The organism is Leucobacter tenebrionis, from assembly GCF_019884725.1.
Lineage (GTDB): Bacteria > Actinomycetota > Actinomycetes > Actinomycetales > Microbacteriaceae > Leucobacter > Leucobacter tenebrionis.
In genome coordinates this window covers 2,225,628-2,456,313 of sequence record NZ_CP082322.1, presented here as the reverse complement: position 1 = coordinate 2,456,313, position 230,686 = coordinate 2,225,628, and the positions used below count along the sequence as shown (strand labels likewise).

Annotated in this window: 185 protein-coding genes, 4 tRNA genes and 1 riboswitch (1 of these 190 running past the window's edge); of the genes, 82 read left to right on the top strand and 107 right to left on the bottom strand. The window is 69.8% G+C overall.

What is annotated here, in order from left to right; all coding sequences use genetic code 11:
- Position 1: 1 nt before the first annotated feature.
- Positions 2 to 955 carry a Gfo/Idh/MocA family protein gene (locus KVY00_RS11240; protein WP_223043040.1) on the bottom strand — a complete coding sequence of 318 codons (954 nt, stop codon included), beginning with the start codon at positions 953 to 955 and terminating at the stop codon, positions 2 to 4.
- A gap of 153 nt (positions 956 to 1,108) precedes the next feature.
- Between KVY00_RS11240 and KVY00_RS11235 the strand changes: the two genes are divergently transcribed.
- The 5 genes from KVY00_RS11235 to KVY00_RS11215 all read left to right on the top strand — a co-directional run bounded on the left by KVY00_RS11235 (position 1,109) and on the right by KVY00_RS11215 (position 8,427).
- Positions 1,109 to 2,368, top strand: a complete 1,260-nt coding sequence (locus KVY00_RS11235) for a glycosyltransferase family protein (protein WP_223043039.1) — start codon at positions 1,109 to 1,111, stop codon at positions 2,366 to 2,368.
- Positions 2,352 to 3,566, top strand: coding sequence for a glycosyltransferase family protein (locus tag KVY00_RS11230; RefSeq protein WP_223043038.1), 1,215 nt, complete (start codon positions 2,352 to 2,354; stop codon positions 3,564 to 3,566). Before KVY00_RS11235 ends, KVY00_RS11230 begins: the two co-directional genes overlap by 17 nt.
- Before the next feature lies 1 nt (position 3,567).
- On the top strand, positions 3,568 to 6,045 hold the full coding sequence (locus tag KVY00_RS11225; protein ID WP_223043037.1) for a glycosyltransferase: 2,478 nt from the start codon (positions 3,568 to 3,570) through the stop codon (positions 6,043 to 6,045).
- A gap of 191 nt (positions 6,046 to 6,236) precedes the next feature.
- Entirely contained in the window at positions 6,237 to 7,298 is a 1,062-nt protein-coding gene (locus tag KVY00_RS11220) for a glycosyltransferase family A protein (protein WP_223043036.1), read from the top strand.
- Positions 7,299 to 7,344: 46 nt separating this feature from the next.
- Complete coding sequence (locus KVY00_RS11215; protein WP_223043035.1) at positions 7,345 to 8,427, top strand: glycosyltransferase; 1,083 nt, start codon at positions 7,345 to 7,347, stop codon at positions 8,425 to 8,427.
- 16 nt (positions 8,428 to 8,443) lie between these two features.
- Here the strand turns inward: KVY00_RS11215 and KVY00_RS11210 are convergent, their stop codons facing one another.
- Together KVY00_RS11210 and KVY00_RS11205 are read right to left on the bottom strand one after the other, a co-directional pair.
- A complete protein-coding gene (locus tag KVY00_RS11210) occupies positions 8,444 to 10,240 on the bottom strand; it encodes an ABC transporter ATP-binding protein (protein ID WP_223043034.1) in 1,797 nt (598 codons plus the stop codon).
- Positions 10,241 to 10,250: 10 nt separating this feature from the next.
- Positions 10,251 to 11,363 carry a DegT/DnrJ/EryC1/StrS family aminotransferase gene (locus tag KVY00_RS11205; RefSeq protein WP_223043033.1) on the bottom strand — a complete coding sequence of 371 codons (1,113 nt, stop codon included), beginning with the start codon at positions 11,361 to 11,363 and terminating at the stop codon, positions 10,251 to 10,253.
- 60 nt (positions 11,364 to 11,423) lie between these two features.
- Between KVY00_RS11205 and KVY00_RS11200 the strand changes: the two genes are divergently transcribed.
- Genes KVY00_RS11200 through KVY00_RS11175 form a run of 6 tightly spaced genes read left to right on the top strand, consistent with a single transcriptional unit; the run spans position 11,424 to position 17,299 of the window.
- Entirely contained in the window at positions 11,424 to 12,119 is a 696-nt protein-coding gene (locus KVY00_RS11200; protein ID WP_223043032.1) for a glycosyltransferase family 2 protein, read from the top strand.
- Between the two features lie 7 nt (positions 12,120 to 12,126).
- Positions 12,127 to 12,501 carry a DUF2304 domain-containing protein gene (locus KVY00_RS11195; RefSeq protein WP_223043031.1) on the top strand — a complete coding sequence of 125 codons (375 nt, stop codon included), beginning with the start codon at positions 12,127 to 12,129 and terminating at the stop codon, positions 12,499 to 12,501.
- Complete coding sequence (locus KVY00_RS11190) at positions 12,501 to 14,477, top strand: DUF6541 family protein (protein ID WP_317133975.1); 1,977 nt, start codon at positions 12,501 to 12,503, stop codon at positions 14,475 to 14,477. The genes KVY00_RS11195 and KVY00_RS11190 overlap by 1 nt, the downstream gene beginning before the upstream one ends.
- A gap of 31 nt (positions 14,478 to 14,508) precedes the next feature.
- Positions 14,509 to 15,240 (top strand): DapH/DapD/GlmU-related protein, encoded by a 732-nt coding sequence (locus tag KVY00_RS11185; RefSeq protein WP_223043029.1) that lies wholly within the window; start codon positions 14,509 to 14,511, stop codon positions 15,238 to 15,240.
- A gap of 36 nt (positions 15,241 to 15,276) precedes the next feature.
- On the top strand, positions 15,277 to 16,143 hold the full coding sequence (locus KVY00_RS11180; RefSeq protein ID WP_223043028.1) for an ABC transporter permease: 867 nt from the start codon (positions 15,277 to 15,279) through the stop codon (positions 16,141 to 16,143).
- Entirely contained in the window at positions 16,127 to 17,299 is a 1,173-nt protein-coding gene (locus tag KVY00_RS11175; protein ID WP_223043027.1) for an ABC transporter ATP-binding protein, read from the top strand. The genes KVY00_RS11180 and KVY00_RS11175 overlap by 17 nt, the downstream gene beginning before the upstream one ends.
- A 68-nt stretch (positions 17,300 to 17,367) precedes the next feature.
- Here the strand turns inward: KVY00_RS11175 and KVY00_RS11170 are convergent, their stop codons facing one another.
- The 3 genes from KVY00_RS11170 to KVY00_RS11160 form a co-directional block, all read right to left on the bottom strand.
- The gene (locus KVY00_RS11170; RefSeq protein ID WP_223043026.1) at positions 17,368 to 18,525 is read right to left on the bottom strand and encodes a glycosyltransferase; all 1,158 of its coding nucleotides are present in this window, start codon (positions 18,523 to 18,525) and stop codon (positions 17,368 to 17,370) included.
- Positions 18,522 to 21,401, bottom strand: a complete 2,880-nt coding sequence (locus tag KVY00_RS11165; RefSeq protein ID WP_223043025.1) for a bifunctional glycosyltransferase/CDP-glycerol:glycerophosphate glycerophosphotransferase — start codon at positions 21,399 to 21,401, stop codon at positions 18,522 to 18,524. Before KVY00_RS11165 ends, KVY00_RS11170 begins: the two co-directional genes overlap by 4 nt.
- Positions 21,402 to 21,493: 92 nt before the next feature.
- Positions 21,494 to 24,061: a hypothetical protein gene (locus KVY00_RS11160; protein ID WP_223043024.1), complete on the bottom strand. Its 2,568-nt coding sequence runs from the start codon at positions 24,059 to 24,061 to the stop codon at positions 21,494 to 21,496.
- A 113-nt stretch (positions 24,062 to 24,174) separates the two neighbouring features.
- Here KVY00_RS11160 and KVY00_RS11155 point away from each other — a divergent pair, with 113 nt between their 5' ends.
- On the top strand, positions 24,175 to 26,349 hold the full coding sequence (locus KVY00_RS11155) for an acyltransferase family protein (protein WP_223043023.1): 2,175 nt from the start codon (positions 24,175 to 24,177) through the stop codon (positions 26,347 to 26,349).
- A gap of 13 nt (positions 26,350 to 26,362) precedes the next feature.
- Here the strand turns inward: KVY00_RS11155 and KVY00_RS11150 are convergent, their stop codons facing one another.
- The 5 genes from KVY00_RS11150 to galE form a co-directional block, all read right to left on the bottom strand.
- Positions 26,363 to 27,223: a glycosyltransferase gene (locus KVY00_RS11150; protein WP_223043022.1), complete on the bottom strand. Its 861-nt coding sequence runs from the start codon at positions 27,221 to 27,223 to the stop codon at positions 26,363 to 26,365.
- An 8-nt stretch (positions 27,224 to 27,231) separates the two neighbouring features.
- Positions 27,232 to 28,206 carry a glycosyltransferase gene (locus KVY00_RS11145; RefSeq protein WP_223043021.1) on the bottom strand — a complete coding sequence of 325 codons (975 nt, stop codon included), beginning with the start codon at positions 28,204 to 28,206 and terminating at the stop codon, positions 27,232 to 27,234.
- Positions 28,207 to 28,333: 127 nt separating this feature from the next.
- A complete protein-coding gene (locus KVY00_RS11140) occupies positions 28,334 to 29,980 on the bottom strand; it encodes an LTA synthase family protein (RefSeq protein WP_223043020.1) in 1,647 nt (548 codons plus the stop codon).
- Positions 29,981 to 30,054: 74 nt separating this feature from the next.
- Positions 30,055 to 31,464, bottom strand: a complete 1,410-nt coding sequence (locus KVY00_RS11135; protein WP_223043019.1) for an LCP family protein — start codon at positions 31,462 to 31,464, stop codon at positions 30,055 to 30,057.
- On the bottom strand, positions 31,461 to 32,474 hold the full coding sequence (gene galE / locus KVY00_RS11130) for a UDP-glucose 4-epimerase GalE (protein ID WP_223043018.1): 1,014 nt from the start codon (positions 32,472 to 32,474) through the stop codon (positions 31,461 to 31,463). Before galE ends, KVY00_RS11135 begins: the two co-directional genes overlap by 4 nt.
- A gap of 187 nt (positions 32,475 to 32,661) precedes the next feature.
- Here galE and KVY00_RS11125 point away from each other — a divergent pair, with 187 nt between their 5' ends.
- Positions 32,662 to 33,783, top strand: coding sequence for a glycosyltransferase family protein (locus KVY00_RS11125; protein WP_223043017.1), 1,122 nt, complete (start codon positions 32,662 to 32,664; stop codon positions 33,781 to 33,783).
- A 3-nt stretch (positions 33,784 to 33,786) separates the two neighbouring features.
- Here KVY00_RS11125 and KVY00_RS11120 read toward each other — a convergent pair whose 3' ends face one another.
- The 5 genes from KVY00_RS11120 to KVY00_RS11100 all read right to left on the bottom strand — a co-directional run bounded on the left by KVY00_RS11120 (position 33,787) and on the right by KVY00_RS11100 (position 38,891).
- A complete protein-coding gene (locus tag KVY00_RS11120; protein ID WP_255572613.1) occupies positions 33,787 to 35,010 on the bottom strand; it encodes an MFS transporter in 1,224 nt (407 codons plus the stop codon).
- A gap of 12 nt (positions 35,011 to 35,022) precedes the next feature.
- Positions 35,023 to 35,535: a 5-(carboxyamino)imidazole ribonucleotide mutase gene (gene purE, locus KVY00_RS11115; protein WP_223043016.1), complete on the bottom strand. Its 513-nt coding sequence runs from the start codon at positions 35,533 to 35,535 to the stop codon at positions 35,023 to 35,025.
- A gap of 181 nt (positions 35,536 to 35,716) precedes the next feature.
- On the bottom strand, positions 35,717 to 37,276 hold the full coding sequence (locus tag KVY00_RS11110) for a tripartite tricarboxylate transporter permease (protein ID WP_223043015.1): 1,560 nt from the start codon (positions 37,274 to 37,276) through the stop codon (positions 35,717 to 35,719).
- A gap of 2 nt (positions 37,277 to 37,278) precedes the next feature.
- The gene (locus KVY00_RS11105) at positions 37,279 to 37,914 is read right to left on the bottom strand and encodes a tripartite tricarboxylate transporter TctB family protein (protein WP_223043014.1); all 636 of its coding nucleotides are present in this window, start codon (positions 37,912 to 37,914) and stop codon (positions 37,279 to 37,281) included.
- Positions 37,911 to 38,891 (bottom strand): Bug family tripartite tricarboxylate transporter substrate binding protein, encoded by a 981-nt coding sequence (locus tag KVY00_RS11100; RefSeq protein WP_223043013.1) that lies wholly within the window; start codon positions 38,889 to 38,891, stop codon positions 37,911 to 37,913. The genes KVY00_RS11105 and KVY00_RS11100 overlap by 4 nt, the downstream gene beginning before the upstream one ends.
- A 162-nt stretch (positions 38,892 to 39,053) precedes the next feature.
- On the opposite strand from KVY00_RS11100, the gene KVY00_RS11095 reads away from it, so the two are divergent.
- The 4 genes from KVY00_RS11095 (at position 39,054) to KVY00_RS11080 (ending at position 43,852) form a co-directional block, all read left to right on the top strand.
- A complete protein-coding gene (locus KVY00_RS11095; RefSeq protein WP_223043012.1) occupies positions 39,054 to 40,715 on the top strand; it encodes an ATP-binding protein in 1,662 nt (553 codons plus the stop codon).
- Entirely contained in the window at positions 40,712 to 41,401 is a 690-nt protein-coding gene (locus tag KVY00_RS11090; RefSeq protein ID WP_223043011.1) for a response regulator, read from the top strand. The genes KVY00_RS11095 and KVY00_RS11090 overlap by 4 nt, the downstream gene beginning before the upstream one ends.
- A 138-nt stretch (positions 41,402 to 41,539) precedes the next feature.
- Complete coding sequence (tcuA, locus tag KVY00_RS11085) at positions 41,540 to 43,009, top strand: FAD-dependent tricarballylate dehydrogenase TcuA (RefSeq protein ID WP_223043010.1); 1,470 nt, start codon at positions 41,540 to 41,542, stop codon at positions 43,007 to 43,009.
- A 192-nt stretch (positions 43,010 to 43,201) separates the two neighbouring features.
- Positions 43,202 to 43,852, top strand: coding sequence for a GntR family transcriptional regulator (locus KVY00_RS11080; protein ID WP_223043009.1), 651 nt, complete (start codon positions 43,202 to 43,204; stop codon positions 43,850 to 43,852).
- Between the two features lie 34 nt (positions 43,853 to 43,886).
- Here the strand turns inward: KVY00_RS11080 and KVY00_RS11075 are convergent, their stop codons facing one another.
- Positions 43,887 to 45,035: a 5-(carboxyamino)imidazole ribonucleotide synthase gene (locus KVY00_RS11075; protein WP_223043008.1), complete on the bottom strand. Its 1,149-nt coding sequence runs from the start codon at positions 45,033 to 45,035 to the stop codon at positions 43,887 to 43,889.
- A gap of 590 nt (positions 45,036 to 45,625) precedes the next feature.
- Here KVY00_RS11075 and KVY00_RS11070 point away from each other — a divergent pair.
- Positions 45,626 to 47,362 (top strand): DHA2 family efflux MFS transporter permease subunit, encoded by a 1,737-nt coding sequence (locus KVY00_RS11070; RefSeq protein WP_223043007.1) that lies wholly within the window; start codon positions 45,626 to 45,628, stop codon positions 47,360 to 47,362.
- 11 nt (positions 47,363 to 47,373) lie between these two features.
- The gene (locus KVY00_RS11065; RefSeq protein WP_223043006.1) at positions 47,374 to 47,949 is read left to right on the top strand and encodes a MarR family winged helix-turn-helix transcriptional regulator; all 576 of its coding nucleotides are present in this window, start codon (positions 47,374 to 47,376) and stop codon (positions 47,947 to 47,949) included.
- Between the two features lie 9 nt (positions 47,950 to 47,958).
- Here KVY00_RS11065 and KVY00_RS11060 read toward each other — a convergent pair whose 3' ends face one another.
- The 5 genes from KVY00_RS11060 to KVY00_RS11040 form a co-directional block, all read right to left on the bottom strand.
- Entirely contained in the window at positions 47,959 to 49,542 is a 1,584-nt protein-coding gene (locus tag KVY00_RS11060) for a metallophosphoesterase family protein (RefSeq protein ID WP_223043005.1), read from the bottom strand.
- A 71-nt stretch (positions 49,543 to 49,613) separates the two neighbouring features.
- Positions 49,614 to 50,477: a phosphonate ABC transporter, permease protein PhnE gene (gene phnE / locus KVY00_RS11055; RefSeq protein ID WP_255572612.1), complete on the bottom strand. Its 864-nt coding sequence runs from the start codon at positions 50,475 to 50,477 to the stop codon at positions 49,614 to 49,616.
- Positions 50,478 to 50,487: 10 nt separating this feature from the next.
- Positions 50,488 to 51,297, bottom strand: coding sequence for a phosphonate ABC transporter ATP-binding protein (locus tag KVY00_RS11050; protein ID WP_255572611.1), 810 nt, complete (start codon positions 51,295 to 51,297; stop codon positions 50,488 to 50,490).
- A complete protein-coding gene (locus tag KVY00_RS11045; RefSeq protein ID WP_223043004.1) occupies positions 51,297 to 52,208 on the bottom strand; it encodes a phosphate/phosphite/phosphonate ABC transporter substrate-binding protein in 912 nt (303 codons plus the stop codon). The genes KVY00_RS11050 and KVY00_RS11045 overlap by 1 nt, the downstream gene beginning before the upstream one ends.
- 113 nt (positions 52,209 to 52,321) lie before the next feature.
- Positions 52,322 to 53,443, bottom strand: coding sequence for a TIGR03364 family FAD-dependent oxidoreductase (locus tag KVY00_RS11040; RefSeq protein WP_223043003.1), 1,122 nt, complete (start codon positions 53,441 to 53,443; stop codon positions 52,322 to 52,324).
- 164 nt (positions 53,444 to 53,607) lie between these two features.
- Between KVY00_RS11040 and KVY00_RS11035 the strand changes: the two genes are divergently transcribed.
- Together KVY00_RS11035 and KVY00_RS11030 are read left to right on the top strand one after the other, a co-directional pair.
- Positions 53,608 to 54,387, top strand: coding sequence for a GntR family transcriptional regulator (locus tag KVY00_RS11035; protein WP_223043002.1), 780 nt, complete (start codon positions 53,608 to 53,610; stop codon positions 54,385 to 54,387).
- 67 nt (positions 54,388 to 54,454) lie between these two features.
- Positions 54,455 to 55,189, top strand: coding sequence for a phosphonatase-like hydrolase (locus KVY00_RS11030; protein ID WP_223043001.1), 735 nt, complete (start codon positions 54,455 to 54,457; stop codon positions 55,187 to 55,189).
- A gap of 117 nt (positions 55,190 to 55,306) precedes the next feature.
- Here KVY00_RS11030 and fmdA read toward each other — a convergent pair whose 3' ends face one another.
- From fmdA to KVY00_RS11010, 4 genes are all read right to left on the bottom strand, one after another.
- Positions 55,307 to 56,560 (bottom strand): formamidase, encoded by a 1,254-nt coding sequence (fmdA, locus tag KVY00_RS11025; protein WP_223043000.1) that lies wholly within the window; start codon positions 56,558 to 56,560, stop codon positions 55,307 to 55,309.
- A gap of 109 nt (positions 56,561 to 56,669) precedes the next feature.
- Positions 56,670 to 56,954 carry an FmdB family zinc ribbon protein gene (locus tag KVY00_RS11020; RefSeq protein ID WP_223042999.1) on the bottom strand — a complete coding sequence of 95 codons (285 nt, stop codon included), beginning with the start codon at positions 56,952 to 56,954 and terminating at the stop codon, positions 56,670 to 56,672.
- Between the two features lie 146 nt (positions 56,955 to 57,100).
- Positions 57,101 to 57,796 (bottom strand): endonuclease/exonuclease/phosphatase family protein, encoded by a 696-nt coding sequence (locus KVY00_RS11015; RefSeq protein WP_223042998.1) that lies wholly within the window; start codon positions 57,794 to 57,796, stop codon positions 57,101 to 57,103.
- Positions 57,797 to 57,906: 110 nt separating this feature from the next.
- Positions 57,907 to 58,821, bottom strand: a complete 915-nt coding sequence (locus KVY00_RS11010) for a LysR family transcriptional regulator (RefSeq protein WP_223042997.1) — start codon at positions 58,819 to 58,821, stop codon at positions 57,907 to 57,909.
- 254 nt (positions 58,822 to 59,075) lie between these two features.
- Here KVY00_RS11010 and KVY00_RS11005 point away from each other — a divergent pair, with 254 nt between their 5' ends.
- Together KVY00_RS11005 and putP are read left to right on the top strand one after the other, a co-directional pair.
- Positions 59,076 to 62,759: a proline dehydrogenase family protein gene (locus KVY00_RS11005; protein ID WP_394358245.1), complete on the top strand. Its 3,684-nt coding sequence runs from the start codon at positions 59,076 to 59,078 to the stop codon at positions 62,757 to 62,759.
- Positions 62,760 to 62,804: 45 nt separating this feature from the next.
- On the top strand, positions 62,805 to 64,292 hold the full coding sequence (putP, locus tag KVY00_RS11000) for a sodium/proline symporter PutP (RefSeq protein WP_223042995.1): 1,488 nt from the start codon (positions 62,805 to 62,807) through the stop codon (positions 64,290 to 64,292).
- Between the two features lie 97 nt (positions 64,293 to 64,389).
- Here putP and KVY00_RS10995 read toward each other — a convergent pair whose 3' ends face one another.
- From KVY00_RS10995 to rplK, 10 genes are all read right to left on the bottom strand, one after another.
- On the bottom strand, positions 64,390 to 65,961 hold the full coding sequence (locus tag KVY00_RS10995) for a DUF5684 domain-containing protein (RefSeq protein ID WP_223042994.1): 1,572 nt from the start codon (positions 65,959 to 65,961) through the stop codon (positions 64,390 to 64,392).
- A gap of 138 nt (positions 65,962 to 66,099) precedes the next feature.
- The gene (locus KVY00_RS10990; RefSeq protein ID WP_223042993.1) at positions 66,100 to 66,576 is read right to left on the bottom strand and encodes a hypothetical protein; all 477 of its coding nucleotides are present in this window, start codon (positions 66,574 to 66,576) and stop codon (positions 66,100 to 66,102) included.
- A complete protein-coding gene (locus KVY00_RS10985) occupies positions 66,573 to 67,436 on the bottom strand; it encodes a PP2C family protein-serine/threonine phosphatase (RefSeq protein ID WP_223042992.1) in 864 nt (287 codons plus the stop codon). Before KVY00_RS10985 ends, KVY00_RS10990 begins: the two co-directional genes overlap by 4 nt.
- Positions 67,433 to 69,991 (bottom strand): DUF3488 domain-containing protein, encoded by a 2,559-nt coding sequence (locus KVY00_RS10980; protein WP_223042991.1) that lies wholly within the window; start codon positions 69,989 to 69,991, stop codon positions 67,433 to 67,435. The genes KVY00_RS10985 and KVY00_RS10980 overlap by 4 nt, the downstream gene beginning before the upstream one ends.
- Entirely contained in the window at positions 69,988 to 71,370 is a 1,383-nt protein-coding gene (locus tag KVY00_RS10975; protein ID WP_223042990.1) for a DUF58 domain-containing protein, read from the bottom strand. The genes KVY00_RS10980 and KVY00_RS10975 overlap by 4 nt, the downstream gene beginning before the upstream one ends.
- On the bottom strand, positions 71,367 to 72,392 hold the full coding sequence (locus tag KVY00_RS10970) for an AAA family ATPase (RefSeq protein ID WP_255572609.1): 1,026 nt from the start codon (positions 72,390 to 72,392) through the stop codon (positions 71,367 to 71,369). Before KVY00_RS10970 ends, KVY00_RS10975 begins: the two co-directional genes overlap by 4 nt.
- Positions 72,393 to 72,408: 16 nt before the next feature.
- On the bottom strand, positions 72,409 to 78,591 hold the full coding sequence (locus tag KVY00_RS10965) for an Ig-like domain-containing protein (protein WP_255572608.1): 6,183 nt from the start codon (positions 78,589 to 78,591) through the stop codon (positions 72,409 to 72,411).
- Positions 78,591 to 79,826 carry a serine/threonine-protein kinase gene (locus KVY00_RS10960; RefSeq protein ID WP_223042989.1) on the bottom strand — a complete coding sequence of 412 codons (1,236 nt, stop codon included), beginning with the start codon at positions 79,824 to 79,826 and terminating at the stop codon, positions 78,591 to 78,593. The genes KVY00_RS10965 and KVY00_RS10960 overlap by 1 nt, the downstream gene beginning before the upstream one ends.
- Before the next feature lie 127 nt (positions 79,827 to 79,953).
- The gene (gene rplA, locus KVY00_RS10955) at positions 79,954 to 80,643 is read right to left on the bottom strand and encodes a 50S ribosomal protein L1 (RefSeq protein WP_223042988.1); all 690 of its coding nucleotides are present in this window, start codon (positions 80,641 to 80,643) and stop codon (positions 79,954 to 79,956) included.
- A 12-nt stretch (positions 80,644 to 80,655) separates the two neighbouring features.
- Complete coding sequence (gene rplK, locus KVY00_RS10950) at positions 80,656 to 81,087, bottom strand: 50S ribosomal protein L11 (RefSeq protein WP_223042987.1); 432 nt, start codon at positions 81,085 to 81,087, stop codon at positions 80,656 to 80,658.
- Positions 81,088 to 81,526: 439 nt separating this feature from the next.
- Between rplK and KVY00_RS10945 the strand changes: the two genes are divergently transcribed.
- Entirely contained in the window at positions 81,527 to 82,351 is an 825-nt protein-coding gene (locus KVY00_RS10945) for an endonuclease domain-containing protein (protein WP_255572607.1), read from the top strand.
- A 197-nt stretch (positions 82,352 to 82,548) separates the two neighbouring features.
- Here KVY00_RS10945 and nusG read toward each other — a convergent pair whose 3' ends face one another.
- The 3 genes from nusG to KVY00_RS10930 form a co-directional block, all read right to left on the bottom strand.
- On the bottom strand, positions 82,549 to 83,349 hold the full coding sequence (nusG, locus tag KVY00_RS10940; protein ID WP_223042986.1) for a transcription termination/antitermination protein NusG: 801 nt from the start codon (positions 83,347 to 83,349) through the stop codon (positions 82,549 to 82,551).
- Positions 83,350 to 83,396: 47 nt separating this feature from the next.
- A complete protein-coding gene (gene secE, locus KVY00_RS10935) occupies positions 83,397 to 83,669 on the bottom strand; it encodes a preprotein translocase subunit SecE (protein ID WP_255572606.1) in 273 nt (90 codons plus the stop codon).
- A 51-nt stretch (positions 83,670 to 83,720) separates the two neighbouring features.
- Positions 83,721 to 83,796, bottom strand: a tRNA-Trp gene (locus KVY00_RS10930).
- 224 nt (positions 83,797 to 84,020) lie between these two features.
- On the opposite strand from KVY00_RS10930, the gene KVY00_RS10925 reads away from it, so the two are divergent.
- Entirely contained in the window at positions 84,021 to 85,223 is a 1,203-nt protein-coding gene (locus KVY00_RS10925; RefSeq protein ID WP_223042984.1) for a pyridoxal phosphate-dependent aminotransferase, read from the top strand.
- 133 nt (positions 85,224 to 85,356) lie between these two features.
- On the opposite strand, the gene KVY00_RS10920 is transcribed toward KVY00_RS10925, so the two are convergent.
- The 4 genes from KVY00_RS10920 to KVY00_RS10905 all read right to left on the bottom strand — a co-directional run bounded on the left by KVY00_RS10920 (position 85,357) and on the right by KVY00_RS10905 (position 90,356).
- Positions 85,357 to 85,839, bottom strand: a complete 483-nt coding sequence (locus KVY00_RS10920) for a hypothetical protein (RefSeq protein WP_223042983.1) — start codon at positions 85,837 to 85,839, stop codon at positions 85,357 to 85,359.
- Positions 85,840 to 86,092: 253 nt separating this feature from the next.
- Positions 86,093 to 86,662 (bottom strand): TetR/AcrR family transcriptional regulator, encoded by a 570-nt coding sequence (locus tag KVY00_RS10915; protein ID WP_223042982.1) that lies wholly within the window; start codon positions 86,660 to 86,662, stop codon positions 86,093 to 86,095.
- A gap of 256 nt (positions 86,663 to 86,918) precedes the next feature.
- Positions 86,919 to 89,489, bottom strand: a complete 2,571-nt coding sequence (locus KVY00_RS10910; RefSeq protein ID WP_223042981.1) for a YhgE/Pip family protein — start codon at positions 89,487 to 89,489, stop codon at positions 86,919 to 86,921.
- A gap of 54 nt (positions 89,490 to 89,543) precedes the next feature.
- Positions 89,544 to 90,356: an ATP-binding cassette domain-containing protein gene (locus KVY00_RS10905; protein ID WP_223042980.1), complete on the bottom strand. Its 813-nt coding sequence runs from the start codon at positions 90,354 to 90,356 to the stop codon at positions 89,544 to 89,546.
- A 237-nt stretch (positions 90,357 to 90,593) separates the two neighbouring features.
- Between KVY00_RS10905 and KVY00_RS10900 the strand changes: the two genes are divergently transcribed.
- From KVY00_RS10900 to KVY00_RS10890, 3 genes are read left to right on the top strand one after another with little or no spacing between them, the layout of a single operon-like run.
- A complete protein-coding gene (locus tag KVY00_RS10900) occupies positions 90,594 to 91,775 on the top strand; it encodes an LLM class flavin-dependent oxidoreductase (RefSeq protein WP_223042979.1) in 1,182 nt (393 codons plus the stop codon).
- Between the two features lie 47 nt (positions 91,776 to 91,822).
- A complete protein-coding gene (locus KVY00_RS10895) occupies positions 91,823 to 92,260 on the top strand; it encodes a MarR family winged helix-turn-helix transcriptional regulator (RefSeq protein WP_223042978.1) in 438 nt (145 codons plus the stop codon).
- A 46-nt stretch (positions 92,261 to 92,306) separates the two neighbouring features.
- Positions 92,307 to 92,993 (top strand): CE1759 family FMN reductase, encoded by a 687-nt coding sequence (locus tag KVY00_RS10890; RefSeq protein ID WP_223042977.1) that lies wholly within the window; start codon positions 92,307 to 92,309, stop codon positions 92,991 to 92,993.
- 120 nt (positions 92,994 to 93,113) lie between these two features.
- On the opposite strand, the gene KVY00_RS10885 is transcribed toward KVY00_RS10890, so the two are convergent.
- The 3 genes from KVY00_RS10885 to KVY00_RS10875 form a co-directional block, all read right to left on the bottom strand.
- The gene (locus tag KVY00_RS10885; protein ID WP_223042976.1) at positions 93,114 to 94,067 is read right to left on the bottom strand and encodes a Dyp-type peroxidase; all 954 of its coding nucleotides are present in this window, start codon (positions 94,065 to 94,067) and stop codon (positions 93,114 to 93,116) included.
- A 142-nt stretch (positions 94,068 to 94,209) separates the two neighbouring features.
- Positions 94,210 to 95,535: an MFS transporter gene (locus KVY00_RS10880; protein WP_394358244.1), complete on the bottom strand. Its 1,326-nt coding sequence runs from the start codon at positions 95,533 to 95,535 to the stop codon at positions 94,210 to 94,212.
- A 108-nt stretch (positions 95,536 to 95,643) separates the two neighbouring features.
- The gene (locus tag KVY00_RS10875) at positions 95,644 to 96,105 is read right to left on the bottom strand and encodes a MarR family winged helix-turn-helix transcriptional regulator (RefSeq protein WP_255572605.1); all 462 of its coding nucleotides are present in this window, start codon (positions 96,103 to 96,105) and stop codon (positions 95,644 to 95,646) included.
- A gap of 367 nt (positions 96,106 to 96,472) precedes the next feature.
- Between KVY00_RS10875 and KVY00_RS10870 the strand changes: the two genes are divergently transcribed.
- The 4 genes from KVY00_RS10870 to KVY00_RS10855 all read left to right on the top strand — a co-directional run bounded on the left by KVY00_RS10870 (position 96,473) and on the right by KVY00_RS10855 (position 99,346).
- On the top strand, positions 96,473 to 96,925 hold the full coding sequence (locus tag KVY00_RS10870; RefSeq protein ID WP_255572604.1) for a VOC family protein: 453 nt from the start codon (positions 96,473 to 96,475) through the stop codon (positions 96,923 to 96,925).
- 31 nt (positions 96,926 to 96,956) lie between these two features.
- The gene (locus KVY00_RS10865) at positions 96,957 to 97,601 is read left to right on the top strand and encodes a dihydrofolate reductase family protein (protein WP_223042974.1); all 645 of its coding nucleotides are present in this window, start codon (positions 96,957 to 96,959) and stop codon (positions 97,599 to 97,601) included.
- A gap of 115 nt (positions 97,602 to 97,716) precedes the next feature.
- Entirely contained in the window at positions 97,717 to 98,283 is a 567-nt protein-coding gene (locus KVY00_RS10860; protein WP_255572603.1) for an RNA polymerase sigma factor, read from the top strand.
- On the top strand, positions 98,276 to 99,346 hold the full coding sequence (locus tag KVY00_RS10855; RefSeq protein WP_223042973.1) for a hypothetical protein: 1,071 nt from the start codon (positions 98,276 to 98,278) through the stop codon (positions 99,344 to 99,346). The genes KVY00_RS10860 and KVY00_RS10855 overlap by 8 nt, the downstream gene beginning before the upstream one ends.
- A gap of 131 nt (positions 99,347 to 99,477) precedes the next feature.
- Here the strand turns inward: KVY00_RS10855 and KVY00_RS10850 are convergent, their stop codons facing one another.
- The 3 genes from KVY00_RS10850 to KVY00_RS10840 all read right to left on the bottom strand — a co-directional run bounded on the left by KVY00_RS10850 (position 99,478) and on the right by KVY00_RS10840 (position 103,900).
- Positions 99,478 to 100,854 carry an NAD-dependent succinate-semialdehyde dehydrogenase gene (locus KVY00_RS10850; protein WP_223042972.1) on the bottom strand — a complete coding sequence of 459 codons (1,377 nt, stop codon included), beginning with the start codon at positions 100,852 to 100,854 and terminating at the stop codon, positions 99,478 to 99,480.
- Between the two features lie 146 nt (positions 100,855 to 101,000).
- Complete coding sequence (locus tag KVY00_RS10845; protein WP_223042971.1) at positions 101,001 to 102,392, bottom strand: aspartate aminotransferase family protein; 1,392 nt, start codon at positions 102,390 to 102,392, stop codon at positions 101,001 to 101,003.
- A gap of 23 nt (positions 102,393 to 102,415) precedes the next feature.
- Positions 102,416 to 103,900 (bottom strand): CoA-acylating methylmalonate-semialdehyde dehydrogenase, encoded by a 1,485-nt coding sequence (locus KVY00_RS10840; RefSeq protein ID WP_223042970.1) that lies wholly within the window; start codon positions 103,898 to 103,900, stop codon positions 102,416 to 102,418.
- A gap of 275 nt (positions 103,901 to 104,175) precedes the next feature.
- Between KVY00_RS10840 and KVY00_RS10835 the strand changes: the two genes are divergently transcribed.
- Positions 104,176 to 105,864 (top strand): PucR family transcriptional regulator, encoded by a 1,689-nt coding sequence (locus tag KVY00_RS10835; protein ID WP_223042969.1) that lies wholly within the window; start codon positions 104,176 to 104,178, stop codon positions 105,862 to 105,864.
- Between the two features lie 76 nt (positions 105,865 to 105,940).
- Here KVY00_RS10835 and KVY00_RS10830 read toward each other — a convergent pair whose 3' ends face one another.
- Positions 105,941 to 106,576, bottom strand: a complete 636-nt coding sequence (locus tag KVY00_RS10830) for a Maf family protein (protein WP_223042968.1) — start codon at positions 106,574 to 106,576, stop codon at positions 105,941 to 105,943.
- A 145-nt stretch (positions 106,577 to 106,721) separates the two neighbouring features.
- Here KVY00_RS10830 and KVY00_RS10825 point away from each other — a divergent pair, with 145 nt between their 5' ends.
- The 5 genes from KVY00_RS10825 (at position 106,722) to KVY00_RS10805 (ending at position 111,996) form a co-directional block, all read left to right on the top strand.
- A complete protein-coding gene (locus KVY00_RS10825) occupies positions 106,722 to 107,261 on the top strand; it encodes a TetR/AcrR family transcriptional regulator (protein WP_223042967.1) in 540 nt (179 codons plus the stop codon).
- Between the two features lie 269 nt (positions 107,262 to 107,530).
- A complete protein-coding gene (locus KVY00_RS10820; protein WP_223042966.1) occupies positions 107,531 to 108,679 on the top strand; it encodes a tyramine oxidase subunit B in 1,149 nt (382 codons plus the stop codon).
- Between the two features lie 127 nt (positions 108,680 to 108,806).
- On the top strand, positions 108,807 to 109,973 hold the full coding sequence (gene solA, locus KVY00_RS10815) for an N-methyl-L-tryptophan oxidase (protein WP_223042965.1): 1,167 nt from the start codon (positions 108,807 to 108,809) through the stop codon (positions 109,971 to 109,973).
- A gap of 182 nt (positions 109,974 to 110,155) precedes the next feature.
- Positions 110,156 to 111,151 carry an ABC transporter ATP-binding protein gene (locus tag KVY00_RS10810; protein WP_223042964.1) on the top strand — a complete coding sequence of 332 codons (996 nt, stop codon included), beginning with the start codon at positions 110,156 to 110,158 and terminating at the stop codon, positions 111,149 to 111,151.
- Positions 111,148 to 111,996, top strand: a complete 849-nt coding sequence (locus KVY00_RS10805) for an ABC transporter permease (RefSeq protein WP_223042963.1) — start codon at positions 111,148 to 111,150, stop codon at positions 111,994 to 111,996. The genes KVY00_RS10810 and KVY00_RS10805 overlap by 4 nt, the downstream gene beginning before the upstream one ends.
- 285 nt (positions 111,997 to 112,281) lie before the next feature.
- On the opposite strand, the gene KVY00_RS10800 is transcribed toward KVY00_RS10805, so the two are convergent.
- The gene (locus tag KVY00_RS10800; protein ID WP_223042962.1) at positions 112,282 to 112,788 is read right to left on the bottom strand and encodes a GNAT family N-acetyltransferase; all 507 of its coding nucleotides are present in this window, start codon (positions 112,786 to 112,788) and stop codon (positions 112,282 to 112,284) included.
- Positions 112,789 to 112,922: 134 nt separating this feature from the next.
- Positions 112,923 to 113,615 (bottom strand): TrmH family RNA methyltransferase, encoded by a 693-nt coding sequence (locus KVY00_RS10795; RefSeq protein ID WP_223042961.1) that lies wholly within the window; start codon positions 113,613 to 113,615, stop codon positions 112,923 to 112,925.
- 197 nt (positions 113,616 to 113,812) lie between these two features.
- On the opposite strand from KVY00_RS10795, the gene KVY00_RS10790 reads away from it, so the two are divergent.
- Positions 113,813 to 114,334, top strand: a complete 522-nt coding sequence (locus tag KVY00_RS10790) for a MarR family winged helix-turn-helix transcriptional regulator (protein ID WP_223042960.1) — start codon at positions 113,813 to 113,815, stop codon at positions 114,332 to 114,334.
- A gap of 37 nt (positions 114,335 to 114,371) precedes the next feature.
- On the opposite strand, the gene KVY00_RS10785 is transcribed toward KVY00_RS10790, so the two are convergent.
- The 10 genes from KVY00_RS10785 to KVY00_RS10740 all read right to left on the bottom strand — a co-directional run bounded on the left by KVY00_RS10785 (position 114,372) and on the right by KVY00_RS10740 (position 126,639).
- Positions 114,372 to 114,806 (bottom strand): pyrimidine dimer DNA glycosylase/endonuclease V, encoded by a 435-nt coding sequence (locus tag KVY00_RS10785; RefSeq protein ID WP_223042959.1) that lies wholly within the window; start codon positions 114,804 to 114,806, stop codon positions 114,372 to 114,374.
- Positions 114,803 to 116,902 (bottom strand): MMPL family transporter, encoded by a 2,100-nt coding sequence (locus KVY00_RS10780; RefSeq protein WP_223045285.1) that lies wholly within the window; start codon positions 116,900 to 116,902, stop codon positions 114,803 to 114,805. The genes KVY00_RS10785 and KVY00_RS10780 overlap by 4 nt, the downstream gene beginning before the upstream one ends.
- Positions 116,903 to 117,196: 294 nt before the next feature.
- Positions 117,197 to 118,156, bottom strand: coding sequence for an aldo/keto reductase (locus KVY00_RS10775; RefSeq protein WP_223042958.1), 960 nt, complete (start codon positions 118,154 to 118,156; stop codon positions 117,197 to 117,199).
- Positions 118,157 to 118,559: 403 nt separating this feature from the next.
- Entirely contained in the window at positions 118,560 to 119,576 is a 1,017-nt protein-coding gene (locus KVY00_RS10770; RefSeq protein WP_223042957.1) for a sugar phosphate isomerase/epimerase family protein, read from the bottom strand.
- Positions 119,573 to 120,439 (bottom strand): sugar phosphate isomerase/epimerase family protein, encoded by an 867-nt coding sequence (locus KVY00_RS10765; protein WP_223042956.1) that lies wholly within the window; start codon positions 120,437 to 120,439, stop codon positions 119,573 to 119,575. The genes KVY00_RS10770 and KVY00_RS10765 overlap by 4 nt, the downstream gene beginning before the upstream one ends.
- Before the next feature lie 78 nt (positions 120,440 to 120,517).
- Positions 120,518 to 121,729, bottom strand: a complete 1,212-nt coding sequence (locus KVY00_RS10760) for a substrate-binding domain-containing protein (RefSeq protein WP_223042955.1) — start codon at positions 121,727 to 121,729, stop codon at positions 120,518 to 120,520.
- Positions 121,726 to 122,856 carry an ABC transporter permease gene (locus tag KVY00_RS10755; RefSeq protein ID WP_223042954.1) on the bottom strand — a complete coding sequence of 377 codons (1,131 nt, stop codon included), beginning with the start codon at positions 122,854 to 122,856 and terminating at the stop codon, positions 121,726 to 121,728. Before KVY00_RS10755 ends, KVY00_RS10760 begins: the two co-directional genes overlap by 4 nt.
- Entirely contained in the window at positions 122,853 to 123,938 is a 1,086-nt protein-coding gene (locus KVY00_RS10750) for an ABC transporter permease (RefSeq protein ID WP_255572861.1), read from the bottom strand. The genes KVY00_RS10755 and KVY00_RS10750 overlap by 4 nt, the downstream gene beginning before the upstream one ends.
- Entirely contained in the window at positions 123,938 to 125,533 is a 1,596-nt protein-coding gene (locus tag KVY00_RS10745; RefSeq protein WP_223042953.1) for a sugar ABC transporter ATP-binding protein, read from the bottom strand. The genes KVY00_RS10750 and KVY00_RS10745 overlap by 1 nt, the downstream gene beginning before the upstream one ends.
- Positions 125,530 to 126,639, bottom strand: a complete 1,110-nt coding sequence (locus KVY00_RS10740; protein WP_255572602.1) for a Gfo/Idh/MocA family protein — start codon at positions 126,637 to 126,639, stop codon at positions 125,530 to 125,532. The genes KVY00_RS10745 and KVY00_RS10740 overlap by 4 nt, the downstream gene beginning before the upstream one ends.
- 94 nt (positions 126,640 to 126,733) lie before the next feature.
- Between KVY00_RS10740 and KVY00_RS10735 the strand changes: the two genes are divergently transcribed.
- Positions 126,734 to 127,921 (top strand): ROK family transcriptional regulator, encoded by a 1,188-nt coding sequence (locus tag KVY00_RS10735; protein WP_223042952.1) that lies wholly within the window; start codon positions 126,734 to 126,736, stop codon positions 127,919 to 127,921.
- Positions 127,922 to 128,028: 107 nt separating this feature from the next.
- Here the strand turns inward: KVY00_RS10735 and KVY00_RS10730 are convergent, their stop codons facing one another.
- Genes KVY00_RS10730 through KVY00_RS10700 form a run of 7 tightly spaced genes read right to left on the bottom strand, consistent with a single transcriptional unit; the run spans position 128,029 to position 135,341 of the window.
- A complete protein-coding gene (locus tag KVY00_RS10730; RefSeq protein WP_223042951.1) occupies positions 128,029 to 128,961 on the bottom strand; it encodes an aldo/keto reductase in 933 nt (310 codons plus the stop codon).
- 54 nt (positions 128,962 to 129,015) lie between these two features.
- Entirely contained in the window at positions 129,016 to 129,864 is an 849-nt protein-coding gene (locus tag KVY00_RS10725; protein ID WP_223042950.1) for an ABC transporter ATP-binding protein, read from the bottom strand.
- Positions 129,861 to 130,655 carry an ABC transporter ATP-binding protein gene (locus KVY00_RS10720; RefSeq protein ID WP_223042949.1) on the bottom strand — a complete coding sequence of 265 codons (795 nt, stop codon included), beginning with the start codon at positions 130,653 to 130,655 and terminating at the stop codon, positions 129,861 to 129,863. The genes KVY00_RS10725 and KVY00_RS10720 overlap by 4 nt, the downstream gene beginning before the upstream one ends.
- Before the next feature lie 3 nt (positions 130,656 to 130,658).
- On the bottom strand, positions 130,659 to 131,507 hold the full coding sequence (locus KVY00_RS10715; RefSeq protein ID WP_223042948.1) for an ABC transporter permease: 849 nt from the start codon (positions 131,505 to 131,507) through the stop codon (positions 130,659 to 130,661).
- The gene (locus KVY00_RS10710) at positions 131,504 to 132,454 is read right to left on the bottom strand and encodes an ABC transporter permease (RefSeq protein ID WP_223042947.1); all 951 of its coding nucleotides are present in this window, start codon (positions 132,452 to 132,454) and stop codon (positions 131,504 to 131,506) included. The genes KVY00_RS10715 and KVY00_RS10710 overlap by 4 nt, the downstream gene beginning before the upstream one ends.
- Before the next feature lie 6 nt (positions 132,455 to 132,460).
- On the bottom strand, positions 132,461 to 134,110 hold the full coding sequence (locus tag KVY00_RS10705) for an ABC transporter substrate-binding protein (protein WP_223042946.1): 1,650 nt from the start codon (positions 134,108 to 134,110) through the stop codon (positions 132,461 to 132,463).
- A gap of 52 nt (positions 134,111 to 134,162) precedes the next feature.
- A complete protein-coding gene (locus KVY00_RS10700; protein ID WP_223042945.1) occupies positions 134,163 to 135,341 on the bottom strand; it encodes a C45 family autoproteolytic acyltransferase/hydolase in 1,179 nt (392 codons plus the stop codon).
- A 140-nt stretch (positions 135,342 to 135,481) separates the two neighbouring features.
- On the opposite strand from KVY00_RS10700, the gene KVY00_RS10695 reads away from it, so the two are divergent.
- Positions 135,482 to 136,369, top strand: coding sequence for a MurR/RpiR family transcriptional regulator (locus tag KVY00_RS10695; RefSeq protein WP_223042944.1), 888 nt, complete (start codon positions 135,482 to 135,484; stop codon positions 136,367 to 136,369).
- 193 nt (positions 136,370 to 136,562) lie between these two features.
- Here the strand turns inward: KVY00_RS10695 and KVY00_RS10690 are convergent, their stop codons facing one another.
- The 4 genes from KVY00_RS10690 to KVY00_RS10675 all read right to left on the bottom strand — a co-directional run bounded on the left by KVY00_RS10690 (position 136,563) and on the right by KVY00_RS10675 (position 142,351).
- Complete coding sequence (locus KVY00_RS10690) at positions 136,563 to 137,696, bottom strand: C45 family autoproteolytic acyltransferase/hydolase (protein ID WP_223042943.1); 1,134 nt, start codon at positions 137,694 to 137,696, stop codon at positions 136,563 to 136,565.
- Complete coding sequence (locus KVY00_RS10685) at positions 137,693 to 138,517, bottom strand: polysaccharide deacetylase family protein (RefSeq protein ID WP_223042942.1); 825 nt, start codon at positions 138,515 to 138,517, stop codon at positions 137,693 to 137,695. The genes KVY00_RS10690 and KVY00_RS10685 overlap by 4 nt, the downstream gene beginning before the upstream one ends.
- A gap of 94 nt (positions 138,518 to 138,611) precedes the next feature.
- Positions 138,612 to 140,288 carry a hydantoinase B/oxoprolinase family protein gene (locus tag KVY00_RS10680; RefSeq protein ID WP_223042941.1) on the bottom strand — a complete coding sequence of 559 codons (1,677 nt, stop codon included), beginning with the start codon at positions 140,286 to 140,288 and terminating at the stop codon, positions 138,612 to 138,614.
- On the bottom strand, positions 140,285 to 142,351 hold the full coding sequence (locus tag KVY00_RS10675; protein ID WP_223042940.1) for a hydantoinase/oxoprolinase family protein: 2,067 nt from the start codon (positions 142,349 to 142,351) through the stop codon (positions 140,285 to 140,287). The genes KVY00_RS10680 and KVY00_RS10675 overlap by 4 nt, the downstream gene beginning before the upstream one ends.
- A gap of 251 nt (positions 142,352 to 142,602) precedes the next feature.
- Here KVY00_RS10675 and KVY00_RS10670 point away from each other — a divergent pair, with 251 nt between their 5' ends.
- The 7 genes from KVY00_RS10670 to KVY00_RS10640 all read left to right on the top strand — a co-directional run bounded on the left by KVY00_RS10670 (position 142,603) and on the right by KVY00_RS10640 (position 150,122).
- Positions 142,603 to 143,358: an SDR family NAD(P)-dependent oxidoreductase gene (locus KVY00_RS10670; RefSeq protein WP_223042939.1), complete on the top strand. Its 756-nt coding sequence runs from the start codon at positions 142,603 to 142,605 to the stop codon at positions 143,356 to 143,358.
- Between the two features lie 62 nt (positions 143,359 to 143,420).
- Entirely contained in the window at positions 143,421 to 145,193 is a 1,773-nt protein-coding gene (locus KVY00_RS10665) for an ABC transporter substrate-binding protein (protein WP_223042938.1), read from the top strand.
- Between the two features lie 158 nt (positions 145,194 to 145,351).
- A complete protein-coding gene (locus KVY00_RS10660) occupies positions 145,352 to 146,677 on the top strand; it encodes an ABC transporter substrate-binding protein (RefSeq protein ID WP_223042937.1) in 1,326 nt (441 codons plus the stop codon).
- On the top strand, positions 146,677 to 147,492 hold the full coding sequence (locus KVY00_RS10655; RefSeq protein WP_223042936.1) for an ABC transporter ATP-binding protein: 816 nt from the start codon (positions 146,677 to 146,679) through the stop codon (positions 147,490 to 147,492). The genes KVY00_RS10660 and KVY00_RS10655 overlap by 1 nt, the downstream gene beginning before the upstream one ends.
- Complete coding sequence (locus tag KVY00_RS10650; protein ID WP_223042935.1) at positions 147,485 to 148,195, top strand: ABC transporter ATP-binding protein; 711 nt, start codon at positions 147,485 to 147,487, stop codon at positions 148,193 to 148,195. Before KVY00_RS10655 ends, KVY00_RS10650 begins: the two co-directional genes overlap by 8 nt.
- Positions 148,192 to 149,079, top strand: a complete 888-nt coding sequence (locus tag KVY00_RS10645; RefSeq protein ID WP_223042934.1) for a branched-chain amino acid ABC transporter permease — start codon at positions 148,192 to 148,194, stop codon at positions 149,077 to 149,079. Before KVY00_RS10650 ends, KVY00_RS10645 begins: the two co-directional genes overlap by 4 nt.
- On the top strand, positions 149,076 to 150,122 hold the full coding sequence (locus KVY00_RS10640; RefSeq protein ID WP_223042933.1) for a branched-chain amino acid ABC transporter permease: 1,047 nt from the start codon (positions 149,076 to 149,078) through the stop codon (positions 150,120 to 150,122). Before KVY00_RS10645 ends, KVY00_RS10640 begins: the two co-directional genes overlap by 4 nt.
- A gap of 16 nt (positions 150,123 to 150,138) precedes the next feature.
- On the opposite strand, the gene KVY00_RS10635 is transcribed toward KVY00_RS10640, so the two are convergent.
- The 3 genes from KVY00_RS10635 to KVY00_RS10625 all read right to left on the bottom strand — a co-directional run bounded on the left by KVY00_RS10635 (position 150,139) and on the right by KVY00_RS10625 (position 158,758).
- Entirely contained in the window at positions 150,139 to 150,870 is a 732-nt protein-coding gene (locus tag KVY00_RS10635) for an SDR family NAD(P)-dependent oxidoreductase (protein WP_223042932.1), read from the bottom strand.
- A 548-nt stretch (positions 150,871 to 151,418) separates the two neighbouring features.
- Complete coding sequence (locus tag KVY00_RS10630) at positions 151,419 to 153,653, bottom strand: ATP-dependent Clp protease ATP-binding subunit (protein WP_223042931.1); 2,235 nt, start codon at positions 153,651 to 153,653, stop codon at positions 151,419 to 151,421.
- Between the two features lie 329 nt (positions 153,654 to 153,982).
- Positions 153,983 to 158,758 (bottom strand): NAD-glutamate dehydrogenase, encoded by a 4,776-nt coding sequence (locus KVY00_RS10625; protein WP_223045283.1) that lies wholly within the window; start codon positions 158,756 to 158,758, stop codon positions 153,983 to 153,985.
- Positions 158,759 to 159,052: 294 nt separating this feature from the next.
- Here KVY00_RS10625 and ddaH point away from each other — a divergent pair, with 294 nt between their 5' ends.
- Positions 159,053 to 159,823 carry a dimethylargininase gene (gene ddaH, locus KVY00_RS10620; RefSeq protein WP_223042930.1) on the top strand — a complete coding sequence of 257 codons (771 nt, stop codon included), beginning with the start codon at positions 159,053 to 159,055 and terminating at the stop codon, positions 159,821 to 159,823.
- A gap of 11 nt (positions 159,824 to 159,834) precedes the next feature.
- Here the strand turns inward: ddaH and KVY00_RS10615 are convergent, their stop codons facing one another.
- The 4 genes from KVY00_RS10615 to KVY00_RS10600 form a co-directional block, all read right to left on the bottom strand.
- A complete protein-coding gene (locus tag KVY00_RS10615; protein ID WP_255572599.1) occupies positions 159,835 to 160,758 on the bottom strand; it encodes a shikimate dehydrogenase in 924 nt (307 codons plus the stop codon).
- Complete coding sequence (locus tag KVY00_RS10610) at positions 160,755 to 161,609, bottom strand: sugar phosphate isomerase/epimerase family protein (protein ID WP_223042929.1); 855 nt, start codon at positions 161,607 to 161,609, stop codon at positions 160,755 to 160,757. Before KVY00_RS10610 ends, KVY00_RS10615 begins: the two co-directional genes overlap by 4 nt.
- Positions 161,610 to 161,628: 19 nt before the next feature.
- Positions 161,629 to 162,969 carry an MFS transporter gene (locus tag KVY00_RS10605; RefSeq protein ID WP_223042928.1) on the bottom strand — a complete coding sequence of 447 codons (1,341 nt, stop codon included), beginning with the start codon at positions 162,967 to 162,969 and terminating at the stop codon, positions 161,629 to 161,631.
- A gap of 270 nt (positions 162,970 to 163,239) precedes the next feature.
- On the bottom strand, positions 163,240 to 164,139 hold the full coding sequence (locus KVY00_RS10600; RefSeq protein WP_223042927.1) for a LysR family transcriptional regulator: 900 nt from the start codon (positions 164,137 to 164,139) through the stop codon (positions 163,240 to 163,242).
- 215 nt (positions 164,140 to 164,354) lie between these two features.
- Here KVY00_RS10600 and KVY00_RS10595 point away from each other — a divergent pair, with 215 nt between their 5' ends.
- Positions 164,355 to 166,082, top strand: a complete 1,728-nt coding sequence (locus tag KVY00_RS10595; protein ID WP_223042926.1) for an FAD-dependent oxidoreductase — start codon at positions 164,355 to 164,357, stop codon at positions 166,080 to 166,082.
- Positions 166,083 to 166,126: 44 nt separating this feature from the next.
- On the opposite strand, the gene KVY00_RS10590 is transcribed toward KVY00_RS10595, so the two are convergent.
- Positions 166,127 to 167,437, bottom strand: a complete 1,311-nt coding sequence (locus KVY00_RS10590; RefSeq protein ID WP_223042925.1) for an MFS transporter — start codon at positions 167,435 to 167,437, stop codon at positions 166,127 to 166,129.
- An 18-nt stretch (positions 167,438 to 167,455) separates the two neighbouring features.
- Positions 167,456 to 168,325, bottom strand: coding sequence for a shikimate dehydrogenase (locus tag KVY00_RS10585; protein ID WP_223042924.1), 870 nt, complete (start codon positions 168,323 to 168,325; stop codon positions 167,456 to 167,458).
- A gap of 161 nt (positions 168,326 to 168,486) precedes the next feature.
- Between KVY00_RS10585 and KVY00_RS15700 the strand changes: the two genes are divergently transcribed.
- The 3 genes from KVY00_RS15700 to KVY00_RS10570 all read left to right on the top strand — a co-directional run bounded on the left by KVY00_RS15700 (position 168,487) and on the right by KVY00_RS10570 (position 172,250).
- Positions 168,487 to 170,283 (top strand): sugar phosphate isomerase/epimerase and 4-hydroxyphenylpyruvate domain-containing protein, encoded by a 1,797-nt coding sequence (locus KVY00_RS15700; RefSeq protein WP_223042923.1) that lies wholly within the window; start codon positions 168,487 to 168,489, stop codon positions 170,281 to 170,283.
- 7 nt (positions 170,284 to 170,290) lie between these two features.
- Entirely contained in the window at positions 170,291 to 170,932 is a 642-nt protein-coding gene (locus tag KVY00_RS10575) for a TetR/AcrR family transcriptional regulator (RefSeq protein ID WP_223042922.1), read from the top strand.
- 133 nt (positions 170,933 to 171,065) lie between these two features.
- A complete protein-coding gene (locus KVY00_RS10570; protein ID WP_223042921.1) occupies positions 171,066 to 172,250 on the top strand; it encodes a 4-hydroxybenzoate 3-monooxygenase in 1,185 nt (394 codons plus the stop codon).
- Positions 172,251 to 172,265: 15 nt separating this feature from the next.
- On the opposite strand, the gene KVY00_RS10565 is transcribed toward KVY00_RS10570, so the two are convergent.
- The 5 genes from KVY00_RS10565 to KVY00_RS10545 form a co-directional block, all read right to left on the bottom strand.
- Positions 172,266 to 173,036, bottom strand: a complete 771-nt coding sequence (locus tag KVY00_RS10565) for an IclR family transcriptional regulator domain-containing protein (RefSeq protein ID WP_223042920.1) — start codon at positions 173,034 to 173,036, stop codon at positions 172,266 to 172,268.
- Between the two features lie 181 nt (positions 173,037 to 173,217).
- Entirely contained in the window at positions 173,218 to 174,393 is a 1,176-nt protein-coding gene (locus tag KVY00_RS10560; RefSeq protein ID WP_223042919.1) for a thiolase family protein, read from the bottom strand.
- Entirely contained in the window at positions 174,390 to 175,055 is a 666-nt protein-coding gene (locus KVY00_RS10555) for a 3-oxoacid CoA-transferase subunit B (RefSeq protein WP_223042918.1), read from the bottom strand. The genes KVY00_RS10560 and KVY00_RS10555 overlap by 4 nt, the downstream gene beginning before the upstream one ends.
- Positions 175,052 to 175,858: a 3-oxoacid CoA-transferase subunit A gene (locus KVY00_RS10550; protein WP_223042917.1), complete on the bottom strand. Its 807-nt coding sequence runs from the start codon at positions 175,856 to 175,858 to the stop codon at positions 175,052 to 175,054. Before KVY00_RS10550 ends, KVY00_RS10555 begins: the two co-directional genes overlap by 4 nt.
- Before the next feature lie 277 nt (positions 175,859 to 176,135).
- Positions 176,136 to 176,963 (bottom strand): DUF1684 domain-containing protein, encoded by an 828-nt coding sequence (locus KVY00_RS10545; protein WP_223042916.1) that lies wholly within the window; start codon positions 176,961 to 176,963, stop codon positions 176,136 to 176,138.
- 170 nt (positions 176,964 to 177,133) lie between these two features.
- Between KVY00_RS10545 and KVY00_RS10540 the strand changes: the two genes are divergently transcribed.
- The 4 genes from KVY00_RS10540 to KVY00_RS10525 all read left to right on the top strand — a co-directional run bounded on the left by KVY00_RS10540 (position 177,134) and on the right by KVY00_RS10525 (position 182,588).
- A complete protein-coding gene (locus KVY00_RS10540; protein ID WP_223042915.1) occupies positions 177,134 to 178,507 on the top strand; it encodes a purine-cytosine permease family protein in 1,374 nt (457 codons plus the stop codon).
- Between the two features lie 115 nt (positions 178,508 to 178,622).
- Positions 178,623 to 180,173, top strand: a complete 1,551-nt coding sequence (locus KVY00_RS10535) for a hydantoinase/oxoprolinase N-terminal domain-containing protein (RefSeq protein ID WP_223042914.1) — start codon at positions 178,623 to 178,625, stop codon at positions 180,171 to 180,173.
- Positions 180,170 to 181,279, top strand: coding sequence for a DUF917 domain-containing protein (locus tag KVY00_RS10530; RefSeq protein ID WP_223042913.1), 1,110 nt, complete (start codon positions 180,170 to 180,172; stop codon positions 181,277 to 181,279). Before KVY00_RS10535 ends, KVY00_RS10530 begins: the two co-directional genes overlap by 4 nt.
- 58 nt (positions 181,280 to 181,337) lie before the next feature.
- Complete coding sequence (locus KVY00_RS10525; RefSeq protein WP_223045281.1) at positions 181,338 to 182,588, top strand: MFS transporter; 1,251 nt, start codon at positions 181,338 to 181,340, stop codon at positions 182,586 to 182,588.
- A gap of 4 nt (positions 182,589 to 182,592) precedes the next feature.
- On the opposite strand, the gene KVY00_RS10520 is transcribed toward KVY00_RS10525, so the two are convergent.
- Both KVY00_RS10520 and KVY00_RS10515 read right to left on the bottom strand, forming a co-directional pair.
- Complete coding sequence (locus KVY00_RS10520; protein ID WP_255572598.1) at positions 182,593 to 183,765, bottom strand: FUSC family protein; 1,173 nt, start codon at positions 183,763 to 183,765, stop codon at positions 182,593 to 182,595.
- A gap of 87 nt (positions 183,766 to 183,852) precedes the next feature.
- Positions 183,853 to 185,313, bottom strand: a complete 1,461-nt coding sequence (locus KVY00_RS10515; protein ID WP_223042912.1) for a benzaldehyde dehydrogenase — start codon at positions 185,311 to 185,313, stop codon at positions 183,853 to 183,855.
- A 178-nt stretch (positions 185,314 to 185,491) separates the two neighbouring features.
- Between KVY00_RS10515 and mdlC the strand changes: the two genes are divergently transcribed.
- The 3 genes from mdlC (at position 185,492) to KVY00_RS10500 (ending at position 188,831) form a co-directional block, all read left to right on the top strand.
- Positions 185,492 to 187,087, top strand: a complete 1,596-nt coding sequence (gene mdlC / locus KVY00_RS10510; protein ID WP_223042911.1) for a benzoylformate decarboxylase — start codon at positions 185,492 to 185,494, stop codon at positions 187,085 to 187,087.
- Between the two features lie 134 nt (positions 187,088 to 187,221).
- On the top strand, positions 187,222 to 187,899 hold the full coding sequence (locus KVY00_RS10505) for a helix-turn-helix domain-containing protein (RefSeq protein WP_223042910.1): 678 nt from the start codon (positions 187,222 to 187,224) through the stop codon (positions 187,897 to 187,899).
- Positions 187,896 to 188,831 carry a hypothetical protein gene (locus tag KVY00_RS10500; RefSeq protein WP_223042909.1) on the top strand — a complete coding sequence of 312 codons (936 nt, stop codon included), beginning with the start codon at positions 187,896 to 187,898 and terminating at the stop codon, positions 188,829 to 188,831. Before KVY00_RS10505 ends, KVY00_RS10500 begins: the two co-directional genes overlap by 4 nt.
- Positions 188,832 to 188,943: 112 nt before the next feature.
- Here KVY00_RS10500 and pcaC read toward each other — a convergent pair whose 3' ends face one another.
- The 7 genes from pcaC to KVY00_RS10465 form a co-directional block, all read right to left on the bottom strand.
- Positions 188,944 to 189,351 carry a 4-carboxymuconolactone decarboxylase gene (gene pcaC, locus KVY00_RS10495; protein ID WP_223042908.1) on the bottom strand — a complete coding sequence of 136 codons (408 nt, stop codon included), beginning with the start codon at positions 189,349 to 189,351 and terminating at the stop codon, positions 188,944 to 188,946.
- Entirely contained in the window at positions 189,348 to 190,124 is a 777-nt protein-coding gene (locus tag KVY00_RS10490) for an alpha/beta fold hydrolase (RefSeq protein WP_223042907.1), read from the bottom strand. Before KVY00_RS10490 ends, pcaC begins: the two co-directional genes overlap by 4 nt.
- Positions 190,121 to 191,533 (bottom strand): lyase family protein, encoded by a 1,413-nt coding sequence (locus KVY00_RS10485; protein WP_255572597.1) that lies wholly within the window; start codon positions 191,531 to 191,533, stop codon positions 190,121 to 190,123. The genes KVY00_RS10490 and KVY00_RS10485 overlap by 4 nt, the downstream gene beginning before the upstream one ends.
- Positions 191,523 to 192,128 carry a protocatechuate 3,4-dioxygenase subunit alpha gene (gene pcaG, locus KVY00_RS10480; protein ID WP_223042906.1) on the bottom strand — a complete coding sequence of 202 codons (606 nt, stop codon included), beginning with the start codon at positions 192,126 to 192,128 and terminating at the stop codon, positions 191,523 to 191,525. Before pcaG ends, KVY00_RS10485 begins: the two co-directional genes overlap by 11 nt.
- The gene (gene pcaH / locus KVY00_RS10475; protein ID WP_223042905.1) at positions 192,128 to 192,967 is read right to left on the bottom strand and encodes a protocatechuate 3,4-dioxygenase subunit beta; all 840 of its coding nucleotides are present in this window, start codon (positions 192,965 to 192,967) and stop codon (positions 192,128 to 192,130) included. The genes pcaG and pcaH overlap by 1 nt, the downstream gene beginning before the upstream one ends.
- 100 nt (positions 192,968 to 193,067) lie before the next feature.
- Positions 193,068 to 193,814: an IclR family transcriptional regulator gene (locus KVY00_RS10470; protein ID WP_223042904.1), complete on the bottom strand. Its 747-nt coding sequence runs from the start codon at positions 193,812 to 193,814 to the stop codon at positions 193,068 to 193,070.
- Positions 193,815 to 193,849: 35 nt separating this feature from the next.
- Positions 193,850 to 195,034 carry an acetyl-CoA C-acyltransferase gene (locus KVY00_RS10465; protein ID WP_223042903.1) on the bottom strand — a complete coding sequence of 395 codons (1,185 nt, stop codon included), beginning with the start codon at positions 195,032 to 195,034 and terminating at the stop codon, positions 193,850 to 193,852.
- A gap of 191 nt (positions 195,035 to 195,225) precedes the next feature.
- Here KVY00_RS10465 and KVY00_RS10460 point away from each other — a divergent pair, with 191 nt between their 5' ends.
- From KVY00_RS10460 to KVY00_RS15670, 4 genes are all read left to right on the top strand, one after another.
- The gene (locus KVY00_RS10460) at positions 195,226 to 196,551 is read left to right on the top strand and encodes a D-alanyl-D-alanine carboxypeptidase family protein (protein WP_223042902.1); all 1,326 of its coding nucleotides are present in this window, start codon (positions 195,226 to 195,228) and stop codon (positions 196,549 to 196,551) included.
- 106 nt (positions 196,552 to 196,657) lie between these two features.
- Positions 196,658 to 197,161, top strand: coding sequence for a hypothetical protein (locus KVY00_RS10455; protein ID WP_223042901.1), 504 nt, complete (start codon positions 196,658 to 196,660; stop codon positions 197,159 to 197,161).
- 173 nt (positions 197,162 to 197,334) lie between these two features.
- Positions 197,335 to 199,824: a zinc-dependent metalloprotease family protein gene (locus KVY00_RS10450; RefSeq protein ID WP_223042900.1), complete on the top strand. Its 2,490-nt coding sequence runs from the start codon at positions 197,335 to 197,337 to the stop codon at positions 199,822 to 199,824.
- A 40-nt stretch (positions 199,825 to 199,864) separates the two neighbouring features.
- A complete protein-coding gene (locus KVY00_RS15670) occupies positions 199,865 to 200,170 on the top strand; it encodes a PLP-dependent transferase (RefSeq protein ID WP_394358243.1) in 306 nt (101 codons plus the stop codon).
- A gap of 528 nt (positions 200,171 to 200,698) precedes the next feature.
- Here KVY00_RS15670 and KVY00_RS10440 read toward each other — a convergent pair.
- The 4 genes from KVY00_RS10440 to KVY00_RS10425 form a co-directional block, all read right to left on the bottom strand.
- A tRNA-Met gene (locus KVY00_RS10440) sits at positions 200,699 to 200,772 on the bottom strand.
- 34 nt (positions 200,773 to 200,806) lie between these two features.
- A tRNA-Thr gene (locus tag KVY00_RS10435) sits at positions 200,807 to 200,878 on the bottom strand.
- 120 nt (positions 200,879 to 200,998) lie between these two features.
- Positions 200,999 to 202,375, bottom strand: coding sequence for an LCP family protein (locus KVY00_RS10430; protein ID WP_223042899.1), 1,377 nt, complete (start codon positions 202,373 to 202,375; stop codon positions 200,999 to 201,001).
- Positions 202,376 to 202,540: 165 nt separating this feature from the next.
- Positions 202,541 to 203,182 carry a DUF6518 family protein gene (locus KVY00_RS10425; RefSeq protein ID WP_223042898.1) on the bottom strand — a complete coding sequence of 214 codons (642 nt, stop codon included), beginning with the start codon at positions 203,180 to 203,182 and terminating at the stop codon, positions 202,541 to 202,543.
- 174 nt (positions 203,183 to 203,356) lie between these two features.
- Here KVY00_RS10425 and KVY00_RS10420 point away from each other — a divergent pair, with 174 nt between their 5' ends.
- From KVY00_RS10420 to trpS, 3 genes are all read left to right on the top strand, one after another.
- Positions 203,357 to 204,235: an exodeoxyribonuclease III gene (locus KVY00_RS10420; protein WP_223042897.1), complete on the top strand. Its 879-nt coding sequence runs from the start codon at positions 203,357 to 203,359 to the stop codon at positions 204,233 to 204,235.
- A gap of 58 nt (positions 204,236 to 204,293) precedes the next feature.
- Positions 204,294 to 205,163, top strand: a complete 870-nt coding sequence (locus KVY00_RS10415) for an exodeoxyribonuclease III (protein ID WP_223042896.1) — start codon at positions 204,294 to 204,296, stop codon at positions 205,161 to 205,163.
- Positions 205,164 to 205,420: 257 nt separating this feature from the next.
- The gene (gene trpS / locus KVY00_RS10410; RefSeq protein ID WP_223042895.1) at positions 205,421 to 206,437 is read left to right on the top strand and encodes a tryptophan--tRNA ligase; all 1,017 of its coding nucleotides are present in this window, start codon (positions 205,421 to 205,423) and stop codon (positions 206,435 to 206,437) included.
- A 299-nt stretch (positions 206,438 to 206,736) separates the two neighbouring features.
- On the opposite strand, the gene KVY00_RS10405 is transcribed toward trpS, so the two are convergent.
- From KVY00_RS10405 to KVY00_RS10395, 3 genes are all read right to left on the bottom strand, one after another.
- A complete protein-coding gene (locus KVY00_RS10405) occupies positions 206,737 to 207,774 on the bottom strand; it encodes a zinc-binding dehydrogenase (RefSeq protein ID WP_223042894.1) in 1,038 nt (345 codons plus the stop codon).
- A gap of 233 nt (positions 207,775 to 208,007) precedes the next feature.
- A complete protein-coding gene (locus tag KVY00_RS10400; protein ID WP_223042893.1) occupies positions 208,008 to 209,669 on the bottom strand; it encodes a BCCT family transporter in 1,662 nt (553 codons plus the stop codon).
- A 48-nt stretch (positions 209,670 to 209,717) separates the two neighbouring features.
- Complete coding sequence (locus tag KVY00_RS10395; protein ID WP_223042892.1) at positions 209,718 to 210,671, bottom strand: flavin reductase; 954 nt, start codon at positions 210,669 to 210,671, stop codon at positions 209,718 to 209,720.
- Between the two features lie 129 nt (positions 210,672 to 210,800).
- Here KVY00_RS10395 and KVY00_RS10390 point away from each other — a divergent pair, with 129 nt between their 5' ends.
- The 14 genes from KVY00_RS10390 (at position 210,801) to ribH (ending at position 224,245) form a co-directional block, all read left to right on the top strand.
- Positions 210,801 to 211,493, top strand: coding sequence for a GntR family transcriptional regulator (locus KVY00_RS10390; RefSeq protein ID WP_223042891.1), 693 nt, complete (start codon positions 210,801 to 210,803; stop codon positions 211,491 to 211,493).
- Between the two features lie 39 nt (positions 211,494 to 211,532).
- A complete protein-coding gene (locus KVY00_RS10385; protein WP_223042890.1) occupies positions 211,533 to 212,201 on the top strand; it encodes an amino acid synthesis family protein in 669 nt (222 codons plus the stop codon).
- Positions 212,198 to 212,761 carry an amino acid synthesis family protein gene (locus KVY00_RS10380; RefSeq protein WP_255572596.1) on the top strand — a complete coding sequence of 188 codons (564 nt, stop codon included), beginning with the start codon at positions 212,198 to 212,200 and terminating at the stop codon, positions 212,759 to 212,761. The genes KVY00_RS10385 and KVY00_RS10380 overlap by 4 nt, the downstream gene beginning before the upstream one ends.
- A gap of 14 nt (positions 212,762 to 212,775) precedes the next feature.
- Complete coding sequence (locus tag KVY00_RS10375; protein ID WP_223042889.1) at positions 212,776 to 213,564, top strand: alpha/beta fold hydrolase; 789 nt, start codon at positions 212,776 to 212,778, stop codon at positions 213,562 to 213,564.
- Positions 213,527 to 215,041: an aldehyde dehydrogenase gene (locus KVY00_RS10370; protein WP_223042888.1), complete on the top strand. Its 1,515-nt coding sequence runs from the start codon at positions 213,527 to 213,529 to the stop codon at positions 215,039 to 215,041. The genes KVY00_RS10375 and KVY00_RS10370 overlap by 38 nt, the downstream gene beginning before the upstream one ends.
- Positions 215,042 to 215,047: 6 nt before the next feature.
- A complete protein-coding gene (locus KVY00_RS10365) occupies positions 215,048 to 215,251 on the top strand; it encodes a tautomerase family protein (protein WP_223042887.1) in 204 nt (67 codons plus the stop codon).
- 29 nt (positions 215,252 to 215,280) lie between these two features.
- Positions 215,281 to 216,324, top strand: a complete 1,044-nt coding sequence (locus KVY00_RS10360) for an LLM class flavin-dependent oxidoreductase (protein ID WP_223042886.1) — start codon at positions 215,281 to 215,283, stop codon at positions 216,322 to 216,324.
- A gap of 796 nt (positions 216,325 to 217,120) precedes the next feature.
- Positions 217,121 to 218,446: an MFS transporter gene (locus KVY00_RS10355; protein WP_223042885.1), complete on the top strand. Its 1,326-nt coding sequence runs from the start codon at positions 217,121 to 217,123 to the stop codon at positions 218,444 to 218,446.
- Between the two features lie 43 nt (positions 218,447 to 218,489).
- The gene (locus KVY00_RS10350) at positions 218,490 to 219,806 is read left to right on the top strand and encodes an NtaA/DmoA family FMN-dependent monooxygenase (RefSeq protein ID WP_223042884.1); all 1,317 of its coding nucleotides are present in this window, start codon (positions 218,490 to 218,492) and stop codon (positions 219,804 to 219,806) included.
- Between the two features lie 30 nt (positions 219,807 to 219,836).
- Positions 219,837 to 220,355 (top strand): flavin reductase family protein, encoded by a 519-nt coding sequence (locus KVY00_RS10345; protein ID WP_223042883.1) that lies wholly within the window; start codon positions 219,837 to 219,839, stop codon positions 220,353 to 220,355.
- Positions 220,356 to 220,409: 54 nt separating this feature from the next.
- Positions 220,410 to 220,556: riboswitch (FMN riboswitch) on the top strand.
- Between the two features lie 49 nt (positions 220,557 to 220,605).
- Positions 220,606 to 221,805, top strand: a complete 1,200-nt coding sequence (locus tag KVY00_RS10340) for a bifunctional diaminohydroxyphosphoribosylaminopyrimidine deaminase/5-amino-6-(5-phosphoribosylamino)uracil reductase RibD (RefSeq protein ID WP_255572595.1) — start codon at positions 220,606 to 220,608, stop codon at positions 221,803 to 221,805.
- On the top strand, positions 221,787 to 222,446 hold the full coding sequence (locus KVY00_RS10335) for a riboflavin synthase (protein WP_223042882.1): 660 nt from the start codon (positions 221,787 to 221,789) through the stop codon (positions 222,444 to 222,446). Before KVY00_RS10340 ends, KVY00_RS10335 begins: the two co-directional genes overlap by 19 nt.
- A complete protein-coding gene (gene ribB / locus KVY00_RS10330) occupies positions 222,443 to 223,708 on the top strand; it encodes a 3,4-dihydroxy-2-butanone-4-phosphate synthase (RefSeq protein ID WP_223042881.1) in 1,266 nt (421 codons plus the stop codon). The genes KVY00_RS10335 and ribB overlap by 4 nt, the downstream gene beginning before the upstream one ends.
- A gap of 39 nt (positions 223,709 to 223,747) precedes the next feature.
- The gene (gene ribH, locus KVY00_RS10325) at positions 223,748 to 224,245 is read left to right on the top strand and encodes a 6,7-dimethyl-8-ribityllumazine synthase (RefSeq protein ID WP_223042880.1); all 498 of its coding nucleotides are present in this window, start codon (positions 223,748 to 223,750) and stop codon (positions 224,243 to 224,245) included.
- A gap of 12 nt (positions 224,246 to 224,257) precedes the next feature.
- On the opposite strand, the gene KVY00_RS10320 is transcribed toward ribH, so the two are convergent.
- Entirely contained in the window at positions 224,258 to 225,433 is a 1,176-nt protein-coding gene (locus KVY00_RS10320) for a PrpF domain-containing protein (RefSeq protein WP_223042879.1), read from the bottom strand.
- Positions 225,434 to 225,621: 188 nt separating this feature from the next.
- On the opposite strand from KVY00_RS10320, the gene KVY00_RS10315 reads away from it, so the two are divergent.
- Positions 225,622 to 227,622 carry an ABC transporter ATP-binding protein gene (locus KVY00_RS10315; protein ID WP_223042878.1) on the top strand — a complete coding sequence of 667 codons (2,001 nt, stop codon included), beginning with the start codon at positions 225,622 to 225,624 and terminating at the stop codon, positions 227,620 to 227,622.
- Positions 227,623 to 227,662: 40 nt separating this feature from the next.
- Here the strand turns inward: KVY00_RS10315 and KVY00_RS10310 are convergent, their stop codons facing one another.
- The 3 genes from KVY00_RS10310 to KVY00_RS10300 all read right to left on the bottom strand — a co-directional run.
- Positions 227,663 to 228,838: an acyltransferase family protein gene (locus KVY00_RS10310; protein ID WP_255572594.1), complete on the bottom strand. Its 1,176-nt coding sequence runs from the start codon at positions 228,836 to 228,838 to the stop codon at positions 227,663 to 227,665.
- A 256-nt stretch (positions 228,839 to 229,094) separates the two neighbouring features.
- Positions 229,095 to 229,166: transfer RNA gene (locus KVY00_RS10305), tRNA-Thr, on the bottom strand.
- Positions 229,167 to 229,320: 154 nt separating this feature from the next.
- Positions 229,321 to 230,686 carry the 3' portion of an alpha/beta hydrolase gene (locus KVY00_RS10300; protein ID WP_223042876.1) on the bottom strand. The gene runs 194 nt beyond the window's last position, so 1,366 of the gene's 1,560 nt are visible here — the last part of the coding sequence; its start codon lies off the right edge, out of view — the gene reads right to left on this strand; the stop codon is at positions 229,321 to 229,323.

The following is a 230,686-nucleotide window of genomic DNA, read 5'->3' as shown; positions in this document are numbered from 1 at the left end:
GTCAGCCCTGCTGCAGCGCCGAAGCGATGATGCGGTGCGCGGGAAGGATGCTGCGGCGCTCGTCATCGGCATCGACCGCGCCCTCCACGAGGTCGACGAAGTACTCGAACTGCGCGGCGAGCGGTTCGAGCCCCGAGACCTCGGGCACCTCGATCTCGGTCATCTGCTTGAAACCGGCGCGATCGTTGGTGCTCTCGATGTTGGTGTGGCGGTACTTGGTGACGCTGCGCAGCAGCAGGTCGACCTCGACCATGGAGTCGAGCGACTGGATGGTGAGCTTGCGCACCTTGCGCTGCCCGACGCGGCTGGCGGAGGCGGAGGCGATGCCGTTGCCGGGGAAGCGCAGGGTCATGTCGATCACGTCTTCAGCGCCCTCGACCGACTCGGGGTGGAAGTAGCCGAGTTCGGCATTGACCTTGTCGGGGGTCTGCGATCCGAACATGCGCGAGATGAGGTCGGCGTCGTGCACGAGCACGTCCCACGCCACGCCGGTCTTGATGCGCGACCAGTAGGGCGAGTGCCGCTCGGCCCGCACGTAGACGGGCTCCTCGATGAGGGACTGCGCTGCGATGACCCCCGCGTTGTAGCGCTCGAGGAAACCGCACTGCACCGGCACTCCGCGCTGCTCGGCGGTCGCGAGGATCTCTTCGGTCTGCTCGAGCGAGGGGCAGACCGGCTTCTCGATGAGCACCGGGATACCGGCGTCGAGGATCTCCTTGGCGATGCCGTAGTGGTACTCGGTCGAGGCTGCGACCACCGCGGCGTCGGCCCGCTTCAGCGCCTCGCCGGCCTCGGGGAACCACTCGCCGCCGTACTGCTCTGCCGCGGCCCGTCCGTTCTGCTCGAAGGGATCGACGATCCCGACCAGATTGGCCCGAGCCGAAGACGAGATGATGCGGGCGTGATTGCGCCCCATCGATCCGGCGCCGAAGAGCACCACGTTCGGCTGAGCCATGAGCCATCTCCTAACGACGAGAGCGGCGCCATCCCGGCCGGGGCGGCGCGAACCACACCAGTTTACGAGATTCCCCCGGGTGCGCCCCGCCCCATCATGGCGGGATAGGATTGCCCGCATGCTGACCACCGGCCGAGCGGGGCTACTCGAAACGTGAACCGCAACACCCTGCCCCGCTGGGCGAATTCGATCATCGATCGCATCGCCGACTCGCCTGAGAGTGCCGTCGGTCGCCTCGCTGCGAAACGCCTCGGTCGGCCCGCTCCCATCGGGAGCGTACCGACGACCTCCTTCGACGACCGCCCCACGAGAGTGCTCATCGCTCCGGTGAACTACTCGGGGCAGGGGCGGGCGTGGGCGGCGGCGCTCGAAGCGGCTGACGCCTCGATCTCGGCCAGGAACATGGCGTTCGATGTGCCGGGCGGGTTCTCCTTCGATGCCGATCTCGTGGTCCCCGTGGGCACCTACCACAACGATCCCGACTGGCAGCGGCGGCAGCTGGAGGCGGCGGCGAGCGCGACGCACGTGCTGGTAGAGGCGGAGGAACCTCCCTTCGGGCGTTTGTTCGGCCGATCGGTGGCGGCGCAGGTCGCGGCCCTGCTCGAGCGCGGCGTGAGCACGGCCTACCTCGGGCACGGCGTCGACGTCCGGCTGCCCTCACGCCACATGGAGGCGAACGAGTGGTCCTACTTCCGCGATCCCTCCGTCTACTGGCCTCGAGCCGAAACACTGGCATCCCGCAACATCGATCTCCTGCGCTCGAGCGGGCTGCCCCTCTTCGTGTCGACCCCGGATCTGTTGATCGATCTGCCCGAGGCCGTGTGGTGCCCGGTGGCGGTCCACCCGGAGCGCTGGAGCGCCCCGAGGAGGGAAGACGCTCCGGGTCGGCGGTTGAGAGTGGTGCACGCGCCCTCGATCGCCGCCGTGAAGGGCACCGCTCTGATCGTTCCGATACTCGAACGGCTCCATGCGGAGGGCGTGATCGAGTTCAGCCTGATCCAGGGTGTGCCCTCCGCGGAGATGCCTGCCCGGCTCGCGGCGGCCGACGTGGTGCTCGACCAGTTCCGGCTGGGCGCCTACGGCGTGGTCGCGTGCGAGGCGATGGCCGCGGGCTGCGTGGTGATGGGACACGTATCCGAGCAGGCCAGGGCGGCGGTGCGCGAGGCGAGCGGACTGGATCTGCCGATCGTCGAGGCGACACCGGATACCCTGGAAGCCGAATTACGAGCGTTGGCCGAGGTTCGGGACCTGGAGCCGCATCGCCTCGCGGGGCGGCGATTCGTACGCGAGTTGCACGACGGTCGGAGCGCGGCTCGCGCTCTGCTCGATCACTGGATCGCGCCGCAGAGCGGGCGGGCACCCGCGGATCCCCGCCCCGGACGAGAGGAGACGGATCATGCACCCGGTAGCTGAACGGCTCTGGCGCGCCATGCCCAAGATCGCGCAGGATACGATCGCGACCTCCGTCGACCGTGCTCGCGGCGTGAAGGCACCGCCCACCCCGCTTCCGGACCCGGCGAAGCCGTACCGCGTGCTCATCGGCCCGGTCAACTACGCCGGCCAGGGGCACCTGTGGGCGCGTGCGCTCGAGTCGACGGGCCTCGTCTCGGCGAAGAACTACGTGCACTCGGGCAACAACCCGCTCGGCTATCCTGCCGACTTCACCATGAGCTGGCGCACCGCCGAGCACTCGCGTGCGTGGCAGAAGGACATGGTCGAGACGCTCTCGAACCACTACACGCACGTGTTCTTCGAGGCGTGCATGCCGGTCCTCGGCGGCCTCTTCAAGGGAGACATCCTGAAGCAGGTCGAATTGCTCGAGAGCCGCGGTCTGACGGTCGGCATGATCGGGCACGGCAACGAGATCCGGCTCCCGTCGGCGCACGTGGCGCGTGAGCCGTGGTCGCAGTTCCGCGACGGCGTCTGGGAGTCCGTCGACATCATCGAGCCCGTCGCGGCCGGCAATCTCGAACTGCTCGAACGACTGCAGCGGCCCACTTTCGTGTCGACGGCGGGCCTGCTCGAGGACGTGCCGTCCGCGAAGCTCATCGGCGTGATCGTCGACCCCGATCGCTGGGCCAACGACGAGCCGCTGCTCGTGCGGGATCGCATCAGGGTCGTGCACGCCCCCACCAATCCCAAGCTCAAGGGCACCACGCACGTCGCTCCGGTGGCGCGCAAGCTGCACGACGAGGGCGTGATCGAGTACGTCGAGCTGGAGGGCATCCCCCACAGCGAGATGCCGCGCGTGTTCGCGGAGGCCGACGTGGTGCTCGACCAGTTCCGCGTCGGAGACTACGGGGTCGCCGCGTGCGAGACCATGGCCGCTGGCCGGGTGGTGCTCGCGCACGTGAGCGAGCAGGTGCGCGAGGAGGTCGAGCGACAGGCCGGGATGCCGCTGCCGATCCCCGAGACCACCCTCGACAGCGTCGAGGAGGTGCTGCGCGATATCGCCTCGATCGATGGCCGCGAGCGCTATCGGCGGATCGCCGCGCAGGGGCCCGAGTTCGTTCGCCGCCTGCACGACGGCCGCTTCTCGCGCGGCGTGCTCATGGATTTCATCGCGGGGACGGCGACCGCGGAATCCGACGGATCCGGAAACCGGGGGTAGCGTGCGCTTCCTCATCGTCTCCCGAATCTACCGCCCCGAGCCCTCGGCCGCCTCGTTCTTCCTCGGCGGCGTGGCCGACGCGCTCACGAGCGCGGGGCACGAGGTCGAGGTGCTCACCGCGAAGCCTCTGCCCGGTCAGGGCGAGGGTTCGCGCGGCGAGCGGATCAGCACCTTCCCGGTGCTGCGCGACGCGAGCGGCTATGTGCGCGGTTACGTGCAGTACATGAGCTTCGACGTCCCGCTCGCGTTCCGACTGCTGTTCGCGAAGCGCCCCGCGGCGGTGTTCGTGGAGCCGCCGCCCACCACCGGCGCGGTCGTGCGGGTGATCTGCGCGATCCGCCGCATCCCCTACGTCTACGACGCCGCCGACATCTGGTCGGACGCGGCGGGCCACGCGACGAGTTCGGGGCTCGTGGTCAGGGTGCTGCGGTGGCTCGAGACGTTCGCGATGCGCGGTGCGGCCTCGATGGTCACGATCTCGCAGGGAGTCGTGGATCGCGTACGCGCACTCGGGGTGCGGGCGCCGATCGCGGTGACCGGTTTCGGCGCCGACACGGAGGTGTTCGGATACGAGGATCGCGAGATCGAACGCACCTTCATCTACGCAGGCACCTACACCCCCCTCCACGGCGCCGAGGTGCTGGTCGACGCGTTCGCCGAGTTCTCTCGCACGCACCCCGGGTATCGGCTGCGCTTCATCGGCAACAGCACCGAGCAGGAGCCCATGCGGCAGCGCGCCGAGAACCTCGGCGTCGGCGCAGCGGTCGAGTTCGCGGAGGCGGTGCCGGCCGAGGAGCTGCGCCCGCAGCTCGCGTCGGCGCTCGCCAGCCTCGCGACGCTGCGGCCGGGCGGCGGCTACGAGTACGCGTTCACGTCGAAGGCGTACTCCTCGCTCGCGACGGGATGCCCGGTCATCTTCGCCGGCCCGGGTCCCACCGCGCCGTTCATCGAGCGGGCCGCGGCCGAGGCGCCGGTGGGGGCCGCCGTCGACTACTCGCCGGCAGCGATCGCCGAGGCGATGCGGAACATCGCGGATCACCCACGCACTCCGGCGCAGCGCCGGCAGGTGGCCGAGTGGACCGCCGCGCACCACTCCATGCGCTCGGTTACCGAGCGCGTAGCCGACACGGTCGTGCGCGTCGGCGGCGGGGCGGCCGCAGCCCACGGCGGCTCCGCTCCTGACGGCTCGGGCGAGAACCCGGCCTCCGACGGCTCTGCTGCCTCCGGCGAGCAGAAGCCGAGACCGGACCTGAGCGGCTTCTTCGGTGCCATCGCGAGCTGGGCGGTGAAGCATCGCTCCAAGATGCCGCGCTGGGCGCAGCGCACCATGGAGTCGGCGGCGCGCAACCCCGACGGCCTCGTCGGTCGACTCGCCGGCCGACTGCTGGGGGGTGGGTCGGCGCCCGTCACGACCGTGCCCGAGGCCGAGGTGCGCGTCTACATCGCCCCCACGAACTACGCGGGTCAGGGATATCTCTGGGGCCGCGCGCTCGAGACCGCTGACTCGCGGATCGCGGCGCGCAACATGGCGGTCGAGCTGCCCGGCGGCTTCGCGTTCCCGGCCGACACCCTGGTGCCGATCGCCGCGGTCAACGCGTCGTCGGAGTGGGCGGAGGCCGAGTGGGAGGCCGCGCGGCGCTTCACGCACGTGCTCGTCGAGGCCGAGCGCTCGATGTTCGGCAAGCGGTTCGGGCGCGATCTCGAGGCCGAGATCGCGGCGCTCGAGGCTGAGGGGATCTCCGTCGCGTTCCTCTGCCACGGAACCGACGTGCGCGATCCCGATCGCCACATGGAACTCACCCCGTGGTCGCCCTATCTCGACGATCCGAGAGTCGACGACCTCCGCGAGGACGCTCGCGAGAACCTCGCACTGCTCGGGCGCCTGCGTCGCCCGACCTTCATCTCAACCCCCGATCTCGCCGTCGAGGTACCCTCGGCCTCGTGGTGCCCGGTGGTGGTCGACCCGGAGCGATTCGCGAGCGACGGGCCGGTCCTGTCCGGCGGCCCCGCGCGCGTCATCCATGCGTCGAGCAACGCGGTGCAGAAGGGCAGCGACCGTATCGAACCCGCCCTCGCGGAGCTCGTCGCCGAGGGTCTGGTCGAGTACGAGCTCATCACGGCCGTGCCGACGAGTGAGATGCCCCGCGTCTTCTCAGCCGCTGATATCGTGCTCGACCAGTTCAGGCTGGGCTCCTACGGGGTCGCCGCGTGCGAGGCGATGGCCGCCGGCAGGATCGTCGTGGGGCACGTGCTGCCCTTCGTGCGCGAGCGGGTGCTGCGCGACTTCGGGATCGAGCTGCCCATCGTCGAGGCGACCCCGGACACGCTCCGAGAGGTGATCGAGGGGCTGGTCCGGGATCCGGAACGCTCCAGGAGGATCGCCGCGGCCGGGCCCGCGTTCGTACGCAGGGTGCACTCGGGCGAGGCCAGCGCGAGGGCGCTCATCGACGGCTGGATCGAACGCCCTTCTGGGCGCTGACACTCACCTCAGCTGCAGACCGGCGACCGGCCATCTTTCGGCCGAGGGCCCGATGCAGGCACCCATTCCAACGAATATACGACGCTCCGCTCCGGCACGAAGCTGGAAACCAGAAACTGTGGAGAACTGCCGTGAACAGGCTCCTGTGAGCGACGTATCCGTGCCATATCCAGACCAGTAGGATGAGCGTCGTGAGCGAGCACACCGTCGACGTCATCATTCCCGTGCACTCGCCGGCACGGCCCGTGACGCGCGCCGTCGCTTCGGTGATCGACGCGACGGCCGCAGCGGTGCGCGTGATCGTGGTCGCCCATAACACCGACCCCGAGAGCATCCGCGCCGCCCTCGGAGAGTTCGCGGATCACCCCGGAGTCGACCTGCTCGAACTGCACGACGGGATCCGCTCCCCCGCCGGTCCCCGCAACCACGGCATCGATCACGCCTCGGCCCCCTACCTCTCGTTCCTCGACTCGGATGACACGCTGCGGCCCGGAGCGCTCGACTCCTGGCTCGCGTTCGCGTCGTCCGGGGCCGAGGCGGTGCTCGCGCGGATCGAGCGCGCGGGATCGGATGCACCGGATCCGCTGCCCCCGACCCGACCGGGGCGCACGCGGAACCTCGACCCCGTCCTCGACCGGCTCCCCTACCGCAACGAGCCCGTCGGGCTCCTCTCCCGCACCCGTTTCGACGACCTCCGGTACACACCCGGCCTGGCCTCGGGTGAGGATCTCGAGCTCTCCGCGCGGATCTGGTTCAGCGGCGCCTCGATCGCCTACGATCGCCACGGGCCCGCCTACGTCTTCGGCGATGACGCGGAAGACCGGGTCACCGCGGTGCGGCGCAGCCTCGATGAGGACTTCGCCTTCCTCGAGGTCGTGGCCGAGGGAGGGTGGTTCCGCCGCCTGAGCCGCCGTCAGCGGCGAGTGTTCGGGGTGAAGGTGTTCAGGCTCCACTTCTTCGACGCGGTGCTCGCCCGGTTGCACGGCGAGGGCGGGCTCGCGGCGCACCGCCAGGAGTTCGCCGCGCTGGTGCGGCGCATCGAGGGCATGGCACCCGGATCCCTCGCCCTCCTCTCCCGCCGCGACCGAGCCGCGATCGACGCGGCCCTCAGTCCCGACTCCGACTCCGCGCTCGTGATGTCGCTGCTCGAAGCGCGCTGGCTCGGCGGCGTCGACGCGATCCTGACCCGCAATCCACTGCTCTCGCTGCACCGCCAGGGCCCGCGCCGCACCATGCGCGACATGACGGTGTGAGGGTCGCACCCGCCGGTCCGCGGTGCGGGGGCACTAGCATCGAAGCATGACCGAGCCGCTCGTCGACCTCACCATCGCCGTCCACTCGCGCACTCGACCCGTCGCCCGCGCCGCCGCCTCGGTGCTCGACCACACCCGGGCGCCCGTGCGCGTGAACGTGGTCGCGCACAACATCGACCCCGAGATCATTCGCGAGAACCTCGGAGCGTATGCCGACGACCCTCGGCTGCGCCTGCTGCACCTCGCCGACGGCATCCACTCGCCGGCCGGTCCGATGAACCACGGCTTCGCCTCGTCGACGGCGCCGTTCATCTCGGTGATGGGCTCCGACGACGAGCTCGCACCGGGCGCCGTCGACTCCTGGCTCGCGCTGCAGCGCGAGACCGGCGCCGACGCCGTGCTCGCCCGCATTCGGCTCGCGACGGGATCGACCGACCCCTACCCTCCCGTGCGCGGCGGACGACGCACGCGCCGCCTCCACCCCCGCAAGGACCGCCTCGCCTACCGCAGTGCACCCCTCGGCCTCATCAGCAGGGAGCGCTTCGGAGGGCTGCGGCTCACCGAGGGCCTCGCATCCGGTGAGGATCTCACGTACTCACTCACCGTCTGGTTCACCAGCGACGCGCTGGCCTACGATCTCGACGGCCCGGCCTACGTCATCAACGACGACGCCGGCGACCGCGTCACCTTCTCGGCCCGCCCCGTCGCGCAGGATTTCGCGTTCATGGACGAGCTGGAGAGCCTGCCCTGGTTCGCGGAGGCTCCCCTCGCGGATCGCGCCTCGATCATCGCGAAGCTCGTGCGCATCCATGTCTTCGACGCGATCCTCGCCCGAGTGCGCACCGCGGAAGACCTCGCCGAGCACCGCGACGAACTGCTCGGCCTGCTCCATCACTTCCAACGGCTGGCCCCCCGCGTGGGACGGCTGCTCTCGCGGGCCGACCACGCGGTCTTCGACGCGCTGCGCGATCCCGAAGCCACCCCCGAGCGCATCATCGCAGCCCTCGAGGCGCGTCACGCCTACCTCTCCCCGGCCTCGCTGCTCACCCGCAACCTCTTCTACGCGCTGCACCCGCAGGCGCCGTTCCGCACGCTGTTCGCCGGTTACCGCGTGATGAAGCGGGCCTGAAGCCGTCGCGTTCGCCCTACTGCACCTCGCCCGCGAGACCGGCCAGCGCGACCTGCTCGCCGAACGCGGGGTGCTGGCGCGCGACCTCGGCGAAGGTGCCCTGCGCCACGATGACGCCCTCGTCGAGATAGCAGACGCGGTCGTAGTCCTTGATCGTGGAGAGGCGGTGCGCCACCGAGATGAGCGTCACCTCGCCCTGCAGCTGCTTGATCGACTTCGTCACCTCGTCCTCGGTCTTCGTGTCGAGCGAGCTCGTGGCCTCGTCGAGCACCAGCACGAGCGGGTCGGTGTAGAGCGCGCGGGCGATCCCGAGCCGCTGCTGCTGCCCGCCCGAGAGCGAGACGCCGCGCTCGCCGATGCGCTCGTCGATGCCGTTCGCACGGTCGGCGATGAGCGACCCGAGCTGCGCGCGCTTCAGCGCGTACTCCACGCGGTCGCGATCGATCTCGGCGTCGGTCCAGGTGAGCGCCACGTTCTGCGCGATGCTGCCGTCGAACAGCGCCACTCGCTGCGGCACGTAGCCGACGCGGCCGCGCCACTGCCGCAGCACCGACCGCAGGGGCTCGCCGTCGAGCTCGATGGCGCCCGATGAGGGCTGGCTGAGACCGAGCAGCAGGTCAATGAGGGTCGACTTGCCGGCGCCCGAGGGGCCGACGATGCCGATCGAGCTGCCGAGCGGGATCTCGAGGGACATGCCGCGGATCACGTCGGCGTCGGCGCCCGGGTACCGGAAGCGCACGTCGTCGAGACGCAGCCGCTTCGGGCGTTCCGCGAGCTCGGCGGTGTCGGCCGGCGTCTGCGAGGTCTCCATGTCGCGCTCGGCGGCGATGAGGTCGCCCACGACGTCGTTCGCGCCCGGGATGCTGGCGGTGGCCTGCACGATGCCGCCCTGCAGCCCCGTGATCGCCGGGATGAGGCGCACGCCCGCCACTGCGAACGCGGCCACGGCGGTGAGCGCCGCGGTCATGCCGCCCTGGAAGTACGCGAACCCGCCGATGAGCACGATGCCGCCGATGAGGGCGGCCTCGAACGCGAAACCGGGCAGGATGCCGAGGAACGAGCCGTTGGCGCGCGCCCGGGTGCTGTGGCGGCGGTTGTCGGTCACGAGATCCGCCACCTCGCTCAACCGATTGCGCAGGCTGAGCTCCTTGAGCGCCTCGATCATCTCGGTCATGAGGTTCGCCACGCGGTAGCTGTAGTCGAGGTTCACCTGGCCCGCCTCGAGCGCCTTCCTCGTGACGACGAAGTGCACGAGCAGGGTGACGAGCGACAGGTAGACGAGGGCGATCGCCGAGGTCGCGGGGTTCGAGACCACGAGCGCGCCGAGGGCGAACAGGAAGGTGAAGAGGAAGCTCGGCAGGCGCATGATCGGCAGGATGAAGCCGGCCATGGTGTTCGCGATGCCGGCGTCGGCGATGCGCGTGATCTCGGCGACGGAGCGCTTCGAGCGTTCTTCCCAGCTCGAGCCGATGTACGCGCGGAACAGGCGGTCGCCGATCGCGAGCTCGTACTGCGCGAAGCGCCGCGTCGCGAACCACTGCAGCACGATGTTCAGCACCGACTTCGTCACCATGAGCGCGAGCGAGATGAGCACGAGCACGGGAGCGACCTCGGGCGAGAGGGCGCCGATCACCGGCAGCTTGATCGGTGCTCCCGTGATGGCGGGCTGGATCACGATCATGAGCATCGTGATCCCGATCGCGTCCAGGATCGTGATGACGCTCGTCACCGCCATGTACATGGCGAAGTAGCGCTGCGCGCCCTTCGGGAGGAGCGGGAGGAGCTGCCGGAGGGTGATCCAGATCTGTTTCATGCGGTGAGGATCAGGCGCCGGCGTTCACCACGGCGGTGACGGCCGCGACGATGCGCTCGAGGTCGCCCTCGGTGAGCGAGGGGTGCACGGGCAGCGAGAGCACCTCGCGCGCCGCGCGCTCGGTCTCGGGGAGGTCGAGGCCGGGGGCGAACTTCGTCAGCGAGGGCAGCCGGTGGTTCGGGATCGGATAGTAAACGCCCGATCCGACCCCGTGCTCCTCCTTGAGTGCGACGTGGATGCGGTCGCGCTCACCGGCGTCGAGACGCACGGTGTACTGGTGGTAGACGTGCACGGCCCCCTCGGCGACCTTCGGGGTCTGCACGCCGGCGAGACCGGCGAGACCCTCGTTCAGGGCGGCCGCGTTGCGCTGCCGTTGCGCGGTCCAGCCGTCGACCTTCGTGAGCTGCACGCGCCCGATCGCGGCGTGGATATCGGTCATGCGGGCGTTGAAGCCGATGACCTCGTTCTCGTACTGCTTCTCCATGCCCTGGTTGCGCAGCAGACGCACGTTGCGGGCGAGCTCGCCGTTCGCGCACGACACCATGCCGCCCTCGCCGGACGTCATGTTCTTCGTCGGGTACAGGCTGAACATCGCGAAGTCGCCGATCGTGCCGACCGGGCGACCGCTCCAGGAGGCGCCGTGCGCCTGTGCCGCGTCCTCGTAGATCGCGAGGCCGTGCTCGCGGGCGATCGCCTCGATCCGGTCGACCAGGAACGGGTGACCGTAGAGGTGCACGGGCATGATGCCCTTCGTGCGCGGGGTGATGGCCGCGCGCACCGCTTCGGGGTCGAGGGTGAAGTAGTCGGGCTCGATGTCGACGAACACGGGCGTCGCGCCCGTGAGCGCCACCGAGTTGCCGGTCGCCGCGAACGTGAAGGAGGGCACGATGACCTCGTCGCCGGAGCCGACCCCCGCTGCGAGCAGGCCGAGGTGCTGACCGCTGGTGCCCGAGTTCACCGCGACCACGTCGCGGCCCTCGACGAAGTGATCGGAGAACTCCCGCTCGAACGCGGCCACCTGGGGGCCCTGCGCGATCATGCCCGAGCGCAGCACCCGATCGACTGCCTCTCGCTCCTCGTCGCCGACGATCGGCTTGGCTGCGGGGATGAAGTCCGTCGACATAGAAACACACCTTTCGCGCGCCCCAGAAAGCGCGCTAGTCCTATCTGTCAGAATACATGTATGTCCCTCGAACCTGCGGGTGAGCGCCCCCCTGCCGCCGACACCTGGGTGGTCATTCCGCTGTACAACGAGGCGACCGTGATCGCGGAGGTGGTGCGGGGGCTGCTGCCCCTGTTTCCGCAGGTCGTGTGCATCGACGACGGGTCCCGCGACGGCTCCGGAGCCATCGCCGCCGCCGCGGGCGCGCACCTCGTCACCCACCCGATCAATCTCGGCCAGGGCGCTGCCCTGCAGACGGGTTTCGAGTACGCGCTCGAGCGCGGGGCGCGCTATGTGGTCACGTTCGACGCCGACGGCCAGCACCGCGTCGAAGACGCCGCGGCGATGCTCGAGCGGGCCCGAGCGGAGGATCTGGCGATCGTGTTCGGATCCCGATTCCTCGACGACCGCACCGACCCCGGCGTGCTCAAGAGGATCGTGCTGAAGACCGCCGTCTGGGTGACCAATCTCACGACGCATACGCGCCTCACCGACGCCCACAACGGGCTGCGCGTGATCCGCGACGATGCGCTGCGCATGATCAAGCTGAGGCAGGATCGAATGGCGCACGGCACCGAGATCGTCGTGCAGCTCGGCAAGACCGGCCTGCCCTACGCCGAGCAACCCGTCGAGGTCATCTACAGCGACTACTCGAAGGCCAAGGGCCAGTCGCTGCTCAACTCCGTGAACATCCTCGTGGACCTCATCATCCGTTAGGCGCCCCATGACTCTCTTCCAGCTCCTGCTCATCGTGGCGGTCTTCGTGGCGGCGGCGTTCGCCCTGCGATTCATCCCGGGCGAGCGCTCCCTCGCCCTCAAACGCCTCTTCGCCATCGTCTTCGTCGTCGCGGCTGTCGCCGCGATCCTCTTCCCCGGCATGCTCACGCACGTCGCGCACTTCTTCGGCATCGGTCGCGGCACCGATCTGCTGCTCTACCTCTTCATCGTGGCGCTGATCGCATTCGCGGTCGCGGTCGTACGCGCGAAGGCTCGCACCGACGCCAGGGTCACCGACCTCGCGCGGTCGGTCGCACTCATGGAGGCGCGCATCCGCGAGCAGAACGACCGTCGAGACGGCGACGAGGGCGCCGCCCCGTGATGACCTGGCTCTCGCTCGCCGCCGCGTCCCTGATCGCCGTCGCGATCATCGCCGTGCTCGGAGCCCCGGCGGCGCTCGCGCTCCGCCTGCGCGGGTTCACCGCGGCAGTCGTGGCGATTCCCGCTGGATTCGCCGCCCTCGCGCTCGCCAGCATCGCAGCCCCGTTCGCCGGACTCGGCTGGTCGCTGCTGCCGGCCCTCGGCTGCGCGCTCGCGCTCGCGCTCGTACTGCTCGTGCTGCGCCGGTGGATCGGGCCCGTCCGGGCGGAGCGCGCGCGATCCTTCACGAGGTCCTTCTGGCTGCCGGTCGGAGCGGCCGCCGTCGGCGGAGGCGCGATCGCGCTCTCAGTGCTCGCGGGGCTCGGATCCCCCGGAGCGGTGTCTCAGACATTCGACGCGATCTTCCACCTCAACGAGGTGCGCGACATCCTCGATTCGGGGTCGGCGACGCCGCTGGCCGTGGATCTCATCTCTCCGGGAGCACCGGTCTTCTATCCGACTCTCTGGCACGCCTACGTCGCGCTCGTGGCGCAGCTGAGCGGCGCCACGATCCCCCTCGCGACCAACGGCGCGCTTCTCGCCGTCGCCGCCGTGGTCTGGCCGATCGGCGCCGTCGCCCTCGGACGCGCGATCGCCGGCCCGAGCACGCGGGTGACCGCGATCTCGGGGGCGCTCTCGGCGGCGTTCGCGAACTTCCCGCTGTTCCTCACGGGCTACGGGGTGCTCTACCCCAACCTGCTCTCGCTCGCGCTGCTGCCGTTCCTGTTCGTGGCGGTGCTGCAGCTGCTGAACCTGGGCCCCGCCCGTCGGGCGATGCCGCTGCAGAGCGCGACCCGCTGGTTGCTCCTGCTCGGTGCGCTCGGGGCCGCCGTGCTCGCGCACCCCAGCGCGCTCCACACTCTGCTGGTGTGGGCCGCATTCCCGGTGCTGTTCGCGGCGGTGCGCGCCTGGCGCGGGGGTGCTGTCGCCGGGCCCGGCGGCCAGCGCGCGTCGAGCCGGTTCCCCCGCTGGGCGCGCAGCCTCGGCGCCGCGATCGGGGTGATCGCCTTCGTGGCGCTCGCCGCCGTGGCGTGGATCGCGGGGCGTACGAGCGATAACAAGTGGGAGGGCTTCTACGGACCGAAGCGAGCCGCCCTCGAGATCCTCGGGGGCACGCCCTACCTGGAGGGCCACGCCTGGGCGGTCTCCGCGCTCGTGCTGCTCGGCGCCGCGCTCGCCTGGCGCTTCCGGCCGCTGCGCTGGGCCGTCGGCAGCGCAGCGGCTCTCGCCGCGTTCTACCTCATCGCAGACGGCTTCCCCTCCTCCGACTGGCGCACGCTCTTCCTGAACCCCTGGTACAACGATCCCCGCAGGCTCGCCTCGCTCGTGCCCTTCGGAGCGTTCCCGCTGGCCGTGCTCGGCGCATCGGCCGGGTGGGCCATGCTCAGGCCGGGCCTGCGGCGCCTCGCCGCATCGTTCTCAGCCCGCCCCCGCCGAGCAGCGCGGGGCCTGACAGCCGCAGCCCTCGTCTTCCTCGTCGCACTGGGTCAGGCGGGCAGCGACTCGGCTCTGCGAGAGGTGCAGGTGCGCTACGACGCAGAGAAGGGCACGTCGCTCAGCACCGACGAGCTGCGGCTTCTCGAGCGCCTCCCCTCGGAGGTGCCCGAGGGCGCGCTGATCGCGAACAACCCGCTCAACGGCAGCGCCCTGGCCTACGCGCTGGCCGATCGCCCGGTGTTCTTCCCCCACGCCAACGGCACCTACGATCCGCGCTACTACGAGTTCGTCGGCGCCCTCGTGCCCGACCCCGCAGCCGCCTGCGCGCTCTCGGCCGAGATCGGCGTCGAGTACGTGCTCGACTTCGGCACCGACTACATCTTCGAGAACGATCCGACGCGCGAGGGCCCCTTCGAGCAGATGAAGGGCCTCGAACACTCGCCGATCCTCACCGAGATCGACCGCGAGGGAGAGGCGGCGCTCTACCGGGTCTCCTGCTGAGGAGCGCGGCGCGCGCACTAAGCTCGATGCCATGAGCGATATCAGCCCCCACGCGGTCATCGGCGAGGGCGTCACCCTCGGCAGCAACGTGAAGATCGGGCCGGGGGCCGTCATCCTCGGCCCCTGCACGATCGAGGACGACGTCTGGATCGGGCCGGGGGCCCAGATCGGCGCTCCGCCCGAGATGTCGAGCCTGCCCCAGAACGCCGCCTGGAGCGGCGACCTGCAGCACGCGGGGGTGCGCATCCGATCGGGCGCGGTGATCCGCGAGGGGGCCGTGATCCATCAGGGCACCTACCGGGAGACCACCGTGGGCTCCCGCAGCTGGGTGCTGAATCGCGCTTACCTGGCTCACGACGTGCTCCTGGGCGACGATGCGACCGTCTCGGCCGGCGTCTCGATCGGCGGCCACTGCGTGATCGGGGATCGGGTGAACATCGGCATGAACGCCGTCGTGCACCAGCGCCGCATCATCGCCCCCGGCGCCATGGTCGGCATGGGCACCCCCGTCACCCGCGATGTGCCCCCGTTCGCGAAGGTCTACGGCACGCCGCCCCGCCTCGCGGGCGTGAACGCGGTGGGTCTCGAGCGAGCCGGGCACGATCCCCGCCTGGCCGAGGTGCTGCTCGCGCGCTACCGCTCGGGGGATCTCCTCACCGACGCCGATCCGGGATCGTCGGAGCTCGGAACGCTGAGCGGCATCGCGACCTGGTGGGCCTCCCAAGCCGAACTGCGCCCGGTGGCCACCGCCTTGGCCTCTTGAGCAGACGCCCTGGATGAAGAGGTAAACTTCACGTTCGTGACCCAATACTCAGCGCTCAACGATCCCGAGTTCGACACTCCGGGTAAGAGCAAGGGGCTCATCGATGTATTCCGCCATCGGTATCTGCTGTCGCTGCTCCTCAACAAGGGGATTGCGACGCGATACTACGGCTCGGTGCTCGGCTGGGTCTGGTCGTACATCCGCCCCGGCGCCCAGTTCCTCATGTACTACCTCGTCATCGGGGTCATCATGCAGGCCCACCGCGACATCGCGTTCTTCCCCATCTATCTGTTCGCGGGGATCGTCGCCGTCAACCTGTTCGGGGAGGTGCTGCGCAACACCACGAGCGCCATCGTCGACAACCGCGCCCTCGTGCAGAAGATCTATCTGCCGCGCGAGCTGTTCCCCGTCTCCGCCGTCGGCGTCGCCCTCGTCCACTTCCTCCCGCAGGCGGTGCTGCTGCTCGTGGTGGTGCTGCTGTGCGGTTGGACGGTCAGCTGGCTGCAGGTCCTCGCCTTCATCACCGGCGTCGCGATCATCGTGCTGTTCGCGCTCGGCCTGGGCCTGTTCTTCGGAGCGATCAACGTCGCGTACCGGGATGCGAGGAACTTCGTCGACCTCATCCTCATGTTCTCCACCTGGGCATCCCCGGTGCTGTACTCGTGGACCATGGTGTACGAGCGGGCGCCCTCGTGGCTCTACCACCTGTTCATGGCGAACCCGATGACCACCGCGGTAGAGCTCTTCCACGACGTCTTCTGGCATCCGCTGGCCCCCGACGTGCCGAGGCCCGGCGACCTCCTCATCAACACGTTCATCGGCATCGGCCTGACGATCTTCACGCTCGTGCTCGGCCAGTTCGTATTCCGCAAGCTGGAGGGGTCCTTTGCCCAACGCCTCTGACCACGAAGACAACCGCAAGCCGGCGATCGTCTTCGAAGACGTCTGCAAGTCCTTCAACATCAACCACACGCACTCCTTCAAGGAGTCGTTCGTGGCCTGGTTGAAGCGCAAGCAGCTCAAGACGAGCTTCAACGCGGTCGATCATCTCAGCCTCCAGGTCGCCGAGGGCGAGTCGATCGCGATCATGGGCCGGAACGGCTCGGGCAAGTCGACGACCCTCAAGCTGCTCTCCGGTGTGCTCCGCCCCGATCAGGGCTGGGTGCGCACTCGCGGTCGAATCGCGGGTCTCCTCGAGGTCGGCGCCGGCTTCCATCCCGACCTCTCCGGGCGGCAGAACGTCTACCTGAACGCGGCGATCCTCGGCATGTCGAAGGAGGAGACCGACGAGCGCTTCGAGAGCATCCTCGAGTTCTCCGAGATCGGGGAGTTCATCGACACCGAGGTGAAGCGATACTCGTCGGGCATGTACGCCCGCCTCGGGTTCTCCGTCGCCGTGCACACCGAAGTCGACGTGCTGCTCGTCGACGAGGTGCTCTCGGTCGGCGACGCGCAGTTCAGGCAGAAGTGCGACCAGAAGATGATGGAGATGCGCGAGCAGGGCAAGACGATGTTCATCGTCAGCCACAGCGTCTCCCAGGTGCGCCGCCTCTGCGAGCGGGGCGTCGTGCTCGACCACGGGCGCATCGTGTTCGACGGGCCGATCGAGGAGGCCGTGCTGCACCTCAACGGCGCGGCCGCCGACTCCTCGTCGGCCGACGACGACCGCTTCCCGATCACCGGCGACTTCGCCGAGGTCTACCTCGAGAAGCCCGGCAGGTTCGGCAAGCCCCTGGGCCCGCGGATCGAGACCGACGCCAACGGCGGCGGCTCGTACCAGGAGTTCCAGTGGGGCATCATCACCTCGTACCTCGACGGCGACGAGCGCCGCACCGTCGGCCTCACGAGAGACATCTTCCTCACGTCGTACCTCAAGCACGGCGGTCCGACGGGCCCGTGGGGATACCTCGCCGGCCACCCGTACGGGGGGTGGCTCGAGGACGACAAGCCGCGGATGCTGGACTTCCAGAACGGCACGGCCACCTTCACCCTCGAGGACGGCCTCACCTTCGCTCCTCGAGAGCAGCCGGACGCGCAGCCGGCACCGTCCCTGGGCTGAAGAACGACCCGAGCCCCGGCGTCACCGATCCGGCGCCGGGGCTCGAACGAGTCGCTTCGTGCGGCGGCTCAGCGGTAGACGTTCTCGAACACGCGCTCCCACTGGTCGACCACGCGCTGCACTCCGAAGCGCTCGCTCACATATTCGCGAGCGGCGGCACCGTACTGCCGGCGCAGCTGCGGATCGCGGATCAGCGAGAGAATGCCGTGCGCCAGGGCGCTCACGTCGTTCGCGGGCACCACCACGCCGGTCTCCCCGTCGCGGACGACCTCTTCCACACCGGGGCTGCACGCGTAGGCCACGCTCGGTACGCCGAGCAGCGCGGCCTCGCCGAGCGCCAGCCCGAAACCCTCGTGCCTCGAACTGTTCAGCGAAATGCTGGCGTTCGAGAGCACCTCGGCGGGCCGGTCGGTTGGTCCCATGAGGCGCACGCTGCCATCGAGCCCCGCGTCGACGATCTCCTGCCGCAGTTCGTCCTCGAGCGGACCGCTGCCGTACAGATGGAGCTGCCACTCCGGGGCCTCGCGGTGCACGAGCGCCCAGGCCTTCACCATGTGGTCCACCTGTTTGATGGAGTCGTATCGGCTGAGCGACACCGCGATGGGCGCTTCGAGGGCCGCCATGCTCGCTTCTCCCGGCAGCGTCACCGGGTTGTCGACCGATATCGAGTTGTTGAGGCCGTAGCGCGTGAAGAGCTCGGCGTCCTCCGGAGTCAGGCAGGAGAAGAGATCGTCGTTGCGGTAGGCGTCGAGCGCCCGCCTCCGGTCACCGTCGGCCGTCGCCAGGGAGAACGAGCTGTGGTACTGCCCGATAGTTCTCGGGCGATCCCGGAACTCCAGGTCGCCGAAGGCCGGGGCGAAGCTCTCCCTGGCGAAGATCTGGGTGAAGATCATCAGATCGTCGTGTCCGTAACCGCGAAGGATCTTCCTCGCGCTGCTCCTGACACCGTGCTGGAAACGGCTCTCAGCCCGGTTGAACCGGTTCCTTCCGAAGAAGGAGCCGTAATCGTCAGGGTGCGGCCGAGCCCCGGGCGAGAGCGTCCAGGTGCGGATGGCATCCGAGTAGTAGCCGGCGCGCTCGTCATCGGGGGCCGGCACGACACCGCCGATCTCGACCGAGTATCCGCGCTCGAGCAGTTCCGCCGAGATCGTCGCGCACCAGCGGGAGACGCCCCCGAGGTCGTCGAGCCGGTTCTGGACGAAGATGATGCGCGACGGCTTCCTCATGAGTTCCCTCCGCTCAGCAAGAACTGCACCGCGCGTTCCGAGGCGCGCCCGTCCTCTTCCCCGCAGAACTTCCGCCGGAAATCGAGGAGCTCCGCGGAAGCGGTGTCGGCGCTCAGTCCGGCCCGCACTGCATTGAACATCTCGTCCTCCGTCAGGGTGAAGGCACCGGGGGCATTCGCGGAGAGATCGAAGTACGCCCCGCGGCTCTGAGTCGTGAACTCCTCGTAATCGGGTGCGAAGATCACGATCGGTCTGCCCAGCAGCGCGAAGTCGAACATCACCGAGGAGTAGTCCGTGACGAGCACGTCGGAGATGGCGTACAGCTCCGCAACGTCACCGTAGTCGGAGACGTCGATGCAGCGGCCCTTGAAACGCTCGGGGATCGAGAACCGATTGAGGTAGTGGGAGCGGATGAGCAGGGTGACGTCGTCGCCGAACCGTTCGTCCCACTTCTCGATGTCGAAGTGCAGCTCCTCATCGCGCTTGCCCCGCGTTCCATCGCGGAACGTGGGGGCGTAGAGCACGACCTTGCGATCCGCCCCGATGTCGAGCTTCGCTCGCAGCTCGCGCTTGCGCTCCGCGAGCTGCAGCAGCACGTCGTTGCGCGGGTACCCGCCGCGGATGAGCGGACCGTGGTAGTCGAAGGCGGGGAGGAAGACCTCTTCGAAGTAGTCGCTCGGCGAGACGAGCCCGTCCCAGGCGGCCACCGCCTCGCTCACCCGCTTCTGCTCCTGCTTGGACATGGTGAGCACCAGGTCGAAGCCGATCTTCTTATAGGGAATACCGTGCCAGGTCTGCAGATACCGCTGCTCGTCGCGCTTCACGAAGTAATTGGGCAGCGACTGGTTGTCGACGATGTACTTCGCCCGGGCGAGCATCCAGAGGTATCGGAGCGACCCGCGCTGAACGCGCGGTGCGGAACCGAGTTCGGCATCGAGCCGCGGGTTGCCGTTGACCGCCCAGACCGCGTTGATCTCGGGATTGCTGCGCCTCAGCTGCTCGAACACCGCTCGGGGATTGTCGAAGACCGAAGACCCCATGTTGGCTTCGAACAGCGCCAGGTCGTCCTTGATCGGGAAGCGTCGCATGAGCGGGTAGACGGTATCCCGGTTGAGGGAGGAGTACGGGTTGCGCAGATCGTCCAGTCGAGCGGCCATCCATTTCCGGCCGGGCAGGTACTTGACGGCTCCCTTCGCCGTGCGTCGCACGAAATCGCCCCACGGCGAGATATCCACCTTGAGGAGCGCCATGTCGCGGAACCCGGCCTGGAACGACCAGCGGTCCCGCAGCATCCGCCCCATGAGCGTGCGGTCGACGATGGCCTGCAACTCGCCCTCGAGGCTGGGCGCCATGCGCAGCGGGGCGGAGTTCGTCGATCCGCCCGCGAGCCTCGTATCGACGTAGAACTCGCGGTCGGCCCGCTCCCTCAATGAATTGCGCCGCGGCAGCGGCAGTTCGACGCTCCAGGTGACCTGGTCGCCCGCTGCGACGAGCGGCACGTAATCGGAGAAGGTGGTCCCCTCGCCGAACTTCCGCAGACCGATCCTCAAGGCGCTTCCCGGTAGTTTCAATTTGCCGAGCGGATCGGACGCGATCCCGCGCAGGATGAGCTTGTCGTTCTCGACATTGACCTCGGTGAGCACATACGCGTACGAGATCTGGGTGTGCGCCTGCTCGACGTAGTGGGTCTGGCTGAAATCGCTCAGCGCGGCCGCCATCGGCGAGCCGACGGGGCGCTCGCCCGAGGGACCCGGCCTCCAGAACGCACCGCCCTCGGCCGCGACCACCTCGCCGCCGACGGACCCGTGCCGCCCGACGAGCATGCAGCGTTTGACGGCCTCGATATCCCCCGTGAAGAGGGCCGCGTAGAGCGCCCGCTCACCGAGGTTCAGCTTCTCGACCGTCTCGAGATTGATCTTCTCGACGTACGGCAGCACCGCATGGACGATCGCGGCCGCGCGCTCGTCGTCGTACTTCGGAATGTCGTTCAGGTAGAGGCGCAGATGGTGCTTCAGGATCTTGAGCTCCATCTCCTCGCGCAGTTCGTCGGACACGGCCTCGTATTCCGACTGCGCGATATCGATCGCGAACATGCGGTCTCGGAGATTCTTCTCGTCATCTCTCTGGTTGGTGATCGACTCCCGGGTCTCGGAGGGATACACGTTCCAGAAGTAGATGTACTCGGGGATGACGCTGATCCCCCGAGCGCTGCAGAGGGCCTTCGCGGAGAAGGCGATGTCCTCGTAGTGCATATCCTCGGGGAACCGCAGGCCCGTACGGTCGAAGAACTCGCGCCTGTACAGCTTGTTGGTCGCGGTCGTGTCGTGGATGAGCTCCGGGAAATCGGCGATGCTCTGCAGCAGACGGCGCTCCGTGTACAGCCAGCCGTACCACGGCTCGCGGATCCCCGATCCGTCGAGATACCTCCGCTGCATGAGCCCCGTGACGAGTTCGCTCCCGTCGCGCTCGGCTGCGAGCATCATGTTCTTGCAGGCGTGTCGCTCGAGCTGATCGTCCGAGTCGAGGAACATGAGGTAGCGGCCGCGGGCCTCGCGGATGCCCCGATTACGCGGTCCTCCGCATCCTCCTGAGTTCACTTCGAGGCGGTGGTACGAGATCCGGCTGTCCTCGGCGCACAGAGCGGCCGCGACGGCGGGAGTATCGTCGGTGGAGTGATCGTCGCAGATGAGGATCTCGACGTTCTCGAGCGTCTGGATGCGCACCGATTCGACCGCCGACGGCAGGTGCTCGGCATCGTTGTAGCAGATGATGACCACGGACACATCGGGAACCCGGTCCTCGCCCAGCTCGGGGAGCACGACGGAGCTGTACGGGTTCGCCAACGTCTGCACCTCAGACTCGGCTGCTTCGCTCATACGATGCAAATTCTCCTTCGCATACCCCTGCTGAGCACCGAGAGTTGTTGGTGCTATCAGAACAGGGTACCCGCTCCAGATTCGAAAAAGCCCTAGCCGCGGGGCTCATCCGCAGCCGAGGTTCCGCTCTCGGACCGGGAGTCGGCCGAGGCCTCCTGCTCGGGAGGCGCCGGGGGCTCCTCCTCCCCGCCCTGGGCCGGATCCGCGGCAGCGTTCCCCTGCTCGGGATCGCCGGAGGCATCCGACTGCCCCTGCTCGCCGTCACCCGCGGGCTGCTCGGGATCGGAGGTCCCCTCCTGCTCCGGCTCGGTCGTCCGGCTGTCGGGTTCCTCGGTCCCCGTCGTATCATCGGCGACCGGCGCGTCCGGAAGCCCGCGCCAGGCCACCCTCACGCCCTTCGCGCTCCAGGTGATCGTGCCCTTCTCGAACCGCTGCTGCCAGGTACCGTTCGAGAGCTTGCGCTCCGCGGAGAGGGGGAAGCCGAGAACCCTCGTTCCCCCCTGACGGTTGAACTCGGCGCGGATGCCACCGGCTACCGGCACGACGCGGGTATCGCGGGCGTACACGGTCGCCTTCGTGAACTCCTGGGCCCTGCCCGCGCCCTCGGTCCACGCATTGCCGCGCGGGAAGCCAGCACCCGCGATGGATCCTGAGACGTAGGCGTTGCGAATGGCCCCGGTCACCGCACCGCCCCCTCCCTGGGGAGACCACAGCACGAGCGCGCGCTCGTATTCCTGGCGCCATTCCCCCGTGGGCATACGACGCTCGGGTTTCATCGGGAATCCGACCGCGCGCACACCGCCCGCAGCCCCCAGAGCGTTCCGGATACCGCCCGAAGTGAGCACGAACGGTGTAGCGGGCGACTTGTAGAGCGTGCCCTTCGTGAACTCCTGCTTGATCCCCGCGCCGACCGCCGATTGAGCCCCCGAGGGGAAGCCTAGGACCGACGACCCCTTGGCGTTGTAGTGCTTGAGGATCTGTCCGGTGAGCAGGGCGGATCCCCCCTGGGGAGACCAGGCGACCACCCCGTTGCGGAAGCTCTGACGCCACAGACCGTCGGCCTGCTTCCTCTGCGCTCCCAGCGGGTATCCCTGCTTCGCCGCGCCGCCGAACGCCGCGAGGCCGTTGCGGATGCCGCCGGAGACCACAGTGCCCCCGGCGCCGCTGCGCCAGTAGATGTCGCCCTTGTCGAACGGCTGCCACCACGCGCCGGCGATGTAGCGCTCAGGCGCACGGGCGAACCCGAGAGTCGAGGGCCCCCGCTGCGCCCGGTAGTAGGTGTGGATACCGCCGGTCACCTGCACGCCTCCGGCTCCGCTCGCCCAGGTCATGCTGCCGCGTTCGAAACGCTGGATCCAGCCTCGAGACATCGCGGTCATATTCCCCGTCGGGTATCCGAGCCGGCTGACGCCCTGCTGGGCGCGGTAGGCGCTCTCGATCCCGCCGCTCAGGATCTTGCCGCCGTAGCGGGAGTGCCAGAAGACGGAGCCCCGCTGGAACGACTGGTTCCAGCCCGATCCCTCGCTCTTCTGCAGGGAGCGGGGGAACCCGAGCGATCCGCCGGGTCCGCCCGTGCCGAGATAGGTGGTGCGGATCCCGCCGCTGACGAAGGACGCCCCCGTCGCCGAGTGCCAGTACATCGTCGCGCGCTCGAACTCCTGCCGAATGCCCCCCGCGACCTCCTGCGCGTTGGCCCTGGGCGCTCCGATGACAGCGCTGTTCGCGGAGTACAGTTTCTGCAGGCGAGCATCCACGGCCAGCGCGGGCGACCCGAACCACTGCTTGTAGAAGTTGTAGAAGTTTCGGTTGCCGTAGCTCGAGCAGCTGTCACCCGTGCCCCAACCCGCGTCGAGCGCCGCCTGGTTCGGGCGGTACGGGGTGTAGATGTAGAGCGCGGCGGTGGCCCAGTTCTCGATGTAGACCCGCGACGTGCCGCAGCCGGCGTTCGGATGCCACTGGATCGTGTTGGTCTGGAACGGCTTGTAGCCGTAGCTGTTCGGGAATGCCCGGTAGACCTTGAACTGCCACGCCGCGCGATACACCTGCTGGAAGAAGCCGGTCTGACTCGGGTCGCAGTTCGCCGAGTTGTTCGGTCCCGAATCCGGGCACGCGTACCCCATCGCGACGTCGAACTGCCGCACGGTCGGCCACGTGTCGGTGACGAGGCTCTGCTCCTTCTCGAGCATCACGAGCAGCACCTTCGGGTTGATGCCGCACGCCCTGCCGACCTTGGCGATGACCGTCGCGCCCGATTCCCTGGTGCCTCCCGCGACCGCCTTGCAGTACGAATTCGCAGCACGGGCCTGGTAGCTGAACGAGCTGTTCTTGAGACAGAACCCGGCGACCTTGGTGCTGCCCCACGGGCGGTATGCCTCGCGGCCCGGGTCGCCGATGGTGCAGCGGGGCACCCGCTTGTTCAAGAACGTCTGGATCTGCGCGGCCGTCATGCCGTTGCCGTCGTAGAAGTTGGCGTCCGAGATGATGTGCCCCGGGTTGAAGCCGGTCGACGGGTTGCTCGCCTGAGCCGCCGTCGGCGCCACGAGCGGTGAGAACACCATCGCGAGAGCCGCGATCAGCGCGGTCACGAGCAGCGCCGGCCGTATGGAGAGGAGCCGCCGACGCGTCCCGTCGTCGTTCGTCTCGTTCAGTCCAGTCGACACAGCAGTTCCCCTCGTCGAAGTCTCCAGCAATTCTAGAGGTCCGCCGCAAGAGGACACCTCGGGGTCATTTCCGAGACACCGAACTGCCTCCGTCGCGGTGGTACCATCGGCTGATGCCCGAGACAGCAGCTGCGCCTATTTCGCGCATGCCGTCGTCTTCGCCGAAGCCCTCGTCCTCGCGCCCGCAGCTTCGCTACCGTCACGATATCGACGGGCTGCGCGCGGTCGCCGTGCTGCTGGTCGTGATCTACCACGTGTGGCTGGGCAGGGTGTCGGGCGGAGTCGACGCGTTCCTGATGATCTCCGCGTTCTTCCTCACCGGTTCCTTCGTGCGGCGTCTCGAGGTGGGCGCACCCCTCGCGATCGCCGGGCAGTGGATCCGCACGTTCAAGCGCCTGCTGCCCGCCGCGGTCGTGGTGATCACCGCCACCGTCATCGCCGGCACCTTCGTGCTCCCCGCCTCATCTCACCCCGCGCTGTGGCACCACGCCTGGGCGTCCCTCTTCTACTCCGAGAACTGGGCGCTCGCGTTCGAATCGGTCGACTACTACGCCGACACCGCGCTCGCGGGGCCGCTGCAGCATTTCTGGTCGCTATCGGTGCAGGGTCAGGTCTTCCTGCTCTGGCCGCTGCTCTTCGCAGTCATCGCGTTCGTACGCTGGACTTTCCGGCTGCGGAGCGTACGCGCGGTCGCTCTCGTCTTCTTCGCGCTGCTCTTCGCCGCGTCCCTCGCCTACTCGGTCATCACCACCCGAGACCACCAGCAGTTCGCCTACTTCGACACGGGCGCGAGGCTCTGGGAGTTCGCCGCGGGGTCCCTGCTCGCGGTCGTGCTGCCCTGGATCAGCCTGCCGCGCGGGCTCAGCGCGATCATCGGCTGGGTCGGCCTCGCGGCCTTGCTCGCCTGCGGCATGGTGCTCGACGTGCAGGGCGGCTTCCCCGGCTACCTCGCGCTGTGGCCGGTGCTCTCGGTCGCGGCGATCATCCTCGCGGGCACCCCGGAGGATCGCGGTCTCGGCCCCGCGGTGATCCTCGAGACCCGCCCCGTGCTCATGCTCGGCCGGGACGCCTATGCGCTGTACCTGGTCCACTGGCCGATCCTCGTGCTCACGCTCGTGAGCCGTCGAGGCGAGCCGCTCGGCTTCGTCGAGGGCCTGATCCTGATCCTCGTCTCCATCGTTCTCGCGCGCCTGCTCACGTGGGCGGTCGACTCCCCGCTCCGCCGGAGCCACTGGGCCAACAGCAGCAACCCCAGGGGCCTCCTGGTCATCGTGGTGTCGATCGCGCTCGTCGCGGGTCCGCTCACGGCCATCCAGTACTCGTCGGCGAAGCAGGCCGACGAGATCATCGCGGAGTCGGAATCAGGGTCTGCTGCGGACGACGAGCGAGAGCAGCCGAACCCCGGCGCCGCCGTGCTGCTTCCGGGGTGGGAAGGCGAAGTCGATCCCGATGCTCCCCGCCGCCCGCTGCCGCAAGAACTGGGCCGCCAGTGGGGAGGCCTGCCAGACGACTGCTCGAGCGGCGAGCTGCTGCCGCTGCCGCAGAGCGTCGAACTGTGCCGGCAGACGGAACCCGTCGATCGCCCCGCCCGCACCATCGTCGTCATCGGAAACTCTCACGCCCAGCAGTGGCTCGACCCCCTCGCGATCGCGGCCGAGCAGAGCGATTGGCACGCCGTCTCGTTCCTTTACGCGGCATGCGCCTTCGGCCTGCGCGACACGCAAGAGAGCGACGACGTCTTCCACAGCGCCGAGTGCCGGCAGTGGAACGAGGACGTGCTCGACCTCATCGAGGAGATCGACCCCGACGCCGTGCTCACGATCGGCGCCGCCACGGAACCCACCGACGCCGATCACCCGCAGGATGCGGGCGAGCGCGAGCACGTGCTCGACGGCGCCGACGAGTCCATCGAGCGGCTGCGGAAGATGGGCGTCCCGGTCGTGCTCATCCGCGACAATCCCCGGTTCACGTTCGACAGCTACCTGTGCGTCGAGCAGGCCGAAGATGCCGAGGAGTGCGGGGTGCAGCGCTCGCAGGCCCTGGCCGAGCGCAACCCGGCCGAGGAGCTGGCGGGCCCCGACGTGTTCACGCTCGACATGACCGACCTCATCTGCCCGGATGACACCTGCCCGGCGGTGATCGGCAACGTCAACGTGTACATGGACGACAACCACCTGAGCAGCCTCTACGCCGCGACCATGGCCCCTGAGCTGCAGGAGCGCCTGCAGCAGATCCTCGCGCAGATCCCGCCTTCGCGGGCCCAGTCGCCGGGGCTCACGACGCGCTGATCGGCCGACGCCGCTACTCCGCGGCGCGATCCCCCGGCAGCCCGCGCCCCACGAGTCCGCGGAACAGCACGCGCTTCAGCCGCGCGGGCATCAGACGATACGCGCCCTTCATCACGACGTTGCGCAGGTACTGGCCGCGCGTCACGAAGCCCATGCGCAGCATCTCTCGCTGCAGTCGCCACTCCGTGCGCGCCTCGGCCCACCCGCCGCGGCGCGCGAACGCCCCCGAGCCGACGCGGTAGGCGAGCAGCGGATCCGCGATGTTCTCCACGCGTGCGCCGCTGTCGATGAGCCGGATCCCCAACCAGTAGTCCTCCATCTTGCCGAAGGGGCGGTAGCGGCCGACGCGGTCGAGCGCCTCGACGCGGTACATCATCGTCGGGTGGTTGAACGGGTTGTGGGTGCGCGCGTGGTCGCGGATGCGCTGCGAGCCGACGGGCGGCACCCGGGTCGCGACGGGCTGCTCGGGATCGCTCTCGAACTCGACCATGCCCGTGCCCACGAGGTCGAAGCCCCGCTGCAGCAGCGCCCACTGGCGCTCGAAGCGGCCGGGCAGGGAGACGTCGTCGGCGTCCATCCGGGCCACGACGGGGTGCGAGCACGCGTCGAGACCGGCGTTGAGGGCCTCGGTGAGGCCCCGGTTCTCGGGGAGGCGCACGATGCGGGTCGGGATCGGGCTGTGCGCCTCGATCCGCGAGAGCTCGTCGGCCAGCGGCTCGGGCACCGGCCCGTCCTGCACGATCACGGCCTCGGCCGGACGCAGGCTCTGGCGATCCACCGATGACTCGAAGGCGAGCCGCAGGAACCCGGGATCGTCCCCCGCGTACACCGGGAGCAGCAGCGAGAAGTCGGCCTGCGGAGCGTTCTGCGCCATACGCTCGCCTAGCGGCCCGGCTTCGAGAGGCGCTCGACCTCGATCATCACGTCGACCGGCACCCCGGTGTCGCGCAGCACCTCGCGGGTCGAGCGCGGCGCGCGCAACCAGCCGTCGCGCCAGCCCCGTTTCAGGCAGTCGCGCAGCTGTGCGCGGTCGGACGAGGCGCGGAAGGTGCGCAGCCAGCGGCGGGCGGTCGCCCCGATGTAGAGCAGCTTCTCCCAGCCGTGGAGCGCCTTCGACAGGCGGAACACCCACAGCTTGTTGCGCACCTCGTAGTAGAACCGAGGGCCGGGATCGGCATCGCTCGACCCCCGCTTCGCGGTCTTGTGCGTGACGACCGAACCGGGCACGTACAGGCCCCGGGCGCCGCGCAGCAGGCGGGCCGAATACTCGAAGTCGTCGTTCCACAGGAAGTAGTCCGCGATAGGCAGCCCCTGCTCGCGCACCCGCGGCGCCCGGAGGAACGCCGAGACGAACGAGATCGACCGGATCTCCATGCAGCCGATCTCGGCGGCCCGGGCGCGCTCATCGGCGGAGGCCCGGATCTTCGCCTTCGGCGTGTTCATCGGGTGATCCTCGCCGTCGGTCCAGACGACGCGGGATCCCATCACCGCCAGGTCGTCCTGCCCGGTCGCGCAGTACCGCTCGTGAGCCGCGAGCGCGCCCGCGAGCGCGTCGGGGCCGGGCACGGTGTCATCATCCATCACCCATACCCAGTCGACATCGTCCTCGGCGACCGCGGCCGCGATGCCGGTCGCGAACCCGCCGGCCCCGCCGGTGTTCTCGATGAGCGGGATCAGCCGCGCCCGCGCGCCCCACGGCTCGAGCAGCTCGGCCGCGACCTCGCGGGATCCGTCGTCCGACGCGTTGTCGACCACTACGAGCCGGTCGACGGGACGGCTCTGCGCCGCGAGAGCCTGAAGCGATTCCCGCAGCAGCTCGCGTCGGTTGTAGGCGACCAGCACGGCCGTCACGTGCATGCGCACTCTCCTTCAGGATTCGAACCCGCCCAGTCTAACCGCTCGCCCGAGCAGGCCCCTGAGCGCGCGAGGTTGTTCCGAGGTCGTCATCCTGCGCGTGTGCTCGTCATCCTGCGGGCGCCGGCCGTCACTCGCCCCACAGCTCGCGGTAGAACTCCGCTGCGCGCGACTTCACGAGGGCGCGATACTCCTGCGCATCGAGATCGAGGATCGTGCCGGGCGGCACGTCCTCCGGCCCCGCGAGCGCCGACACCCCCACACCGGCCCGGTGATCCTCGAGCTCGATGCCCGCCAGCTCGATCAGCGTCGGGTACATGCTGAACTGGTCGATGTCGTCGCGCACGATCTCGACGCCCTCGGGGGTCCGGATCCGGTTGAAGATGGTGCGATCCTCGCGATCCTTCAACTCCTCCCAGAAGCTGCCGCCCTCGGCGATCATCTTCAGGTGGTCGCCCATCAGCACGACCGTGGTGTCCTCGAGCACCCCCGTCTCGTCGAGGTAATCGACGAACCCGGCGACCTGCTGCATCGAGCACGATGTGATCGAGGTCATCGCCACCTCGGTGTCCCAGTCGCAGTACTCGTAGACGCGCGGCCCCTCGTGCGTGTCGAGCGTCAGCATGGTCAGGTTGAAGGGCTGCTCCTGCTCGTGCAGCCGCGTCACCTCCTCACGCGCGCGCTCGAACAGCCGGCGGTCCGAGAGCCCCCAGTCGTCGCGCACCTCGGTCTCGCCGAGTTCGCGCCACTCCCGCAGGTCGTGCACCTCGTCGTAGCCGTGCGTCTCGAGAAAGCTGCCCTTGCCCGCGAAGCTCGCGTCGGCGCCGCCCATGAAGACGTTGCGGTACCCCTCGCGCGCGAGCACGTCGCCCAGGCAGGTGGCGCCCGGCAGGTAGCTCTCAGGGGTGGCCCCGTCGGCGCCGATGCTGTTGAGCGTCGTCGCGTCCGCGAGCGAGCCGGCGGTGCGCAGCGGGATCCCGCACTGCGTGCTCACGATGCCGGACATGGTCCAGCCCCCGCCGTCGTACTGCCGGAAGCTCGGGATCGAATCCCAGCCCGCGGTGGCCTGCTGCACCGGCTCGAGCATGTTCTTCTCGAAGGTGCGGTCGTCGGAGAAGGAGTCCTCGACGGACTCGAGGTAGATGACCACGAGGTTGCGTCGCTCCGACGCTCCGCTCGGGTCCGAGCGCATGCCCGGGCCGCCCTGGGTGTTCGCGGCCATCCCGTACCGCGGAACGACGTAGTAGTCGGCGAGGGTCGCCTCCCCCGAGGCCTCGCGCGCGTACGACTGCAGGTACGCTCCCGCCCCGATGGTGGAGCCGAAGGCCACGGCGCCGCCGACGGGCACGACCACGGCCAGCACAGCGGCGATCCCGCGCAGCAGCACCCGTCTGCAGCGGGGGCGCAGCACTCCGCCGCGCCGCAGCTCGCGCCGCGACTTCTCGCACAGCAGTGCGAGCACGAGCACGATGCCGGCCGGGATGAGCAGGATCGATACGACGGCGCCGCGCACGAGCCCGTCACCGCCCGCGCCCTCGCCGCCGGGGATGTTCATGAGCAGCTGGTCGACCGAGAGCGGCCCGAACGTGCGCAGCACCCACAGCGCCGCGCCGATCAGGATCGCCCCGGTCAGCACGAGCAGCCAGAAGCCGACGATGGCAACGCCCCAGAGGAGACGCGAACGGCGACTCGGGGCTGCCGGAGTCGCGGCGCTCAGCGGTTCTCCCTGCGCGGGCGGCGCCGTCGACGGAACGGCATCGCGGTCTTCACTCGTCACAGTGGCACGAGTTTACCGATCGTTCATCCGAGGCGGCTGGCCGCCCCGTGAGAAGGCGGAAGGACCGCCCTCGCCTACTCCGCGGACTCCTCCGGCGGCGACGCCTCGGCGATCCCCTGCGCCACGAGCTGCTGCACAGCGGCGTAATCGGGGGCCTCGGGATCGATCGCGGGCGGTACCAGCTCGACGTTCACCGGGCTGTGCTCGCGAGCCTTGGAGGCGAGGTCAACGAAGCGCCCGAGCATCGAGTCGGGGATGTCGGTCTGCACCAGCTGCGTGCCGGCCGAAGCGACCTCCTGGAAGCGCAGCAGCACATTGCTGGGATTCATCTGGTCGAGGATCGCCGCCTGCAGCTGGCGCTGACGCTCCATGCGCGCGTAGTCGCCGCCCGCCGAGCCGTAGCGGGAGCGCGCGAACCAGAGGGCGGTGTAGCCGTCGACGGTGTGCACGCCCGGCTCGATCCACCACTCCACGTCGACCAGCTCGCCCGTGTACTCGTCGATGCGGCCGCCCACGGGCAGCGGCTCGGGCACCTCGATCGTCACACCGCCGAGCGCGTCGATGAGGCTCTCGAAGGCGTCCATGTTCACCAGGACGTAGAACTGCACCTGCAGACCGGTCGCACCGGTCACCGCGTCCTTCGTCGCCTCGATGCCCGGCGAGGAGCCGCGCGACACCGCGTCGGGGTAGAGCTCGGGGTAGAACAGCTCTCCCTCGGCGTAGACGCCGTTGAGGATGCAGCGCTCGACCGCGCAGCCGCCCCAGTCGCCGAACTCGTTCGGCGCGACGCCGAATCCGTACGGGTGCATCTGCTGCATGGGAGACCCCTCGGCGAACGGCACCTCCGCGAGTTCGCGCGGCAGGCCGATGATCGCCGACTGGCCCGTCTTCGCGTCGACGCTCACCAGGGAGATGCTGTCCGGGCGCAGCCCCTCGCGATCGGCGCCCGCGTCGGTGCCGAGCAGCAGGATGTTGTAGCGGCCGTCGACCGGTTCCACCGCGGGGGCGCCCTGGAAGAGCCCGCTCAGCAGGCTGCGACCCGCCCCCACCGCCGAGCCGGCCCAGCCGGCTCCCGCGACCGGCACGAGGGTGAGGATCACCGAGAGGATCGCCACCGGGGCGCGCCAGTTGCGCGGCACCCGCACGAGCCGGGTCAGGCGCAGCGTGTCGATCCCGAGCACCAGCCAGAGCACCGCGTAGGCGAACAGCAGGATCTGCACCACGAGCAGCACGATGTCGTTCGTGAAGAACGACAGCGTCGCGACCCTCGCCACCAGCAGGCCGAGGAGCGCCACAACGCCGCCCGCGAGCAGCACGAAGGTCGCGATCAGCCCGAGCCGCCCCAGCCTGCGGCTGCCCGCGAGTACCTGCGCGCTGCCCGGCAGCAGGAACCCGAGCACGACGAGCCACCGGGCTCGCTTGCTCATCAGCGGCCCGGCTGAGAGATCGGGATTGCGCAGGGGCCGCTCGAGGTCGAGGCTCATGCGCCGTAGCCGCCCGGGTTGGCCGACTGCCAGGCCCACGAGTCCCGGCAGGCCTCGGCGAGGTCACGGGTCGTGCTCCAGCCGAGGCGCTCGTTCGCGCGGCGGGGATCGGCCACGACCTCGGCGACGTCGCCCGGCCGCGGCGGTGCGACGGCGTACGGCACCGGCCGCCCGGAGGCCTCCTCGAAGGCCCGCACCACCTCGAGCACGCTCGATCCGACGCCGGAGCCGAGGTTGTAGGTCTCGATGCCCGCCTCGATGCGCTCGAGCGCTGCGACGTGCCCCTCGGCGAGATCCATCACGTGAATGTAGTCGCGCACACCGGTGCCGTCGGGGGTCGGGTAGCTGTCGCCGAACACGCTGAGCTTCTCGCGCTTGCCGACCGCCACCTGCGCGATGAACGGCATGAGGTTGTTCGGGATCCCCGAGGGATCCTCGCCGATGCGCCCCGAGGGGTGCGCGCCGACCGGGTTGAAGTAGCGCAGCAGCACCGCCGCGAGCTCGGGCCATGCCGTGTGCGTGTCGCGGATGATCTGCTCGTTCATGAACTTCGACCAGCCGTAGGGATTGGTGAGGCCCACCCCCGCCCGATGCGACTCGTCGATGGGAGCCGTCTCGGGGTCGCCGTACACCGTGGCGGACGAGCTGAACACCAGCTTCTCGACGCCGCGCTCGCGCATGAGGTCGAGCAGCACGAGCGTCGAGTCGATGTTGACGCGGTAGTAGCGGGTGGGTTGCACCACCGATTCGCCGACCGACTTGAGCCCGGCGAAGTGGATGACGGCCTCGAAGTCGACGCCCGCGAGCGCGGCTGCGGCTGCTTCGCGGTCGGCGAGATCAGCCTCGATGATCGGGATCTCGCGCTCCGTCAGCTGCTCGACCCTGCGCACGGCTTCCGGGCTGCTGTTCGAGAAATCGTCGAGCACGACGACCTCGTGCCCGCGCTCGAGCAGCACCAGGGCGGTGTGGGAACCGATGTATCCGGCGCCGCCGGTCAGCAATACACGCATGCCCCTAGGTTACTGGGGCGAACCTGCGGGAGGCCGTCAGAAGGCCCCGAAGGTCACATTTTGGTTACGGCGACGCCTGACGCCCAACTCGCCCATGAGTCTCCCGGGTTTTCCCCGGGAGCCCTCAAGTAGCATGAGTCCAGACGCGTGCGGATCAGCCGCAGGGGACGCACTGAGGGGAGACGGTATGGCTACGCTGACCCTTATCGCAGAGCCCTTCCCCGACTGGGAGGCCCCCGCGCAGTCGGCTGCGGCGCGCGAGCTCGCAGACGCGGTCGCCGCCACCGCCCCGCGCAGCTGCAGCGCCCGCTTCCTCGTCGCCCGCGGCGGCGACCAGCCAGAGTTCCGCTCACCGCTGATCCGCGTCGACCAGCTGCCGATCCGGGCGAGCATGCTGCCCTACGTCTGGCAGAGCGGCACGACGGCCCGCCCGCTCGACGGCGAGTTCGTGCACGCCCTCACCCCGATGCTCCCGCTGCGCTCCCGCGGCGATGACGACGGCTCGCAGACCTCGGTCACAATTCCGCACATCCTCGCATGGGAGGCGCCGTCGCTGCTCGGCAGCACCCAGGCACGGCTCTTCAGGGCGTTCACGCGCCGCGCCGTCAAACTCGCCGACGTGCTGCTCACTCCGACGCACGCCACCGCGCGCGTGCTGCAGCGCCAGTACGGCGAGCACCTGCCCGTGCAGGTGCTCCCCCTCTCGCCGCCCGCTGAATACCTGGCAGGCGACGACGCGGCCGACCGGCGTGCCGCGCTCGAGCTCCCCGAGCGCTACGCGCTGACCACCGCGATGCCCGGCGAGTTCGGCCGCCTCGAGTGGCTGTTCGACGCGCTGCGCGCCGATCCCTCGCTCCCGACGCTGGTCGTGCTCGACGGGCTCGATCCCAGGCCCCCGGCGAACGGGAAGGAGAAGGAGCAGCGGGTCTCCGAAGTCGCCGTGCCTGCTGAGCTGCAGAACCGGGTGCTGGTGGTCAAGCCCCGCGAGCTCGCGGACGTCGGCGCCGTGCTCGGCGGGGCCTCTGTGCTGCTGCAGCCGCAGACCTACTCCGATACCGGATACACCGTGCTCGGTGCGCTCAGCGCCGGCGTGCCCGTGCTGCACGCCGACCAGGAGGCGACGGCCGAACTGGTGCTCGACGCCGGTGTTGCAGCCGAGGAGCCGGGCCCCTTCGCCGCCGAGTACAGTCGGCTCTTCCGCGACTCGGACGCACTCGCTCAGCTCTCGGTGCTCGCCCGCGACCGCGGCCGCAGCTTCAGCTGGCGCAGCGCGGCCTGGCAGCTGTGGGAGACGCACGCCAACCTCTGAGCCTCAGCGCCGGGGGTCGTCGACGGCGGCGATCCCGCCCCTCGACCGCGCGTACCACCACGCGATGAACGCCGCGAGCGCGGTCGCCGCCGCGACGAACCCCACGGTCGCCCACCATCCTCCGGCGCCGAACGCGAGGCCGCCGAGCCACCCGAGCACGCTCGAACCGGCGTAGTAGCCGAGGTTGTAGAGCGGCGGCGCGAGGCTGCGCCCGGCCCCGGCGCGCCGATTGATGAGCCCGCTCGCGATCGTGTGCGCGGCGAAGAATGCCCCGGTGAAGAGCACGAGGCCGACGACCACCACCGGCAGCACGCTCGAAAGAGTCAGCGCGAGCCCGGCGAGCATGATGCCCGCGCAGCCGACGAGCGTGCCGGTCGGAGGGATCCGCCGCGTAACGCCCCACACCCAGCGCGAAGACGCGGCGCCCGCGAGATACGCCAGGAAGATCCACGCCGTCTGCGCGAGCGAGAGCCCGAACGGCTCGTGCTGCAGCCGGAAGGCGAGGTAGTTGTACGTCGCGACGAAGCCGCCCATCAGCAGAAAGGCCTGCGCCACGAGCACCATCACACCCGGCGTGCGCAGATTGGCGAGGGTCGCGGCGAGGATCGGCAGCCCGCCGCGAGCGGGGACGGCGGTGGGCGGGATCCGCACGAGGAACACGACCGTGGCTGCGGCGGCGAGCACCGCGACCGTGCTCATGCCCCACCGCCAGTCGCCGTGATCCGCCACCACCGCCGCGAGAATACGGCCGACCAGCCCGCCGATCGTGGTGCCCGCGATATAGGTGCCCACCGCCGAGCCGAGCGCTCGCGGATGCACCGTCTCCCCGATGGCGGTCACCGCGATCGCCGCGAGACCGGCCAGCAGCAGCCCCTCCGTGAAGCGCGCCGCGATGAACCACGCAAAGCTCGGGATGAACGGGGTCGCCAGCCCCACGACCATGGCCGAGGCCATCGCGATCCGCATCGCCCGCACCCGCCCGATGCGGTCGGAGAGCCTCGCCCAGGGCAGCACGCCGATCGCCACCCCGATCGTCGCGGCTCCCACGGCCCACGACGACTGCCCGGCCGAGATGCCGAAGTCGCGGGCCAGATCCGGCAGTATGCCCTGCGGGGAATACATCTGCGCGAAGGTCGCGAGACCCGCGCAGAAGAGAGCGATCAGGGCGCGGCGATAGCGCGGGCTGCCGGCCTCGGCACGGAGATCTTCGCCGTCGGCTCCCGCCACGATGCGACCCGCCTATTCGGCCGCGATACGAGCCTGCAAGGCCGCGTTCTTGGTCTCCACCATGTCGGTGAGCTGCTGAGCATAGGCATCCAGCTGCCGCGCGAGATCGGGGTCGCTCGCGCCCAGGATGCGCGCTGCGAGCAGACCGGCGTTCTTCGCCCCGCCGATGCTGACCGTCGCCACGGGAATGCCGCCGGGCATCTGCACGATCGACAGCAGCGAGTCGAGCCCGTCGAGTTTCGCGAGCGGCACCGGCACGCCCACGACGGGCAGAGTGGTCATCGAGGCCACCATGCCGGGAAGGTGCGCCGCGCCGCCGGCCCCGGCGATGATCACGCGCAGGCCCCGGCCCGCGGCCTCGCGCGCGTAACTCACCATCTTCTCGGGGGTGCGGTGCGCGCTCACCACCTCGACCTCGTGCGCGATGCCGAAGTCCTTCAGCACCTGCACCGCATCGGCCATCACCGAGAAGTCGCTGTCACTGCCCATGATCACGCCGACGAGGGGCGCTGCGGTCTCGCTCATGGGGTCAATCGTAGCGGGCGATCCCTCCGCTCCTCCGCTTCTCCAGCCCTCCAGCCATCCAGCCTTCCAGCCCTCCACTTCTCCTCCTCTCCAAGTAGGAGATCCGCACCCAAACGGACGATAATCGAGCATTCGCCCGCGTGGGCGCGGATCTCCTAACCGAACACGTCGACGCGGCGCGCTAGCGTGCGTCCTCGGTCTCGGTCGCGACCACCCGGATCGCTTCCGTCTTCGCGGCGAGCGCCGCGCGCCGGCGGGCGCGCAGGTGTTGCACGGCCGAGACGATCAGCGCGATCGCCAGCAGGCTGTAGAGGCCGATGGTGAACGGCGAGCCCCAGAGCACCGACACGTCGCCTTCGGAGACGGCGAGCGCTCGGCGCAGCTCAGTCTCCGCGAGCGGTCCCAGCACGACCGCGATCATGACCGGGGCGAGCGGCACGCGGTAGCGCCGCATCACGAAGCCGAGCACTCCGACCGCGAACAGCACCCAGAGGTCGGTCACCGAAGAGCCGACGGCGTAGACGCCGAGCATGGCGAGAACGGTGATGCCGGCGTACAGGTAGTGCTCCGGCACATCGAGCAGCTTGCCCCACCAGCCGGCGAGGAAGAGGTTGAGCGCCAGCAGCACCACGAGTCCGATGAACAGGGAGGCGAGCAGCGTCCACACCAGATCGGCGTTGTTTGTGAACAGCAGCGGGCCGGGCTGCAGGCCGTACTGCTGGAAGGCCGCCAGCATGATCGCCGCGGTCGTAGACACGGGCAGGCCGAGCGCGAGCAGCGTTCCCATCGCGGTGCCAGTCGTCGCGTTGCCCGCAGCCTCGGGTGCCGCCAGACCGCGCAGCGAGCCGGTGGTGCCGAAGGTCGTGTCGCCGCGGCGCTTCGCGAGCGACTTCTCGGTGCCATATGCGAGGAACGTGGGCACCTCCGCTCCGCCCGCGGGGATGATACCGAACGGGAGCCCGAAGGCGGTTCCGCGCAGCCACGCCGGCAGCGTCGACTTGAAGTCGCTCCACGGCAGGAACACGCGCCTCTGCTGCTGAAGCTTCTGATGCGCTCCGCTGCGGGCCTTCGACGCCACGCTCAGCACCTCGCCGAGGGCGAGGAGTCCGACGGTGATCGTGACGATCGAGAAGCCGTCCAGCAGGTCGGGCACGCCGAACGTGAACCGCTCGGTGCCCGAGGGACCGTCGATGCCCACGAGCGTCAGTGCGAGGCCGATGCCGAGAGCGATGAGCCCCTTGACGACCGATTCCGATACCACGCTCGAGACCGCGAGGAACGCGAACACCGCGAGCGCGAAGTACTCGGCCGGGCCGAAGATCGTCGCCAGCTTCGTGAGATAGGGGATGAGGAAGACCGTGAGGATCGTGGCCAGCAGGCCGCCCACGAACGCGCCGATCGCCGCGGTCGCGAGCGCCTGCCCCGCCCTCCCGCTCTTGGCGAGGCGGTGCCCTTCGAACGTCGACGCGATCGCCGACGACTGCCCCGGGGTGTTGAGCAGGATCGCCGCGGTCGAGTCGCCAAACATGCCGCCGAAGTAAATGCCCGCGAACATGATGAACGCCGCGACCGGGTCGAGACTGAAGGTGACCGGCAGCAGCAGCGCCACGGCCATCGACGAGCCGAGGCCGGGCAGCACCCCCACGGCCGTCCCCATAACGGCGCCGATCAGAACCCAGAGCATGTTCATCGGCGTGATCGCCGACGCGAATCCCTGCATCAGCAGGTCGAGCTGTTCCATAACTAAATCCCTCCGATGAAGCCGGCCGGCAGCGCGAGGCCGAGCAGACCGCTGAAGACGAGCTGCACCAGTGCCCCGATGAAGAGGCCGATGGCGAGGTTGAACCAGATCCGCTTCGAGCCGAACGCGAGGGTCACCCCCGCGAACAGCAGCGTGCAGCTGATGATCCACCCGAGCACCGGCAGGAGGACGATGAATCCGGCCATAGAGGCGGCGGCGATGAGCAGCGCCCTCCAGTCGAGATCGCCGGGACTGTCGTCGCCCGCGGCGGACCCCGCGGCGTCGGCCTCCGACTCGCGCTGGTGGTCGCGCTCCAGGTCAATGAGCTGGGTGCTGGTGTGAGAGACGTCGATGAGCATCTCCCGCGAGATGTCGGGGCGGATGTCGTCGTGCTCCTCGACCCGCTTCGCGGGAATCGCCGCGCGCAGCAGCAGGAACCCGCTCACGGCGGCAAGAAGGATCGCCACGATGAGGGGGAAGAACTGGGGGCCGGGGACCGACTGCCCGCGCACCTCCATGGTGGCAACGCCCGCGAACAGCACAGCGGCGATCCCGAGCCCGATGGCGGCGACCAGCAGGTCGCCCCATCTGATTGTGCGAGGCCGCGACTTCGCGCGGTCCCTGGTCGTGGTGGTCACAGTCCAAGCTCCTTCACGATCGAGTCGGCGTCTTCCTGCTCGGAGCGCACGAACTCCTCGAACTCCGGGCCGGTGAGCCAGGAGTCGGTCCACGAGTTGCGCTCCAGGGCCTCGGTCCAGGCCTCGGTGTCGTGCATCTCGGTGAGGATGTCGAGCAGCTCCTGCCGCTCCGCATCCGAGATCCCGGGCGGTGCGACGTAGCCGCGCCAGTTGGTCATCGTCACGTCGTATCCGGCCTCCACGAAGGTCGTCGCGTCGATGCCCTCGACGGGCTCGGGCGCGGAGATCGCGAGCAGGCGCAGCTCGCCCGACTCGATCTGGCCGGCGACTTCGTTGTAGCCCGACATCCCCGCGGTAGTGGTGCCCGAGAGCATCGCGCCCAGCGCCTCGCCCCCGCCGGAGTAGGCGATGTAGTTCGCCATCACGGGGTCGATGCCGATCTCGCGGGCGAGCAAGCCGGTGACGAGGTGGTCGATCGAGCCGAGCGATCCCCCGGCGAACGAGGTACCGGTGGGATCCGCCTTCCACACCTCGATGAACTCCTCGAGGGTCTCGATATCGCTCGAGGCCGGCACCACGAGGGCCGTGTAGTCGTCGGCGACGCGAGCGATGAGCGTGACATCATCGAACGATTCCTTCGGTTTCGACACCGAGATCCCGCCGACCATCACGCCTCCCGTTGCCATGAGGATGTCGTTGCGGCCCTCCATCTGCACGAACTGCGCGAGACCGATCGTGCCGGCGGCGCCGGGCACGTTGACCACCTGCACGTTCGCGACCACGCCCTCGCTGCGCAGCGCCTGCTGCGTGGTGCGCGAGAAGCCGTCCCAGCCGCCGCCCGGAGCCGCCGGTGCGAGAATGGTGAGGCTGGAGCGGACGGTGGACTGCGATGCGGTGCTGATGGCGTTGCCGAAACCGAACACCGCGGTGACCGCGAGGACCGCGACGAGAACGGTTCTTCGTATGACTTTGCCCAAGATAACTCCGTCGTTGTATGGATACAACTGCATACAAAGAGTTACAGTTGCACGCAGGCTGCGTTGCCGGCGCCCTCACACTCTACGAAGCGCCCACCCCGATCATCCGATTACGGCCACAAAAATCACTTTTGGTCGTTTCGGTCGCAGAAAGGACACGACATGACCTCATCGCGCACAGCGCGGCCGTTCTCGGGTGCGCTCGTCGGAGTACAGCTCGCGGTGGTCGCGATCACCGTAGCGCTCGTCGCCGGCGTGGGGGTGATGCGCGCGGTGGGAGAGGCGGAATCGGCCGCCGAGCAGCGCATCCAGGATGTCGCCGACACGATCCGTCGACTCCCCGTGGTGATCTCGGCCATGCAGGGGGAGGATCCCTCGGGCGAGATCCAGCCGATCGTCGATGCCGCGCTCACCGCCTCGGGCTTCCAATACATCACGGTCGCCGATCTCAACGGCATCCGCGTGGCGCACGTCGATCCCGAACGGGTTGGCGAGCCGGTATCGAGCGATCACGGCCCGATCCGCGACGGCGCCGAGTTCCGCGGCGTCGAAACCGGCCCGCAGGGGGTCACCTACCGCGTCAAACTCCCGATCACCGCCGAGAACGGCGAGGTTGTCGGTACGATCTCGGTCGGGGAACTCGTCAGCGAGATCCGCCACCAGGCGCTCGCTCAGAGCCTGCCGATCGCGCTGGCGTCGCTCGGCTCGATCCTGCTCGGGGCGCTGCTGGCCTGGCTCATCGCCCGCTGGCTGCGCCGCGAGCTCTACGGCGTGGAGCCCGAGCAGTTGGTGTCGCTGCTGCAAGCGCACCAGGCGGTGATGGCGAGCGGGCACGAGGGCGTCGTGACGGTCGATACCGCCGGGCGAATCCAGCTCGTGAACGCCGAGGCCGCGCGGTTGCTCGGCCTCGACCCCGAAGCCGCCGAGGCGCTGATCGGCGAGGAGGCGCGGGTACTGCCCGCCAGTATCCGGGATATCCTCGCGGACGGGGCCGAATCGCACCACGCCCATCTGCGCCGACTCGGCGACTTCAACGTGTATGCCCAGGCCGCCGAGGTGCGTCACTGCGATCGGCCGGTCGGGCGCATGGTCTCCCTGCGCGACCGCACTGAGCTGGACCGCGCGGCCGCGCGCCTGCAGGCCGAACGCGCCGAGGCCGAACTGCTGCGCATCGAGGCGCACGAGTTCGAGAACCGGATGCACCTCGTCGCCGGGCTGATCGAGCTCGGCGAGTACGACGAGGCGCGCTCATACCTCGAGAGCGCGCAGGATCTCCGCCCGGTGCCGTCTATCGAGGTGCCGGTGCTGGCCGCGTTCATCTCGGCCCGCATCGGCGTCGCCGCGCGAGAGCACGTGACGCTCGAACTCGAGGGCTCGAGCAGCGTCGCCTCCGACTGGCCGGTGTTCGACGAGGATCTGCTCGTCGTCGCCAACCTCGTCAACAACGCCGTCGAGGCGACTGGCTTCGGGGGAACGGTGCGACTGCTGCTGAGCGGCGACGAGGAGGCGGGCGTACTGCAGATCCGCGTGGACGACGACGGACCAGGGTTCGGCGACAATCCCGGAGGCCTCCTGCGCCGGGGCGTCACCACGAAGGAGGACGGCGCGCGACACGGCATCGGACTCGACTCCGTGAACCGGGCTGTGTCGGGTCGGGGCGGTCGGCTCGAGTTCGGCGCGTCGGATCTCGGCGGCGGCAGCGTCATCGCGGCGCTGCCGCTGCCCGGTTCCTCAAGCGGGTCCGATTCGCCAGTCTCCCTTGCCGGGACCGACGCGCGCGAGCGGAACGGGACGACCGAGGATCACAGAGGAGAAACGGCGTGAACGACATCCGCACACTGATCGTCGACGACGACTTCGCCGTGGCGCGGATGCACACCGCGTTCCTTGAGCGCACCCCCGGCTTCGCGGCTGTGGGGAGCGAACTCACCGCCGGCGACGCCCTCGGCAGCATTCGAGCGGGCGGCATCGACCTCGTGCTGCTCGACCTGTACCTCCCCGACGCCTCAGGCATCGAGTTGCTACGGCGGATTCGCTCCGACCCCCAATGCCTCGTCGATGTCATGATGGTCAGCGCGGCGAACGAACCGACGCTCATCGAGCAGGCGGTCTCCCTGGGAGTCGCCGACTTCCTGCTCAAGCCGTTCACCCGCGACGAGTTCAGCACGCGATTGATCGCCTACGCCGCCAGAGTGCGCGAGCGACGGCGACTGGGCGGACTCAGTCGCGTCACCCAGGCGCAGGTTGACGTGCTGCTCGGTCGCGACGCGGGCGGCTCCGGGCGGGATGGGGCGAAGCGAATGAACCCCGCGACCCGCCAGCGCGTGCTCGACGCTCTGACGGACAGCGCCGAGCCCGCGACGGCTCTGGACGTATCAGAGGCGACCGGGCTGTCGCGCGTCAGCGCACGGCGGTATCTCGAGCAGCTCGTGAACGAGGGCGTCGTCAGGATGCAGCCCCGCTACGGCGAAACCGGGCGCCCGCAGCACGAGTACCGCCTCGAGGAGTGAGGGCCGCGCCGGACCGGGCGATCTCGAACCGCCCCACCCGGGGCCGACAGATCCTGAGGCTCTGACGAGGCCCGTGTTGCGCCCGCATCCGATCTATTGTATACATTGGTATACAATCATTTCTCGATGGAGGTTCGCATGACTGAAGTCCTCACCACCGACGTTGTCGTGGTCGGCGGCGGCAACGCCGGATTCACCGCGGTGCACGCCGCAGCCGAGCGCGGCCGCAGCGTCGTGCTGCTCGAAGCGGGAGCCGCCGACATGGCCGGAGGCAACAGCTTCTACACCGCGGGGGCCACGCGCATCACCCACGACGGACTGGAGGATCTGCGCGCCTGGCTCGAGCCCGACGAGCGCTGGGACTCGACGATCGTTCCCCCGTACAGCGCGGACGAGTACCGCGCGGACCTCGAGAAGGTCACCGAGGGGCGCAACGATCCCGAACTCACCGAGGTGCTCGTCTCGGAGGCCGCAGACGCCCTCAAGTGGCTGCACTCCAAGGGACTGAAATACCGCCTCATGTACGAACGCCAGGCCTACTCGCGCGCCGACGGCTCGTACCTGTTCTGGGGCGGGCTCCACGTGGGCAACGTCGGCGGGGGCGAGGGCCTCATCGCCGATCACACCCGGGTCGCCCTCGATGCGGGCGTCGATATCCGCTACGCTCACCGGGCCACCGAACTGATCGTCGAGGACGGCCGGGTCGTCGGCGTGCGCGCCGAGCACGGTTCGGAGCGGGTGGAGGTGCGCGCGGAGTCGGTCGTGCTCACCGCGGGCGGCTTCGAGTCGAGCGCTTCCATGCGCGAGGAGCACCTCGGCGCCGGGTGGGAGAACGCGAAGGTGCGCGGCACCCCCTACAACCAGGGCGACATGATCCGCGCAGGGCTCGAGATCGGCGCCGCCCGCGGAGGCGACTGGAACAGCTGCCACTCCGTGCAGTGGGATGCGTTCACGGCGCAGAACGAGTCGAACCGAGAGCTCACCAACCGCCTCACCCGCCAGAGCTACCCGCTCGGCATCATCGTCAACCGCGAGGGCGAGCGGTTCCTCGACGAGGGAGCCGATTTCCGCAATTACACCTACGCCAAGTACGGCCGCGAGATCCTGCGTCAGCCAGGTTCGGTCGCTTACCAGATCTTCGACGCCGAGCTGCGCCCCCAGCTGCGAACGGAGGAATACGACATGCCCGGCATCTCGGTCGAGGTGGCGGACACGATCGAGGAGCTCGCGGTCAAGATCGGGATCGATCCGGCCGCGCTCAGCACGACCGTGCGGAATTTCAACGACTCCATCGACCGCGGCAAGCCCTTCGATCCCACCGTGAAGGACGGGCGCCGGGCCGCCGTCGAGCCGCCCAAGTCGAACTGGGCGGCGGCCATCGAGACCAGCCCCTTCTACGCATTCGGGGTGACCTGCGGCATCACGTTCACCTTCGGCGGCCTGAAATCCGACACCTCGGGTCGAGTGCTCGACGAGCAGGGGAACGCGATCCCGGGCCTGCTGGTCGCGGGCGAGATGCTCGGCGGGCTGTTCAGCAACAACTACCCCGGAGGTTCGGGCCTCGCAGCGGGCTGCGTGTTCGGCCGTCGCGCCGGTTCGATCGCCTGAGGGTGACCGGGGGTCTGAGGGGCGGTGCGCGGAGCCGGTTCCCGGCTCCGCGCTTTACGGCATCCGCGAGTGCACGCCGCTATTCCCGCCGCCGTGCGCGAGAATTGAACGTGCCCTCTCGGCCGCAACCCGCCGTCGCGCCCGGCATTCGCCCTCGAAGTCTCGCGCGGCCTTCCGTAGAAACGAGTCGATATGCCTCCGCACGATCCCGACAGCCTCGTCCGCGCACTGCGGACCGAGATCGTGACCGGAGCGCTCGAGCCCGGTGCCCCGATGCGCGAGGTCGCGCTGGCCGAGCGGTTCGGCGTCTCGAGGACCCCGATCCGCGAGGCGCTGACGAAGCTCGAGGGCTACGGACTCGTCGAGCGGGACGGGCGCACACTGCGGGTGACCGCCCCGGATCCCGAACGCATCCTGAACACCTACAACGTCCGCATCGCGCTCGAGGGCGAGGCCGCCGCCGAGGCCGCGGAGCATCGTCAACTGAGCGACCTGGTCGAGCTCGAGAGTCTCATCGCGCGGGATCGCACCCTCGATCGCCCGAGCGATGCGCAGCGCATCGAGACGAACCTCGAGTTCCACGCCGCGCTGTGGCGGGCGGCTCACAACCCGGTGCTCGTCGAGCTGCTCGAGCGGCTGCAATTCCACTTGACGAACGCTCCCCACTCGACGCTCTCGGTCGGCGACCGCTGGGCCGAATCCCTCGACGAGCACGAGGCCATCGTCGCGGCGATCGACGCGCGTGATCCGGAGCGCGCACGGCAGCTTGCAAGCGCCCATATGAGCACCGCTCGCGAGCTGCGCATCCGCCTGCTGAGGGAGCACGCGCGCTCTCGCCGCTGACGCGCCACAGCAGCGGTGGCGGCCGCGAACTGGCCTACTCGAAGGCGGCAGCAGCGGCGCGCGCCTCGGCGAGCACCGCCTCGAGATCGTCGCCCGTCACGGTGACGTGGCCGACCTTGCGGCCCGGGCGGGGCTGCTTGTCGTAGCTGTGGATCTTGGCGCGAGGATGAGCCGCCAGCGCCTCGGCGTAGCGCACCGGCATAGGCCCCTCCGCCGGCCCCCCGAGCACGTTGACCATCACCGCCGCGGGCGCGGCCATCGAGGTGTCGCCCAGCGGCAGATCGGCGACGGCGCGCAAGTGCTGCTCGAACTGACTCGTCACGGATCCCTCGATCGAGAAGTGGCCCGAATTGTGCGGTCGCATCGCCAGCTCGTTGACGAGCACGCGGCCGTCGCGCGTCTCGAACATCTCGACCGCGAGCACCCCCGTCACCTGCACGCCCTCGGCGACGATCGCGCCGATGCGCGCGGCCTCGTCGAGTGTCGCAGCGTTCTGCACCGGCGCCGGGGCGATCACCTCGGCGCAGACGCCGTCGCGCTGGATCGTCTCGACCACCGGCCACGTGCGCGTCTCCCCGCTGGGGCGGCGCGCCACCAGCTGCGACAGCTCGCGCGTGAAATCGACGAGCTCTTCGACGAGCAGGCGGCCCCCGTGACCATCCTCAGCCAGAGCGGTGAACCAGTCGCGCACCTCGACCGCGTCGGAGACCACACGCACGCCCTTGCCGTCGTAGCCGCCGCGGGCGGTCTTCACGACCGCGCGGCCCCCGTTGTCGTCGATGAAGCTCTGCAGCTCGGCCTCGTCCTCAACGGCGGCCCACGCCGGAATCGGCACGCCCAACTCCCCCAGCTTCTCGCGCATCAGGATCTTGTCCTGCGCGAACTGCAGCGCGTCGGGCCTGGGATGCACGGCCTTGCCGCGGCGCTCGAGCTCGCGCAGGATCTCGCCCGGCACGTGCTCGTGATCGAAGGTGACCACGTCGACGGTGTCGGCGAAGGCGTAGACCGTCTCGGGATCGCGGTAATCGCCCACGGCATCGGCGGCGCGGGCCGCGCTCGATCCCTCGGCCTCGGCGAGCACGCTGATGCGCAGCCCCAGGTGGATCGCCGGGGGCACCATCATGCGCGCGAGCTGCCCGCCTCCGATGACGCCGATCCTGATGCTGCCGCTCTCGAGAGTCATGCCCTCCATTCTGCCCTACTGCCGCCCGTGCCTCTCGCCCCGCCCTGCTCGCCGCGCCACCCACTGTCGCCCTGCGCTGCATCCTCTTTACCCGGGCCCGGATCCCTCTTCCATCCCGCCCCGCATCTCTGCCATCCCGCCTCCGGCACCGATCAACGCTCAAGCACCCCGATTGCGGGATCTTCGATGCTCGAACGTCGATCGGTGCAGTTAGAGGAAGGAAGGGAAGGAGGGAAGAAGGGAAGGAGGAAGGAGGAAGGAGGAAGGAGGAAGGAGGAAGGAGGAAGGAGGAAGGAGGAAGGAGGAAGGAGGAAGGAGGAAGGAAGGAAGGATCCCGCCGAGGGATCCGACCCCGCGAGGTACGGATTTCGCACGGCCGCTCGCGCTCGACGCCGCGAAATCCGTACCTCGGCTGGGTCGCGCCCGAAACGAAACCCGCAAATGGTTGACGAAAATCAACCATTGACATATAGTTGATCTTCGTCAACAAAGAGGGGGCGTGGGATTCCGATCCCGCGCCCCCTCGGCGGCTCGCTCACGGAGTCCCCGCCGACCGATCTCACGCAACGCACATTCCCATAAGGACCCAGATGTCACAGCCCTCCCAGCAAGCCCCCCAGACGGGGCTGCTCACCGGCCGAGCGAAGAACCTCGCGCTCGCCGGGCTCTTCCTCGCCAACTTCGTCTCCATGCTCGCCATGAACGTCGTCGGCACCTCGATGCCGATCATCATCGCCGACATCGGCGGCACGCAGGCCGCCTTCACCTGGGTGGTCACCGCGACGATGCTCGCGAGCGCGATCTCGACCCCGATCTGGGGCAAGCTCGCCGACCTGACCAGCAAGAAGGTGCTGCTGCAGGTCGCCCTCATCGTCTTCATCCTCGCCTCGGCGTTCGCCGGCTTCGCGCAGGATCCGACGTGGCTCATCGCCTGCCGCGTCTTCCAGGGCATCGGCGTCGGCGGCCTGGGCGCGCTCGCCCAGATCGTGCTCGCCGAGATCATCAGCCCGCTCGAGCGCGGCAAGTACATGGGCATCCTCGGCGCCATCATGGCCGTCGCGACCGTGGGCGGCCCGCTGCTCGGCGGCCTCCTCACCGACACCGTCGGCTGGCGCTGGAACTTCTACGTCGCGGCCCCCATCGCCATCGTCGCGATCATCATGCTGCAGCGCACGCTGCACCTGCCCACCCGCAAGCAGAAGGTCAAGATCGACTACTGGGGCACTGCGCTCATCTCGCTCGGCTTCTCGAGCCTGCTCATCTGGGTGACCCTCGCCGGTTCCAACTTCGACTGGTGGTCGTGGCAGACGGCGGCGATGGTCGGCGGCGGGCTCGTCGCCCTCGTGATCGCCGTGTTCGTCGAGCTCAAGGTCGAGGAGCCGCTCATCCCGATGACGCTCTTCACGAACCGCACCTTCACCCTCGCGTCGATCGCGTCGATCGCGGTGGGCCTCGCGATGATGGGCACCGCGGTCTTCCTCGGCCAGTACATGCAGCTCGCGCGCGGTCGCTCGGTCATCGAGTCGAGCCTGCTGACGCTGCCGATGATGGCGGGCGTGCTGCTCTCCTCGACGATCGTGGGCCAGATCATCACCCGCACCGGCAAGTGGAAGCGCTACATGGTCGCGGGCGCCGTCGCGCTGCTCGCGGGCCTGGTCATGATGGGTCAGCTGCGGTACGACACGACCTACTGGTACGTAGGGGTGTCGATGGCGGTGCTCGGCGCGGGCGTCGGCATGACGATGCAGAACCTCGTGCTCGTGGTGCAGAACACGGTCAATCCGGCCGAGATGGGCACCTCCACCTCGGCGGTCACGTTCTTCCGCACGATCGGCGGCACCGCGGGTATCTCGGTGATGGGTGCGATCCTCGCCCACGAGGTCGCCGACTACTTCAAGGAGGGCTTCACCAAGCTCGGCGCCCTCATGCAGCAGAACCCGGATCCCGCGGTGATCGCCGATCTGCAGAAGTTCCAGGAGAGCAACGCGATCCCGAAGATCGCCGACCTGTCGGCGCCCGTGCGCGAGGTCGTCGAGTCGTCGTACGGCCACGCGATCGGCAACATCTTCCTGGCCGCGGCCCCGGTGGCGATCGTCGCGCTCATCGCGATCATCTTCCTGCCCAACATCCCGCTGAGCAACAAGAGCAACGCGGAGCGCATCTCCGAGCTGAGCCAGCGCGAGAAGGCCGCCCCGTCCGACGCGGGCAGCACGGCCGGGGCCGAGCTCTTCGGCGACGCGGTGCGGGTCGCCACCGGATCGATCCCCGTCATCACCTCCGAGGGCGGCGGGCGAGACGGCGACGACGGCCCCTCGACGGCCCGCTAGGCTCAACGATCATGGAGGTTCAGAACGGCCGCCCCGCGCACGGGCACAAGCACGCGCACGAGCACGCGCATGCGCCCGGTGCGGGGGCGGCCGCCTCACCGAGGGACGAGCGGGTCTCGCAGATCATCTCGGAGTTCTCGGAGGTATTCGCCTTCGCCCGCAGCCACTGGGCGAGTTACGCCCAGGAGGTCGACAGCGAGCTCAAGGGCGTCGGCATGATCGTGCTGCAGCTGGTGTTCAGGAAGGGGCCGGTCACGGCGACCGCCCTCAGCCAGATGCTCGACATGGACAAGGCCGTGGTGAGCCGGCAGATCGCGAAGCTGCGCGAACTCGGGCTCGTCGAGGCGGAAGCGTCGCCCGAGGATCGCCGCGTGATCCTGCTCACCGCGACGGCCCATGCCGGTGAACTGCTCGAGCGCATCCGTCGCCAGTGGGCCCACGCCTACCACGAGCGGTTCGCCGACTGGAGCGCCGAGGATCTCGAGCAGCTGCGCGCCGGCCTGCACCGCTTCAACGCCTCTGCTCACGACATCAGGATCGACGGCCCCGCCGGCCGCTGCACGCGCGGTCACGGCTCGGAGGACTGAGCGGCCTCGTCACTGCCCCGCGGGGAGCGGGACGTCGACGTGCTTGATCTCCTTGCCCTGCGCGTCGGCGCCGAAGAAGTACGAGCTCACGCGCAGCCGGTCCTCGAACAGTTCGACCCGCAGGCCGACCGGGTCCGCGCCGCCGACGGCCTTCTCGTTCCAGTCCCCGCTCGGTCCGTACTGGGTGGTGACGGCGGCGGTGTTCACGATGGTCGGCCCGTGGTTCGAGGTGGGATCGAAGCGCTGCTCGACGCTCCAGTCGTTCAGCAGCGGCGACCAGTGCGTGTGGCTCGTGAGCACGGTCACGTTCGGGTAGTCGGCGAGCAGCGCTTCGAGCCGCTCCGTGTCGGCCCCGAAGTCGCCCTGGTAGAACTTGGCGTAGGTTCCCGACACCGAGTCGTTGAACACGTGGTGCGATGCGAGCACGACCGGCTTGCCCTCGGACTTCCAGTGCGCGAGCCGGTCGCTCAGCCACGTGAACTGCTCGTCGCTGAGTTCGACGAACGGGCCGTTGCCGGTCTGCGCGGGATAGTCGTGGAACTCGCTTCCGATCCACAGCAGCGGCAGTTCGCCGTCGACGAGCGTCTCGCCCCAGAGGCCCGCGTGCGCCGGGTTCGCGCCGTCGACGCCGAGAGCGCGCATGCCGGTGCGATCGAGGAACCGCCCGATGTAGTTCTCGGACCCGTTCGCGCCGTAGAACTCGTGGTTGCCGATCGTCGAGACCACCGTTCCGTACTGGTCGCCCTTCGCCGGATCCAGCGCCGCGAAGTAGTCGGCGTACTGCTTATCCGTGCCGTTTCCGGTGAGGTCGCCGTTCGCCAGCAGCGTCGTCGCGCTCGGGCTCATCGCACGCAGCCCGGGAATCACCTGCCCGGCGAGCTTGGCGTTCGCTCCCTGCACGTCGCTGAACACGTCGACCACCGCGCGGGGTGCCGCATCCGCGGCGAGCTCGGAGAGCGGTCGCACCACCTCGACGTCGTCGATGCGCCACGATCCGCCGCCGGCTGCTGATTCGAACGCGAACTCGAACTGCACCGTCTTCGTGCCGTTCGGCACGGTGAACGGCACCCGCGGCTGGGCCGATTCCTCGTCCGCGTCGGAGAAGCGGTGGATCTCGACGCGCTTCTTCCCGTCGAAGATCGCGGTCACGGTGCCGCTCTGCGTCTCGGCTCCGCGCTTCAGGTAGTGGCTGTCGAAGCGCAGCTCGAGGGCGCCGGCCTTGAACACCTTGATCGGCGCCGAGGTGAGGGCGCCCGAGAAGGCGGCGTTCTTCGACTCGGCGACCGCCATCGTGCCCGACGCCCGCGTGAAGGTGTGGCGACGGTCCGTGCCGTAGGCGCTGTTGGAGGCCTCGCGGTCCATGAACTCCCACGCGGAGGCTCCCGACTGCTGCCAGTCCGAGACGGATCCCTCGAAGCCGTTCCACCAGAACTGAGGTTCGGTGGTCGAGCCGTCGACGGTCGGCGTGTGAGGCGGAGCGGCGAGGGCGGGGGCCGCGAGCGTCGGGGCGACGACGAGGCCGCCCGCGAGAGCGAGCAGGGCGCCGCCTGCGATGGTGCGGGGCATGGCGCGGCGGAATGAGCTGTGCAGCATGAGGAATGCTTCTCCTTGTGTTCGGAAGTATTGCGGAGACGGGAGAGTCGTGGAGCGGGCCGGATCCGGCGCTACTGCAACCGTTTGCGGATCCAGGCCGAGGCCAGGTCGACCGCGACGATCACGATGAGGATGATGATCAGGTAGGTCAGCATCTCGTCGAACTGGAAGGTCTTGATGGCCTTGTTGATGAGCAGGCCGATGCCGCCCGCACCCACGAGGCCGAGCACGAGCGACGAGCGCACGTTGACGTCGAAGCGATAGAGCAGCAGGCCCGTGAGCTGGGGCAGCACGGTCGGGATCGTCGCGTTCGCGACCACCTGCCAGCGCGAGGCCCCCGCGGTGCGCAGCGCCTGCTCGGGGCCGGGATCGATGTCCTCCATCGCCTCCGACCAGAGCTTGCCCATCACGCCCGTGTTGTGCGCGATCAGCGCGAGCACGCCCGCGAACGGGCCGAGGCCGACCGCCGTCACGAAGATCAGGGCGAACACGATGTCGGGCACGGCGCGGAAGAACGAGAGGATCCCGCGCGCGACCTGGTAGACGAAGCCGTTGGGTGTCGTGGTGCGGGCGCCGAGCACGGCGAGCAGCAGGGCGAAGGGCACCGAGATCGTGGTGCCGAGCAGGCCGACCCAGAGGGTCGTCAGCGCGCCGTCGATGCCGGCCCGCAGCACGTCTGCGCTGAGGTCGGGCGGGATCGCCTCGGCCAGGAAGTTCATCATGCCCTGTGCGCCGGTGACGAGCTTGCCCGGGTAGAACTCGGTGGCCGAGAACGCCATGAGGTGCAGCACCACGAGCACGATGAGCACGACCGCCCACGAACCGGCCCGGTAAGGGACCTTCGGATCGCGCGGAAGCGGCATGCGCTGGATCGCCCCGCGGGGCGGGCGCTGCGAGGCGCGGGTGGAGGGGGCCGCGGGGAGAGTGTCGGTCACGGGTGGATCCTCACAGGTAGAGCGACGCCAGCTCGGCGTCATCGATCTCGTCGGTGGGCTCGTCGAAGACGAGGGCGCCGTCGCGCAGGCCGATGACGCGATGCGCGTACTTGCGGGCCAGCTGCGGCTGGTGCAGCACGGCGGCGACGCCGAGATTCTCCTCGACGGCGAGCTCGTGCAGCAGGCTCATGACATCGTCGGCGGCTTTGGGGTCGAGGGCGGACACGGGCTCGTCGGCCAGGATCATGCGGGGGCGCTGGCAGAGGGCGCGCGCGATGGCGACGCGCTGCTGCTGACCGCCGGAGAGGCTGCCCGCGCGGTCGTAGGCGCGATCCGCGAGTCCGACCCGGTCGAGGCAGGCCAGCGCCTCCTCCTTCAGTTCGCGCGGGAAGAGCGGTGGCAGCGACTGCCAGCCGGAGACCCGGGCGAAGCCGCCGGCGCACACGTTCTGCAGCACCGTTCGGCGCTGCACCAGGTAGATCTTCTGGAACACGGTGGCGGCGGTGCGGCGGGCCTCGGCGCGGCGGGCCGAACTCGCCTCCGCCAGGCGGACTCCGGCGATCATGATATCGCCGGAATCCGCCTCGATGAGGCCGTTCACCGCGCGCAGCGTCGTCGACTTGCCCGAGCCGTTGGCGCCGAGGAACGCGACGACCTCCCCGGCGTGCACGCGCATGCTCATGTCCTTCAGCACGACGCGATCGCCGAAGCTCTTGGAGATGGCGCGCACGTCGAGCAGCACCTCGGCGGTGCTGCCGGTCCGAGCGGGATCGCCCGAGCCGGCCGGGGCGGCGCTTCCGAGCACGGTGACGGCGCTCATCAGACGTCCGCCTCGGTGAGGCCCATGGTCTCGGCCAGGTCGAAGAGGGGCTGGTAGGTCTTGTCGTCCACCTCGATCAGCGGACCCGCGGGGTCGACACCGAGGAAGCCGCTGACCTCTTCGACGGCCGCGGTGTCGAGGCTCAGCAGCGCCTCCTTCACGGCGTCCTGGAACTCCTGCGGCAGATTCTCGCGCACGGTGATCGGATCGTTCGGGATCGGCTCCGACTCCCAGATCTGCCGGAACTGCGTCTCGTCGAACGTGCCCTCCGCCTTCGCCGTCGCGAGGGTCTGCGAGTTGATCTGCGCAGCGTCCACGGTGCCGTTGACGAGCGAGAGCAGCGCCTCGGGGTGGCCGCCCGCGTAGTCCCACTGCACGTCCTCCTCGATGCCCGCCTCGACGAGCGCCGACATCGGCAGCGCGTCGCCGGAGGTCGAGCCGGGGCTGCCGAGCGCGAGGGTCTTGCCCTTCAGATCCTCGATCGTCTGCACGGGCGAATCCTTCGCCACCCAGATGCCGCCGGTGTAGGTGGTGGGCTTCCCCTCGGCGTCGCCGAAGGAGGCCATCGCGGTGGCGCCCGCGCGCTCGTTCGCGAACACGAAGCCGAGCGGTCCGAACTGCGCGATCTCGAGCTGGTCGTTCTCCATGGCGAGCACCTCGGCCGCGTAGTCCTCGGTGATCGACACCTCGACCGGGCAGTCGAGCTTCTCGGAGAGGGCGTCGGCGAGCACCTGGTACGCGGGCTCGAGACGCTCCGGATCCTCGTAGGGCAGGATCCCGAAGCGGATCTTGCCGTCGGGGCAGGTGGCCGAGGCCTCGCCCGATGCGGCTTCAGACGGGGCCGAGCACGCGGTCAGGCCGAGGCCGAGCAGCGCGACGGCCGAGGCGGCGAGGATGGTGGTCTTCTTCACGGTTCTCCTTGGGTGGGTTCATCATCCTGCGCGAGCGAAACGCAGGGTCGGGTCGTCATCCTGCGCGGAGTCGCAGGGTCTCAGGGGTACGGAACAGGCTGGTCGGAACAGGTCTAGAGAGCGGCGACGGTGCGGGCGCCGAGCGCGAGCCCCACGGTCATACCGACGCCGGTGGTCACGGTGACGACCGAGACACCGGGCGCCGGGTAGGCGCGCAGGATGTCCTGCCTGGTGCTCGTCGCGTAGACGCCCTGCCAGCGCTCGAGCACCTCCAGACGCGGGGCGCCGAGCACCGCCGCCACCTCGTCGAGCAGCAGTCTCGACCAGCGCTCGTCGAGGAACGGCGGGGCGGTCCGATGCGCGGCGTGCGAGTCGCCGACGAGCAGGGTGCCGTCGGCCTGCTGGGTGAACATCACGTTGGCGTCGATCTCGAGCAGCTCGGGGCGGGAGGCGCGCAGCTCGTCGCGCAGCGCCTCGACCGCCGCGCCGGCGAAGGCGCCGTACCGCAGCATGGAGGTGCCGGTGAGCACCGCGGGGCCGATCCCCATCTCCCGCGGCGGTCGCACGCGCAGCATCTGGAGTGCGCACTCGCGCACCTCGCGCTCGTCGGCGAGCGCCGGGAAGAGCCGGCCGACGAGGTGGCCGGCCGCGACCACCACGTGGTCGGCCGCGATCCGGCCGCGGTTCGTCTCCACCGCGCCCTCCCGCACCTCGCGGACGCTGGTCGAGAACCGCACCTCGCCGCGCTCGTGGTCGTCCACCCACGCCGCGATGCGAGCGACGGCGGTGCGGGGATCGGCGGTGAGGTCGGCGGGGAACAGGGCTGCGGAGCGCAGGTGATCCGGATCCGGGATCCGCAGCAGCTCCCCCGCCTCCGCGCCGGTGACGAGCCTCGCGTCCTCGGACGCGCGATCCGCCGCGAGCTCCTGCAGCACCGCCTCCTCGGCCGCCGAACGCGCGACGACGAGCGTGCCGGATCGACGGGCCTCGACCCCCGCGCGCTCGACGAGCGAGAGCCAGATCGAGTTCGCCTCGAGCGCGAGGTCGTGCAGCTCACCGGATTGCGCGGAGGTGCTGACATGGCCGAAGTTGCGCACGCTGGCGAGCACTGCCGCGGCGTCCTGCTCGACGACCGTCACGCGGTAGCCGGCGTCGAGCGCAGCGACCGCGTGACCGAGGCCGACGATGCCGGCGCCGACGATCACGACGTGCGAAGCATGTTTCGAGAGGGTCATGTCTTCGATGGTGAGGCCTGAAAGTAATCATGACAACTTTTCAGAGCGAAGTTCTCCGAGCGTTCACGCTCGGTCACGACCGGCCGAAACATCGTCATGATTCGTTCACTCGACGGCTACCGAGAGGCATTCCGACTAGTACAGACAACTTATAGGCTTGCCGCATGACCGACAGCTCACCGCTCCACGCTCAGCTGTACGCCGAGATGGTGCACCGCATCCGCACCGGCGTCTGGCAGCCGGGCGACCGCGTGCCCAGCGAGAAATCCCTCGTCGCCGAATTCGGCACCTCCCGGGGCCCCGTGCGCCAGGCGCTCGCGGCGCTGCGGGCCGAGGGCATGATCAGCGGCCGACGCGGGGCCCCGCCCCGAGTGCAGCGCACGGCTCCGGCGCAGTCGTTCGACACCTTCATGTCGTTCACCGAGTGGGCGCGCGAGCTCGGCCTCACCCCCGGGCAGCGCGTCATCGAGGCGAGCCGCCGGCCCGCGACCGAAGACATCGCCCGCGAGTTGCAGATCGAGCCCGAGACCCCCGTCGTCGAGATCATCAGGCTGAGGCTGCTCGACGAGAAACCGGCCATGCTCGAGCGATCCCTCTTCCCCTACGAGATCGGCAGGCACCTCATCACCGCCGACCTCGACGGCGGCAGCATCTACCAGACGCTGAGCCGAGCCGGGGTGATCCCCGTGCGCGCCCGTCACGTGATCGACGCCGTCGGCGCCCACCCGCTCGAGGTCGAGCAGCTGCGGGTGGGGCCGGGCGAACCGCTGCTGCGCGTGCGCCGCCTCGCCTACAACGAGTTCGGCACCGTCATCGAGACCGCCGACGACCGCTACCTACCGTCGATGGCCACCTTCGTGGTGGAGAACAGCGCCGAGCACCGCACACCGTTCGCGCGCCAGGCCGGCGGCTCGAGCGTCGACCTCTTCGAGCGCTCGGCCTGATCCGCGTCTCTCTCCCTGCCTCTCACCTTTCCGGCCCCCACTTCATCTCGCACCCAAGGAGCACCGCATGATCACCCTCGCCGTCTTCGACATGGCCGGCACCACCATCGACGACGGCGGCGCCGTCTACGACGCACTGCGAATCGCGGTCGAGGAGACGGGCGTCCCCGTCTCCCCCGCGGACCTGCAGACCTGGATGGGCGCGGAGAAGCGCGCCGCCATCACCGCCCTCATCGAACTCGGCGGCGGCGATCCCGCGCAGCCCGCGGACAGGGTGGATGTCGCGTTCGACCGGTTCCGCGCGCTCCTCGACGAGCTCTACACCGCGCACCCTCCGACGCCGATCGACGGCGTCCCCGAGGCGATCGCCGCCCTGCGCGCCTCGGGGGTGCGCGTCGCGCTCACCACGGGGTTCTCGCAGGACGTGGCGCACGGCATCCTCGACCGCCTCGGATGGGTCGTGGGCGGCGACTCCGCTGACGGCGGGGCGGCCGAGAACGGACCGGAGAGCGCAGCATCGCTGCACGTCGACGCGGTGGTCTGCGGCGATGAGGTGGCAGCCGGTCGCCCGGCCCCGTACATGATCCACCGGGCGATGGAGCGCACCGGCACCCTCGCCGTCTCCGAGGTGCTCGTCGCGGGCGACACCGCCGTCGACGTGCAGGCGGGGGCGAACGCGGGCGCTGCGGCGACGATCGGGGTGCTGACGGGCAAGCTGGATCGCGAGGCCTTCGACGGTCAGCCCTTCACGGAGCTGCTCGACTCGGTCGCGGATATCCCGGCCTACCTCGCGCGCCGGTAGGCCGGGATATGCGGGAGGCGGGCCCGGCCAGCCGGTTTCCGGGGGCGGCCTAGACGCCCCGCCCTCGCCGGTTTCCGGGGGCGGGCCCGGGCCAGACGCCCCGGCCCGCCCGCCGCACTAGCGGTTCGCCGCGACCGGGGCTCCGATCCCCGGATCGATCTGCGTGGGACCCCCGGCCGAGGGCCGCACCTCGAAATCGAAGATCTCGACCGGCAGGTACACCGTCGAGCACGAGTTCGGAATGTCGACGACGCCCGAGAGCCGCCCCTCGATCGGCGCTGCCCCGAGCAGCAGGTAGGCCTGCTCCGGGCTGTAGCCGAACTTGGTGAGGTAGTCGATGGCGTGCAGGCAGGCCCGCTGATACGAGAGGTGCGAGTCGAGGTACCGCTGTTCGCCGTCGAGAGTCACCGACGTGCCCGAGAACGCGAGCCAGTGGCTGTAGTTCGGCTCGACGTTACCGGGCATGAAGATCGCGTTCTCGTGCACCCCGTAGGTCTCCATGCCGCCGGGAATGATGTCGACGCGCAGATCGATGAAGCCGCCCATCTCGATGGCTCCGCAGAAGGTGATCTCGCCGTCGCCCTGCGAGAAGTGCAGGTCGCCCACCGAGAGATTCGCGCCGTCGACGAACACCGGGTAGAACACCCTCGAGCCCTTGGTGAAGTTCTTGATGTCCTGGTTGCCGCCGTTCTCGCGCGGGGGCGCGGTGCGGGCGGCCTCGGAGCCCACCCGCGCCCATTCCCCGCGATCGAGGCCGCCGAGGATCGCGTGCTCGGCCTCGGGCGGCAGCGCCAGCGGCGGCACGCGCTCCGGGTCGGTCGCGATGAGCGCCGCCTCTCGGGCGTTCCACTTGCCGAGCAGCTCGGCCGAGGGGGCGGTGCCCATGAGGCCCGGGTGGATGATGCCAGTGAACGAGACGCCGGGGATGTGCCGCGAGGTCGCGGTCTGCCCGGCGAAGTCCCAGACGGCCTTGTACGCATCGGGGAACTGCTCGGTGAGGAAGCCGCCGCCGTTGTTGCGCGAGAAGATGCCGGTGTAACCCCAGCCCTGACCCGCGAGCGGTCCCTCCTCCTGGGGGATCGGGCCGACGTCGAGGATGTCGACGATGAGCAGATCGCCCGGCTTCGCGCCCTCGACGCGGAACGGGCCGCTCAGGGTGTGCACCGTCAGGAGCGGCGCCTCGAGGATGTCCTGGGCCGAGTCGTCGTTCTTGATCGCCCCGTCGAACCACTCGCGGCAGTCGACGCGGAAGCTGTCGCCCGGCTTGACCGTGGCGACCGGCGGTATCTCGGGGTGCCACCGGTTGTGACCGAGTTTCTCCTGATCGACGAAGCGCTTGCTCGAATCGAGCTTGAAGATGTGCTCTGGCATTGTTCTGTCTCCGTTTCTGTGGTGACGGCTGCGCTGCCGCCGGGTGTTCGGATGTGAAGACTCGGGTCGGGCGGAACTCAGGGGCGAGGGATCGGATGACCGGGGGCCGTCAGGGGCGCGGCAGCTTCGCGTGCAGGGGGTTGCTCGTCGTGCGCTGCCGGGGAGCACCCGAGGAGGGCAGGCTGCTCACCACCTCGGGCTCGGAGGCGCTCCTCGCCGACCGGTCCATGAGCTGGAACGCCGAGCTGCCGGTCCGGGAGAGGTGCGGGGCCGTCACGGAGCGCCGTGCCCGGGCGCCGCACACGCGGCAGTCGGTCTCCTGCGGAACCTCGGCCATCGGATAGAGCGCGTCGAAGCGGCACCCCTCCGAGCATCGATACGAGTAACTGGGCAACAGGTCCCCCTCGGAATCCAGGTGCTGAGCAGGAGTAATCGATCTCTCCGCCGAACGATTCACCGGTCGCGGAGGCCCGCTTGCCGCCACCATAACGGCGCCCGAGGGGGAAGTCAATGGATCCGCCCCGACGCCGCGCCCGGCCCTTACGCGGGTACGGGCACCAGCGAGTCCTCGCGCAGCGCCGCCGACACGATGATGGGGAGGTGGTCGGAGAGGCCCCGGTTGAGCGTGCGCACGCTCGAGATGTCGATGCCCGACGAGGTCGCGAAGTCGAAGTGCCCGCGGAACATCTTGTAGCGCGTGTAGGTGCGCTTGTCGCTCAGGCTCAGCTCGTAGCCGTGGTCGCGCATCTCGGTGTCGAGGCGCCCCTTGAACACGGGATAGTTGTAGTCGCCCACCATGAGCGCCGGCAGGCCGGGGCCGAGCGCTCGCAGCTCGCCGAGCGCGGCGTGGATCTGGTGCCGGCGCAGCGAGTTCAGCGCGGTGAGCGGCGCGGCGTGGAACGAGGCGACCACAAAATCGCGACTCGTCTCGGTGTCGTGCAGCCGTGCCCCGAGCAGGCGCTCGTGGGCGGGCGCGAGCAGACGATCGTGCAGCGACTTCTTGAGTTGGAAGGTGTGCGCCGAGCGGGCGACGAACCGCTCCTGGCGCACATACATCGCGAGGCCGAGCCTGTTGCGCTCGGTCGCGTGGACGAGCGACATGTGACCGAGATGCGCGGGGAGCGCGACCGCCTCAGCCTCCTGCAGGCAGAGCACGTCCACCTCGTGGTCCTCCGCCAGGGCACCGATCTCGGTGACGGCCCGGTTCTTGCGCAGGTTGTAGCTGACGATCTTCATGCAGCTTCCTTCCTCGGTGGGCGTCGGGATCCGACAGCACTACCTTACGCCCGCGGATCCGAATAGCCTGGCAGTCCCAGGAGCTTCACAACGTCGCCTCGGAGCCGTCCTCACTCGAACGGCAGGGCCGCCGCCTCGACGGCGAGCGCCTCCCGCACGGCGGCGAGCGCGGGGTGCCTGCCCTGCGACGCGCGCACCGCGGTGAACACCGTGCGGTGCGGGCGGTCGGGCAGCTCGATGAACCGCATGCGCGGAGCCGCACCGACATGCACCAGACCGGGGAGCAGCGCGACGGCGTTGCCCGATTCGATGAATCCGATGTGCGCCTGCAGGTCGGCGGTCTCGTAGCGCACGTCGGGCTCGAATCCCGCGGATCGGCAGGCCTGCTCGGCCCAGTGCCGGGTCGCGGCCCCCTGCGGTTCCATGACCCAGGGGAGCTCGGCGAGATCCTCGATGCGCTCCGCGGTGTCGAAGCGGGGATCCCCCGCGCCTTTCGGCGGCACGGCGAGGCGGATCGGGTCACTGGTGAGGGGCTCCCTGTCGAGCCCCCGGAAGTGCTCGGCCGCGTGGCCGGGGTACTGCTCGGCGACGACGAGGTCGAAGCTGCGGATCCAGGTCTCCTGCAGCGCGGCCCCCGGCTCGTACTGCACGACCTCGACCCGCAGGCCCGGGTAGCGCTCGCGCAGTCGGCGCAGCGCGCCGGGGAGGATCGAGAGCATCGCGGTCTGGAAGGCGGCGACCCGGATCGATCCGATCACCTCCTCGCGCACCCGGTGCAGCGCGGCTTCCGCGCGCTCGAGGCCCGCGAGCAGCTCCTCGGTCTCGGTGACGAGCACCTCGCCGGCCGGCGTGAGTTCGAGCGTGCGGCCGGTGCGCCGCAGCAGTCGCACGCCCGCCTCCCGTTCGAGGATCGCGAGCTGCTGGGAGACCGCAGAGGGGCTGTAGTTGAGGGCCTCGGCGACCGCGGCGACCGTGCCCCGCGCGTGCAGCTCCCACAGCAGCCGGAGGCGCTTCATCTCGAGCACGGGGGCTCCTTCCTGTAGTTCGGGGATCCTGGATCCTGCGTCCTGAACCGGAATCCTGCGTCCTGAACCGGAATCCTGCGTCCTGAACCGGGATCCTGCGTCCTGAACCGGAATCCTGCGTTTCACCGCCGGCCTTCAGGGAGGAGATCCGCGCCTGAGCGGGTGTATTCCGCGAGAACTCCCGCTCAGGCGCGGATCTCCTCCCTGGGGCCGACGAGTCCCCACCCACTCATCCAACTCATCAGTTCACCTTCATGATATTCGGTAAAAAGTATCGCTTTACTTCACGCTCGGCGGGATCCACACTGGCGGAACAACCCATCGCGCGAAGAACCGCGCCCCGAGAAAGGTCAGCAGTGAGCACCCGCCCAGCAGACAACGCCGCAGGCACCGCCGCCCGCCCCCAGGATCTCGCCGACGACGCCGTCGCGCTCGTGCAGCGCTGGCTCCGCGAGGCCTCGGAGTTCCCCGTCGACGCGTCGGCCGCCCGCCTCGCCGGAGTGCTGCGCGACCCGAACGGCCTCGACTTCACGGTGGGCTTCGTCGACGGCGTCGTGCGCCCCGAGGACCTCGGCGCCGCGGCCAAGAAGCTGAACGAGCTCACACCGCTCACCCCGAAGTTCCTGCCGCCTCCCATGCGCGGCGCCATCGGCCTCGGCGGGGCCTTCGCGAAGCCGCTGCCCGGTGTCGTCGTGCCGATCGCGCGCAGGGTGCTGCGGCAGATGGTGAGCCACCTCATCATCGACGCGAGCGACGCGAAGCTCGGCCCCGCGATCGCGAAGATCAAGCGCGACGGGGTGCGGCTCAACATCAACCTGCTCGGCGAGGCGATCCTGGGCGAGCACGAGGCCGAGCGCCGCCTCGCCGGCACCCACCGGCTGCTCGCGAGGGACGACGTCGACTACGTCTCGATCAAGGTGTCGTCGACGGTCGCGCCCCACAACCACTGGGCCTTCGACGAGGCCGTCGCGCACATCGAACAGCAGCTGGTGCCGCTGTTCGAGCGGGCGAACGCCGCGAGCCCGAAGAAGTTCATCAACCTCGACATGGAGGAGTACAAGGACCTCGACCTCACCATCGCGGTCTTCAAGCGCATCCTCGAGCGACCCCAGTTCGCAGAGCTCGAGGCCGGCATCGTGCTGCAGGCGTACCTGCCCGATGCGCTGAGCGCGATGATGGATCTGCAGCACTGGGCCGCCGCCCGAGTCGCATCCGGCGGCGCCCCGATCAAGGTGCGCATCGTGAAGGGCGCGAACCTGCCGATGGAGCACGTCGACGCCGCTATCCACGGCTGGCCCGCGGCGACCTGGGGCAGCAAGCAGCAGAGCGACACGAGCTACAAGGCGGTGCTCGACTACGCGCTCACCCCCGAGCGTGTGCAGAACGTGCGGATCGGCGTGGCCGGCCACAACCTCTTCGACGTCGCACTCGCGTGGTTGCTCGCGAAGGCGCGGGGCGCGCAGGCCGGCGTCGAGTTCGAGATGCTGCTCGGCATGGCGACCGGGCAGGCCGAGGCGGTGAAGCGCGAGGTCGGCTCGCTGCTGCTCTACACGCCGGTCGTGCACCCGCAGGAGTTCGACGTCGCGATCGCCTACCTCATCCGCCGTCTCGAGGAGGGAGCGAGCCACGAGAACTTCATGTCGGCGGTGTTCGAGCTGAACGACGACCCGTCACTGTTCGAGCGGGAGAAGCAGCGCTTTCTCGCGTCGCTCGACGACCTCGAACGGATCACGGGCGACGGCTCCGTGCAGAGCTACGCGGTGCCCACCCCGAATCGAGTGCAGGATCGCCGCCGCTACGACGAGGCGGGCGCGGAGGCGCGGATCGAAGCGCGCGTCGAGGCCGGCCGACGCGGCGAGTTCGAGAACACGCCCGACACCGATCCCGATCTGCCGGGCAACCGGGCCTGGGGACGCGGCATCGCCGATCGCATGGTCGGCTCCCGGCTGGGCCTCGCGCTGGTCGAGGAGTCGCGGATCGGCGACGAGGCGACGCTCGACGCGGTGATCTCCCGCGGCGTCTCGGCCGCCGACGCCTGGCAGGCGCTGGGGGCCGACGAGCGGGCCCGCATCCTCTACCGCGCCGGCGAGCGCCTCGAAGCTCGCCGGGCGGAACTGCTCGAGGTCATGGGCTCGGAGTGCGGCAAGACCCTCGACCAGGGCGACCCCGAGGTCAGCGAGGCCATCGACTTCGCGAACTACTACGCGATGCTCGGCCAGCAGCTCGAGCAGGTCGACGGCGCGAGCTACCGGCCGCAGAAGCTCATCGCCGTGATCCCGCCGTGGAACTTCCCCGTCGCGATCCCCGCGGGCGGCGTGCTGTCGGCGCTCGCCGCCGGATCCTCCGTCATCATCAAGCCGGCCTCGAACTCGGCCCGCTCGGGCGCGGTGATGGTCGAGGCGCTGTGGGAGGCCGGGGTGCCCCGCGAGGTGCTGCAGTTCGTGCAGTTCGCGGATCGCGGGCTCGGCTCGAAGCTCGTCGCCGATCCGCGGATCGACCGGCTGATCCTCACCGGTGCCTACGAGACCGCCGTCAGCTTCCGCGAGTTGCGCCGCGACCTGCCCATCCTCGCCGAGACGAGCGGCAAGAACGCGATCATCGTCACCCCCACCGCCGACCTCGACCTCGCCGCGCGGGACGTGGCGCAGTCGGCCTTCGGCCACGCCGGCCAGAAGTGCTCGGCCGCATCGCTCGTGATCCTCGTCGGCTCCGTCGCGACGTCGAAGCGGTTCCGCGGCCAGCTGCTCGACGCGGTGCGCTCGCTCAAGGTCGGCACCCCCGACCGCCTCGAGACGCAGATGGGCACGATCATCACGGCGCCCGAAGGCAAGCTGCTGCGCGGGCTCACCACCCTCGGCCCGGGCGAGCGCTGGCTCGTGAAGCCCGAACCGCTCGAGAGCGACAGCTCGCTGGCCCTCGACAAGCAGGGCGGCAACAAGCTGTGGAGCCCGGGCGTGCGCGACGGCGTGCAGCGCGGATCCGAGTACCACCTCACCGAGTACTTCGGCCCGATCCTCGGCATCATGACGGCGAAGACCCTCGACGAGGCGATCGACATGGTGAACGAGATCGACTACGGCCTCACGAGCGGCCTGCACTCGCTCGACCGCGACGAGCTCGCGCTGTGGCTCGACCGCATCGAGGCGGGCAACCTCTACGTCAACCGCGGCATCACGGGCGCGATCGTGCGCCGGCAGTCGTTCGGCGGCTGGAAGAAGTCGGCCATCGGCGCCGGCACGAAGGCCGGCGGGCCGAACTATCTGCACGGCCTGGGCGATTGGATCGACGCCCCCGTCGCGGGCGAGCTGAGGGCCCCGCGCGCCGCGGTCGCACCGCTGCTGACGGCGGCGCAGCAGGCGGGCGTCGCGGGCGAGGATCTGGAGTGGCTGCGCGCCGCGCTCGGCTCCGACGCGGCCGCGTGGGACGAGGAGTTCGGGATCGCGCGCGACGCCTCCCGGCTGGGTGTCGAGCGCAACCTGCTGCGCTACCGGCCCGTGCCGGTGGCGATCCGCGTCGCGGCCGACGCGCCGCTGCACCGCACGGTGCGCGCGATCGCTGCGGGAGTCGCGGCCGGATCCGCCCTCCTCGTGAGCACCCCGGTCGCGCTGCCGCAGCCCGTGATCGCGGCGCTCGTCGCCTCTCGCGTCGAAGTCCGCTTCGAGGACCAGGAGGCGTGGCGGGATCGCGTGCGCGACCTCGCCGCCCAGGACGGGCCGCACGCCGGCGCACGGATCCGGATCGTCGCCGGCGACTCCCGCGAGAGCGAGACCGCCGAGGTGTATCGTGCCGCGGCGGGTAAACCCGACATCGCCGTCTACGGCGGTAGGGTCGTCTCAGCCGGTCGCGTCGAGATGCTGCCCTACCTGCACGAGCAGGCCGTGTCCATCACGGCGCACCGCTTCGGCACGCCGAACAGGCTGTCGGAGGGCATCGTCTGATCCCCCTCGGCACCTCCCCCAACCACACTCGAGAAAGGGACGACGATGTCCGACCAGATCTATCTCTACATCGCTCTCGGCATATACTTCGCCGCGATGATCGCGATCGGAGTCTTCGCTGCGCGCAAGACCACCGATCATGAGGACTACATGCTCGGCGGCCGCAACCTCCCGGCATGGGTCGCGGCGCTGAGCGCGGGCGCCTCCGACATGTCGGGTTGGCTCATCATGGGTCTGCCCGGCGCGATCTATGCGGCGGGCCTCATCGAGGGATGGATCGCCATCGGGCTCACCATCGGCGCCTACCTGAACTGGCGGCTAGTCGCGCCGAGGCTGCGCGCCTACACCCAGGTCTCGAACAACTCGATCACGATCCCGAGCTTCTTCGAGAACCGGTTGCGCGACAAGACCCGCATTCTCCGCGTGGCCTCGAGCGTCATCATCCTGGTGTTCTTCACCCTCTACATCTCGTCGGGCATGGTGGCCGGCGGCAAGTTCTTCGAGAGCTCGTTCGGTTCGAGCTATCTGCTCGGCATGGGGCTCGTCTCCGTCGTCACGCTCGCGTACACCCTGTTCGGCGGATTCCTCGGCGCCTCGTTCACCGACGTGGTGCAGGGCCTGATGCTGGTCATCGCCGTGGTCATCGTGCCCGTCTTCGCCGTCGTCGCCGTGGGAGGCGTCGGCGAGGCCACCGCACTCATCTCGTCGCTGCACCCCGACCACTTCAACCTCTTCGGAGGTGACGGGCTCACGAGCGTCACCATCCTCAGCATCGTCTCGGGTCTCGCGTGGGGCCTCGGCTACTTCGGCCAGCCCCACATCATCGTGCGCTTCATGGCGCTGCGCTCGCCCTCCGACGCCAAGTCGGGTCGCCGCATCGGCATCACCTGGCAGATCGTCTCGCTCGCCGGAGCCGTGCTCGCCGGCCTCATCGGCGTCGCCTACGTCGCGAAGAACGACATCGACCTGAGCGACCCCGAGACCGTGCTGCTCATGATGTCCCAGACGCTGCTGCACCCCCTGGTCGCCGGCCTCGTGCTCGCGGCCGTGCTCGCGGCGATCATGAGCACGTTCTCGAGCCAGCTCATCGTCTGCTCCTCCGCGCTCGTCGAGGATCTCTACAAGGTGGTGCGGAAGACGCCTCCCTCGCAGAAGTCGCTCGTCCTGCTCGGGCGCCTCTGCGTGCTCGCGGTCGCCATCGTCGCCGCGATCCTCGCCCTCGTGCCGAACGACACCGTGCTGGGCCTCGTCAGCTTCGCCTGGGCGGGCTTCGGAGCCGCGTTCGGCCCGATCGTGCTGCTGAGCCTCTACTGGCGCAAGCTCACCAACTGGGGCGCCCTCGCCGGCATGGTGTCCGGCGCGGCGACCGTCTTCATCTGGAAGGCTCTCGGCACGGGCCTCTACGAGCTGCTCCCGAGCTTCATCGTCGGCATGCTGGTGGCCGTCGTCGTCAGCCTCGCCACGTACAAGCGGAACGAGGAGATCGAGCAGGAGTTCACCCACACCGGCGCGATGGTCGTCGTCGGCCGGTAGCGCCGGCGGTCAGCGGGCACCGCGTACGGTCGGCGGGCTCCGCCAACCGTACGCGGTGCGGCGGAGGAACGGGGCGGCGCAAGAGGTGCCTCGCGGATCAGCCGAGGCGGCGCAGCGTGACCTCGAGCGTGCCGATCACCAGACGCTCGGTCACGGGAGCCTCGCGGTTCACCTCGAGCGGGATCTGATCGCCGTGTTCGTCGACGAGGGCGACGCCGTTGGTCGAATCGAGATCCTCGATGGTCCAGGTCTCGTCGACGCGGCGCAGTCGGGCGTGCGACTTCGAGAGCGTGCGCGTGGGGTCGACGATCTGCAGCACCGCGCTGCCGTTCCTGGGCTGGGGTTTACGCCCCACCACGATGTCGTCGCCGCGGAGTTCGAGCACCTCGCCGTCGGGGAGTTCGAGACCCCAGCGCGACCGGCGGGGCACCACGACCGTGCGGTCGAGGTCTTCTTCGTTCGCGGCGTCGGTCGCCGACTCGGTGAATACCGTTCCGGCCGAGGCTGCGGGCGCGTCCACCGTCTCGCCGAGCGCATCCTCTGCGGGCTCCTCCTCGGCCCGGTGCGCGGCGGCCGCCCGAGGCGCGGGATCGGTGCTCTGCTCGGGGTTCGAGTCGAAGATGGAGGGGCGCACGGTCGAGAAGGACTCCTGCGAGTCGAACTCCTGCCCGGCGGCCGGCGGTTCGGGAGCGACAACCGGCGGCAGCACCACGGGCGGTGCCTGCTGCGGAGCGGCGGGCGCGGGCGGAGCGGACGACGCGGGCGGCGTATCGGCCGCCGGCGGAGCCGCGGGCACCGGCCGCGGGTTCGACTCCTCGATGCTCGGCCAGGCGAACGGCCTCGCCGGCTCCTCGGCGCCGAGCAGCGGCGGCTGGCGCCGCTGGAAGTCCTCCTGGGCGAGACGCTCGTAGTGGCCGGCGGTGGTGCGGCTGAACCCCCACTCGTCGCCGGGCTGCGGGGGCTGCGGCTCACCGACGCTCGGCGCGCCCGCCTGCGGGACATCGGGCGCCGGCGCGAACCGCTGCGGCTCACCGGGCTGCTGCCAAGGCTGCACCGGCTCCGGGAACGCCTGAGAACCGGCCTCCGGTATCGCCTGCGGCCCGGCCTGCTCCGCCCCAGGCTGGTATCCCGGCTGCGGCGCGACAGGCTGCGGGGGCGCGTACATCGGGGCGGGCGCCGCGTACTCGCCCGGTGCGGCGTACCCGCCCTGGGCGGGGTACGCGGCGGGGTCGTATCCCGCGCCTGGGCGCTCGGCGTCGATCGCGCTGGTCAGCACCATCGCCCACACGGGCGGCAGCAAGGCCCCCAGCACGGTGTACCCGCCGCCCTTGCCGTGCTCGGCGTTGAGCCGGTGGATCGCGATCACCGACACGATGTAGGCCACCAGCGAGAGGCCCGGGATGAGACCGAACAGCACGAGCCAGCCGGGCAGACCGCCGCGCTGCACGAGCTGCCACTGGTTCCACACCGGGATCCAACCGTGCGTCGAGGGCAGTCCGATGCGCGGGAACAGCACCGAGAGCGACCACAGGTACCAGATGTAGAAGGCGATGGCGAAGAACAGCCCGACGAGCATCGCGAGCATCACCGCGGGCCCGAAGAACGGAGCAGGCGTGTACGTCATGCCGATGATCGGGAGGACGTCGAGGCTCAGATGGGTCGAGGGCATGTGCTCCTGCTTTCCAGACGCAAGTATTGCGGCATCAACACTGCATAACGATATCCGCGGCTGTGCTGCGACGCAAAGGTTCGCCGCGTACGCTATCCGCGCTCATCTGCCTCTCTCGCACCGTCCGATTCGTGCGCTTCATCCGAAAGCGAGCGCCGCCACGAGCCAGAGACCGACGACCGACAGGGCCGTGGTCGCGGCGTAGGCGATGATCGTGATGGTGCGGGATCGCCTCGCCCGCTTGGCCAGGGACGGCAGCGGCGGTCTCTCGACCACGGGTTGCGCGGTTGCGCTCGGGGCCGGGCCGATCCGCCGATGCACCGCGTCGGGCCCGGGCGCATCGCCCCGCTGCGTCGCGCTGCGCGGGCCGTAGACGGGGGCGGGCACGGCACGCCACGGTTCGGGATCGGCCGCGGGCTCCGACGCTCCGCGCACCGAGCGCTTCCGCGCGGAGGGGCGCCGCTCGGCGATCACGGTCTCGTCGCTGAGCGGGGCGCCACCGGGCGCATCGACCGACGGCGCGCCGTCGCCGTGCCGGGCTGCGGAGGCTCGTCTCGACACCACGACGGTCTCGTCGTGCGGATCCTCGGGTTCACCCCGCCCTTCGGGATTCACGATGCCGGCCTCGTCACATCGAGGGTGGTCTCGTCCACCTCGTCATCGTCCGCGGGGTCGTCGTCGGTCTCAGGGCCGGATCCGCCCCCGCCCGAGCCGACGCCGAACCCCGACCCGTCCGAGAGCGTGTCGACCACGATCACGGTCACGTTGTCGCGACCGCCGGCCTCGCAGGCGCGCCGCACCAGCTCGTCGGCCACCGACTCGGGGCGCCCTCCCACGGTGAGCACCGCGCGCAGCTCCTCGTCGTCGACCTCCGAGGTCAACCCGTCCGAGCAGATCAGCAGCCGCAGCCCCGTGCGCAGCGGCAGCAGCCAGCCGTCGTGGCGGGAGTCGTCGGATCCGAGCGCCCGCGTGATCACGTTGCGGGGCGCGAGCTCGGCGTCCTCGTATCCGGCCGCGGCGAGCTCGGCGTAGAGCGAGTGGTCCGACGTGATCTGCGAGAGGCTCGCGCCGCGATGCTGGTAGACGCGCGAGTCGCCCACGTTGATCACGTACCAGTGCGGTGCGCCCCGATGCTCCACGAGCACGACGCCGGTGAGGGTGCAGCCGGCGCCCCGCTCGTCTCCGCGCGAGATCACGTCGACGGCGGCCCTGGCTCTGTCGAGCGCCGCATCGACGTCGGCGACCTCGAGCGGCCGGCTGCTGCCGAGCGCGGCGAGCTCCGCGAACGCGGCGATCGCCGCCGCACTCGCGAGGTCGCCCGCGGCGTGCCCGCCCATGCCGTCGGCCACCACGAACACGGGCTGCTGCGCGAGCGCCAGATCCTCGTTGATGCTTCGCCGCAGGCCGACGTCCGTGCGCGCGGCCGCTGCGATCACCGGAATCCCCGCGGTTCCCCGGGTCACCGTCTCGTTCATCCGCTCAAGCCTCCCCCGGGCGGCGTCCTGCGCCGCCCCGCTCCGATTCCGTACGAGCGCAGCGAATACGCCGCGCGAAGTCTGGTCATCATTCCCGTGCCGGCCGCGCGCTCGGCCCGATCCGCCTCGGCGGCTCGCCACAGCTGGTCGGCCGTGCCCGCGTCGATGCCGTGCGGCGAGAAGACCGCGCGGTCCACCTGGGCGGCGGCCCAGCGCGCGGGCGCCGTGTCCAGCGCCTCCGCGATCTCGCTGCGCGTCGCACCGGCCGGCACAGCCGCACCGAAGTCGACCGCCCGATCCAGCATCTCTTCCCAGGCACCGATGGCCCGCAGCTCGGGCACCGGCTCGGCGCGCCTGCGGCGAGCGCGGAGCCGCTTCGCGAGGGGGAGGAAGAGCAGGGGTGCGGCGAGCAGGGCGAGAGCGGCGAGCGACAGGCCGACCGCGCGCAGCACGGGCCACAGACCGGATGCAGCGGGTGCCGGCGTCTCGGAGTCGCCGCTCTCGCCCTGCTCGCCGAGACCCACCGGGGGATCGACCTCGCGGGCGTCGCGCTCCTCGGGTTCGGTCGGGAACTCGGGCAGCCGCTCGCCCTGCTCCAGGCGCTCGGGGCGCTGCTCGACCTGCGGTGTGACATCGATGGGCACCCACTCCCCGTGATCCCCGCGGGCCTCGATCCAGGCCGCGAGATGCTCCCCCGTGCACTCGCGGGTGCAGGACGGAACGCCGTCCACCCCGGCCTCGCCCCGATCCCCGTCGCCCTCGCTCAGCCGCACCCCGACGACCGCGCGGGCTTCGTAGCCGAGCGCCCTGGCGATGAGCACCGCGGCCGCCGCGAACTGCTCGTCATCGCCGACGCCGGCGACGAGCTGCTCGGGTCGTGCCCCGTCGCCCGCGGCGATCTGCTGAGCGTTGAGCTGCTCGAAGAGCGCCTCGATGCGCGCCAGGGAGTGCCCTCCGGGGCTCGATTCGAACTGCGTGCCGTAGCGCTCGCCGAGCCGTTCGAGCCAGAGGCGCTCGCCGTCGGCGTCGCTCATGGAGTGGCTGAGGTAGCCGCGCTGCCGCAGCCGGTCGATGAGTTCGATGAGCCCGGCCGCGCTGTCGGGCTGCTGCTGACGCTCGATCCACGCGCCGAGCTCGGGGGCGGCCTCGGTGTCGAAGAGCGGGGCGCCGGGATCTCCGAGGCTGTCGATACCGGGATCGGCGGCGGTCTGCATCTGGGCCGAGTAGACGTCGCCCTCTGCGAGCCCCGCGGTGCGCCCGGCCGCGGAGCCGGAGGCGGATCCCGCAGCAGAGCCTACTGCAGGGTCGGCGGCGCCCGCCGCACCGGCGGCACTGCCCGCGCCGCCCGGCACCGCCACCGCGGCGCCCGTCTCGCGGTTCACGTAGAACGCGTCGGCGAGCTCGGCGGAGCGGTCGCCCGAGAACACGGGCGGGCTGCCGAGCGGCGCGGTCGGCGCCCAGATGTCGGAGTACCCCGATCCGATCCGCACGGTGACGCGCTCGGGGTCGGAGATCGCACCGCCGCTCGGGAAGCGGGTGAACCGTGCGGCCGCATCGTCGCCGACGTGGAAGTCGACCCCGTCATAGGTGTCGAGCACGGCGAGCCGCAGGCGCTCCGGCAGCGCTCCGCTCGACTCGACCGTGAAGAGCGGCGCGTCGAGCGCGTCGTCGCGCTTGAAACCGCGGTAGGCGGCCAGGGGGCTGGGGCGCTCGCGTACGACGATCTCGGGGTCGACGCGGTCGCGGGGCACCGCGCGCGCGCCGGTGTCGAGCACCGGGGCGAACGCGCCGCCGGCGACGAGTGCCACGACCACGATGCCGGCGCCCACGAGCGCCCGCGCGCCCCTGCCCCCGCCGCGGGAGGACCCGTCCGCGGCGCGGCCGAGCCTGAGCGCGGCACGCCGATCCTCCCCCGAGACGAGCCCGACCCACACCGCCGCCAGCGCGGCGGCACCCAGCCACAGGCCGATCTCGCGGGGAGCCGCGATCTCGAGCACGCCGAGATGCAGAGGCGCGCTCACCTGCGAGGCCCCGAACACCGTGCCGAAGGCGACGGGCGCGAGCAGCGGGGCGGCCGCGAAGCTCGCAATGCGCGAGGCCCGCCGCGCGAGGATTCCCACGAGCAGCGCCGAGAGCAGGAACACGACGTAGGCCGGCACGAGCACCGTGCGGTAGACGCCGACGGGCAGCGTCAGGGTGAGCAGCTGCTTCCACCCGAGGGCGACCGCGGCGAGGCCGTCGAGCAGACCGCGCAGCGGACCGAGCGCGCCCCGGGGAGGCATCGCCTCGGGCACCGCGACCGGCACGACCGTGAGCGCGAAGACGACGAGCGCGAGCGCGGCGACCGCCACGGGGCTCAGGCGGAACCGCTCGCGCACCCACGCGATGCCGGTACCGAGAACCAGTGCCGCGACCGCGACGACCCAGAGCCACGACGTGCGGTAGATCGGCCACGCCGCCCACACGCCGAGAACGAGAGCCCCCGCCGCGGCCGCCGTCCCGAGGAGCGAGCGCACCGCACCGCCCGGGAGCGAGCGGGCCGCCGCGGGCTTCACAGCGAGCTCCTGAGCATCAGCTGCGGCAGGTCGGCGAGCGCTCCTACGGTGAGCACGGTGAGGGGATCGATGCGCTGCGCGCGCGGCTCGGCGTGCAGCTCGCAGCGCACCGCCAGCACGTGCACATCGGGGGCGAACACGATCGCGGCTCTGCGGATCCGCGTCAGATCGGCCGCGGATCCCACGACCAGCGCGACGATCGACAGCGGGCGGCGCGACTGCGCGAGCCCCCGAGCAAGCACCTCGAACGGCGCGCCCTCGGCGACCGCCTCGAGCTCGGCCCAGGCGTCGAGCAGCTGCTGCGGGTCGCGGGACGGCAGCTCCTCGAGCCCGTCGACGCTGGGGCGCATCCGACCGGGCGCCCAGGCGGAGGCGACGAAGCGCTCGCGCCCCTCGCGCACGGCCTGCACCGAGATGGACGCGGCGACGCTCACCGCGAGTTCGAACTCGTCGTCGCTCCGGTACTCCCCGCGGATCGCATCGAAGAGCACCGCGACGCGCGCGGTCTGCGATTCCTCGTACTGCCGCACCATCAGCGTGCCCGTCTTGGCGGTCGACTTCCAGTGCACGTGCCGCATGGCGTCGCCGGGGGCGTACTCGCGCACGGCGTAGAACGAGAGGTCGGAGTCGGTGAGGCGGCGGGTCGACGCGCCCTCCAGATCGCGCACGAGGCCCGCGGAGTTCTGGGGCAGCGGCGCGAGAGCCGGGTGCACGTGCACGAGGTGCCGCTCGGGCCAGGTCACCTCCCGGCGCAGCAGACCCACCGGATCCCTGCGCGCGACGGTGAGCGGCCCGACCGCGATCACGCCGCGGCGCACCGCGGGCACCTGCACCGGCAACTCGATCTCCGCGCCCGGGCCGATGAAGGGCACCGCGAGCTCGCGCAGCGCGGGCCCCACGGGCAGTTCCGCGACCGCGGGCAGCGCCGGCCGCGATCCCCCGTTCTCCACGATCACCCGCACCTGCACCCTGCCGCCGACGGTCACGCTGCGACGGTCGAGCACGATGCGCACGCGATAGGCCCGGCTGCCGATGAGGAAAGGGAGCGCGACGAGCAGCAGCACGCCGCCCGCGACGGCCGCGAACCAGGCCTCCACCCACGAGAGCGCGCTGCCGAGCACCGCGCCGGTCACCGTTATCGCGAGCACGAACCAGCCGAGCGGAGTGACGGCCTGCGCGGCGCCCCGCCATGCGAGGGAGACGCCGCGCCGCGTTCGCCGCCACCACCTGCGCGCGACGAGGCGCCGTCGCCGGGCGGGATCCAGCGCGCGCGTCGAGGTGCGCGTCTCGCCGAGGCGAGTCGACGTGCGGGTGCCGCGCGTGCTCCGCGTACCGCGCGTCGCGGTGCGGAACAGGCGGCTGCGGGTGTGCTCGCTCACGCCGTGCCGTTCTCCCGCGGCACCGGGGTGTCGATGAGGATCTGCCCGATCACGGCCTCTGCCGTGACGCCGTCGAACTCGGCCTCGGGCTCGAGCACGAGACGGTGCGCGAGCACCGGGATGGCGAGCTCGCGCACGTCGTCGGGGGTGACGAAGGAACGGCCGGCCACGAGCGCCCACGCCGAGGCCATGCGTACGAGCGAAAGCGCGCCTCGCACGCTGGCGCCGAGGCGCACCTCGCTCGCGCGGCGGCTCGCCTCGACGAGCTGGGAGACGTAGGAGGCGATGAGCGGACTCACCGATACGGCGCGCGCGAACCGCTGCAGCTGGGAGAGCGTGCCCGTGCCCATCACGGCGGGCACCTCGGGGGTGCGCGCGATCTGCTGCAGGATGCGCATCATGGCCGCGTCGTCGGGGTAGCCGATCGAGGTCTTGATCATGAAGCGGTCGAGCTGGGCCTCGGGCAGCCGATAGGTGCCCGCCTGCTCGACGGGGTTCTGGGTCGCGATCACGAGGAAGGGCTCGTGCACGCGATGGGTCTGCCCGTCGACCGTGACCTGGTGCTCCTCCATCACCTCGAGCAGCGCCGACTGCGTCTTCGGGCTCGCCCGGTTGATCTCGTCGGCAAGCACCACGTTCGCGAAGATCGGCCCCGCGTGGAACTCGAATACGCCCTGCTTCTGGTCGTAGACGGTGATGCCGGTGACGTCTCCCGGCAGCAGGTCGGGAGTGAACTGGATGCGCGACGAGGTGCCGTGCATGGTCTTGGCGAGCGCGCGGGCCAGGGCGGTCTTGCCGGTTCCGGGCACGTCCTCGAGCAGTACGTGGCCGCCCGCCATCGCCGTGGCGATCACCAGCTCGATCACGCGGCGCTTGCCCTGGATCGCCAGCTCCATCGCGTCGGCGATGGTGCGCACGGCCTCGCTCGCCCAGCGCGCGCGGTCATCAGTGAGCGGATCGCTCGCGTCTGCGGCGCCTCGCTCGCGGATCTGGTCGCGGATCGGCTGCTGCTCGGGTGTCATCTGCGGTTCCTTCTGGTCACGGCGTTGGCTGGTACAGGGTAGGGGGATCGGGATCGCCCGGCGGTTCGCCGCCGGTGTCGGCCCCACCGCCCTCGGCTCCGGCGTCGGACCCGGAGTCGGATCCGGCGTCGGACCCGCCCGGGTCCGGTGGCGGATCGCAGACCTTGCCGGTGAAGATCGCCGGCTCGTAGTCGGTCGACCAGCTCACCAGCACGTCGTTCGTGCCCGACAGCGAGTAGGAGGGTGTCGCCCCGGGCTTGCCGTCGATCGAGAAGCGCGAACCCCACCGGCTCGGGTCGGATGCCGGATCGATGCATCCGCCGCCCTTCCAGGAGACTGTGAAGGGGGTCTTGCCCCGCGGCGGGCCGACGGTCGCCGCGTCGACGGAGCAGCGGTTTCCGCCGTCGACGCACTGCCTCGCCCGCGCATCGGGACGGTTCGGCGTGACCTCCGAGACGGGCACGTCCCAGACGATGGTGCCGCCCTCGACCGTGACCATGGCGGATTCGTCCGGGGCGACGGCCGCGTACGTCACCGAGGTCTCGGAGCTCGCCGGGCTCGGCACGGAGCTGATGGTGTACCGGGCTTCGTTCGGGGCGGGTACCGCACCACCGGTGAAGATGGAGTTCGTGCCGATAGCGGCGGTGCGACCGAAGCTGTTGCTCGCGCAGACCGCGCCCGTGAAGTACTTGAACGGGGGCAGCCGGTCGCCGCTCTTCGTCGATCCGGTGCAGTCGGGGGCGGTGCGCCCCTCCTGCAGACCGAAGTCGAACTCGAGTTCGTCTCCGCCGCCCCGCTCGAACCCCGCGGTATCGAACAGCCACCCCGTCTCGTTCGCCCCCGTCGCGGTCAGCAGCGCGCTCCGGGGCGCCGCCGGCGCGCCGATTGGCGTGACCTTCGCGGAGTTCGCGGCGCCGCGCCCGCCGTCCTGCCCCGTGTAGCCGGGCGGGATCATCCCCGGCCGGTCGGCGGCGACGACCCTGAGGATGTGCGGCTGCCCCGCGGAGAGCTCGTAGACGCCGTCGCCGGCGATCGGCGTCTCGACGCCGTCGATCGTGAGCACACGCACCGCGGCGCGGCTCTCGCCGATCGTCGCTCGCACGCGGCCGCGGTCCGAGCGGGTGTTCTCGGGCCACTTCACGGCCTCGGCGGTGATGGAGGGCGGAGCCGGGGGCACGTACGCCCAGGTCTGCGCCCCGCCCGCGCTCCGCTCCGACGCGCCCACCTCGTTCACGGCCCGCGCGAAGTAGGTGCGCCGCTCCCCGGGCTCGAGACCCGAGACCGTGCAGGTGGCCTGGCTGCCCGCGAGCGAGCAGCTGCCGACCGGCTCGCCCCCGCCGGTCAGCAGTTCCACGCCGGTCACGGCGGGATGCGATGCCTCGCCGCTCAGCCGCACGGAGAGCGCGACGCTGCTGCCGTCGGCGCTCAGGGGCGCGACTCCGACCGGCGCGCGCGGAACGCCCCGCGCGTCGAGTTCGATGCGTCCCTGACCGGTGCGCCCCTGCGCATCGCTCACGGTGTACACAGCGGTGCACTCGCCGCCGGGGCCGCCGTCGCCTCGCGGCCAGCTCGCGCTCACACCGTCGCCGGAGATCCGCAGCGAGGCTACCGCGCAGCCGCTCCCATCGATCGATTCGAGCTTCAGACCGCCGCCCTTCTTGCCCGCGAAGGGGTCGTGCTCGCCGGGTGCGCCGATCAGCTGCGCACCGCAGGCCGATCCGACGGTGCAGTTCAGCGCCACCGAGGCCCCGCGCGGCGAATCCTTCGCGGCAGTGCCCACGCGCAGCGCGAGAGGGGCGCTGCTCCCCTCGCCGCTCGCCACGCTCACGACGAGCGCATCCTCGCGGCCGGGCACGGCGTCGGCGCGGGCCTCCACTTCGAGCTTCGAGCCTCTCTGCTGCACCTCGAAGCGGTCTCCGCCCCCGCTCACCGAGAACCGCAGGCTCCCGAGGTCGCCCTCGCGGCCTCCCTGCCAGCGCACCATGTCGGTGAGGTCGATCGTCTGCGACGCTCCGGGCGCGACGGTTCTCGTGAGGGGCTCGAGCTCGGCGACCGGCTCATCCGGCACGATCTGCACCGGCACCGCCAACTGCGTCCACGCGCGCTGCTCGACCAGCTTCACCGAGATCAGGCAGCTATCGCCCCAGGGGCCGTCTTCGCCCGCCGTGTAGCGCAGGCTCGATGCACTCGTCGCCTCGCAGGATGCCTGATCCCTCCGCACGGGGAACGCGCCGACGCGGAACTCCGCGCGGTCGCCGCTCGCGAGATCCACCAGGTCGGCGAGCTGCGCCTCGATCGACTCGCCCTCGTCGACGCTCAGCGGACCGACGCCCGGTTTGAGGGTGAGCCGCAGTTCGTCGAGCGGCGGGATCACCAGGAAGCCGAAGCTCCGCACCTCCGCGCCGCTCGCGTCCTCGCCGGCGAGCTCGAACGGTACGAGATCGCCCTCGGCCCGGTACTCGCCCGAGATGCGCGAGCCGTCCACCGAGAAGCGATCCGCTGCACTCCCCCAGACCGAGAGCCGCAGCGTGCTCGGATCGCCCGCGGCCCACCGCACGCGGTCGGTCACGACATCGACGCCGCCGCGCTCCAGCTCGGTGCGGTCGCGCGCCGACAGGACCGTGTCCTGCACGACCGGCGCCTGCTGGCCGACCCTCGACGAGACCTGCACCACGATCAGCCCGTCCGCCGTGCTCGACGACTCGGTCGAGCGGGCCGTGTACCGGTACGAGACCGTGCCGATCTCGTCGGCGGCCCGCACCGTCACCCGGCCCTCCTCCAGCTGCGACAGGTCGAGCCGCTGCTGCAGGTCGCGATACTGCGCTGAGCCCTCGCCGCCGGGCACGTTCGGCACCACCTCGACGAGCTCGAGCCTGCCGCCGGCCGGGTCGGCATCGTTGTCGAGCGGCCGCACCACCGCGGGGCTCGCCGCCCCCTTCGTCATGCGCACGTAGTCGCTGAAGGCGACGGGGGCTCGGGATCCGCCGGTCTCCTCCACCAGGATCACGCGCAGCCGGCCCTCGGCCTCGCCGCCGAACTCGTCGCGCACCGTGTAACCGAGCATCTCGACGCCCGGCTGCGCACCCGCCGACGCCTCGACCTGCACGGCCGCCGACCTCGACACCACCGAGGCCGTCACCTGCGCCCCCTCCGTCGCCTCGACTCCCACGAGCCGCACGCGATCCCCGTCGGGATCGACGCCCGAGAGCGGCACCCGCACCGTACTGCGCTCCCCGGGCGCGAGACGTACCGTGAGCGGCGCGGGCTGCGGATCCCGATTGCCCTCGCGCGGCAGCACCGTCACGCGCACCTCGCCGACGTCGCTCGCCTCGGGCGTGCTCGCACCGTAGCCCGTGTAGGTGAGCGTGTAGGTACCCGGGTCACTCGGCGCCAGATACCGCAGCACATTGCCCGAGGCGAAGGCGAGTTCTCCCTTCGCCCCCGAACCGCCGATCTGCGGGTGCAGCACGAGCCGCTGCCCGGGCGGCGCGACATCGTTGTCGAGCACGGGGATGTCTGCGACCGCACCCGCCCGCACCGTGATGCTGTCGGCGACCGCGATCGCGCCGCCCTCGCTCGTCTCGGGCACCTGGAAGACGGTCAGCCGCGCCGTCGACACCCGGTCGCCCTCCTCGACCGTGATATCGGCGGAGCCGATCCTGCCTGCGGCACCGTCGAGTGTGCTGCCCGAGACCCGCACCTGCGCGTGATCCAGCACATCCGCGCTCAGCTCGCCGTCGACCACCGTCGCCGCGTTCACGACCAGCGCCCGGGCGTTCGCCCCGGGCACCGCATCGAGCACGTCGATCGTCGTATCCGCGAGCGGTCGCACGAACGCTCTGAGCGGCGGCAACCCGAGTTCGGGGCGCGATTCGAGTGCGGTGACCCGCAGCGTCCCCGTGATCTCGGCGTCCGTGCCCGTGTCCCGCGCCGTGATCGCCACGAGGATCGCACCCGGCTGCCTCGCGCTCACCTCGATCGTTCCCGCGGCGACGTTCACGCCGACATCCGCGCTGCCGCTCTGCACCCGCGCGTCCGTGAGCGCGAAGGATCCCGAACCGCCCGTGATGCGGCTCAGCGGGCGCACCACGGCGGACTCGCCCACCACGGCCGTGCTCGCGATCGGGCTCATCTCGGCACTGGCGCCCGAGCGGATCTGCACGACCAGGTCCCGCTCCGTCGCGTCGCCGCGGGCATCCGCCACTCGCACCCGCACCGCGACATCGCCGTCGGCGGCATTCGGATCCGAGTGGCGCAGCGCGAGGCGGCCGTCGCCCGAGACGAGCACGCGCACCGGGTCCTCAGCGTTCACGGCGCGGGCGCTCTCGAGCATCATCGGATCGCCCTCGGGATCGACCCAGCCCTCGAGCCCCGGCAGCACGAGCGTGCCGCCCGGCGCGAGCTCCGGGCTCGGCCACTCCCGCTGACAGCCCTCGACCGGGCACCACTGCGGGGCGGAGTTCGTGCCGGGCTCGGCGACCGTCAGCGCGACGGTCGCCGGTTCGGAGACGTGCACGCCGTCCGTGATTCGGTACGAGAACGTCGCCGATCCTCCCGCATCCGCAGCGGGATGGATCACGATCGACTGGGCGTCGGGCAGCAGAGACACCGCGCCGAACCCGGGTGTCAGATCGTCGCCGAGACCGTCGGGCACGATCGTCAGCACGTCCTTGCGATTCGGGTCGTAGTCGTTGAGCAGCACGGGCAGCTGCGCCGGCTCGCCCGCGCGCACGCCGAACGAGTCGGCGACCGCGACGGGCGGCTCCTGCTCGGTCGCGTCGGCGACCACGACGGTGCCGCTGCGCTCCTTGGGCGGTTCGACGAGCGACCACTGCTCGACCGGGATGAGGCGCCCCTCCGGCAGCGTCCACATCATGCCCGTGCTCTGCTCCGAGAGCAGCCCGCTCGTGCCGTTCGAGCGGAACACCGGATCGGGCTGACCCGGCAGCTCGACCGCGCCGTCGAGCTCGAGAGGCTTCAACCCCTCGGCCGCCGACCACAGGCTCGCGCCGCTCGGGCCGAGCCAGGCGGCATAGCGACCCGCTCCCACCTGCGTCGGCTGCGTCGGCACCCCGGCCGCCTCCGCGATGCGCTCGGCGCCCTGCGCCGACACGCTCCACAGGCCCGAGCCGTCGGCCACGAGCGCTTCCGAGTCCCCGAGGCCCGCACCCTCGGCGCGCCCGGGGCTCGCGCCCGCCGTGCTCGCGCCCGCCGTGCTCGATGCCTGCAGTAGGGCGTCGCCGCCGACCCCGAACTCGACCGGTCGGCCCGATCCCTCGCGCCACAGGCGGCCCGACTCGGCGTCGAGCAGCACCCATTCACCCGCCACGATCGCGAGCTGAGCGCCCTCCCCCGCGTCGGGCGGCGCCTCCTCCGTCTCCGTGAAGCGGCCGAGGTTCACGTCGTACCAGCGCAGTTCGCCCGCCTCGGCCGAGAACATCACGAGACGCCCGTCCGCGTCGAGCGCGGCCGCGTCGGCCGCGAACCGCGCTCCCGCGGCGTCGTCAGACGCGGCATCGGTCTGACCGTCCCGCCCGTCGCCCGCGTCGCCTGCGTCGTCCGCGGCCGGATCGGCTGAAGGATCGAGCAGCATCGGATCCGCGATCACCTCCCCGCCCTCACCCGCGAAGCGCGAGAGGAAGACCTCCCCGCCGTCGGTTCTGAAGAGCACCGCGTCGCCGGCGACGACAGTGTCGCGGGTGCCGTCAGGAGCGCGCATCGCGGACGGCGCCTCGCCGGATGCGGGCCCTGAACCCGCGTCCGATCCCGGATCCGCGTCCGATCCCGCGCCCTCCGACCCGGAGAGGACGGTCTCGGCGCTCTCATGACCGCCGTCGGCTCCGGCATCCTCGACGAGATCGCGCGGCATCGCGGGATCGATCGGCCAGACCCTGCCGTCGCCGTGGCTCAGCACCGCGCCCCGCGCCCCCGCCTGGATCACGCCGCTCGGCTCATCGACGCGCCGCACCGTGTCGATCTCGGCGGTCAGCGTATTCACCCGGGCGTACTGGCCCGAACTCCGCATCGCCCACACCGAGGGCTCCTCCCGCGGCGTCTCGCGCGCGTCGTACCCCGCGGCGACCACGGCGATCGTCGCCAGCACCGCCAGCGCGGCGGCACCCGAGACCCAGGTCAGCAGGCGCGAGCGGCGGCTCTGCGCCCCCGGCGGCCTCCGCTGCGCACGTTCCCTCCGAGCCATCACCTACCGCCAAGCACACTGAACAGCGCGGCCGCCAGCAGCAGCACACCCGCGGCCGACGCCGCCCCGATGAGCGCCGGCCGCAGCACTCCTCCCCCGCCCGAGCCGCGCCCGTCGGAGACCGCGCGCTCGCGCTCCATCTCGGCGCGCCTGCTCGCCCGGCCGTCGGCCTGCACGCGCGACACCACGGGGCCGCGCACCACCGGCGCATGGGCTGCCGGGCTGTGGGCTGTGGGGCTCTGGGCTACTCCATGCGCTGTCGGGCTGTGCGGCGCCGAGCCAGGCGCCACCGAGCCATGCTCAAGCGGGCTGTGCTCCGCCGGAGACGAGGCGACCGGCGGCACCCACTCCGAGCGCACCACATCGAGCGGCGTCACGTCGTAGCCGTACAGGCGCTGCAACTGCTGCAGCGCCTCGCCGAACTGCTGCATCGTCGCGAACCGCTGCTCCGGGCGCTTCGAGAGCGCGGCCGCCATCACGCCGTCGAACGCCTCGTAGCCCTGCGCACCGGGCACGGGCCGGTATCTCGCCCGCATGATCCGATCGCTCATCGACTTGCGCGAGTCCTTCACGCCGTCATCCCGCGCGAACGGCGAGCGGCCCGCCGCGAACGTGTAGAGCGTCGCCGCGAGCGACCACACCTCGCTCGCCACCGTGCCGGCGGTCGACCGATCGATCACCTCGGGGGCGGCCCACGGGATCGACATCGCCTCGCTCGTGCCCGCGCCACGCATCTGCCCGCGCAGGGACACGATCCCGAAATCCGCGAGCACCGGTCGCCCGGTCGTGGCCAGCAGCACGTTCGACGGCTTGATGTCACGGTGCAGAATGCCGGCCCGGTGCGCGGTCTCGAGCGCACCGGCCAGGCGCACCCCGGCGTCGATGACCTGGTCGAGCGGGATCGGGCGACCGCCGTCGCGGTGGCGGAACGATTCGGGGCAGAACTCCATGGCGATGTAGGGCCGCCCGTCGCTGGAGATGCTCGCCGCGAAGATCGAGACGATCGACGGGTGGCTCGACAGACGCGCCATCGCGTCGGCTTCCGCGTCGAACGCCAGCCGGTCCTCGACGGATGCCGCAAGCGCCGCGCTCCCCGTCAGCACCTTCACCGCGACCACGCGCCGCGGCATGTCCTGCTCGTACTGGTAGACCTGGGCGAACCCGCCGGATCCCAGCGGGCGAACATAGTTGAAACCCGAGATGAGCGGGGGTTTCGCCGCTGCCGCCTCAGGCATCGCCGATCGCGACGGAGGAGGCGGCCCGCGGGAACATATCCCCAATGCTAAAGCACGAACGGCCCTCCCGCCGACAGGTGTCGGGGGAGGGCCGTTCGTGCTGTTCTACCGGCCTCGGCCGGATCGCTTACAGGCCGGAGACGTCGAGCGGGATGCCCGGGCCGAAGGTCGTCGAAACGGCGCCCTTCTGCACGTACTTGCCCTTGGCCGACGACGGCTTGAGACGCGAGATCTCGTCGAGCACCGAGTTGATGTTGTCGGTGAGCTGCTCGGCCGAGAACGAGGCCTTGCCGACGATGAAGTGCACGTTGGCGTGCTTGTCGACGCGGAACTCGATCTTGCCGCCCTTGATGTCCTCGACGGCCTTCGCCGTGTTGGGGGTGACGGTGCCGGTCTTGGGGTTCGGCATGAGGCCGCGGGGGCCGAGCACCTTACCCAGACGGCCGACCTTGCCCATGAGCTCGGGGGTCGCGACAGCCGAATCGAAGTCGGTGTAGCCTGCGGCCACCTTCTCGATCAGCTCGTCGCCGCCGACCTCGTCGGCACCTGCGGCGATGGCGGCCTCGGCGGCAGCGCCGACCGCGAACACGATGACGCGCGCGGTCTTACCGGTGCCGTGGGGGAGGTTGACGGTGCCGCGCACCATCTGGTCGGCCTTGCGGGGATCCACACCGAGCTTGACGGCGACCTCGACGGTCGAGTCGGTCTTGGTGGAACCGGTCTCCTTCGCCAGGGCGACGGCCTCAGCGGGAGTGTAGAACTTGCCTGCCTGGATCTTCTCGGCAGCGGCGCGGTACGCCTTCGACTTCTGTGCCATGTGTCCTACCCCTTAGCCTTCGACCGTGATGCCCATGGAACGGGCGGTGCCGGCGATGATCTTCGATGCTGCGTCGAGGTCGTTCGCGTTGAGATCGGCCTGCTTCTGCTCGGCGATCTGGCGAACCTGCTCGGCGGTGACCTTCGCGACCTTGACGGTGTGCGGAGTGCCGGAGCCCTTCTGCACGCCTGCGGCCTTCTTCAGCAGCTCAGCCGCCGGAGGGGTCTTGAGCACGAAGGTGAACGAGCGATCCTCGTAGACCGTGATCTCGACGGGCACGATGTTGCCGCGCTGGGATTCCGTGGCCGCGTTGTAGGCCTTGCAGAACTCCATGATGTTGACGCCGTGCTGACCCAGCGCGGGGCCCACGGGGGGCGCCGGGTTGGCTGCGCCGGCTGCGATCTGAAGCTTGATCAGACCGGTAACCTTCTTGGCCTTTGCCATGATTGTTTCCTTTCTTCGAGCCCGCGCGGTTGCGCGCGCTCTCCCGCCGTCCCGGCCGGTCCGGGATGCGGTGCGTGTCTGCGAGGATCGCGCACAGGGCGCGCGAAGACGCAAACCAGGCAAGTCTACCCGATCCGCGCCCATTCCGCACCCGTCCCTGTGTCGCCCCGCCCTGCCGCCGCCTCGCCGCCACACCGCGCCACCGCCGCCACCGCCCAGTCCCGCCGCCCCCGCCCCATCCCAGCAGCACCGATCGACGTTCAACCACCTAGAACTCCGAAGAGGGGGTGCCCAGAGGTCGATCGGTGCCGCTGGAAGGGTGTCGAGCCCCCGCAGAACACTTCGCCCACAGCTCGTAGAAAGTGCCATATCGCGGCAAGTTATCCACATTCAGGCTTTTCGGGCGCAGCCGCGCAAGGGACCGCTGCACACTCAATGCATGTCCATCGAACAGTCTCTGCAGACCGAAGGCGGGATTGCGCGCACCTCCCGCCTTCTGCGCCTCGGCCACTCGCAGCACCAGATCAGGAGAAGCATCGCAAACGGAACGGCATCCCGGCCGCGCAGGGGATGGCTCGCGCTCGCGTCGGCGGATCCCGAACTCGTTCTCGCCGCCCGACACGGGGTCGTGCTCAGTTGCATCACCCAGGCGGCCCGGCTGGGGCTCTGGGTGCTGAAACGCGAGGAATGGCACGTGGCCGCACCACGCGGCCGCCATGTCGATCTGCCGGGAAGATCCCGAGTACATTGGCACACCCCTCTGGTCCCGCGGAGCCCCGAGTTATTGACCGACCACCTCGAGAACGTCCTGGACTGCGTGGCTCGATGCCGGCCGCACGACGAATCGCTCGCAGTATGGGACTCCGCACTGCAGCGGCAGTTGACCGACTACCCGAAGCTGGCCACGCTTCCGCTGAGCCCCCGAGCCCGCAAGATCCTGCTCGAGTGCACGCCGTTCGCCGACTCCGGCCTGGAGTCGCTTTTTCGCAGCCGTCTGAGGTGGTTGCGAGTCCCGGTGCGCGCGCAGTCCTGGCTGCACGGGCACCGCGTCGACTTCCTCATCGGTGACCGCCTCGTGATTCAGATCGACGGCCGGGATCACGTGGGCCGACAGCGAACGAGTGACAACGAGCACGATGCAGAGTTGAGACTGCGCGGGTACCACGTGATTCGCGTCGGTTACGAGCAGATCGTATACCGCTGGCACGAGGTCGAAACGATGATCCTCGAAGCCATCGCGCGCGGCCTACACCTGGCGCGATAGCCGCCTTCGTCTAGATACACCGATCAACGCTCGAACACCTCAACCACAGCGAAATGAGGTGTTCGAACATCGATCGGTGCGTGAGCGGAAAGGAGAAAGGCCGGAGGGCGAACAAGCAGGCGTAAAGCAAGACGGCACCCGAACGCGCGAACGCCCCGCGCTTCGGGAGAGAAGGCGGGGCGTTCGAAGAGAGAGGATCAGACCATCTTGGTGACCTGGTCGAAGCTGAGCTCGACCGGGGTCTCGCGCTCGAAGAGCGAGACGAGCACCGTGAGCTTGCCCGCGGCGGGGTTGATCTCGCTGATCGTGCCCGGCAGGCCCTCGAAGGAGCCCGACTTGATGGTGATGGTCTCGCCGATCTCGAAGTCGATCTCGACGTTGCCCTGAGCGGCGGCGTTGGCGGCGGCCTTGCCCTTGGCAGCGGCGGCCGGCTCGAACTCGACGGTGCTCTTGAGCATCTCGAACGCCTCGTTGAGACGCAGCGGCACCGGGTTGTGGGCGTTGCCCACGAAGCCTGTCACACCGGGGGTGTGGCGCACGACGGACCAGGTGGTCTCGTTGAGGTTCATACGAACGAGCACGTAGCCGGGGATGCGCACGCGCGTCACCATCTTGCGCTGGCCGTTCTTGACCTCCATGACTTCTTCCATGGGGACCTGGATCTCGTAGATGTCATCCACGGCGCCCATGGTCTCGCGGCGGTTCCAGAGGTTCGACTTCACCTTGCGCTCGTATCCGGCGTAGGTGTGGATCACGAACCACTTGCCCGGGCGACGGCGCAGATCCTTCTTGAAGGCCTTGTAGGGATCCTCGGCGGCCTCGGTCTCCTCCTCGACCTCCTCGTCGACGATCGCGCTGGCGGCCGCGGCCGCCTCCTCGGCGCTGTCGATGTCGAGCGCATCCTCCACCGCGGCGTCGGCGACCGGGTCGGTCGACTGCACCAGCGCATCGAGCGCCGCGTCGAGCTCGGCCTCGGGGTTGTTGTTCTCGCTCGTCATCTGTTCTTGCTTTCCTTGCTCGGGATTCGGGATCGGACGCTCGCCCGTCAGGCGAGCGGCGTGCCGAAGATGAAGACGGTCACCCAGCCGAACGCCTGGTCGAGCACCCACACGAGGGCCATCATGATCAGCACGAACGCGATCACCACGAGGGTGAAGTTGACGAGCTCCTTGCGGGTCGGCGTGACGACCTTCTTCAGCTCGCCGATCACCTGCTGGATGAACAGGAAGATCCGACTGAACCAGTTGCGCTTCGCAGCGCGGTCGGCCTTGGCGCGCTCGACCAGACCGCCGCCGCTCTCCTCGACTTCACTGCTCACTCGCATGTCCTTTCAACTCTCCCGGCCGGTGCGCGAGCACCGATCGGGATCTGGCAGGGCGGACAGGACTCGAACCTGCAACCTGCGGTTTTGGAGACCGCTGCGCTACCAATTGCGCCACCGCCCTATGGAGATCACGACCTTCACCTTCCGCCCTGAGGGCATGAAAAATTATGGCGAAAGTCAATCACCGTGGATCACTCTACGCGATCCGACCCGGCTTGTCGAACCGGCTCCCCGCGCACCGGCTCCGCGATCCCGCGCCCCGCCCCTGGGATCACCCTCCGAAACGCCCCTGGGATCACCCCCAGAAACACACCGGTGGGGTGCCGCAGCCGGTAGTCTGGACGGGTGACCAACATCTCCCGTCTCTCGAAGAAGATCGCCGCCATCGCCGAGTCCGCGACCCTCAAGGTCGACGCGAAGGCCAAGGCCCTGCAGGCCGAGGGTCGGCCCGTGATCAGCTACGCCGCAGGCGAGCCTGATTTCGCCACGCCGTCGCACATCGTCGACGCCGCGCGCGCCGCCCTCGACGACCCGAAGAACTTCCGCTACACGGCTGCTACGGGCCTGCCCGAGCTGCGCGAGGCGATCGCCGCGAAGACCGCGCGCGACTCGGGCTGGGACGTGCCCGCCGGCCAGGTCATCGTCACGAACGGCGGCAAGCAGGCGGTCTACCAATCGTTCCAGGTGCTGCTCGATCCGGGCGACGAGGTACTCGTGCCCGCGCCGTACTGGACCACCTACCCCGAGGCGATCCAGCTCGCCGACGGTGTGCCCGTCGAGGTGTTCGCCGGCGCCGATCAGGGCTACAAGGTGACCGTCGAGCAGCTCGAGGCCGCCCGCACCGAGCGCACCAAGGTGCTGCTGTTCGTGTCGCCCTCCAACCCGACGGGCGCCGTCTACTCCCCCGAGGAGACGCGGGCGATCGGCGAGTGGGCCGAGGCGAACGGCCTCTGGGTCGTCGCCGACGAGATCTACCAGAACCTCGTCTACGACGGGGTGCGCGCCGTCTCGATCGTCGAGGCCGTGCCCGCTCTGCGGGATCGCGCGATCCTCGTGAACGGCGTCGCCAAGACCTACGCGATGACCGGCTGGCGCCTCGGCTGGATGGTCGGCCCCGCCGACATCATGAAGGGCGCAGCGAACCTGCAGTCGCACCTCTGCTCGAACGTAAACAACATCGCGCAGCGCGCGGCCATCGCCGCCCTGAACGGCCCCCAGGAGCCGATCGAGCAGATGCGTCTCGCGTTCGACCGCCGCCGCAAGCTCATCGTCGAGGAGCTGAACCGCGTTCCCGGCTTCAACTGCCCCACCCCCGAGGGCGCGTTCTACGCCTACGTCGACGTGACCGGTGCGCTTGGGCGCGAGATCCGCGGAGTCACGCCGACCACGTCGCTCGAGCTCGCCGACCTGATCCTCTCCGAGGCCGAGGTCGCCGCGGTGCCCGGCGAGGCCTTCGGCCCGAGCGGCTACCTGCGCTTCAGCTACGCGCTCGGCGATGAAGCGCTCGTCGAGGGCGTGCGTCGCATCCAGGCGCTGCTGAGCGAGTAGCGGGCCCCCTCCGGCCCCGGTCCCCCTGCGCGAGTTTGCGAGCCGCAGGAGGACCGGGGCCGAGCGCGGCGGCGCGAACGCGAGGAGGCGGGCAGGATCGCGCGATCCTGCCCGCCTCCTCGTCTTGCGCGCCTCAGCGCAGCAGCAGCTCGATCCCGAAGTAGGAGAGGCACCCGAAGAGGGCTCCCCAGAGAACGATCGACACGATCTGCCACCCGATCACGGCGTTCTTCGACGCCCCGAAGCCGACCATCGCCGCCGAGGTGATCTGGCTCGGCAGCAGCGTCTGCCCGAGCAGCGAGACTCCGGGCACCCCGAAGCGGTCGAACATGCGCTTCAGCCGCTGGCGCTTCGGGCTCGCCTCGAGGTCGGCGGTGCCCCGCGTCTCCCGCACCTTCCGTCGGGTCGCGTGCACGCTCAGCACGAAGATGAGCATGGAGACGGCGTTGCCTGCGACGGCGGCCACGACGGCGACGACCGGGTGGAGGCCGATCGCGACGCCGATGACCGATCCGAAGTACGACTCCACGAACGGGATCATGGAGACGAGCGCGACCGCCAACCACTGAGCCCACTCCGGGAAGCCGGCCGCGAATTCCTGCAGTTGTTCGATCATCTCGTGCTCCCTGGTTCCGGTGTCGTGCGTGCGGGCCGGGCATGGCTTCCGCCCGTCGTTCCAGGCTATTGAGACGGGCAGCGGGGCGGATCCGCCGCGGGAATGAGATCGGGATCGCCGCTCCGCCGCGCGGGGGAATCCGTCGGGATGAGGCTGGCGCTCAGCCCGCGCTCACCCCTCGGCGCGTCCGGGGCGCACGAGGCCCGTCTCGTAGGCGAGCACGATCAGCGCGGCCCGATCCCGAGCACCGAAGTCAGTACGCGCGCAGCACCTGATCGAGCACCTGGTCCACGCTCTGATCCCGGCGGAAGAGCAGCCAGTCGAGGCACGCCCCCGCGAGCGCCCCGAAGAAGGCCGCCCCCGCGATCTCGGTGATGTCGTCGGGCAAGCGCGATCCTCCCCTCGCGGCCTCCGCCTCGCGCAGCACGTCGCGGAAGCGCACCACCACCGAGGAGCGGGCGAGCTCCATGGCCCCTGCCCACGCCCGGTCGGTGCGGAACACCTCGGACGCCATGAGCTTGGCGAGATCGAGGTTGCCGCGCAGGGTCTCGAGGGTCGCGGCCGCGACCGCGCGGGGCAGCAGCTCGGGATCGCCTTCGGCTCGGGCGCGCGCCTCGTCGATGGCGGCGGCGAGACGCTCGAAGCCGTCGCGCATCACCTGCTCGAAGATCGCGTCCTTGGACGGGAAGTTGTAGTAGAGACTGCCCTTGGCGACCCCGGCCGCCTCGGCGATCTGGTCCATCGAGGCGCCGCTGATCCCGTGCTGCGCCGCGATGCGCACCGCCGCCTCGGTGATGAGCTGCTTCGTGTTCACCCGTGCCATGGGTCTATCCTCTCGCGTTCGCGCTGTTCCCGGCTCAACTCGTGCGCGCAGCCGCCTCAGGTGAACCCGCCGCCCTAACTGCACCGATCTGCCCAAAAGCACACCGATTCGGCGGTTTCGAGGTGTTCCTGGGCAGATCGGTGCTGCACGGGGTGCGGAGGCCGGTGCGGCTGGTTGGGATGGCGCGGCGGGCTGGATCGGGCGGATTGCCGGCCGACCCAGCCGGTCGGGCCGGCCGACCCGGCCAGCCGGCCGCCTAGATCGCCAGCTCGGGGTGCAGCCGCTTGATCGTCCACACCTTCTGGCGGCGCGCGGCGATCGCGCTGATCGCGAGCGACCCGACGAGCACGCCCGCCATCACGAGCAGCGACCCCCAGAACCGGGCGTCGATCCCGCCGCCGATCAGCTGACGCAGCCCCTCGACCACGTACGAGGCCGGCATGAAGGGGTGCAGCGCCTGGAAGAAGGCGGGCGTCGTCTCGACCGGGTAGGTGCCGCCCGACGACGACAGCATCAGCATGAGCAGCACGAGGCTCACCACGCGCCCCGTCGCCGTACCGAGCAGCGCGATGAACATCTGCTGCAGCGCCAGGAACGCGAGGGTGACGAGCAGCATGAACGCCGTCATGCCCATCCAGTGCGCGGGCCGCATGCCGATCCCGAACACCAGCACGGCCATCATGATCGCCACCTGCCCGACGCCGATCAGCGCGGCGGGCCAGAAGCCGGTGAGCACCGATCGCAGCCCCGAGACGTTCGAGGCGAGGGGGCGACGCGGCAGCGGGCGCAGGATCAGCCAGGTGATGAGCGCCCCCACGAACGAGGCCAGTGCGATGAAGAACGGGGCGAAGCCCTCGCCGAAGCCCTGCACCTCGTTCTCGGTGTGCTCGGCGAGCTGCACGGGGGCCGCCATGGTCTCGGCGATGCGATCCCCCTGCCCCTCGGAGAATTCGGGTGCCTCATCGGCGCCCTCGGCGAGCTGCTGGGCGAAGGTTCCGGATCCCTCGCTCACCTGCTCGGCGCCCTTCGCGAGCTCGCCCGATTTCTCGCTCGCCTGCTGGGCGCCGGCGTCGAGCTTCGATGCGCCGTCGGCGAGCTTCCCCGCGCCCGACGCGAGCTGGTCCGCCCCGGAGGCGAGCGCCCCGGTGCCCTGGGTGAGCACCGCGGCGCCGTCCGCGGCCGTACCGACGCCGGAGGCGAGCGCGTTCGTCCCTTCGGCGACCGTGCCCGTGCCGGCCGCGAGCTTCGACGCGCCGTCCGCCAGCTGGGCGCTGCCGGCCTGCGCCTCACCGCTCTTGGCGGCGAGGGTGCCGGATCCGGAGGCGACCTGCGTCGCACCCGCGCTCAGCTCACCCGCTGCGCCCTGCAGCTTGCCGAGACCGTCGACGAGCGCGCCCGCGCCCTGATCGAGCTCGGCGACTCCGACCGAGAGCTCACCGCTCTTCGCGGCGACGTTCTGCAGTTGCGAGTCGAGCGACGCCGCGCCCGCGGAGAGGTCGTTCGCACCCTGCGATACCTGCGAGGCGCCGTCTCGAGCGGCCGCAGCGCCGTCCTGCAGCGCCGCCGCACCGCCCGCGAGCGCCTGCAGCGAGGAGCCCTGCTGCTGCAGTGCCGCGTCGAGCTGGGCGAGGGTCATTTCGGGGTTCGCCGCCGCGAGCTGCGCGACCTGCGCGAGCGCCGGGCTCAGCGCGGCAGAACCGTCGGCGAGCTGGGCCACGCCGTCGTTCAGGCTCGTCGCCCCGGCGGCGAGCGTCGACGCGCCGGAGCTGAGCGGAGCGCTGCCCTCGGCCTGCAGCTGGGCGAGGCCCGCCGCGAGCTGCGAGGCGCCCTGGGATGCGGCGGACGTGCCCGCGGGCAGTGCGCTCGCCCGCTCGACGAGCTCGTCGACGCCGCCCGCCAGCTTCTTGCTGCCCTGCGCGACGGAGGCGGCACCGCCGGCGACCTGCTCGGTGCCGTCCTTCAGCGCTCCGAGTCCGTCGCGGAGCTCGCCCGACTTGCCGGCGAGCTCGCTCGCGCCGCCGCTCACCTGGTCAGCGCCGGCCGCGAGCTGGGCGCTCTTTCCGCGCGCCTCGTCGAGCCCCGCGGCCAGGCGCCCGCTGCCGTCGTGCGCCGCGCCGGCACCCGCCGCGAGCTGCTGCGTGCCGTCGATGAGCGCGGGAGCCTGCGCGACCATCTGCGCGGTCCCGTCGGCGAGCTCGCCGAGGCCGGCGCTGAGCTTCGTGCTGCCGTCGGCGACCTTCGAGGCGCCTCCGTCGAGGGTCTCCGCCGCCTCGGCCGCCTTGCGGGTGCCGTCGCTCAGCTTCTCGACGCCCACCATGACCTGCTCGGCAGCGGTCTGCGTGGCCGTCTGCGCGACCGCGTCGCGCAGCTGCACCATGGCCTGCTTGCCGAGCGTCGAGGCCAGGAACGAGTTGTTGTCGTTGTAGACGACCTCGATCTCGCCGGCCTTGGGGTCGTCCTGCAGACCGGCGAGCGTGCTCGAGAAGTCGCTCGGGATCGTCACCGAGAAGTAGACGTCGCCGTCGCCCACGGCCTTCGCCGCTTCATCGGCGCCGAGGGGCTGCCAGTCGAGATCCTTGCCCTCCTCGAGCTGCTCGATCACGTCGTCGCCCGCGGCGAGCGTGCCGCCGTCCGGCTTCTCGGCCGGCTCGTCGAGGTTGACGATCGCCACGGGCAGTTTGTTCAGGTTGTCGGTGGGCGCCCAGAACGCCCACAGGTAGAGCGCTCCGTAGATGAGCGGGATGACGAGGAGCACCACGAGCGCGACCTTGGGCAGGGTGCCCTCGCGGAAGCGCTTCAGCTCGGTGCTGCGGGTGAACAGTGACATGGCGTTTCTTTCTGCGGTGATGGCCGATGCGCGGAACGGGCTGCGGCCGCGTCGTTAGAGTTCGATGACGGTGGGGGCGGCGTCCGAGGCGCTGCCGCGGGCCGCCGCCGGGGCAGCCGAGGTGAACAGCGCCGCGTCGCCGGGGTCGGTGGTCGCGACGACGATGCGGATCCCTCGCCGTGCGAGGCTGCTCAGCCGCTCGGCGACGAGTGCGCGCTCGGCGGGATCGCGCAGGGCGTCGAAGTCGTCGACCACAAGCAGCTCGGGCCCCTCGATGAGGGCGAGGGCGACGCGCACGAGCATCTCCTCGGCCGGGCCCAGTTCGCGCACGAGGATCGCGGGGTCCGGCTGCTCGAACTCGCCGAACGCCTCTGCGAGCAGCTCGCCCGAGAGCTCGGGGGTGATGCGCGGCGTGCGCCGGTACCAGGGCAGCGCCCAACCCAGGCGCTCCCGCAGCGTGGCGCCGAGCGTCACCGACGGCTCGAGCGCGTCGATGCCGTCGAAGCCGACGAGGCCGGTGATGCGCCGGATCTCCGAGAGTTTCGTCTCGCCGAGCGTCTCGAGGGATCCTCCGCTCAGCTTCATGCGCCCCGCGATCGAGAGCAGCAGCGAGGTGCGGCCGCTGCCCCGCGCCCCGAGCACCACCGTGACGGGGCTCGTGCTCGTGGCCGTCAGCGGGCCGAAGACCGCACCCCGCGCAGCACTCACGTGGGCGGCCCGCAGCTCGACCGCGGGAACGGGTGAGCCGCGCCTCGGCGAGACCGCGCCCGCCTCGACGGAGGCCTCGCCGCCGGTCTCGGCGATCCCGACCTCCGCGATATCGAGCTCCACGTTCCCGAGCTCCTCAGCGGCTTCGATGGTGCTCACGGATCCTCCTCTAATTCCTTGTACTGACTAGTCAGTCTAAATCCGCATGAGGGCTACGTCAACCCGCCCGCGCCCATCCCGCGAACCTCGCCTGCGCCGACCCCGCGGACCTCGCCCACCCCGATCCCGCGCCGCCCGCACCCCGGAGCAGCACAGGGCGGGAATAACCCGCGCCCCACCGCGTTAGATTTACATGCAAGCGCATATAATTGACGCAACAACAGAACGGAGCACCCCATGGAGTTCGGGATCTTCTCGGTCAGCGACGTGACCCGCGACCCGGTCAGCGGCGAGACCCCCAGCGAGGCCGAGCGCATTCAGGGCCTCGCCACCATCGCGAAGCACGCCGAGGAGGTGGGCCTCGACGTCTTCGCGATCGGCGAGCACCACAACCCGCCGTTCTTCTCGTCGAGCCCCACCACCTTCCTCGCCTACCTCGCCGGGCAGACCGAGCGGCTGAAGCTCAGCACGAGCACCACGCTCATCACGACGAACGACCCGGTGCGCATCGCCGAGGAGTACGCGATGCTGCAGCACCTCTCCCAGGGCCGCATGGACCTCATGCTCGGCCGCGGCAACACCGCCCCCGTCTACCCCTGGTTCGGCAAGGACATCCGCAGCTCGCTCCCCCTCGCGCTCGAGAACTACAACCTGCTGCACCGGCTGTGGCGCGAGGACGTGGTCGATTACGAGGGCAACTTCCGCACCTCACTGCAGGGCTTCACGAGCACCCCGCGCCCGCTCGACGACGTGCCCCCGTTCGTGTGGCACGGCTCGATCCGCACCCCCGAGATCGCCGAGCAGGCCGCCTACTACGGCGACGGCTTCTTCGCGAACCACATCTTCTGGCCCTCGGAGCACTCGCTGCGCCTCATCAACTTCTACCGCGAACGCTACGAGCACTACGGCCATGGCACCGCGAAGCAGGCGATCGTCGGCCTCGGCGGGCAGACGTTCATCGCGAAGAACTCGCAGGACGCGATCGACGGCTTCCGCCCCTACTTCAATGAGGCCCCCGTCTACGGTCACGGTCCCCGCATGGAGGACTTCATGAGCCAGACCCCGCTGAGCGTCGGCAGCCCGCAGGAGATCATCGACAAGACCCTCACCTTCCGCGAGACCTTCGGCGACTACCAGCGCCAGATGTTCCTCGTCGACCACGCGGGCCTGCCGCTCAAGACCGTGCTCGAACAGCTCGATCTGCTGGGCGAGGAGGTCGTGCCGGTGCTGCGCCGAGAGCTCGCAGCGCTCCGCGATCCCGAGGTCCCCGAGACCGCCCCCACCCACGCGAGCCTCGTGCGCGCCAAGTACGGCGACGAGGCCCCGCGGCAGCCGCGCCCGCGCGCCAACCGCGGTGATAACGTGACGGGCGGATCGCCGTACCTCGACAGCGCCGGCGCGAGCTTCGGGCTGCGCTGATCCGCCCAGCCCCCGCGCCCCACCCCGCTCACCATCTGGAGGACCCCATGAGCACCGACCGCGTCGACCTCAGGCTCGCCAACGAGGCCTGGGAGTCACTCATGACAGCGCACGCGAGGCTCACCGCGATCTTCGCGGGCGAGGGCATGTGGAGCGAGGCCTCCATGCGCGAGTACGACGTGCTCTACACACTCGCGAAGGGCGACGGGCCCATGCGGCTCTGCCAGATCCAGGACGGCGTGCTGCTCAGCCAGCCGGCGCTCTCGCGCATGATCGACCGGCTCGTCGAGCGCGGCCTGCTGCACCGCGAGAGCGACCCCGACGACAGGCGCGCCGTGCGCATCTCGCTCACCGAGGAGGGCTCGCGCGTGCAGCGGGAGACCGGGCGCGCGCACGCGAAGAGCGTCGGCCGCGAGCTCGGCGCCGCCCTCACCCCGGAGGAGATGCGGGATCTGCGAGCGCTCTGCCGCAAGCTCGTCTCCTAGCCCCACTGCTACTACTCACATCCAGCCACCCTCACCGGAGGAACCCATGCTCCAGACCCCCAACACCGCACAACCGCGCACCCGCACCCTCGCGGTCGTGAGCGCCGGCACGAGCGACCCTTCCACCACCTCGATGCTCGCAAGCAGGATCGCCGACAAGGCGGCCGCGCTGGCGAAGCAGAACGAGGTCTCCCTGCAGATCCGATTCATCGACCTGCGGTCGCTCGCGCAGGACATCACCACCGCGCTGGTCTCCCAGCACGTATCCGCGGCGCTGCAGGAGGCGAGCGACACCCTGCGCGACGCCGACGCGCTCGTCGTCTCGACGCCGGTCTACAAGGCCGGGCCGAGCGGCCTGTTCACCTCGTTCTTCCAGGTGCTCGACAACGACCTGCTCATCGGCACCCCCGTCGTGCTCGCCGCGACCGCGGGCAGCTCGCGGCACGCGCTCGTGATCGACGACCAGCTGCGCGGCCTGTTCGCGTACCTGCGCACCGTGACGGTGCCCACCTCCCTGTTCGCCGCACCCGAGGACTGGAACAGCGGCGATCTCGGCAAGCGGGTCGAGCGCGCTGCGACCGAGCTGCTTGCGCTGATCTCGGGCGGTTTCCGCGATGCGGTGCGCGGCGAGGCCTGGGCCGGATACCAGCACTCCTTCGGCAGCGCCGGCGGCACCGAGGTCGGCATCGACCTCGAGAGCGACCTCATGCGGCTGGCGACCGGCGGGCGCTGAGCCGGGGATGCGCTCCGAGTAGCGCGAGAGGTCGATAAAGGCTCTCGCCTCCGGATTCCCGCGCCCTTTTCGACCTCTCACGAGGCCGGGCACCGGAGGCCGAGCGTGAACCGCGTGCGCTCAGTCGGCGAGACTCGCGAGCATCTCGGGGGTCGGCACGAAGTATGCGCTGCCGGTGACGGGCGTGGAGAAGTCGAGCAGGCGGTCGTGCATCCCCGGCGGATCCCCGATGAACATGCGCTCGAGCATCCGCTCGATCACCCAGAGGTGGCGCGAGTAGCCGATGAAGTAGGTGCCGTGCTCGCCGCTGCCCGGCCGCGCGAAGGGCATGTTGTCGCGCACGATGTCGTGCTCGCCCTGAGCATCCTCGATCGTCGCGAGCGTCTTGTGCGCCTTCTGCGCGTCCGCCGGAGCGTCGTCGAGCTCGAGGTTGTCGGCCTTCGTGCGCCCCATGACGGCCTCCTGTTGCTCCGTCGTCAGCCCCTGCCACGCCTCGAGGTCATGCAGATACTTCTGCACGACGACGTAGCTGCCACCGGCGAAGCCGGGATCCTCGTCTCCCACGAGCGCCGACTCGGGGAGGTCGGGGCCGATCGGATTCGCCGTGCCGTCGACGAAGCCGAGCAGGTCGCGCGCGTCGAAGTATCGGAACCCCGAGACCTCATCAACCGTCTCGACGGCTGATCCGAGCCCCTGCAGCAGCAGCCTTTCGAGCTCGTAGACCAGGTCCTCGCGCTCGGCCCGGATATGGAAGAGCAGATCGCCCGGCGTCGACACCGCCGTGTGCTTCGCCCCCTGCACCGCGCGGAACGGGTGCAGTTCGGCGGGCTTCTGCGGCCCGAGCAGGCGATCCCACACCCGATCGCCGATGCCCACCGTGCAGGAGAGTCGCATGCGCGGCCCTCGGAATCCCACGGTCTTGACCAGATCCTCGAGACCTCCGAGCGTCTCCCGCACCGTCGCGAAGCTCTGCTCGCCGTCCCCGTGGTCGTCCACGATCCTCACCACCAGGAACACGGCGTGGGGAGTCAGAGGGCCCTCGATGTTCTGAGTGTTGTAGTCGGACTGCTCCATGCGCCAACGCTAGCAGCGCACAGCCCCGGCGTAGCGGGCCGATCTTGGACCGACCCGGACTCAGTGAGGAGATCCTGCTTCAGGCGGGTGTTCCGCGGCGGAACACCCGCCTGAAGCAGGATCTCCTCACTGGGCGCCGGACCTATGCGGCGTCGCCCGTGGCGATCGCCTCGGCCTCGCCCACCGCGGTCTCGTGCGGCGTCGCGCCGACGCGGTGCAGCAGGTGGCCGACGCTCGCGAGCACGATGATCGAGACGACGAGCGAGGCGGCTCCCACCCAGTACGGGGCCGGGGCGCCGAGCGCCGCGGCGATGGGGCCGGCGATGGCGGGGGCGATCGCTCCGCCGATGAACCGCACCGCCGAGTAGGTCGACGATGCCACGTTGCGCGGCAGGTCGGTCGCCTCCATGACGGCCTCGGTGAGGGCGGTGTTCATCACACCGAGCAGCAGACCGCTCACGACGACGACCGCGATGAGGCCGGGCAGGGAGTTCACGAAGACGCCGAGCAGCACCAGGCAGATCGTGAGCCCGCCGAGCATGGTGAAGAGCACGGGCCGCAATCCGAAGCGACGGGTCAGCACGGGCGCCACGAGCACCGAGGTGATCGCGAGCGCGAGGCCCCAGCCGAAGAATACGAGGCCGAGTTCGTGGGCGCCGAACTCATGCATACCTGCGGCCTTCGCCGCGGCCTCCATGGGGTACGGGCTGTAGGCGAGCAGCACGAAGAAGCCGAAGTTGTAGAAGAACGCGACGGCGCTGAGCGCGAGCAGCGCGGGGTTGCCGAGCGCCTTGAATCCCGCCACGAGCGAGGGGCGCTGAGCGCGGGCGGCCTTGCGCTCCTCAGCGGTCTGCTTGGGGGCGCGCAGCAGGACGAGGATCGCGAGCAGCGCGACGGCCATGAGCACCGCGGTGCCGAAGAACGGGCCGCGCCACGAGATGGAACCGAGCGCGCCGCCGACGAGCGGTCCGATCGCCATGCCCACGCCGAGCGCGGCCTCGTAGAGCACGATCGCCTGGCGCGAGCCTCCTGAGGCTGCGCCCACGATCGCGGCCAGCGCGGTCGAGATGAAGAGCGCGTTGCCGAGCCCCCAGCCGGCGCGGAAGCCGATGATCTCGCCGACGGTGCCGGATGCACCGGCGAGGGCGGCGAAGAGCACGATCAGCACGAGGCCCGCCACGAGCGTCCAGCGGACGCCGATGAGCCCGGAGACCCAGCTCGTGAAGAACATCGCGATGCCCGTGATGAAGAGGTAGCTCGTGAAGAGCAGCATGGTCTGGCTGGCGGTCGCGCCGAGCTCATGGCTGATGGCCGGCAGGATCGGATCGACGAGGCCGATCCCCATGAACGAGATGGCGCAGGCGAATGCGATCGCCCACACGGCGGTGGGCTGACGCAGGATCGAAGCCTTGCGGGGCGGCTCGGCTGCGGCGCGGGCGGTGCTCGCCTGCGATGCGCCGTGCGGCACGCGGATCGACCCGGTGTCGGAGCGGGATTCTGTGACGGTGGACGTGATGACTCCTCGGTCGTTGGTGTTCGGTGTGGGTGCCGCGCGCGCCGGGCGGGCGGCCGTGGATCAGGCTCGCGGATCCTCGATCCGCTCGCTCAGCTGCTGCAGCAGCTCGACCGCGCGCGCGAGCGTCGCCCGGTCGAAGTCGGAGAGTTCGCCGAGATGCGGCCGCACGCGATCGGCGGCGATGCCGCGGTACTCGTCGAGAGCCGCACGGCCCGCCTCGGTGATGCCCACGCGGGTGGCGCGGCCGTCATCGGGATCGGGGTGCCGGTCGACCCAGCCCTCGTGCTCGAGGCGCTGCACGAGTCCGGTCATGGAGGGCTGCGCGACCCGCTGCTGCTGGGCGAGTTCGCTCACGCGCGCCGAACCCGACTGCTCGAGTTCGGCGAGCACGCGCCAGGCGACGAGCGAGTAGCCCACGCCCGCGGTGCGGCCCGCGATGCGGGAGAACCGACCGCTGATACGGGTCAGCTCAAGCGCAAGAGCATCAAGATTCGATGCATTCTGAGCGTTATCTTCAACCACAAAAACAATCATACACCCATTTGCATAGCAGAGCTATGCAAATGACGATGATGTGACGACGAGACGGGGCAGGACGCCCCCTTTCATCCCGCGAGCATCGGCGCGAGCGGGGTGAGCAGCACGACGATCGCGGCGTTCGCCCACAGCGCCGGCGTAGACTCCTCGCCCCGTTGTAGACCTCTCGCGCGGTGCGAGAGGTCTACAACGGGGCCGGAGGCCTACAATGGCGCCCCGCTCCAGGCGATCCCAGGGTCCCGTGGCGGGGCTCCGAGGCCGGCGCCGAACGAATCTCGCCGCTTGCCCTCGACAAGCTCGCGAGTTTTTTGCAAGCTTGAGTCATCCGACGAGCGAGCCAAGGGAGCCTCACGTGATCTTCGTCAACCTCACCACCACCGACCTCGAACGCAGCAAGGCCTTCTACACGGCGCTGGGCTGCGACATCAATCCGCTGTTCACCGACGAGAACGCCGCCTGCGTCGTCTGGGACGAGAACACGTTCTTCATGGTGCTGACCCACGAGCACTTCGCGCAGTTCACCGACAAGCCGATCGCCGATCCGCGCGAGAGCGCGCAGGCGATCGTCGCATTCACCCGCGACTCCCGCGAGCACGTCGACTCGACAGTCGAGGCCGGCCTCGCCGCCGGCGGCACCGAGAACCGCGAGCCGCAGGACTACGGCTTCATGTACCAGCGCAGCATGCAGGACCCCGACGGCAACATCATCGAGTTCACCTACATGGAGCCGCAGGCCGCCGAGCAGGGCCCCGAGGCGTACACCGAGGAGCACGGCGCGGGCCCGGATTCGGTGCCCGGAATCTGAGACCGCCCATAGACGACCGGTTCGAGCCATCATGACCGAGAACGCAGCAGCGGGTCGCATCGTGATCGACCTGTTCACCACGCTCGACGGGGTCGCCCAGGCCCCGGGCGCGCCCGACGAGGATCCCGCCGGGGGTTTCCGCTTCGGCGGCTGGCAGGCGCCGCACCCCGACGACATGGTCGGCCGATCCGTCATGGACGGCATGCACCGCATGGACGCGCTGCTGCTGGGCCGCCGCACCTACGACATCTTCGCGGAATACTGGCCGCAGCACGGCGACAGCGAGGTCGGCCGCGTGCTGAACGCGCTGCCCAAGTACGTCGCCACGCGCAACCGCGACTTCCCGCTCGGCTGGCCGGGCAGCACGCGCGTGGGAGACGACCTTCCTGGCGAGCTGGCGCGCCTGCGCGAGCGGCACGACGAGGTGCACGTCATCGGCAGCATCGACCTCGTGCAGACGCTCGTCGCCGAGCGCCTCTTCGACGAGCTGAAGCTCTGGGTCTACCCGATCGTGCTCGGCGAGGGCAGCAGGGTCTTCCCAGACGGGGCGGCACCCACGAACCTGCGCCTCATCGAGCCGCCGGTCTCGGGGAGCGCCGGGGCGGTGCTGCTGCGCTACGCGCCCGAGGCCGGCAGCCCCGAGACCGGCACCATGGACGACTCGCCCGAGGCGTGAGCCCGGCGTATCACCGCTCCTACCCGACTCCGGATTCGACCGGGCGCGGTTGCTCGACGGAGCGCTGCCGGCGTGAATCGTGAACTTTTCCGCTCCGCCCGGGGAATACCCCTATGTGAGCACAGATTCCATCCTGATCGCACGATCACTCGCGGAGCCCGCCGTCTTCGGGGAACTCTTCCATCGTCACGCCGCGGCCCTGCACCGCTATGTCGCGCGCCGAACCGGAAGCAGCGTCGCCGACGACGTCACGAGCGAAACCTTCCTCATCGCGTTCGAGCGGCGCGGCCGCTTCGATCTCGAACGGGAGGACGCGAGACCGTGGCTGCTCGGGATCGCCACGAATCTGATCCACCGCCACCGCATCGCCGAGGCTCGCACGCTCAGATCCGCTGAGCGGGCCGCGGCGGAGGCGCCGATCCAGAGCATCGCCGACGAACTCGCCGAGATCGCCGAGACGCGCCTGGAGGTGCGCCGCGTCGCCCGCGAACTGCGGCGGCTCTCGATGGCGGACCGCGACTGCCTGCTGCTCTTCGCCTGGGAGGGCTTGAGCTACGAGCAGATCGCGGAGGCGATGGAGATCCCCGTCGGCACGGTGCGCTCACGACTCAATCGGGCGCGCCGCGTGCTGCGCGACGCCCCGCCAACCGTCACCGAGTTGAAGGAGACCGTCCATGAGTGACTACACCGCGCTGCAGTCCCTGCGCGCAGAAGTGACCGAGCCGACGCCCGCGCAGCTGGCGCCGGCGTTCGCCCGCCTCGACCGGGCGATGCGCGAGGTGGCCCCGCAGGAGCAGGAGGTGCGGATCGCGGATCCCGTGCCCGCCGCGTCCCACGTCGGCAACCGCAAGCGGGTGGGCCACCGGGTCGGCTGGAGCCTCGGCGCCGTCGGCGGGGCCCTCGCGCTCACACTGGTCGGCGGCAACGTCGCGCTGGCGGTCGAGTCCGCCCGCGCGAGCGAGCTGCTGCGGGAGATCGCGGGCACGACGGTCGCATTCGAGGACGCGGTGCCGGCTCCGGGCCAGTACCTGCTGGCGAGCACTCGGGCCGACTGGGGGGTGATCGCAGGCGACGAGGCGGATCCCGCAACCGCGGAATACCAGCCGAACGAGCAGAGGATCGACGTGTACATGCCCGCAGATCCGAGCGACGAATGGGTGCTCGTACGCGACTGGGGGGCAGGAGAAGCGGTCACTGCGGAACCCGGATCCGGCGAACACGTCGAGCACCTCACCGCACCCCATGGTGCCTTCTACCACGGACTCGGTGATCTGCCGCCGGGCACGGATCCCGCTGCCGACCCCGGTCTCGAAGAGGGCTGGATCGGCGTCGACCTCGGCGATATCCCCACTGAGAGCGGCGAAGCCGCCTACGCCTGGATCGACGGCCAATACGCCGACGCGTCGGCGTCGCGCGCCGAGGATAACTTCGATCGGATCGCCGGCCTACTGCGCACGGGTCTGATCCCGGCCGCCCAGCGAGCTGCGCTGCTCGAAGCGCTCGCCCTCGTACCCGGAGTCACGAGCACGGCCGGGGTTCCGAACCTCGACGGCATGGAGGGTGTGGCGTTCGGACGCACCGAGGCTCTGCGGAACGACGAGCGGATGGAGATCATTGTGGACCCCGAGACGGGCCTCGTGATCGGGGAACGGATGCTGACGGGGGTCGCCGTGTTCGGCTTCGGCGCGAACGAGGTGACGAGCAGCACGGCGATCGAGACGCGAGTGGTCGACGACGCGCCGTGACCCTGCGCCGCCGCACGACGAAGAGGGGGGTACCGACCCCGCTCGATGCGCCGTCGATATGACGCGTGTGGCCCCTCCTCTTCCCGAGGAGGGGCCACACGCGTCATATCGACGCTCAGGAACGCGGCGCGCTATGCCGCGACGAAGTACAGGCGCTTGTTCGCGAACTCGCCGATGCCGAGCGGGCCCATCTCTCGGCCGAAGCCCGAGCGCTTCACGCCGCCGAACGGGATCTCGGCCGCCTCGGCCGCGATGGTGTTGACGTGCGACATGCCGACCTCGAGCCGCGAGGCGACGCGTGCCGCGCGGGCCTCATCGGTCGAGAACACCGAGCCGCCGAGGCCGAGCGCGCAGTCGTTCGCGAGCTCGAGTGCCTCCTCGTCGCTCGACACGCGGTACACCGTCGCGACCGGGCCGAAGATCTCCTCGCGGTACGACTCGGAGTCGCGGGGCACACCGGTCAGCACGGCCGGCGAGTAGTAGGCCGCCGGACCCTCGGAGAGCACACCGCCGGCTTCAAGGGTCGCGCCCTCCTCGACGGCGCGCTGCACCTGCGCGTGCACCGTCTCGGCGGCTGCGCGGGTCGAGAGCGGGGCGAACTCGCCCTCGGCGAGGTTCAGCTGGTCGCCCGGGGTGAGGCCCGAAGCGAGCTTCTTGAGCTCGGCCACGAACTCGTCGTAGATGTCGTCCATCACGATGAGGCGCTTGTTCGAGTTGCAGACCTGGCCGCCGTTGTAGACGCGGAAGTTCCAGGCCTCGGCCGCGGTCGCCGCGACGTCGTCGCTGTCGAGCACCACCATCGGGTCGATGCCACCGAGCTCGAGCACGCACTTCTTCAGGTGCTGGCCGGCCTGCGCCCCGATGATCGCGCCAGCCCGCTCCGAGCCGGTGAGCGAGACGCCCTGCACGCGCGGATCGGCGATCATCGTCGCGATCTGGTCGTGCGAGGCGAACACGTTCTGGTAGCCCCCGACGGGCACGCCGGCCTGCTCGAAGATCTCCTGCATGGTCAGCGACGAGCGCGCGCAGATATCGGCGTGCTTGAGCAGGATCGTGTTGCCGAGCAGCAGGTTCGGCGCGGCGAAGCGAGCCACCTGGTAGTAGGGGAAGTTCCAGGGCATCACGCCGAGCAGCACGCCGATGGGGCGGTGCTCGACGTAGGCCTTGCCCGGGATCGTGCTCGGGATCTCGTAGTCGGTGATGAGGCTCGGGCCGTGCACCCCGTAGTACTCGATGATGTCGCGCGCGAACTCGACCTCGTCGATCGACTCCGCGAGCGACTTGCCCATCTCGGTCGCGATGATCCGAGCGAGTTCATCCTTGCGCTCCTCGAAGATCTCGGCCGCGCGCTTCACGACGACGGCGCGCTCCTGCACGCTCTTCTCGCGCCACTCGCGGTAGACCGCATCGGCGGCGGCGAGCTGCTGCTCGATCTCGGCGTCGGTCGCGCTGTCGAACGTCTCGATGATCTCGCCCGTCGCGGGGTTCTGCACTCGGTACTTGGCCATGATGCTCCTTGGTTTGCGTCTCTCGACTTACGTCATTCTGCGCGAAATCGCAGGATCCCATCAACAGGGATCCTGCGACTTCGCGCGGCGGTTGCGGCGCCACCCGCTCCCCGAGCTCGTCGAAGGGAGCGGGTGACGCCGGGTGGCTACGCGCCGGTGTAGTAGCCGTCGGCGACGTTCAGCGCCTCGTCGATGATGTCGAGGCCCCTGACGAGGTCCTCCTCGCTGATGATCAGCGGCGGCGCGACCTGCAGGCGGTTGCCGGCGGCGAAGGGCCACAGACCGGCCTGCTTGCAGGCGCCGATGACCGCGTTGAACGGGGCTGCAGCCTCGCCGGCCGCGTTGAACGGCACGAGCGGTTCGCGGGTCTCGCGATCCAGCACCAGTTCGATCGCCCAGAACAGGCCCGTGCCGCGCACCTCGCCGACCGACGGGTGCTTCTCGGCCATCTCGCGCAGACGCGGCCCGACCACGCGCGACCCCAGGTCGCGCACGCGCTCGAGGATCTGCTCCTCCTCGAAGATGTCGAAGGTGGCGACGCCGGCCGCGGCGCCGAGGGGGTGGCCGCTGTAGGTGAGGCCGCCCGGGAACGGGCGATCGGCGAAGGTGTTGTGGATCGGCTCGGAGATCACGACACCGCCCAGCGGCACGTAGCCCGAGTTGACGCCCTTCGCGAAGGTCACGAGGTCGGGGGTGACCCCGAACGCCTGGAACGCGAACCACTCGCCGGTGCGGCCGAAGCCCGCCATGACCTCGTCGCAGATCATCACGATGCCGTAGCGGTCGCACAGCTCGCGCACGCCCTCGAGGTACCCCGGCGTGGGCACGAGGATGCCGTTGGTGCCGGTGACGCTCTCGAGGATGATCGCCGCGATCGTGTTCGGGCCCTCCAGCTGGATCGTGTGCTCGAGGTGCTGCAGCGCGCGCTCGGTCTCCTGCTCCGGGGTTTCGGCGTGGAACTCCGAGCGGTAGGGGTAGGGGCCGAAGAAGTGCACCACGCCGGCATCGGGGGTGCCGTTGGCCCAGCGGCGGGGCTCGCCCGTGAGCGTGATCGCGGTCGCGGTCGAGCCGTGGTACGAGCGGTAGCGGGCGAGCACCTTCTGGCGGCCGGTGTGGTGACGGGCCATGCGCACCGCGTACTCGTTCGCGTCGGCGCCGCCGTTGGTGAAGAACACCGAGCGGGCGCCCTCGAAGGAGTGCTCGACGATGCGCTTCGCGAGCTCGCCGCGCACGTCGTTCGCCATGGCGGGCTGGATCGTGGCCAGACGGCCGGCCTGATCCTGGATCGCCTTGACGAGACCGGGGTGCTGGTGGCCGAGATTCAGGTTGACGAGCTGCGACGAGAAGTCGAGGTACTCGGTGCCGTCGTAGTCCCAGAAGCGCACGCCCTCGCCCTTGGCGACCGGCAGCGGGTTGATCTGCGCCTGCGCCGACCACGAGTGGAAGACGTAGTCGCGGTCGTTGCGGCGCACCTCGCGCTGGGCGTCGGTGTCGCCGAAGGCCTGCTCGGCGCCGTTCAGGTCGATGTAATCAGTCATGTCTCTTATTCTCTCCCGACGCGTCAGCTGTTGCTCGGGAAGCCGAGGTCGACCTTCGACTGCTCGGGCTTCGGCCAGCGGGTGGTGACGACCTTGGAGCGGGTGTAGAAGTGGATCGACTCGGGGCCGTAGATGTGGGCGTCGCCGAAGAGCGAGTCCTTCCAGCCGCCGAACGAGAACGAGCCGACGGGCACGGGGATCGGCACGTTGATGCCGACCATGCCGGCCTCGACCTCGAACTCGAACTGGCGCGCCACGCCGCCGTCGCGGGTGAAGATCGCGGTGCCGTTGCCGAACTGGTGGTCGTTGATGAGCTGCACGCCCTCCTCGTAGGTGTCGACGCGCACGACCGCGAGCACGGGGCCGAAGATCTCCTCGAGGTAGACCTTGCTGTCGGTCTTGACGTGGTCGAGCAGCGAGACGCCCGTGAAGAAGCCGTCGCCGTCGAACTTCGCCTCGCGGCCGTCGACGACCACGGTCGCGCCCTCGGCCTCGGCGCCGGCCACGTAGGACTCCACGCGGGCCTTGGCCTCGGCGGTGATGAGCGGGCCCATCTCGGATGCGGGATCGGTGCCGTCGCCGATCTTGAGCTTCTCCATGCGCTCGGCGATCTTCGCGACGAGCTCGTCACCCACGCCTCCGACCGCGACGACGACGGACACGGCCATGCAGCGCTCGCCCGCCGAGCCGTAGGCAGCCGAGACCGCTGCGTCGGCGGCGCCGTCGAGGTCGGCGTCGGGCATCACGATCATGTGGTTCTTCGCGCCGCCGAGCGCCTGCACGCGCTTGCCGTTCGCGGCGGCCCGCTCGTAGATGTACTTCGCGATCGGGGTCGAGCCCACGAAAGAGATCGCCTTCACGTCGCGGCTGTCGAGTAGCGTGTCGACGGCCACCTTATCGCCGTGCACGACGTTGAGCACGCCGTCGGGCAGGCCCGCCTCGCGGAACAGCTCGGCGATGAACACCGACGCGGAGGGGTCGCGCTCCGAGGGCTTCAGCACCACCGTGTTGCCGCACGCGATCGCCGAGGCGATCATCCACAGCGGCACCATGACCGGGAAGTTGAAGGGGGTGATCGCCGCGACCACACCCACCGGCTGCTTGATCGAGTGCACGTCGACGCCGGTCGAGACCTGCTCGTCGCGCTCGCCCTTCAGCAGGTGCAGCAGGCCCGACGCGAACTCCACGTTCTCGAGGCCGCGGGCGATCTCGCCGGCGGCGTCCGAGAGCACCTTGCCGTGCTCGCTCGTGACGATCGCGGCCAGCTCGGGGGTGCGCTGCTTGAGCAGCTGACGCAGGTTGAAGAACACATCGGCACGCTTGGTGAGGCTGGTCTTGCGCCACATCGGCAGCGCGGCCTTGGCCGCGGCGATAGCCTCCTCGACCGTCTGGGCCGACGCGATCGCGACCTCGTGCTGCTGCTCGCCGGTCGCCGGGTTGTACACCGGCTGGGTGCGCTCAGCCGCATCGACCTTCTCGCCACCGATGATATGAGGGATGAGTGCCATCCGCGTTCCTCTCGATCAATATGTTCGGGATCGCCGAACTCCGATATGGCCCAGTATTTCAGGGCTGATCCGCCTTGAACACCGTCACTCCATCCGCTTTTACGCCGGTTCCCGTACACTTTGTTCGACAACCCCTCCCGCGCCCGAGAAGCACAGATCTGCCGAACAGCGGTGCATTTCTGGGAGATCCGTCCGGCGTTCGGCATCCGCGGCGTTCGGCAGATCCGCGGCGCTGGATCCGCCCACCCCATCAGCACCACCGGAAACGAGGAACAATGCAGAACAGCATCAGCGTCGCGGACGCGCTCGGACTCCCCGAGGTGCTCGCCGGCGATCCGCGGGTGCTCGCGGGGTCGGAGGGACTCGACCGCGAGATCCGCTGGGCGCACGTGGTCGCGGGATCCGCCGCGGTCAGCCTGCTCGACGGCGGCGAGCTGGTGCTCACCACCGGAGCCGGCTGGCCGCGCAGCGGGGCCGAGCTCGAACGTCTCTCCGCGACGCTGCTCGACACCGAGCCCGCGGCCGTGGTGCTCGAGCTCGGGCGCTTCTTCGCGGATCCGCCGACGCCGCTGCTCGAGGCGTGCGAGCGCCGGGGCGTCCCCCTCATCGCGCTGCACCGGGAAGTGCGATTCGTGCAGATCACGCAGCGCGTGCATCAGCGCATCCTCGCCGCGCAGACCGAGGCGCTCGCGGCGCGGGCCGAGGTGCACGCGATGCTCACCGAGCTGGGTCTCAACCGCAGCCCCGTGGACTACGTGATCGAGCGCCTCGCCGACACGCTCGGCACGGCCGTGGTGCTCGAGGACTCCGCGAGACGGGTCGTCGCCTGGGCCGGTCGAGCCGATGGGGCGGGCGGATCAGGGTCCGGTCCGGCGCAGGCGCCGGCGCAAGCCTCAGCACAGGAGCACCCGCTCGCCCCGTGGGCCGGCGCCGACGGCCAGGAGTTCGAACTTCCGCGCGGTTGGGAGCGCGTGCCGGTCGAAGCGCAGGGCCGACGGTGGGGTCGACTGACCGCCCTGCCGGGTCCGGACCACCCCGCCGGGCGACGCACCGTGCTCGAGCTCGGCGCGTTCGCGCTCGCGCTCGGGCGTCTCGCGGATCCCGAGGGCGGGCAGTGGCTGCAGCTCTCGTCGAAGCGCCTCTTCGACGTACTGCTCGGCGGACGCTACCGCCGCGACGAGGAGCTCGCGGTGCAACTCGCCGCCGCCGGCCTACCGGTCTCGGGCCGGCGGCTGCTCGGCGCGACCCTGCGCGGCGCGGGCAACTTCGGCGGCGACGCGTCACTGCAGCACGCCCTGCTCGCCACGGCGCTCAGGCGGGCGGTGGCCCCGGAGGGGAGGGTGATCCTCGCTCCCGACACCGGCCCGGAGGCCGGCGCCGATCCCGCATTCATCGCGCTGCTCTCGTTCCCTCCGGGCGATCCGCGCGCCGACGCACTCGAGGGCCGCGTGCCGGCCCTCGCCTCGCGCCTCGCCCGCGAACTCGACGCGCTGCTGCCCAGCACCGTGCCGCCCGCCTGGCGCGCCCACCTGAGCCTCGGCGCCGCCGACGGGCGGGTGCGCGGGCTGATCTCGTCGCTCGAGCAGGTGCGCGCGGCGGGGGCGCTGGATCCGGCGGCGAGCGCCGGCCGCGTCACTGTGCAGCAGGCCGAGCGCCAGCCGCTCGCGTACCTGGTGCGGGGGCTCGCCGCGCTGCCGGAGGTGCAGGAGTTCGCCGAGGAGACGCTCGCCCCGCTCATCGAGCACGACGCCGCCGGCGGCCCGGGTCACAGCGGCGACCTGCTGGCGGTGCTGCGCGCCTATCTCGATCACCCCACCAACCGCTCGCTCGCGGCGCAGCGCGCGCGACTGTCGCGGTCGGTGTTCTACCAGCGGATCGCGCTCATCGAGGAGCTCTTGGGGGTGGATCTCGCCGACGGAACCGTCATCGCGACGCTCACGGTCGCGCTGCTCGCCCGGAGGTAAAACGCGGAGTCCCGAATTGTCAGAACCGTACGACGGGTTTCAGCATTCTGAGACTCTGCGTTTCAGGCGGGGCGGTTCAGCGGTTCCAGAGCGCCGGGTAGGAGTGCCCCAGCTCGATCACGAGGCGGCGCAGCGCCGGCAGGGAGAGTCCGATCACGCAGCTCGGGGCTCCCTCGATCCGCTCGATGAACGCCCCCGCGAGCCCGTCGATGGCGAAGCCCCCGGCCAGCTCGAGCGGCTCCCCCGTCGCGACGTAGGCCGCGAGCTCTTCGTCGGTGAGATCGGCCGACAGCTCCACCTCGGCGGTGTCGACGGATCCTGCAGCTCCCCGCACCTCGCCTCCCGTGCAGTCGATGAGCCAGTGCCCCGAGTGCAGCACCCCGGTGCGACCGCGGTGGTGCTTCGCGCGTGCGAGCGCCACCTCGGGCTCATGCGGCTTGCCCAGGATCTCGCCGTCGAGCAGGAACATCGAGTCGCCGCCCAGCACCAGACCGTCGATCTCGTGCCCGTGTCGGCGCACCACGTCCTCGGCCTTGAGCCGCCCCAGGTACTCGGTGAACTCGGGCGCACTGAGCGACCGGCCCAGCTCGGCCTCGCGCGCGGCGACCGCCGCGTCCTCGTCGACCTCGGGCGAGAAGCAGATCGGCTCGATGCCCGCGCCCCTCAGGACCGAGAGCCGGGCGGGGGACGTCGAGGCGAGGTACAGGCGCATGCGTCAAGCCTACGCACCTCGGCCGGGCCCTGCGCCCTGACCTCTTTCTCGGACGGGCAGTCGCGACACGTCGCCTGCGATCGGAGGAGGTGGCGTGTCGCGCCTCCGGCGTCGGGCAGAGCAGCGGTTCGCTACGCTCGGTGATGTGAAAGACGTTTCTGGGCGCTCCGCGCTGCTGCGCGCCACCGTCGTGGTCGTCGCCGAGGGCGGGCTGCGGGCACTGACCTATCGGGCCGTCGCGGCAGAGGCCGGAGTCTCGCACGGGCTCGTGCGCCACCACTTCGGCACGCGCGACCAGCTCATCGCCGAGGCGATGGAGTACGCGATCGACGAGAGTCTGCGCGGATCCAACATGCTGAGCAGCGGCCTCACCGCGCAGGAGTTCGCAGACGGGATCGAGTCGCTGGCGGATCGCGAGGCCGGCGTGCAGTCGTTCCAGTACGAGCTGCTGCTCGAATCGCGGCGGAGGCCCGAGCTGCAACCGCTTGCCGAGCGCCACTATCAGGCGTACCGGGACGCGATCGCACGGCAGCTGCACCGGCTCGGCGTCGACGACCCCGAGCTGACCGAGCTGATCTGGTTCGCGCTCGACGGCATCGTGTTCAAGCAGCTGGTCTGCCCGGAGGATCCCGCGCCCGCGGTGCGGCGGATCCGCGAGCTCATCGAGGCCGCCGCAGCGCGCTGATCCGCGTCACGGCCCGCAGTGCACTGATCCGCGCTCCGATAGAGCCCGCGCGGCGGCGCCCCTTCCCCGACCGCCGCACCCGCCTCCCCTGCCGCACCGATCGATGTTCGAGCACCTCGTTTTCGCGCAGGCGGGTGCTCGAGGGTCGATCGGTGCTCGAACGAGCAGGGAGGAGGGCAGCGGGCCTCCCCCAGGCACCTGAAAACGGCACTTGACTATCCATTTGGATAGTTCTAGGCTGACCTCACCGACCGAAGGGACACACCGCCGTGCCTGATACCCAGAACGCACCCGACACCACCATCGAGTTCCTCTACCTGAGCGAGCCCGACATGATCGCCGCAGGCGTCACCGACATGGCCGCCTGCGTCGACACGATGAGCGAGATGCTCGTCGACTTCAAGCGCGGCGACTACCGCATGGCCGGGGTCGAGAACGACCTGCACGGCGCGCAGATCTACTTCCCGCAGGAGTCGCCCTTCGAAGGCATGCCGCTCGACGGACCCGATCGCCGCTTCATGGCGATGCCGGCCTACCTCGGCGGCAGCTTCCAGACCGCCGGCTGCAAGTGGTACGGATCCAACGTCGAGAACCGCAAGATCGGCCTCCCCCGCTCGATCCTCATGTTCACCCTCAACGACAAGGACACGGGCGCGCCCCTCGCGCACATGTCCGCGAACCTGCTCAGCGCCTACCGCACCGGCGCCATCCCCGGCGTCGGCGCCCGCCACCTCGCCCGCGAGGACGCGAGGGTCGTCGGCATCGCCGGCCCCGGCCCCATGAACCGCACCTCGCTCGAGGCCCTCGTCGCCGTGCGCCCCGGCATCGACACGCTCAAGGTGTTCGGTCGCAGCCAGGGCAGCATCGACGGCTACATCGACTGGGTGCGCGAGAACTTCCCCGGCATCACCGCGATCGAGCAGGTCGACACGCTGCAGGGCGCCGTCGAGGGCAGCGACATCGTGAGCATCGCGATCCCGAGCCCCTCCGGCGTCGAGAACTACCCCTACGTCGCCGACGAGTGGGTGAAGCCCGGCGCCCTCGTGCTCTGCTCCGCGCACCTCGCCCTCGAGGAGAGCCTCGTGCAGCGCGCCCGCCACGTCGCCGATGCCCGCAGCATCTACGAGGCCTGGGGCGCCGAGCTGCCCGGCAACGCGCACGACACCGTCGGCATCTGGGGCATGGCGCTCGTCGACCGCGTGCGCGACGGCCGCATGACCCCCGAGCAGTTCGAGGATCTCGGCGAGATCATCGAGGGAGACACCCCCGGCCGCAAGAACGACGACGAGGTCTTCATCTACTCGGTCGGCGGCATGCCCGTCGAGGACGTGGCCTGGGCCACGAAGGTCTACCGCAACGCGGTCGAGCGCGGCATCGGCACGAAGCTGAAGCTCTGGGACAAGCCGGCCCTCGCCTGAGCACCCCCGCGCGGAGCGCGCCGCCGCGCTCGCGCACACGACAAGATCCTGCGGCTGCGCGCAGGGCGACAGAGGAAGACAGCGATCCTGCGACTGCTCGCGGGATGACAGAACGGAAGAGGATCGAATGGAACTGCAGAAGACCGACGTGGTCGTCATCGGTGCGGGCTCCGTGGGGTCGATGGCACTGTGGCAGCTGAGCAAGCGCGAGGGCATCGACGTCGTGGGGATCGAGCAGTACGGCCGCGTGCACTCGCACGGATCGTACGCCGGGGAATCGCGGGTGTTCCGCACCGCGGTGCACGAGGGCGGCACCTACGTGAGGATGATCCAGCGCTCGCGCGATCTATGGCGCGAACTCGAGGCCGAGTCGGGGCGCGACATCTACGCCGAGGTCGGCTGCCTGTCGATCGGCCCCGAGGGCTTCCCCGACCTCGAGATCGCCATGAACAACGTGCGCGAGTTCGGCATCCCCCACCGAGTGCTCTCGAACGCCGAACTGCGCGCCGAGTACCCGCAGCACCTCGTGAACGACGACGACATCGCGCTGCTCGACGAGCACGGCGGCGGCCTGCGCCCCGAGGTCGCCGTGATGAGCGCGCTCGACCTCGCCGAGCGCAACGGCGCGCGGCTCTTCTTCAACACGCCCGTCATCGACATCGAGGAGCGCCCCGACGGCGTCGTCGTGCGCACCACGCAGGGCGCCTGGCTCGCGGGCACCGTGGTGATCGCCTCGGGATCCTGGTCCACCCGCCTGCGCCCCCAGCTCAAGGAGCTGCTGCGCCTGCAGGTGCTCGGGCTCACGTGGTTCATGCCGCGGGATCCGGACGCCTTCGCCCCCTCGAAGTTCCCCGCGTTCCTGCGCGACGCCGGATCCGTGCACTTCTTCGGCGCGCCGAGCTTCGACGGCTACGCGTTCAAGGCCTGCACCAACCCGGAGTGGCCGGTGTTCCGCGACGTCTCCGAGGTGCCGACCCACCACACCCGCGAGGAGCTCATCAAGATCGGGCAGCGCGCCGCCGAACTCTTCGACGGCGTGAACCCCGAGCCCGTGCGCGAGAGCGTGCACCACTGCGCGTACACGCCCGACCGCCTGCCCGTGGTCGACCGCACCGATCGCGTCGTCACCATCGCGGGTCTCTCGGGTCACGGCTTCAAGTTCTCGCCCCAGCTCGGCGAGTGGGCCGCGCAGCTGGTGCTCGGCGAGGAGAACACGGTGGATCCGCGCTTCGCGCTCGCCGAGCACATGCGGCGGCTCGCCGAGCTCGGCCCGTACACGGGCGGCGGGCACTAGGCCCGGAGGCGCTCGAAACGCGGAGTCCCGATTTGCTGCCTCGCGAAGTGCTGAGGGGGCAAATCGGGACTCCGCGTTTCGCATTCGCGAATGCTTGCCGGGCACGGGCAGAACAAGGGGAGTCCTGGCGGCAATAGTTCTAGCTCGTATAGAGTTATTGCACAGGCGAGCGAGGAGGCCCCATGACGCAGACGCAGCGCGCGGTCGAGGTCGCGCACCTCTCGAAGCGCTTCGGCGGCGTGCAGGCCGTGAGCGACCTCAGCTTCACCGCGCAACCGGGTCGCGTCACGGGTTTCCTCGGCCCGAACGGCTCGGGCAAGACGACCACGCTCGGCATGGTGCTCGGCCTGTTGCGTCCCGACTCGGGCACTGCCACCATCGGCGGCACGCCCTACACCGCCCTCGAGCGCCCGGCGCTCACCGTCGGTTCAGCCCTCTCCGCGAACTTCCACCCCGCGCACACCGGCCGGGCGCACCTCGACATCGTGCGCCGCGCCATCGGAGTACCCCGCGAACGCATCGACGAGAAACTCGGGCTCGTGGGCCTCGCGGGCGCCGCCGACCGCAAGACCGGAGGCTACTCGCTCGGCATGCGCCAGCGGCTCGCACTCGCGGCGGCGCTGCTCGGCGAGCCCCAGGTGATCCTGCTCGACGAGCCGATCAACGGCCTCGACCCCGAGGGCATCCGCTGGATCCGCCTCTTCCTGCGCCACCTCGCGAGCGAGGGCAAGACCGTGCTGCTGTCGTCGCACCTGCTGAGCGAGGTGCAGCAGACGGTCGATGACGTGGTGGTGATCCGCCGCGGCGAGCTCGCCTTCGCGGGCACGCTGGCCGAATTACAGCGGGGCGACGGCGAGCGCACGGTGCTCGTCTCGGCCGCCGATCAGCCGGGGCTCGCGCAGGCCCTGCAGGCCGCGGGCGGGCAGGTGCACGGGGTGCGCGGCGAGACGATGCGGGTGAGCGGGATCGAGCCCGCCGCCGTCGGCGAGATCGCGCTGCGGGCCGGGATCCCGCTCTCCCACCTGAGCGTCGAGGAGAGCGAGCTCGAGCAGATCTTCCTCGACCTGATCGAGGGCGGGGCTGCAGGGCCGAGCCCGGAGGGGCCCTCCGATCCCGCACCGACTTCCGCACCCGCCCCAGCCCCCGCACCCGCCCCCGCGGAAGGAGGCCCGCGATGAGCGGCAACCGCATCACCCGCTCCCTCTCGTCGGAGTGGCGCAAGGTGCTCTCCACAAAGCTGTGGTGGATCCTCGCGATCGTGATCGCCGCGTACTCAGCGATGATCGCGTCGATGTTCGGATTCATGTTCAGTGCGATGGGCGAGGCGCTCGCGGGCGCCGGCGAGGGAGCTCCGGCGCTGCCGGCCCAGAGCGCGGCCGACATGGTCTACTCGTCGGTGTCGGGCTTCGGCTACGTCGTGCCGCTGCTGCTGGGCGCGCTCACGGCCACGGGCGAACTGCGGCACCGCACCCTCGGACTCACCTTCACGCTCGAGCCCCGTCGCGGACTGGTGCTGCTGAGCAAGACCGTCGTGCTGCTCGGCTTCGGCATCGCACTGGGCGCGGCAGGATTGATCGGCGCGGTCGGGGCCGGTGCGAGCGTGCTCGCGGCGACCGGCGCCGATCCGATGCTCGGCACGGGCGAGACCTGGGCCGTGATCGGGCGGGTGCTCGCGGTGCTCGGCATCTGGGCGGTCATCGGGTTCGGGATCGGCGTGCTCGTGCGCAATCAGGCCGTCGCGATCGTGATCGCCCTCGTGTTCACCCAGTTCGTCGAGCCGCTGCTGCGCACCGGCGCGCAGTTCTGGGAGTGGAGCGCGCAGGTGGCGAAGTTCTTGCCGGGTGCCGCGACGGACGCTTTCGTCGGGGCGAGCCTGATGAACAACCTGTCGGCGCTCGACCCGTCGGCTCCGCAGGGCTCGGGCGCGCTCGGCATCTGGGCGGGGTTCGCGGTGATCGTCGCCTACGCCGCGGTGGCGCTCGCGGCCGGCTGGTTGCTGCGCTGGCGTCGCGACGTGGTGTGAGGGCGGGATCGGGGATCCGGATCCGTCAGCCGAAGTAGACCTCCCGCACCCGTGCAGATCCGAGACACCGTGCGCGAGGACTACACCGGGGCAGGTCTACACCCGGGCGGAGCGGTGAAGGATCCGCCAGCCGCCTGCACGAAGCCGTGGGCGGAGCACCACGCGATCCCGCCCTCACGCCCTGCATCTTCCTGAAGGTGGGGCAGGTGCCGCTCATCCCCCACTTCGCCCGCGGCGAGACCCCGCAGCGCCCCCGATTCCGATCGGGCGGCTGCGCGACCGAGCTCAGGATCGGGCAGTGCCTCGTGAAGGCTCGCCCCACGCAGTGGCGTAGAAGTGCTCTCGCTCGTCGGAGCGGACGAACCGCATGCCCGCGGCCTCCATCACCCGGCAGGAGGCGGTGTTGTCTCGATTCGCACTGCCGAGGATCCTCGTCGCGCCCAGAGCCCGCGCGTAGTCGAGCAGCGCGCGCAGCGCCTCGCTCGCGTAGCCCTGCCCCCGCGCCGCCTCGATCAACCCGTATCCGACGGTGGTCGCCCCGGAATCATCGAGGGGACGGTTGAACCCGGCGCCGCCAATCGGCAATCCCGTGCTGCGGAGCCGCAGTTCATAGGCGCCGAACGGCTGCGGATCGCCGCTCGTATCGCAGTGGCCGATGAAGTCGACGGCTGCCTCGACATCGGCCGGGCTCGGGTACTCCGGTCCGTCCGAGCCTCGCCCGACGATGGCCTCGGCCTCTGCACGGGTGAGCGGGTGCAGGATCAGCCGTTCGGTCACGAGCGCGTCGGTCATCCCGCCATCGTAGACGGCTCGGTCGCCCGCGCTTCCCAGTGAGGAGATCGCGATTCAGGCGGGTGATTTCGCTGAATACACCCGCCTGAATCGCGATCTCCTCATCCGGGGGCGCATCGGCTTCCGGCGCTGCCTTAGCCCGCGCCCGGCCGCAGCGGCGAGTGCTGCCCCACCCAGGAGTACATGGCGACCGCGGCCGCCGCGCTCGCGTTGATCGAGCGGGTGGATCCGTACTGCGTGATCTCCACGACGGCCTCGGCCGCCGCGATCGCCTCGGCGGTGAGCCCCGGCCCCTCCTGCCCGAACAGCATTACGCAGCGCTCGGGCCACTCGAAGGTCTCCATGGGCACGCAGCCGGGGACGTTATCGATGGCGATGATCGGGATGCCCTGCTCGCGCGCCCACTCGGCGAGCGCCGCCACGTCGGGCCGGTGCACCACGTGCTGGTAGCGGTCGGTGACCATCGCGCCGCGCTTGTTCCAGCGACGGCGACCCACGATGTGCACGGTGTCTGCGGCGAACGCGTTGGCGCTGCGCACGATCGAGCCGATGTTCATGTCGTGCTGCCAGTTCTCGATCGCGACGTGGAACGGATGCCGGTGCTCGTCGAGGTCGGCGACGATCGCCTCCATGCGCCAATACCGGTAGCGATCGATCACGTTGCGGGTGTCCCCGTGCTCGAGCAGTTCCGGGTCGTAGCGGTCCTCGTCGGGCCACGCGTCGCGGCCCCCGGGCCAGGGGCCGACGCCGGCGGTGGTGCGTTCGGGGTGAGGATCCGCCGCTGTCTCGGAGGGGCTGGGCTGCGCAGGATCCGGATGCTGAGTCACCGCTCCATTCTCCCAGGCGGATCCGGCGCGCGCCGACCGCGCGACGCAGGTTCGCCCCCGCCGAGATACGGATTTCGCATGCTCGATCGCGGGACGGCCTGCGAAATCCGCCTCTCGAAGGGCATCGTGCAGAGGCCAGGAGCCCTCGCGAACCCCAGCCGTTCGGGCGGCGGAGGGCCGTGCGCGAGAATGGAGCCATGACTCGTCGCCCCGCTGCCGGCCCGCACGCGGGGGATCCGGATCGGGATCCCCGCGACTCCGCGAGCGATCGCCGCCGCACCGAGCTCGTGCTGCGGGCGCTGCGGGCCGTGCGCGGCTTCGGCGACGCGCACGACCGCATGTCGGGAAGCCTCAAGCACGGCATGGGCATGAACGCGAGCGATGTCGCGGCGCTGCGGCTGCTCATCATCCGCGAGGAGCAGGGGCGCTCGGTGAGCCCCAACGAAATCGCGCGGCACTTGCGCATCTCGACCGCGTCGACCACGAAGCTGCTGGATCGCCTGGCGGCATCGGGGCACGTGCGGCGCGCTCCCCACCCGAGCGACCGGCGCGCACGCGTCGTCGAGCTCACGGATGCGTCGCGCGCGGAGTTCTTCCGCAGCTACGGCCCGCACCTCGCGGCGCTCCGGGACGCGCTCGCCCCCTTCGACGACGACGAGCTGGACGCCGCGACGCGCGTGATGAACGCCGTGAGCGCCGCACTCGACCTGGAGAGCTGAGCCGGCGGGCCGATCCCGCGCCTTCGCACACCGGCGATCAGGGCCGCTCCCACGACGCGACCGACCCCGGCTCGACGCAGAACACCGGGTGCGGCACGGGTTCCGACACCTCCCAAGCGGCGGCTCGATCGGGGTCGCGCTCGCGCAGCTTGCGGCCGAGGTGCTGCCACTCGAAGGCGAGCTGACCCTCGGTGACCGGGATTCGGTCGTCGTCCGCGAGGGATCCCGGTCTCAGGATGCGCGCCGCGTCGAAGCGATAACCGCGCCGCCCGGCCTCCTCGGCGACGCCGCTCAGGTAGGCGCCCACCGCGTCGAGCGGACGCGGGTGCGCGCGGAAGCGCTCGAGCTGCGGGTGGTTGCGGTAACCGCGCGTGCGCTCTGCGAGCACGGCCTGTGCGAGCAGCGTCTCGCGCCAGCAGGCGAGCAGCCCCATGCGGTCGAGATGCTGCGGGTGCAGCGACCAGATCCTCATCGTGCACCCTTCCCCAGCTTCGACGGCCACCAGATCGCCCGCCCGATGTCGGTCGCGAGCGCGGGCACGAGCAGGGAGCGCACGATGAAGGTGTCGAGCAGCACGCCGAACGCGACGATGAACGCGATCTGCACGAGGAACAGGATCGGGATCACCGAGAGCGCCGCGAACGTCGCAGCGAGCACGAGGCCCGCCGAGGTGATGACGCCGCCCGTGATGGTGAGGCCGCGCAGGATCCCGTCGCGCGTGCCGTGCCGTGCCGACTCCTCGCGCACCCGGGTCATGAGGAAGATGTTGTAGTCAATGCCGAGGGCGACGAGGAACACGAAGCCGTAGAGGGGCACCGCGGGGTCGGCGCCGGGGAAGTCGAACACGCCGTTGAACACCAGGGCCGCGACACCCAAGGCCGTGCCGAAGGAGAGCACGGTGGTGAGGATCAGCAGGATCGGTGCCACGACGGAGCGCAGGAGCAGCATCAGGATCACGAGGATGACGACGAGCACGAGCGGGATGATGAGGTTGCGGTCGTGGATCGACGCCTGGTTCGTGTCGACCGCGGTGGCGGTGACGCCGCCGACGAGGGCCGCGCGGTCCGCGGCATCGGTAGAGGCTCCGGGGCCGCCACCGTGCAGCTCTTCGCGCAGGCTCGTGACGGTCTTCGCCGCAGCGTCGGAGTCGGCAGCGTCGGCGAGCGTGGCCTGCAGCAGCACGCGCCCGTCGTTGACGGTGGGCTCGGGAGCGGGAGTGCCCGGCGGGCCGTAGGCCTCGATCCCGCGCTCGGTGACGGGCGCGGAGCCGCTCGGCGAGTCGTCGCTCGTCACGGTCACCCCCTCGATACCCAAGTGCGCGAGCAGCACGTCGGCTGTGCTCTGCAGCTCGTCCTCGGGGGTGAGCACGTAGACCGGGCTGCCCGATCCGCCCGGGAAGTGCTCGCCGAGCACCGCCTGCCCGTCGCGCGCCTCGGACTGGCCGAGCACGAGATCCGACTGCGGAACACCCTGTGCCTGCAGCTGGGTGACGCCGGCCGCGCCGAGCGCGAGCACGATCGCGGTGACGATCCAGATCGGGCGCGGGCGCCTGCGGATCAGCTCGGCCAGGCGGCGCCAGGCGCCGCGGCTCGGCAGGCCGTGCTCCTCGCGCACGACGTCGGGCTCGTATTTCGGTCGCCGCGGCCAGTAGGCGGCCCGACCGAAGACGAAGAGCAGCGCCGGCAGCAGGGTGAGCGCCGAGAGCATCGCGAACACGATCCCGATCGACGCGACCGGGCCGAGCGTGCTGTTCGATTTGAGGTCGCTGAGCAGCAAGCACAGCAGGCCCGCGATCACGGTGCCGCCCGAGGCGGCGATGGGCTCGAGGGATCCGCGTACGGCGGCCAGTACGGCCGCGCCGCGGTCGCGCGTGACCCGCAGCTCCTCGCGGAAGCGGGCCACCAGCAGCAGCGAGTAGTCGGTCGCGGCGCCGATCACGAGGATGAACAGGATGCCCTGCGTCTGCCCGCTGAGGAGCAGCACGCCGGCGTCCGCGAGGTGCCACACCACAAGCAGGGCCGTGCAGAGCGCGAACAGACTCGTGCTGAGCACCACGACGGGCAGCAGCAGCGAGCGGTAGACGATGACCAGGATCACGAGCACGGCCAGCAGGGCGACGAGCAGCAGGATCCCATCGATGCCGGCGAAGCCCGAGACGAGATCGGCCGTGAAGCCCGCCGGGCCGGTGACGTGCACGACGATCCCGTCCGGCGCCGACGCGCGCAGTTCGTCGCCGAGCTGCGCCACCGCGTCAGAGATGTCGGCATCGGCGTCGATGGGCACGAATGCCTGCGCGGCGAGACCGTCGTCAGATGGGATGAGAGGAGACGCACCGCTCTCGATGCCATCGATGCGCTCGGCGTCGGCCAGCGCATCGCCGAGCCGATCCAGAGCGGCAGCGTCGATCGTGTCCTCCGAGGAGAAGACCGCGACCGCCGGGATCACGTCGTCGCCCAGGAACTCGGGCAGCGCGCGCTGCACCTCGGTGGCCTCGGCCGACTCCGGCAGGTACGCCGTCTGGTCGTTCGACGACACCTCGTCGACCTTGCCGAACAGCGGGCCGCCCATGCCCGCCGCGGCGAACCACACGACGATCAGCAGCGCGGGCAGCAGCACCCGCAGCCAGCGCGCGCCGACCCCACGCTTCTTCGCAGTCCCCGTCTCCACCACCGCACCTCCCCAAAAATTTGCTAGATAAGCTAGTTAAACTCTAGCGGAGGATCCCGTACGGCGCGACGAGCGTAGACCGAGTCTGCTCAGGGTCGCGCACGATCCGCGCACCTCTGCCCGAGATACGGATTTCGCATGCCCACCCGGGGGTGGCAGCTGCAAGATCCGTATCTCGACGGGGCGAGCCGCGGTCTACGCCGACGCCGCGCTCAGGCGCTCCACCTCGTCTGCCGTGAGGTCGAGCGTGAGGGAGGCGAGCAGCGCGGGAAGCTGCGCGGTGTTGCGAGCGCTCGCAATGGGCGCAGCGACGGTCGGCTGAGCACGCAGCCACGCCAGCGACACCGCCGCGGCTGGCACGTCGTGCACGGCGGCGATCTCGTCGAGGGCGGCGAGCACCGCGCGTCCGCGGTCATCGAGGTACCCGATGGCGCCCTCGGCCCGCGGGCTCGCGCCCGGCGCCGCGGCGTCGCCGGCATCCCGATACTTCCCCGCCAGGAACCCGCTCGCCAGTGAGTAGTACGGGAAGACCGCGAGACGCTCACGCTCGGCGACCTCCCGCAGCCCGTTGCTCTCGAACCCGCGCTCGACGAGGCTGTACTGAGGCTGCAGTGCGACAGGCAGGTGGTACCCGCCGTCACGGGCGATGCCGATCCACTCGGCCACCCGCTCGGCCGTGTAGTTCGAGATGCCGATCGCACGCGCCTTGCCCGCATCGACGAGCTCGGAGAAGGCGGCGACCGTCTCCTCGAGCGGCGTCTCGGGATCATCGAAGTGCGCGTAGTAGAGGTCGATCCGGTCGGTCTGCAGCCGCCGCAGTGAGGCATCCGCCGCCGCCCGGATGTTGTCGGGCGCGAGCCCCGAGAAATCGGGGTGCGTCGAAACCTTCGTGGCGAGCACGACGTCGTCGCGGTTGCCGCGGGCCGCGAACCACTCGCCGAGAATCGTCTCCGATTCACCGCCCCCGTTGCCCGGCACCCAGTGCGAGTATCCGTCGGCCGTATCGACGAAATCGCCGCCGCCCGCGAGGAAGGCGTCGAGCACCTCGAAAGACGTATCGCGATCGGCCGTCCAGCCGAAGACGTTGCCGCCGAGCGCGAGCGCGGCGATCTCGATGCCTGACGTGCCGATGGTGGTGCGAGCGGGTGCGGTCATGCGGATCCTCCTTCGAACGGTACAGACTCGACGCTAGCAGCGACCGCCGACATTCCGCCCGGCGCGCGTCATCCCGCGCCGCCGACGCCTGCCGCGCCCCTCACGCGCGGCCGCACCTCGCCCCGACGCGCGGCCGAACCCTCGCCCCGACGCGCGGCCGAACCCTCGCCCGCGAATCGGGGTCGCTTTCGGCCGTGTCGCGGATCCGGGGTCATTTTCGTGCGTGTCGTGCGAAGCGACACGCACGAAAATGACCCCGATCGCCCTGCGGCAGCGCGACCGAGCGGCAGCGCGGCAGCGCGGCAGCGCGGCAGCGCGGCAGCGCGGCAGCGCGGCAGCGCGGCAGCGCGGCAGCGCGGCAGAGCACAGTATGCCGCGAACAGCGGCAGCGGCGGCCGGGCGGTTACTGGTTCGAGAAGGCGGAGTCGAACGCGGCTTCGGGTCGCCGCCAGAGCAGGGACCGGATCCTGCCCACCGCCTCGGCCGCGCCGTGCAGGCGGTCCATCCCGGCGTCCTCCCACTCGATCGAGATGGGGCCGGTGTAGCCGATCGATCCGAGCGCGCGGAACGCATCCTCCCAGTGGGTGTCGCCGTGACCCGTGGAGACGAAGTCCCAGCCGCGGCGCGGGTCGCCCCAGGGCAGGTGGGATCCGAGGATCCCCGAGCGCCCCGTGGGCGGCCGCAGGCGGGTGTCCTTGCAGTCGACGTGGCAGATGCGATCCGCGAAGTCGACGATGAAGCCGATCGGGTCGACGCCCTGCCACACGAGGTGGCTCGGGTCCCAGTTGAGGCCGAAGGCGTGCCGGTGGTCGACGGCCTCGAGGGCGCGCACGGTCGTCCAGTAGTCGTAGGCGATCTCGGATGGATGCACCTCGTGGGCGTAGCGCACGCCCTCCGAGTCGAAGACGTCGAGGATCGGGTTCCACCGTCGCGCGAAATCCTCGTAGCCGTCGTCGATGACCGACTGCGGCACCGGCGGGAACATCGCGACGTAGGGCCAGATCTTCGAGCCGGTGAACCCCGTGACGACGTCGGCGCCGAGTTTGCGGGCGACTCGGGCTGCGCGCTGCATGTCCTCGGCCGCGCGCCGCCGCACCCCCTCGGGATCGCCGTCACCCCAGACGTAGGGGCGCACGATGGCCCGATGGCGGAAGTCGATGGGGTCGTCGCAGACCGCCTGCCCCGCCAGGTGGTTGGAGATCGCCCACACGCGCAGGCCGTTGCGGTCGAGGATATCGAGGCGCGATCGCAGGTAGGCGTCGTCCTCGTCGGCGCGCGCGAGATCGAGATGATCGCCTGAGGCCGCGATCTCGAGCCCGTCGTACCCCCACTCGGCGGCGAGCCGGGCCACCTCCTCGAAGGGCAGGTCGGCCCACTGGCCGGTGAACAGGGTGACGGGGTGCGATGCCTCGTGGGTCATGGTCGGCTGCTCCTTCGCTGCTGCAGATCGGTGAGGAAGTCGAACGTGGTGCGGGCCAGCTCGTCCTGACTGTCGGCCAGGGGCCGCCAGATCGACGCGGCGGTGGCGATCGTGTCGTTGTCGCCGGTGAAGCTCTCGAGCGTGAGCGGGCCCGCGTACCCCGCGTCGTCGAGGGCGTCGAGGAACGCCGACCAGTCGGTGTGGTCGGGTCCGACCGGCCCGCGGTCGTTGCCGCACACCTGCACCACCGCGGTGCGGGATCCCGCGGCCCGGATCGCCTCGGCCGGCGACCGCTCCTCGATGTTGAGGTGGTAGGAGTCGAGGGCGATCCCGACGCCCGCCCCGAACAGGGGATCGAGCGCGTCGAGCGCCTGCTCGACCGTGTTGATGAGGCTCGTCTCGTAGCGGTTCAGCGGCTCGACGGCGAGGATCACGCCACGTTCGGCCGCGTAGCCGGCGACCGGGCGGAGCGCCTCGCGGAGGGTGCGGATCGCGGCCGCACGCTCACCCGCGTCCATGCGCCAAACGCGGCCCGTGCGGGCGGTGAAGGGACCGGCGACGGTGGGCGATCCGACCGCGACGGCGACGTCGACGCAGTGCCGCAGGTAGCGCTGCGTCGCCTCGCGCAGCGCGTCGTCGAGCAGATCCCGCCCCTCCCCCATCGCGCCGACCACCCGCGCGCCCATGCCGAGCGCGGCGAGCCGCTCGGCGGCGAGCGCGGGCGACCAGTCACCCGGCGACTCGACGGGCAGCTCGAGCAGCTCGTAGCCGATCCCGCTCGCCCGCTCGGCGATCGCGAGCAGCCCCGCGTCGTCGAGCGGCGAGGCCCACACCCATGTGTTCACTCCGAGCTGCCGCTGCATGTCGCTCTCCTTCGAGTCCGGGCGCGACGGGTGCCCGCTTCCTTCGACAGGCTCGGGAAACGGGCACCCGTCCACGGCCTACGGGATAACCCGATCCTGCCAGACCTGCGGGTAGCCCGGCAGATCCTCGCCGCCGAACTTCGCGTAGTGGCCGTCGGGCATGCCCTCGTTGCGCTCGAGGTAGTCGTCGAGCTCCTCAGCGGTGATCGGGCTCTGCGGCAGCACCCACTCCTGCGGCACCTCCTCGCCCGCGAAGATCTTCTCCATCGCGAGCAGCGGCGTGCGCCACTGGAAGTTGGAGTAGACGGGGGCGAGCCCGGTGAGGCCAGTCTCCTTCCACTTGCGCAGGAAGCTGAGCTCGTCCTCGCCGGTCATCACCGGGTAGTCCTTGCCCGCGTCCTCGAAGGCCTCGATGGCCGCGACGGCGCCGTCTCCGGCGTCCATCCAGATGCCCTGCACGTCGCCCTTCGCGAGCTCGTCCGAGATGATCTTCTTGATCTCGGCGGGATCCGCGCCCGTGAAGTAGTCGACGGCCTCGATGCCGGCCTCGTCGAACAGCTTCTCGGCCGCCGCCCAGCGCTGCTCGAGCACGTCGACGCCGGGCAGGATGCGCAGCGCGACGACCTTGTCGCCCTCGTCGAGGTTGTCGATGAGGAACTCGGCGGTGTCGATGCCCCAGGCGAAGCCGCCGATCGGGTGGATGAAGGTCACCGCGCAGTCGGTCTGCACGCCGCGGTCGAAGACCACGACGGGCTTGCCCGTCTCGCAGGCCCGCTCGACGGCCGGGGTCATCGCCGCCGTGGAGTTCGGGGAGATGATGAAGCCGTCGCAGTCGCCCTCGGCGATGAAGTAGTCGATGTCGGCGATCTGGGTGTCGTCACTGTCCTTCGCGTCACGGGTCTCCATCTCGGACACCACACCCGAGGCCTGCAGCTCCTTGAGCTGCTCGTTCATCGTGATCCAGCCGGTCTGGCGCCAGGGGTTCGAGATCGACGCGTTCGCGAAGCACAGCTTCTTCGCGCCCTCGGAGGCGTACTCCGTCGTGTCGCGCATCTCGGCGTTGATGGTCTGCAGGTAGGGCTGCTCGGCGGGGCCCTCGGGAACGACGGAGCGCTCCGCGTCCTGCTTGTCGAAGAGCTCCTGGTCGAACCACTCGGTCGACGCCTCTTCGCTCGTCTCGCCGGTCGTCTCCTCCGGGGCCTCCACCGATGGGTCGGTGGTGCATCCCGCCAGCAGGATCAGCGACGCCGCGCCGACGAGGCTCGCCGTGATGCTCAGCGATCGTTTCATGATCGATTCTCCTTCGTGTGTTCGCCTCGCGCGGCGACGGTGCCGGCGGGATCGGGTGACGGGGTGCTCCCCGTCGGTTCGGGCCCGGTGTCCCGGGTTGGATCTGCGGCGGCGCTCCGGCGGCGGCCTCTGAGGGCCGCTCCCGAGTAGGCGACGGCGGCGATGATGATGGCGCCCTGGATGGCGTCGCGCATGGTCGACGGCACCGAGGTGAAGTTCAGCAGCGTGAAGAGCGTCTCGAGTGCGAAGGCGCCGGCGAGCGCACCCCAGACCGAGCCGCGACCCCCGCCCAGCACGACACCGCCGAGCACTACCGCGGTGATGGCGATGAACTCGTATCCCCGGCCGACGGACGGATGAACGCCCGCGTAACCGACGAGCAGCACACCCGCCACTGTGGCCGACAGCGAGGACAGCACGAACGCTGCGGTCTTCGTGCGCCACACCGACGCACCCGCGAAGACCCCGGCTGCGGGGTTGTCGCCGACGGCGACGAGCGTGCGTCCGAAGGGACGGCGCGACAGCCACGCCGCGAACGCCAGCACGGCGGCGAGGATCACCACGGCCCAGGGCAGCAGGCCGATCACGGGGAGCCCCTCGATCCCGCCGCGTCCGATCTGGCGGAACGAGTCGGCCGGGTTGCCGGTCGCGGCCCCGCCCGTCCACCACATGACGCCGCCGTAGAGGGCGAGCATCATTCCGAGGGTGACGATGAACGACGGCACCCGGAGCAGTGTGGCCACCAGGCCGTTGACGATGCCGACCGCCGTGCCGAGCACGACGAGCAGCAGCAGGATCGGCAGCGCCTTGTCGTCGTCCTGCCCGATGAGGGTGCCCGCGAGCACGACCTGGGCGGTGACGAGCGACCCCTGCGAGAGGTCGAACTCCCCGCTCACGATCACGAAGTACTGCCCGATGGCGACGATCGCGATGGGCGCGACGCGCTGGATGTAGCGCACGAACTGCCCGGGCTCCGCGAACGACGGGTTGAGCACGGCGACCGCGACGAGCAGCAGGACCAGCAGCAGGTAGACGGCGCCGCGGGGGCTCACGAGCGTGCGCGCGAAGCGGGCGAGGCTCGAGGTGGCACCGGCCCCCGAGGCCGTTGCGGACTGCGCGGCGTTCATCGCGCACCTCCCTCGGTCGTGGCGTCCAGGCGTTCGACGGCCGCCGGAGGCGCGGTTTCGGATAGAGCGCTGTCCGGCGGGGCGGCCTCCGCGCCCGTGCGGGTGAAGCGCTCCCGGCGGGCCACCAGCCGGCGCCGCGAGTACACGGCCACGGCGATCACGATGACGGCGCCGCGCACCACGTCCTTGAGGAAGGGGGTGACCTGCAGCACGCTCATGAGGTTGTCGATCACGGCGAAGATCGCGACGCCGCCGATCGTGCCCCAGATCGAGCCGCGTCCGCCGGCGAGCAGGGTGCCGCCCAGCACTACCGCGGCGATGGAGAGCAGGTCGTAGCCGCCCTGCACACCCACGGTCGGGCTGCCGACCCCGAGCCGGCTTGCGAGCAGCAGGCCCGCGATTCCCGCGAACACCGAGCAGGTCACGTGCGCCCAGATGAGCGGCCTGCGTGTGCGCACGCCCGAGAGGCGCGCGACCTCGGAGTTGCCGCCGACCGCGAAGAGATGGTGCCCGAAGCTGCTGCGGGCGAGCAGGAAGGCGACGAGCCCGGCGAGCGCGAGCATCACGATCGTCGAGACCGGCACCGGCCCGACACCGGTCGCGCCGAAGAGCTGGAACTCCCACGGCGCCGATCCCGCGGTCCCCTTGTAGTTGGTGTCGAGGTATCCCTTGAGGATGAGGCCGATCCCGAGCGTCGTCACGAAGCCGTGCACCCGCAGGAAGGTGACGATGAGACCGTTCGCGAGACCGATCAGGGCCGCGACGCCGAGCGCCAGCAGCACCCCCGGCACGATCATGCCGGGCCGACCGGCCATCGTCTGCGCGGCGATGAGGCTCGTGAGGCTCACCACGTAGGGCACGGAGAGGTCGAGGGATCCGCCGAGGATCACGAGCGTCTGCCCGATGGCGACGAAGCCGAGCACGCTCATGCCAGTGAGGATGTCGCGGATGCTGCCCGGGCTGAACAGGTTGCGGCCGGCGGTCGCGACCAGCACGGCGCTCACCGCGAGCACCGCGAGCAGCGCGATGTAGACGATCACGGTCGTGTCGAGCGCCCCCAGGCGCGACTTCAGCGCGGCGATCACCGTGCTCCCCCTTCCCCGGCGCTGCCCCCGGTCGCGGTGGCCCCGTGGCTCGCGGCGCCACCGCCACCGGCCGCCTCGCCCGCAGCGTCCGCAGCCTCCTCGGCGGCCCCGGTCGCGAGCGCCAGCACGGTCTCCTCCGAGGATCCGGAGGGCAGCTCGCCGGCGATCCGCCCGTCCCGCATGACGAGGATCCGATCGGCCATGCCGATCACCTCCGGCAGCTCGCTCGACACGAACAGGATCGCCACGCCCCGTTTCGCGAGATCGCGGATGAGCCGGTAGACCGCGATCTTGGCGCCCACGTCGATGCCGCGCGTGGGCTCGTCGAGCAGCACCACACGCGGCGCGGTGGCGAGCCACTTCGCGAGCACCACCTTCTGCTGGTTGCCGCCCGAGAGGGCCTGCACCTCCTGGGAGAGCCCCTGGCTCACCAGCTCGAGAGCGGTGAAGATGCCGGGGATCTCAGCGCGCTTCGCCCGAGTGCGCCCCGGGAAGACGCTGCGGATCGCGAGAAGCGCGTTATCGAGGATCGACTGGTGCAGGGCGAGGCCCGTGCGCTTGCGGTCCTCGGTGACGAGCGCGATCCCCCGGCGCACGGCCTGGCGGGGATCGCGGATCACCGTCGTCCTCCCGTCGAGCCGCAGCTCGCCGCGCGAGAACGGCGCGGCCCCGAAGACCGCCTCGACGAGCTCGGTGCGGCCGGATCCCTGCAGCCCGGACACCCCGACCACCTCGCCGGCGCGCAGCTCGAGGTCGATGCCGTCGAGCTGCGAGTTGCCGCCGCCCCGTACGGTGACGAGCGGCTCTCCGAGTTCGGTGCCGGGCTCGGGGTCGGGAAAGTAGGCGCTGATCGGGCGGCCGACCATGCGCCGCACGAGCGTGGGCTGATCCAGCTCTGCGGCGGGGCCGCTGGAGACGAGCGCGCCGTCCTTCATCACCGTGATGGTGTCGCACAGGTCGAAGATCTCCTTCAGCCGGTGCGAGACGTACAGGATCGCGACCCCGCGGTCCCGCAGGCGGCGGATCACGCGGTAGAGGATCGACACCTCGTGATCGGCGAGCGCGGCCGTCGGCTCGTCCATCGAGATCACCCGCGCGTCGACCGAGAGCGCCTTCACGATCTCCACGATCTGCTGCTCGGCGACGGTGAGCCCACCCACGGTCGCGTCGGGCGAGATGCCCGCGATGCCGAGGTCGGCGAGCAGATCCCGCGTCGCCCGGCGCATCGCAGCGGTGTCGACGATGCCGAATCGCCGGGGCTCGCGCCCGAGGAACACGTTCTGCGCGACCGTGCGGTCGGCGAGCAGGTTGAACTCCTGGAACACCGTGGCGACGCCCGCCGCCGCGGCCTCGACCGGGTGGCCGAAGTCGACGGAGGCGCCGTCGAGCCGCACGTCGCCGCCGTCGCGCCGGTGCACGCCCGCGATGATCTTCATGAGCGTCGACTTGCCCGCACCGTTCTCGCCGACCAGACCGTGCACGGTGCCCGGCACGAGGTCGAGGGAGACGCCGTGCAGCACCTCGACGCCGAAGAACTGCTTGCGCACGTCGACGGCGGAGAGCACGGGGCCGGTGGATCCTGACTCGCTCACGCCTCGCTCACCTCCACCCAGCGCCCGTCGCGCGCGGAGGCGAGCACGGCGTCCGTGATCGCCGCGGCGCGCGCGCCGTCAGCGAAGGTGGGCACGTCCTCGCGCCGCTCCCCCGCGGCCAGCGCGTAGGCGTCGGCCACGAAGGCGTTGAACGCGTCCTGGTAGCCCTGGGGGTGCCCCGACGGCAGCTTCGAGAGACGGGCCGCGGCGGGCGAGAGCGTCTCGGGATCGCGGCGCAGCAGCAGGGAGTGCCCTCGCCGGCCCACCCACAGGCGCTCGGGATCCTCCTGCTCGAAACGCACGCTCTCGCGCGTGCCCGCGATCTCGAGCACCAGGCCGTTCTTGCGGCCGGGGGCGACCTGGGAGACGAGCATCGATCCGATGCCGCCGCCCGCGAGCTCGACGATGAGCGCCGCTGAGTCCTCGGTGTCGACGGTCTGCCCGCCGCGCTCGGCGTGCACGGTGCGGGTCGTCGCGGCGAGGCGCACGATCCGGTCGCCGCTCACGAACTCGACGAGGTCGACGAGGTGGGATCCGATGTCGGCGAACGCCCGCGAGGGACCGCCCGCGTCGGTCGCGACCCGCCAGTTGTCGTCGCCGGCGTCGAGCAGCCAGTCCTGCAAGTACTGCCCCGAGACGGTCAGCACGGCGCCCGCCTCGCCGGCCTCGCCGCCCGCGATGCGGGCGCGGGCCTCGCGCACCATCGGGTGATACCGGTAGACGAACGGCACCGCCCCGACCAGCCCGGCGGCGTTCGCCTCGGCGGCGAGCTCGCGGGCCTCGGCGGCGTTCGTCGCGAGCGGCTTCTCGCAGATGACGTGGGATCCGGATCGCAGCGCCGCGCGGGCGTAGCCGACGTGGCTGTGATTGGGGGTGCAGACGTGCACCACCGGCAGCCCCTCGGCGAACAGCTCGTCGGCGGACAGGCCCCGCGCGTACCCGAGCTCGTCGGCGGCTCGCGCCGCGCGCTCGGGGGTCGACGAGGCGATGGCCTCGAGTCGGGCTCCCGCGGTTCCCGCCGCGATGGTGTGCGTGCGCGCCATGAAGCCGGCCCCGAGCATCCCGATGCTCGGAGGGTGCGGTGCGCGGCCCGTCTGCGTTGACATGCTCTTATTGTGATGCGTGATCACTCACTTTTGTCAAGTGCTTTTCATAAGTAATCAAACCGTTACCGGCTTTACGCTGTGATTAACTGAAAGGGTGAGCCTTCCGTCCCCCCTGCACAGCCCCGTCATCTCGACGGCCGGTGGGCTGCTGCAGCTGCTGCGGGACGGCACGCCGCGCACCCGCGCGAAGCTCGCCCAGATCACCGGCCTCTCGCGGCCCACCATCACCCAGCGCATCGACCAGCTGCTCGACCTCGGGCTCATCGCGCCGGTGGAGGACGCGGCCTCCACCGGCGGCCGCCCCTCGTCGCAGATCGCGTTCAACCCGCGGGCCCGGGTGGTGCTCGCCGCCGACCTCGGCGCGCTCCACGCGCGCGTCGCCGTGACGGACCTCGACGGCGCGCTGCTCGCCGAGGTGTCGTCCCCGAGGGACATCGCCGAGGGCCCCGAGACGGCGATCGATTGGATCCTGCGCTCCGCGCGCGAGCTGCTGCCCGGCCTCGGCTACGCCCCTGGCCAGATCGCCGGCGTCGGGATCGGGGTGCCCGGTCCTGTCGAGTTCTCGACCGGGCGGCCTATCAACCCGCCCATCATGCCGGGATGGGACCGCTTCGACATCCCCTCCGCGATCCGCGCCGAGATCGACGCACCCGTGCTCGTCGACAACGACGTCAACATCATGGCGCTGGGTGAGCTCAGCACCTCGTGGCCGGGCATCACCGACCTCATCTTCGTGAAGGTCGCGAGCGGCATCGGGGCCGGCGTGATCTCCGGCGGATCCCTGCGCCGCGGCGCGAACGGGGCCGCCGGCGATATCGGCCACGTCGCGCTCGCGCGCGCCGCCGACGCCCCCTGCCCGTGCGGCAACCGCGGCTGCCTCGAGGCCGTCGCCTCGGGCCGCGCCCTCGCCCACGCGTTGAGCACCCCGAGAGCGCGGCTGCAGCGCCCGAGCGACGTCGTCGCGCTCGCGAAGAGCGGCGACGTGGCCGCGATACAAGCGATCCGCCAGGCCGGGCGCGACATCGGAGAGGTGCTGACCGCCTGCGTCAGCCTCATGAACCCGTCGACCATCGTGATCGGCGGCACGATGGCGCAGGCCGCCGAGCATCTCGTGGCGGGCGTGCGCGAGGTCGTCTACGCGCGCTCGATCCCGCTCTCCACCGAGCACCTCACGATCGCGCCCTCCCGCGCCGCCGGCAACGCCGCGATCTACGGCGCCGCGCAGCTCGCGATCGACGCGGCCCTGTCGCCGGAGCGGATCGCGGCCGCGCTCGGCGGCTGAGCGCGACGCTGGTGCGGTCGCGCTGCGCGGCGCCCGCCGCGAATCGGGGTCGATTTCTGCCGTGTCGCGCGGCGCGACACGGCAGAAATCGACCCCGATCGCCCCGTCTACGGCACGAGGTAGCCCGCCGCGCGGACGAGCTCGTACCACTCCGCGCGGGTCAGCCGCACCTCGGATCCCTGAGCCGCGGCGGTGACCCGCTCGACCGAAGTCGTGCCGAGAACGACCTGCATACGCGCGGGGTGGCGCGTGATCCACGCGACCGCGATCGCCTCCGGAGGCACGTCGTACTGCACGGCGAGGCGGTCGATCACGGCGTTCAGATCAGGGAAGCGCTCGGAACCGAGGAAGGGTCCGTCGAAGAAGCCCGCCTGGAACGGCGACCAGGCCTGCACCGTGATGTCGTGCAGGCGGCAGTAGTCGAGTATGCCGTCGTCGCGCGTCACGGACTGCTCGAGCCCCTGCATGTTCGCCGCGAGGCCCTGCGCGATCATCGGCGCGTGGGTGATCGAGAGCTGCAGCTGGTTCGCGACGAGCGGCTGGCGCACGTACCGCCGCAGCAGATCGATCTGGCGGGGCGTGTGGTTCGAGACGCCGAACGCGCGCACCTTGCCGGACGCTTCGAGCTCGTCGAACGCTCGCGCGACCTCCTCCGGCTCGACGAGGGCGTCGGGACGGTGCAGCAGCAGGATGTCGAGGTAGTCGGTGCCGAGGGCGGCGAGCGAACCGTCCACCGACTCGATGATGTGCTCGTACGAGAAGTCGAAGTAGGGACCCTGCTTCACGATCCCGGTCTTCGACTGAATGATCCAACGCTCGCGCTCCGAGGGCGCCAGCCGGAGCGCCTCGGCGAAGCGGCGCTCGCAGCCGTGCACGCCGTCGCCGTAGATGTCGGCGTGATCGAGGAAGTTGATGCCCGCGTCGCGCGCGGCGCTCACGAGCGCGCGCACCTCGTCATCGGTCTTGTGCTGGATCCGCATGAGTCCGAGTATGACCTCGGACACTGTCAGCTCGGTTCCCTGCATCGTGAATGTTCTCATGGCGCCACGCTACCGCGCGCTCGGCCCCATCTGACAGGTTCGGGGCCAGTAGTGTCACCCCTCCGGAACGACCGACATCCGCTGCGTGAAGCTCAGGCGCGCCTGCACCACCCGCTCGGGATCCCACCCGGGGCCCGGCGTCGAGGCGACCAGCAGCCGCGTGTAGGGATGAGCGGGCGCCTCGAGCACCTGCGACGTCTCGCCTTGCTCGACGACGGCCCCGCGGAACAGCACGAGCGTGCGCCGGCACAGCTCTTGGATCACGGCGAGATCGTGGCTGACGAAGAGGTATCCGACGCCGGACTCGCGCTGGATCTCGGTGAGCAGGTCGAGCACCTGCGCCTGCACCGACACGTCGAGTGCCGACACCGCCTCGTCGAGTACGACGAGTTTGGGTTCGACGGCGAGCGCCCGCGCGATCGCTACGCGCTGCCGCTGCCCGCCCGAGAGCTCGTGAGGTTTCGCATCGGCATGGCGCTCCGTGAGCCGCACCCGGTCGAGCAGCCGCAGGGCGCCCGCGCGCGCCTCGGCCCGGTTCGCCGCGAGACCGTGCAGCAGCTGGGCGCACTGCAGCGTCTCCCCCACGGTGAGGCGGCGGTCGAGCGTGCTATTGGGATCCTGGAACACCATCTGCGCGGCCCGCGCCCTCGCCAGTCGAGCGCTGCGACCCCGAGGGGGCCGCAGGCAGTCGACGCCGTCGATCCGAGCCTCACCCGCATCGGCGCGCTCGAGGCCGACGAGGATGCGGGCGATCGTCGATTTGCCCGATCCCGACTCCCCCACGAGCCCCAGCGATTCGCCCGGCTCGATGGAGAAGTCGACACGGTTCACCGCAGTGACATCCTCGGCGCCTCTGCCCATGCGGAATACCCGATGCAGTCCGGTGACTTCGACGAGACTCATGATCGCGTCCTCCGTTCGAGTGCCGGCGCCGACTCGATGAGCGAGCGCGTGTAGGGATGCTCCGCACCGGCGAAGAGATCCGGACGCTCCAGGGTCTCCACGATCTCGCCCTGGCGCAGCACATGGATGCGGTCGCAGATCGCTCCTGCGAGGTGCAGGTCGTGGGTGATGAAGAGCATGCCGAGCCCTCGCTCGCGGATCTGACGCTGGAAGATGGCGATGATCTCGGCCTGCGTGGTGACGTCGAGCGCGCTCGTCGCCTCATCGGCGAGGATCAGCTTCGGGTCGGTGCTGAGCGCGGCCGCGATGACCACGCGCTGCAGCATGCCGCCCGACATCTCATGGGGATACTGCCGCATGCGGCGCTCGGGCTGGGTGAGCCCCACCTCGGTGAGCAGCGCGAGGATCCTCTCATCGGCGGCGCTGCGCCGGATGCCGTGCACCCGCACGAGCCGCTCGGCGAGCGAGTCGCCGATGCGGCGCACCGGATTCAGCGCGGCGCGCGGATCCTGCTGCACGAGCGCCACGGAGTTCGCGCGCACCCGGCGGCAGACGGCGGGATCGGCTCCCACCATCTCCGTGCCGTCGACGCGGATGCTGCCGCGGATCTCGGCCTCGTCGCCGTAGAGGCGCAGAGCGGCACGCACGGAGGTCGATTTGCCCGATCCCGACTCGCCCACGAGCCCGATGAGCTCGCCGGGGGCGACGGCGAGATCGATCCCCCGCAGGATATGGGCCGGTTCGTCGCCTCCGACGAAGCTCAGATGCAGATCATCGATGTCCAGGAGCATGGCTCATCCCTTCGCAAGCAGCCGGTCGGCGACGCGCACCCCGACGATGTTCACGGCAATCACCACGAGCGCGATCGCGGCTCCGGGCACCAGTGTCGGCAGGAAGTGCCCCTGCACGATGCCCGCCTGACCCTCCTGCACCATGAGGCCCCACTCCGAGCTCGGCGGTTGCGCGCCGAACCCGAGGAAGCTCAGCGTCGCCAAACTCATGAGCGCCTCCCCGAAGAGCACCACGAGGTATCCGACGAGCGGCGGCAGCAGGTTCGGCACCACACCCCTGAGACAGATCGCGGCACCGCTCATGCCCTGCACCCGGTACGCGTCGATGTAGGGCCGCGACATCTCGCTCAGGGCGAGGCTGCGCGTGTACTTGGCGATGACGGGGGCGTAGGCGAGAGCGAGGGCGACGACGGCCGTGACCGGGCCCTTTCCGAACACCGCGATCACCAGCACCACGAAGAGCAGACCGGGGAACGCGAACATCACGTCGGTGATGCGCGCCAGCAGCGTGTCGACCCAGCCGCCGCGCCATGCCGCGACCACGCCGATGGCGACGCCCAGCACGGTCGCCAGCAGAAGCAGCAGCACGGGGCCGATCAGCGTCTCCCCCGCCCCGATGAGCAGGCGCGACAGGAGGTCGCGGCCCAGCTGGTCGGTGCCCAGCGGGTGCGCACCGCTCGGCCCGCCCCAGACCGCGGCGAAGTCGACCTCGTCGGCCGCGTGCGGCGCGATGAGCCGCCCGAACACGGCGGCGATCACCACGAGCGCCAGGAATCCCAACGAGATCCAGTACCCGAGTGCCGGGCCGCTGCGGCGCTTGGTGCGCAGGCGCGGCGGGATCAGCGCGGTCATGCCGACACCGCCCTTCGATTGATACGGGGATCGAGCACCGGCAGCAATAGATCCACCGCCGTCGTGACGATCATGTATGCGACGACCATGAAGAGCAGCACGGCCTGCACCACCGGGAAGTCGTGCGTGTTGATGGCGTCGACGAGCAGCGAGCCGACACCCGAGATGCCGAACACCGTCTCGACGGCCACCGTGCCGGCGATCATGCTCGCGATCACGAGGGCGACCATCGTGATGATGGGTCCCCATGAACCGCGCAGCACGTGATCCCGCACGATGAAGCGCTCGGCGAGACCGGTCGCCCGAGCCGCCTCCACGTGCTCGGATGAGAACTGCTCGATCATCGACTGCCGGGTCACCCGGCTGACGATGGCGAGCGCAGTGATCGCGAGGGTCAGCGCCGGGAGCGTGAGCGCATGGAGGCGCTCCAGCCCGCCGCTGCCGGCCCCGGCGACGGGGAACCACCGCAGTTGCACGGCGAACAACGCCACCAGGGCGATGCCCAGCACGAAGGAGGGAACGCTCGCGGCGAGCGTGGTGCCGCCCACGATCGCCGTGTCGGTCGGGTGGCCGCGACGCACCGCTGCGAGCACGCCCAGGCCGATCCCGAACACGGCCAGCAGCACCGCCGCGTAGCCCACGAGCGACAGGGTGACCGGGATCCGCGCCGCGAGGATCGCGCTCACCGGCTGGTGGTACTGGAACGACTGCCCGAAGTCGCCCGTGAGGGCGCCCGAGGCCCAGTGCCAGTACTGGGCGAGCATGGGCTCGTCCAGGTGGTACTGGGCTCGGACGCTCGCGACCCGCTCCGGGGTGATGTTCTCCGGGTTCCCGATGAGGAAGGTGACCGGGTCGCCCGGCGCGGCGAACATCGCCGCGAAGATGATGAAGGATGCGACGACGAGCGTGAGCAGCATGCCGCCGAGCCTGCGGATCGCGTTGGACATGGAGGATCAGCCCTTCGCGCTGCCCAGATCGGCCGCCCACGGGTAGTAGATGTAGGCGGCGGAGGAGGGCACCCCGGTGACCTCGTTCGACATCACGAGCGTCGAGGGTGTTGCGACCACGGGGATCCAGACGGCGTTCTCGACCCAGCGGCGCTGCAGTTCGATCGTGATCTCGGCGCGCTCGGCGTCGTCCGTAGCGGCGTACCCCTGCTCGACGAGGGCGTCGTACTCGGGGTCTGCCAGGATGCCGAAGTTGACGCTCGCATCGGACTTGCCGTTCTTGTAGAAGCCGAGCGGGTCGTTCTTCGAGATGTAGTACTCGTCGGGCCACAGGTCGGCCTTGCCGCGCAGTTCGGCGTCGGAGTAGAAGTCGCCGTACTGCGCCTGCGGCACCACGAGGATCTCGGCTTCGAGACCGATCGATTTGGCGGCGGCTACGAGGGCGTTCGCGATCACATTGTGCGTGGAGGAACCGTTGGAGGCGACGACGAGGTTCTCGCCCGGCTTCCCCGCCTCCTCGACGAGCGCCTTCGCCTCGGCGAGATCGTCCTCGGACGGCTTGGCCGGCGCGCCCTCGAGCTCGTCGAAGGCCTGCTCGAAGGCATCGACCTCGTACCCCCAGGCGCCGGATCCGACCGGGGCCTTCCACGGCTCGGCGAGGCCGCTGAACGCGGCTCCGGCGATGCCCTCGCGATCGAGCGCGAGCGACAGCGCCTTGCGCAGACGCACGTCGGTGAGCGCCCCGCGGTCGGTCGCCTCGAGCACCCAGGCGTTCGTCGAGGGGCCCTGGAACACCGAGACGTCGGCGCTGCCGCTGAAGGCCACCGCCGCACCCGCGTTCTCGAGGTACGCGCCCTGGGCCTCGCCCGCGGTCAGGCTGTTCGCGATCGCCGACTCCTCGGCCCAGCGGAACACCACTCGCTCGGCGAGCGCGTCGACATCGGGGTTCCAATAGTCCTCGAACTTGGCGATCGTGAGCTGCGATCCGGGCTCCCACGACTCGATCTGGTACGGACCGCTGCAGGCCGAGGCGGATCCCGGCCCGCCGAAGCCGTCGCCCTCGGCCTCGATCACCCGCGGGTTCCAGACGATGCCTCCATCGCCCGCCATCGCCTGCAGGAAGATCGCGTCGGGCTGGGTGGTGGTGACGGTGATCTGATCGTCGCCCGTCTGCTCGATGGAGACGACGTTCTGGTACTCATCGGACTCCGCGGCGCCCTCGGCCGCGTGACGCTGCATGCTCCAGAGCACATCGGCCGTGGTGACCGGGCTGCCGTCGTGGAAGACGGCGTCCTGCCTGATGGTGAAGACCACGTGGGTATCGTCGATCCACTCGGCGTCCGAGGCGATGCCCTGGCCCAGCGTGAGGTCGGGTTGCACCTGCATCAGGCGATCGCAGGTGTTGGCCAGCACGGTGTCATCGGCGGTGGTCGCATCGATGTCGGCGTCCATCGTCGTGGGCTCCGAACCGAGCATCCAGGTCACCGATTCGACGGGACCGGCCGCTGCGGGGGTCTGCGCGGCGAAGGGTGCATCGAGCTCGACGGCGTCTCCGCCCGATCCGCCCTCTCCCGCGTTCGAACAGCCGGTGAGCGCGAGCGCGGCGACGGCCGCCGCGCCCAGTGCGATGCGAGCACCGCGGGATTGCTTCTTCATTGAAAACGCCTCCTTGTCAGCGTGGGTGTTCAAACGTCGTTGTTCGTTCATCTCATTCGGGCGACCCGGGCCCGTCGTACAGATTCCAGGGCAGCACCTCGTACTCGGTCTCGCAGGGGAAGCCGGGTGCGATGCGGTACTCGCCGCTCGTGAGGTCGACGCAGCTCGACAGCAGCGTCGACCACCGCTTCAGGCGCGGCGAGCCGGGATTGGGATGGGTGCAGACGCCCTCGGGGTGCCCGAGGTGGTCTGACATCGCGGCCCGCACCAGTCGGAAGCTCTGGGCCTCGTCGCGCGCCTCGGCCACGCGGGCGAGCCCCGCGCGTACTCGCGGCAGTCGCAGGAGCGAGTCGGCCGACACCGGCCGGTAGCGGCCGGCGAGCTGGGGCGGAACGGAGGCCTGGAAGTGATTCGTGTGAGCGATCATCCCCTGTTCGTCGGGATAGATCCAGTCGACGCCCTGCGGGGTCGTCTCGAGGTCGATGCCGAACCCGCTGCGATGCGCGAGCAGCGCGTTGCTCGCGATGTGCGGTCGGGTCTTGACGAGGGTCTTCAGGGCCGAGGCCAGGTCGCCGTGGTCGAGCACGAGTCTGCGGATCAGCGTTTGAGGCAGACCGATCTCGTTGCCGAAGCTGCCACCCAGGCCGTTGGCGTTGAGGGCGATGCCCGCGGAGTTCGCCCCGTGCCGGCCGACCTGCCCGGCCTCGAGCTGCATGATGACCGTGGGCAGCGGATCCTGCACCACGCGCAGCACCAGGGTCGTGTCGGCGGTGAGCGTGCGCCAATCCCAGTTCTGCCCCACGAGCGTGTGCCCGGTGCCGCTCGCCGCGCCGGTGAGGAAGAACGAGGTGCAGCCGTCGACCGCGTCGCGCTCCTCCTCCTGCTCCTCGGCGGGCGGCGGGACGGTGGCGGGGCTCGCCGCCTGGTGGTTGTAGACGAACTCGCCGCGCACATTGAGGGTGAGGATCTCGGCGAACGAAGCGCCCGATCCCTCGGCGATACCGCGCATCTCCTTGACGAGGTGGGGCGCGAGCTGCTCCGAGATCGGCAACCACTGCGCGACCGAGTCGGTGATCTCGCGCCAACTCAGACCGGTCTGAGCGGTGAGCGCCTCGGAGTAGTAGTCGATGGCGAGCGCGATGAGGTCGCCGGCTCCTTCGCCGTACTGGCGACCGCGCTCGCGCGGTGGTCCGCTGACCTCGAGCACGCGGATGCTTCCTGCATCCCCCATGGAGACCTCCCTGTCCTGGTTGCCTGCGCCGCCTTGTCACGACGGTGCCGTGATCCGGCTTGCGATTCTCCGGCCGGCGGAGAATGATGAGTGGAACATCCGTTACGGATCCCCGCCCCTTAGTACGAGATGATACATCAATGGAACCGTTTGTAACAAGCGATACAGAAAATGGCGCCCTCGCCGCCCTGCGTGCCCGCATCTCCGAGCACTGGGAGAATCTGTCGAAGTCGGAGCGGGCGGTCTGCCGGGTGTTGACAGACATGTCGGCGGAGCGTCTGCTCTACGCCAGCGCGGCGGAGCTCGGAGCGCAGAGCCGCACCTCGAACGCATCCGTGGTGCGCACGCTGCAGACCCTCGGCTACTCGGGTCTCTCGGAGCTCAAGCAGGAAGTCGCCGCCCCGTTCAGCTCGAGCGTCGCTCCCGATGTCAGGCTGCGGCAGCGCCTCGAGCACGTGGGGCAGGATCTGCAGCAGATCCAGCGGGAGATCTGGGCCGAGGCTTCGGAGCTCATCGAGCTCGGCAGACGCGCCAACGATGACGCGCGCTACTCGACCGCCGTCAACCTGATCGTTCACGCCGACACGGTCTACTGCTACGGCCTCGGCGCTTCGGGCATCGCCGCCGAGCATCTCGCGCTGCGGCTGCGCAGGATCGGCGTGCCGACGCGCCGCCTCACCACCGACGGCTTCAAACTCGCCGACGAGGTGATGAGCCTCGGGGCGCGCGACCTCCTCGTCATCTTCGCGCCGGGTCGCGTGACGAGCGACATCGAAGCGCTGCTCGATCACGCGCAGCTCGTCGGCGCGAGCGTGCTGCTCGTCACCGACGAACTGCTCGACCAGCTCGCCCCGCGCGTCACCTCGGCGCTCGTCGCCCCGCACACCCCGACCGGCCTCACCGCCGAGGGACTCTCAGGGATCCTCGTCGGCGATGTGCTCGTGCAGGCTGTCTCAGCCGTCGGGCCCGACAAGGCCCTGCGCTCGTCTCAGCGCCTCAACGACCTGCGGGCGCGCCTCGGATACTGAGGCGCGCCCGGAGCGGGGTCACTTTTGGCCGTGTCGGCGAATCGGGGTCACTTTCGTGCGTGTCGCCGCGGATGACACGCACGAAAGTGACCCCGATTCAAGCGGCAGCGGCGGGAACGGCGGCAGCGGCGGCAGCAGCGAGAGCGACGGGACTGACGGGAACGGCGAGAGCCCGGGCGCAGCCGCCGAGCCTTCAGCCCAGCAGCTCCGCGTAGTCGATAGCGTTCCACTCGTTCTCGCAGGACGGGCCCGCCGTGTAGCGCAGTACGCGGCTCTTCGGCGACAGCAGCACTGCGGCGAGGCTCTTCCAGCGCTCGTTCGGCCCGGATCCCATATCGGGGTGGCAGCACACGGAATTCGGGTATCCGACGTGATCCCGCAGCGCCGCCTGCAGTTCGGCCTCGGAGAAGACTCCGCCCACCACACCGAGGTGTCGGCGCAGGCGGCCGAGGCGCACGTAGCTGTCGGGCATCGAGATCGGCGCGAGGTCGTGACCGTCCGCAACGGGCTCGACGAAGTGGTTTGCGTGCGACAACGTCCCTTCGGCCGCACCGATCGGGGTCAGGTTGCGCGGCCCGCCCGGCGACGACTCGATGTCGAGCACCGCCCCCGAGGTATCCGAAAGCACGAAGTTGCCGGAGGTAGCGCGCGGCATGCCGCCGAGGATCTCGAGCGCGTGCGGCACGTGCTGCGCGTCGGCGAGGGCGCGGATCTGGAGGTGGTAGGGGATGCCGTCGGTCACGGCGTCGCGCGACGTCACGAGCGTGTTCATACCCAGAGCGACGCCGTTCTGAGTGAGCACCATCTTGCCGAGCAGGCCGGCCTCGACGAGGGTGACGTAGTTCGGGCCGTCGGTGCGCTCGACCTCGAGCAGGATCACACCGTCCTGGAGCGACTCGAGCCAATCCCAATTCTGCCCCACCACGGCTTCGCCCGTCGGCGCCCGGTCGGCCTCGATCGCGAACGAGGTGCACTCCCCGACGAACCGGGCGAGCTCCGCCCCCTTCGCACGTGTCGCGCTGCTCAGGATCTCGGAGCGCGAGTTGATGACGAGGATCTCGTCGAACGTCAGACCGCTGCCCTCGGCGATGCCGCGGAGCTCCTCGAGCAGGTGCGGGGCGTACTGCTCGATTGCGGGCAGGTAGCGGCGGGCGATACGGGTCGCTCCGACCCAGTCGATCCCCTTCGCGGCGAACGCGCGCTCGTATCCGTCGCGGATGAGGGCGATGCGGGCCGCGGCCTGCTCGCCGTACTGGTGCGAGCGCTCAGCGGCGTCTCCACTGACGCGGATGCGCGGGTACGCTCCTATCGCGGGCTGCTCGTTCATCGCTCGCCTCCCAGGTCAAGACGCAGGGGTCCGCTCTCGCGCGCGTGCGCAGCGATCTCGCGGGTCGTCGCGATCCACGCGCCCGAATCCTTCAGGTGCCCGATCACGGTGTCAAGATTCGCGAGCCGCGAGGGGCGACCCGAGATCATCGGGTGAGTCGTCACCATCGCATGACCGCCGTGGCGTGCGATGCCGTCGATCTCGGGCAGCCACACGTCGAGCACCTCGCGCGGCGAGCGGATCGTTTTCTCCCAGGTATCGTTTGCGAACCAGAAGTGCGGTGCGTCATCGAGGATCCACGACACCGGCACCTCCACGATGTCGTGCGCGGGGTGGCGGTAGGGCACGATATCGTCGAGCAGGTTCGAGCTGTACTCGAAGCCTGCCTCGACGAGCAGGTCGAGGGTATGAGCGCTGAACTCCCACGAGGGCGAGCGGTAGCCGACGACGTCGGCGCCGAGGTCCTGCAGTACCTCAAGACCGCGCTGCAGCTCGTCGCGCTCCTCTTGCTCGCTCAGACCCGTCGGCGAGGAGTGGGAGTGGCCGTGATGGGCGACCTCGTGCCCTGCGTCGATGATCGAGCGCACCGCATCGGGGTGGCGCAGGGCATCCTTGCCGCAGACGTAGAAGCTGCCGCTCACGTCGTGCTTGTCGAGCAGGCGCAGGATCAGCGGAAGGCCAACCTTCGGTCCGTAGGCGCCCTGCGAGAGCACGCCGGGAGCGGACGCGTTGGCCGCGTTCTCGCCGATCCACACCTCCTCCGCATCGAAATCGAAGCTCACGGTCGCCGCGTACCGGTGACCGTTCGGCCACTGTGCCATGTCTTGTTCCTTCCTCTGGTCTCTTCGCGGGGAGTTCATGGTTCTTGTTCTGCGAAGTCGTGCGGCTTCGCCGCTGACGGGTGATCGACAGGGTCTAGTGGATCCTGCCTTCGCGCGTGTCCCACTCGCGCAGTTCCTCAGGCCGCTCCCCGGGATCGCCGTAGCCACCCCCGCCGCCGCTCTCGACCCGCACGACCGTGCCGGGCTGCAGTACGCGGGAAGTCTTCCTGGGACGGTCGATGACCTCGCCATCGGGCCCGATCACTGTGATCGTCGTGGGAAGCGCGTCGCCGCCTCCGGCAGCGCCCGAGGGTGCAAATCGCGAATCGGTCTGCTCGGCGTAGAAAGTGGCGTGCTGCGGGTGCTCGAGGATCTCGTACTCTCGCACGAGGCCGAGGCCGCCGTTGTACTTGCCGCGGCCCTGCGAACCCGGACGGAACTCGGTGCGTCGGATGCGCACGTTGTAGTTGGTCTCGACCACCTCGGTGGGCATGACGCCGACGTTCGCCATGTAGGTGTCGACGCCGTCGAGGCCGTCGCCGTCGCGGGTCGCGCCGGTGCCGCCGCCGACCACGTCGGCCATCACGGAGGGGATGCCGGTGCGCGGATGAGTCGAGCCGATGTTGAAGCTGAAGAAGCTCACCTGACTCGACGCCACCGCGAGGTCGGGCCAGATGCGGTGCATCGCGCGGATCAGGGTATCGGCGAGGCGCTGGCAGGAGTTATGGCGGATCGACACGGCGGCGGGCGGCAGCGGATTCACCACCGTGCCCTCGGGCGCGGTGATGTCGAGCACGCGCAGCAGGCCGTCGTTCGCGCTCACGCCGGGCGCTATGACGCTGCGCACGGCGTAGACGAGAGCGGCGCGCGCACTCGCCCATGGGATGTTCATCGCCCCCGCGGTCTGCGGGTCGCAGCCCGATAGATCGATCGAGAGGCGGGCGCCGTGCTTCTCGATATGCGCGTGGATCCGGGTCGGATCACCGCCGCGGCCATCGTCGTCGAGGGCCCCCTCGGCCTCGCCCGAACCGTCAGGCATCCCCTCGAGCAACCGGCCGATCGTGGTCTCGACGCTCGAGAGCATGCGCCGCATCACCTCGATGAGCTGCGGCGTGCCGTACAGCGCGGCCAGTTCGTGCACGCGTTCGGCGCCGAGATGGCACGACGCCCGCTGCGCGCGCAGATCCGAGAGGGTCGACAGCGGGTCGCGGAAGTTCTCGGTGAGGAGCGCCACCAGATCGTCGTTCTCGACGCCCGCAACCGAGAGCCGGATCGGGGGTATCACGACGCCCTCGCCGTAGAGTTCACCGAGTTCGGGGCCTTCGCTGCCGGGGTTTACTCCGCCGACGTCGATATGGTGCGCAGCGGTGCCCGCCCATGCCATGAGCTCGCCCGCGACGAAGATCGGCGTGACGATATTCACATCGGGCAGATGCATCGCGCCCTGATAGGGGTGGTTGCAGATGTAGGCGTCGCCGTCCGAGATCCGCCCCTCCCACCGATGCAGGATCGACTTCACGACGAGCGACATCGCGCCGAGCTGCGCCGGGATGTAGTCGGCCTGCGCGACGAGGTCGCCCTCTGCGGTGAAGAGCGCGCACGAGAAGTCGTCCATGTCGCGGATGATAGGGCTGTAGCTCGAACGTTTGAGCACGCTGCCCATCTCTTCCGCGGCCGACTGCAGGGCCGCCGACGCGACCTCGAAGGTAACGGTGTCCACCGGCGCGACGGCGGGGCCGACCGGTTTGCTGGAGTTGGCTGAACTGCTCATCGTGATGCCTCATCTCGGATGGGTTCGGTGACAATGAGATCGAGCGTGCTGGCGACCCGCACCCGCTGTCCGGGCAGGATCACCGACGTCGCGTCCATCTGCTGGATGATGGCGGGACCGGTGAACTCGGTTCCGGCGGGAAGCCGCGCACGGTCGAGCAGCGGCGTGTTCGTGCGGCCGAAGCCCGGCAGCAGCACTTCGCGTTCGGCGAGAACCGCCTCACTCGCGAGCTCGCGAGGCGCAACAGGTTCGACGTGCTCGACGCCGCGCTCGATCGTACCGGTCGAGGTCAGCCGCACGGTGACGATCTCGACGGGCTCGGCCGCATTACTGTGGCCGTAGCGCTCGTGGTGCGCCGCGTGGAAGAACTCTGGGATCCGCGCGAGTTCATCTGCGGACCAGCCGGGCAGAGGGATGTTGAGCTCGAAGCCCTGACCGCGGTAGCGGCAGTCGACCGTCGCCGTGAACTCGACCATGTCGGCGGCAATGCCGTCCTGCGCGAGCTGTTCGGCCGCCTCCGCCGCCGCTTCCGAGAACCACCGCGCAATCTCGGGGATGCGCTCGGGGTCGGCTTCGAAGAGCAGTGTCTGCGAGTGGTCGAGCTTGAGGCCCGCCACCAGCAGGCCATCCGCGGCGAAAAGGCCAGGTCGCACCGGGATGATTGCGTTCTTCAGCGCCAGGTGCTTGAGGATCAGGCCGACGTGCAGCGGGCCTGCCCCGCCGAACGGCACGAGCGAGAACTCCCGTGCGTCGAGGCCTCGCTCGACGCTGACCTTGCGCACGGCGCGCACCATGTGCGCGAGCCCGATGGCGAGGATCGCCTCCGCGCCTTCCTCCGCGGTCATTCCGAGCGGTTCGGCGATGCGGTTCACCGCGGCCACCGCGAGATCCCGGTCGATCACCAGGCCACCCGCGAGTTCACCTGAGCCCAGCGTGCCGAGAACGACGTGCGCGTCGCTGATGGTCGGCTCGACACCACCCCGGCCGTAGCAGGCGGGACCCGGCACGGCCTTCGCCGAAGCGGGCCCGACCTTGAGGCTGCCTGCCTGATCGATCCAGGCGATGCTACCTCCGCCCGCGCCGATGGTGTGAATGTCGACGGTCGGGGCGAGGAGCGTGTGATCCTGCACCTCCTGCACGGTCGTGAACGGGATCGTCGCGTCGCGCAACAGGCAGACATCGGTCGAGGTGCCCCCCATGTCGAGGCTGATGAGGTTCGGCTCCTCGAGCGACTCGGCGAGCGCTCGCAGCCCGGCGACCCCGCCCGCGGGGCCGGACAGCACTAGCCGGTGGGCGTCGGCTCCGGCGCGCTCGGCCGGCACGCAACCGCCGTTCGACTGCATCACGAGCAGCTGGGACCCGATTCCGCTGGCGGCGAGCGCCGCACCCGCACGACTCAGGTAGGCCTCGACGATGGGACGCAGCGCGGCGTTGATCGCAGTCGTCGCGGCGCGCGGATACTCGCGGAACTCGCGCGCGACCTCCGAGGAGAGCGTGACGGGGATACCCGGGAAGGCCTCGCGCAGTCGCTCACCGACCTCGCGCTCATGGGCGTCGTTGAGGTAACTGAAGAGGAACGACACCGCGATCGCTTCGGGCTCCGCGGCCCGCAATCGCTCGATGACCTCGTCGAGCCGGGCATGGTCAACCGGGGTCAGTACACGACCACCGGAGTCGAGGCGCTCTTCGACCTCGAGGCGAAGGTCGCGAGGTACGAGTTCGGCCGGGCGGCGCGGCGTAAGGCTGTACACATCGGGGCGGTTCTGCTGGCGGTAGCCGAGCACGTCGCGGAACCCCGCGGTGGTGACGAGTGCGGCACGGGCCAGGGAGCCGGTGAGCGTCGCGTTGGTGGCGACGGTGGTGCCGTGGCAGACGAGGTGCGCGTCGGACAGCTTGACGCCCTGGTCTTCGAGGGCGGCCACGGCATTGCGCAGTCCCAAAGAGGGATCCTGCGGGGTCGAGGCCACCTTCGCCTCGCGAATATCGCCGTTGCTGCTGCGTGCGATCGCATCGGTGAAGGTGCCCCCGGCATCGATGCTGATCGTCCATCGCGGCATGGTCATCGTCGACTCCTCCTTCGTCCACGGCGACGGCAGGCGCCGTCACCGGAGTGCCCTTCGATTGTGCTGCGGAGGGGTTCGCGGGTGCATGGGTCATTCGACGTACTGCCTCCATGCTCGGGCCATACGTCAATCAACCGATGAACGGCGAGCTGACAGACGTCAGAGTGGATTCCCCAGCCGAACGAAATTCGAGAGTCATCATGTCTGCAGCCGTTTCCGATTCCATTCCGTCGACCGCTCTTCGAGCGCGCGTGGCGATCATCACCGGCGCCGCCTCGGGAATCGGCCTTGCTACCGCAAAGCGACTGCTGCGAGACGGATACCTCGCGGGGCTCTGCGATTTCTCGGCGGAGCTCCCGGCGTTATTCGCTGACGAGATCGCGGCCGGTTCCGCGGTCGCCGTCGTCGGCGACGTCTCCGACGACGCGGTGCGACGGCGATTGGTGTCCCGAGTCGCGGGCGAGCTCGGCCGCATCGACGTACTCGTGAACAATGCTGCGAGCGGCGGTGAGGCCGGGACTGTCGCAGAACTCGGTCTCGACGGACTGCGCCGCACCCTCGAAGTCAACGTGGTCGCGGTCGTCGCTCTCACCCAGCTCGCGATCCCGCACCTGCGCGAGTCGGATGCCGGTCGTATCGTGAACATGGGGTCGCTGTTCGGCGACGAGCCCGTCGTCGGGGGTGCCCCTTACTGCGCGAGCAAGGGCGCGATCCATACCCTCACGCGCGTACTCGCGGTCGAACTCGGGAGTTCCGGGATCACCGCGAACACCGTGGCACCCGGCTTCATCCTCACTCCGATGCATGCCGAGGAGGTGGAGTTCCAAGCGCAGGAGAACGGCGTCTCCGTCGAGCAGCGCTACGCCGAACTGCGCTCGCAGGTGCCGTTGCAGCGGCACGGCACGGCCGAGGACATCGCAGACGTCGTCGCCTGGCTCGCGGGCTACGACAGCGGCTATGTCACTGGCCAGCGCATCGCCGTCAACGGCGGAGTCCAGTTCGGCTAACATCGCCACGGCCTGCCATGGCGACCTCGCCGTGCACCCGTGGTCGAACACGGATTGATATCATGTTGCGATCCAATCATAGGCAGGATCGGCGGCAGGGGTCGGAGCACATGCTGCAGGGAGTCATCGAGCGTACGTTCGCCGCCGACACATCCACGCATCTACTCCCCCAGCAGGTTCCGGCGGAGCTCTGGGGCTATGCAAAAGCCTTCCCGCAGATCCGACGCCCGGCCATGCGGTTCGTGTGGCGGGATGGGACGCAGTGGCTCGATGTGCAGCTCGCCCTCACGCACTCGCGGGGCGGGGATCGCGCGAAGTCCGGGCGGGTGTTCGCGCGCATCCGCCCCAGCGAGATGCCGCGCGGCCTCACGGTGCGCGAGCTCGACGTGCTCACCCTGGTGGCGCTCGGCTTCACCAACGGCCGCATCGCAGAACGCCTCGGCACCTCCGCTCGCACCGTCTCGACCCAGCTCGAGCGTCTGCTTGAAAAACTCGGCCAGAGCTCGCGCGGCGGTCTCGCGGCCATCGCCGTCGATCTCGGTCTCCTCCGTCTGCCATTGCCGGGGGGACTCCCCGAGACGGGTGGCCTCGGCATCGCCGAACTCGAACTCGCATATCAGCGTCGTCTAGGGCGCGAGCACCAGCCCATCCGCGACGATGTCCCGACACGCGTGCCGATCCGGCTCGGGATCGTCACGCCCGGCACCTCGTCGTCGGACGGTGCGCAGGTGCTCGGGGGCGCGCTCCTGGCCGTCGACGAGCTCAATCAGCACGGTGGGGTCGGCGGCCGCGGCATCGAGGCGGTGCCGGTCGAGGTCGATCTGTTCGACTGGGACAGCGTCAGTTCAGGGCTCGACACGCTCTTCGAGAGCGGGGTCGATGCGATCGTGACCAGCTACGTCAGCGCCGAGCATCCGCAGGCCATCGACCGCGTCGCCGAGTACGGCAAGCCATTCCTGCACACCGCGACCTTCGAAGCCGACGTACAGAAGGCCGAGAGAGAGCCTTGGAAGTACGGCACCGTCTTCCAGACCTGCGCTTCGGAGAATCACTACGCGCCGGGAATGCTGCGGTTCCTCGAGGAACTCTCCGACGCAGGGTCCTGGACCCCCGCAAATCGCGACATCATGTCCCTCGAGCTCCCCTCAGCCAGCATGTATCTCGCCACTCCGGCGTTCCGCGAGCTCGCGGCATCGCGCGGCTGGAACGTCGTGGACCCTATTCCCACGCCGCCGGGCGAGACCGACTGGGAGGCGATCGTCGCCAGGATCTCCGAGGCCCGCCCCGCGGCGATCCTGTTCGCCAGCTACCTCGATCAGGAGTTCGCCGCGTTCCAGCGTGCCTTCCTGCGCAATCCCGCGCCGTCGCTCGTGTACGGCATCTACGCGCCGTCGAACCCGGCGTTCATCACCGAGCTGGGCCAGGCTGCCGATGGAGTGCTCTGGTCGACCGTCACCGGCACGTACGACGACGAGTTCGGCACGCGGTTCCGCGAGCAGTACCGAGCCAAATATAGCCAGGATCCGGGCTGGTCGATCGGAGGCGCGCTCTACGATCAGGTCCGCATGCTGGCGGCCGCCTGGTCGTCGAACAATCCCGAGGACGTCGCGGAGGTCGTCGCCCACCTGCGACGCTGGCCGTATCGCGGCGTGAACGGGGTCTACTACTTCGGAGCGACGGGTCAATCCCCGCAGCTCTACCCCGATACGACGAACGACGCGGCACTCAGCCAAGCCCACCAGATCTATCAGATCCAGCGCAGCGAGCACGTCCTGCTCAGCCCGCAACCGTTCGGCCGTGTATCGGATTTCGAACTCCCCGCCTGGCTCACCTAGCCGCCCGTGCCAGCTACCGCCCGCTGAACCCACCGCCGACGCACGCGGATCCGTCAAATGACGCATGCCCGCCTCGCACCTTGTCACCTACGGTATGAGACTGACGTGGCACGGACGCATAACTGCGACGCGTGACTGGCATCACGAAGGAGTGGAATATGAGCGACATTCAACCCCCCAGCGGGGCGAAGAGGAAGCGGATCACGCGTCGCGACCTCGTGCGCACGGCGGGCCTCACCGGTATCGTCGGCCTCGCGGCGGGCACCGCCGGCGGATACTTCGGAGCCCCACGGGACCGTTCCTCGAGCGCCGGTGGCACGGGAGGGACTATCAAGTTCGGCCTCGTCGCGCCTGTCACCGGCCCCTACGCGGGCGACGGTCAAGAGATGGAACGCGGCGCGCGCCTCGCCATCGACGACATCAACGCCGAGGGCGGCGTACTCGGACAGCAGGTCGAGCTCGTCGTCGGCGACGTCGGAGACCAGGCGCCCGAGAATTTCATCCAGGTAGCTCAACGCCTCGTCTCGCGCGAGAAGGTCGCGGCGGCTTCGGGCGGCTACACCACGACGACCTCGGTCGAGTTCCCGATCTACGCCGACGGCGGCGTGCCGCTATTCCACACCAACACACTGCAGGACAATACCGACTACGTCGTCGACAAGGGCTACGACAACATCTTCCAGTGCTGCCCTACCGAACCCTGGTACGCCAGCGGGTTCCAGCAGCTGATGGAGGGATGGATCGAATCGGGCGCCTGGACGCCGTCGTCGAAGTCGGCCGCGGTCATCGCAAGCAACGACTCGTACTCCATCTCCATCGCGACGGTCATGATGAACGGCCTCAAGGAGCTCGGCTGGGAGATCACCATGTACGAGGAGATCTCGGTGCCCTACGCGGACTGGGGCCCGCAGCTCTCCAAGATCCGCAACAACCCCCCAGGCCTCATCTTCGTGACCGACTACCTCGCAGGCGACCTGGCGAGCTTCGCGAAGCAGTTCGCCTCAGCTCCGACACCATCGCTGCTCTACCAGCAGTACGGCCCCAGCGTGCCCGAATACTTGGAACTCGCGGGCGACGCGGCGAACGGCGTGATCTGGTCGACCACCATCGGCACGCTCCCCGACGATATCGGCGAGCGGTTCCGCAAGCGCTACCTCGACACCTACGGCACCGCGGCCGGCCTCAGCCAGTCGGGCGCGCAGTACGACATCGTGCGCCTTTGGGCTCAGGCCGCGTCGCGCGCCGGTGACGCGTACGACTCCGAGAAGGTCTCGGCCGCCGCGAAACGCCTCACCTTCCGCGGCGTCGTCGGCACCTACAACCTGGGCGAGGACGACCTCACAGCTATCCCCTACCCGGACCAGGTGAACGACTCGAGCCTCGGCATGCCCCACCTGACCTATCAGATCCAGGATCAGAAGCAGGTGCTCATATCGCCCGCCCCGTACATCAACGGCGAGTTCGAACTGCCGGGCTGGCTGTGATGAGCAACGACACCGGAGCGCTCCTCGAGGTCCGAGGAGCCACGAAGCGATACGGCGGCCTCATCGCCGTCAACGATGTCTCGTTCAGCGTGCTCCAGGGCGAGATCTTCGGCATCGCCGGTCCGAACGGCGCCGGCAAAACCACCCTGTTCGACGTCGTCACCGGCATGGTGCGCGCCACGAGCGGCGAGATCAGGTTCGACGGAACATCGATCGTGAAGTCGTCGGTGCATTCCATCTGCCACCTCGGCATCACCCGCACCTTCCAGAAACCGTCGGTGTTCGACAGCGAGACCGTGATGGGGAACGTCGTGGTGGGGGCGCACTTCGGCTCGGGCAAGCCATGGTGGAAGAGCCTCGGACGCGACCCGCAGGTGTGGGATCGGGCCGCGGAGGCCCTCGAGTTCGTCGGGCTCGCCGATCGGGCCGCGGAGACGTCAGGCGATCTACCCATCTACGACAAGAAGCGCCTCATGATCGCGTCGGCCCTCGCGAGTTCGCCGCAGATGCTCTTCCTCGATGAGCCCTTCGGCGGTCTCAACGACGAGGAGATCGACGCGATGCTCGTGCTGCTCAGCCGGGTCAACAGCGAGCGAGATGTCACGATCGTACTCATCGAGCACGTGATGCGCGCACTCATGACCCTCGCCGACCGGGTGCTCATCATGGACCAGGGCCGCACCCTGCGTCAGGGCGACCCTCACGAGGTGATGACCGACCCTGAGGTCGTGCGCGTCTACCTCGGTTCGTCGGCGGAGGAAGCGGCATCCACGGCGGCGATCAAAGTCGCAGGAAGGGAGGAACGCGATGCTTGAGCTGACCGATGTGGTGGCCGGATACGGCTCCACCACGATCGTGCAGGGTATCTCCCTCGGCGTGAGGCGGGGCGAGTGCTCGGTGCTCGTGGGCCCGAACGGCCACGGCAAGACCACGCTGCTGCGCGCGATCAGCGGACTCATCAAGGTGCGATCGGGGTCGATCGCATTCGATGGGTCCGACATCACTCGCGAGAGAGCCGAGAAGCTGGTCGAGCGCGGTCTGATCCACATGCCGCAGGGCGACCTGGTCTTCCCCGACATGACCGTCGAGGAGAATCTGGTGCTCGGAGCCTTCACGAAGAGCGCCGCGAAGAACGCGAAGCAGCGAATGGAAGAGGTCTACGACATCTTTCCGCGCCTGCTCGAACGTCGCACCCAGCGTGCGCGCACCCTGTCGGGCGGAGAACGCCGCATGCTCGCGATCGGGCGCGGGCTCATGGGCGACGGCAAGCTCATCATGATCGATGAGCCGAGTCTCGGTCTCGCACCAGTGATAGTCGATGAGGTCTACTCGCAGGTACGCCGCATCATCGACACAGGCATGACCGTGCTGCTCGTGGAGGAGAACGTGACCCGCGCGCAGTCGCTCGCAGACTCGATCCATCTCGTCGAGAACGGCGAAATCGTGCGCTCGGCCGACGAAGCCGGGCTGCTCGACGAACAGGCGCTCCGCGAGACATATCTGGGGATGACCGAATGAACCTCGTATTGCAGACCCTCGTCTCGACCGTCGTGCAGGGCTCGATGCTCGCACTCATCACGATCGGCATGAACCTCGTCTACGGTACGCTGCGCGTGCTGAACATGGCGCAGGGCGTAATGGTGATGCTTGGCGGCGTGGCTGCGTGGACGTTCACCTCGAACCTCGGTTGGTCTCCGTGGGCGTCGATGGTCATCGCCGTGGTCATCGCTGCCCTGCTAGGCATGTTGAGCTACGCGGTCGGCGTCAGCCGACTCATCGGGCGGGCAGGCGTCGACTTCGAGATGACAGCGTTCATCTCGACGTTCGCCATCGCTTCGATCTTGCAGAACGTGGTGCAGCTCATCTATGGGCCACGCCAGAAGGACTTCCCAGCGCTCGTACCGGGTCGCCTGCAAATCACCGAGGGAGTCTCGATCACCTGGCATCAGGTCCTCACCGCCGTCATCGCGATCGTCGCGCTCTCGGCACTCGGGCTCTTCCTCACCAAGTCGCGCTACGGGCTCGCGATCACCGCGGTCGCGCAGAACCTCGACGCGGCCAGGCTCATGGGCATCCCCGCTCGGAGGGCCTACGTGCTCACCATGGGGCTCGCGGCCGGGCTCGCCGGCCTCGCGGGCGTGCTGCTCGCGCCGGTGTACTTCGTTTCCCCGAACATGGGCGACCTACCGATGCTGCAGGCGCTGATCGTCGCGATCTTCGCCGGCCTCGGCAGCACCCGCGGCACCATTATTGCGGCATACATCATCGGCTTCGTGCAGGCAGCGGTCTCGATCTTCTGGACCTCGACATACGCGATGCCCGTCCTCTACGCACTGATCGTGCTCGTGCTCATCGCACGGCCGTTCGGCATCGCAGGCAAGCCCCAGGAGGCACGTCTATGAGTTCGAAACAGACGACCGCGACATCGCCCGCTTCACCGCGCTGGGATGCGAAGCGCATGGGCTGGCCACGGCCCCGACCGTTGCTCGCCCTCGTCGTGCTGCTCGTGGCCGTCGTATTCCCATTCATCGCACCGGATCGCAGCTGGCTCAGCGCCGCGGCACTCGCCGTGATCACCATCACCCTCGCGCAGAGCTGGAACCTCGTGCTCGGTTACGGCGGCGTGTGGAACTTCGGCCAGCTCGCCTTCTACGCCCTGGGCGCGTACTCCGCAGGCCTCATCGCGACCTACCTTCCGGTGTCGCCGTGGATCGCGATCCCGGTCGGCGGTCTCGTGTCGGCCCTGATCGCCCTGCTGCTGTCGATCCCGGTACTCCGCCTGCGCGGCATCTACGTTTCCCTGCTCACCTTCGGCTTTGCCGAGGTCGTGCGCCTGCTCATCATCGCCGACCAGAGCGGTGTGACGGGAGGCAGCTACGGCATGTCGGGCTTCGGCGGCTTCGGCTTCGAGGGTGACGGGGCGCTCCGCGCGAACTACTGGATCGGGCTCGGCGCCGCGGTGATCACCACGCTGATCCTGTTCGCGCTGATCCGTTCACCGCTCGGCAACGGGATGGTCGCGATGCGCGACAACCCGGCTCTGGCATCGGCGCGCGGCATCGGGCAGCGCACCTACCAGATGCTCGTGTTCGCGATCTCAGGCTTCCTCGCCGGCGTTGCGGGAGCAATCTACGCTAACGTATTCGAGATCGCCTCCCCGACGCTCATGGGCCTCGGTCCGATGACACTGATCGTCACCATGATGGTGGTCGGCGGCCTCGGTACGATCACCGGCCCGATCATCGGCACCCTGCTGATCTCCTTTGTGCAGATGCAGCTGCAGGATGTGCCCGAGGTGCGCTTCATCGCGCTCGGGTTCGTGCTGCTGGTCGTGATCTTGCTGATGCCGCGCGGCCTGGTGCCGTTCCTCAGCTCGCTGTGGGCGAGGTTCCAGTTCTGGGTGAACGAGGATCAGGACTGGACCGATGAGGACTACGACGACTGAATACCGCGTGGCCCGCTCAGGTCGCCGTGTAACCGCCGTCGACGTGCAGCGTCTCGCCGGTGATGTAGCCCGCCGCGCCGCTCGTGAGGAACAGGCAGGCTGCCGCGACGTCGTCCACCGTTCCGAGACGGCGCGAGGGAAGCTTCGCGGTGAGGGTCTCGACCGCGCCCGGTGTGTTCCCGAGGGTCAGCATCGGGGTCAGGATCATGCCGGGAGCGACGGCGTTCACCCGGATCCCCTTCGGGCCGAGTTCGGCCGCGAGCTGGCGGGTGAGGCTCACGATGGCGCCTTTGCTCGCAGCGTAGGCCGCACCCGGCTCGGTCTCGTCGCCGCGCGCGTACGCCACTGAGCTGAGCAGCACGATCGCTCCCTCTGCGATGGCTCTGGCTGCGGCCTGCGCGACGACGAAGGAGCCGCGCGCGTTTATCCGCATCGACATATCCCATTCATCGGCGGTCATCTCATCGAGAGGGCCCCAGCGATAGATGCCTGCGCAGTGCACGACGGCGTCGGGTGCTCCGCCGAGCAGGCCGTCGGCCTCCGCGAAGATCTCGGCGATGCGCGCAGGGTCCGAGACATCGGCCTCGCGCTGCGCGAGCCGCTCGTGCTGCCAGTCGGGAGCCGTGCGCAGGTCGATCCCGAGCACGGCGCCCTCCGAGGCGAGCACTCCCTCGGCAACCGCGCGTCCGATGCCCGAGGAGGCACCGGTGACGATGACGCGACGAGGAAGCGTGCGATTGAGGTTCATAGGGATCCTTCCGTCGGATATATCCCATCAGACCACAGCCGGACACGCCCCGCGTCCGTGATTTGGCGGATAGCCGTTCACAGTCTCGTCGTCGCCCGCCCCCTGCCAGAACCGTGCGCACGTCTTCCACCTGCTCCAGCCAGTCCGTGCGGACGATATCAACCCGATCGTCGGGCTCCTGGTGCTCGAACGGCTATCCCCTGAGAGAAATCGCCGCTCTCGTGCAGGCCCACCATCTCGAGGACCAGCCGGGCCCGGATCTGATAGGCCGGTGTCTGAGCCCACGAGGCGCAGTGAGCCCCACGAGATACAGCCGCTCCAAGCCGTCGGGCAGAATGCCGGCGGTGCCGTGAAGCGCACGTTACAAGGGCGCTTCCCATCACTCTTCAACCGGCGATGGCACTGCTTCACTTCACCGAGCATCAGCACCCGTTTCCGCGCCAATGAGGAGATCGCGGTCTATGCGGTGGGTCGCCCTCGAAAACCACCGCATAGACCGCGATCTCCTCCTTGGAAGAGGGGCAGCCGGCCACCCGGCCGCCCAATCCTCAGTCGTCGAGCAGTTCGGCCTCGATCACGTCGTCGGGGCCTTCACCCTCGGATCCGCCATTCGACGGCACCGACCCTGCGCTCTCCAGCGCGAGCGATTCGCCGTCGGGCGCCACGTCCACTCGCACGGCGTCGCCGTCGCGCACGGATCCGGAGAGGATCGCCCGCGCGAGCCGGTCGTCGATCTCGTGCTGCATGAGCCGCCGCAGCGGACGCGCGCCGTAGATCGGATCGTAGCCGCGCGATGCCAGCCAGGAGCGCGCCTCGGGCGTGACGCCGAGGGTGAGCCGGCGATCCGCCAGCCGGTCCTGCAGACGATCGACCGCCAGATCCACGATCTGCGCCAGGTCGCCCTCCGAGAGCGGCCGGAAGATGACCATCTCGTCGAGTCGGTTGATGAATTCGGGCTTGAACGCGCGGCGCACAGTCTCGCGCACCCCGAACTCCTTCTCGCTCCACGGCAGATCGGGGTCGATCAGATACTGCGAGCCGAGATTCGAGGTGAGGATCAGGATCACGTTGCGGAAGTCGACCGTTCGGCCCTGACCGTCGGTGAGCCGACCGTCGTCGAGCACCTGCAGCAGCACGTCGAACACCTCGGGGTGCGCCTTCTCGACCTCATCGAGCAGCACGACCGAGTAGGGGCGCCGACGCACGGCCTCGGTCAGCTGACCGCCCTGCTCGTAACCGATGTACCCGGGAGGGGCGCCGACGAGCCGCGATACGGAGTGCTTCTCGCCGTACTCGCTCATGTCGATGCGCACCATGGCGTGCTCGTCGTCGAAGAGGAACTCGGCGAGCGCCTTCGCGAGCTCCGTCTTGCCGACGCCGGTGGGGCCGAGGAACAGGAACGAACCGGTCGGCCGGTTGGGATCCGCGATCCCGGCCCGCGTGCGACGCACCGCGTCAGCGACCGCGCGCACCGCGTCACCCTGGCCGATGAGCCGCTTGCCGAGCTCGCTCTCGAGCGCGAGCAGCTTCTCGGTCTCGCCCTGCAGCAGGCGGCCGACCGGGATGCCGGTCCAGGCAGCGACCACACCGGCGATGTCCTCGTCGGTCACCTGGTCGTTCACCATGCGCGGCTCACCGTCGACCTCTCCCGCCATCTCGGCCTGTTCAGCCTCGGCGAGTTGCTTCTGGATCACTGGGATCTCGCCGTAGAGCAGCTTCGACGCCTTCTCGAGGTTGCCCTCGCGCTGGGCGACCTGCGCCTGCATGTTGAGCTGGTCGAGCTTCTCCCTGAGGGAGCCGACCCGGTTCAGCGTAGCGCGCTCGCGCTCCCAGCGGGCCTCGAGGCCGTCGAGCTCGCGCTGCTTCTCGGCGAGGTCCTCGCGCAGCTTCGCCAGGCGCTCCTTCGAAGCCTCGTCCTTCTCCTTCTTGAGCGCGAGCTCCTCGAGCTTCAGCCGGTCGACCGCGCGGCGCAGTTCGTCGATCTCGATCGGAGCCGAGTCGATCTCCATGCGGAGACGGCTCGCGGCCTCGTCGATCAGGTCGATCGCCTTATCGGGCAGCTGCCGCGCAGTGATGTACCGGTTCGACAGGCTCGCGGCGGCGACCAGAGCCGAATCGGCGATGGTCACCTTGTGGTGCGCCTCATAGCGCTCCTTGAGGCCGCGCAGGATCGCGACCGTGTCTTCGACGCTCGGCTCGCCCACGTACACCTGCTGGAAGCGCCGCTCGAGCGCGGCATCCTTCTCGATGTACTCGCGGTACTCGTCGAGCGTGGTCGCGCCAATGAGCCGCAGCTCGCCGCGGGCGAGCATGGGCTTCAGCATCTGCGACGCCGCCACCGACGACTCGCCGCCGCCGGCCCCCATGAGCGTGTGCAGCTCGTCGATGAAGGTGATGATCTTGCCGTCGGAATCCTTGATCTCGGCGAGCACCGCCTTCATGCGCTCCTCGAATTCGCCGCGGTACTTCGCACCGGCGATGAGCGCCGAGATATCGAGGGAGATCAGCTCCTTGTCCTTCAGTGATTCGGCGACGTCACCGGCGACGATGCGCTGGGCGAGGCCCTCGACGACGGCCGTCTTGCCGACGCCGGGCTCGCCGATCAGCACCGGGTTGTTCTTCGTGCGCCGGGTGAGCACCTGGCTCACGCGGCGGATCTCGCTGTCGCGACCGATGACGGGGTCGAGCTTACCCGAGCGGGCGACTTCCGTGAGGTTGACGCCGAACTGCTCGAGGGCGCTCTGCCCCTCTTCGCCCTGGGCGGGCTGCCAGTTTGCCTGCATGGGGTTCCTCTCTGTTCAGCAGGTGAGTTGAGATCCGAACTCCCGCGACGAACCGCAGGCCGAATCACAAACTTGAGTGAATATGACTCAAGTTTACTGCGGCGGCGCGATTTGCGCCAGCGAATTCCGACTCTTCGTTTGCCATCGGCCGACGAGCTCCTCTAATGGCGACCCTTATCCCGGTGATTCGCGGAACACCGGCTGCAGGGGCCGAACTCTGCCGGTCTCCCGCGAATCACCGGACTTCTGGCAGGCCGGCGGAGTCGATTCGGGCTGAGCCCGATCAGAAGACAGAGCGGACTCGCGCGGCGAACCGGCGCTGAACCGGGTCACCGCACGAGCGAGCGCAGACGTCGCAGCGCGACCGACAGGGTCGCAAGGCCTGCATCGGCGTCGGATCGCACCGCATCGAGCGCTTCCTCGAGCACCCGCCTGCTCGACACCGCGCCCTGTTCGAGCCAGGTGTCGATCCGAAGGGCCGCGTCCCCCGGCTCCGTCTGCTCGAGCACGGAGGCGGTGAGTGCGATCATCACCGCGTAGAGATCATCGCGCATCGCCGCGCGCGCCATCGAACCCCAGCGGTCGTTCTGCGGCAGGGCCGTCACCCCGCTCAGCAACTCGTCGAAGTACATCCGAGATGAAAGGTCGAAGTACACCGCGGTCACCTCGTCGAGCCCCCAGCCTCGCAGACGCGACTGCTCCACGATGTCGAGCAGCGGCAGAGAAGCGAGCAGGCCAGCGCCGCGCCGAGCGAGATCGCTCGGCACCCCCGCCCGCTCGAGTTCGTCGACGCGGGCCTCGAACCGCAGCAGCTCGTCTCCGCGCAGCAGCTCGCCGAGCGCCTCGGAGAGCCGCGCGACGGGCTCGCCGAACAGTTCGATCTCGGCGCCGATGTCGATACTCTCGACGCGATGCTGCACGAACCAGCGCGTCGCCCGATCGAGCAGTCTGCGGAACGTGAGGTAGAGATCGGTCTGCACCGCGGTGCTCACCGCGTTGTCGGTCGCCTCGACGGCCACGACGAAGTCGCGCAGGTCGAACACCTCGCGCGCCACCACGTAGGCGCGGGCGATCTGCTCGCTCGACGCCCCCGTCTCGTCTGCGGCGCGGTAGGCGAAGGTGATCCCGCCGCGGTTCACCATCGAGTTGACCACCGAGTTGACCACGATCTCGGAGCGCAGGGGATGAGCGGCGAGATCGTCTCCGTAGCGCTCTCGGATGGGCCCCGGGAAGTAGTCGGCGAGGGTGCGGGCGAACCAGGGGTCGTCGGCCATCTGCGTCGCCGCGAGGTCGGACTTGAGCGCCAGCTTGGCGTAGGCGACCAGCACCGCGAACTCCGGGCGGGTGAGACCCCGACGTTCGGCGAGGCGGGTCTGGATCTCGCTCGTACTCGGCAGGAACTCCAGCTCCCGATCCAATTCGTCTCGACCCTCGAGCCACTTCATCAGCCGCTCGTGCGACGGAAGCATCTCGACTGCGTTCTCGCGAGAGTTGCCGAGCAGCACGTTCTGCTCGTAGTTGTCGCGCAGCACCTGCACCGCGACCTCGTCGGTCATCGAGTGCAGCAGTTCGTTGCGCGCCTCGCGATCGAGGCGGCCGTCGCGCTCCACAGCACCGAGCAGGATCTTGATGTTCACCTCGCGATCGGAGGTGCCCACACCGGCGGAGTTGTCGATCGCGTCGGTGTTGATGCGCACCCCCGCGAGCGCGGCTTCAATGCGACCGCGCTGGCTCACACCGAGGTTGCCGCCCTCGCCGACGACGCGCACGCGCAGCTCGGAGCCGTTCACGCGGATCGCGTCGTTGCCTCGGTCGCCGATCTCGGCGTCGGTCTCGGAACTCGCCTTCACATACGTGCCGATCCCTCCGTTCCAGAGCAGATCGACCGGAGCGAGGAGCACGGCCCGCTTGAGCTCGGCTGGCGTGAGCGAGGTGACGCCGGCATCGAGTCCGAGCGCCTCGGCCATCTGCGGGCTCACGGAGATCGACTTCGCGGAGAGCGGGAACACGCCGCCGCCCTCGGAGATGAGCGCGCGATCGTAGTCGTCCCACGAGGAGCCGGGCAGTTCGAACAGTCGCGCACGCTCGGCGAACGACGTCGCCGCATCGGGCGACGGATCTACGAAGACATGCCGGTGGTCGAACGCCGCCACGAGACGGATGCACTCGGAGCGCAGCATGCCGTTGCCGAACACGTCGCCCGACATGTCGCCCACGCCGACCACGGTGAACTCCTCGGTCTGGGTGTCGTGGCCCATCTCGCGGAAATGCCGCTTCACCGATTCCCACGCGCCGCGCGCCGTGATGCCCATGCCCTTGTGGTCGTAGCCCGCCGAGCCGCCCGATGCGAAGGCGTCGTCAAGCCAGAAGCCGTACTCGGCCGAGATGCCATTGGCGATGTCGGAGAAGGACGCCGTGCCCTTATCGGCCGCGACGACGAGATAGGGATCGTCGCCGTCGTGGCGCACCACCCGCTCGGGATGCCGCACCTCCGACCCGTCCCGGTTGTCGGTGATGTCGAGCAGACCGCGGATAAAGGTGCGGTACGCCGACTTGCCGCCCTCGAGCCACGCGGCACGATCGCTCGGCGACGGCAAGCGCTTCGCCACGAATCCGCCCTTCGAACCCGTCGGCACGATCACGGCGTTCTTCACCATCTGGGCTTTCACGAGGCCCAGCACCTCGGTGCGGAAGTCCTCGCGCCGGTCGCTCCAGCGCAGACCGCCGCGAGCCACCTTGCCGAAGCGCAGGTGCACACCCTCGACCTCCGGGGAGTACACCCAGATCTCGGCCATGGGGTGCGGCTTCGGCAGGCCCGGCACGCGGGCGCAGTCGAGTTTCATGGATACCCACGGCTTCGGGCGCCCCTCGGCATCCCGCTGGTAGAAGTTGGTGCGCCAGGTCGCCTCGATCACCCCGATGATGGAGCGCAGGATCCGGTCGTGGTCGAGACTGGACACGCCTTCGAGGTCGAGCCGGAGCGCGGCGGCCTGTTCCGCCGACTGCGTCTCGCGGTCGCCCTCGAGGTCGGGGTCGAAGCGCAGTTCGAACAGCCGCACGAGGCCGGCGGCGATGCCGGGGTTCGCGATCAGCGCCTGCTCGATGTATTCGACAGAGAAGGCCGAGCCGATCTGCCGCAGGTACATGCTGATGGCGCGCAGGATCACGATCCTGCGCCAGTTCAGGCCCGCGAGCAGCACCAGCGCGTTCAATCGATCGCTCTCGGCGTTCCCCGTCCAGGCCGCCTCGAACGCATCCGTGAACTCGGCCCCCCAGTCGGCGTCGCCCCACAGCTTCTCGTCGGCGACGACCAGACCGAAGTCGGAGATGTAGCGGGTGCCGCTCGGCAGCAGAATGGTATTCGGGCGCTCGTCGGCGACGTCGACGCCGAGGTCGGTGAGGAACGGCAGCACGCGCGTCAGCGGGTAGGGCGTGCGGGAGACGAGCGTGAGGTAGCGACGGGACGGATCCTCGTCCTCGGGCGTGTAGAGGTGCACCGCGAACTCGGCTCCCTCCTCCAGACTCTCGAGCAGAGCGACATCGCCCAGCGCCTCGTGCGGCGGCACGTACTCCTTGTACGACTCCGGGAAGGCGTTGCCGTAGCGGCTGAGCAGCTCCGCCGCTCGCGTCTCGTCGTTGCGCTCGTGCAGCGCATCCACGAACGCCTGATCCCAGCTGCGGATCGCCGTTTCGAGCTTGGCCTGCAGATCGGCCTCTGAGACATCGGGCACGGCCTCGCCCTTCGGCACCCGCACCACGAAGTGCAGCTGCGCCAGAGGCGAGTCGCCGACGCGCGTGGCGTGGTCCATCTGGTCGGCGCCGAAAGCTTCGCGCAGCAGAGCCTCGATCCGCAACCGCACGGTCGTGTTGTAACGATCCCTGGGCAGGAACACGAGTGCGGAGACGAACCTGCCGAACTCGTCGCGCCGCAGGAAGATGCGGGCGCGCCGCCGCTCTCGCAGACGGCTCACCTCGCCGGCGACGGCCAGCAGGTGCTCCGGCGAGTCCTGGAACAGCTCGTCGCGCGGGTACTGCTCGAGCACCTGGAGCAGATCCTTGCCCGAGTGCGAGTTCGGTGCGAAGCCGGAGGCGTCGAGCACGGCGCGCACCTTCTTCGCCACGATCGGCAGCGTCAGCACGGAGGAGGCGTAGGCGACCGAGGTGAACATGCCGAGGAAGCGGCGCTCGCCCGTCACATTGCCGTCGCGGTCGAAGGTGCGCACGCCGATGGAGTCGAGGTAGGTGTCGCGGTGCACCGTCGCCCGGGAGTTGGCCTTCGTGATCGTGAGCAGCCGAGGCTCGCGAGCCGTGCGCTGCGCCTCGGGACGCAGCTTCGCGATCGGCGTCTTCGTCTTCCTCAGGATGCCGAGGCCCGTGTGCGGCAGCGCCCGGAGCACGTCCTCGCCGTCTTCCCCGACCTCGAGCGCCTGCTCGCGGTACCCCAGGAACGTGAAGTTGTCTTCCGCCAGCCAGTTCAGGAACTCGACCGCCGAGGCGATCTCCGCCCGGTCGACGGTGGGCGGCGCCGCGGTGCGAAGATCGGTGACCACGTCGAGGCACGCGCGCCGCATGGCCTGCCAGTCGTTGACGGCGGCGTGCACATCGTGCAGCACGCCGCGCACCCGCTCCTCGAGCTCGGCGCGCCCCTCCTCTGTGGGAACGCGGTCGACCTCGAGATGGATCCACGACTCGAGGTCCCCGCCGTGGGCGTCGGTCTCGAGCAGTTCGCCCCCGTCATCGCGCCGCACCGAGAGCACCGGATGCGTCAGCAGGTGGACGGTGAGGCCCTGACGGGCGATCGCCGCGATGACCGAGTCGACGAGGAATGGTGAGTCGTCGGTGCAGATATCGACGATCGTGCGACGCGAGGTCCAGCCCTGCTCGGCGAGCGTGGGCGTGAAGACCGAGACCAGGGTCTCGCCCCGATCCCGCCGCCCCGCGAGCATGCGCATCGAGAGGGCTGCACCCACGACGTCGCGGGGCTCGCGCTCCCGCAGATCCTCCGCGTCGACCTGGTCGACCAGCAGTTCGACGCCCGGCCTCAGCGGCCGGTCGACCCCCTCGAGCGCGTCGCGGAGCCCCGTCGTGAGATTCGTGCTGTCCATGAGCTTCGGCGCCCCGTTCTGCAAGAGATGCATCGTAACCGATATCGAGCACCAGCCTAATGAGGACCACCGACATTCTCGACCGCTGCGCTCGACGTTCCGAGAGGGCTCGGCGACGGCGCCGCCTCTCGACCGCCCCAGCCCCGCCTCTCGACCGCCCCAGTGCCGCCGCAGCGCCGCCGGGCCGCCGCCGGGCCGCCGCAGCGCCACCGGAGCATCGCGGTACGCGCACCCGCCCGTGCGACCTCTAAGCTGGTACGGCAACCAGCCCAACGATCCGGGGAGCCCCTCACCATGTCGAAGATCGCCCTCGTGCGCCAGCCCAGCAGCCTGCTCGACGACGGGATCGTCGACCACATCGAGAAGGTCGCGGTCGATCTCGACGCCGCACGCGAGCAGTGGCGGGGATACGTCGCCGCACTGCAGTCGCACGGATGGGAGACGATCGAGGTCGACCCGGCCGACGACTGCCCCGACTCAGTGTTCATCGAGGACACGGTCGTGATGTTCCGCAACGTCGCCGTGATCTCCCGCCCGGGCGCCGACAGCCGCAAGCCCGAGACCGCCGGCACCCGCCGCGCGCTCGAGGCGCTCGGCTGCCCCGTCGCCGAGATCCAGGCCCCCGGCACACTCGACGGCGGCGACGTGCTGAAGGTCGGCGACACCGTCTACGTCGGCCGCGGCGGCCGCACGAACGCCGAGGGCATCGCGCAGCTGCGCCGCATCCTCGCCCCGCTCGGCGGCAGCGTCGTGGCCGTTCCGGTCACCAAGGTGCTGCATCTCAAGACCGCGGTGACCGCGCTCCCCGACGGCACCGTGATCGGCTACCCCGACTTCGTCGACAACACCGCGATCTTCGACCGCTTCATGCCGGTACCCGAGCCGCACGGCACCGCGGTGGTCTGCCTCAGCGATTCCGAACTGCTCATCTCGGCCTCCGCGCCGAAGACCGCCGAGATGCTGCGGGATCTGGGCTACGACGTCACCGAGGTCGCGATCTCGGAGTACGAGAAGCTCGAGGGCTGCCCCACCTGCCTCTCGGTGCGCGTGCGCTGCCTCTACTGAGGCGGCTCCGCTCACCCCCAGCGCAGACGCGCCTCGGCCTCGAAGTCGTGCAGCATCGCCGTCCGATCGGCGCGGCGGCCAGTGAAGATGCCGAAGGAGGCCGCGGCCTGCCCGACGACCATCTGAGCGCCGCCGAACACCGGGCAGCCGAGCTCTCGCGCCGCCCGCACGAGCGTCGTCTCGAGCGGGCGATAGATCACGTCGCCCACCCAGAGCCCCGGGTGCAGGGCGTCGAGCGGGATCGGGCTGCCCTCCGACACCCCCGTCATGCCGATCGGAGTGCAGTTGACGAGCCCCTGCGCAACGCGGAGCGCAGCGGGCGCCTCGTCAGGACTCAGCACTTCCATGCGCGCACGATCGAATGCCCGGCCGAGACGATCGGCGAGGGCGCGCCCGCGCTCCGGATCCACGTCGACGAGCGAGATGCGTTTCGCGCCGGCCCGCAACAGGGAGTAGGCGATCGCGGCGCCGGCGCCGCCCGCGCCGAGCTGCACCACGCGGTCCATACCGACCGCGGCGCCCGAGCGGTGCAGCGCGTCGAGCGCCTCCGAGAAGCCCACGTGGTCGGTGTTACGGCCGATCGCCCGGCCGCCGTCGAACACGACCGTGTTGACCGCTCCCAGAAGCGTTGCATCGTCGTCGAGCTCGTCGAGGGCGGGGATCACCGCCTGCTTCCCCGGGTGCGTGATGTTGAGGCCAGTGAAGGTGAACCGCCTCGCCCAGTGGATGAGGCCCTCCCAGTCGGGGTCGTCGAGCCCCATCAGGGCGGTGTCGAGCAGACGATAGCTCAGCATCAGTCTCTGCCGCGCCGCCTCCGCCTCATGCATCAGCGGTGAGAGGGAGCCCTCGATGTGCGTGCCGAGCAGCCCGAACAGGCGGCTGGGCGGTTCGGGGCGACGATCCCGCACTCTCGATCCGCCCTCGACCGCGCTCACGCCGCCCCCACGATCAGCTCGCGCGTGCGCTCGTGCAGCAGTCTCGCGTACCCGACGTCGCCGAGTCGTACCGCGAGCGGTCCGTTGGGCACCTCGAGGCCCACCGGCCGATCCGCGAAGAGGGCGAGCATCTCCGCGAGGGGCAGGTCTCCCTCTCCGGGCGGCAGCCGCAGGGCGCGAGACTCGACCTTCCGCGGCTCTCCGTCGGCGGTCATGCCGCGCGGCAGCGGCCCGTCTATCACGAGCGCCTCAGGCGTCGCGAACGGCGCGTCGCACAGCTGAAGCATCCGCACGATCGTCGCGGAGTCGGGCGCCGCTGCGAGTTCGGCGAGGACATCGGCCGGAGTGTCCGCGCGGCGCAGGTGCAACGGGTCGAGCAGCACCCCGGCTCCGGCTGCGCGCGCGATGCGCGTCGCGTGGGAGACGGAGCTCACCGCGTTGTAGCTGATGGGTTCGATCGCGGGGAGGATCCCGAAACCGCGCGCGTCCCCGACCAGCTCGGAGAGCGCCGCCGTGAGGCGCGCCTCATCGGGATCGACCCCCGCCACCGTCAGCGAGCGCGCCCCGAGAGCCGCGCCGGCCTCGAGCATCGGCATCCAGGTCTCGCGCCCGACGTTCCCGTCGAGCGCGAGGAACTCAATGTCCTCGACCCGCAGCCCGGTTTCGTCGAGCGCGGCGAGCACCGCCCGCGACATCGACGAACCTGGCGAGAGGTCGGCGATCCGCTCGGCGGGGGTCGCCCCGCGCACCCGGATCCCGACGAAGTCGTACCCGGCCGCCGCTGCGACCCGTACCAGCTCATCGGGCTCGAGGTGCAGCAGCGACAGGTGGGCCAGCCCGATATCGGACATGATCGTCGGCACTCCCGGTTCAGCCCCGCTGGCCCAGCCGGGCAGTCGGGGTCTTGTAGGTCTCGGGGCTCAGCAGGGCGCACAGGCCCGAGATGGCGGCCGCACCGGCGGTGAACAGCGCCACGCCGAACCAGTTGCCCGCCTCACCCGAGATCGACTGCGCGATCGCCGGGGTGAAGCCCGCGAGCAGCAGGCCGAACATGAGGCCGATGGCCATGCCGCTGTAGCGCACCTGCGGCGGGAACTGCTCGGGGAAGAACGCGGGGTAGACGCCGTTGCTCATCGAATAGGCCCCGGAGAGGAGCAGGATCCCGGTGACCCAGATCAACCAGGTGTCGCCGGGGCCTCCGGCGTTGAGCGCCCACAGGAACGCGAAGGCGAGCACCATCATGCCGATCGAGCCGGTGATGAACACCGGCTTCCGGCCGATCCGGTCCGAGATGTGGGCGAACACCGGGATGGTGCCGACCGCGATGAGGTTGGCGACGCTGACGAAGGTGAGCATCTCGCTGCGGTCGATGCCCGAGATATCGACGCCGTACGCGAGCGTGAAGACGTTGATCATCGTATTGACCATCGTGAAGAGGCTCATGCCGGTGACGAGCAGCAGCGCCTTCGGGTAGCGGCGGAACAGCTCGAAGACGGGCACCTTCACCACGAGCTTGAGCTCCTTGGTCTCGGTGAACACCTCGGGCTCGTCGAGCGTGCGGCGCAGGATGAGGGCGATGGCGGTGACGACGAGGCTGAGCAGGAACGGGATTCGCCAGCCCCAGCTCATCTGGGCCTCCTGCGGCAGCATCGCGATCGGGATGAACACGGCCGAGGAGATCACGATGCCGAAGGTGACTCCCGAGAGGGTCCAGCTCGCGAAGAAACCGCGACGGTGGTCGGGGGCGTGCTCGACCGAGAGCGATGCCGATCCGGGGGATTCCCCGCCGGCGGAGAGTCCCTGCAGCAGACGGAGTGCGATGATGATGATCGGCGCCCAGATCCCGATCTGCTCGTAGGTGGGGATCAGGCCGACCACGAAGGTCGAGACGCCCATGAGGATCAGCGTGGCGATGAGCACCTTCTTGCGGCCGAACACGTCGCCCAGCCATCCCCACATCACGGCACCGAGCGGACGGGTCACGTAGGCCACGCCGATCGTCGCCAGCGAGAACAGCTGGCCCGCCGCGCCGGCCTCGGGGAAGAACAGCTCCTTGATGTACAGGGCGGCCGCGGTGGCGAAGATGAAGAAGTCGTAGTACTCGAGCGCGCTGCCGACGAATCCGGATATCGCTGAGTTGCGTGCGTTCTTACGGCGCTTCTCGGAGAGGATCACTTCCTCGGGCGGGAGGGTCTCGTTCGTAGCTGACATGTCGTTCCTTACTGCTGCTCGGCCGGATCAGCACTTCGTCGTGTGCCCCGCCGGCGATGGATGGTGTGGCCGAGCCCGTGCGAGCGCGGTGCGCCGCTGCTCTGCGATGGCGCCTCGTGAGGGGCTCTTGTGCGATTCAACGCCGAACAATTGCATCTGTCCAAGACCCTATGCGTCTGGAACTATGCGCGATCACAGCTCAATCAGGATTCTTACGCGCGGTTCTGCGGATATCGAAGTAATTTTCGCAGAACGAAATAGTGGTTGTTATCAATTCGTTACATCTGGGAAGGTGGCGCGAATGACGGAGAGCGCCGCGGCCAGACGAGGGCTCTCGTTCTCCCGCGACCACACGAGGGCATGCAGGAACTCGACCGTCTCACCCTCCAGTTCGACCCATTCGACGTACGGCGGCAGCACGGGAATGACCTCGCTCGTCGTCATCGCGATCCCGACCCCCGCCGCTACGAGGCTGAGGGAGAGGAACGGATCCCCGACCACCTGCGCCGCCGTCGGGGAGAACCCTGCGGCCAGGCAGACGCGCAGCACGAGCGTCGACAGCGAGGAGTTGCCGTCGAGCGGGCTCATGACGAACGGCTCGGTGCGCAGCTCCCCGACCCGCACGGACCTCCGTCCGGCCAGGCGATGCCCCGACGGCACGATCACCCCCAGCCGCTGCCTCGAAAGCACCCAGGCGTCGAGGGCGGGATCCAGCTCGCCCACGAGCCCCACGAACGCCAGATCGAGTTCGCCGTTGCGCACCATGCGCATCCCGTCGAACGTGCGGACCCCTCCCACGAGCTTGAGCTCGACGCGCGGGTGGTCCCTGCGCAGCGCCCGCGCCACCAGCGGCAGCGTGTGATGGTTGTGCATGCCCGAGAACCCCAGGCTCAACTCCCCGGCGAGCACCCCGCGCGCGCTCGTCGCGGCATCGGCGGCCAGGCGCACGTCCTTGAGCACGCGGTAGGCGTGAGGCAGCAGGGCCTCCCCCGCGGCGGTCAGCGAGACCGAGCGCGTGCTGCGCTCGAACAGCGGTGTCTCCAGCTCTCGTTCCAGCCTCCGGATCACCTGACTGAGCGGCGACTGCGCCATGTGCAGCCGGGCGGCGGCCCGCCCGAAGTGCATCTCCTCGGCGACCGCCACGAACGCTTCGAGCCAACGGAGTTCCACGGGCGCACCCCCTTTTTCCTGGCCGGGCCTGCTTTCCGGCCGGGCTTCTTTTCTAGCCGGGCCCGCTCTCCGGCAGAGCCTGGATTCAGTGTTGAAACTACATAGAATCTGACCGATCCTCAAACAATACGACCTAAAAGTTGCCGCCCCGGCACGCGCGCCGCACCATGCTTATGGACCGCCCGGCGCGGCGCGGTCCACGAGAGGAGCGGTGAATGGGCAGGGAGAAGCAGTGCGAGGAGTTCGACGTCGTCGTGATCGGCGCCGGCGCGGGCGGGCTCGCGACGGCGGTCACCACGGCGCACCGGGGCCTCAGAGTGCTCGTGCTCGAGCGGGATCGCCGTTGCGGCGGCGCCACCTCCCGCTCCGGCGGCTGGCTCTGGGCACCCCGAAACGAGTTCGCGCGGGCCGACGGCGTCGACGAGTCGATCGACGATATCAAGCAGTACCTGCGAGCCGTGACCGGCGAGAACTACGACGAGGCCCGCACCGACGCGTTCCTCCGAGCGGCCCCCGAGATGGTGTCGTTCTTCGAGCACGAGACCTTCCTGCAGTTCGTGCCGGGCAGCAAGATCTGCGACATCTACGGCGGGCTGCCGCACGCGGGGACCGGCCACCGCTCGGTCGCGCCGAAACCCGTGAGCGGACGCGTCTTCCCGAAGCAGTTGCGCCGCATGATGGCACCCCAGTTCTGGGAGACCTCGTTCCTCGGCATGGGGATCATGGCCGGCCCCGACCTCTCGGGCTTCCTCGCCGCCTCGAAGCTCAAACCCGCCGGCTGGTGGCACGCGGCGAAACGGGTGACCCGGTACGTATTCGACGTCCTCACCGAGGGGCGCGGCATGCACTTCGTGAACGGCGTCGCGCTGACCGGCCGACTCATGAAATCCGCCGTCGACCGCGGCGTCGATATCCGAGTGCGTCATCGCGCGATCGAGATCACCCGTGCCTCCGACGGCCGCGCGAACGGCGTCGTCGCCGAGACCCCGCGCGGTCGGCGCCGCTTCAGGGCCGCGCGCGGCGTGGTCATCGCGAGCGGCGGCTTCTCCGCGAATGCGGCGATGCGCGTCGGCCACTTCCCGCACAACCGATCCGCCGACGACCACTGGACCCTCGCCCCCAGAACTGCCGACGGATCGGGCATCGAGCTCGGCCGCTCGCTCGGCGGCGTGCTCGACACGAGCGGCGCGTCGCCGGCCGCCTGGTGCCCCGTCTCGCTCGTGCCCTACGCGAACGGCCGCACCGGCGTCTTCCCCCACATCATGGATCGCGCCAAGCCCGGCTCGATCGGCGTGCGCCGTGACGGCAGGAGATTCGTCAACGAGGCGAACGGCTACTGGGACTACGTCTCAGGGCTCAACTCGGCGACGCCCGAGGGCGAACTGGCCGAGGCATGGCAGATCGGAGACTCGCGCTTTCTCGCGCACTACCCGCTCGGCTTCGCCATGCCCCGCCCCGTGCCCAAGTGGCCGCACCTGCGATCCGGCTACCTCGTGCGGGCCGACACGCTGCCCGAGCTCGCCGAGCGCTGCGGCATCGACGCGGCCCAGCTCGTCGCGACGGTCGAGAAATTCAACCGGGGAGCGCGCAGGGGCGAGGATCCTGAGTTCCACCGCGGCGAGACCCCCTTCAACCGCTACGGCGGCGATCCCGAGGTCGGACCGAATCCGAGCCTGGCTCCGATCGAGCGCGGCCCGTTCTACGCCGTGCGGGTGATGCAGGGATCCTTCGGCACCTTCGCCGGCCTCCGCACCGACGAGCGCGCCCGGCTGCTCGACGAGCGGGGCGAGCACATCCCCGGCGCCTACGTCGTGGGCGTCGACCAGAAGAACCTGTTCGGCGGCCACTATCCGGCCGGCGGCATCAACATCGGCCCGGCACTGACCTTCGGCTACATCGCCGGACTGGACCTGGCCGAGGCGACGCCGGCTCCAGCCCGATGAGAGATCGCCACCGGGATCCGGAGCCGCGCCCGCGGGTCCCTGACTCAGCGCGCCACCGGGATCCGGATCCCGAGCGTGTCGGTCGGCACGTCCTTCGTCTCGCGGGCGGTCAGGGCGGCGACGGTCACGATGAGGCAGATCGCCCCGGTGAACAGCGAGATCACGACCCAGCCGCCCTCCTGCACGCCCCCGAGCGCGGCGACGATCGACGGCGCGAAGCCCGCCATGAGGAAGCCGATCTGCGTGCCGATCGCGAGCCCCGAGAACCGCACCTTCGCCGAGAACATCTCGCCGTAGAACGACGGCCAGACCGCGTTCGCCGCCGCGTAACCGCAGGAGAAGGTGAGGATCGCGAGCAGGAAGACCACGAAGATGTTGTCGCTGCTCATCGACAGCATGTAGAAGGGCATGAAGACGGCCGACGAGATCGCGCCGTAGATGAACACGGGCTTGCGCCCGATCCGATCGGCGAGCATCGCGAAGAGGGGCTGCGTGCCGAGCGCGACCAGGTTCGCGACGACGATCAGCCACAGGGTGATGCTCTGCGGCAGGCCGACCAGCACGCCGTAGGCGATGGCGAGGTTGCCGAACACGGTCGAGACGGCCGCGATGAAGGCGCACAGGATCACGCGCAGCACATCGCGCCAGTGGTCGCGCAGCAGGTCGAAGAGCGGCACCTTGGCGATCTCGCCCTGCGCCTTGGCCTCCTCGAAGGCGGGCGGTTCGTGCAGCGTGCGGCGGATGTAGAAGGTGACGATGACCACCACGGCGCTCAACCAGAACGGGATGCGCCACGCCCACTCGTACTTGAAGGGATCGTCGTCGGGCAGCAGCGTGACCGGCAGGAAGATGAGGGCGGCGAGGATCTGCCCGCCCTGGGTGCCCGAGAGCGTCCACGAGGTGAAGAAGGATCGCCGGTTGTCCGGCGCGTGCTCGAGCGTCATCGAGGAGGCACCTGCCTGCTCGCCCGCGGCCGAGAGCCCCTGCATGAGGCGGCACAGCACGAGCAGGATCGGCGCGAACCAGCCGATCTGCTCGAAGGTCGGCAGGCAGCCGATGATGAAGGTCGCGACGCCCATGAGCACGAGGGTGAACATGAGGATCTTCTGCCGCCCGATGCGATCGCCCAGGTGGCCGAGGATCACGGCGCCGATGGGCCGCGCGATGTACGCGAAGCCGAAGGTCGCGAGCGACATGACGAGGGCGGCGTCATCGCCGCTCGGGAAGAAGATGTGCGGGAAGATCAGCGCCGACGCGGTCCCGAAGATGAAGAAGTCGTAGTATTCGACGGCGCTGCCCATGAAGCTGGCGAGCGCCGCCTTGATCGGTGTCTTGCGAGAGTCCGTCTCGGTCATCTCGTTCCTCTGTTTCTGTCAGGCCCCGTCGTCGCTGACGAGGCGTTGGAATTGCCGATGCATGCGCTCGGGATCGGCCTCGCGGCCGGTGACGAGCGCGAACGTGTCGATGGCCTGCCCGACGGCCATGGCGCCGCCGTGGAGGGTGCGGCAGCCGATCGCCCTCGCGGCACGGAGCAGCCCGGTCTTGAGCGGCCGGTAGACGATGTCGGCCACCCACAGCTCCGGTCGCAGCAGGGCGGGGTCGAACGGGAGGCCGGGATGGTCGTGCATGCCGACGGGCGTGCAGTGGACGACGCCGTCGGCATCAGCGAGCAGACCCGCCAGTTCGGGGGTCGAGGCCCCCTCGACCCGGGAGTCGGGGTGCCGGTCGCCGAGATCCGCGGCGAGCGCGACGGCGGCGACCGGCTCGAGGTCGACGATGACGAGCCTCTCGACGCCGATCCGCAGCAGGGCGTCGGCCACGGCGGCGCCGGCACCGCCGGCGCCGACCAGCACGACCGAGCCGACCGGCGCGTCGGGGAGTCCCGTGCGGAACCCGCGCTCGAAGCCGGTGCTGTCGGTGTTGTGGCCGATCCTGCCCTCCGCGGTGAACCGCACAGTGTTCACCGCGCCGAGAGCCTCGGCGAGCGGGTCGAGGCGGTCGAGATGCGGGATCACGCTCCGCTTGCACGGGTGAGTCACATTGAGCGCGTCGAAGCCGAGTCGTTCGGCCCAGTCGAGGATCTCGGGCAGGCGCTCGGGTCCGACGCCGAGCACCGAGAGGTCGATGGGACGGTACACGTAGGAGAGTCCCTGCGCCCGGCCCTCAGCCATGTGCAGGGCGGGTGTCAGCGAGGGCGTGGTGCCCGTGCCCACGAGGCCGAGAAGGTAGGCGTCTTGCTGCACTGGCGCTTCTCCTCATCGTTCCGGGCCGCGGCGCCCTCACCGCGGCTAATGTACTCACCGGTGAGTTAAATGTTTGAGCATTTCACCTCCCCTGTCAAGCCCGACCGAGGAGTCGTCCGCGAGCCCTTCCGAAACTATTAACCGATTGGTACATTATTGCCATGCGCACCTCCATCGCCACCGTCTGCCTCTCGGGCGGCCTCGTCGAGAAGCTCCACGCCTGCGCCGCTGCGGGCTTCGACGGCGTCGAGATCATGGACGCCGATCTCGTCGCCGCCCACGAGTCGCCCGAAGAGATCCGCGCGCTCTGCGACCGGCTCGGACTCACGATCGAGCTGTTCCAGCCGTTCCGCGACTTCGAAGGCGTCGATGAAGCGCTCTTCGCCGACAACCTGCGCCGCGCCGCGGCGAAGCTCGCCGTCATGCAGCGCCTCGGGGCTCGCATGATGCTCGTCTGCAGCAACGTCGCCACCGCCACGAGACCCGAACCCGAGGTCGCCGCCGCGCAGCTCGGCGCACTCGCCGACCTGGCAGCCGACCACGGCGTCGACATCGCCTACGAGGCGCTCGCCTGGGGTCGATACGTCGACGACTACCGCGAGGCGTGGCGCATCGTGCAGCTCGCCGACCGCCCCAACCTCGGCATCTGCATCGACAGCTTCCACGTGCTCTCGCGCGGCCACGACCCCTCCGAGATCCAGCAGATCGACCCCGACAAGCTCTTCTTCCTGCAGCTCGCCGACGCCCCCGCAATGGACATGGACGTGCTCTCGTGGAGCCGCCATCATCGGCTCTTCCCCGGCGAGGGCGACTTCGACCTGACGACCTTCCTATCGCACGTCATCCTCGCCGGCTACCGCGGGCCGCTCTCGCTCGAGGTGTTCAACGACACCTTCCGGCAGACCGACGTCGATCGCACGGCCACGCACGCGATCCGCTCGCTGCGCTGGCTCTACGACCGCACGGCCGCGCTCAACGGCTGGGAGGAGCTGCAGCTCGATCCGCCCCAACCGCCGAAGGGGATCGACTTCGTCGAGGTCGCGGGCGAAGACCTCTCGTCGGTCGAGCAGCTGCTGAGCCAGCTCGGCTTCGTCTTCGGCGGCCGACACCGCAGCAAGGCGGTCAGGCTGTGGCGTGCGGGCGAAGCCCGCGTGATCCTGAACGAACAGGACCGCACCCCGGGTGCGCGCCTCGCCGGGCTCGGCTTCGAGGTGGACGACGCCGCAGGCGCGGCTCGGCGGGCCGTCGAGATCGGAGCCCCGCCCGTGTTCCGGCGCACCTACGCCGGCGACTACGAGCTGCCCGGGGTCGCGGCACCCGACGGCACCGAGATCTACTGGAACTCGAGACCGGCCGCGGAGTCGTGGGCGCCCGAATTCGAGGGGGGCGCGGATCCTGGAACCGTCGACGCGCCGGCGGCCCTGCGCGGCATCGTCGATCACGTCAATGTGGCCTACCCGTGGCAGGAGTTCGACGAGGCGGTGCTGTTCAACACGAGCACGCTCGCACTCGACTCCGAGCCGGCCTCCGAACTGCCCGGCCCCCGCGGTCTCGTACGCAGCCAGGTGATGCGGACCGCCGACGGCGCCGCACGACTGGCGATGAACCTCGCACCGCCGACCGCTCCCCTGCTGCCGCGCCACATCGCGGTTCGCGTCGACGACGCCGTGGCCGCCGCCGCAGCCGCACGCGCCCGCGGGCTGCCGTTCCTGAAGATCCCGAGCAACTACTACGACGACCTCGACGCCCGCTTCGGCCTCGATCCCGAGCTCCTCGGCCGGCTGCGGGAGCTCGACCTGCTCTACGACCGCGACGGCGACGGATCGTTCATCCACTTCTACACCCCCATCGTCGGCGACGTGTTCTTCGAGATCGTGGAGCGCCGGGGAGGGTACGACGGGTACGGAGCCGCGAGCGCACCGGTTCGGCTTGCGGCGCAGCGCGCCCGCGGGGAATGATAGCCGTGTGAGTGAGAACGCGGGCAGGCGCCGGGACGCGGAGCGGACCCGCGCGGATCTGCTCGCCCGAGCCACCGCGGCCTTCGCCGAGACCGGCTATTCGGGCACGGGGGTCGATGAGATCGCGCGGCGCAGCGGCACGACCAAGCGCATGATCTACTACTACTTCGGCAGCAAAGAGGGTCTCTACCTCGCCGTGCTCGAGCAGGCCTACCGTGGCATCCGCGAGGCCGAGCAGCAGCTGCAGGTCGACGGCCTCGAGCCGGTGCAGGCGCTGCGACGGCTCGCCGAGATCACCTACGACCATCACCTCGAGAACGACGACTTCATCCGCCTCGTGGCCATCGAGAACATCCACCGCGGCCGCTTCATCAGCCAGCTCGATTCCCTCCGCGACCTCAACGCGCCGGCCCTCGACCTCCTCGACCAGCTGCTCCGCCGAGGCCGCGAGCAGGGCCTGTTCCGCGACGACGTCGCGGCGCTCGACGTGCACCTGCTGATCAGCTCCTACTGCGTGTTCCAGGTCGCCAATCGCCACACCTTCGGGCACCTCTTCGGCTCCGATCTCGGCGCCCCCGACCGCCGGGCGCAGCTGCGCGCGATGATCGGGGACATCGTCGTCGCGTGGCTGACGGCGCCCGTCGGCTGAGGCACCGCAGCTCGACGCGCGGCTCATCCCGAGGCGGGTACGGGACCCAGGAGGCGGATCCACTTTACCTGTGCGGTTCGCCAGAGTGGCCCACACTGTTTTCAGTATCTCACCCGCGTCGAAGGAGACATCAATGACTGCAGAGCGCACCCGCGTCGCCATCGTGGGAGCCGGCCCCGCGGGCCTGTTCCTCTCGCACCAGCTCGCCGAGGCCGGCATCGAGTCGATCATCGTCGACTCTCGCAGTCGCGAGGAGATCGAGCAGACCATCCGCGCAGGCATCCTCGAGCAGGGCACCGTCGAGATCCTCGAGAAGATCCCGGGCAGTCGCGTGCACAGCGTGGGGCAGCGCCACGACGGCGTCGAGCTGCACTTCGCCGGCGATGCGCACCGCATCGACTTCGCGAGTCTCGTCGGCCGCGGCGTCTGGCTGTACCCGCAGCACGAGGTACTCACGGACCTCATTGCAGCCCGCCTCGACGCCGGGCAGATCATCCGCTTCAATGCGACGGTCGACGTCGTCTCGGACGTGGAGAGCACCACCCCGCGTATCACCGGCACCGATGCTGACGGCGTCCCCTTCGAGATCAGTGCCGAGTTCGTGGTGGGCGCCGATGGCTCGCGCAGCGCGGTGCGACCCGCCGTCGCCGGCTCGAGGACCGCGAGCTACTTCCGCGAGTACCCGTTCGCGTGGTTCGGGATCCTGTGCGAGGCGCCGCCGAGCTCCGAGGAGCTCATCTACAGCAACTCCCCCGAGGGGTTCGCACTCATCAGTCAACGCAGCCCATCCGTGCAGCGCATGTACTTCCAGTGCGATCCCGAGGCCGACCCGAACGCGATGAGCGAGGAGGCTATCTGGAAGACCCTGCAGGCCCGCACCCCCGGTCTCGAGCTGGCGCAGGGACCGATCTTCCAGCGTGACGTGCTGCGCTTCCGCAGCTTCGTGGCGCATGAGTTGCGACGGGGCCGCGCAGCACTTGTCGGCGACGCCGCGCACACCGTGCCCCCGACCGGCGCGAAGGGCATGAACCTCGCCGTCGCCGACGTGGTGCTGCTCAGCGAGGCCCTGCGCCGATTGCTGCTCGAAGACGACGAGCGCGGAATCGACGCCTACGCCGACACCGCTCTGAAGCGCATCTGGAAGGCGCAGCACTTCTCGTGGTGGATGACGAGCATGCTGCACCTTCAGCCCGGAACCGACGACTTCGACCGGCTGCGCCAGATCGGGGAGCTGCGCAGTGTGGTCGAGAGCGAGGCCGGCAAGCGCTACCTGGCCGAGGCCTACACCGGGTGGCCGCTGCAGGGGACGCTCCCCTGAGTCGGATCAGAATGCCTACAGCAGCCTCAGGTCGGCGTCGATCGCTGCGGCGGTCTCGAGCAGGCGGGGCAGGTGGTGTTCGCGTACACGCTCGACCGGGTGGCGCGTCGCGCTCATCGACACGTTGACGGCGGCGACCACGCGCCCGTCGCGCGCCCGCACCGGGGCGGCCAGGGAGCGCAGGCCGGCCTCCAGTTCGCCGTCGACGAGTGCCCAGCCCTGCTCGCGTACCCGGTCCAGTTCGGCGGCGAGCGCCTCGGGATCGGTGATCGTGCGTTCGGTCAGCGCGCGCGGCTCCGCGGACGCGAGCACGGCGCTCCGCTCGGCCTCAGGCAGCGCGGCCAGCAGCACACGCCCCATGCTCGTCGCGTACGCCGGGAAGGAGGTGCCGATGGTGATCCCGACCGTCATGATGCGACGGGTGGGCACGCGCGCGACATAGACGATATCGGGGCCCGAGAGCACCGCCGCCGACGACGACTCGTCGACCTCGCGCGACAGTCGCTCGAGGTGGGGCTGCACGACCTCGGGCAGGGACAGTGCCGAGAGGTAGCTGAAACCGAGCTCGAGCACGCGCGGGGTGAGCGAGAACGACCGACCGTCAGCACGCACGTATCCGAGGCTCTCGAGAGTGCGGAGGAAGCGCCGCGCCGCCGCCGGAGGTATCCCCGCGCGCCGGGCGACCTCGCTGAGGCTCAGCTGAGGGTGGTCGGCGTCGAACACGCGGATCACCGCGAGCCCGCGAGCCAACGACTGCACGAAATCGGGGTTCTGAGTTTCTTCCATCACGCCTCCTCGGCGAGCATACGGGCGAGCAGCGCGATCATGAGGCTCTTCTCCTTGGGGAGCCTACCGGCCCGAGTTCTATACGGAATCCGCATATTACTTCTTCCGCCCAGCCAGAACCTGTCGGAGAAACCGACAGGTTCACCGGAGACCAAGCCGCCGAACCCGAGCGACCCCGCCCCTACCGCTCCAGCACGACGGCGAGGCCCTGCCCCACGCCGATGCAGATCGCGGCCACCGCGACACCGCCCCCACGGCGCTTCAGCTCGTGCGCGGCGTGGCCGATGATCCGCCCGCCCGACGCACCGAGCGGGTGCCCGATCGCGATCGCGCCGCCGTGGATGTTCAGCTTCTCGGGGTCGAGCTCGGGCCAGCCCTTGAGGCACGCGAGCGACTGCGACGCGAATGCCTCGTTGAGCTCGACGAAGTCGACGTCGGCCCAGGTCTTGCCGGCGCGCGCGAGCGCCTTGTTCGCCGCCTCGATGGGCGCGATGGGGAAGTCGTCGGGATCCACGCCGTGCGCGGCACGGCCGGCCACCCGCGCCAGCGGCTCCGCGTCGAGCGCCCCTTCCCCTCCGAGCAGCACCGCCGAGGCGCCGTCGTTGATCGACGATGAGTTTCCCGCGGTCACGGTCCCCTCTCCGGGAGGCGCGAACAGCGCCTTGAGCCCCGCGAGCTTCTCGACCGTGCTCCCGTCGCGGATCCCCTCGTCGCGCGCGAGCTCCGCGCCCGGCACCTGCACGATCTCAGCGTCGTATCTGCCCGATGCCCACGCCTCGGCGGCGAGCCGGTGCGAACGCACGGCGAACTCGTCCTGCGCCTCGCGCGTGATCCCCCACTCCCGGGCGATCTTCTCGGCGGATTCGCCGTTCGAGATGGTCCAGTGCTTCGGCAGCGCCCGGTTGATCATGCGCCAGCCGATCGAGGTGTTCCACAGGGTCTGGTTGCCGACCGCGGGCCAGGGCTTCGCCGACTTCTCGACCACGAACGGGGCGCGGCTCATCGACTCGACCCCGCCCGCGAGCACGAGCTCGGCGTCGCCCGACTCGATCGCGCGCGACCCCTGGATCACGGCCTCGACCGACGAGGCGCAGAGCCGGTTCACGGTCACCCCCGTCACCGAGGTCGGGAAGCCGGCGAGCAGCGCCCCGAAACGCGCGACGTTGCGGTTATCCTCCCCCGCCTGGTTCGCGTCGCCGAAGATCACGTCGGCGATCCACGCCGGGTCGATCCCCGTGCGCTCGACCGTCGCCCGCATCACGACCGCGGCGAGGTCGTCGGGGCGGATCCCCGAGAGTGCACCGGCTGCGCGCCCGAAGGGGGTGCGCACCGCGTCATATATATAGGTAGAGGTCATACTGCGTCATCCTTTCGATCGGTCGCGTCGCCGAGCTCCAGCCCGGTCAGCTCGCGCAGCTCCTCGATCGTGTTGTCGCCGAACAGCTCGCGCACCGCGAACCCGTTCGGGGTGACGTCGAACACTGCGTGATCCGTGTAGACCCGTGACACGCAGCCGACGCCCGTGAGCGGGTAGGAGCAGTTCACGACGAGCTTCGACTCCCCCTGCTTGGTGAGCAGGTCGGTCATCACGTAGACGTCCTTGGCGCCGATCGCGAGATCCATCGCGCCTCCGACGGCCGGGATCGCACCCGGGGCGCCCGTCGACCAATTCGCCAGATCCCCGTTCTCCGCCACCTGGAAGGCCCCGAGCACGCAGACGTCGAGGTGACCGCCGCGCATCATCCCGAAGGAATCGGCGTGATGGAAGTAGGCCGCGCCGGCGAGCGCGGTGACGGCCTGCTTGCCCGCGTTGATGAGGTCGGGATCCACCCGCCCCGGCTCGGGGGAAGGCCCCATGCCAAGCATCCCGTTCTCGGTGTGCAGGATGATCTCCTCATCCTCGGGCAAGTAGTCGGCGACCAGGGTCGGCGCCCCGATCCCGAGGTTCACGATCGAACCCTCCGGAATGTCGGCGGCGATGCGCGCCGCGAGATCCTGCCTGCTGATGCGCGTGGTCATCGCGATCCCTCCTTCGTCTTCTCACCGAGGGCCGCTGCGGCGGCCGAACCCGATCCGGCGAATGCTTCGCCACCGCTTGAAATCGGGTTCCCCTCCAGGTCCACCCCGCCGACGAACTCGCCGTCGCGCAGCCAGCCCCGCTCACCGACCGCGACGACGCGGTCGACGAAGATGCCGGGGGTGACGACGGTCTCGGGGTCGATCTCCCCGAGTTCGACGAACTCATCGACCTGCACGATCGCGGTGCTCGCCGCGGTCGCCATGATCGGCCCGAAGTTGCGCGCGGTCTCGCGGTAGACGAGGTTGCCCCAGCGATCCGCCTTGCGCGCGCTGATCAGGGCGAAGTCGGCGCGGATCGGGTACTCCAGGGCGTAGAGGCGGCCGTCGATCTCGCGCGTCTCCTTGCCCTCGGCGAGTTGCGTGCCCACACCCGTGGGGGTGAAGAACGCGCCGATCCCGGCGCCCGCGGCACGGATGCGCTCGGCGAGGTTGCCCTGCGGCACGAGCTCGAGTTCGATGCCTCCCTCCCGGTACAGGCCGTCGAACACCCACGAATCGGACTGCCGGGGGAACGAGCAGATGATCTTGCGCACGCGACGCTTCGCGAGCAGAGCCGCGAGTCCCACGTCGCCGTTGCCCGCGTTGTTGCTGACGATCGTGAGGTCTGAGGCGCCCTGTTCGATGAGCGCGTCGATGAGCTCGACGGGCTGCCCAGCGCGGCCGAAGCCGCCGATCATCACGGTTGCACCGTCTTGGATGCCGGACACGGCCTCCTCGACAGACCGGACTCTCTTGTCGATCATGTTCCGCTCCTCCTCGCTCGCCGCGAGAAGCCGGCGTCCCGGCTCCCATTATTTCGCCCTGCGAACTCTTATTCGTTAGACGAAACAAGCGTACCCCGAAGAACGACCCGGGGGAACCCCTGGGAACCCCGTGATGCCCCGCAACCCTGCCCACATTCGCACCCGCGCCCGCATCGAGATGACGCGTGCGTCCCCTCACGGCATTCAGGAGGGGCCTCACGCGTCATTTTGAGCGAGATGACGCGCAGGTGGGCGAGCGAGGAGCGGGCGGCACCCGTCAGTCGCGCCAGAGCACCCGCTGCTCACCCGCACGCACGGGAGCGGCGATCCGGTTCTGCGCCGGAGGGATGGGGCAGCTGTAGAAGTCGCTGAACCCGCAGGGTGGGATGAAGGCGCGGTTGAAGTCGAGCACCAGCTCGCCACTGTCGTTCGCGGGAGGATCGAATCGCAGGAAGCGGCCGGGCGCGTACGACTCGCGGCCGCTCGTCTCGTCGGCGAACACCAGCACGAGCTGACCGCCGTCGGCGAAGGCCGTGAGCTCGTAGCCCCGGCCCGCGATCTCGGCCACGATCACCCCGGGCACGGTCTTCGTGTGCCCTGTATCGGTGGAACGCGTGAACTCCCACGGCACCTGGGAGTTCGCATCGTACGCCTCGAGCCGGGCGCTCACGCGCCATGCCGGATCGTAATCGTATACGGAGATACCGGCGAACGCCGCGAGCTTGGGCGAGGCCTCGTCGTAGAGGCGGATCTCGTAGTCGCTGCCGTCGAGGCTGAAGACATCTGCGGTGCGCCCGCCCGCCCGCAGCAACGGCAGTCCATCGGCGCCGAGTCGCGCGACGAAGGTCTCCTCGCTCACGGGCTCCCAGCCGGCGGGTTCGGTGGCGAGCTCAAGTCCCTGCCCGGTCGGACGCACCCTCGCGCCGGCCTCGCCAGGCTCGCGCCAGACCTGCGCCGGGAACCCCTGCAGATCGGCGGGTGCCGCTCCGATCGGCTGGAAGGCAACGAGGGCGAGGTTGCCGATCGGTCCGGCAACCGCCCGCTCGCGGCCCTCGACCCACTCGATCCAGGCGTCCCGATCCTCAGCGCGCTCCGTGTCCGTCATGGTTCCCCATGCTACGCCTACCGCACGAACCGCAAGCCGTCCCCGTCACATTCGGCAACCTGCTTCTCACCGGGCTCAGAGCATGTCAGAATCAACCGTCGGCCGATCCTCGGACGACACGCAGAACCGCAGCGCGATGCACGAGCCGGCGATGGCGAACAGGAGAATCGATGAGCACAGATCCGGTGAACTCCTCCGGCGCAGCGGACGCGCGGAGCGGCGACTCCACGACCGCCCTCGGCCACGATGACTACTCGCTCACGCGGGTGCCCCGGTCCGCCCGCTACTCGTGGGTCACGGTCGCCGTGCAGCGGTTCGGACAGCTCTCGGCCCTCGGCAACTTCTTCCTGGCCGCGATGATCGGCATGGGCATGGACTTCTGGAGCGCGATCCTCGCGATCACCATCGGCTCAGTGCTGCTCGAGGTGGTCACCATCTTCCTGGGCATCGCCGGCATGCGCGAGGGGCTCTCGACCTCGGTGCTCGCGCGGTGGACCGGGTTCGGAGCCAAGGGGTCGGCCCTCGTCGGCGTCGCGATGGCGGTGAGCCTCACGGGCTGGTTCGCGGTACAGAACGAAGTGTTCGCGCAGGGTCTGTTCTCGATCGTCCCCCAGGTGCCGCTCTGGGCCTGGTGCCTCGTGGGTGGCGCGCTCGTCACGATCATCACCGCCCGAGGCTTCAACTTCATGAAGTGGGTCGCCTACATCACCGTACCGGCGTTCCTGATCGTCACCGTGTGGGCCTTCGCCGTCGAGGTGTCGAAGCACTCCCTTTCGGCGCTCGTCAGCTCGCCGCCGCCCGGCGCGCCGATCTCTCTGGCCGTGGGTACCACGATCGTCGCCGGCGGCTTCATCGTCGGTGCGATCTTCACCCCCGATATGGCGCGCTTCAACCGCAATCGCCGTGACGTCGTGCTGCAGACCGTGATCGGCGTGACCCTCGGGGAGTACGTCGTCGGTGTGATCGGCGTGCTGCTCGCGCACGCGGTGAAGGTCGCCACCGAGGACAGCGCCGGCCAGGTGGTCGCGATCATCCAGTCGTCCTCGGGCCTGCTGGGCGTCATCGTGCTCGTCGCCTCGATTCTGAAGGTGAACGACTGGAATCTCTACCCGTCCTCACTGGGTATCGCGAACGCCGTCGAGGTCTTCTTCCGCCGCCGCGTGAACCGCGCGACCGTCGCGGTGGTGCTCGGTGCACTGGGCTCGATCCTCTCGGCTTTCGGCTTCGCCAACCAGTTCCAGGGCTTCCTCACGGAGCTCGGGATCCTCTTCCCGCCGATCGCGGCGATCATCGTGGCCGACTACTACGTGCTCAAGACCTGGCGGCCCGAACTCGACGAGTCGCGCGAGCGCGGGGCGCTGCCCGACGCCGTCGTGAACTGGGTTCCGGCGGGCCTCATCGCCTGGGTAATCGGGTACCTGGTGGGCAAGTTCGTCACTTTCGGCGTGCCGAGCATCAACTCCCTGGTGATCGCGTTCGCGGCCTACCTCGTGCTCGGCAAGCTGGGACTCGCGGGCAAACCGCGCGCACCGCGCAAAGCGTAGGCCTTGCCGGACGGCGGGGCGCTCTCCCAGGGGCGCAGGCACCTCGCCGCGGCTTGCAGAGACGACATCGGCCGCAGCCCGAAAGACTCGATCAGCGAAGTGGGACACTAGAACCATGCACATCGGAATCGACGTAGGCGGCACCAATACCGATTCGGTGCTGATGGACGGGCGCCGACTCGTCGCGTCGGCCAAGCAGCCGACCACCGGAGACGTGACGGAGGGGATCACGGCTGCGCTGCGCTCGGTACTCTCCGAGGCGCCAGAACGGATCGAGGCCGTCTCCGTCGGCACGACGCACTTCACGAACGCGGTCGTGCAGGGTCGCGGTCTCGCCCGAACCGCAGCCGTGCGGCTCGGTCTGCCCGCGAGCGCCGGCGTGCCGCCGATGACTGGCTGGCCGCAGAGACTCTCCTCGGCACTGGGCGGGCATCGCTTCCTGTGTCACGGCGGCTATGAGTACGACGGCCGCGAGATCTCACCGCTGGATCCCGATGAGCTGAAGCGGGTCGCCGAGCAGCTCGGGCGCGACGGCGTCGAGTCCGCGGCCATCACGTCGATCTTCTCGCCGGTGAATGCCGATCTCGAGCAGCGGGCGGCCGAGATTCTGCGCGCGGAACTACCCGACCTGCGGGTCTCGCTGTCGCACGAGATCGGGCGCATCGGCCTCGTCGAACGCGAGAACGCCACCATCATCAACGCCGCACTGCTGCCTGTCGCCGACCGCACGGTCGACGCGATCGGCGAGGCGCTGCGCTTTCTCGGCATCGACGCACCGCTGTATCTCTCGCAGAACGACGGCACCCTGATGGACCGGGAATACGTTCGCCGCTATCCCGTGGCCACCTTCGCGGCGGGGCCGACCAACTCCATGCGAGGCGCTGCGCTGCTCTCGGGGCTGGACGACTGCGTCGTCGTCGACATCGGAGGCACCACCGCCGATGTGGGAGCCGTCGTGGCGGGGTTCCCCAGACAGGCGACGACCGCGGTGGACATTGCGGGAGTGCGCACCAACTTCCGCATGCCCGACGTGGTCTCTGTCGGAATCGGCGGCGGCAGCCTCGTGACGCTCGATGGAACGAGCGCACAGGTGGGGCCGGAGAGCGTCGGTTACCGCCTCCCCTCGGCGGCGCTCGTGTTCGGGGGTGGGACTCTCACAGCCACCGACGTCGCGGTCGCCGCCGGTGCGGCCGACATCGGAGACCGCTCGGCGGTGCGCCATCTCGATCCCGCTCTGGTGCGAACGGCGATGAGGTCGATCGCCGAACGGATCGGCGCCCTCGCTGACACGATGCGCACCTCGGCCGCCGACACTCCGGTGGTGCTCGTCGGCGGCGGCAGCGTACTCCTACCCGGCGACCTCCCGGGCTTCAACACGATCGTGCGCCCGGGCGAGCACGCCTCGGTCGCGAACGCGATCGGCGCGGCCATCGCACAGGTCGGCGGCGAGGTCGATCGCATGTTCGTGCTTGAGCGCGAGTCGCGGGAGCGCGCCCTCGAGGAGGCGAAGGCCGAGGCGATCGAGCAGGCGGTCGCCGCGGGCGCCGACCCGCGAACGGTCGAGGTCGTGGACATCGATGAGATCCCGATCTCCTATCTGCCCGGCGGAGTCACGCGCGTGCGCGTGAAGGCCGTGGGAGAACTGGCGCTGGGAGGAGTCCGATGAGCGGGGCGCAGACGACGCAGGGGAACGAGCGGTTGAGCGCGATCCGCCTCGAAGACATCGACGACATCGCGCGCGGGGCGGCCATCCTCGGCGCGGGCGGAGGCGGGGATCCGTTCCTGGGCTCCCTGCTCGCGAAGCACGCCATCGAGCAGCACGGTCCCGTGCCACTCGTCGATCCGACCGATGTTCCCGACGACGCCCTCGTACTGCCCGTCGCGATCATGGGCGCTCCCACGGTGATCGTGGAGCGGCCGCCGGCGGGCGATGAACTGCCGCGGGCGGTCGAGGCGATCTCGCGTCGGATCGGGCGCCCCGTGACCCACATCGCGTTCTTCGAGGCCGGCGGCCTGAACTCGATGACGCCCATCCAGGTCGCGGCGCAAACGGGCCTGCCCCTCATCGACGCCGACGGCATGGGACGGGCCTTCCCCGAACTGCAGATGGTGTCGTTCTCGCTCGAGGGCATCTCGGCCTCCCCGATGGCGCTCGCCGACGACAAGGGCAACGTCGTGCTGCTCGAGGCCGCGGACAACGTGTGGGCCGAACGCCTTGCGCGGGTGTCGACGGTCGAGATGGGCTGCGGGGCGCCGATCGCGCTCTACCCGCACTCCGGCACCCAGACCAAGACGGCGCAGGTGCCGCGCACCGTCACCCTGGCACGCGACATCGGCCGCCTCATCCGCGAGACCCGCGCCGCGCACGGGGACCCCGCGGTAACCGTGACGGAGCGCTTCAGCGGGCGCGTGCTGCTGCGCGGCAAGGTGACCGACACGCAGCGCAGCACTTCGGGCGGTTTCGTGCGGGGCAGCTCGACGATCGAGGGCTTCGGCGACGACGAGGGCTCGCGCTTGCAGCTGGAGTTCCAGAACGAGAACCTGGTGGCCGTCCGTGACGGCCGCCTCATCGCGACGGTGCCCGATCTCATCTGCGTGCTCGACGCCGACACCGGTGAGCCCATCACCACCGAGGCGCTCCGCTACGGGTTCCGGGTCACCGTGATCGGCCTCCCCTGCGACCCCCGCTGGCGCACCGAGCAGGGCCTCGCCCTGGTGGGACCCCGCTACTTCGGTTACGACGTGGACTACGTGCCGGTCGAATCGGCGTAGACGCCACGAGCTTCGGCCACCGGGCGGAGCGGTCTGCGATAAGGTTCGGATAGTGAGCATGCCGACCGCCCTTCCCCAGTCGCGCCGCCCCTGGACACTGATGTTCATCGCGGTCTGCCTCGTCGCCGTGAACATGCGCATGACGATCACCGGGGTGGGGCCGTTGCTCGAGGAGATCGCCGCCCACGAGGGAGTCACCCCCGCCGCGCTCGGCGGCCTCGCATCGGTGCCGCTCATCGCCTGGGGCCTCGTCTCGCCCCTGGCGCACACCCTCAGCCTGCGGCTGGGGGTCGAACGCGCGGTGGGCTGGTCGCTCGTCGCGCTCGGGATCGGCACGGTCTGGCGCTCCCTGCCTGGCACCCCGTCGAACCTCTGGCTCGGCACCGCGCTCATCGGTGCGGCCCTCGCGGTGGGCAACGTGCTGCTGCCCGCGGTGATCCGACGGGATTTCGGATCGCGGATCCCGCTCGTCATGGGCGTCTACACCGCGCTGCTCGGCGGGCTGGGCGCGGTCTCCGCGGGTGTGGTGGTGCCCATCGCGCAGGCGTTCCCCGGGGACGGCGGGGAGGGGTGGCGGATCGCGCTCCTCTGCACGGGAGCGCTGATCCCGCCCGCGCTCGCGGTCTGGATCCTCGCCTCCCGCGTGCGCCGCGCCGACTCGGCGGCGGCGACGACATCGACCGCGCCTATCCCCACCCCGCCTCCCCCGGGGCATGGGGCCGCGCGCCGCATCTGGCGGGATCCCGTAGCCTGGACCGTCGCCCTCTACATGGGCCTGCAGTCGATGACCTTCTACATGATCGCCACCTGGCTCGCCCCCATCGAGATCTCCGGCGGGCGATCGGCCGTCGCCGCCGGCATCGACGTGATGCTCTACCAGTTCGTGTCGATCGGCGGATCCCTGCTGCTGCCGTTCCTCTATCGCGGACCCATGAAACGCTGGCTCGCCATGTTCCTGCCCCTCGCGATCAGCGGCTCCTTCGCGTGCGTCGTGCTGATCCCGGGATCCGAGCTGCCGTGGATCGTCATCGGCGGGCTCGGATCCGGCGCCTCGCTCAGCGTGTCCCTGCTGTTCATGGCGGTGCGGGCCCGGAATCAGATCGCGGCGACCGCGCTGTCCGGCATGGCGCAAGCGGTCGGCTATCTCATCGCCGCAGCCGGCCCGGCGGCGTTCGGTCTCGCTCACGAGGTCAGCGGCGGATGGGGCCTACCCCTCGCCCTCGTGATCGGGATCATGGTCGTGCAGCTCGTGCTGGGCTTTCTCGTCGGCCGCGAGCGCTTCGTGCTCGACGGCCCGCGTCGCGGCTGAGGTCTTACTGCGACACGGTCGGCGACGCTGCAGAGCGATCGGGCTGCGCTGACGCGGGGCGGTGCAGTATCCCTGTGAGGATCGCGAGCGCCGACCCCACCGCGGTATCGAGCACGCGCTCCCAGGCGGCTCCCACGACATCCACGGCTCCGGTCGCAGCGGCGGTGATGAGCAGCACGAGCGGGGTGATGAAGATCAGCGCGAGCGCGTAGTTGCGCACCACGACGAACTCGATAGCGAACTGCAGCAGCACCAGCAGCACCACAAGCGCCAGGGGGATCGTGCTGAGCGGCGAGAGAGCGACCGCGAGCACTGCTCCCAGCAGGGTTCCGACGGTACGGTGCAGGCCGCGCGTGAGCGCGACGCCGCGCGACGGTGTGAGGCCCACTACGGCCACCCCGGCTGAGACGGTCCAGTACGCCCGGTGCGGGTCGAGCAGCAGCGCGCTCACCAGCGCCCCTGCCACGGCCACGATCGCAATGCGCAGGATCAGCTCGCGCTCACCGACACCGACCCACGGGCCGGGCAGCAGCTCGCGGAGCCGTCGCGCCGGCCGCGCCCGCTCCGCTCGGCGCAGCAGCGGTGTGAGCGCGAGCAGGTATGAGCAGAGGGAACCGGCCGTCACGGCGGCGAGGAACACCCAGGGGTCGGTGATCCTCTCGCCGTCGACCACGCCGGTCACGTTCGCAGAGAGCCCGTAGCTCAGCACGAAGAAGACCGGGCCGGGCGGGCCCACCCGGAAGGCGAACGAGAGCGCACTCGCTCCCACCGCCACACCCACGAGTCCCACGGCCAGCAGCCACGGCCAGGGCGAGAACGCTGCGCCGAGCCCGGCGCAGGCGAGCAGTCCGGCGCCCACGAGGGGCAGCGCCTTCGCACGCTCGGCCGCGCCGGCGCCCGCGAAGAACAGGGCTACGAACGCTCCGGCCGCGGTCTGCAGACCGATGTCCTCGTGACCGAGCAGGGTGAGCAGCCCGAAGGGCAGGCCGATCGAGAGCGCAGCGCGCACCGCGATCCAGAAGCGGGGTGCCGGACTCGGGGGCAGAGCGACGAGACTGCGCACCGCGGATCCCGCGATGGCTGCGGCGCGGTTGCCGCCGGTTCTATCCTGGCCGCGATCCTCGCCTGCCGCACCCCCGACAGGATCCTCGCGCCCCGCTCGATCCTTCGCCTCCACCGCGCCCCCTTCCCTCGGGCGCAAACCTAGCAGCAGTCGGAGTGCGGAGCGCACGCCCCTGGGAGCAGCGATCCCCTCCGAAGCGCCTCAGAACGGGTATCGCTCCGGCTCGTGCTGCATAGTGACCCACTGCGTGTTCGTGAAGGTATCGAGATTCGCCTGGGGACCGCCGAAGCGGCCGCCCACCCCCGAGGCCTTGATACCGCCGAACGGGACCACCGCCTCGTCGTCGACCGTCGCGTCGTTGATGTGCACGGCTCCCGACTCGATGCGGTCGGCCAGCAGGTAGGCGCCGTAGGCGTCGGAGGTGATGATCGAGACCGAGAGCCCGTAGTCCGAGGCGTTGATGATGTCGACGGCCTCATCGACGTCGTCGTACACCTGCACGGGCGCCACCGGCCCGAAGATCTCCTCCGTCCACGCCGGATTGTCGGGGGCGACCCCGTCGAGCACCGTCGGGCGGTAGTAGAGCCCGTCGTACTCGCCACCCGTGACGACCGACGCACCGTGCTCGACCGCGCTGCTCACCCAGGAGTGCACGCGGTCGCGCTGCCCCTCGTCGATGATCGGACCGAGCGGCAGGCCGTCGCGAGGGTCGCCGACGGGGATGCCGCGCGCCTTCTCTGCCAGCGCCGCGATGTACTCGTCAGCCATCGACCGGTGCACGAGGTGCCTGCCTGTCGTCATGCAGATCTGGCCCTGGTGCAGGAACGATCCCCAGGCGCCCACAGAGGCCGCGGCCTCCACGTCTGCGTCGGGCAGGACGAGCATCGCGTTGTTGCCGCCGAGTTCGAGGTGCACCCGCTTCAGCAGCGGGGCAGCGGCCTCGCCGATCCTGCGCCCGGCCGCGGTCGAACCGGTGAACGAGATGCACGGCACCGCAGGGTGCTCAACCAGTGCGGCGCCGAGGTCGCCGCCTCCCGGCAGCACGTGCAGCACCCCGGAGGGCAGTCCCGCCTCCTCGAACAGCTCTGCGAGCACGAGTCCGCCCGACAGCGCGGTGCGGGGATCGGGCTTCAGGATCACGGCGTTGCCGAGCGCCAGTGCCGGCGCGACCGAGCGCATGGCGAGGATCGCGGGGAAGTTGAAGGGAGAGATCACGCCGACCACGCCCAGCGGCACTCGGCGCGCCAGAGAGGTGCGGTTCTTCACGCTGCGCAGCATCTCGCCGTAGGGATGGGAGGCGAGCGCAGCGGCCTCCTGCAGCTCGCTCACGACCAGGCCTGTCTCGAACCCCGCCTTGCCCTTCCCGGATCCGCTCTCGGGCACCAGCAGATCGGTCAGGCGCTCCGGGTGTTCCCCGAGCAGCTGCGCGGCCCGCAGCATGACGGTCGCCCGCTCCGAGTAGGGCCTCCGCGCCCACTCGCGCTGCGCGGCGGTCGCGGAGGCGACTGCCGCGTCGAGGTCTGCTGGAGTCGCCAGAGCGATCGACCCCAGCGCTGCGCCCGAGCCGGGAGCCCGTATCTCGGCCACACCTCCCGACCCTGCGCGCCAACCATCGGAGTAGAGGCGCTCATGCCAGGCGGGCTGCTGTGCTGACGTTGCCATCATGGATTCCCATCGTGATTCGCGGCGCGACGCTCGCGCCTGTGCGGGCGGTGTTCGATGTGCCGCGACCCTACTCCACAGAGCGGGAGCTGTGAAGAGCACGACAAAGATGCTTGACTGAAAGAGGCGTTCGAGGCTTCTTCGGCCGCGGACCCGTCACCCCGAAGGCGGTACCACCATGAAGCAGTTCGATGTCCTCCAATCCACCGCACAGCTCCTGCGCGCCCGCGGCCTGACCGTGGTCTTCGGCAACCCCGGTTCGAACGAGCTTCCCTTCCTCGCCGGGCTGGGCGACGACTTCGACTTCGTACTCGGCCTGCATGAGCAGGTGGTCGTGGGCATGGCGGAGGGGTATTCGCGCGCCACGGGCGAGCCGGTGCTCGTCAATCTCCATGCCGCGTCGGGCAGCGGCAACGCCATGGGCGCGCTCACGAACGCCCGCTACGGCAACGTGCCGCTCGTGATCCTGGCCGGCCAGCAGGTGCGCGAGACCGTGGGGCAGGAGTCGATGCTCGCCAACATCGACGCCGGAGCGCTCACCCGCCCACTCACCAAGTTCTCCCACGAGCCCCTCGCAGCCTCCGACGTGCCCCGCGCACTCTCGCAGGCCATCTTCGAGGCGGCGTCCGAGCCCCGCGGGCCGGTCTACGTCTCGGTGCCGCTCGACGACTGGGCGCAGCCGGCGCACCCCGACGATGCCCTCCTGCTGGAGCGCTCCGTGCAGCAGGTCGGCGAGCTGCCCGATGCGCTCGCCGACCAGCTCGCCTCGGTGCTCGACGCCGCAGAGCGGCCCGCGCTGGTGGTCGGCCCTCAGATCGACGCCGCGGCTGCGGCGGATCCGCGGGTCTGGTCGGCGCTGATCCGGCTGGCGGAGCACACCGACGCGTCCGTCTATGTCGCCCCCTCCCCGACCCGGGGCGTGTTCCCGACCGCGCACCCGAACTTCGCCGGCGTGCTGGTGCCCGGCATCCGCTCGGTGCACGAGCGGCTCTCCGGGCACGATGCCGTGCTCGTCGCCGGCGCTCCCGTCTTCCGCTACCACCGCTGGGAGCCCGGCAGCTACCTCCCCGAGGGCACGGAGCTGTGGCAGATCACGCAGGATCCCTCGGAAGCGGCGCGCGCTCCCTTCGGACGCGCGGTCATCGGCGACGCCGGATCGGCCGTTCGGGTGCTGGCCGATCGGGTGCGGGATCGCGGCACGCGCCGCCCCGCTCGCACTCTGCCGCCCGCCCGCACCTCCGAGCAGGGGATGACCGGCACCGAGATCCTCGAGGTGCTCAACGCGAACGTGCGCGACGACGTCGTCTACGTGAACGAGACCACCACCCTCGACCTCGACTACCTGGAGCGCATCGACATCTCGCAGCCGAATCGGTATCACTTCCCGGCGTCGGGCGGGCTCGGATTCGGCCTCCCGGCCGCCGTGGGCTTCGCCCTGGGGCAGCCGGGCGCGACCGTGGTCGCGACGGTCGGCGACGGATCCGCCAACTACGGCATCACCGCGCTCTACACTGCGGCGCAGCGCGGCACCCGCACGATCTTCGTGATCGTGAACAACTCGGGGTACGGCGCGCTCGCGGGCTTCGCTCAGCGCATGGGGGTGCCCGACGTGCCCGGCCTCGATCTCGGCGGCATCGACTTCGTGAAGATCGCGGAGGGCTACGGGGTGCCGGCGTGCCTCGCCGACTCCCGCGAGGACTTCGAGCGGGCCTACCGCGAGGCACTCCAAGCCGAGGGGCCGGTGCTCATCGAGGCTCGCATCGTGAACGGGTAGATCTGTCAGCGGGGCCCGGCTCACCGAGACTGTCGCCCGTGCCGGCGTCCGCAGGGGTCACCCTCCAAACGCGATTCTGCGTTGCATATTCGCTACTCGTTGCAAATATGCACCCGATTGCCGAGAATAGACGCGTGGACACTGCGGCCGAACTCCTCAAGCGCGCGCGCATGCTCCGGCGGTTGAGCGTCGCCGAACTCGCGCGCCTCGCCGGAGTTCCCAGATCCACCATCTCGCGCATCGAGAAGGGTCGGGTCTCCCCCTCCTTCGACACGATGTCCTCGATCCTCAGCTCCATCGGCTTCACTCTGTCGACCGAGCTGCGCGACGAGCCCGACGACCGCCTCATGCTGGAGGCGGCTAGGGCTCTCCAACGGGGGGATATCCCCGAGAAGCAGGTCTTCGACCGGCTGCGCATCGCGGCGCAGACGGCGCCCGTGCTGCAGCGGCCGGGCGCGCGCACGGTCGACGCGACCCTCGCCGAGGTCTGGGAGTGGAGCGTGTCGACGGGCAGTCCCTGCGCGATCTCCGGGCTGGAAGCCTGCTCTCAAGAGCCCTCCTTCCGTCCGATCCTCTACCTCGATCCGACCCGAGAGCTTCCCTGGACCGCCCCCGGAGGCGGCAATCGAGGAACCATCGTTCTGCCGATGACCGGCGACATCCTGGAGCTGACAGAAGTCGTGAACGGCGTGCGCTACGTGCCCGAGGAATGGGCGATCATGGACGCCATCGCGAGCCCCGGCCGCCAGGCGGATGTCGCGCTCGCGCTTCTCGAGATGCGCGCTGGTTCTGGGCTGAAGGAAGCAGCATGAATGAGACCGCCTCCAACCCTCATCCCGGCTCGTTCAACCGCGCCTCGTCACTCAGCTCGCCGATACCGCACCTCGACCCCACCGCCCGCTCGAGGCGCCTACTCATCGAGACCGTCACCGAGTTGCAGCCCTTCCACGAGTCGCTCACAGTCATCGGCTCGCACGCGGTGTACGCCCGCGCCGAGGGGCTGTTCGAAGGCTACATATTCGAGTCGACGGCCGATGCAGACCTGGCGGTCGATCCCGCGTTCGTCCGCCCCGACCCGAGGATCATCGATCTCATGCAGAGCGCCGGCCTCGAACGAGCGCATCCCGACCGACCCGGCATCTACGGGTATGCGGGCGAAGCGCACATTCCGCAGCTGACCCGCACCACCATCGACCTCCTGGTTCCCGAGATCTTCGCCGGCAGAGGACGCAGGTCAGCGAGCATCACGGGTCAGCGCAATGCGGCGACGAGAGCCTCCGGCATCGAACTCGCGCTCTTCGATCGCAGTGAGATGATCCTCGACACGTTACCCACCGACCCGGATCCGATTCGCGCCTCGGTCCACGTAGCCGGCCACGCGGCACTGTTGACTGCCAAGACGCACAAGCTGAAGGATCGCCTCGCCGACTTCGAACGTCGCCCTCACCGGCTCCGCCCCAAAGACTCGGTGGATGTCGGCCTGCTCATACTGAGCTCCCAGCCCGACGAGGTCGCAGATACGCTCTCGAGAGCTCGCACCGAGCATCCCGCGCTCGCCGACCTCATCGATACAGCGATATCTTTCCTCATCGAGCAGTTCAGCCCCGCTTCACCGGCCCCGCTCAGGTCAGAACTGCTCAGCGGGCTCGGCACCGTCTCTCACGATCTCGAACCCGCCCTCGACGCCTGGCTGGAGGCCTTCGCCGCCGCGACGGCCGAGCTCAGGGACCAGGCCTTCCGATAGGAGTCGGCGACCTCGCGGTCACGCAAGGCACCCCAGGGCTCTTCTGGCGCTGCTACGCCGCTCATGGACTCACCGGGGCCGCTCCCGCCGGGGCCCGCTCCTTCGCGGCTCCCTACAGCTCGCCCATCTCCTCGAGCACCCTCTGCGCGAGCCTCATCGCGGTGTTCGCGACCGGCACCCCGCAGTAGACCCCGGCCTGCAGGATCACCTCTTTGATCTCGTCGACCGTGAGTCCGTTGGTGCGGGCGGCGCGCACGTGCATCTCGAACTCCTCGTGGTGCCCGAGCGCCATCATCGCCGTCAGCACGGCCACCGAACGCTCGCGTCGCCCGAGCCCAGGCCTCGACCAGACGTCGCCCCAGGCGGTGCGGGTGATGTAGTCCTGGAAGTCGGCGGTGAACTCGGTGGTCCGCTCGATCGCGCGGTCGACGTGGGCATCGCCCAGCACCTCCCGGCGAACCGTCATGCCCTCCGTATAGCGCGTCTCGTCCGACGCATCGGGGCCGAGCGAGCGGCTCATCGAAGACCCCCGAAGAACTCGAGCAGCGCCGCCGCCGTGGCCTCCGGTTTCTCGGCCGGCGGCTGGTGGGCCGCCCCCGGGATCATCTGCTTGCGCGCGCGCTGAGCCCGAGCCACGATCTCGTCCTGCCGCTCCTCGGTGCCGACCGTGTCGACCTCGCCCCAGAGGGCGAGCAAAGGCACCTCGATGCGATCCAGCCGGTCGCGCAGGTCGTGGCTCGCGAGCGCCTCCGCGCAGCGGGCGTAGCCCTCGGCCGGCGTCTCCTGCAGCACCCTCAGGATCCGACCGACCATCACGGGCTGCTGCGTGAACGCCTCCTCGGCGAACCACGTCTTCGAAGAGGCGGAGACGAGCGAGGCGGGCGACTGCTCGCGCACCAGGGCGGCTCGGGCGCGCCAGTGCTCGGCCGAGCCGAGTTCGGCGCCGGACGCGATGATGGCCGCCCCGCGCACCTGCTCGGGGTGGCGCAGCGCGAGCTCGAGGCCGAGCGCGCCGCCGATCGAGACGCCGGCGTAGAAGAAACGGCCGCCGCCGAGTTCGCCCGCCGCTGCGGCGACGGCGTCGGCCAGCTCGGCGAGCGTGAACGGCTGCTCGGCTACCGGGCTGCCCTCGTGGCCGGGCAGCGTGAGCAGCGTGACGCGGTACTCCGCCGCGAGCACGGGCACGACCTCCTCCCAGATGAGAGTGCCGGTGCCGAGCGAGTGCCCGAGCACCACGAGGGGCGCTCCGTCGGGGCCGACGGGTTCGGTGAGCCGGATCGGGGGCTGCGTCATGGGGTCTCCTCGGCAGTGGGTTCGGGGTCGTCGTCTGCGAGCTCGTCGACGAACTGCGCAGCGAGACCGGTGTAGTCGGCGGGGTCGAGCAGTGCCGCGGCGTCGATCTCGCCGAGGCCCGGTTCGGCGCGGATCAGTGCCTCGAGATCCCCGCCCGAACCCGCCTCGGCGACGATCCGCTTCACGCGGTCGGATCCGATGATGGGGCCCAGTTCGAGGTTCAGTCGTTCGGCGACGATCAGGCCGCGGGTGATTCCGAGGTTGCGCCGCACGGCCTCTCGGTCGACCCGCAGCCCCCGCACGAGGGTCCCCGCGTGGGCCGCGGCGCCGAGCGCGAGGCGCAGCAGCTCCCGCAGTGTCTGCCATTCGGCGTGCCAGGCTCCGTCCGGCCGCTCGTCGGCGGCGAGCGCGGCTGCGGCGTGCAGGGTCGCCCCGAGCTGGGGGGCGCGGATCGCGGCGGAGCGGATCAGCACCGAGCCGGTCGGGTTGCGCTTCTGGGGCATGGCCGAGGATCCGCCCCCGGTTCCCTCTGCGAACTCTCCGATCTCGGTGCGGCTGAGTGTCGCGACGTCCGTGGCGAGTTTGCCGAGCGCGTCGATGGTCTGCACGAGCGCGTCGCCGAGCTCCGTGACCGGCCAGCGCTGCGTATGCCAGGGGGCGTCGGGCACCGCGAGCCCCAGCAGCTCGGCGAAGACACCGGGCAGCGCGCGGGCCGCGCGTTCCCCGCCGAGCTGCGCGAACGACGCGAGCGTTCCGCCTGCTCCCCCGAGCTGAGCCGGCAGCTCGACGAGGATGTCGTCGAGCCGCATCGTCGCACGTTCCACAGCCCGGGCCCAGTTCGCCGCGCGCAGGCCCACGGTGGTGGGAACGGCGTGCTGGGTCAGGGTGCGGGCCGCCGCGGTCTCGTCGCGGTGCTCCCGGGCGAAGACCGCGAGTGCATCGACGATCTCGGCGAGGTCCGTCAGCACCTGCACGCCGGCGTCCACGGACATCAGCATGAGCGCCGTGTCCATGATGTCCTGACTCGTCGCCCCGCGATGCACCCAGGCCCGAGCATGCTCGGGCACGAGACCGCGCAGCATCCCCACCAGCGGGATCACCGGGTTGCCGCCGGCGACGGCCTCCCGGGTCAGCGCGGCGAGCTCGACGACCGTACTCAACCCCTCCGCGCCCTCGTCGGGCTCCTCCGGACGGGCGGCTTCCGCGGGCAGCAGCGCCTCCGCGATCGCATCGGCGGCCGCGACCGGAGCGATCCCGACCTCGGCCCACGCGCGCGCGAGCGCGGCCTCGGCCGTGACGAGGCACGCGGCGAACGCGGCGTCCGACACGAGCCGATCGTGGCCAACGGTGATCGGCGAGAGCAGCCCGGCATCGACCGCGGTGTCGCCGTCGTGCGCGTCAGAATGCAAGGAAGACCGTCTCCTTCTCGCCCTGCAGCCGGATGTCCTTCTGCAGCCATCCCTCGGGCGTCCGCTCGAGAATGAGCGTAGCGCGGTCCTCCTCGCCGAGCGAGGAGAGCAGCGGATCCTGCGCGAGCGCCCGCTCGTCGCCCGGCAGGTACAGGCGCGTGTGCAGCTTGTCGGGCAGGCCGCGGGCGTAAACGATCACTGCGAAGAAGGGGGCCTCACCGTTCACCGACCCCGGCTCGCGAGTCCAGAACTCGAAGTGGCCGTCATCGTCGGTGAACGCTCGGCCGAAACCGGTGAAGGTGTGGCCGTCGCGCGAGAGCGTGCCCCTGGCCCTCGGCACGCTGCCGTCGGAATCGGCCTGCCAGATCTCGACGATCGAGTCGGGAATGGCGTTGCCTGCCCCGTCGAGCACACGCCCGCTCAGCACGATCGCACCGGGAGAGTGCGGGAAGGCGATCTCGTGCTTCTTCTCGAAGTCGGTGCCGAAGGCGAAGAAGGGGCCCACCGTCTGACCCGGGGTAGGTGCGTGGGTTCTCGCCGGAACCCCGGAGCTCGGTGCCGTGGGCGCGGATCCGCCCGCTGTCGCGGTGTTCATCAGTGCTCGTCCTCCTCGTCGAACCAGGTGGAGTTCTCGAACCAGGTCTGGTCGGGGCCGTCGACCACGATGTCGAAGCGGTAGCCCATCGAGAACTCGGGCACCGTGAGGTCGTGATCGTAGACGCCGACGAGTCGGTCGCGGTCTTTCTGGTTGCGGATGGTGTTGTAGATGGGGTCGAGCGCGAAGAGCGGATCGCCCGGGAAGTACATCTGCGTGACGATGCGCTGCGTAAACGAGCTGCCGAACACCGAGAAGTGGATGTGCGCCGGGCGCCAGGCGTTCACGTGGTTGCGCCAAGGGTAAGGGCCCGGCTTGATGGTGGTGAACTTGTACTCGCCGTTCGGACCCGTGATCATGCGGCCTGCACCGGTGAAGTTGGGGTCGATGGGCGCCGGGTGCTGATCCCGCTTGTGGATATAGCGGCCGCCCGCATTCGCCTGCCACACCTCGATCAGCTGGTCGCGCACGGGGCGTCCCCACGAGTCGAGCAGGCGCCCCTCGACCGTGATGCGCTCGCCCTGGGGCTCCCCCGGCCCGCCGTTGAGTGTGAGATCAGCCTCGATCGCCTTCACGTCGCGCTGGCCGAACGCGGGAGACCACAGCTCGATCGTCTCGGGGTCGGTGTGCTTCGGATCCTTGGTCGGCGCCCGGAGCACACTCGACCGATATGGCGGGAAGTCGAGGATGGTCCGGGGAAACCGCTCGCCGGCCGCCTCCCGGCGATCGTACTCGGCGTGCAGTTCGGCGGTCTCACGGTCGATCTCGGCCTGCGACGCCTGATCCGGAGCCGCCAGCAGCGACTCGGGGGCCGCGGATGCGCTCTGCGCTTCTGTCATCGTGCTCTCCTTCGAGGAACGGGGTCACCCCAGAGTGACAGGCACCGCCGACATTCCCCGACGGGACTCCCACTGAGTGAGAGTGCCGCGGGATGACGGCCTAGTCGCGTACCTCCGCGAAGACGTCTCGAGCGGCCTGCTGCACCATGCGCGCGAGCAGCCGCTCATCGGCGCGGTCGATGTGCACCACGACGCCGAGCGCGATCGGCGGCAACCCCGGCACCGGCGGAAGCGCGGCCGCCACCGAGATGTTGCCGAGGGTCATCTCCTCGCGTGTGCGGGCGTAGCCCCGTGCGCGCGTCTCGCCCAGATCCTCGCGCAATCGGGTCTCGTCGACGATCGTGCGCGTCGTCTCCCGCTGCAGCGGCGTCGCGAAGAAGCGCGCCAGCCAGGTCTCGTCGCGAGTCGCCAGCAGCGCCTTGCCCACCCCCGTCGCATGCAGGGGCCCGCGCCCGCCCGAACGGCTCACCGTCGGGATCGAGCGGCGACCGGTCACCCGCCCCACGTACAGCACCCGCGCATCCTCCGGCTCGCCGTCGAGCACTCCGAGGTGCACGTTCTCGCCCGTCACCTCGTAGAGCCTCATGAGATGCGGGATCGCCCGCTCCCGCAGGCGCAGCGCAAGGGGCGAGAGCTCGCCCAGCTCCAGCAACCGCGCTCCCACGGCGTAGCGGTGGGCGGGCATGCGCACGAGGAGGCCGCGCTCGAGCAGCACGGCGAGCAGCCGGTGCAGCGTCGAGGGCGCGAGGCCCGTGCGCGCGGCGAGGTCGGCTGCCCCGAGCTCCGGCTCCTCCTCGCTGAAGCAGCCGAGCACGGCGAGCACCCGATCCAGCACACCATCACCCATGGCGTCCCCTCCCGGGCCCGAGATCGCCGCCGGCCCTACACGGCCCGGAGCACCACGGCGGATCCCTGCCCGCCCCCGCCGCAGATCCCGACGGCGCCCAGCGATCCGCTGCCCAGTTCGGCGAGCTGCCTGGCGAGCGTGCCGACGATCCTCGCCCCCGAGGCCCCGATCGGATGCCCCAGCGCGATCGCTCCGCCGTGACGGTTCACGATCGCCGGATCCAGGCCGAGCTCGTCGGTCGACCGCACGCCGACCGCGGCGAACGCCTCGTTGATCTCGACCGCCGCGAGGTCGCCGGGCGTGATCCCGTCGAGCTTCTCGAGTGCTGCCGCGATCGCTCGCGACGGCTGCGAGTGCAGGTGGGTGTCGGGGCCCGCGACGAAGGCGGTCGCCTCGACGCGCGCCAGCGGGGAGAGGCCCAGCCGATCCGCCGCGGCTTCGCTCACGAGCACGAGCGCCGCGGCGCCGTCCGTGATCTGCGAGGCGTTGCCGGCGGTGATGGTGCCCTCGCCCGCGAAGGCGGGTCGCAGACCCGCGAGCGTTTCTGCCGTGGTATCGGCGCGGATGCCGTCGTCGGCCGCGACGACGCTCTCGCCCCGCCGCGCGCGCACGACGAACGGCTCGATCTCTCCGGCGAAGAACTCGGCCGACTCGGCCGCGCGCCGGTGCGACTCCGCGGCGAAGGCGTCTTGCTGCTCGCGGGTCAGACCGAGCGGGGCGTTGCCCTGCTCGGTGAGAGCCCCCATCGCGACCTGGTCGAACGCGTCGGTCAGCCCGTCGTGGTCGACCGTGTCGATCAACTGGGCGGTCCCGTACTTCGTGCCCGCGCGCAGCGGGATCACGTGCGGAGCCAGCGACATCGACTCCTGGCCGACCGCGACCGCGATCTCCGCCTCACCGGCCGCGATCAGGCGCGCCGCCTGCGACACCGCCTCGGTGCCCGACAGGCAGACCGCGTTCAGCGTGATCGCGGGCACGTCGAGCGGGATCCCCGCCCCTGCGGCCGTCTGCCGAGCCGGGTTCTGACCCGCGCCGGCCTGCAGCACCTGCCCCGCGACCACGATGTCGACCTGATCCGGCTCGACCCCCGCTCGCGCCAGAGCGGCGCGAGCGGCGTGAGCTCCCAGCACGGTGGCAGGCTGGGCGGCGAGCTGCCCGGTGAAGCGGGTGAACGGCGTTCGCGCGTATCCGGCGATGAGAGCGGTGCGGGCTGCGGTCACAGGAAGCCTCCTCGAGTGCGGTGGTCGGTGCCGGTTCGAGGCGCAGCGCCGCGATCCGTCACGGCCATTCTGCCGGATCGAGGCGGGGCGCACTCGACCCGTCAGCACATCGCGGCGCGGTCTCGCTGTGCATTTCGGGCTGCGACCGCTTCGCGGCTCGTGCCGACCGGCGCGACCTCTACGCTGAAAGGGTGACCAGCACCGATCCCGATCCCAGCCTCGAGCCCGACGGATCTCCTCGCGGTCCCCACCGCTCCCGCGGCTCCCGGCGCGCGCGGATCATCGCCGCGACGATCGCCGGCGCCGTACTGCTCTCGGCGGGCGGCTACACGGCGGCCTGCGCGCTCGCACCGCTGCCCGCACCGACCATCGAGTACGAGGGCGGGGCCGAACACACCGTGGCGGCCGATGAGGCTCCCGCTCTGGCCGCCGTCCGGGCCGGGGCGATCGGGGTCGGCTCGGAGGGCAGCGGATCCGGCGACGACGCGACCGCTGTCGGCTGGCTCGACGGCGAGCAGGTGTGGGCGAACACCGAGGAGGCGATGCCCATCGCGAGCATCACGAAGCTGGTGACCGCGCTCGTCGGGCTCGAACGGCAGCCCATCGAGGGCGACGGACCCGTGCACGTGTGGACGGAGGCCGACCGCCAGCGTCAGGACGACTACCTCGCCGTGGACGGCGTGGCCTTCCCGATCCCCGTGGGCACCGAGGTCACCGTCAAGCAGATGCTGACGCTCGCGATCCTCCCCTCCGCGAACGACTTCGCCTCGGCATACGCATACTCCGTGTTCGGCGACAACGACGCCTTCGTGGCGGCGGTCGACGACTGGAAGCAGCGGCACGGCATCACGTCGCTCGTGCTGGCCGAGCCCTCGGGAATGGACGAGGCGAACGTCGCATCGCCCGCCGACGTGCTGCGCATCGCACGGCTCGCGCTGCAGCAGCCGGTCCTCGCCGAGCTCATCGCCACCCCTCGGGCCGAACTCCCGTGGGGCATCGGCGTCGTCGAGAGCACGAACCCGCTGTTCAGCAGGATCCCCGACGTGCGAGGAGCCAAGACCGGCCGAACGGACGTCGCCGGCTACAACCTGGCCGCCGCGCAGGGGGCGCTCGCCGGCGAACGGCCCGTGGTGAAGCTGACGGTCGTGCTGGGGCGGGAGACCCCGCAGGGACGCATCACATCGTCGATCGCGGCGCTCACCGCGCTCGACGCGGCGCCGCAGGACCTCGAGGTCGTCGCCGAGGGGGAACGCATCGGAAGCGCGGTCACCGTCGACGGCCGGCGGGTGCCGCTCGTCGCATCGGCCGAGAAGAGCGTCGTGCTGCTGCCCGGCGAGAAGGCGAGCAGGATCGCCGAGCTCTCACCGATACGGGCCGGAGAGGCGGGGCGCACTGCGGGCGCGGTACGCGTCGAGTCCCCGGAGGGCGGGTTCGAGGTGCCGGTACTCGTCGGCGAGTCGTTCGAGGAGCCCGACCTGCTCTGGCGGCTCTTGCACCCGGACCGGGTCTTCGGCTGAGACTCTTCGGTCGGGGCGAATCAGCGGATCGCCGCTCGGCTTGCCGCGAATTCTCATCTCGCTTCACTACCTTGGCAGCACCGGACGCTGTGCGGAGGGGGCAACAATGATTGAGAACACGAGCACACCAGGACGCCGTGGGGGTCTGCTGATCGCCCTGGTAGCCCTCGCCGTCCTGATCGCGATCGCAGTCGTCTTTGGAGTGATGCAGATGAATAGGAACGGAAACACGAGCGAGCCCGTCGGCGCGGGCGCGGAGACCGAGCAGGCCGCGGATCCGGACGCCTCCGGCGCCTCGGACGCTTCGAGCGGCTCCGACGGCTCGAACGGCTCCGATGCCTCCGCCGCATCCGGCTCGTCCGACAGCGGCGCGAACGGCAGCGACAGCGGCGCGAACGCCGCGAGCAGCAACGTCGAGGGCGGCCTGAAATCGAAGTCGGGGCAGGTCCTGCCGAAGGCCATGGGCGGCCAGGAGGCGATCGATGCGCTCGGAGACGATATAGAGGTCGTCGCGGAGCGCAACGGCAAGACCGTCGAGGAGCTGAAAGAGCTGCTGCTGCGCGACCACAGCGCAAAAGTGTCGAAGAACGGCTTCTTGCTATACCCCTGATCGGAGGGGAAATAGTTACCAGAATGAGATAACAGCCTTGCATTCAGCGGGCATCCAGGTTACGTTTGTCGAGGTTCCGGGGGGACTTTGGGCGACCGCAACTGAGAACGCGCGAGCGTCCGCATCGTTTTTCCGGGGCCGGTAGTAACAACCAATACCTGGGAGATTATCTAGTGACGAAACGTCGTCCGCTCGCGCTCGGCGCAGCAGCAACGATCGGTTTCGGCAGCCTGTTCTTCGCAAGCCCCGCGCTTGCGGTAGAGGCTCCCGCACCGACAGAAACCACCGAGTCGCAGGCGGCGCAGGACGAGGTCACCTCGCTTGCCGCCGGCGACAAGTACGAGCTCGCGGCTGCACAGATGGGTGTCTCTTCGGCAGACGTTCAGCAGCTCGAGTCCGCACGGGAGATCGTCGTCTCCGATAAGGGCTTCGTCGCCCACATCGATGACGTCACGGCGCCCAGCGGCAACGAGTTCGACGCACCGGCAGAGGCCAAGGTTCCGGGCAACCCCACCGACGGCTCGCGCCCCGGCGCTCCGGTCACGGTCTACCTCGACTTCGACGGCGAGACCCTCGAGGGCACCAACTGGAACGAACTGCAGGGCGAGGAGACCCTCACCTTCGCACCGGCCGCGAAGGCCGATGCCGCATTCCAGGCTCGCGTCTGGGCGTCCGTCGCCGAGGACTACGCACCGTTCAACGTGAACGTCACCACCACGAACCCCGGTGAGGACGCGCTCTTCAAGACTTCCGCTGACGATAACGCCTACGGCTCGCACGTCATCGTCACCGACTCCTACACCGACGTGCTCGACGAGGCCGAGGGCACCGGCGGCATCGCCTGGGGCGGCGGCGCCGGATCCGACTTCCTCCGCGGCGCACTCGTCTTCACCGAGGGCGCGGGCGGCGCAGACGCGACCGCGAAGAGCGTCGCCGAGATCGCCTCGCACGAGTCCGGTCACAACTTCGGCCTCGAGCACGACGGCCAGGGCTCGGAGGAGTACTACGCTCCCGTCGAGGGCCTGTGGGGCCCGATCATGGGCGCCGGCTACGAGGTTCCGGTCACCCAGTGGTCCAACGGCGACTACGCCGGCGCCACCAACGACGAGGACGACCTGAGCATCATCACCGATCGCTCGGCCGCGGCTGAGTACTTCCTGTACCTCACCCTGCCCGACGGCACCATCTACGACGGTCCGGTCTGCCCCTTCGAGGGCTCCGACCCGAGCAACCCGAAGCCGGGCGACAAGTACCAGGTGCCGAACGCACAGAACGAGTGCGACGGCTCCGGCGAGATCCTCACCAGCCACTGGACCTTCACCGACCGCGCCGACTTCGCGGGCGACGACCACGCTGATGAGGCGGCCAACGCTACCGCGCTCGACAACTCCGAGGGCACCTTCAGCGCCAAGGGCGTCATCGGCAACACCGGCGACGTCGACCAGTTCGCTCTCACCACCGAGGGCGGCAAGGTCACCGCGACCGTGGAGGTCGCCGACATCTCCGCGAACCTGAACGCGAAGCTCACCCTCACCAACGCTGAGGGCACCGTGGTCGCCGAGGACGCGGGCGCGCCCGAGCGCACCTCCGAGGCAGCCGCGACGGGCCTCGGCGCTTCGGTCACCGCTGATGACGTCAAGGCGGGTACCTACTACCTGAAGGTCGAGGGCGTCGGCTTCGGCGACAGCTCGACCTCGACCGGCACCAAGGCCGGCGGCTTCAGCAACTACGGCAGCCTCGGCAACTACACCCTCACGGGTGAGGCAGCTCCCAAGGAGATCGTCGTGGAGGCTCCGGCCATCACCGATCCCGCCGACGGCTCGACCGTCACCGGCCCCGTGACCGCGATCTCGGGCACCGGCCTCGCCGGCGCGACCGTCGACCTCACCGGCGCCGTCCAGGGTTCGGCCACCGTGGCCGAGGACGGCACCTGGACCGTCGAGGCGAACCTGAACGCTGGCGAGTACACCGTTCGCGCCACGCAGACCGCTCAGGGCGTCACCTCGAAGCCGACCAGCGCCTCCTTCACCGTCAAGGACGCCCCGAAGGCTCCCGAGGCTCCGGTGATCACCTCGATCACCGACGGCCAGACCTTCGCAGCAGGCGAGGGCCCCAGCGGCGTCGCCGGCACCGGCACCCCCGGTGCGACCGTCACCGTGAACGTCGACGGCGTGGCCTTCACGGCTGAGGTCGACGAGGACGGCGCCTGGGGCGTCGAGTTCGGCGGCGCACTGGCCGCGGGCAGCTACGAGCTGTCGGCGATCCAGACCGTCAACGGTCTCGACTCCGAGCCCGCTACCGTGAGCTTCACCGTCGAGGAGGAGGCCGGTACCGGCAACGAGGGCAACGCTGACAACAATGGCGCCAACGCCGACAACGAAGGCGATGCCGACAACCAGGGCACCGGCGGCAACGCCGATAGCACCGGTGGCAACGCCGACAACGAGGGCAGCGCTGACAACGGCGGCAACGGCACCACCGGTGGCGACAACAGCGGCGCCGGCGCTGACGGCGCCAACGGCGGCAGCAACGGCGACGACCTGGCCAACACGGGCAGCAACGTCTCGATGCTCCCCTTCGGCCTGACGGCCGCCGGCATGCTCCTCCTGGGCTGCGCGGTAGTTGTGCTGATGGCTCGCCGCCAGAAGCGCTCCGAGGCGTAAGCTCACGAGCAGTAACGAGGGGCGCAGCACGAGCTAGCTCGTGAAGCAACCCAGGAGCGGGGCTCCGACCTTCGGGTCGGGGCCCCGCTTCCGTATATGCGGACTTCCCGTGGTCGTGCACTCGGCGACGAAGTTCATCGCTGGGCACTCCGATGTGCTTCTCGGCCTCGTCGTCGCCCGCAACGCCGAACTGCGAGCGCGGCTCGCCCGGCACCGCACGCTACACGGCGGCATCCCTGCCTCCTTCCACCCAGCTTTCCTGCGCCATGCTTCCCTCCCACCCCGCCTCCCTCCCAACGAGAGGTCAAAAAGGGTTCGAATCCCCGAGAAGCGGATCGCTTTTTGACCTCTCGCGCACGGATGGTCTCACGCAGGGCGTTCAATCTCGCAGATGATCCGTCGAGAAATCGCCGACTCGGTCTCCGCGTCCGAGTACTCGTCGAGCAGTCTCGCGAGCCCTGGACATACCGGCCTCCCCTCGCGCCCGCCGCCTAGACGTTGGAGGTCGCAACACGCCACTTCACTCCCGGCGAGGCGGCGTGTTGCGCCTCCCGTGCGGCTGCGTGCAGGATCGGAGCCGACAGCGGGGTCTGTTTCGCCAGAGAGCAGGTTCGCGGCGTCGCCTCACCCGGCCCGTCAGAACTCCGGCAATACGCGGGAGACCGGCAGCATTCGGCACCAGGCGACCGTTTTCCGGCGAATCGCCGGAAAAGTGCAGCGAACCTCGTTCCCCGGCCGCAGACGCCGGCCGGAGCCGGGCTCGGGATCCCATGGATCTGGGCAGAACGGAACTGACACGGGCGCACCACACCCGAGCCCCGAAACCAAGAATCCCCCGCCGCTTCCGCGACGGGGGATTCCCAGCGACCCTCTGTAGCTGAGGCGGGGCTCGATCCCGCGACCTCACGATTATGAGTCGTGCGCTCTAACCAGCTGAGCTACTCAGCCAAACTGGCCCGCACGAGGCGGGCCAGAGGGTCAGAGCCCCGAGCCAGGATTGAACTGGCGACCCCTTCCTTACCATGGAAGTGCTCTACCACTGAGCTATCGGGGCGAAGCCATCTCGCGATGACAACCGTTAGAGAATATCACTACTTTCGAGCAAATGAAAAATCGAGGCGGGGTCTCCGAGTCATCGCGCGTGTCGCGGAAACCCGCCTCGATTCCGAGACCGCTATAGGGCCGTGCGGCCACTCGAGCAGGTTTCCTTGCTGGCCGACTGCCCCGTGATGTTGTCGGGGAGCTTGACCGTGCCGTCGTCGGCGGGAGGAGCGGGAGTGATCGTGGCGGGATCGGTCGCCAAGCCGGTCGCGGGATCGATGGGCCATCCCGTCTCGGGGTCGATCGGCCAACCGGTGGTGGGATCGATCGGCAGGCCGGTCGCCGGGTCGATCGGAAGCCCCGTCGCAGGGTCGGTCTCGGTCGGAGTCTCAGCGGGATTCTCGGGGTCGGTCGCCGCGGGATCGTCGGGGGAAACCGCGCCGGCCCCCGTGCTCCCGACCTCGAACGGCTGGCCGCTCTTGATGATCTCGAACAGCGCATCGCCGCTCTCGCGATCGGGCGTGAGCCGGCCCTCTTCGTACGGGTGCGGGAGAGTGGGGTACTGGACGAAGTTGATGCGGTCGAGGTCGATGTCCTTCACCGTGCCCGCGACCTGCTGCATGAACTGCACACTCGCCATGCTGCTCGACAGGGTCATGTTGTCGACGCCGGCCTTCGCCAGGCCGTAGACCTTGACAGGGTCGGACAGGGTCTCGGCGCTGCGCAGCTTGCGCACCAGGGCCGACATGAACACCTGCTGGTTGCTGATACGGCTCGTGTCGCCGCCGTCGCCGACACCGTGGCGGGTGCGCAGGAACTGCAGCGCATCCCAGCCCTGCAGCGTCACCTCGCCGGCGGGGAGGTCAAGGTCGGTGTTCGGATCGACGATCGGCTGCGCCAGGCACACGTCGACGCCGCCGATCGCGTTCGAGACGCCGATCACGCCGTCGAAGGTGATGAGGCTGGCATTCGGGATGTCCATGCCGGTGAGCTCGGAGATGGTGCGCGCCACGCAGGGCAGCCCGCCGTACATCATCGCGCTGTTGAGCTGCTGCTCGCTCATCGCCGGGTAGTAGCCCTCTTCGCCGTTCGGGCCGGGGCAGCTGGGGAACGGCAGCATCATGTCGCGCGGGAAGCTGACGACCGTGGCGTTCTTGTGGTCGGCCGAGACGTGCAGCATGAGGTTGACGTCATTGAGCTCGCCCTCCTCGCCGTCCTGGTAGGCCTGACCCTCACGGGTATCCGACCCGACGAGCAGCACCGTCAGCGCGCCGTCGATCGACTGATTGCCGACGCCCACCATGTCGCCCTCATTGCCCAGGTCGACGGTGCGCACGTCTTGCACCAGCCCCCACACGGCGTAGGCCACGGTGGCGACGCCGCTGAGCCCGACCACGAGCGCGGCCGTGAGGAAGATGCGCAGAGCGTTCGCCCATCCGTTGGAGCGGCGCAGCTTCCCGTGGCGCACGAAAGTCGAGCGCTCGACGTCTGCAGCGTGATTCTTGGCCATGCACATTCCCGTCTTCGTCGAGCGCATAGCTTTCGGGCGCGCTCGGTAGTCGTGAGCCTTCAAAAGTACCCGAAACGACTGGGGACGCCCTTGGAATACGGCTGGGATCCTCCCAGACTTCCGGCATCGGCGCGGCCCCCGCGGCCGACGCCCGGCCCCGCATCGTCACTCCGCGCCGATCAGGGCGTCGAGCAGACTCCAGCCCGCCACGTAGACCCCGGAGCCCGCCAACCACACGACAAGGACGACGAGGTTCCGACGCAGCGGCAGCCGGCCGCGCCAGAGCGCGAACACGATGATCAGAACACTCAGTACGATCTCGGCCACCCAATAGACCGGGCTGGTCGTATCGGTGAGGGAGACGAGCGCCCAGATCCCCTCCCCGAGCAGCACCGCGCACAGCGGCGTGACCGCCAGGAGCCGCCACAGCGGCCTCCCGTGCCGCGCGACCGAGGCGGAGACACCGAGCAGCGGCCCCGCGACGAGCCCGACCACGGTCCACATCGAGGTGAACGGCGCGGCGTAGAAGAATCCCCTCCACGCGGAGACCAGGCCGTACCCCTCGTTGAGACCCAGGAAGGCGGCGGTACCGAGCACCGCGCCGAGCAGAGGGCGCACCCTGCTGAGCCAGACGAGCAGGAAGGCGAGCACGGTCCAACCGCCCGCCGAGTTGCTGAACGAGGAGAGCCACTCCGGGAGGTAGGCCTGCCCCAGGCTGGTCAATCCGCCCAGCACCACCGCCCCGGCTATCACGGCGATCCCGATCACGACGGAACGCCACGTCTCCCGGCCCTGAGTTCTCTGCACCCGTCAACCTTAGAGGCCTCCACAGGCAGACACGGAGCATCCCGCATCGAACAGACCTCCCGAGGGCGCAGGCGGCCCGGCTGTGCCCCGAACGCTCGAACTCCGTAGGCTGGTACCTGCAGGGGTTCACTCCCCGACCATCGCATGATCTCAACGCCGTAGGAGCCCGCCGATATGCGCATCGCCACCTGGAACGTCAACTCGATCCGCACCCGATTCGGCCGGGTGGTCGACTGGCTCGTGCGCGAGGATATCGACGTTCTCGCCATGCAGGAGATCAAGTGCCGCCCCGATCAGTTCCCGGTCGAGGCGTTCGAGCAGGCCGGTTATCAGCTCGAGATCCACGGGCTCAACCAGTGGAACGGCGTCGCCTTCGCGAGCCGTCACGAGATGACCGACGTCGCGCGATCCTTCGAGGGAATGCCCGGCTTCGGCAAACCCGTGAAGGGACAGGAGGAGACTCAGGGCGTCGGCCCCAACGGTCTGCCGCTCGAGGCTCGTGCCCTCGGAGTCACCGTCGGCGACCTGCGCCTGTGGAGCCTCTACGTGCCCAACGGGCGCGCACTCGGCGATCCGCACCTCGACTACAAGCTCAGCTGGCTCGAGGCGCTGCGAAGCGCGACGGAGGCATGGCTCGACGAGGATCCCGATCTGCCCCTCGCGCTCATGGGCGACTGGAACATCGCCCCGCTCGACAGCGACATGGGCGATCCCTCGTTCACCGTCGGCGAATCGACCCACGTCTCCCCCGAGGAGCGCGCGGCCTTCGCGGCCTTCGCCCCCTACCTCGACGACGTCGTGCGCCCGATCGTGCCCGAGGGCTTCACCTTCTGGGATTACAAGGCAGGCCGCTTCCCCAAGAACCAGGGCATGCGCATCGACTTCATCATGGGCTCCCGCGCATTCGCCGACGCCGTCACCGGCGCCTCGATCGAGCGCGACGAGCGCAAGGGCGACGCCCCGAGCGACCACGTGCCCGTCGTCTGCGACATCGACGTGGATCTGCTCGGCGGCACCTTCGAAGACGAGTACGACCGCCCCATGGTGTTCTAGCCCAGCAGCAACGGCGGCGCAGCAGCGGAGCGCGGCAGAGAAAGTTAGACTGGCAGGCATGTCAGAGTTTCTGCGCGTCGCATCCGTCAACGTGAACGGCATCCGTGCCGCCTTCCGCAAGGGCATGGGCGACTGGCTCGAAGCGAGCGGAGCCGACATCGTCGCACTGCAGGAGGTGCGCGCCGCCGACGCCGACATCGCCAAGCTGATCGCCGCAGCCGACGACGGGGGCTGGCACGTGCTCCACGATCCCTGCCAGATCAAGGGGCGCGCGGGCGTCGCCATCCTGAGCCGCACCCCCGCGCTGACGCACCGCGTCGGCCTCGGCGCCCTCGACGCGCAGGAGAGCGTGCAGTCATCGGGCCGCTGGCTCGAGGCCGACTTCAAGTTCGGCGACTCCGAGCTCACCGTCATCAGCAACTACACCCACTCCGGCGAGGTCGACACGCCTCGCCAGGAGGCCAAGTGGGCGTTCCTCGACGCGATGGGGGTGCGCATGAACGAGCTCGCCGACGAGCGCGAGCACGTCGCCATCGTGGGCGACTTCAACGTGGGGCACCGCGAGCTCGACATCAAGAACTGGAAGGGCAACGTGAAGCGATCCGGCTTCCTGCCCCGCGAGCGCGCCTACTTCGACCGTTTCTTCGGGCCGCGCGGTGAGACCGTCGTCGGCGTCGACGGCACCGAGGGCCCCGGCTTCGGCTGGATCGACGTCGGGCGCCGCTGGGCCGGCGAGGTCGACGGCCCCTACAGCTGGTGGTCCAACCGCGGCCAGGCTTTCGACAACGACACGGGCTGGCGGATCGACTACCACGTCGTCACCCCCGCCCTCGGCGAGCGCGTCGCCGACTACCGGGTCGACCGCTACCCGTCGTACGACACCCGATGGTCGGATCACGCGCCCGTCATCGCCGACTACCGCATCTAGTCACGAGCGGGGCGAATGCGTCTCGCGCCGCTTGGGCGGGTCTGGCGGGAGCAGCGGGGAGGATCCGTCTTCCTCCGCTCATCCATCCGCGGCCGGTGCTCCGCACTGGCCGCTCCCGCCAGGCCCGCCAAGCGACGGAAGACGGATCCTCCCCGCTGCGGATGGATGAGCGGCGCGAGACGCATTCGCCACCGCTCCCCTGATCTCCCGGCAGTCACCGACTCCGTTCTCGTTTGTAAGGCAAGGAAAGCCACACCATGACCGAAACCCCCCGTTCTTCGAAGCCCGTCCTGTTCTCGGGCATGCAGCCGTCGAGCGACTCGCTGCAGCTCGGCAACTACATCGGCGCCCTCACCCAGTGGACCAAGATGCAGGAGGACTACGACGCCTTCTTCTGCGTGGTCAACCTGCACGCCATCACCGTTCCGCAGGATCCCGCTGAGCTCATCGCCCGCACTCGGCGCACGGCCGCGCAGTACATCGCCGCCGGAATCGACCCCGAGAAGTCGACGCTCTTCGTGCAGTCGCAGGTGCCCGCGCACGCCGAGCTCGCGTGGGTGCTCAACACCGTCACCGGCTTCGGCGAGGCCAGCCGGATGACGCAGTTCAAGGACAAGTCGCAGAAGCAGGGCGCAGACGCCGCCTCCGTGGGGCTCTTCACGTATCCGATCCTCATGGCCGCCGACATCCTGCTCTACCAGGCCGAGAGCGTGCCCGTCGGCGAGGATCAGCGTCAGCACGTCGAACTGACCCGCGACCTCGCGACCCGCTTCAACTCGCGCTTCGGCGAGACGTTCGTGGTGCCGGAGGCGCAGATCCCGAAGGGCACCGCCAAGATCTACGATCTGCAGGAGCCGACCGCCAAGATGTCGAAGTCGGCCGAGACCGAGGCCGGCCTCGTCAAGGTGCTGGATCCGGCGAACGTCACCAAGAAGAAGATCATGCGCGCGGTCACCGACGCCGACGGCGAGATCCGCTTCGACCGCGAGGCCAAGCCGGGTGTCTCGAACCTGCTCACGATCTACTCGGTGCTGTCGGGCCGGTCGATCGATTCGATCGTGGACGAGTACGCGGGCCGCGGCTACGGCGACCTCAAGAAGGGGCTCGTCGAGGTCGTCGAGGAGAGCCTCGCCCCGGTGCGCAACCGCACGGAGGAACTGCTGGCGGATCCGGCCGAGCTCGACCGGCTGCTCGCCGGGGCCGCCGAGCGCGCGAACGAGGTCGCGAACCGCACCCTCGATCTCGTCTACGAGCGGGTCGGGCTCATCCGGTAGGGCCGACCGGGGCCCGTCATTCGGGTCTGGCCCGTCATTCGGGTCTGGCCCGTCGTTCGGGCCTGGCCCGTCGTTCGGGCCTCACCCGTCGTTCGGAGCGATTCGCAGCTTTTCGTCCGAATGACGGGCGAGATCCGAAGTACGGGATCGCCTGATCCGCTGGCGCAGGGTCCGGATCGCAAGCGCTCCAGTCCCTCCCTGCGCCAGACCCCTGCCGAGATACGGATCTCGCCCGGAAACTCGCGAACCGAGCTGCGAGATCCGTATCTCGGCGGGGTACTTCCGAGGAGACCGACCGGCTACGGAACGAGCACGGCGCGCCCCTGGATCTTGCCGTGGTGCAGATCGTCGAACGCCTGCACGGCGTCGTCGAGCGAGTAGCGCACGACCTCGACGCCGATCTTGCCCGCGCGGGCGAGCGCGACGGCCTGGCGCATGTCCGAGCGGGTGCCGCCGTAGGCGCGCTCGATGTTGACGCCCCACGGCAGGGTGCCGCTGTTCGCGATGTACTCGAACGATCCGCCGCCGAGACCGACGAAGCGGATCGCTCCGCCGTTCCGCACGACTGCGAGCGCGAGATCGACCGTCGGCTGCACCCCGACGAAGTCGAACACCACGTCGGCGCCGACGCCCCGGGTTTCCTCGAGGATGCGCGCCGCAGCGTCGCCGTCGCTCTTGATCGCGAGATCCGCCCCGTGCTCGCGGGCGAAGGCCAGCTTCTGCTCGTCGGTGTCGAGGGCGATGATGCGGGCTCCGGTGGTGGCGGCGAGGATCTGGAGCGCCATGTGCCCGAGGCCGCCGAGGCCGATGGTCACGACCGTGGCGTCGCCGTCGAGGCGGTTGCGCACCGTGTTGATGGCGTGCATCGGGGTGAGCGCCGCGTCGGCGAGCGGGGCCGCGGCTACGGGATCGAGGTCGCCGATGGGATCGAGGTGGTGGGCCTTGACCGCGATGTAGTCGGCCATGCCGCCGGGGCTGCCGATGCCGGGAGAGAGCGGTGCGAGCGAGTCGCGGGGCGACACGACCTCGCACTGGTTGTCACGGCCGGCCAGGCACTCGCGGCACTGACCGCACGACAGTACGAGCGCGACGAGTGCGGCATCGCCCTCCTTCCACCCGGCGACGTCCGAGCCCAGCTTCTCGACGGTGCCGGCGACCTCGTGGCCGAGGGTGCTGCCGATCAGGGGGTTGTCGTCGCCGAAGTTGATGATGGCGATGTCGGAGTGGCAGAGCCCCGCGCCGCCGACCTTGAGCAGCACCTCGTCGGGGGCGATCTCGGGTACCGGCTTATCCCAGATCTCGACCGTGTCGTTCTTCACGTAGGTCACTGCGCGCATGCTGTCTCCTGTTCCGGCCGCGGGCTGTGCGGCCTCGGCTGATCAGGGCGTCGGATCGGCGTCCCAACTCCAGCCTACGCCTCGGCCCCGCCGCTAGGACGAGGTTTGACAGGCTTCTCCCCGGCTCTCCCACCGAGAACGACGCTTGCAGCGAGACTGACCGTTTTAGCGCCTCTGAAACAGTCAGTCTCGCTGCAAGCGTCGAGTTCGCAGAGCGAAGAGAATAGAGGAAACTACTTGCCAAGCACTTGGTCGAGTTCGTCGCGGGTGACGTAGTGGGTGCCGACGAAGCGCTGGTCCCGCTGCAGTTCTTTCACCAGCGAGATGCCGAGCAGGGCGACGATCACCGTGAAGGGCAGCGCCGAGAGCATCGCCGCCTGTTGGAGCGCTGAAAGTCCGCCGACGATCAGCAGTGCGATCGCAGAGACGCCAGTGAGCACCCCCCAGACGGTGAGCACCGGCTTGGTCGGTTCGAAAGTGCCGCGCGACGACAGCATGCTCAGCACGAAGGTGTTGGCGTCGGCGCCCGACACGAAGTAGAGCACCACGAGGATGATCGCCACCACCGAAGTGATAGTCGTGAGCGGAAGCTCGCCCAGCAGCGCGAAGAACGCGGAGTTAACGTCCTCGGCCGCCTTCGCTCCGATGTCGGCGCCGTCCATGTCGAACTTGATCGCCGATCCGCCCATGATCGTGAACCAGACGAAGAAGACGAGGCTCGGCACTCCCATGACGCCGATCACGAACTGCCGGATGGTGCGGCCCTTCGAGATCTTCGCGAGGAAAACGCCCACGAACGCGCCCCAGCTCAGCCACCACGCCATCATGAAGTAGGTCCACCACTGCATCCAGGCGACGTCGTCCGGCGTACTGGGCGTGATGAGCGCGACCTGGAAGAACTGGCCGAAGAACTGCCCGACCGAGCGGAAGAACAGGTTGGAGATGAAGTCCGTCGGCCCGACGACGAGAACGAAGACCCCGAGGCCGATGGAGAACACCGTGGTGATCTGGCTCAGCCACTTGATGCCCCGGTGCACGCCCGAGAGCGCGGAGAGCGTGAACATCGCGGTGATGACGGCGATGATGAGGATCTGGGTCACGAGAGTGCTCGGGATCCCGAACACCTGCGACATCCCCTCGCTGATCTGCGAGGCGCCGAGGCCGAGCGAGGTGGTGGTGCCGAACAGCGTCGCGATGATCGCGAAGATGTCGATCATCTTGCCGAACCAGCCGTCCACGGCCCTGCCGAAGATCGGACGCAACATGGGCGAGATGAGCCCGGTGTTGTGGCGGCGGTGGGTGGAGTAAGCGATCGCGAGGCCGAACACGCCGAAAACCGCCCACGCGTTCGGACCCCAGTCGAAGTAACTGAACTGCATCGCCGTGACTGCTGCGTCCATCGTCTCGGGCTCGGCGAGACCGTGCGGCGGGGTGACGAAGTGCGAGATGGGCTCGGCCACGCCGTAGCTGATGAGACCGATGCCCATGACCGCGGACAGGATCATGGCAAGCCAGGCCCAGGTGCTGAACTCGGGACGATCTTCGTTGGTTCCCAGCCGGATGCCGCCGAAGCGGCTCACCGCCAGGTAGACCAGCAAGAGGATGCAACCAAGCGTGACCACGAGGTAGCTCCAGCCGATACTGCCGGCGGCCCAGTTCATCGCCGAGGTCATGGAACCGCCGAGGGTTTCGGGCGAGATCATCGCCCAGGCGGTGAAGGCGAGGATCAGCACGATCGAGATCCAGAACACCGTGCCCGGGCGGGTCTTCAGTCGCTCGGCTTCCACGATGCTGATCGTGCTGGTGAGGAACTCGGGCTCGCTGCGCTCGGTACCGAGCTTGATCGGCTCGGGCGGACGGTGGTGCTCGGCGGTGGCTGCTTCTTCTTCGTTCATGACTGGTCGCACATCCTTGTGTCGGTCGGGGTATGGGAGGGTGGGTCGTCAGAGCTGCTCAAGATCTCCGCTGGCGTAGAACTTGCCGCCCTTGTAGATGAGGGCATCGAGATCCGAAGCCTCGGCGTGGGTGACCTTCGAGATGAACACGGTGTGCGTCTTCGTCAGGAAGCGCTCTTTGATCTCGGCCTCGATGGAGGCCGCGGACCCCTCGAGGAGTGGGCTGCCGTGCGGGGCGCGATGCCACTCGACCTCCGCGAACTTGTCGGGTGCCTTCGAAGCGAAGACACCGACGGTGTCCCGCTGGCCGGTGCTCATGATGTTGATGCCGAGATGGCTCGATTTGAACAGCGGGTCATGGGTCGAGGTAGTTTTCTGCACGCAGACCAGCACGAGGGGCGGATCAAGCGACACCGAGGCGTACGAGTTCGCCGCAAGTCCTCGAGGCCGCCCCTCGTCGTCGATGGTGGTGACCACGGTGACGCCGGTGATGAACTGGCGATTGAACCCCTTGAGCGCGTCGATGCTGGGGACGCCGCTCAGGTTGTCGACCACCACTTCTTCGGGCTCCTCGAATGCCGAGCGGAGGGACGGCACGCCCAGGTCCTCGAGCAGTTCGGCGCGGTCCCACGTCACGCGCTCGGAGACGATGAGACCGCCGCGGAGCGTCAGAAGATTCGATCCGCGCGTCTCCACTCGATTGCCCGTAGCAGGCACTCCCGGTAGGTCATGCGTGAAGGTGCCCGTCGAGCGCCAGAAGATCGCGGCTTCGCCCTCGGCCTCGTCGACGAGGAGGTTATCGACCGTGGTGACGAGATCCGGGAAGGCAGCGCGGATGTCAAGGATCTCCTGTTTGAGGTAGGCGGCGTCGCGGAGGTTGCCGTTCCCCGCGGTCAGTCTGCGGTACTCGGGATGGAGTATTCCGTCGAAGGCTTCCACCTCGCCGCGGTCCCACGCGGCTGCCCAGGCAGCTGCTACAGCTTCTTTGATGTCTTGTTGCATGCAAGGAATACTAAACTCAGCCAACACTTCACGTCAACAGGCGCCCCACAGCCTCATCAATCCGCATAATTTTGCGCCCGCAGCACGACACGTCTTGCCCAATCTTTGCATGCAAGCTATTCTTGTTGCATGCAAGACAACGCACCGCGTCCGCGGCTCGATCTCCCCCAGGCACCTTCCTCCATACTCGACCGGCTCCGCAGCCTCGTCGTCAGCGGGACGGTCGCGCCCGGCGATCTGTTGGGCGAGACGGCGCTCGCCGAGGAGTTCGAGGTCAGCCGCACGCCGATTCGCGAGGCGCTGAAGCAACTGGAGCGCGAGGGGCTCGTGGAGATCCGCCCCCGCGTCGGCACATTCGTGCGCAAGCCCACCGCTCGCGAGATCCTCGAGCTCTTCCAGCTTAAGGAGTCGCTGGAGGGGCTCGCGGCGAGCCTGCTGGCGCAGCGCGGCGACGTGCCCGAGTTGCGCAGCCTCATCCACAACGTCCAGAGTGAGCGGGATGTCGTGCGCGCAGGCGACCAGGCGGCTTACGCAGCGCTCGTGCACGAGTTCCACCACACGCTCGTCGCCGGCGCCGACAACCAGAAGCTCTCCGAGCACTACGAGCTACTCATGAACCAGCTCGCGTACCACCGCATCGTCAAGCAAACACTCAAGCTGCCCGGCCGCCTCGACCACTCTCTGAGCGAGCACGCGCGCATCGTCGAGGCCGTGCAGTCGAAGGATCCGCTCGCGGCCGAGCTCGCGACCCGGCGGCACGTCGCCCTTACCCGCGAGTCGGCCACGATCGCCGCCTTCGACGGCGACCACGAAGACGCCTGACGACCTTTCGCCCCTCAACCGCCGACCCCAGGAGCACCGATGCCCCCCATACCCACAGCCGAGGCGCGCACCGTCGACCTCAGCAGCCGATCCACCCTGGTCGACTATGCGGATGTCGCCGCCGCCGCGGGCCTGCGCCGGGTCTCCACCCAGGTCGAGGAGGTTCCGCGCGAGCACGCGGAACCGATCCGGCGCGCCGCGGCGATCGCCGTGATCCGCAACCCCTGGCTCGGCACCGGCACCGACACCGATCTCGCCCCCGAGACGCGGCGCGTGGCGCCGCTGCTCGCGAAACTGCTCACCGATCGCCTGCTCGACGCGCTCGGAGGGGCGGATCGAATCGAGGCTTTCGGCAAGGCGGCCCTCGTCGGCACCGCGGGCGAGCTCGAGCACGCCGGAGCCCTCGTGCACACTCCCTACTTCGGCAATCTCGTGCGCGAGGCACTCGAGGGCACCTCGATCATCTGCTTCGTCGACGGCCGCGCCGAGCCGGGGGAGTTGCTGCGCGTGCCGCTGTGGCATAAGACGGCGGCCGCCACTCGCAGCCACTACCAGACCGTCGAGGTGAACCTCGTCGATGCGCCCCACGCCGGGGAGATCGCGGTCGTCGCCACGGCATCGACCGGCCCCCGTCCATTCGCCCGAATCGGCGACCGCACCACCGACCAACCCGTCACTTCGGAGATCCTGAAGGAGATCGAACTGTGAGCACCCCCGTCCTGAACCCGCGCAAGATCTTCACGATCGTCGAGGAGACTGTCCTCGAGGGTGGCCGCCCGGTCGACCCGGTCCACCGCGTCGCCATCGTCGGTGCTGTATTCGCGAACCCCTGGGCCGGTCAAGGCTTCGTCGTGGACCTTCTCCCCGGCATCAACGCCATCGCCTCCGACCTCGGCGCACTCCTCGCACCGCGCGTGATGGAGGCGCTCGACGCGCCCCTCGAGGCCTACGGCAAAGCCGCCATCATCGGCCTCAACGGCGAAATCGAACACGGCTCCGGCCTCATCCACAACCTCAACTTCGGCAACCACTTCCGCAACGCCGCGAACGCCACCACCCTGCTTCCAGCCGTCGAGAAACGCGGCCCCGCCGGCATCGCCTTCGACATCCCGCTCAAGCACTTCACCGACATGAAGATCCGCTCCCACCACCAGACCGTCGAAGCACGCGTCGCCGACGCCCCGCACCCCGACGAGATCCTCGTCGCTCTCGCCGGGGCGAATCAGGGCCGCCCCCAACAGCGCCTCGCCGAACTCGGCAAGGATTGAACAGGATCACGACGATGACCAGCGCGCAGATCCCGATCGTGCTGCTGCACGGCGTCGGCCTCGATCGCTCGATGTGGCAGCCCCTCGCGGCGCGGCTCGAAGCGGCCGGGCGGCCGTGCGTCGTGCTCGACCTGCCCGGGCACGGCGGCCAGCCGCCGCTGCGGCGAGCGCAGACGCTCGCGTCGCTCGCCGCGGACGTCGTCGCACGCCTGCCCGAGGGCCGCGCGCACCTCGTGGGGTTCTCCCTCGGGGCGCTCATCGCGCAGCACATCGCGCGCTTCTCGCCCGAGCGGGTGGCCACCCTCACATCGGTCAACTCCGTGTGCCGACGCACTCCCGAGGAGGCCGAGAGGGTCGAGGCCCGCCTCGCCACCGCCGGCGACGACTTCACCCGCGGCGTCGAGGCGTCGATCGAGCGGTGGTTCCCCGCCGCGACCACCGCGGTGCCGCAGGAGATCGTCGAGCGCACCCGAGCGGCGCTGCTCGCCAACGACGTCGAATCATACCTGCACGCCTACACGGTGTTCGCGCGCGGCGACCACGAGATCGGCCCCGAGCTCGGACGCATCGCGGCACCATCGCTCGCGATCACCGGGGAGCTCGATCCAGGATCCACCCCCGAGATGTCGCGGCGGCTCGCGGCGGCGATCCCGGACTGCCGGGTCGTGATCGTGCCGAACACCCGCCACATGATGCCCGTCGAGGACACCCCCGCCCTCGCCGCCGCCATCACCGCATTCATCGCAGAATCGGAAGGAGCTGAGCATGAACGAGCCCAGCACGAACACGCCCGGCGCGACTGAGCGCCTCGACCACTTCATCGGCGGAGAGCGCGTCGCCCCCACCGAGGGAGCCTACTTCGAGAGCACCAATCCCGCCACGCTCGACGTGCTCTACGAGGCCGCCCGGGGAACCGCCCCGGACGTCGAGCGCGCCGTCACCGCCGCCCGTGCAGCCTTCGAAGCGCCCGCCTGGGCCGGTCTCACAGCGACGAAGCGCGGCCACCTGCTGCGCCGGCTCGGCGACCTCATCGGCGAGCACGCCGACGAACTCGCCCTGCTCGAGAGCGTCGACAACGGCAAGCTGCTGCGCGAGATGCGCGGCCAGATGCGCGCACTGCCCGAGTACTACTACTATTACGCAGGCCTCGCCGACAAGGTGCAGGGCGCGCAGATCCCGGCGACGAGCCTCGAGATCCTCAACTATACCCAGCGCGAGCCGCTCGGCGTCGTGGGCGTGATCACCCCGTGGAACTCGCCGCTCACCCTCACCACGTCGAAGATCGCCCCCGCCCTCGCGGCGGGCAACACCGTCGTGATCAAGCCGAGCGAGTACACCTCGCGCACGATCCTGCGCCTCGCCGAGCTCGCGGTCGAGGCCGGATTCCCCGCTGGCGTTCTGAACGTCGTCACCGGCCTCGGCGCCGAGGCCGGTGCGCCGCTCGTGAGCCATCCGGCCCTCGCGAAGATCTCGTTCACCGGTTCGACCGCGACCGGCTCGCGCATCGCGAGCGAGGCCGCGGCCCGCTTCATCGGCTGCACCCTCGAGCTCGGCGGCAAGAGCCCCAACATCGTGTTCGACGACGCGAACGTGGCGAACGCCGCGATGGGCGTCGTGGCCGGTATCTACGCCGCCGGCGGACAGACGTGCATCGCGGGCAGCCGGGTCTTCGCCCACAAGGCCGTCTATGACGAGCTGCTCGAGCGGGTGACGGAGCGGGCAAGGTCGATCCGGATAGGCGATCCGCTCGCCGACGACACCGAACTAGGCCCGCTCGCCTTCTCCGACCAGCTGGACAAGGTCGACTCCTACGTCCGTCTCGGCGCGTCCGAAGGGGCGACCGTGCACACGGGCGGCGGGCGACCCGACGGCATCGAGCTACCCGGCTACTACTACGCTCCAACCGTGCTCACCGACGTCGACAACGACATGCGGGTCGTGCGCGAGGAGATCTTCGGCCCCGTCGCGGCGATCATGCCCTTCGAGCAGGAGGACGAGCTCGTCGCACTTGCCAACGACACCGAGTACGGCCTCGCCGCAGGCGTGTGGACGCAGAACCTCGCCCGCGCTCACCGCCTCGCGCGCCGCATCGACGCGGGCACCATCTGGGTGAACACCTACCGCGCGATGTCGCCGATGTCGCCTCGTCAGGGATTCAAGCACTCCGGTGTCGGCATCGAGCACGGCATCGAGTCGATGCACGAGTACACCAAGCTCAAGAGCGTGTGGATCAACACGGACGAGGGTCCCGTCGCCGACCCCTTCGTGATGCGGGGCTGATTCGGCATGCCCCTCATCGACATCTCGATCGCGCGCGGGCGCACGCCAGAGCAGTTGCGCGCGCTCATCCACGCCGTACACCGTGCGGCCGAGGAGACGGTCGACGCGGCTCCCGAGAACATCACGGTCATCGTGCGCGAGATCGAGCACGAGCACTGGTCGCGCACCGACCAGACGATTGCTGAGCGCCTCGCGGCGCCCGGCCGGTAACCATTCAGCAGACAACAAGGGAGCAGACCATGCGTTTCTCACTCTTCATCCACATGGAGCGCTATGACGACTCCGTCTCCGAGCAGCAGCACTGGGACAACCTCGTCGAGCTGGCGCTCCTCGCGGAGGCGGGCGGCTTCAGCACGGTGTGGATCGGCGAGCACCACTCGATGGAGTACACGGCCTCCCCGAATCCCATCCCCCAGCTCGCCTACCTGGCCGCCCGCACCTCGACGATCCGCCTCGGCGCCGGCACCATCATCGCGCCGTTCTGGAACCCGATCCGCACGGCGGGTGAGGTCGCGCTGCTCGACGTGATCAGCGGCGGCCGAGCCGAGCTCGGCGTCGCCCGCGGCGCCTACCAGTTCGAGTTCGACCGGTTGGCGGGCGGTATGCCCGCGACCGACGGCGGCAAGGCGATGAACGAGATCGTGGCGACCGTCAACCACCTCTGGGACGGCGACTTCGCGTTCGATGGCGAGGTCTACTCCTTCCCCACGTCGACGAGCGTGCCGAAACCCGTGCAGAAGAACCCGCCGGTGTGGGTCGCCGCCCGCAGCCCCGAGTCGCACGACTTCGCCGTCGCGAACGGTGCCAACGTGATGGTGACGCCGCTCATGAAGGGTGATGAGGAGGTCGAGGATCTCGTGAACAAATACGAGACCGCGATCGCGAACCACCCCGAGGTCGAGAAGCGCCCCGACATCATGGTGCTGCGCCACACCTACGTGCATCCGGAGGACGAGCCCGATGCGTGGAGAATCGGGGCCGCGGGCGTCAACCGCTTCTACCGCACCTTCGGCGCCTGGTTCGGTAACAAGAAGACACCGGTCAACGGCTTTCTCGATCCCACCCCCGAGGAGGTGTTCGCAGACAAGCCCGAGTTCTCACTCGAGTCGCTGCACCGCACCGCGATGATCGGTACACCGGCGGAAATCGTCGAGCGGCTGCGGCACTACGAGGCGCTCGGAGTCACCGAGTACAGCTTCTGGAGCGACAACTCCCTCGACCACGCCGAGAAGAAGCGCTCGCTCGAGCTCTTCATCGAGGGAGTCATGCCGGTGTTCCGGTAGGGCCTCCCCACTCCGGCGACGGGCCCTCCTCCTCGGACGCCGTCGCCGGAGCGCCGCGGCCGGGCATCGCCGTCACCGAGGCGGGAATCGAGGCGCGCCGCGACTCCCGCTCCCACCGGAGGAGAGCCTTCCGGCCCTCCGAGTCAACGCGTTTGACACGGGCCGCCCGCACGATGCTATGGTTGCTCAGGTCGGCACGAAGACGCGTCGTCAAACAGACAGAAAGACCATCGGCATGGAACAGAACTGCGGCGTCCGCGCAGAACTCCTCTGCATGTACTGGGGCCTGGTCGACCTCTTCTAACTCTTCTCCCGCCCTCTCGCTCGAGCGATGACCGGCTGAGGCTCTTCCTCAACCTCTCGCGATCGACGGAGGGCTTTCGTGTGCGCGCAGCGCGCGGGACGAAGCCGTCCCGCCACGCTCCCCCGCACAGCGTCCGACCGATTTCTGATCCGGTCCGCTGCCGCTCGATCCCGCGGCAGTCACGGACCCCACGACACCGGAGCGCGATCCCTGCCCGCGTGTCCCCATTCTCCAGAGCCCTCAACGGGGGTATCGGCCCGGCGGCGCATCCTCGCACTTCGGCGCGCTTCTGAGACCTCAGGCCACTAGGACGGATCTCAGACAGCACGCCGATCCGACGCGCGGCGCATTCGAGCGCCCCGTCATCACCCACGCCCTGCTCCGCAGCCCGGAAGGTGCGTCATCCGACGCAGCGCCCGTGCGGCAGCCGCCTCGCCTTCGCGGGCGCGGTTCGAGCACCGACGATCCCTCGAAACACACAAAGGAGTTATTGTGACGAGAACCCTGGAAGAGACTCACGAACCGGTGGGCACACCGCCGACATCGAAGTGGCGGCTCACCAAGAAGCAGACCATCGTGCTCGTGCTCGTGGCCTCCGCCTACTTGGTCACCTACATGAACCGGCAGATCTTCCCGCTCCTGCTGCCGGCGATCACCGAGGAGATCGCCATGAGCGACACGCAGGTGGGCGTGCTCACCGGCTTCGCCTCGGTGGCGCTCAACATCGCCGCGGCGCTCGGCGTCGTCGCACTCGCGGGGCGCGTCACCAACTCGAGCTTCGTGAAGCTCTCGATGGTGGTGCTCGTGCTCATGCCGCTGCTCGCGGGCGGATCCTTCAGCTTCTGGCCGCTGTTCATCGCGCTGCTCGGCATCGGCATGGCCGAGGCGACCGTCTCCGCGCCGTCCCTGTCGATCCTCGCCGATCACTTCCACGGCTCGAAGCGCGTCTTCGCCAACTCCGGCTACACGATCGGCCTCATCGGCGGCATGGTCTTCGCCTACTACGTCATCGGCGATCTCGCGGTCGCCTACGGCTGGCGCGCCGGCTTCTTCGCCGCGTCGGGCATCACCCTCATCATCGGCCTCGCGATCTTCCTGCTGCTGCCGAAATCCGAGACCCCCGCGGAGGAGGAGCGCGAATCACTCGGGCTGCGCAGCCTGGGCGCGATCTTCCGCATCAAGAGCGCGCGGTGGATCCTCATCGGCACGTTCTTCCAGGTCGTGCTCACCGACTCGGCCTTCCAGTGGCTGCCCCTGTACCTGTCGCGCTCCCTCGAGATGAGCGACTCCCGCATCGCCTGGCTGATGGGCACCAACTACATCGTGCTCGGCACCCTGGGCATTCTGGTGGGAGGCGCCGTCGCGATCCGGCTGCGCACCCACTCCACTCGGCGCATGCAGTGGATGAACCTCTCCGTGGTGGCCCTGACCCTCGTGGGTTACCTGGCGATGCTGTTCACGAGCAGCCAGCAGGTCTCGCTCGTGGGAGTCTCGCTGACGATCCTGCTTGGCATGGCGGCCTACGGCAGCGTGCTCTCCTTCTCGCAGGACGTCACCCCCACCTCCCTGCACACGCAGGTCGTCGCCGTCATGTTCGTGCTCATGGGCATCGGCCAGGGCCTCGGCTCCTTCACGATCGGGGCCATCAGCGACCGCCTGTCCGACGGCCTCGGCGTCGACTCCCTGCGCACGGCGATGCTCGTCGTCGTGCTCGTCGCCGGCGCAGCCACACTCATCTGCTTCACCCTCGCGGCCCTGAACGGCAACCGCGATACCGAACGCGCCCAGCGGCTCGACGCCGAGCGCGCCTCAGCCTGATCCCTCCCTCTCCGCAGACCCAACCCGACAGTAAGGAAACACAGTGAGCAAGCGCCAGATGCACCTCGTCGCCGTCGTCACCACCGGCCCCCACATGGGGAGCTGGCTGCACCCGCAGGCCGAGAACGATTATCTGAACGGCGAGTGGTGGACGGGGATCGCCCGCACGCTCGAGGACGCGAAGTTCGACGCGATCTTCTTCGCGGACGCGCAGGTCTTCTACGGCGACGAGATGGTGCGCAAGGGCGGGGATCTCTACCTGCTCGATCCCGTGCCCCTCGCCGCGCAGATCGCGGCGGGCACCACGAAGCTCGGCATCGGGGTCACGATCTCGACCAGCCTCTTCCAGCCCTACGGCATCGCCCGCGCGATGGGCACGCTCGACGTGCTCAGCCGCGGTCGCATGGCGTGGAACGTGGTGACGTCGGTGGCGGATCGGGAAGCCCACCGGTACGGCATGTCGGGCCTCCTGCCCAAGAGCGAGCGCTACGACCGCGCCGATGAGGTGGTCGAGGCCGCGATCAAGCTCTGGGAGAGCTTCCCGGCCGACGCCTACGTGGCGGATCGGAAGAGCGGCCTCTTCATCGACCCCGAGCGGCTCGACGGCTTCGAGTACGAGGGACGCTACGTGAGCACGCAGGGGCCGCTGACCGTGCCCCCGAGCGAGCAGGGCCGCCCCATGATCATGCAGGCGGGCTCCTCCCCGCGCGGTCGCGACTTCGCCGCCAAGTGGGCCGAGATCGTCTTCACCTACCAGCGCAACGCCGAGGGCATGCAGGCGTTCCGCGCCGACATGAACGAGCGCCTCGCCAAGGAGGGCCGCGCGCCCGAGGACTGCGCGATCCTGCCGTCGATCCAGGTCATCGTCGGCGAGACCGAGCAGATCGCGTACGCTCGGCGCAACCATCTGTACTCGCTGATCGACCTCGACGTGGCGCTCGAGCGGGCCGCCAGCTACACCGGCCTCGACCTGGCCTCCATCTCCCCGGACGCGACGATCGACGACCTCGATGTCGAGGGCCTCGAGGGCAGCGGCGCGCTCGACGTGTTCCTCGGCACCATGAAGAAGGAGGGGCTCACCTTCGGCGAGACCGCCCGCCGCCTCGCACTCAACGACCTCGGCCCCGAGCTCGTCGGCACCCCCGAGCAGGTCGCCGACATGATGCAGGACATGTTCGAGAACTGGGGCAACGACGGCTTCATCATCAACCCCGCCGTGCTGCCCAGCGCATTCGAGGAGTTCGCACGCTCCGTGGTGCCGATCCTTCAGGAGCGCGGCCTGTTCCGCAGCGACTACTCGGGCAGCACGCTGCGCGAGCACGTCCTGGCACCCGCGGCCGAGCAGCCCGCCGACCGGTAACCGACTCAGCAGACGATAAGGAGAAACGCAATGACCACGACCCTGACCCGCCCCTCGTCCGAGACGCTGCTCGACCTGTTCCGCAACACCTTCCGCCGGCACGCCGGCGGTGTGGTGGTGTGCACGACGGTCGACGACGACGGGACGCCCGTCGGCTTCACCGCGACCTCGCTCGCCTCGCTCTCCGCGGTGCCGCCGCGAGCCACCTTCAACATGATCAAGTCGTCGAGCAGCTTCCGGGCCGTGCAGCTCGGCTGCCGGATCGCCGTGAACTTCCTCGGCGCCGGATCGCACGAGCTGGGCCAGCGCTTCGCCGGGCCCGCGGAGGAGCGCTTCGCGGGCGACCACTGGCACGAGGAGCGGGGCCTGCCCGTCATCGACGACGCGGGCGTCGTGCTCTTCACCAAGGTCGCGAGCATCTACGACCACGGGGAGAACGCGATCGTGGTGCTCGAGATCCAGGACGGCACCCTCGGCGACGATCAGGATCCGCTGCTCTATCACAACCGGCGATTCGGCACGATCGCACCCGTCGATCCCGCCCGATAACGGTCGAAGAGGAAGAGGGGCTTCTCCCGGCCCCGGTTCGTACCATACAATGACGGTGTGTTCCGGGGTCGGTGAGAATCCGAACCGGCGGTGACAGTCCGCGAACCTCGCATCCGCGAGGCCGAATCGGTGGAATTCCGATACCGACGGTGATGGCACGGCGGTTCGCCGCCGGTCTAGTCCGGATGAGAGGAACGCTGAGTACCGCGCTACGCGGAGCAACCCTCAGCACCCCGGATCCGGCTCACGGATGGAACAGGGGATCGGGATGCTCGAGCAGGTGCTCCTCGAAGACGGGATGCGCCGCGCCCTCGCCGTCTCCCGCCGCGGGCCGGCCGACGACCCGAATCCGCAGGTCGGCTGCGTGCTGCTCGATCCTTCCGGCCGCATCGTGGCGGAGGGCTGGCACCTCGGTGCGGGGACTCCGCACGCCGAGACCGCCGCGCTCGCGGCACTGCCCGCCGAGTGGCGGGACAGGGCCGGCGAGCTCACCGCGGTCGTGACCCTCGAACCCTGCAACCACACGGGCCGCACGGGCCCCTGCGCGCTCGCGCTGATCGAGGCCGGGATCGGCGCGGTCGCCTACGCGCTGCGCGATCCGGGCGATGCCTCTTCCGGCGGCGCGGCCCGGCTGCGCGCGGCAGGCGTCGAGGTGCGCGGCGGCGTGCTGCCCGGCGAGGCGCGCGCGGTGCTCGGGCCGTGGCTGGCCCGGCAGGGAGCCGCGGTGGAGGGATCGGGATCCGGATCCACCGCCCCGCCCAGCGTCGCTGCGCCACCGCCTTCCCCCCGACCGCACGTCACGGTGAAGTGGGCGCAGACGCTCGACGGCCGGGCCGCGGCAGCCGACGGCTCGAGCCGCTGGATCACCGGCGTGGATGCCCGGGCCGACGTGCACCGGCGGCGCGCGGAGGCCGACGCGATCCTCGTCGGCACGGGCACGCTCATCGCCGACGACCCCGCCCTGACCTCCCGCGCCGAGCACGGGGGCCTGCTGGTGCCCGCCGACGAGCAACCGATCCCGGTCGTGCTCGGTCACCGCCCCGTTCCGGAGGGCGCCCTGGTGATGCAGCACCCGGCCCTCGCCGCGCACGGCCTCACGGGGCCGCTGCGCCTCGCGGGCGACGACCTCGCCGCGGACCTCGCGACGCTGCACGAGCGGGGCGTCCGCCGCCTCTTCGTCGAGGGCGGCCCCGCCGTCGCGAGCGCGCTCCTCGCTGCAGACCTCGTCGACGAGGTGCTGATCTACCTCGCCCCCGCTCTGCTCGGCGGCCCGAAGCTCGCACTCGGCGACATCGGCGTCACGGGCATCGACGGCATCAGGCGGCTGCGCATCTCGCGCACCGTCCAACTCGGCGCAGACCTGCTGATCAAGGCCGCACTGGCGCCCTCCGATCCCGAGCAGCGCCCCACCCCAGCAAAGGAGAACCAGACGTGTTCACCGGACTCATAGAGGAGATCGGCGAGATCGTCGCCGTGGAACCGATCGGCGACTCGATCCGCCTCACGATCGCCGGCCCCGTGGTCACGAGCGACGCCACCCACGGCGCCTCGATCTGCGTGTCGGGCGTGTGCCTCACCGTGGTCGAGCAGAGCTCGACCGATGACGGTCGCGGCGCATTCGCCGCCGACGTGATGCGGCAGTCGATCCGCATGTCGACGCTCGGCGAGCTCGCCCCGGGCAGCGCGGTGAACCTCGAACGGGCGATGCGCGCCGACACCCGGCTCGGCGGCCACATCGTGCAGGGGCACGTCGACGGCACCGCCACGCTGCTCTCCGTCACGCCCCACGAGGCTTGGAGAACGCTGCGGTTCTCGCTCTCCCCCGAACTCGCCCCGCTGCTCGTCGACAAGGGCTCGGTCACGCTCTCGGGCGTCTCGCTCACCGTCTCGGCGATCTCGGATCCACCGGGGCCCGGCGACGACGGCAGCGATCAGTGGTTCGAGGTCTCGCTGATCCCCGAGACGCTCACCGCGACCACACTCGGCGCGCTCGCCCCCGGCGACCGGGTCAACGTCGAGACCGACATCCTCGCGCGCCACCTGGCGCGCATGCGCAACTTCTTCCCCACGACCGAAGGAACCCAGCAATGACCAGCACCCCAGGCATCAGCAGCATCGAAGACGCGGTCGCCGCGATCAGGGCGGGGCGGCCCGTGATCGTCGCGGACAACGAGGATCGCGAGAACGAGGGCGACGTGATCCTGTCGGCCGAGCTCGCGACCCCCGAGTGGATCGCGTGGACGGTGCATCACTCCTCGGGGCTGCTGTGCGCGCCGATGACCAACGAGATCGCCGACCAGATCGAACTTCCGATCATGGTCGAGCGCAACGAGGACCTGCGCACCACCGCCTACACGGTGACCGTGGACGCGAGCTACGGTGTGACCACCGGCATCAGCGCGAGCGATCGCGCGACCACGCTGCGCGCCCTCGCCAATCCGAACGCGACCCCCGGCGACGTGCGCCGCCCCGGCCACATCCTGCCGCTGCGCGCCGTCGACGGCGGCGTTCGAGCCCGTGACGGCCACACGGAGGCCGGCGTCGAGCTCATGCGCCTCGCCGGCCTCAGGCCCGTCGCGGTGATCGGCGAGATCGTGGCCGACGACGGCGAGATGATGCGTCTGCCCGAACTGATCCAGCTGGGCGAGCGCGAGAGCATCCCCGTCATCACCATCGAGCAGCTCATCGCATACCTCAACGAGCATGAACCCGAGAACGCGCCGGCCGAGCAGCCGCAGCACCGCAGCGTGAGCCTGCGCGCCGAGACGCTGCTGCCGACCGAGCACGGCGAGTTCCAGACCCGCGCGTACCGCGACCGGCGCCTGGGCATCGACCATCTCGCGCTCATCGCGGCCGGCCCCGACGGCTCCGCACCCGGTGACGAGGCGCTCGTGCGCGTGCACTCTGAGTGCATCACCGGCGAGGCGTTCGGCTCGCTCAAATGCGAGTGCGGCCCCCAGCTCGACGCCGCCCTCGACCTCATCCAGGAGCGCGGAGGCATCGTCGTATACCTTCGCGGGCATGAAGGCCGGGGCATCGGCCTCGCCAACAAGCTGCGCGCCTACCAGCTGCAGGAGCAGGGGCGCGACACCCTCGACGCCAACCTGCAGCTCGGGCTGCCGGCCGATGACCGCGACTACACCGCTGCCGCCGAGATCCTCGCCGAGCTCGGCGTCGAGCGGGTGCGCCTGCTCACCAACAACCCCGACAAGGTGCATCAGCTCGAGGCCCACGGCATCACGGTCTCGGAGCGCGTGCCGCTCGTGGTGGGCGTCACCGAGCAGAACATGGGCTACCTCGCGACGAAGCGCGACCGCATGGGCCACGAACTGCCCGCGGACGTGCAGCAGTAGCGAAGACCCCGAATACACACCCGACCGAAGGAGCATCCCATGAGTGGAGCAGGAGCCCCCGATCTCACCGTCGACGCGAGCGGGCTGCGCATCGCGATCATCGCGGGCAGCTGGCACGACGAGGTCATGTCGTCACTGATCGAGGGAGCGCAGCAGTCCGTGGCCGCTGCCGGAGCCGAGCACTCCCTGTTCCGAGTGGCCGGGGCGTTCGAGCTGCCGCTCGCCGCGCAGACGGCTCTGGCCCCGGTGGAAGAGGGCGGAGGCGACTTCGATGCCGCCGTGTGCCTCGGGGTGATCATCCGCGGAGGGACCCCGCACTTCGATTACGTGTGCAACGCCGTCACCGACGGGCTGACGCGGGTGCAGCTCGACGCGCGCCGCCCCGTGGGCTTCGGTGTGCTGACCACCGATGACGAGCAGCAGGCGCTCGACCGCTCGGGCCGCCCCGGCGCACCCGAGTCGAAGGGCAAGGAAGCGGCCGAGGCCGCCCTGCACCTCGCGATCTCCACGCGCACCATCGCGGCGACGGCGCTCTGAGGCGGGCGCTGCTCAGACTTCGATCGCGATCTGCCCGCGCATCAGCACGCGAGCGGTGCGGGCGAGCGCGGTCTCGGCGATCCCGCCCTCCTCGTCGCTCATCGCCGAGGCCCTGACCACACCCGAGGCGGTGGCAAGGCGCACCTCCGAGGTCTGTCCCGGGCCGGGAGCAAGCGCTCCCCCGCAGCCGAGCGCGTCCGAGACCACGCTGCCGGCGATCCGCGCCGCAGCCGCCAGGCACATCGCGGCCGTGCCGGGCACCGCCCGGTGCGCCTGCCCCATCGAGAAGGGGCGCACCAGCACATCGGCATCGGCCGCGGGCAGCACGGTGCCGTCGATCAGCGTCGACTCCGCCGCGGGGCCGACGAGCACGATCTTCGGCACCGCGAGCGGCGCCGACTCCGGATCCTCGCAGAGACCCGCGCGCACGGCGCCCCGGCGCCGCACCTGCTCGAGCAGCGCACCCAGCTCGGCGTCGGCGTCGAGCGCGTCGGGCAGCTCGGCGGCGGTGAGTCCGTACTCGGCCGCGGGAACCACCACGAGGGGGATCGCGGCATCGACGATCGAGGCCGTGAATGCGCGATCGTCCACCCGCAGCTGCTCGACGGGCGCGCCGCTCGGCAGCAGGCCCGCGCTGCGGCTGCCGCCGGGGTCGGGGTAGACGAGGTGGATCGGCGATCCGCTCCCCGCGACTCCGGGAATGGCGAGATCGCCCGCGGTCTCTGCCGCGCCGTCCACGACCCGCACCTCCGCCACGACGGTCTTCGCGGTGTTCAGATTGTGCAGGGTGAACCGCTGTACGCCGTCGGGCCTGCGCACGAGGCCCGCGGCGAGCGCGAACGGCACCACCGCCGACGAGAGGTTGCCGCAGTTGCCCGAGTAGTCGACCCTCGCCTCGCCGATGTCGACCTGCGCGAAGGTGTAGTCGAGGTCGACGCCGGGACGCTTCGAGGCCGCGACGATCATCGCCTTCGAGAGCGACGAGAGCCCGCCGCCCATGCCGTCGAGCTGCCTGCCGTAGGGATCGGGCGAGCCGAGAGCGGCGCACAGCACACGGTCGCGCTGCTCGCGTTCCAGCGGTTCGAGGGCGTCCGGCAGTGCGAGACCGCCCGGCAGCGCGGCTGCGTCGAACATGACGCCCTTGCTCGTGCCGCCTCGCACGAACATCGCGTCGATCCACTGCGTCATCGGGCCCCTCCGGCTCTGCTCACTCGTGCGCCGCCCAGCCTACTGGCGCCGTGCACCCAGACCGACTGTTTCAGCGAGACCGACTGTTTCAGGGCTTCTGAAACAGTCGGTCTCGCTGAAAGCGTCAGTTTCGAACGCGGGCCCGCGCCCGAGCGCTTTGCCAGCCGCGCTGCCCTACAGTAGAGGCCGTGGCTGGCACATCTGATGAGACCGCGACCGACGCCCCGAAGTCACGACGCAGGGGGCGCGCACCGCGCACCGCTCCTCGCGGACCCCGGGCGTCTCTGCGGCAGCTGATCCCGTATCTCTTCGAGCAGCGAGGGCTGCTCGGCCTCGCACTCGCCCTGGGTCTCGCGAGCGCGGTGGCGTCGCTCGTGCAGCCCGTGCTGCTGGGCCAGGTGATCACGCGCGTCGAGGCCGGTCGGGCGCTCGGCTGGCTGCTCGTCGTGCTCACGGCGGTCGTGATCGTGGGCGCCGTGCTCGGGGGCCTGCAGCATTACGTGCTCCAGCGCATGGGAGAGGGCGTCGTGCTCATGAGCCGGCGCAGGCTCATCGCGAGGATCCTGCATCTGCCGATCTCGCAGTTCGACCGGCGCCGCACGGGCGACCTCGTCTCCCGCGTCGGCAGCGACACCACGCTGCTGCGCGCCGTGCTCACACAGGGCCTCGTCGAGGCGATCAGCGGAATGCTGGTGTTCGTCGGGGCGCTGATCGGCATGCTGGTAATCGATCCGCTGCTGTTCGGGATCACCTTTGGCGTGATCCTCCTCGCCCTCGTCGTGGTGGTGCTCGTGTCGAGCCGGATCCGCCCGGCGGTCGCGAAGGCCCAGGAGAAGGTGGGCGACCTCGCCGCGCAGGTGGATCGCACCATCTCGTCGATCCGCACGATCCGAGCGGCGGGGGCCACCGAGCGCGAGCAGCGCGCCACCGAGCGCGACGCCGACGAGGCCTACGTGCTCGGCGTCAAGGTGGCGAAGATCTCGGCCCTCATCGTGCCGGTGTCGTTCCTCGCGATGCAGCTCTCGTTCCTCGTGGTGCTCGGGCTCGGCGGCTACCGCGTGGCGACGGGCGCCGTCACCATCGCGCAGCTCGTCACGTTCATCATCTTCCTGTTCCTCATGGTGATGCCGCTGGGGCAGGCGCTCGGCGCGATCGCCGCCGTGAACCAGGCGCTCGGCGCTCTCGGCCGCATCCAGGAGATCTCGGAGCTGCCGACCGAGACCGAGCACGACGCGCAGCTGTCGCCCCTCGGCCGCACGGTGCCGCTCGAGGGCGCCAGGCTCGACTACGCAGCGGCGATCCGCTTCTCCGACGTGCACTTCACCTACCGCTCCGCGGCCCCGATCCGCGCCGACGCACGCGAGCTGGTGCTCGGCGGCCGCGGCGGGCGCCGCGACCTCGAGGCAGCGCCGGCCGAGATCGTCGAGACCCCGGTGCTGCACGGGGTGAGCTTCGAGGTGCCCCGCGGATCGCGCGTCGCGCTCGTCGGCCCCTCCGGTGCGGGCAAGTCGACGGTACTCGGCCTGATCGAGCGCTTCTACGACCCCGACCAGGGGGCCGTCTCGCTCTACGGCGCCGACCTGCGCACCCTCGACCGCGCCGAGGTGCGTGCCCAGCTGGGCTATGTCGAGCAGGACGCGCCGATCCTCGCCGGGTCTCTCCGCGACAATCTCCGCCTCGCCTCGCCCGACGCATCGGACGCGGCCTGCGAGCGCGTGCTGCGAGCCGTCAACCTCGGGGGGCTCCTCGACCGCTCGGCGGTGCGGCCTGGCGGGCCGTCGTCCGATCACGACTCGAACCCCTCCGCGCTCTCCGACGCGCAGCTCTCCGCAGCGCTCGATCAGCAGGTGGGCGAGAACGGCATCATGCTCTCCGGCGGCGAGAAGCAGCGCCTCGCGATCGCGCGCGCACTGCTCACGGCGCCCCCCATCCTGCTGCTCGACGAGTCGACCGCGAGCCTCGACGGTGTCAACGAGCGCCTGATGCGCGACGCACTCGACTCCGTTGCGACGGGTCGCACCCTGCTGGTCATCGCGCACCGCCTCTCGACGGTCGTCGACTCCGACAAGATCATCGTGCTCGACGAGGGGCGCGTGGTCGGAGAGGGCACCCACGCCGAACTGCTCGAGTCGACGCCGCTCTACCGCGAGCTCGCGAAGCACCAGCTGCTCGTGCCGGCCGAGGGCTGAGCGGGTCCGCGCCGAGCGCGCGGATGGCGCAAGCCGCGCCTCAGCCCCGCCGCAGCATCCAGTCGACCCGCGGCTCGATGATCACCCGGAAGACCCGCGTGATCCACGTCATCGAGAGCAGCAGGGCTATCGCGATCGCGATAGCTGTGAGCAGCAGCACGCCGGCGACCCCCCACGCGGCCACCGCGTCGATGACGCCCGTCTCCCGCAGTACCCAGACGACGGGTCCGTGCAGCAGGTACACGTACAGCGTGCGCGCACCCCAGACGGTGATGATGCTCTGACGCCGCGGAGCCACGATGAGCACGGCGAGCGTGAGGGCGGCCGCCATCGCCAGCAGTAGCGCTGTGACCGCGATACCGCCGAGCGAGACCGACACCCACTCGGTCGGCTGCCAGTCGCCGATGGGACCCCGCTCGAAAGCGGTGAGGTAATCGTCACGCCAGGTGAGCCACCGGTCGATGCGCCAGAAGTCCTGCAGGTGCACCGCGACCGCGAACACGATCCCGACCGCCCCGAGCAACGCCCACGCCCCGATGCGGGCCGCCCGCGCCGGCCGCGTGAACCACTGCCCGTCGAGCCACCCGCGCTCGCGGATCAGCCAGCCCGCCACGAAGAACGGCATGAACACCATCGTGCGGGAGGCCGAGAACGCCGTGCCGACGGCGGGCAGCAGCCCCGAGGCGAGCGCGAGCGCGATCGAGAACAGCAGCGGGTGCCGCAGCCTGGCGATGTAGGGCAGCAGGATACGCATGGTCGCCAGCGTCACGAGAAACCAGAGTGTCCAGGACGGATTGACGAGGAATCCGGATCCGGGCGCGCGCCCCTCGACGGCAGCGCGGATCACCGCCCAGACACCCTCCCACAGGAGCCAGGTCGCCAGCAACTGCACGGTCGAGGCGACCGCCTTCGGCGACGCCTCGGGCTTCGAGAAGAGACCGGAGAGCAGGATCATCGCCGGCATGTGGAACAGGTAGATGAACGAGTAGAGGGCGAAGCCGAGCGACGAATCGGTGCGCACCGTGGAGATCACATGGCCGATCACGACGAGCACGATCAGCAGGAAGCGCGCGTTGTCCCAGTAGGCGATGCGGCGCTTCGGAGCGGGCTGGGCGGCAGCGGGCGACGCTGCGGCAGGCTGCGCGGCAGGCCGCGCAGCAGCGGGATCAGCGGGCGTCGCGGCGGCGGATGCGGGAGCGGCGGCACTTTCGTTCACCCCTCCAGAGTACGCGGAGCCTCCGACGCTCAATCGATCGGTTGAACTTGCGGAACCGCGGCTCCCCGGTCGGCCCGCTCCCCGCACCATCGAAATGACCCGTGCTGCCCCGCTCCCCGGGGCGGAGGGGCCGAACGCGTTATCTCGACGGGGAAGAGAAGGGGAAAGCGCCGAGGATCCTGCCCCGAGGCATCCGTCGAAACGAAAAACCGGGGCCGATCGGCTGTTTCCAGCTGATCGACCCCGGTTTCCTTCGAGCCGACTGTGGGATTTGAACCCACGACCTGTTCTTTACGAGGGAACTGCTCTACCCCTGAGCTAAGTCGGCGCGGCGCAGAATCTCTTCCGCACACGAGCGCCAACTTTACCACAAAGAGGCGCTTCGATTCATCTTCGGCGGCTCGCCGACGAGCGACGGCCGCCCCGGCCCCGGCGCTCACTCCGCGCTTCCCCGCCCCCTCCCGGCTCAGGCGCCGACCTCGCTACGAGCAGCGCGGGTCGCTCTCGGGCACGGCGCCCGTGAGCAGGTAGTCGTCGATCACCTCGTCGACGCAATCGCTCTGCCCGTAGGCGGTGTGCCCCTCCCCCTCGTAGGTGAGCAGAACCCCGCTCTCGAGCTGCTGTGCGAGCGACTCTGCCCAGCGATACGGGGTGGCAGGATCGCCGGTCGTGCCGACGACGAGGATCGGATCGGCGCCCGCCGCGACCACCGGCTCCCGATCCGACGCACCGGCCACCGGCCACTCGGCGCACGACACATCTCCGAAGCCCTGGAAACGGCCGATCGTGGGCGCGATCCGGTCGAGCTCGGCAGCCTCCGCGCGCATGCGCTCACGGTCGAGCTCGCCGCTGGGATAGTCGAGGCAGTTGATGGCCGAGAACGCCTCGGTGGAGTTGCCGACGTACTCGCCGTCGACCCGGTCGTAGTAGAAGTCCGCGAGTGAGAGGGCCACGTCGGCGTCTCCCTTGGACACCGAGGCGAAGAGCTGGTCGAGGTAGCCCCAGTTGCTCTGCGAGTACAGCGGGGTGATGATCGCGGTGAGCATGGTGCCTGCGCTGAGCGTGCGGCCGTCGGACCCGGTGAGGGGCTCCGAGTCGACCCGGTCGAGCTGCTTACCGATCGCACCCATCGCCTCGTCGACGGTTCCGGTGAACGGGCAGTCCCTGCGCTGCAGGCAATCGGCGGCGTACGCCCGCAGCGCGAGCTCGAAGCCCCGGGTCTGCTCGCGCACCACGTCGGTGACCTTGCTCGTCGGATCCATCGCCCCGTCGAGCACGAGACGCCCCACCCGCTCGGGGAACGCGTCGGCGTATCGCGCACCGATGTAGGTGCCGTACGAGAGGCCGAGATAGTGCAGCCGGTCGTCGCCGACGATCGCCCGCAGCATGTCGAGGTCCTGCACGGTGTCCTCCGTGCTCACGTGCCCGAGCAGGGCGCCCGTGCGCTCCTCGCAGGCCTCGCCGAATGCGCGAGCCTCGCTGAGCGCGGCGTCGATCCACGCGTCGCTGCCCCGCTCGAGGTCGCGGTTCTCGTCCGCTCCGAACAGGTAGTCGTCCATTCCCGCGGAGTCGAGGCAGCGCACGGGTGTGGAGGCGCCGACGCCCCGCGGATCCCACCCGATCACGTCGTACGAGCGCTGGATCTCGGCGGGTACGGCGTAGTCGAGGCTCTCGCCCACGTACTCTGCGCCGGAAGCGCCGGGGCCGCCCGGGTTCACGAAGAGCGTGCCGATGCGGTCGCCGCCGGTCGCGGGGTGCTTCACGAGGCGCAGGGTGATCGTCTCGCCGCTCACGTCGCCCCAGTCGAGCGGCGCGTAGACATCGGCGCACTCCATGCCGTCGCCGCAC

Bases quoted from the DNA above. Each gene is read 5' to 3' on its own strand.
- KVY00_RS11240 (WP_223043040.1), bottom strand. From the start codon at position 955: ATGGCTCAGCCGAACGTGGTGCTCTTCGGCGCCGGATCGATGGGGCGC.
- KVY00_RS11230 (WP_223043038.1), top strand. From the start codon at position 2,352: ATGCACCCGGTAGCTGAACGGCTCTGGCGCGCCATGCCCAAGATCGCG.
- KVY00_RS11215 (WP_223043035.1), top strand. From the start codon at position 7,345: ATGACCGAGCCGCTCGTCGACCTCACCATCGCCGTCCACTCGCGCACT.
- KVY00_RS11210 (WP_223043034.1), bottom strand. From the start codon at position 10,240: ATGAAACAGATCTGGATCACCCTCCGGCAGCTCCTCCCGCTCCTCCCG.
- KVY00_RS11205 (WP_223043033.1), bottom strand. From the start codon at position 11,363: ATGTCGACGGACTTCATCCCCGCAGCCAAGCCGATCGTCGGCGACGAG.
- KVY00_RS11200 (WP_223043032.1), top strand. From the start codon at position 11,424: ATGTCCCTCGAACCTGCGGGTGAGCGCCCCCCTGCCGCCGACACCTGG.
- KVY00_RS11195 (WP_223043031.1), top strand. From the start codon at position 12,127: ATGACTCTCTTCCAGCTCCTGCTCATCGTGGCGGTCTTCGTGGCGGCG.
- KVY00_RS11190 (WP_317133975.1), top strand. From the start codon at position 12,501: ATGACCTGGCTCTCGCTCGCCGCCGCGTCCCTGATCGCCGTCGCGATC.
- KVY00_RS11185 (WP_223043029.1), top strand. From the start codon at position 14,509: ATGAGCGATATCAGCCCCCACGCGGTCATCGGCGAGGGCGTCACCCTC.
- KVY00_RS11170 (WP_223043026.1), bottom strand. From the start codon at position 18,525: ATGAGGAAGCCGTCGCGCATCATCTTCGTCCAGAACCGGCTCGACGAC.
- KVY00_RS11165 (WP_223043025.1), bottom strand. From the start codon at position 21,401: ATGAGCGAAGCAGCCGAGTCTGAGGTGCAGACGTTGGCGAACCCGTAC.
- KVY00_RS11155 (WP_223043023.1), top strand. From the start codon at position 24,175: ATGCCCGAGACAGCAGCTGCGCCTATTTCGCGCATGCCGTCGTCTTCG.
- KVY00_RS11150 (WP_223043022.1), bottom strand. From the start codon at position 27,223: ATGGCGCAGAACGCTCCGCAGGCCGACTTCTCGCTGCTGCTCCCGGTG.
- KVY00_RS11145 (WP_223043021.1), bottom strand. From the start codon at position 28,206: ATGCACGTGACGGCCGTGCTGGTCGCCTACAACCGACGCGAGCTGCTG.
- KVY00_RS11135 (WP_223043019.1), bottom strand. From the start codon at position 31,464: ATGAGCCTCGACCTCGAGCGGCCCCTGCGCAATCCCGATCTCTCAGCC.
- galE (WP_223043018.1), bottom strand. From the start codon at position 32,474: ATGCGTGTATTGCTGACCGGCGGCGCCGGATACATCGGTTCCCACACC.
- KVY00_RS11125 (WP_223043017.1), top strand. From the start codon at position 32,662: ATGGCTACGCTGACCCTTATCGCAGAGCCCTTCCCCGACTGGGAGGCC.
- purE (WP_223043016.1), bottom strand. From the start codon at position 35,535: ATGAGCGAGACCGCAGCGCCCCTCGTCGGCGTGATCATGGGCAGTGAC.
- KVY00_RS11110 (WP_223043015.1), bottom strand. From the start codon at position 37,276: ATGGAACAGCTCGACCTGCTGATGCAGGGATTCGCGTCGGCGATCACG.
- KVY00_RS11095 (WP_223043012.1), top strand. From the start codon at position 39,054: ATGACCTCATCGCGCACAGCGCGGCCGTTCTCGGGTGCGCTCGTCGGA.
- tcuA (WP_223043010.1), top strand. From the start codon at position 41,540: ATGACTGAAGTCCTCACCACCGACGTTGTCGTGGTCGGCGGCGGCAAC.
- KVY00_RS11080 (WP_223043009.1), top strand. From the start codon at position 43,202: ATGCCTCCGCACGATCCCGACAGCCTCGTCCGCGCACTGCGGACCGAG.
- KVY00_RS11075 (WP_223043008.1), bottom strand. From the start codon at position 45,035: ATGACTCTCGAGAGCGGCAGCATCAGGATCGGCGTCATCGGAGGCGGG.
- KVY00_RS11070 (WP_223043007.1), top strand. From the start codon at position 45,626: ATGTCACAGCCCTCCCAGCAAGCCCCCCAGACGGGGCTGCTCACCGGC.
- KVY00_RS11065 (WP_223043006.1), top strand. From the start codon at position 47,374: ATGGAGGTTCAGAACGGCCGCCCCGCGCACGGGCACAAGCACGCGCAC.
- KVY00_RS11060 (WP_223043005.1), bottom strand. From the start codon at position 49,542: ATGCTGCACAGCTCATTCCGCCGCGCCATGCCCCGCACCATCGCAGGC.
- KVY00_RS11050 (WP_255572611.1), bottom strand. From the start codon at position 51,297: ATGAGCGCCGTCACCGTGCTCGGAAGCGCCGCCCCGGCCGGCTCGGGC.
- KVY00_RS11040 (WP_223043003.1), bottom strand. From the start codon at position 53,443: ATGACCCTCTCGAAACATGCTTCGCACGTCGTGATCGTCGGCGCCGGC.
- KVY00_RS11035 (WP_223043002.1), top strand. From the start codon at position 53,608: ATGACCGACAGCTCACCGCTCCACGCTCAGCTGTACGCCGAGATGGTG.
- KVY00_RS11030 (WP_223043001.1), top strand. From the start codon at position 54,455: ATGATCACCCTCGCCGTCTTCGACATGGCCGGCACCACCATCGACGAC.
- fmdA (WP_223043000.1), bottom strand. From the start codon at position 56,560: ATGCCAGAGCACATCTTCAAGCTCGATTCGAGCAAGCGCTTCGTCGAT.
- KVY00_RS11015 (WP_223042998.1), bottom strand. From the start codon at position 57,796: ATGAAGATCGTCAGCTACAACCTGCGCAAGAACCGGGCCGTCACCGAG.
- KVY00_RS11005 (WP_394358245.1), top strand. From the start codon at position 59,076: ATGATATTCGGTAAAAAGTATCGCTTTACTTCACGCTCGGCGGGATCC.
- putP (WP_223042995.1), top strand. From the start codon at position 62,805: ATGTCCGACCAGATCTATCTCTACATCGCTCTCGGCATATACTTCGCC.
- KVY00_RS10995 (WP_223042994.1), bottom strand. From the start codon at position 65,961: ATGCCCTCGACCCATCTGAGCCTCGACGTCCTCCCGATCATCGGCATG.
- KVY00_RS10985 (WP_223042992.1), bottom strand. From the start codon at position 67,436: ATGAACGAGACGGTGACCCGGGGAACCGCGGGGATTCCGGTGATCGCA.
- KVY00_RS10970 (WP_255572609.1), bottom strand. From the start codon at position 72,392: ATGACACCCGAGCAGCAGCCGATCCGCGACCAGATCCGCGAGCGAGGC.
- KVY00_RS10965 (WP_255572608.1), bottom strand. From the start codon at position 78,591: ATGGCTCGGAGGGAACGTGCGCAGCGGAGGCCGCCGGGGGCGCAGAGC.
- KVY00_RS10960 (WP_223042989.1), bottom strand. From the start codon at position 79,826: ATGCCTGAGGCGGCAGCGGCGAAACCCCCGCTCATCTCGGGTTTCAAC.
- rplA (WP_223042988.1), bottom strand. From the start codon at position 80,643: ATGGCACAGAAGTCGAAGGCGTACCGCGCCGCTGCCGAGAAGATCCAG.
- rplK (WP_223042987.1), bottom strand. From the start codon at position 81,087: ATGGCAAAGGCCAAGAAGGTTACCGGTCTGATCAAGCTTCAGATCGCA.
- KVY00_RS10945 (WP_255572607.1), top strand. From the start codon at position 81,527: ATGTCCATCGAACAGTCTCTGCAGACCGAAGGCGGGATTGCGCGCACC.
- nusG (WP_223042986.1), bottom strand. From the start codon at position 83,349: ATGACGAGCGAGAACAACAACCCCGAGGCCGAGCTCGACGCGGCGCTC.
- KVY00_RS10920 (WP_223042983.1), bottom strand. From the start codon at position 85,839: ATGATCGAACAACTGCAGGAATTCGCGGCCGGCTTCCCGGAGTGGGCT.
- KVY00_RS10915 (WP_223042982.1), bottom strand. From the start codon at position 86,662: ATGGCACGGGTGAACACGAAGCAGCTCATCACCGAGGCGGCGGTGCGC.
- KVY00_RS10910 (WP_223042981.1), bottom strand. From the start codon at position 89,489: ATGTCACTGTTCACCCGCAGCACCGAGCTGAAGCGCTTCCGCGAGGGC.
- KVY00_RS10900 (WP_223042979.1), top strand. From the start codon at position 90,594: ATGGAGTTCGGGATCTTCTCGGTCAGCGACGTGACCCGCGACCCGGTC.
- KVY00_RS10895 (WP_223042978.1), top strand. From the start codon at position 91,823: ATGAGCACCGACCGCGTCGACCTCAGGCTCGCCAACGAGGCCTGGGAG.
- KVY00_RS10890 (WP_223042977.1), top strand. From the start codon at position 92,307: ATGCTCCAGACCCCCAACACCGCACAACCGCGCACCCGCACCCTCGCG.
- KVY00_RS10885 (WP_223042976.1), bottom strand. From the start codon at position 94,067: ATGGAGCAGTCCGACTACAACACTCAGAACATCGAGGGCCCTCTGACT.
- KVY00_RS10865 (WP_223042974.1), top strand. From the start codon at position 96,957: ATGACCGAGAACGCAGCAGCGGGTCGCATCGTGATCGACCTGTTCACC.
- KVY00_RS10855 (WP_223042973.1), top strand. From the start codon at position 98,276: ATGAGTGACTACACCGCGCTGCAGTCCCTGCGCGCAGAAGTGACCGAG.
- KVY00_RS10850 (WP_223042972.1), bottom strand. From the start codon at position 100,854: ATGGCCAAGTACCGAGTGCAGAACCCCGCGACGGGCGAGATCATCGAG.
- KVY00_RS10845 (WP_223042971.1), bottom strand. From the start codon at position 102,392: ATGACTGATTACATCGACCTGAACGGCGCCGAGCAGGCCTTCGGCGAC.
- KVY00_RS10840 (WP_223042970.1), bottom strand. From the start codon at position 103,900: ATGGCACTCATCCCTCATATCATCGGTGGCGAGAAGGTCGATGCGGCT.
- KVY00_RS10835 (WP_223042969.1), top strand. From the start codon at position 104,176: ATGCAGAACAGCATCAGCGTCGCGGACGCGCTCGGACTCCCCGAGGTG.
- KVY00_RS10830 (WP_223042968.1), bottom strand. From the start codon at position 106,576: ATGCGCCTGTACCTCGCCTCGACGTCCCCCGCCCGGCTCTCGGTCCTG.
- solA (WP_223042965.1), top strand. From the start codon at position 108,807: ATGGAACTGCAGAAGACCGACGTGGTCGTCATCGGTGCGGGCTCCGTG.
- KVY00_RS10810 (WP_223042964.1), top strand. From the start codon at position 110,156: ATGACGCAGACGCAGCGCGCGGTCGAGGTCGCGCACCTCTCGAAGCGC.
- KVY00_RS10805 (WP_223042963.1), top strand. From the start codon at position 111,148: ATGAGCGGCAACCGCATCACCCGCTCCCTCTCGTCGGAGTGGCGCAAG.
- KVY00_RS10800 (WP_223042962.1), bottom strand. From the start codon at position 112,788: ATGACCGACGCGCTCGTGACCGAACGGCTGATCCTGCACCCGCTCACC.
- KVY00_RS10790 (WP_223042960.1), top strand. From the start codon at position 113,813: ATGACTCGTCGCCCCGCTGCCGGCCCGCACGCGGGGGATCCGGATCGG.
- KVY00_RS10785 (WP_223042959.1), bottom strand. From the start codon at position 114,806: ATGAGGATCTGGTCGCTGCACCCGCAGCATCTCGACCGCATGGGGCTG.
- KVY00_RS10780 (WP_223045285.1), bottom strand. From the start codon at position 116,902: ATGGGCGGCCCGCTGTTCGGCAAGGTCGACGAGGTGTCGTCGAACGAC.
- KVY00_RS10775 (WP_223042958.1), bottom strand. From the start codon at position 118,156: ATGACCGCACCCGCTCGCACCACCATCGGCACGTCAGGCATCGAGATC.
- KVY00_RS10770 (WP_223042957.1), bottom strand. From the start codon at position 119,576: ATGACCCACGAGGCATCGCACCCCGTCACCCTGTTCACCGGCCAGTGG.
- KVY00_RS10765 (WP_223042956.1), bottom strand. From the start codon at position 120,439: ATGCAGCGGCAGCTCGGAGTGAACACATGGGTGTGGGCCTCGCCGCTC.
- KVY00_RS10760 (WP_223042955.1), bottom strand. From the start codon at position 121,729: ATGAAACGATCGCTGAGCATCACGGCGAGCCTCGTCGGCGCGGCGTCG.
- KVY00_RS10755 (WP_223042954.1), bottom strand. From the start codon at position 122,856: ATGAACGCCGCGCAGTCCGCAACGGCCTCGGGGGCCGGTGCCACCTCG.
- KVY00_RS10740 (WP_255572602.1), bottom strand. From the start codon at position 126,639: ATGTCAACGCAGACGGGCCGCGCACCGCACCCTCCGAGCATCGGGATG.
- KVY00_RS10730 (WP_223042951.1), bottom strand. From the start codon at position 128,961: ATGAGAACATTCACGATGCAGGGAACCGAGCTGACAGTGTCCGAGGTC.
- KVY00_RS10725 (WP_223042950.1), bottom strand. From the start codon at position 129,864: ATGAGTCTCGTCGAAGTCACCGGACTGCATCGGGTATTCCGCATGGGC.
- KVY00_RS10720 (WP_223042949.1), bottom strand. From the start codon at position 130,655: ATGCTCCTGGACATCGATGATCTGCATCTGAGCTTCGTCGGAGGCGAC.
- KVY00_RS10715 (WP_223042948.1), bottom strand. From the start codon at position 131,507: ATGACCGCGCTGATCCCGCCGCGCCTGCGCACCAAGCGCCGCAGCGGC.
- KVY00_RS10710 (WP_223042947.1), bottom strand. From the start codon at position 132,454: ATGTCCAACGCGATCCGCAGGCTCGGCGGCATGCTGCTCACGCTCGTC.
- KVY00_RS10705 (WP_223042946.1), bottom strand. From the start codon at position 134,110: ATGAAGAAGCAATCCCGCGGTGCTCGCATCGCACTGGGCGCGGCGGCC.
- KVY00_RS10700 (WP_223042945.1), bottom strand. From the start codon at position 135,341: ATGGGGGATGCAGGAAGCATCCGCGTGCTCGAGGTCAGCGGACCACCG.
- KVY00_RS10695 (WP_223042944.1), top strand. From the start codon at position 135,482: ATGGAACCGTTTGTAACAAGCGATACAGAAAATGGCGCCCTCGCCGCC.
- KVY00_RS10690 (WP_223042943.1), bottom strand. From the start codon at position 137,696: ATGAACGAGCAGCCCGCGATAGGAGCGTACCCGCGCATCCGCGTCAGT.
- KVY00_RS10685 (WP_223042942.1), bottom strand. From the start codon at position 138,517: ATGGCACAGTGGCCGAACGGTCACCGGTACGCGGCGACCGTGAGCTTC.
- KVY00_RS10680 (WP_223042941.1), bottom strand. From the start codon at position 140,288: ATGAGCAGTTCAGCCAACTCCAGCAAACCGGTCGGCCCCGCCGTCGCG.
- KVY00_RS10675 (WP_223042940.1), bottom strand. From the start codon at position 142,351: ATGACCATGCCGCGATGGACGATCAGCATCGATGCCGGGGGCACCTTC.
- KVY00_RS10665 (WP_223042938.1), top strand. From the start codon at position 143,421: ATGTTGCGATCCAATCATAGGCAGGATCGGCGGCAGGGGTCGGAGCAC.
- KVY00_RS10660 (WP_223042937.1), top strand. From the start codon at position 145,352: ATGAGCGACATTCAACCCCCCAGCGGGGCGAAGAGGAAGCGGATCACG.
- KVY00_RS10655 (WP_223042936.1), top strand. From the start codon at position 146,677: ATGAGCAACGACACCGGAGCGCTCCTCGAGGTCCGAGGAGCCACGAAG.
- KVY00_RS10650 (WP_223042935.1), top strand. From the start codon at position 147,485: ATGCTTGAGCTGACCGATGTGGTGGCCGGATACGGCTCCACCACGATC.
- KVY00_RS10645 (WP_223042934.1), top strand. From the start codon at position 148,192: ATGAACCTCGTATTGCAGACCCTCGTCTCGACCGTCGTGCAGGGCTCG.
- KVY00_RS10640 (WP_223042933.1), top strand. From the start codon at position 149,076: ATGAGTTCGAAACAGACGACCGCGACATCGCCCGCTTCACCGCGCTGG.
- KVY00_RS10635 (WP_223042932.1), bottom strand. From the start codon at position 150,870: ATGAACCTCAATCGCACGCTTCCTCGTCGCGTCATCGTCACCGGTGCC.
- KVY00_RS10630 (WP_223042931.1), bottom strand. From the start codon at position 153,653: ATGCAGGCAAACTGGCAGCCCGCCCAGGGCGAAGAGGGGCAGAGCGCC.
- KVY00_RS10625 (WP_223045283.1), bottom strand. From the start codon at position 158,758: ATGGACAGCACGAATCTCACGACGGGGCTCCGCGACGCGCTCGAGGGG.
- ddaH (WP_223042930.1), top strand. From the start codon at position 159,053: ATGTCGAAGATCGCCCTCGTGCGCCAGCCCAGCAGCCTGCTCGACGAC.
- KVY00_RS10610 (WP_223042929.1), bottom strand. From the start codon at position 161,609: ATGTCCGATATCGGGCTGGCCCACCTGTCGCTGCTGCACCTCGAGCCC.
- KVY00_RS10605 (WP_223042928.1), bottom strand. From the start codon at position 162,969: ATGTCAGCTACGAACGAGACCCTCCCGCCCGAGGAAGTGATCCTCTCC.
- KVY00_RS10595 (WP_223042926.1), top strand. From the start codon at position 164,355: ATGGGCAGGGAGAAGCAGTGCGAGGAGTTCGACGTCGTCGTGATCGGC.
- KVY00_RS10590 (WP_223042925.1), bottom strand. From the start codon at position 167,437: ATGACCGAGACGGACTCTCGCAAGACACCGATCAAGGCGGCGCTCGCC.
- KVY00_RS15700 (WP_223042923.1), top strand. From the start codon at position 168,487: ATGCGCACCTCCATCGCCACCGTCTGCCTCTCGGGCGGCCTCGTCGAG.
- KVY00_RS10570 (WP_223042921.1), top strand. From the start codon at position 171,066: ATGACTGCAGAGCGCACCCGCGTCGCCATCGTGGGAGCCGGCCCCGCG.
- KVY00_RS10565 (WP_223042920.1), bottom strand. From the start codon at position 173,036: ATGGAAGAAACTCAGAACCCCGATTTCGTGCAGTCGTTGGCTCGCGGG.
- KVY00_RS10560 (WP_223042919.1), bottom strand. From the start codon at position 174,393: ATGACCTCTACCTATATATATGACGCGGTGCGCACCCCCTTCGGGCGC.
- KVY00_RS10555 (WP_223042918.1), bottom strand. From the start codon at position 175,055: ATGACCACGCGCATCAGCAGGCAGGATCTCGCGGCGCGCATCGCCGCC.
- KVY00_RS10550 (WP_223042917.1), bottom strand. From the start codon at position 175,858: ATGATCGACAAGAGAGTCCGGTCTGTCGAGGAGGCCGTGTCCGGCATC.
- KVY00_RS10545 (WP_223042916.1), bottom strand. From the start codon at position 176,963: ATGACGGACACGGAGCGCGCTGAGGATCGGGACGCCTGGATCGAGTGG.
- KVY00_RS10540 (WP_223042915.1), top strand. From the start codon at position 177,134: ATGAGCACAGATCCGGTGAACTCCTCCGGCGCAGCGGACGCGCGGAGC.
- KVY00_RS10535 (WP_223042914.1), top strand. From the start codon at position 178,623: ATGCACATCGGAATCGACGTAGGCGGCACCAATACCGATTCGGTGCTG.
- KVY00_RS10530 (WP_223042913.1), top strand. From the start codon at position 180,170: ATGAGCGGGGCGCAGACGACGCAGGGGAACGAGCGGTTGAGCGCGATC.
- KVY00_RS10525 (WP_223045281.1), top strand. From the start codon at position 181,338: ATGCCGACCGCCCTTCCCCAGTCGCGCCGCCCCTGGACACTGATGTTC.
- KVY00_RS10515 (WP_223042912.1), bottom strand. From the start codon at position 185,313: ATGGCAACGTCAGCACAGCAGCCCGCCTGGCATGAGCGCCTCTACTCC.
- mdlC (WP_223042911.1), top strand. From the start codon at position 185,492: ATGAAGCAGTTCGATGTCCTCCAATCCACCGCACAGCTCCTGCGCGCC.
- KVY00_RS10500 (WP_223042909.1), top strand. From the start codon at position 187,896: ATGAATGAGACCGCCTCCAACCCTCATCCCGGCTCGTTCAACCGCGCC.
- pcaC (WP_223042908.1), bottom strand. From the start codon at position 189,351: ATGAGCCGCTCGCTCGGCCCCGATGCGTCGGACGAGACGCGCTATACG.
- KVY00_RS10490 (WP_223042907.1), bottom strand. From the start codon at position 190,124: ATGACGCAGCCCCCGATCCGGCTCACCGAACCCGTCGGCCCCGACGGA.
- pcaG (WP_223042906.1), bottom strand. From the start codon at position 192,128: ATGAACACCGCGACAGCGGGCGGATCCGCGCCCACGGCACCGAGCTCC.
- pcaH (WP_223042905.1), bottom strand. From the start codon at position 192,967: ATGACAGAAGCGCAGAGCGCATCCGCGGCCCCCGAGTCGCTGCTGGCG.
- KVY00_RS10470 (WP_223042904.1), bottom strand. From the start codon at position 193,814: ATGGGTGATGGTGTGCTGGATCGGGTGCTCGCCGTGCTCGGCTGCTTC.
- KVY00_RS10455 (WP_223042901.1), top strand. From the start codon at position 196,658: ATGATTGAGAACACGAGCACACCAGGACGCCGTGGGGGTCTGCTGATC.
- KVY00_RS10430 (WP_223042899.1), bottom strand. From the start codon at position 202,375: ATGGCCAAGAATCACGCTGCAGACGTCGAGCGCTCGACTTTCGTGCGC.
- KVY00_RS10420 (WP_223042897.1), top strand. From the start codon at position 203,357: ATGCGCATCGCCACCTGGAACGTCAACTCGATCCGCACCCGATTCGGC.
- KVY00_RS10415 (WP_223042896.1), top strand. From the start codon at position 204,294: ATGTCAGAGTTTCTGCGCGTCGCATCCGTCAACGTGAACGGCATCCGT.
- trpS (WP_223042895.1), top strand. From the start codon at position 205,421: ATGACCGAAACCCCCCGTTCTTCGAAGCCCGTCCTGTTCTCGGGCATG.
- KVY00_RS10405 (WP_223042894.1), bottom strand. From the start codon at position 207,774: ATGCGCGCAGTGACCTACGTGAAGAACGACACGGTCGAGATCTGGGAT.
- KVY00_RS10400 (WP_223042893.1), bottom strand. From the start codon at position 209,669: ATGAACGAAGAAGAAGCAGCCACCGCCGAGCACCACCGTCCGCCCGAG.
- KVY00_RS10395 (WP_223042892.1), bottom strand. From the start codon at position 210,671: ATGCAACAAGACATCAAAGAAGCTGTAGCAGCTGCCTGGGCAGCCGCG.
- KVY00_RS10390 (WP_223042891.1), top strand. From the start codon at position 210,801: ATGCAAGACAACGCACCGCGTCCGCGGCTCGATCTCCCCCAGGCACCT.
- KVY00_RS10385 (WP_223042890.1), top strand. From the start codon at position 211,533: ATGCCCCCCATACCCACAGCCGAGGCGCGCACCGTCGACCTCAGCAGC.
- KVY00_RS10375 (WP_223042889.1), top strand. From the start codon at position 212,776: ATGACCAGCGCGCAGATCCCGATCGTGCTGCTGCACGGCGTCGGCCTC.
- KVY00_RS10370 (WP_223042888.1), top strand. From the start codon at position 213,527: ATGAACGAGCCCAGCACGAACACGCCCGGCGCGACTGAGCGCCTCGAC.
- KVY00_RS10365 (WP_223042887.1), top strand. From the start codon at position 215,048: ATGCCCCTCATCGACATCTCGATCGCGCGCGGGCGCACGCCAGAGCAG.
- KVY00_RS10360 (WP_223042886.1), top strand. From the start codon at position 215,281: ATGCGTTTCTCACTCTTCATCCACATGGAGCGCTATGACGACTCCGTC.
- KVY00_RS10345 (WP_223042883.1), top strand. From the start codon at position 219,837: ATGACCACGACCCTGACCCGCCCCTCGTCCGAGACGCTGCTCGACCTG.
- KVY00_RS10340 (WP_255572595.1), top strand. From the start codon at position 220,606: ATGGAACAGGGGATCGGGATGCTCGAGCAGGTGCTCCTCGAAGACGGG.
- ribB (WP_223042881.1), top strand. From the start codon at position 222,443: ATGACCAGCACCCCAGGCATCAGCAGCATCGAAGACGCGGTCGCCGCG.
- ribH (WP_223042880.1), top strand. From the start codon at position 223,748: ATGAGTGGAGCAGGAGCCCCCGATCTCACCGTCGACGCGAGCGGGCTG.
- KVY00_RS10320 (WP_223042879.1), bottom strand. From the start codon at position 225,433: ATGACGCAGTGGATCGACGCGATGTTCGTGCGAGGCGGCACGAGCAAG.